Source organism: Verrucosispora sp. CNZ293 (genome assembly GCF_002754655.1).
In genome coordinates this window covers 6,423,112-6,585,081 of the sequence record NZ_PEFR01000001.1, presented here as the reverse complement: position 1 = coordinate 6,585,081, position 161,970 = coordinate 6,423,112, and the positions used below count along the sequence as shown (strand labels likewise).

At 72.1% G+C, this 161,970-nt stretch carries 131 protein-coding genes and 8 pseudogenes (1 of these 139 only partly in view); 66 read left to right on the top strand and 73 right to left on the bottom strand.

Annotated features, from left to right (window positions below; genetic code table 11):
- From CLT74_RS30055 to CLT74_RS30045, 3 genes are all read right to left on the bottom strand, one after another.
- On the bottom strand, window positions 1-999 hold a 999-nt coding region (locus CLT74_RS30055), incomplete at its 3' end, for a cysteine hydrolase family protein (RefSeq protein ID WP_199172289.1).
- On the bottom strand, window positions 989-1,168 hold the full coding sequence (locus CLT74_RS30050) for a hypothetical protein (RefSeq protein ID WP_099851002.1): 180 nt from the start codon (window positions 1,166-1,168) through the stop codon (window positions 989-991). The genes CLT74_RS30055 and CLT74_RS30050, both read right to left, overlap by 11 nt.
- A gap of 16 nt (window positions 1,169-1,184) precedes the next feature.
- The gene (locus CLT74_RS30045) at window positions 1,185-2,810 is read right to left on the bottom strand and encodes an L-lactate permease (RefSeq protein WP_099851000.1); all 1,626 of its coding nucleotides are present in this window, start codon (window positions 2,808-2,810) and stop codon (window positions 1,185-1,187) included.
- Window positions 2,811-3,058: 248 nt separating this feature from the next.
- Between CLT74_RS30045 and CLT74_RS30040 the strand changes: the two genes are divergently transcribed.
- Genes CLT74_RS30040 through CLT74_RS30030 form a run of 3 tightly spaced genes read left to right on the top strand, consistent with a single transcriptional unit; the run spans window position 3,059 to window position 7,901 of the window.
- On the top strand, window positions 3,059-4,114 hold the full coding sequence (locus CLT74_RS30040) for an AAA family ATPase (RefSeq protein WP_099850998.1): 1,056 nt from the start codon (window positions 3,059-3,061) through the stop codon (window positions 4,112-4,114).
- Between the two features lies 1 nt (window position 4,115).
- Complete coding sequence (locus tag CLT74_RS30035) at window positions 4,116-5,414, top strand: DUF58 domain-containing protein (protein ID WP_099850996.1); 1,299 nt, start codon at window positions 4,116-4,118, stop codon at window positions 5,412-5,414.
- Window positions 5,415-5,429: 15 nt separating this feature from the next.
- Entirely contained in the window at window positions 5,430-7,901 is a 2,472-nt protein-coding gene (locus tag CLT74_RS30030) for a transglutaminase TgpA family protein (protein ID WP_099850994.1), read from the top strand.
- Between the two features lie 255 nt (window positions 7,902-8,156).
- On the opposite strand, the gene CLT74_RS30025 is transcribed toward CLT74_RS30030, so the two are convergent.
- The 8 genes from CLT74_RS30025 to CLT74_RS29990 all read right to left on the bottom strand — a co-directional run bounded on the left by CLT74_RS30025 (window position 8,157) and on the right by CLT74_RS29990 (window position 19,001).
- The gene (locus CLT74_RS30025) at window positions 8,157-8,552 is read right to left on the bottom strand and encodes a DUF3040 domain-containing protein (RefSeq protein WP_099850992.1); all 396 of its coding nucleotides are present in this window, start codon (window positions 8,550-8,552) and stop codon (window positions 8,157-8,159) included.
- 115 nt (window positions 8,553-8,667) lie between these two features.
- Entirely contained in the window at window positions 8,668-9,927 is a 1,260-nt protein-coding gene (locus CLT74_RS30020; protein ID WP_099850990.1) for a DNA polymerase IV, read from the bottom strand.
- Between the two features lie 38 nt (window positions 9,928-9,965).
- Window positions 9,966-11,138 carry an alkaline phosphatase family protein gene (locus CLT74_RS30015; RefSeq protein ID WP_099850989.1) on the bottom strand — a complete coding sequence of 391 codons (1,173 nt, stop codon included), beginning with the start codon at window positions 11,136-11,138 and terminating at the stop codon, window positions 9,966-9,968.
- Window positions 11,135-11,899, bottom strand: coding sequence for a methyltransferase domain-containing protein (locus CLT74_RS30010; RefSeq protein WP_099850987.1), 765 nt, complete (start codon window positions 11,897-11,899; stop codon window positions 11,135-11,137). The genes CLT74_RS30015 and CLT74_RS30010 overlap by 4 nt, the downstream gene beginning before the upstream one ends.
- A gap of 49 nt (window positions 11,900-11,948) precedes the next feature.
- Entirely contained in the window at window positions 11,949-15,335 is a 3,387-nt protein-coding gene (locus CLT74_RS30005; RefSeq protein ID WP_099853466.1) for an error-prone DNA polymerase, read from the bottom strand.
- A 207-nt stretch (window positions 15,336-15,542) separates the two neighbouring features.
- Window positions 15,543-17,702, bottom strand: a complete 2,160-nt coding sequence (locus CLT74_RS30000; protein WP_099853462.1) for a Y-family DNA polymerase — start codon at window positions 17,700-17,702, stop codon at window positions 15,543-15,545.
- Window positions 17,695-18,420 (bottom strand): hypothetical protein, encoded by a 726-nt coding sequence (locus tag CLT74_RS29995; protein ID WP_099853459.1) that lies wholly within the window; start codon window positions 18,418-18,420, stop codon window positions 17,695-17,697. The genes CLT74_RS30000 and CLT74_RS29995 overlap by 8 nt, the downstream gene beginning before the upstream one ends.
- Before the next feature lie 131 nt (window positions 18,421-18,551).
- The gene (locus CLT74_RS29990; RefSeq protein ID WP_099850983.1) at window positions 18,552-19,001 is read right to left on the bottom strand and encodes an SAV_6107 family HEPN domain-containing protein; all 450 of its coding nucleotides are present in this window, start codon (window positions 18,999-19,001) and stop codon (window positions 18,552-18,554) included.
- Between the two features lie 571 nt (window positions 19,002-19,572).
- On the opposite strand from CLT74_RS29990, the gene CLT74_RS29985 reads away from it, so the two are divergent.
- The 6 genes from CLT74_RS29985 (at window position 19,573) to CLT74_RS29960 (ending at window position 25,000) form a co-directional block, all read left to right on the top strand.
- Window positions 19,573-20,061 (top strand): YbaK/EbsC family protein, encoded by a 489-nt coding sequence (locus CLT74_RS29985; protein WP_099853456.1) that lies wholly within the window; start codon window positions 19,573-19,575, stop codon window positions 20,059-20,061.
- Window positions 20,062-20,137: 76 nt separating this feature from the next.
- The gene (locus tag CLT74_RS29980; RefSeq protein WP_099850981.1) at window positions 20,138-20,881 is read left to right on the top strand and encodes a monooxygenase; all 744 of its coding nucleotides are present in this window, start codon (window positions 20,138-20,140) and stop codon (window positions 20,879-20,881) included.
- Window positions 20,878-21,471, top strand: coding sequence for a GNAT family N-acetyltransferase (locus CLT74_RS29975; RefSeq protein ID WP_099850978.1), 594 nt, complete (start codon window positions 20,878-20,880; stop codon window positions 21,469-21,471). Before CLT74_RS29980 ends, CLT74_RS29975 begins: the two co-directional genes overlap by 4 nt.
- Window positions 21,468-22,307: a carotenoid biosynthesis protein gene (locus CLT74_RS29970; protein WP_099850975.1), complete on the top strand. Its 840-nt coding sequence runs from the start codon at window positions 21,468-21,470 to the stop codon at window positions 22,305-22,307. Before CLT74_RS29975 ends, CLT74_RS29970 begins: the two co-directional genes overlap by 4 nt.
- Entirely contained in the window at window positions 22,304-23,431 is a 1,128-nt protein-coding gene (locus tag CLT74_RS29965; protein ID WP_099850973.1) for a glycosyltransferase, read from the top strand. The genes CLT74_RS29970 and CLT74_RS29965 overlap by 4 nt, the downstream gene beginning before the upstream one ends.
- 81 nt (window positions 23,432-23,512) lie before the next feature.
- Entirely contained in the window at window positions 23,513-25,000 is a 1,488-nt protein-coding gene (locus CLT74_RS29960; RefSeq protein ID WP_099850970.1) for a phytoene desaturase family protein, read from the top strand.
- Between the two features lie 34 nt (window positions 25,001-25,034).
- Here the strand turns inward: CLT74_RS29960 and CLT74_RS29955 are convergent, their stop codons facing one another.
- Both CLT74_RS29955 and metF read right to left on the bottom strand, forming a co-directional pair.
- Entirely contained in the window at window positions 25,035-25,724 is a 690-nt protein-coding gene (locus tag CLT74_RS29955) for a CDP-alcohol phosphatidyltransferase family protein (RefSeq protein ID WP_099850967.1), read from the bottom strand.
- 43 nt (window positions 25,725-25,767) lie between these two features.
- Window positions 25,768-26,685: a methylenetetrahydrofolate reductase [NAD(P)H] gene (gene metF, locus CLT74_RS29950; RefSeq protein ID WP_099850965.1), complete on the bottom strand. Its 918-nt coding sequence runs from the start codon at window positions 26,683-26,685 to the stop codon at window positions 25,768-25,770.
- A 771-nt stretch (window positions 26,686-27,456) separates the two neighbouring features.
- Between metF and CLT74_RS29940 the strand changes: the two genes are divergently transcribed.
- Entirely contained in the window at window positions 27,457-28,539 is a 1,083-nt protein-coding gene (locus CLT74_RS29940) for a polyprenyl synthetase family protein (RefSeq protein WP_099850959.1), read from the top strand.
- Between the two features lie 37 nt (window positions 28,540-28,576).
- Here the strand turns inward: CLT74_RS29940 and CLT74_RS29935 are convergent, their stop codons facing one another.
- Complete coding sequence (locus CLT74_RS29935; RefSeq protein ID WP_099850956.1) at window positions 28,577-28,960, bottom strand: Rv2175c family DNA-binding protein; 384 nt, start codon at window positions 28,958-28,960, stop codon at window positions 28,577-28,579.
- A 165-nt stretch (window positions 28,961-29,125) separates the two neighbouring features.
- On the opposite strand from CLT74_RS29935, the gene pknB reads away from it, so the two are divergent.
- Both pknB and CLT74_RS29925 read left to right on the top strand, forming a co-directional pair.
- A complete protein-coding gene (gene pknB / locus CLT74_RS29930) occupies window positions 29,126-31,117 on the top strand; it encodes a Stk1 family PASTA domain-containing Ser/Thr kinase (protein WP_099850953.1) in 1,992 nt (663 codons plus the stop codon).
- Entirely contained in the window at window positions 31,117-31,989 is an 873-nt protein-coding gene (locus tag CLT74_RS29925; protein ID WP_099850950.1) for a deoxyribonuclease IV, read from the top strand. The genes pknB and CLT74_RS29925 overlap by 1 nt, the downstream gene beginning before the upstream one ends.
- A 114-nt stretch (window positions 31,990-32,103) precedes the next feature.
- Here CLT74_RS29925 and CLT74_RS29920 read toward each other — a convergent pair whose 3' ends face one another.
- The 4 genes from CLT74_RS29920 to CLT74_RS29905 all read right to left on the bottom strand — a co-directional run bounded on the left by CLT74_RS29920 (window position 32,104) and on the right by CLT74_RS29905 (window position 37,102).
- A complete protein-coding gene (locus CLT74_RS29920) occupies window positions 32,104-33,132 on the bottom strand; it encodes a GntG family PLP-dependent aldolase (RefSeq protein WP_099850947.1) in 1,029 nt (342 codons plus the stop codon).
- A 225-nt stretch (window positions 33,133-33,357) separates the two neighbouring features.
- Entirely contained in the window at window positions 33,358-34,764 is a 1,407-nt protein-coding gene (locus tag CLT74_RS29915) for a class II 3-deoxy-7-phosphoheptulonate synthase (RefSeq protein WP_099850944.1), read from the bottom strand.
- An 87-nt stretch (window positions 34,765-34,851) separates the two neighbouring features.
- Complete coding sequence (locus CLT74_RS29910; RefSeq protein ID WP_099853453.1) at window positions 34,852-35,334, bottom strand: hypothetical protein; 483 nt, start codon at window positions 35,332-35,334, stop codon at window positions 34,852-34,854.
- Between the two features lie 154 nt (window positions 35,335-35,488).
- Window positions 35,489-37,102, bottom strand: a complete 1,614-nt coding sequence (locus CLT74_RS29905; protein ID WP_099850940.1) for a glycosyl hydrolase family 18 protein — start codon at window positions 37,100-37,102, stop codon at window positions 35,489-35,491.
- Between the two features lie 213 nt (window positions 37,103-37,315).
- On the opposite strand from CLT74_RS29905, the gene CLT74_RS29900 reads away from it, so the two are divergent.
- From CLT74_RS29900 to CLT74_RS29880, 5 genes are all read left to right on the top strand, one after another.
- Window positions 37,316-37,804, top strand: coding sequence for a glutathione peroxidase (locus CLT74_RS29900; protein WP_099850938.1), 489 nt, complete (start codon window positions 37,316-37,318; stop codon window positions 37,802-37,804).
- A gap of 155 nt (window positions 37,805-37,959) precedes the next feature.
- Window positions 37,960-38,631, top strand: coding sequence for an NADPH-dependent F420 reductase (locus CLT74_RS29895; protein ID WP_099853451.1), 672 nt, complete (start codon window positions 37,960-37,962; stop codon window positions 38,629-38,631).
- 834 nt (window positions 38,632-39,465) lie between these two features.
- The gene (locus CLT74_RS29890) at window positions 39,466-40,845 is read left to right on the top strand and encodes a quaternary amine ABC transporter ATP-binding protein (RefSeq protein ID WP_099850935.1); all 1,380 of its coding nucleotides are present in this window, start codon (window positions 39,466-39,468) and stop codon (window positions 40,843-40,845) included.
- Window positions 40,842-41,729 carry an ABC transporter permease gene (locus CLT74_RS29885; RefSeq protein ID WP_099850932.1) on the top strand — a complete coding sequence of 296 codons (888 nt, stop codon included), beginning with the start codon at window positions 40,842-40,844 and terminating at the stop codon, window positions 41,727-41,729. The genes CLT74_RS29890 and CLT74_RS29885 overlap by 4 nt, the downstream gene beginning before the upstream one ends.
- Window positions 41,730-41,829: 100 nt before the next feature.
- Window positions 41,830-42,738 carry a glycine betaine ABC transporter substrate-binding protein gene (locus CLT74_RS29880; RefSeq protein ID WP_099850929.1) on the top strand — a complete coding sequence of 303 codons (909 nt, stop codon included), beginning with the start codon at window positions 41,830-41,832 and terminating at the stop codon, window positions 42,736-42,738.
- Between the two features lie 86 nt (window positions 42,739-42,824).
- Here the strand turns inward: CLT74_RS29880 and CLT74_RS29875 are convergent, their stop codons facing one another.
- The 7 genes from CLT74_RS29875 to CLT74_RS29850 all read right to left on the bottom strand — a co-directional run bounded on the left by CLT74_RS29875 (window position 42,825) and on the right by CLT74_RS29850 (window position 47,318).
- The gene (locus CLT74_RS29875; RefSeq protein WP_099850927.1) at window positions 42,825-43,421 is read right to left on the bottom strand and encodes a GNAT family N-acetyltransferase; all 597 of its coding nucleotides are present in this window, start codon (window positions 43,419-43,421) and stop codon (window positions 42,825-42,827) included.
- Window positions 43,421-43,591: a hypothetical protein gene (locus CLT74_RS30575; protein ID WP_158240301.1), complete on the bottom strand. Its 171-nt coding sequence runs from the start codon at window positions 43,589-43,591 to the stop codon at window positions 43,421-43,423. The genes CLT74_RS29875 and CLT74_RS30575 overlap by 1 nt, the downstream gene beginning before the upstream one ends.
- A gap of 103 nt (window positions 43,592-43,694) precedes the next feature.
- Window positions 43,695-44,045: a DUF2203 domain-containing protein gene (locus CLT74_RS29870; protein WP_099850924.1), complete on the bottom strand. Its 351-nt coding sequence runs from the start codon at window positions 44,043-44,045 to the stop codon at window positions 43,695-43,697.
- A gap of 100 nt (window positions 44,046-44,145) precedes the next feature.
- Window positions 44,146-44,964: a pyrroline-5-carboxylate reductase gene (gene proC, locus CLT74_RS29865; RefSeq protein ID WP_099850922.1), complete on the bottom strand. Its 819-nt coding sequence runs from the start codon at window positions 44,962-44,964 to the stop codon at window positions 44,146-44,148.
- 70 nt (window positions 44,965-45,034) lie between these two features.
- Window positions 45,035-46,063, bottom strand: a complete 1,029-nt coding sequence (locus CLT74_RS29860) for a 6-phosphofructokinase (RefSeq protein ID WP_099850920.1) — start codon at window positions 46,061-46,063, stop codon at window positions 45,035-45,037.
- Between the two features lie 157 nt (window positions 46,064-46,220).
- On the bottom strand, window positions 46,221-46,715 hold the full coding sequence (locus CLT74_RS29855) for a pyridoxamine 5'-phosphate oxidase family protein (RefSeq protein WP_099850918.1): 495 nt from the start codon (window positions 46,713-46,715) through the stop codon (window positions 46,221-46,223).
- A gap of 105 nt (window positions 46,716-46,820) precedes the next feature.
- Window positions 46,821-47,318, bottom strand: coding sequence for a polyadenylate-specific 3'-exoribonuclease AS (locus CLT74_RS29850; RefSeq protein ID WP_099853447.1), 498 nt, complete (start codon window positions 47,316-47,318; stop codon window positions 46,821-46,823).
- 263 nt (window positions 47,319-47,581) lie between these two features.
- On the opposite strand from CLT74_RS29850, the gene CLT74_RS29845 reads away from it, so the two are divergent.
- A complete protein-coding gene (locus CLT74_RS29845; protein WP_093401197.1) occupies window positions 47,582-48,274 on the top strand; it encodes a Crp/Fnr family transcriptional regulator in 693 nt (230 codons plus the stop codon).
- A gap of 80 nt (window positions 48,275-48,354) precedes the next feature.
- Here CLT74_RS29845 and CLT74_RS29840 read toward each other — a convergent pair whose 3' ends face one another.
- Window positions 48,355-48,564: a hypothetical protein gene (locus CLT74_RS29840; protein WP_099850916.1), complete on the bottom strand. Its 210-nt coding sequence runs from the start codon at window positions 48,562-48,564 to the stop codon at window positions 48,355-48,357.
- A 166-nt stretch (window positions 48,565-48,730) separates the two neighbouring features.
- Between CLT74_RS29840 and CLT74_RS29835 the strand changes: the two genes are divergently transcribed.
- Window positions 48,731-52,294 (top strand): adenylate/guanylate cyclase domain-containing protein, encoded by a 3,564-nt coding sequence (locus CLT74_RS29835; protein WP_099850915.1) that lies wholly within the window; start codon window positions 48,731-48,733, stop codon window positions 52,292-52,294.
- 54 nt (window positions 52,295-52,348) lie between these two features.
- On the opposite strand, the gene CLT74_RS29830 is transcribed toward CLT74_RS29835, so the two are convergent.
- The 11 genes from CLT74_RS29830 to CLT74_RS29780 form a co-directional block, all read right to left on the bottom strand.
- The gene (locus CLT74_RS29830) at window positions 52,349-53,041 is read right to left on the bottom strand and encodes a lysophospholipid acyltransferase family protein (RefSeq protein ID WP_099853442.1); all 693 of its coding nucleotides are present in this window, start codon (window positions 53,039-53,041) and stop codon (window positions 52,349-52,351) included.
- A 177-nt stretch (window positions 53,042-53,218) separates the two neighbouring features.
- Window positions 53,219-55,447, bottom strand: a complete 2,229-nt coding sequence (locus tag CLT74_RS29825) for an MMPL family transporter (protein ID WP_099850913.1) — start codon at window positions 55,445-55,447, stop codon at window positions 53,219-53,221.
- 159 nt (window positions 55,448-55,606) lie between these two features.
- On the bottom strand, window positions 55,607-56,815 hold the full coding sequence (locus CLT74_RS29820) for a nitric oxide synthase oxygenase (RefSeq protein WP_199172288.1): 1,209 nt from the start codon (window positions 56,813-56,815) through the stop codon (window positions 55,607-55,609).
- A gap of 80 nt (window positions 56,816-56,895) precedes the next feature.
- The gene (locus CLT74_RS29815) at window positions 56,896-57,519 is read right to left on the bottom strand and encodes a sterol desaturase family protein (RefSeq protein ID WP_099850909.1); all 624 of its coding nucleotides are present in this window, start codon (window positions 57,517-57,519) and stop codon (window positions 56,896-56,898) included.
- Between the two features lie 4 nt (window positions 57,520-57,523).
- Complete coding sequence (locus CLT74_RS29810) at window positions 57,524-58,366, bottom strand: SDR family oxidoreductase (RefSeq protein WP_099850907.1); 843 nt, start codon at window positions 58,364-58,366, stop codon at window positions 57,524-57,526.
- 2 nt (window positions 58,367-58,368) lie between these two features.
- The gene (locus CLT74_RS29805) at window positions 58,369-58,947 is read right to left on the bottom strand and encodes a flavin reductase family protein (protein ID WP_099850906.1); all 579 of its coding nucleotides are present in this window, start codon (window positions 58,945-58,947) and stop codon (window positions 58,369-58,371) included.
- A gap of 1 nt (window position 58,948) precedes the next feature.
- Complete coding sequence (locus CLT74_RS29800; protein WP_099850904.1) at window positions 58,949-59,431, bottom strand: SRPBCC family protein; 483 nt, start codon at window positions 59,429-59,431, stop codon at window positions 58,949-58,951.
- Entirely contained in the window at window positions 59,424-60,725 is a 1,302-nt protein-coding gene (locus tag CLT74_RS29795; RefSeq protein WP_099850902.1) for an aminotransferase class III-fold pyridoxal phosphate-dependent enzyme, read from the bottom strand. The genes CLT74_RS29800 and CLT74_RS29795 overlap by 8 nt, the downstream gene beginning before the upstream one ends.
- Complete coding sequence (locus CLT74_RS29790) at window positions 60,722-61,786, bottom strand: SDR family oxidoreductase (RefSeq protein WP_099853438.1); 1,065 nt, start codon at window positions 61,784-61,786, stop codon at window positions 60,722-60,724. Before CLT74_RS29790 ends, CLT74_RS29795 begins: the two co-directional genes overlap by 4 nt.
- Before the next feature lie 104 nt (window positions 61,787-61,890).
- Complete coding sequence (locus tag CLT74_RS29785) at window positions 61,891-62,991, bottom strand: acyl-CoA dehydrogenase family protein (protein WP_486582680.1); 1,101 nt, start codon at window positions 62,989-62,991, stop codon at window positions 61,891-61,893.
- A 494-nt stretch (window positions 62,992-63,485) separates the two neighbouring features.
- Window positions 63,486-64,211: a response regulator transcription factor gene (locus CLT74_RS29780; RefSeq protein WP_099850898.1), complete on the bottom strand. Its 726-nt coding sequence runs from the start codon at window positions 64,209-64,211 to the stop codon at window positions 63,486-63,488.
- Between the two features lie 898 nt (window positions 64,212-65,109).
- On the opposite strand from CLT74_RS29780, the gene CLT74_RS29775 reads away from it, so the two are divergent.
- Window positions 65,110-65,958, top strand: coding sequence for a DUF308 domain-containing protein (locus tag CLT74_RS29775; protein WP_099850895.1), 849 nt, complete (start codon window positions 65,110-65,112; stop codon window positions 65,956-65,958).
- 175 nt (window positions 65,959-66,133) lie between these two features.
- Window positions 66,134-67,549, top strand: coding sequence for a trehalose-6-phosphate synthase (locus CLT74_RS29770; RefSeq protein WP_099853434.1), 1,416 nt, complete (start codon window positions 66,134-66,136; stop codon window positions 67,547-67,549).
- 31 nt (window positions 67,550-67,580) lie between these two features.
- Here the strand turns inward: CLT74_RS29770 and CLT74_RS29765 are convergent, their stop codons facing one another.
- The 6 genes from CLT74_RS29765 to CLT74_RS29740 form a co-directional block, all read right to left on the bottom strand.
- Window positions 67,581-68,384 carry an alpha/beta fold hydrolase gene (locus CLT74_RS29765; RefSeq protein ID WP_099853431.1) on the bottom strand — a complete coding sequence of 268 codons (804 nt, stop codon included), beginning with the start codon at window positions 68,382-68,384 and terminating at the stop codon, window positions 67,581-67,583.
- Between the two features lie 11 nt (window positions 68,385-68,395).
- Window positions 68,396-69,802: an NAD(P)-binding domain-containing protein gene (locus CLT74_RS29760; RefSeq protein ID WP_099850893.1), complete on the bottom strand. Its 1,407-nt coding sequence runs from the start codon at window positions 69,800-69,802 to the stop codon at window positions 68,396-68,398.
- A 91-nt stretch (window positions 69,803-69,893) separates the two neighbouring features.
- Window positions 69,894-70,598 (bottom strand): endonuclease/exonuclease/phosphatase family protein, encoded by a 705-nt coding sequence (locus tag CLT74_RS29755; protein WP_099853427.1) that lies wholly within the window; start codon window positions 70,596-70,598, stop codon window positions 69,894-69,896.
- Window positions 70,599-70,619: 21 nt separating this feature from the next.
- Window positions 70,620-71,567 (bottom strand): ROK family glucokinase, encoded by a 948-nt coding sequence (locus CLT74_RS29750; RefSeq protein WP_099850891.1) that lies wholly within the window; start codon window positions 71,565-71,567, stop codon window positions 70,620-70,622.
- A gap of 70 nt (window positions 71,568-71,637) precedes the next feature.
- A complete protein-coding gene (locus CLT74_RS29745; RefSeq protein ID WP_486582679.1) occupies window positions 71,638-72,354 on the bottom strand; it encodes a hypothetical protein in 717 nt (238 codons plus the stop codon).
- Window positions 72,355-72,394: 40 nt separating this feature from the next.
- A complete protein-coding gene (locus tag CLT74_RS29740; RefSeq protein WP_099850890.1) occupies window positions 72,395-72,850 on the bottom strand; it encodes an SRPBCC family protein in 456 nt (151 codons plus the stop codon).
- A 145-nt stretch (window positions 72,851-72,995) separates the two neighbouring features.
- Here CLT74_RS29740 and CLT74_RS29735 point away from each other — a divergent pair.
- The 5 genes and pseudogenes from CLT74_RS29735 to CLT74_RS29715 all read left to right on the top strand — a co-directional run bounded on the left by CLT74_RS29735 (window position 72,996) and on the right by CLT74_RS29715 (window position 79,890).
- A pseudogene (locus CLT74_RS29735) lies at window positions 72,996-74,794 on the top strand (AMP-dependent synthetase/ligase).
- Window positions 74,795-74,808: 14 nt separating this feature from the next.
- Window positions 74,809-76,503, top strand: coding sequence for a GAF domain-containing sensor histidine kinase (locus CLT74_RS29730; protein WP_099850888.1), 1,695 nt, complete (start codon window positions 74,809-74,811; stop codon window positions 76,501-76,503).
- A gap of 7 nt (window positions 76,504-76,510) precedes the next feature.
- Window positions 76,511-77,178: pseudogene (locus tag CLT74_RS29725) on the top strand (response regulator transcription factor).
- A gap of 167 nt (window positions 77,179-77,345) precedes the next feature.
- Window positions 77,346-78,155 (top strand): SAM-dependent methyltransferase, encoded by an 810-nt coding sequence (locus CLT74_RS29720; protein ID WP_099850886.1) that lies wholly within the window; start codon window positions 77,346-77,348, stop codon window positions 78,153-78,155.
- Between the two features lie 79 nt (window positions 78,156-78,234).
- Complete coding sequence (locus CLT74_RS29715; protein WP_199172443.1) at window positions 78,235-79,890, top strand: bifunctional diguanylate cyclase/phosphodiesterase; 1,656 nt, start codon at window positions 78,235-78,237, stop codon at window positions 79,888-79,890.
- A gap of 274 nt (window positions 79,891-80,164) precedes the next feature.
- Here the strand turns inward: CLT74_RS29715 and CLT74_RS29710 are convergent, their stop codons facing one another.
- The 3 genes from CLT74_RS29710 to CLT74_RS29700 all read right to left on the bottom strand — a co-directional run bounded on the left by CLT74_RS29710 (window position 80,165) and on the right by CLT74_RS29700 (window position 84,165).
- Window positions 80,165-81,289, bottom strand: coding sequence for a glycosyltransferase family 4 protein (locus CLT74_RS29710; RefSeq protein WP_099850880.1), 1,125 nt, complete (start codon window positions 81,287-81,289; stop codon window positions 80,165-80,167).
- The gene (locus tag CLT74_RS29705; RefSeq protein ID WP_099850877.1) at window positions 81,286-82,545 is read right to left on the bottom strand and encodes a M48 family metallopeptidase; all 1,260 of its coding nucleotides are present in this window, start codon (window positions 82,543-82,545) and stop codon (window positions 81,286-81,288) included. The genes CLT74_RS29710 and CLT74_RS29705 overlap by 4 nt, the downstream gene beginning before the upstream one ends.
- A 183-nt stretch (window positions 82,546-82,728) precedes the next feature.
- The gene (locus CLT74_RS29700; protein ID WP_099850875.1) at window positions 82,729-84,165 is read right to left on the bottom strand and encodes an NYN domain-containing protein; all 1,437 of its coding nucleotides are present in this window, start codon (window positions 84,163-84,165) and stop codon (window positions 82,729-82,731) included.
- A gap of 127 nt (window positions 84,166-84,292) precedes the next feature.
- Between CLT74_RS29700 and CLT74_RS29695 the strand changes: the two genes are divergently transcribed.
- From CLT74_RS29695 to CLT74_RS29675, 5 genes and pseudogenes are all read left to right on the top strand, one after another.
- On the top strand, window positions 84,293-86,047 hold the full coding sequence (locus tag CLT74_RS29695; RefSeq protein ID WP_099850873.1) for a DEDD exonuclease domain-containing protein: 1,755 nt from the start codon (window positions 84,293-84,295) through the stop codon (window positions 86,045-86,047).
- A 129-nt stretch (window positions 86,048-86,176) separates the two neighbouring features.
- Window positions 86,177-87,963, top strand: a pseudogene (locus CLT74_RS29690) (RelA/SpoT family protein).
- Window positions 87,964-88,036: 73 nt separating this feature from the next.
- Window positions 88,037-88,579 (top strand): NUDIX domain-containing protein, encoded by a 543-nt coding sequence (locus CLT74_RS29685; RefSeq protein WP_099850871.1) that lies wholly within the window; start codon window positions 88,037-88,039, stop codon window positions 88,577-88,579.
- Window positions 88,576-89,463: a nucleotidyltransferase family protein gene (locus CLT74_RS29680; protein ID WP_486582678.1), complete on the top strand. Its 888-nt coding sequence runs from the start codon at window positions 88,576-88,578 to the stop codon at window positions 89,461-89,463. The genes CLT74_RS29685 and CLT74_RS29680 overlap by 4 nt, the downstream gene beginning before the upstream one ends.
- Before the next feature lie 51 nt (window positions 89,464-89,514).
- Complete coding sequence (locus CLT74_RS29675) at window positions 89,515-89,802, top strand: Lrp/AsnC family transcriptional regulator (protein WP_099850868.1); 288 nt, start codon at window positions 89,515-89,517, stop codon at window positions 89,800-89,802.
- A 102-nt stretch (window positions 89,803-89,904) separates the two neighbouring features.
- Here the strand turns inward: CLT74_RS29675 and CLT74_RS29670 are convergent, their stop codons facing one another.
- From CLT74_RS29670 to ctaE, 5 genes are all read right to left on the bottom strand, one after another.
- On the bottom strand, window positions 89,905-90,582 hold the full coding sequence (locus CLT74_RS29670; RefSeq protein WP_099850866.1) for a DUF4142 domain-containing protein: 678 nt from the start codon (window positions 90,580-90,582) through the stop codon (window positions 89,905-89,907).
- A gap of 165 nt (window positions 90,583-90,747) precedes the next feature.
- Complete coding sequence (gene qcrB / locus CLT74_RS29665) at window positions 90,748-92,367, bottom strand: cytochrome bc1 complex cytochrome b subunit (RefSeq protein WP_099850864.1); 1,620 nt, start codon at window positions 92,365-92,367, stop codon at window positions 90,748-90,750.
- Window positions 92,364-93,449, bottom strand: coding sequence for a cytochrome bc1 complex Rieske iron-sulfur subunit (qcrA, locus tag CLT74_RS29660; RefSeq protein WP_099853421.1), 1,086 nt, complete (start codon window positions 93,447-93,449; stop codon window positions 92,364-92,366). The genes qcrB and qcrA overlap by 4 nt, the downstream gene beginning before the upstream one ends.
- Before the next feature lie 11 nt (window positions 93,450-93,460).
- Entirely contained in the window at window positions 93,461-94,300 is an 840-nt protein-coding gene (qcrC, locus tag CLT74_RS29655; RefSeq protein WP_099850862.1) for a cytochrome bc1 complex diheme cytochrome c subunit, read from the bottom strand.
- A 78-nt stretch (window positions 94,301-94,378) separates the two neighbouring features.
- On the bottom strand, window positions 94,379-94,978 hold the full coding sequence (gene ctaE / locus CLT74_RS29650; protein ID WP_099850860.1) for an aa3-type cytochrome oxidase subunit III: 600 nt from the start codon (window positions 94,976-94,978) through the stop codon (window positions 94,379-94,381).
- A 108-nt stretch (window positions 94,979-95,086) separates the two neighbouring features.
- On the opposite strand from ctaE, the gene CLT74_RS29645 reads away from it, so the two are divergent.
- From CLT74_RS29645 to CLT74_RS29630, 4 genes are all read left to right on the top strand, one after another.
- The gene (locus CLT74_RS29645; protein WP_099850858.1) at window positions 95,087-96,088 is read left to right on the top strand and encodes a cytochrome c oxidase assembly protein; all 1,002 of its coding nucleotides are present in this window, start codon (window positions 95,087-95,089) and stop codon (window positions 96,086-96,088) included.
- 163 nt (window positions 96,089-96,251) lie between these two features.
- Window positions 96,252-96,647 carry a response regulator gene (locus CLT74_RS29640; protein WP_099850856.1) on the top strand — a complete coding sequence of 132 codons (396 nt, stop codon included), beginning with the start codon at window positions 96,252-96,254 and terminating at the stop codon, window positions 96,645-96,647.
- Between the two features lie 84 nt (window positions 96,648-96,731).
- On the top strand, window positions 96,732-97,778 hold the full coding sequence (trpD, locus tag CLT74_RS29635; RefSeq protein ID WP_099850854.1) for an anthranilate phosphoribosyltransferase: 1,047 nt from the start codon (window positions 96,732-96,734) through the stop codon (window positions 97,776-97,778).
- A gap of 96 nt (window positions 97,779-97,874) precedes the next feature.
- On the top strand, window positions 97,875-98,072 hold the full coding sequence (locus CLT74_RS29630; RefSeq protein ID WP_099850852.1) for a hypothetical protein: 198 nt from the start codon (window positions 97,875-97,877) through the stop codon (window positions 98,070-98,072).
- 78 nt (window positions 98,073-98,150) lie between these two features.
- On the opposite strand, the gene CLT74_RS29625 is transcribed toward CLT74_RS29630, so the two are convergent.
- Complete coding sequence (locus CLT74_RS29625; protein ID WP_099850851.1) at window positions 98,151-98,579, bottom strand: cytochrome c oxidase subunit 4; 429 nt, start codon at window positions 98,577-98,579, stop codon at window positions 98,151-98,153.
- Window positions 98,580-98,589: 10 nt separating this feature from the next.
- Entirely contained in the window at window positions 98,590-99,561 is a 972-nt protein-coding gene (ctaC, locus tag CLT74_RS29620) for an aa3-type cytochrome oxidase subunit II (RefSeq protein ID WP_099850849.1), read from the bottom strand.
- 193 nt (window positions 99,562-99,754) lie between these two features.
- Between ctaC and CLT74_RS29615 the strand changes: the two genes are divergently transcribed.
- Both CLT74_RS29615 and CLT74_RS29610 read left to right on the top strand, forming a co-directional pair.
- Entirely contained in the window at window positions 99,755-100,906 is a 1,152-nt protein-coding gene (locus CLT74_RS29615) for an aminotransferase class V-fold PLP-dependent enzyme (RefSeq protein WP_099850848.1), read from the top strand.
- A 71-nt stretch (window positions 100,907-100,977) separates the two neighbouring features.
- Window positions 100,978-101,196 carry a sulfurtransferase TusA family protein gene (locus tag CLT74_RS29610; RefSeq protein WP_099853416.1) on the top strand — a complete coding sequence of 73 codons (219 nt, stop codon included), beginning with the start codon at window positions 100,978-100,980 and terminating at the stop codon, window positions 101,194-101,196.
- 146 nt (window positions 101,197-101,342) lie between these two features.
- Here the strand turns inward: CLT74_RS29610 and CLT74_RS29605 are convergent, their stop codons facing one another.
- The 3 genes from CLT74_RS29605 to CLT74_RS29595 form a co-directional block, all read right to left on the bottom strand.
- Window positions 101,343-102,320: a carbohydrate kinase family protein gene (locus tag CLT74_RS29605; protein ID WP_099850846.1), complete on the bottom strand. Its 978-nt coding sequence runs from the start codon at window positions 102,318-102,320 to the stop codon at window positions 101,343-101,345.
- 245 nt (window positions 102,321-102,565) lie between these two features.
- Entirely contained in the window at window positions 102,566-102,934 is a 369-nt protein-coding gene (gene erpA, locus CLT74_RS29600; protein WP_099850844.1) for an iron-sulfur cluster insertion protein ErpA, read from the bottom strand.
- Window positions 102,935-103,088: 154 nt separating this feature from the next.
- A complete protein-coding gene (locus CLT74_RS29595) occupies window positions 103,089-104,228 on the bottom strand; it encodes a glycerate kinase family protein (protein WP_099853413.1) in 1,140 nt (379 codons plus the stop codon).
- A gap of 68 nt (window positions 104,229-104,296) precedes the next feature.
- Here CLT74_RS29595 and nadA point away from each other — a divergent pair, with 68 nt between their 5' ends.
- The 5 genes and pseudogenes from nadA (at window position 104,297) to CLT74_RS30570 (ending at window position 112,562) form a co-directional block, all read left to right on the top strand.
- Window positions 104,297-105,472 carry a quinolinate synthase NadA gene (gene nadA / locus CLT74_RS29590; protein WP_099853409.1) on the top strand — a complete coding sequence of 392 codons (1,176 nt, stop codon included), beginning with the start codon at window positions 104,297-104,299 and terminating at the stop codon, window positions 105,470-105,472.
- Window positions 105,473-105,699: 227 nt separating this feature from the next.
- Window positions 105,700-107,054 (top strand): annotated as a pseudogene (gene murA / locus CLT74_RS29585) (UDP-N-acetylglucosamine 1-carboxyvinyltransferase).
- A 77-nt stretch (window positions 107,055-107,131) separates the two neighbouring features.
- Window positions 107,132-107,737 (top strand): DUF3043 domain-containing protein, encoded by a 606-nt coding sequence (locus CLT74_RS29580; RefSeq protein WP_099850842.1) that lies wholly within the window; start codon window positions 107,132-107,134, stop codon window positions 107,735-107,737.
- Window positions 107,738-108,228: 491 nt separating this feature from the next.
- Window positions 108,229-112,347, top strand: a complete 4,119-nt coding sequence (locus CLT74_RS31650) for a WG repeat-containing protein (RefSeq protein ID WP_486582677.1) — start codon at window positions 108,229-108,231, stop codon at window positions 112,345-112,347.
- Between the two features lie 68 nt (window positions 112,348-112,415).
- The gene (locus CLT74_RS30570; protein ID WP_158240300.1) at window positions 112,416-112,562 is read left to right on the top strand and encodes a hypothetical protein; all 147 of its coding nucleotides are present in this window, start codon (window positions 112,416-112,418) and stop codon (window positions 112,560-112,562) included.
- A 115-nt stretch (window positions 112,563-112,677) separates the two neighbouring features.
- Here CLT74_RS30570 and CLT74_RS29570 read toward each other — a convergent pair whose 3' ends face one another.
- On the bottom strand, window positions 112,678-113,193 hold the full coding sequence (locus CLT74_RS29570) for a quercetin 2,3-dioxygenase (RefSeq protein ID WP_099850840.1): 516 nt from the start codon (window positions 113,191-113,193) through the stop codon (window positions 112,678-112,680).
- 89 nt (window positions 113,194-113,282) lie between these two features.
- On the opposite strand from CLT74_RS29570, the gene CLT74_RS29565 reads away from it, so the two are divergent.
- A complete protein-coding gene (locus CLT74_RS29565) occupies window positions 113,283-113,948 on the top strand; it encodes a TetR family transcriptional regulator (RefSeq protein WP_099850838.1) in 666 nt (221 codons plus the stop codon).
- 44 nt (window positions 113,949-113,992) lie between these two features.
- Complete coding sequence (locus CLT74_RS29560) at window positions 113,993-114,991, top strand: aldo/keto reductase family protein (protein ID WP_099850837.1); 999 nt, start codon at window positions 113,993-113,995, stop codon at window positions 114,989-114,991.
- A gap of 60 nt (window positions 114,992-115,051) precedes the next feature.
- Here the strand turns inward: CLT74_RS29560 and CLT74_RS29555 are convergent, their stop codons facing one another.
- Window positions 115,052-115,843, bottom strand: a complete 792-nt coding sequence (locus CLT74_RS29555; protein ID WP_099850835.1) for a site-2 protease family protein — start codon at window positions 115,841-115,843, stop codon at window positions 115,052-115,054.
- Window positions 115,843-116,043 carry a hypothetical protein gene (locus CLT74_RS29550; protein ID WP_099850833.1) on the bottom strand — a complete coding sequence of 67 codons (201 nt, stop codon included), beginning with the start codon at window positions 116,041-116,043 and terminating at the stop codon, window positions 115,843-115,845. The genes CLT74_RS29555 and CLT74_RS29550 overlap by 1 nt, the downstream gene beginning before the upstream one ends.
- A gap of 218 nt (window positions 116,044-116,261) precedes the next feature.
- On the opposite strand from CLT74_RS29550, the gene CLT74_RS29545 reads away from it, so the two are divergent.
- The 4 genes and pseudogenes from CLT74_RS29545 to CLT74_RS29530 all read left to right on the top strand — a co-directional run.
- The gene (locus CLT74_RS29545; RefSeq protein WP_099850831.1) at window positions 116,262-116,450 is read left to right on the top strand and encodes a hypothetical protein; all 189 of its coding nucleotides are present in this window, start codon (window positions 116,262-116,264) and stop codon (window positions 116,448-116,450) included.
- Window positions 116,451-116,546: 96 nt separating this feature from the next.
- Window positions 116,547-118,487, top strand: coding sequence for a bifunctional adenosylcobinamide kinase/adenosylcobinamide-phosphate guanylyltransferase (gene cobU / locus CLT74_RS29540; protein ID WP_099850829.1), 1,941 nt, complete (start codon window positions 116,547-116,549; stop codon window positions 118,485-118,487).
- Complete coding sequence (locus tag CLT74_RS29535) at window positions 118,477-119,250, top strand: adenosylcobinamide-GDP ribazoletransferase (RefSeq protein WP_099850827.1); 774 nt, start codon at window positions 118,477-118,479, stop codon at window positions 119,248-119,250. The genes cobU and CLT74_RS29535 overlap by 11 nt, the downstream gene beginning before the upstream one ends.
- Before the next feature lie 67 nt (window positions 119,251-119,317).
- A pseudogene (locus tag CLT74_RS29530) lies at window positions 119,318-120,604 on the top strand (DUF2314 domain-containing protein); the annotation flags it as partial.
- A gap of 151 nt (window positions 120,605-120,755) precedes the next feature.
- Here the strand turns inward: CLT74_RS29530 and gcvT are convergent.
- Window positions 120,756-121,868: pseudogene (gene gcvT / locus CLT74_RS29525) on the bottom strand (glycine cleavage system aminomethyltransferase GcvT); the annotation flags it as partial.
- Between the two features lie 162 nt (window positions 121,869-122,030).
- Between gcvT and CLT74_RS29520 the strand changes: the two are divergent.
- Window positions 122,031-123,602 carry a leucyl aminopeptidase gene (locus CLT74_RS29520; RefSeq protein ID WP_099850823.1) on the top strand — a complete coding sequence of 524 codons (1,572 nt, stop codon included), beginning with the start codon at window positions 122,031-122,033 and terminating at the stop codon, window positions 123,600-123,602.
- Between the two features lie 49 nt (window positions 123,603-123,651).
- Here CLT74_RS29520 and CLT74_RS29515 read toward each other — a convergent pair whose 3' ends face one another.
- Entirely contained in the window at window positions 123,652-123,981 is a 330-nt protein-coding gene (locus tag CLT74_RS29515) for a dsRNA-binding motif domain-containing protein (RefSeq protein ID WP_099850822.1), read from the bottom strand.
- A 179-nt stretch (window positions 123,982-124,160) separates the two neighbouring features.
- Here CLT74_RS29515 and lpdA point away from each other — a divergent pair, with 179 nt between their 5' ends.
- From lpdA to CLT74_RS29485, 6 genes are all read left to right on the top strand, one after another.
- A complete protein-coding gene (gene lpdA, locus CLT74_RS29510; RefSeq protein WP_099850820.1) occupies window positions 124,161-125,552 on the top strand; it encodes a dihydrolipoyl dehydrogenase in 1,392 nt (463 codons plus the stop codon).
- A 72-nt stretch (window positions 125,553-125,624) separates the two neighbouring features.
- A complete protein-coding gene (sucB, locus tag CLT74_RS29505) occupies window positions 125,625-127,424 on the top strand; it encodes a 2-oxoglutarate dehydrogenase, E2 component, dihydrolipoamide succinyltransferase (RefSeq protein ID WP_099850818.1) in 1,800 nt (599 codons plus the stop codon).
- Between the two features lie 190 nt (window positions 127,425-127,614).
- Complete coding sequence (locus CLT74_RS30970) at window positions 127,615-127,857, top strand: SbtR family transcriptional regulator (protein WP_199172286.1); 243 nt, start codon at window positions 127,615-127,617, stop codon at window positions 127,855-127,857.
- A gap of 45 nt (window positions 127,858-127,902) precedes the next feature.
- The gene (locus tag CLT74_RS29495) at window positions 127,903-129,225 is read left to right on the top strand and encodes a low temperature requirement protein A (RefSeq protein WP_099850816.1); all 1,323 of its coding nucleotides are present in this window, start codon (window positions 127,903-127,905) and stop codon (window positions 129,223-129,225) included.
- 207 nt (window positions 129,226-129,432) lie between these two features.
- Window positions 129,433-130,440: an aldo/keto reductase gene (locus CLT74_RS29490; RefSeq protein ID WP_099850814.1), complete on the top strand. Its 1,008-nt coding sequence runs from the start codon at window positions 129,433-129,435 to the stop codon at window positions 130,438-130,440.
- A gap of 47 nt (window positions 130,441-130,487) precedes the next feature.
- Entirely contained in the window at window positions 130,488-131,387 is a 900-nt protein-coding gene (locus CLT74_RS29485) for a TIGR01777 family oxidoreductase (protein WP_099853400.1), read from the top strand.
- Between the two features lie 94 nt (window positions 131,388-131,481).
- Here CLT74_RS29485 and CLT74_RS29480 read toward each other — a convergent pair whose 3' ends face one another.
- Window positions 131,482-132,717, bottom strand: a complete 1,236-nt coding sequence (locus CLT74_RS29480) for an extracellular catalytic domain type 1 short-chain-length polyhydroxyalkanoate depolymerase (protein WP_099853396.1) — start codon at window positions 132,715-132,717, stop codon at window positions 131,482-131,484.
- A gap of 168 nt (window positions 132,718-132,885) precedes the next feature.
- Between CLT74_RS29480 and CLT74_RS29475 the strand changes: the two genes are divergently transcribed.
- Complete coding sequence (locus CLT74_RS29475; protein ID WP_099850812.1) at window positions 132,886-134,706, top strand: DUF6311 domain-containing protein; 1,821 nt, start codon at window positions 132,886-132,888, stop codon at window positions 134,704-134,706.
- A gap of 81 nt (window positions 134,707-134,787) precedes the next feature.
- Window positions 134,788-135,417, top strand: a pseudogene (gene lipB, locus CLT74_RS29470) (lipoyl(octanoyl) transferase LipB); the annotation flags it as partial.
- A 191-nt stretch (window positions 135,418-135,608) separates the two neighbouring features.
- Here lipB and aspS read toward each other — a convergent pair.
- Window positions 135,609-136,895, bottom strand: a complete 1,287-nt coding sequence (gene aspS / locus CLT74_RS29465) for an aspartate--tRNA(Asn) ligase (RefSeq protein ID WP_099850810.1) — start codon at window positions 136,893-136,895, stop codon at window positions 135,609-135,611.
- A gap of 401 nt (window positions 136,896-137,296) precedes the next feature.
- On the opposite strand from aspS, the pseudogene lipA reads away from it, so the two are divergent.
- Window positions 137,297-138,344, top strand: a pseudogene (gene lipA / locus CLT74_RS29460) (lipoyl synthase).
- A 127-nt stretch (window positions 138,345-138,471) separates the two neighbouring features.
- Here the strand turns inward: lipA and CLT74_RS29455 are convergent.
- Together CLT74_RS29455 and CLT74_RS30965 are read right to left on the bottom strand one after the other, a co-directional pair.
- Window positions 138,472-141,609, bottom strand: coding sequence for a helix-turn-helix transcriptional regulator (locus CLT74_RS29455; protein ID WP_486582676.1), 3,138 nt, complete (start codon window positions 141,607-141,609; stop codon window positions 138,472-138,474).
- Window positions 141,610-141,617: 8 nt separating this feature from the next.
- Window positions 141,618-141,788, bottom strand: a complete 171-nt coding sequence (locus CLT74_RS30965; protein ID WP_199172285.1) for a hypothetical protein — start codon at window positions 141,786-141,788, stop codon at window positions 141,618-141,620.
- Window positions 141,789-141,983: 195 nt separating this feature from the next.
- Between CLT74_RS30965 and CLT74_RS29450 the strand changes: the two genes are divergently transcribed.
- Complete coding sequence (locus CLT74_RS29450; RefSeq protein ID WP_099850809.1) at window positions 141,984-142,673, top strand: DUF4191 domain-containing protein; 690 nt, start codon at window positions 141,984-141,986, stop codon at window positions 142,671-142,673.
- A gap of 121 nt (window positions 142,674-142,794) precedes the next feature.
- Here CLT74_RS29450 and CLT74_RS29445 read toward each other — a convergent pair whose 3' ends face one another.
- Complete coding sequence (locus tag CLT74_RS29445) at window positions 142,795-143,193, bottom strand: RDD family protein (protein ID WP_099853386.1); 399 nt, start codon at window positions 143,191-143,193, stop codon at window positions 142,795-142,797.
- A 379-nt stretch (window positions 143,194-143,572) separates the two neighbouring features.
- Between CLT74_RS29445 and glnA (CLT74_RS29440) the strand changes: the two genes are divergently transcribed.
- From glnA (CLT74_RS29440) to CLT74_RS29430, 3 genes are all read left to right on the top strand, one after another.
- Window positions 143,573-144,997: a type I glutamate--ammonia ligase gene (gene glnA, locus CLT74_RS29440; RefSeq protein WP_099850807.1), complete on the top strand. Its 1,425-nt coding sequence runs from the start codon at window positions 143,573-143,575 to the stop codon at window positions 144,995-144,997.
- 98 nt (window positions 144,998-145,095) lie between these two features.
- Window positions 145,096-145,455 (top strand): PadR family transcriptional regulator, encoded by a 360-nt coding sequence (locus tag CLT74_RS29435; RefSeq protein WP_099850805.1) that lies wholly within the window; start codon window positions 145,096-145,098, stop codon window positions 145,453-145,455.
- A gap of 76 nt (window positions 145,456-145,531) precedes the next feature.
- Window positions 145,532-146,509, top strand: a complete 978-nt coding sequence (locus CLT74_RS29430; protein ID WP_099850803.1) for a hypothetical protein — start codon at window positions 145,532-145,534, stop codon at window positions 146,507-146,509.
- Between the two features lie 199 nt (window positions 146,510-146,708).
- Here CLT74_RS29430 and mptB (CLT74_RS29425) read toward each other — a convergent pair whose 3' ends face one another.
- The 5 genes from mptB (CLT74_RS29425) to CLT74_RS29405 all read right to left on the bottom strand — a co-directional run bounded on the left by mptB (CLT74_RS29425) (window position 146,709) and on the right by CLT74_RS29405 (window position 155,515).
- The gene (gene mptB, locus CLT74_RS29425; protein ID WP_099853381.1) at window positions 146,709-148,208 is read right to left on the bottom strand and encodes a polyprenol phosphomannose-dependent alpha 1,6 mannosyltransferase MptB; all 1,500 of its coding nucleotides are present in this window, start codon (window positions 148,206-148,208) and stop codon (window positions 146,709-146,711) included.
- A 158-nt stretch (window positions 148,209-148,366) separates the two neighbouring features.
- A complete protein-coding gene (gene mptB / locus CLT74_RS29420) occupies window positions 148,367-149,779 on the bottom strand; it encodes a polyprenol phosphomannose-dependent alpha 1,6 mannosyltransferase MptB (protein ID WP_199172284.1) in 1,413 nt (470 codons plus the stop codon).
- A gap of 128 nt (window positions 149,780-149,907) precedes the next feature.
- A complete protein-coding gene (locus tag CLT74_RS29415; protein ID WP_143697222.1) occupies window positions 149,908-151,536 on the bottom strand; it encodes a hypothetical protein in 1,629 nt (542 codons plus the stop codon).
- Window positions 151,537-151,586: 50 nt separating this feature from the next.
- Window positions 151,587-154,718 carry a bifunctional [glutamine synthetase] adenylyltransferase/[glutamine synthetase]-adenylyl-L-tyrosine phosphorylase gene (locus CLT74_RS29410; protein WP_099850797.1) on the bottom strand — a complete coding sequence of 1,044 codons (3,132 nt, stop codon included), beginning with the start codon at window positions 154,716-154,718 and terminating at the stop codon, window positions 151,587-151,589.
- Window positions 154,718-155,515 carry a type 1 glutamine amidotransferase gene (locus tag CLT74_RS29405; protein ID WP_099850795.1) on the bottom strand — a complete coding sequence of 266 codons (798 nt, stop codon included), beginning with the start codon at window positions 155,513-155,515 and terminating at the stop codon, window positions 154,718-154,720. The genes CLT74_RS29410 and CLT74_RS29405 overlap by 1 nt, the downstream gene beginning before the upstream one ends.
- A gap of 159 nt (window positions 155,516-155,674) precedes the next feature.
- Here CLT74_RS29405 and CLT74_RS29400 point away from each other — a divergent pair, with 159 nt between their 5' ends.
- Both CLT74_RS29400 and CLT74_RS29395 read left to right on the top strand, forming a co-directional pair.
- Window positions 155,675-156,550, top strand: a complete 876-nt coding sequence (locus tag CLT74_RS29400) for an LD-carboxypeptidase (RefSeq protein ID WP_099853375.1) — start codon at window positions 155,675-155,677, stop codon at window positions 156,548-156,550.
- Between the two features lie 129 nt (window positions 156,551-156,679).
- Window positions 156,680-157,243 carry a hypothetical protein gene (locus CLT74_RS29395; RefSeq protein ID WP_099850792.1) on the top strand — a complete coding sequence of 188 codons (564 nt, stop codon included), beginning with the start codon at window positions 156,680-156,682 and terminating at the stop codon, window positions 157,241-157,243.
- A gap of 396 nt (window positions 157,244-157,639) precedes the next feature.
- Here the strand turns inward: CLT74_RS29395 and CLT74_RS29390 are convergent, their stop codons facing one another.
- Complete coding sequence (locus CLT74_RS29390) at window positions 157,640-158,065, bottom strand: DUF350 domain-containing protein (protein ID WP_099850791.1); 426 nt, start codon at window positions 158,063-158,065, stop codon at window positions 157,640-157,642.
- Between the two features lie 159 nt (window positions 158,066-158,224).
- Window positions 158,225-159,574: a type I glutamate--ammonia ligase gene (gene glnA / locus CLT74_RS29385; protein WP_099850789.1), complete on the bottom strand. Its 1,350-nt coding sequence runs from the start codon at window positions 159,572-159,574 to the stop codon at window positions 158,225-158,227.
- Between the two features lie 203 nt (window positions 159,575-159,777).
- On the opposite strand from glnA (CLT74_RS29385), the gene CLT74_RS29380 reads away from it, so the two are divergent.
- Both CLT74_RS29380 and panB read left to right on the top strand, forming a co-directional pair.
- Window positions 159,778-161,553, top strand: coding sequence for an NAD+ synthase (locus tag CLT74_RS29380; RefSeq protein WP_099850787.1), 1,776 nt, complete (start codon window positions 159,778-159,780; stop codon window positions 161,551-161,553).
- A 141-nt stretch (window positions 161,554-161,694) separates the two neighbouring features.
- Window positions 161,695-161,970, top strand: partial view of a 3-methyl-2-oxobutanoate hydroxymethyltransferase gene (panB, locus tag CLT74_RS29375; RefSeq protein WP_099853371.1) — the 5' end (the start) only. 570 nt of this gene lie beyond the right edge of the window; 276 of the gene's 846 nt are visible here — the first part of the coding sequence; the start codon lies at window positions 161,695-161,697; its stop codon lies beyond the right edge, outside the window.

The window sequence follows — 161,970 nt, the reverse complement described above, 5'->3', positions numbered from 1 at the left end:
GGGTACGCGACGCAGAGCAGCGCATTTACCGCGATCGTGGCGTCCACAGCGCTGCCGCCGGCGCGCAGCACCGCCAACCCGGCGCCGCTGGCCAGGTGATGCGGCGAGGCGACCATGCCACGGTCGGCGCGGGCGGGTGGGCGGCCGGTGCGGGGTCCGTGCGGTGCGGTCATGTCCTCCCTTTCCGCTCGTACGGTTGCGGGTTGGCGAAGGCCTCGGTGGTGGTGACGAAGCCCCAGCACTGCTTGGTGTTGAACAGCACCGCGTCCTTGCAGTACGCGGGCTGGACGTGGCGGTGGCGTCGGCGATGAGCACCGGGTTGTAGTCGCGGAAGTAGGCGTCCTCCAGGGTGGTGCTGACGCACTGGTCGGCGTTGACCCCGCAGACGTAGAGGGTCTGGATGCCCTGGGTCCGTAGCACCTGGTCGAGATGGGTGCCGTAGAAGCCGCTCATCCGCACCTTCTCGATGTGGATGTCGTCGTCGGCCTGGTAGCCCTTCAGCTCGTCGACCATCTCCGCGCCCCACGACCCGGCGGTGAGCACCGCGCCGTTGTCCAGTTCCTCCCCGATACCGGCCTGGTCCAGGCGATGCTTGAACGAGTGCAGCGTCGGCGCTCCGAGGTTGCGCAGGTCCGGTCGGTTGTGCCAGTAGATCCAGATGACGAACATGCCGTGTCGCCGGGCGGCGTCGATCGCCCGCTGCACGCCCGGGATGGCCGCCCGGCACGCCTCGTGGTCGAGCCCGGAACGTTCGGTCCATCCGCCCGGTGCACAGAAGTCGTTCTGCATGTCCACCACCGCCAGCGCACCCCGGTCCAGGTTGTCGACGAACGGCAGCAGCTCGGCGTCGAACCGGACCAGCTGCCCCTCGGTGTGGTGCGGTGCCAGGTGGACGTAGTCCTCGTAGAGGTACCAGCGGTCGGCGCTGGCACCCAGCTGCACCCCGCCGTCGCCGGTCTCGCGGTAGATCTCCCGGTAGTCGGCCATGTCAGTCCTCACCGTCCGACGGCGCGAACCTCAGCACGACCGGGATGGCACCGGCGACGGCCACCAGGACCAGCCCGGCCCACCACAGCGCCGGCAGGTCGCCGTCGGTGCCCAGGCTCAACGCGGGCAGGGCTGCCAGGAACAGCACCAACGCCAGCAGCAGCCAACGCAGCTCGCTCACGCTTGACTCCTTCCGGTCAGACGAACAGCAGGGTCAGCAGGCCGATCACCACGGCGGCGGCGAGAGTCCAGGGCAGCGTCTTGCGCAGCACCGCGCCCTCCTGGCCGACGATGCCGGCGGTACCGGTGCCGAGCACGATGTTGGCCGGGGCGATGGCGTTGCCGATCGCCCCACCGGCGCTCTGCGCACCGATAACCGCACTCTCGGACAGGCCGGTACCGGACGCCACCCCCTGCTGCAACTGGCCGAACAGCACGTTCGAGGCGGTGTTGCTGGAGGTCATGAAGGCACCGATCAGGCCGATGAGGTTCGCGGCGAAGGCGTACAGCAGGGGCGGTGAGATCCGCTCGATGCCCTGGGCCAGCACGTCGGTCTGCCCCGAGTGCTCCATCACGCCCGCCAGGATCAGGAAGGACAGGATGGCCACCGAGGCCGGCGTGGCGTCGGCCGCCAGGCTCGACCAGATCGGCTGCCGTCCCTCCCGCTCGGTACGGGCGGCGAAAAAGCCCTTGGCCCGGAACAGAAGCCAGGTGACCAGCACCGCGACGATCAGCGAGAAACCCGGATGGGTGAACGGGGCGATCGCCGAGTAGGGCTGTTCGGCCTCGGTGACCACGTCGTAGCCCGTGTTCACCTCCGGGAAGGGCAGGCCGAACTCGATGCGGTCCAGCGCCGCCTCGACCGGCGGGACGGCGAGGGTGAACACGGCGACGGCGGTGAGCACCGCGTACGGCAACAGTGCCCAGGACAGGCTCATCGTCGGCGCGTCCTCGTCCTCGTCCTCGGCCGACTCGTCGGCCTCCTGCTTCATCGCCGGACGGTCCGACACGTTCCGGGCCGGCTCCCGGTAGCGGGACCAGCGGGACAACGGGTAGAGCGCGACAAGCGCCACGGTGGCGGCGAGGAATGTCGACAGCACCGGCTCCCAGTACATGATCACGAACTGGAGGCCGCCGTGGATGACCGAGATGATCAGAATGAACGGCCAGGCCAGCCGCAGTGCCGGCCCCTTGCCGGCCATCCAGGCGATGGCGGCACCCGCCATCAGCGTCACCGGAGCCAGCAGCGCCGCGGTGATCAACGTGGTGGTCAGCTCGTCCTCGAGATCGACCACCTGGAGGGTGGCCAGCCAGCCAACCGCCAGGGTGCCGAACATGTTCGCCCAGGCATGCCCGATCAGCGGGATCACCACGGCGTAGACGGCCCGTACCCCGATTGCGAGCAGCAGCGGCGCCACGATCGCGATGGGCGCGCCGAAGCCCGCGATGCCCTGCATGAAGGAGGCGAAGACCCAGCCGAAGGCGAGCACCAGGAACACGTGGTTGCGGCTGTAGCGGGACAACCCTCGACGCAGCGCGTCGAAGGCACCCGAGGCGGTACCGATCCGGTAGAGCAGCAGCGCCGGCCAGATCACCAGCAGAATGAACACCGCGTCCCAGACACCCTTGCCGGCACCAACCGCGACGGATTCCCACGGCGCACGGAAGAACAGCACGGCGATCGCGACGGCGAGGAACATGCCGACCGGGCCGGCCTGCGGCGCCTTCCAGCGCAGCACCGCCAGCAGCAGCAGGAGCAGGAGGATCGGACTGATCGCCAGCAGCCAGGTTCCGAGGTTGATCGGCAGGGTTGTCTCCGGCATGTCCCTCCTGTCCCGGATGGCGGGTTCGGGCTCCCTTACCCGGCAGAACCGATGACATGCGCTGCGTGAATGACAAATCGCTGCGTAAGCGCTCAAACACCTGCGGCGGTCGGCGTTGACGACAAACATGGTTAGCCTGAGAGGCCAGTGAGATTGCCGCGGCACATGAGGCTCACACGTCGCGAACGAAACGGCGGGGCCAGGTGCTCTTGTAGAGAGCTGCCGTGACGGCGACGAGGAGGAGGCCCGTGACACAACAGACCTGGGACGAAGTTGGCGGTCTGCTGCCGTACGACGAGTTCCGCGCCGCCAGTGACGCGATCGTGACCAACATCGAACAGGTCATCGAGGGCAAGACCGCGACCGTGCGGCTGGCGCTGGCCGTCCTGCTCGCCGAGGGGCACCTGCTCATCGAGGACGTGCCCGGCGTCGGCAAGACCAAGCTGGCCAAGGCCCTCGCGCGGTCCATCGACTGTTCGGTACGCCGGATCCAGTTCACGCCCGACCTGCTGCCCAGCGACGTCACCGGCGTCAGCGTCTACAACCAGGAGACCCACGACTTCGAGTTCCGTCCGGGCGCCGTCTTCGCCAACCTGGTCGTCGGCGACGAGATCAACCGGGCCTCGCCGAAGACCCAGTCGGCGCTGCTGGAGTGCATGGAGGAACGGCAGGTCACCGTCGACGGGGTGACCTACCAGTTGCAGACGCCGTTCATGGTGATCGCCACCCAGAACCCGATCGAGATGGAGGGCACCTACCCGCTGCCGGAGGCGCAGCGCGACCGGTTCACCGCCCGCATCGCCATGGGATATCCGGACCCGACCGCCGAGCTGGCCATGCTCGACGGGCACGGTGCTGTCGATCCGCTGTCCGGGCTGCGGCCGGTCTCCGACGCCGACACCGTACGCCGGCTGATCGGTCACGTACGGCAGGTGCACGTCGCCGACGCGGTCAAGCAGTACGCGGTGGACCTGGTCACCGCCACCCGCGAGTCACCCGACCTGCGGCTGGGCGCCTCACCCCGGTGCACGTTGCAGATGCTGCGCACCGCCCGCGCGGTGGCCGCCCTCGACGGGCGGGACTACGTCCTGCCCGACGACCTCCAGGTCCTCGCCGTTCCGGTGCTGGCGCACCGGATCATCCCCACGGCCGACGCCCAGCTCGCCCGGCGTACCACCGACGCGATCGTCGCCGACCTGGTGCACCGGCTGCCGCTGCCGCACGACCGTAAGCGCTCGCCCTACGACACCCGGCCACCTGCTGGCGGTAACGGCCGGGCCCCCTTCGAGCCCCGGAGGCCGTGACGTGCGTGACGGGCTGCGCGGGCTGACCACCCGCGGCCGCTCCTTCCTGGCCGCGGCGGTGGCGGCGGCCATCTCCGCCGGCATCCTCGGCGAGAAGGACCTGCTGCGGGTGGCCGTGCTGCTGGCCGTCCTGCCGCTACTGGCCGCGCTCTACGTCGGGCGCAGCCGCTACAAGCTCGCCTGCCACCGGTCGCTGGAGCCGCACCGGGTGCCGGTCGGCGCGACCGCCCGGGTGGTGCTGCGGCTGCAGAACATGTCCCGGCTGCCCACCGGCACCCTGCTGCTGGAGGACCGGCTGCCGTACGCCCTCGGCAGCCGACCCCGGGTGGTGCTGGAGCGTCTCGGCGCGCACCAGGCCAGTTCGGTGGCCTACACGGTGCGCGCCGACGTGCGTGGCAGATACGAGGTGGGCCCGCTGGTGGTCCGGATGACCGACCCCTTCGGCCTCTGCGAACTCAGCCGCGCCTTCCCCGGCACCGACCGGCTGACGGTCGTTCCGCAGGTGGTCGGCCTGCCGTCGGTACGGCTGCCCGGGGAGTACACCGGCAGCGGCGAGAGCCGGGCCCGCTCGGTGGCGGTGCACGGCGAGGACGACGCGGCCACCCGGGAGTACCGGCGCGGCGACGACCTGCGCCGGGTGCACTGGAAGTCGACAGCGCGCACCGGCGAGCTGATGGTGCGCCGGGAGGAACAGCCCTGGGAGAGCCGGGCGACGGTCCTGCTGGACACCCGCGCGTACGGCCACCAGGGCGACGGCCCGACGGCCAGCTTCGAGTGGGCGGTCTCGGCCGCCGCCAGCATCGCCGTGCACCTGCGGCAGGCCGGCTACAAGCTGCGCCTGGTGACCGGCTCGGGCGCGGACGTCGACGCCGCCGAGGGTGCCGGCGACGGTCTGCTGCTCGACCAGCTCGCGGAGGTCCGGCTGGACCAGCGGGTCGAGATCACCACCCTGGTGCAGCACGTCCGGCAGCGCGCCGACGGCGGGCTGATCATCGGCCTGTTCGGCTCGCTGAGCACCGCCGAGGCGGAAGTGTTGGCCGGGCTGCGGGCCAACGGCGCCACCTGTATCTGTTTCCTGCTGGACAGCTCCGCCTGGCTGAACCTGCCGACACCCGCGCGGGCCGAGGCCGACCAGGCGCACGACACCGCGGCGCTGGCGCTGCTGCATGCGGGCTGGCGGGTGATCGGCGTCGACCACGGCGGCCGGCTGCCCGCGCTCTGGCCGCAGGCCGGGCGGGGCTCGCAGGGGTTCGCGCTCCGTGCGGCGATGGCCGAGACCGTGGCCGGTGGCGTGCGATGAACGGAAGGTCCCCTCATGATCGCCCATCGGAACCTGGGCCTGGTGGCCGCCGGCGCGACGCTGCTCGCGGCAGCGCCCCTGTCGGCCATCTTCGAGCGCTGGACGTGGCTGGTCCAGGCAGTCATCGCGGTGGCCGCGGTGGCGGCCGCGGCGGCGCTGGCCCGGCTCGGCCGGACCCCGCTGTGGGTGCAGATCCTGGCCATGGTCGGCGGCCTCACGCTCGCCCTGACCTGGCTGTTCCCCAGCGGCAGTGAGCTGCTGGCGGTGCTGCCCACCCCGGCCACCTTCGGGCACTTCGCGGAACTGCTCGGCAACTCGGTCGAGGACATGCGCTCCCACGGCGTGAAGGTCCCGGACACCGACCCGCTGCTGTTCGTCACGGTGCTCGGTATCGGCGGGGTGGCGGTGCTCGTGGACGTGCTCTGCGTCGGGCTGCGTCGCCCCGCCCTGGCCGGTCTCCCCATGCTCGCCATCTACTCGGTGCCGGTGGCGGTCTACGTGGACAGCGTCCCACCGGTGCCGTTCGCGATCGGCGCCGCCGGTTTCCTGTGGCTGCTGGTCACCGACAACGTGGACCGGGTCCGCCGGTTCGGCCGGCGGTTCACCGGCGACGGTCGTGACGTCGACGTCTGGGAGTCCTCGCCACTGGCCGCCGCCGGCCGTCGACTGGCGGTGGTGGGTCTCGCCTTGGCCGTGCTGGTGCCGCTGGCCGTGCCGGGGATGACAGCCGGGTTGATGACCACGCTCAACTCCGGTGCCGGCTCCGGCATCGGTCCCGGGTTCGGGGGCTCCCCCGGCCGGGTCGACCTCTTCGCCGCGCTCAGCGGGCAGCTCAACCAGTCCCAGGTGACCGACCTGGTGACGGTGACCACCACCGAGGAGGAACCGTTCTACCTGCGCTTCGGGGTCGCCGACGACCTGCGTACCGACGGCTTCCGGGTGCGCGGCCCCAACGGTAGGCGGGTCACCGGCGAGCTGCCCGATCCGTCGGGCCGGTCCCTGCCGGGCGTCGAACGGACCCGGCAACGGGCCACCGTGCAGGTCAGCCGGGAACTGAACATGCCGCTGCTGCCGGTCTACGCCGAACCTGTCGGCTTCGGCGAGCTGGGCAACAACTGGTTCTACGACCCGAACCTGCAGGTCGTCTTCTCCAACCGGGAGAACTCCCGGGGCAAGGAGTACTCCTTCGACTACGTGCGCTCGTCGTTCAGTCCGCAGGCGCTGCGGCGGGCCCAGCCACTGCCGGCCGACCTGCCCCTGCGCCGGCAGCAGACCGTGACGCCGGACGTGCCGGAGGTCCGGGCCCTGGTGGAGGATCTGATCCGGGGGGCGCGCACCGAGTACGACAAGGTGCGGGCCATCTACGACTACTTCTCCGAGGACAACGGCTTCAGCTACCGGCTCAGCACCGAGCAGGGCACCAGCGGCCAGGCCATCCTCGACTTCCTGGAGAACAAGGTCGGCTACTGCCAGCAGTACGCCGCGGCGCTTGCCTGGATGGTCCGCGACGCGGGGATCCCGGCCCGGGTCGCCTTCGGGTTCACCAACGGCAGCCGGCGCAGCGACGACACCCTCACCCTGACCAACCGCAACCTGCACGCCTGGACGGAGGTCTACTTCGACCAGATCGGCTGGGTGCCCTTCGACGCCACGCCGGCCTACGGCGTGCCCGGCTCGACCCGCTCGGCGTGGGCACCGGACGTGGACGCCCCGGAGGAGAGCACGCCGCAGGGCGGCGCCGCGGACACGCCCGACGAGACGGATCCGTCGGCCGAGGCGGAGCAGGGACCGAACCAGTTCGAGGAGGGCGAGGACCCGGGGGCGGCGCTCGGCTCCGACAGTCCTGCGGAGCAGCGGCCCATCTGGCCCTGGCTGGTCGCCGCAAGCATCCTGGCACTGCTGGTCCTGCTGGCCGTCCCCGCGCTGCGCCGGCTCGCCCTGCGCCGGCGTCGAGGCCGGCCGGCACCGGCGGTGCGGACGGTCGACTCGCCGGACGCGGCCCCGTCCGCGACCGGGCAACCGGCAATGGTGGTCGCCACCGATCCGGACCGGGCCCGCGCCGACGCGCACGCCGCCTGGGACGAGCTGATCGACACGCTCGTCGACTACCGGGTCGGAGTGGACCGGACGGAGACCCCACGGGCCACCGCGGAGCGGCTGGCCCGGGAGCGGCTGGCCGCGCAGACCGCTGCCGGTTCGGCGGTACGCCTGCTCGGGCGGGCCGAGGAGCGGGCCCGCTACGCCCGCGACCCGTTGACCGGCGAGCCGCTGCCGGCGGCCCTGCGGACAGTGCGTGGCGCTCTCGCCGAGCAGGCGGACCGACGGACCCGGCTGGTGGCGACGGTACTGCCACCGTCGGTGTTGTCCCGGTGGCGCACCGCCATCGCGGACAACTCGTCACGGCTTGTCAACTCCGGCGGGCAGGTGCGTCGGAGGCTGCTGCGGTTCAGTCCGCGCCGGCTGATCGCCAGCCGCGCGGGTCGCTGAACGTCGTTGCCGGCGACCCGAACGGTGTCGCCGGCAACGGCCCACCCATCGATGTCACGTCTGGGTGGCCGGAGAATCTCAGCCCGACATGCGTCCACGGGCGCATCGCTGGCGGCCTGCCAGCGACGGGAATATGACAGCAAGCGGCAGCGGGCAACACGGAGCCCGAAACGGCACCCTGGCCGTTTGCGCGCCACTCACCCCGGGCGGTCGGCCCGGGGTGACGTGCTTCCTCGCGTCAGCGACGGAACGTGGTCAGCGGTGCCCCTCCGGGCGCTGCCGCCACCGGTCCTCCATCCGGTCGAGGAAACCCGACCTCCGGCCGGCACGGCCGCGGGACCGGCGACGACTCGCCGTGCCCCCGACGACGTGCAGGTCGGGTGACTGCGCCCGACGGTGCGACTGCACCGCGAACGCCGCCGAGGCCAGCATGACAACGAATCCCGCCACTGCCAGCGGCGGAGTTTTGATCACCGCGCCATAGACCAGCAACGCCAGGCCAGCGATGATCACGCCGGCAGCGACGAGCAGGCGACGCCGCGCATGGAAGCGCGGATCGCTGGCGCGCACGGCCGAGGCGAACTTGGGGTCCTCGGCAAGCGACCGCTCGATCTGCTCGAACAGCCGCTGCTCGTGCTCCGAGAGCGGCACGGCACTCCTCCCCGGTCACGTTGGTCGGTCCGGTCGGACCGACAGACCGTGGCAGCCAACCGGCTGCTTACCCGCAAGTCTACGAGGGCCCTCGCGCGTCGGAAAGCGGGACGACCTACGGCCGGGTCGGATTTTCATTTCGTCGGGGATCGCGCCCACCGAGAAGACTGGCCGGTCCTATGACGGACCGCCCGAAACGGGCAGCTGCCGCGTCGGCGGCGACCTCCGCTTCCCGCCAGCCCCGCTCCGGCTGCCCCAGCGCGAGCTGCCGCGGCGTCTCGGCCGCCGCCGTCAGTCCCTCCGCCCGGACACCGAGCAGACGAATCCGCTCACCAGGGTTCAACGCGGTGTAGAGCGCCCACGACGTGTCGAACATCTCCCGGGCCACGTCGGTGGGCACGTCCAGGGTGCGGGCCCGGCTCACGGTGCGGAAATCGGCTGTCCGCACCTTGAGCGAGACCGTCCGTCCCACCTGCCCGCCGGCCCGCAGCCGGGCACCGACCTTCTCGGCCAGGGCCAGCAGCGTCCGGCGGATCTTCACCGGATCGTCGACGTCCACGTCGAAGGTGACCTCCGCGCCTATCGACTTCTCCGCGTGCTCCGGGCTGACCCGCCGTGGGTCGCGCCCCCAGGACAGCTCGTGCAGGTGCGCGGCAGCCGCCTCGCCGAGCGCGGTCCGCAGCATGCCCCGCGGAGCCTGCGCGAGGTCACCGACGGTGCGCAGACCGAGTCGCAGCAGCGCCTGCTCGGAGCGCTCCCCCACCCCCCACAACGCGGCGACCGGCAGCGGATGGAGGAACTCGAGCACCTGGTCGGCGGGCACCACGAGCAGACCGTCGGGTTTGGCCCGGGTCGAGCCGAGCTTGGCCACGAACTTGCTCGGCGCGACCCCCACCGAGCAGGTCAGCCCCTGCTCCTCGGCGACCCGCTGCCGAATTCCGGCGGCGATCGCCGCCGGCCGGCCGAAGAGTCGCCGGGCACCGGCGACGTCGAGGAACGCCTCGTCCAGGGAGAGCGGCTCCACAAGCGGCGTGACGTCCCGGAAGATCTGCATGACCGCCCGGGAGGCCGCCGAGTAGCTGGCGAAGTCGGGGGCGAGGAAGACCGCGTGCGGGCAGAGCGCACGGGCGCGCATCGTGGGCATGGCACTGCGTACGCCGTACCGCCGGGCCTCGTAGCTGGCCGAACTGACCACACCGCGCGGACCGACCCCGCCGACCACGACGGCCCGGCCGCGCAGCTCGGGTCGGTGACGGACCTCCACCGAGGCGAAGAAGGCGTCCATGTCGACGTGCAGGATCGGGCACCCGGCGTCGTCGGCGCCGGGCCCGAACCGGGGATCGCCGCCCCGGGGTAGCGACTGGCTGCGGCCCACCCGCGCAGGTTAGCCCGCAGTTGTGACATTCCGGCCGGTCAGCCCCGCACCACAAGCAGCGGAATCGTCATCTCGGTCGCCGTGTCCGCCCCGTGGAAGGCCACCAGCCGGGACACCATCGGCGGTTCCGAACGACTGGCCAGCACGGCGTACGTGTCGTTGCAGACCACCACGACGTCGCCGATCCGGTCCAGGTGCCCGGAGGTCACCGGCCCGAACCGGCCGCTGGCCACCGCCTCCTCCCGGGTCAGCACCCGGGCGGCGGTGCCGAGCACGGCCGACCAGGCGGCCACCACGTCGGCGGTGGCCCCCGGCGCGACATGCAGGTAGCGCACCCGGGGCTCACCCGCGACCACCCGCACCCCGTCGGTCAGCCGCGGGTCGGTGTCCAGGTCGAACCGGTCTCCGTCCGGGATGTCGAGCTGCCCGTGGTCGGCGGTGACCAGCAGCGCGGCGTCGGACGGCAGTCCGTCCACCAGCCGGGCCAGCAACCCGTCCAACTCGGTCACCGCCACCCGCCACGGCAGCGAGTCGACGCCGCTGAGATGACCGTGCCGGTCGACGTCCGGGTGATAGGCGGAGACCAGGGTCGGGCCCGCCCCGGCGGTCAGCGCGGCAAGCGTGGTGGCGGCCACCGCGTCGACCCCGGCCGCACCCCGGTAGTCACCGCCCCGGTTCGCGGCCAGGGTGAGGCCGGTGCCGCCGAACTCCGGCCGGCTCACCACGGTGACCGCCACACCCGCCGCCCGGGCCCGTTCCAGCTGGGTGGGCACCGGCTGCCAGCGCAGCGGATCGGGGTCGCCGTCGAGCCACTCGATGTGGTTGAGCACCCGCTCGGTGCCCGGAACACGCACGGTGAAACCGAGCACCCCGTGCGCGCCGGGCGACGTGCCGGTGCCCAGGGTGACCAGGCTGGTCGGGGTGGTGGAGGGGAAACCGGAGGTGAGTGGCCGGCCCGAGGCGGCGGTCAGCCCGGTCAGGGTCGGCGCGTACGGCGCGGCGGTCGGGATCTGGTACCAGCCGAGGCCGTCGACAAGCAGCACCGCGATCCGGCGCACCCCCGACAGTTCGGCGGCCAGACCGAGCGGGTCCGTGGCACCGGGGACACCGAGCACGGCCAGCGCGCTGGGCAGCACGTCGGCGAGGCTCCCGCCGCCGTATCCCGGCGCGACGACCTCCAGCGGCCGGGCCCGGCCGACCACGCCGGTCATGCCGGGCGGCGGGCGAACAGGTGCAGCTGGGCCGCCATGTCCCGCCAGGGTGCCCGCGCGGCAAGTGTCCGCTCCAACTCGACGAGGGCAGCGGCCTGACCGTCCGCCACCGCCGCGGGCAGCAGGTCGGCGAGGACGCGTACGCCGTGGATCTCCTCGACGGTGAGCCCGGCGGCGGCCAGCAGCGCGGCGGCGCTCTCGACGTCGAAGCGGCGGCGCAGGGTGTCCCGGGCCCCGGCGGCACCCGCCGGGTCGGCGGCCAGCACGGCGGCCACGTCGAGGTGCCCGTTCATCGCCCGGCCGAGCACCGCGGCGGCCCGCCCGGCGACCAGCACGCTCGCCGCGCCACCCGGTCGCAGCACACCGGCCAGCGCGGACACCACAGGCGCCGGGTCGTCGACGACCTCCAGCACCGCGTGGCAGAGCACCAGGTCGACGCTTGCCGGCTCGATCAGCCCGGCCAACGCGTCGCCGTCGCCCTGCACCGCGCGTACCCGCCCGGCCACCCCGGCCTCCGCGGCCCGGCGACTGAGCGCGGCGAGCGCGTCGGGACTGGCGTCGACCACCGTCACCCGGTGCCCAGCCCGGGCCAGCGGCACCGCGAAGCCGCCGGTGCCACCCCCCACGTCCAGCACGGTCAGCTCGGCGGCCGGCCGACGGTCCAACTCGGCGCGCAGCACCGACCAGACCACGGCGGTACGGGGGGTGAGCGGCGGCCCGGCCGGGCCTGGGGTCTGTTCCACCCGGTCGAGCCTAGTCAGCCGGGACCAGATCGCCAGGGGGCACTACCTGCCTGCCGTCGTCCTGCCGTCAGCGGAAGTCGCGGGAGGTGGGGCGGACCGGTGGTTCGATCGCGTCCAACCGGTCGGCGACCAGGTTGACCACCCCCTCGTGCCGCTGCAGCCGTCCCCGCACCACCAACGCCGCGCTGGTGCGGGCCACCCGCCGATGCCGCTGCCACAGCCCCGGCGAGCAGGTGACGTTGAGCATGCCGGTCTCGTCCTCCAGGTTGAGGAAGGTGACCCCACCGGCGGTCGCCGGGCGCTGCCGGTGGGTGACGATCCCGCCGACCCGGATCCGTCGACCCGGCTCCACCCGGCCCAGCCTGTCGATAGGCACCGCGCCCACCGCGTCCAGCTGCGGCCGGATGAACCGGGCCGGATGGCTTTCCGGCGACAACCCGGTGGCCCACACGTCGGCGACCAGCCGGTCCACCTCCTCCATGCCGGGCAGGACGGGCGCCGCCGTACCGGTCACCGTGCCGGGCAGCCGGCCGGGCCGCTCCTGGGCCGCCGCGCCGGCCGCCCAGAGCGCCTGCCGCCGGCTCAAGCCGAAACAGGCGAAGGCGTCCGCGGTGGCCAGCGCCTCCAGTTGCGCGGCGGTCAGACCCACCCGCCGGGCCAGGTCCGGCATGTCGCGGTACGGGCCGTTCGCCACCCGCTCGGCCTCGATCCGCTCGGCCACACCGTCGCCGAGGGTACGCACGCTGGACAGCCCGAGCCGGACCGCCGGACCGCCCAGCCCCCAGGCGTGCGGCGGCTCCCCCGCCCGGCTGCCCCAGCGGGTGTCCGGGGTGGACTCCAGCACCGGCTTCGCGTCGCTGGCGTTGACGTCCGGACGGCGGACCTCCACACCGTGCCGGCGGGCATCGTCGACAAGGGTCTGCGGCGAGTAGAAGCCCATCGGCTGGGCGCTGAGCAGCGCGGCCAGGAACGGGCCCGGGTGGTAACGCTTCAGCCAGGAACTGGCGTAGACCAGGTAGGCGAAGCTCATCGCGTGGCTCTCCGGGAAGCCGTAGCTGGCGAACGCGGTGAGCTTGCGGTAGACGTCGTCGGCCAGTTCGCCGGTGATGCCGCGCTCGGCCATGCCCCGGTAGAGCCGGTCGGCGATCTGCTCCATCCGCTGCACCGACCGTTTGGCGCCCATCGCCCGACGCAGTTGGTCGGCCTCGGCCGCGTCGAAGCCGGCCAGGTCGATGGCGAGCTGCATCAACTGCTCCTGGAACAGCGGCACGCCGAGGGTCTTCTCCAACGCGTTACGCATCAGCGGATGGGCGAAGGTCACCGGCTCCTGGCCGTTCTTGCGCCGGATGTACGGGTGCACCGAGCCGCCCTGGATCGGCCCGGGCCGGATCAGCGCCACCTCGACCACCAGGTCGTAGAACGCCCGGGGCTTGAGCCGGGGCAGGGTGGCCATCTGGGCGCGGCTCTCCACCTGGAACACCCCGACCGAGTCGGCCCGGCAGAGCATGTCGTAGACCTCGGGATCGTCGAGCGCCATGTCGCCCAGATCCAGGCTCATTCCGATCATGTCGTAGCCGTAGTGCAGGGCCGACAGCATGCCGAGGCCGAGCAGGTCGAACTTGACCAGGCCGACGGCAGCGCAGTCGTCCTTGTCCCACTGGAGCACGCTGCGGCCGGGCATCCGCCCCCACTCCACCGGGCAGACCTCGATCACCGGCCGGTCGCAGATCACCATGCCGCCGGAGTGGATGCCCAGGTGCCGGGGGAACGTCTGGAGTTCGTTGGCGTACGCGACCACCTGCTCGGGGATCTCCGGCACGTCCACCGTGGCCACGTCGCCCCACCTGTCGATCTGCTTGCTCCAGGCGTCCTGCTGGCCGGGTGGGAAGCCGAACGCCTTGGCCACGTCCCGCACCGCCGAGCGGGGCCGGTAGGAGATCACGTTGGCGACCTGGGCGGTGTGCTCCCGGCCGTACCGGGTGTAGACGTGCTGGATGACCTCCTCCCGCCGGTCGGACTCGATGTCCACGTCGATGTCGGGCGGCCCGTCCCGCTCGGGCGCCAGGAACCGTTCGAACAGCAACCGGTGCCGGACCGCGTCCACGTTTGTGATCCGCAGCGCGTAGCAGACCGCCGAGTTCGCCGCCGAACCCCGGCCCTGGCAGTAGATGTCCGCCCGCCGGCAGAAGTCGACGATGTCGTAGACCACCAGGAAGTAGCCGGGGAACCCCAGCTCCTCGATCATGTTCAGCTCGTGGTCGAGCTGCGCGTACGCCTGCGGGTGCGCCTCGCGCGGGCCGTAGCGTTCCCGCGCACCCTGCTCGGTGAGGTGGCGCAGCCAGCTCATCTCGCTGTGCCCCGGCGGCACCGGGTACGCCGGTAGCTGCGGCGCGACGAGCTGGAGGTCGAAGGCCAGTTCCGCGCCGAACTCGGCGGCCCGGGCCACCGCGCCCGGGTAGGCGGCGAACCGGGCCGCCATCTCGGCGCCGTCCCGCAGATGGGCGGTGCCCGCCGCGGGCAGCCAGCCGTCGATCTCGTCCAGGCTGCGCCGGGCCCGGACAGCGGCAAGTGTGGTGGCCAGCCGACGCCGCCCCGGGGTCGCGTAGTGCACGTTGTTCGTGGCCACCGTGGGCAGCCCGGCGGCGGTCGCCAACTCGGCCAGGGCGTCGTTGCGGTCACCGTCGACCGGATGCCCGTGGTCGGTCAGCTCCACCGCCACCGTCTCCGCGCCGAACAGCTCGGTGAGCCGGTCCAGCTCGCGGGCCGCCGCGTCCACCCCCTCGGTGAGCAGGGCAGCCGGCACGTGCCCCTTGCGGCAACCGGTGAGCACCAGCACGTGGTCCCGCAGGTCGGCGGCGATCTCCTCCAACTCGCCGTAGACCGGGCGCCCCTTCTCACCGCCCCGCAACTGGGCGCGGGCGATCGTCGTGGCCAGCCGGGCGTACCCCTCGTGACCGTGGGCCAGCACCAGCAGGTGGTTGCCGTGCGGGTCGGGTACGCCGTTCTGTGGGCCGGGCAGCCCGAGGGACAGCTCCGCTCCGAAGATCGTCGGCAGGCCCAGCGCACGGGCCGCCTCGGCGAAGCGCACCACACCGTAGAAACCGTCGTGGTCGGTGACGGCGAGCGCGGTCAGCCCCAACCGGACGGCCTCCTCAGCCAGTTCCTCGGGGTGGCTGGCACCGTCGAGGAAGCTGAAGTTGGTGTGCGCGTGCAGTTCGGCGTACGGCGGCACACCGTCGGGCCGGACCAGTTCCGGCGGTCGGTAGTGCTCCCGCCGCCGACTCCAGGCCGGCGAGTCGCCCCCGTCGGCGTCGACCGCGAGGGGATCCACCACGTGCAGGTGCCGACCCGCACCGCCGCCCTTCCCGCCGGCACTGTCCTTCCCGCCGGCGGGCCGCCCGGAGAGCACCCGCTCCAGCTCCGACCAGGGCAACCGGGGATTGTGGAAACTCACCGCCGCCACCCCGCTGTCGCGCAGGACGCCGTATCTCGTGCCCTCAACCGGCCCGGATGCCCCGACATACCGCACCTGGTGAAGCCCGCCGGCCCGGATACCCCGACATGCCGCAACTCGCCCCCGTCTGCACGGCGCCCCGTAGAGAGGGGGTGAATCTTGGTACGAAACGACCCTCTGAAGGGCTGTTTCGTACCAAGATTCACGTCAGTCATAGATCGCCTCCACAAGCCACCGGCCGGACTCGACGGCGAGCAGCAGGGCGGTGCCGTCGGCCAGGCGGACCTGGAAGCGGGCTCGGCGGCGGGCCTCGGCCGGGGCCCACCACCGCTCGTCGACCGGCCACGGACCGGCCCAACCGACGATCTCGACCCACGCGACCGTGCCACCACGGAGGGCAGCGGCCGAAGAGGGGGTGGCCGAAGCAGCGGTGGCCGAAGCAGCGGTGGCCGAAGGGGCGGCGGCCGAAGCAGCGGCGGCCGAAGCAGCGGCGGCCGAAGGGGCGGCGGCCGAAGCAGCGGCGGCCGAAGGGGCGGCGGCCGAAGGGGCGGAACCCGGGGCGGGAGTGGGGCCGGCGGGCTGCGGCGGCATCGTGCCGATGCTCAGCCGGGCCAGTGGGGCGCTCACCGCCAACCGCGCGCTCACCACGACCGGTGCGCCGGTGGCGTCCAGCACGCTGGCGGCGAGCGGGGCGGGGAGCACCACTGCCGGCGAAGGCGGCGGTAGTCGCCCTGGCCAGGGCGGTACGGCCGGCCCGGAACTCACCTGGCCGCCACCCCGACCCGGCTTCCGCTCGAACCCGACCCCGGGCCGGGCGGAGCCGCTCCCACCCGCCCTCACGGCAGCCGATCCCCCAGCGACGCCAGGACCAGCAGCACCGGGGGCAGCGACACCGAACGCGGCGGCACCGGGGGCAGCGGCATCGGGGGCATCAGCACCGAGGGCAGCAGCACCGAGGGCAGCGGCACCGAGGGCAGCAGCATCGAGGGCGGCGGCGTCAGCAGCGCCCGGAGCAGCGGCGCCGAACGCGGCGGCACCGGGGCCGGCGGTGCCGGGAAAAGCGGTGGCGGGGCCGGCGGTGCCGGGAAAAGCGGTGGCGGGGCCGGCGGTGGCGGGAAAAGCGGTGCCGGGAAAAGCGGTGCCCGGACGGGCCGGGAGCCGTTCGTCGCCCCAGGGCACCAGCCGGGTCTGGTCGGCCGGGGACCGCCCACCGCCGAGCACCGCGGTGACCACCGCCTCGGGGCCGAGCAGACCCTGCACCCGGCTCAGCGCGCGGTGCGCCCGTTCACGTTCCGCGCCGGTCTCCCCCCACAGCCCGGGTTGCAGGCCGGCCTGGGCCAGCACCCCGTCCGGCAGCAGCCGCAGCCGGATGATTCCGGCCGTGGGGCGGGCCGGCCGGTCACCGCCGCGACGGGCACCGGAGAGCCAGCCGTCCAGTTGCCAGCGGACCCGGTCGGCGATCGCCGCCGCGGTGAGCAGCCCGTCGTGCCGCCAGACCCGGTGCAGCTCCTGACCGTGCGCGGTGACCGCCTCGATGCCCAGGCGGGTGCAGGCCAGTCCGTACCCGGCGAGCCGTTCGTGCAGTTGCTCGGCCAGCGTCCGGGCGGCGAACGCTGCCACGTCGATCCGGTCGATCGGCTCGTCCAGGTCGGCGGTGACCGTCAGGTCGACCGGCGGACGACGCACCGCGAGCGGCCGGTCGTCCTGGCCAGCGGCCAGCCGATGGGCCAGTGCCCCGTCGAACCCGAATCGGGCCAGCACGTCGCCGGCGGGCAACGCGGCGAAGTCGCCGAGCGTACGCACCCCGAGCCGGCGCAGCAGGTCGGCCAGGGCGGAGCGGCCGAGCGCCTCGACGGGCTGCCCGGCCAGGAACTCCGCCGTCCCGCCGGGCGGCACGATCCGCCCCTCGCGGGCGGCCAGCCCTGCGGCGAAGACCCCGGCGGCGACACCGACCTGGCTCTCCACCGCGCAACTGAGGGCTACCTGCTCGACGATCCGTTCGGCGGCAGCTTCCTCACCGCCCAGATAGCGGCTCGGTCCCCGCGCGGCCAGCGCGCAGGCCCCGGGGCGGATCACCTCCACCCCGACCGCCACCTCCTCGACAGCGGCCACCACCGGCTCGAACGCCCGCGCGTCCCGCCCCGGATCGTGGTCGACGACGGTGAGTCCGGAGCAGCGTCCCTGCGCCTCCCGCCGACGCAGCCCTCGGCGTACCCCCTCCGCGCGCGCCCGCTCCGAACAAGCGATCACCCGATTGGCGTGCAGCACCGCGACCGCCCCGGTGGCGGGCACCCCGTCGACGATCTCGGCGGCGAGTACCGGCCAGTCCGGGCACCACAGCAGCAGCGTCCGGACCGGTTCACCCACGGCCCGCCACCACCCGCAGGCGAGTGGCACCCGACCGGGCGGCCATGGCCGGACCGGGGACGACCCGGGTCAGGTCGTCACCGGGCAGCCAGACCTTGACCTCCCGGGGACGGGCGGCGGCACCCCGCCCGCGAGCCGAGATGGTCACCTCCCGACGGCGCAGCCGGCCCCGCCCCGCTCCGAGCCCCTGCCAGATCCCCCGGACCACCTGGAGCGTCACGTCCGCGCCGTCCCACCGGCCGTACGGCACCAGCACGCTGCCACGTTGCCGGGCCCGCGCGGCCAACCGGTCGGCGACGGAGGCGGAGACGGTGGACGGAACCGCGGTGACCACCACATCGACCCCGTCGATGAGTGCGGCGACGACTGTGGGCCACTCCGGACCGGGCTGCGGCACCAGGGCGAGCCGGTCCAGGACGATGCCGGCCTCGGCCGCCGCCCCGGCCCCGAAGGTCGGCATCCCGACCACGGCGCACCAGGATCCGGCGCGGGACGCCTCGGCGAGCAGCGCGAGCAACAACGAGGTGGTGCCGCTGGGGCGATGCTGTCCGCCCCCGACCGCGATGGTGCTGCCGCGCCGCAGGCCCCGGTTGGGCAGCAACCCGGTCAGCTCGGGCCGTACGGGCAGCACCCGGTGCCCACCCGCCGGATCGGGTGCGCTGGCCGGGCGGACCAGCCCGGCCAGCGCGGCGGAACCGACCACCATGCGGCCCGCCATCGGACCTCCCCCGTCGTCGCCACGGACATCCGGCCCGTGGATGGTGCTGTCGTGGATCACAGGAACGTGTGCGTGGCGGGGCGGCGTCCGGCCACCCTGGGGTCCCGCCGGTGGTGGCCGGACGCCGCGGCTCAGGCGACGAGACCCTCGATCGCCGGTTGGTGCGCCAGGCCGAGCGCCGCCTCCACCACCGTCACGAACTCCTCGGCGGCGCGGAGCAGGTCGTCGGCCTCCCGGGCGGTGACCACCCGGGGTATGCCGGCCTCGGCGGCGGCCCGTTTGCCGGCACCGAGGGCGAAGTAGCTGGCCCACTCGTCGAGCTCGGGGGCGACGCTGGCGAGCAGCACCCAGACGCTTGTGATCCGGTGGCGGCGGACGGGGGCGGGACGGGCGCGGGCGGCGAGCACCGCTGCGGCGGCGCGCAGGGCAGCGAGATGGGCGGCGGCGTACCGGAGGCCGTCAGGGCCGGTCCGGGCGGCCTCGGCGAGCCCCTGCCGGGCCACCGCGAGCAACTGGACGGGAGTGCGGTGCGGCAGCACATGCGCGGGCACCGTCGGCGCCTGAGCCGGACTGGTCGGCATGGTCTCTCCTCCAGATGAGCCGGGGCGGGTCGGCGCACGACGGAGTCGATCCGTCGACGCGGAAACCCGCGGCGGTCGGTGCGGAGGAAGACGCACCAGGTGAGCGGCCGGCCGGGTGCGGAGCTTCCCCACACCACACCCGGCCGGCGTACCGGCGGGTCCGTCGTCCGCCGCCCGGGGGTCGTTGGGCGGCGGACGACGGCCTGCCTGACGGGCCCGGACTCGCGACTGCCCGGAGCCCAGGTGCGGTCCGCGGCACCGCACCTGTCGGAAGCCGGTGCCGCGAAACACCAGCCTCCGAGAGGGGTTGGAACGAACGTTCGAGGCAATCGAACACTCGTTCTAACTGCTGCTGACAGTACACCCTCCCTCCGACGAAAACGCAACGCACGACGCACACCAACTGCGCCCCGTTGGCCCACACTTGCCGATCATGCAGTTGTGGCGCCGAGAAGCTCCGGGAAAGTCCCACTTACCAGGTGCCACAACTGCATGATCGGCGTGACCGGGGGTGGCCCGGGCGGCGTGGCCGGTGGCGCGGCCGGTTCGCGTACCGGGAAGAATGGACGGCATGCAGTCACACCCGAACGTCCGGGCGGTGCAGGACGCCCTCGACGCCGCGAACGCCCGGAACGGCTCCGACACGCCCGCCACGGTCCGCCTGCTGCCCGACGCCGTGCACACCGCCGCCGCGGCTGCCGAGGCGCTCGGCGTCGACGTCGGTGCCATCGCCAACTCGCTCGTCTTCGACGCCGACGGGACCCCGCTGCTGGTGCTCACCTCGGGCGCGCACCGGGTGGACACCACCGCGCTGGCCACCCGGCTCACCGTCACCCGGCTGCGCCGGGCCACCCCGCAGTTCGTCAAGGAACACACCGGGCAGGTCATCGGCGGGGTCGCCCCGGTGGGTCACCCGCAGCCGCTGCGCACGCTCGTCGACACCGCCCTGGACAAGTACGACGAGATCTGGGCCGCCGGCGGCGTACCCCAGGCGGTCTTCCCCACCACGTACGCCGAGCTGCTGCGGGTCACCGGCGGGACCCCGACCGACGTGGCGTGAACGAGCGAAGCGAGCGAACCATCAGGCACAGCACAGTGGCGCCTCGCGCCGGCGGCGAGCGCAGCGAGGTGGCGGCGTGAGTCACCCGGAGAGCGTCCCCGATCTGGTCACCCTGCACGTGTGGCGGATCGCACCGGCCGCCGTGGGCCGGGCGCTGACCCGGATGGCTGTCGACCCGCGCCGGCTACGTGCCCTGCCCGGCGTACGGTTCGGCAAGCTGCTCGGCACCGGGACCGGCACCGGCTTCGGGGCCGGCGACGCGGACCTGACCCGCTGGGCGGCGCTGACGGTCTGGGACTCCCCCGCCGCAGCCGCCCGGTTCGCCGACTCACCGGTGGCGCGGGCCTGGTCCGGTCTCGCCCGCGCGGGCGTCCGACTCGACCTGCGGCCGCTGACCAGCCGGGGTGAGTGGTCCGGACGGCGGCCGTTCGGTGAGCCCGCCGGTGGCCGGGTCACCGGCCCGGTGCTGGCGCTGACCCGGGCCCGGCTCCGTCCGACCCGGGCACTCACCTTCTGGCGGGCGGTCCCGCCGGTGGCTGCGGCCCTGCACACCGCACCCGGGCTACTGGCCCGCTTCGGCGTCGGCGAGGCGCCGCTTGGCTGGCAGGGCACGGTGAGCGTGTGGCGTGATCCGGCGGATCTCGTGGCGTTCGCGTACCGTCACCCGCAGCACCGGGCCGCGATCAGCCGGACCGAAACCCAGCGGTGGTACGCGGAGGAACTCTTCGCCCGATTCGAGGTGCGGGACGTGGTCGGCGACCGGACGGTACTGGGGTGGGTCACCGACGACGGTGACCCGGCGGAGGGTGAGCGGGCATGAGGTTGGTGCGGTGGACACCTGACGATCTCCTCCGGCGGCTGGACGACGTGGTGGCCGTCTACGGCGAGGCGATGGGTTACCGCGCCGACCTGCTGGAGGCCCGTCGCGGCTACATCGCCACCCACGTACGCCGGCCCGGCTTCCGCGCCGTGGCCAGCCTCACCAGCTCCGGTCACCTGGCCGGGTTCGGGTACGGCTACGTCGGCGCCGCCGGTCAGTGGTGGCACGACCAGGTCTGGCGGGCACTGGACCAGCCCACCCGGCGACGCTGGCTGACCGACTGCTTCGAGGTGGTCGAGCTGCACGTGCGGCCACCGGCCCAGGGGCACGGACTGGGTGCCGGGCAACTGCGCGCCCTGCTCACCATGGCCGAGGGCGCCACCACCCTGCTGTCCACCCCGGAGGCTGACGAGCAGACCTCACGCGCCTGGCGGCTGTACCGCCGGTTCGGCTTCGTCGACGTGCTGCGCGACTTCCGGTTCCCCGGTGACGAACGTCCGTTCGGGGTGCTCGGCCGGGATCTGCCGCTGCCCGTGCCGGGAGCGACACCACAGGCGTCGGTGCCGACCCCGCCGCCCGCACGGTCATGACCGCACGACCACCGGCCCGTGGCTACGCCTGGGCGCTGCTGGCCCTGCTGGTACTGGCGCAGATCTGCTACCCGCTGACCGGCGGGGTCACCCGGGCCCGGCTGACCGTGGCCACAGTCGTGCTCGGCTACCTGCTCTCGGTCGGTCACGCCCTGGTCACCCGGGGGCCACGGGCGGCGACGGCACTTGTCGCGGTGGCCACCGGCGGCGGGTTCGCCATCGAGGCGCTCGGCGTGGCCACCGGCTTCCCGTTCGGCAGCTACGACTACTCCGGCCAGCTCGGTCCGAAACTGGCAGGCGTTCCGCTGATCATCCCGCTGGCCTGGACCTGGATGGCCTGGCCGGCCTGGTTGGCGGCCACCCGACTCACCGGCGGGACACCCGGTCGGTGGCGCTGGCCGGGTCGGATCGCGCTGGCCACCGTCGGGTTGGCCGCCTGGGACCTCTTCCTCGACCCGCAGATGGTGGCCGAGGGGCACTGGGTGTGGCGGGATGCCACGCCGGCCCTGCCCGGGCTGCCCGGCATCCCGGTCAGCAACTACCTGGGTTGGCTGCTGTTCGCGGTGCTGATGATGACCGCGCTGCGCCCGCTCGCCGGGCCCACCGTGGCCACCACCGGCGCCGACGACCATCCGATGTACGCGCTCTACCTGTGGACGTACGGCTCCAGCGTGCTGGCCCACGCCGTCTTCCTCGACCTGCCCGCCTCGGCGGTGTGGGGCGCGGTCGGCATGGCGGTGGTCGCCGTACCGCTGGCCGTCACCCTGCTGCGGGCCCGGCGCACCCGCGACCGGGACACCGGTTCGCCACGCTCCCCGGTCGACGTGGTGGCATGACCCTCGCGCTGGTCCTGCTGCTCGGCGTCACCCTGCTGACCACGCACACGGTGGTGAACGCCGGCCGCTGGCTGCGCCGGCCGGCCGACCGACCGGCGCAGGTCACCGAGACGGTGGCGGTGCTGCTGCCGCTGCGCGACGAGGCCGACCGGGTCACCCCGTGCCTGCGCGCCCTGCTCGCCCAGCGGGGAGTCCCCGGGCTGCGGGTGGTGGTGCTCGACGACGGTTCCACCGACGGCACCGCCGAGGTGGTCCGCGCCGTCGTCGCCGACGACCCCCGGGTCACCCTGCGCACCGGAGTGAACCCGCCGCCGGGCTGGCTGGGCAAGCCGCACGCCTGCTGGCAGTTGGCCACCGGCGTCGAGGAGCCGGTCACCGCGTTGGTCTTCGTGGACGCCGACGTGGTGCTCGACCCGTACGCCGTGGCCGCGGCGGTCACCGAACTGCGCGCCGCCGGGGCGACGCTGCTGTCGCCGTACCCACGGATCGTGGTGCGGACGGCAGCCGACCGGCTGGTGCAGCCGCTGTTGCAGTGGTTGTGGCTGACCTTCCTGCCGCTGCGGGCGATGGAGCGTTCGGCACGACCGTCGCTGGCCGCGGCCGGCGGGCAGTTCCTGGTCGTCGACCGGGCCGGCTACCTGCGGGCCGGTGGGCACGCGGCGGTCGCCGACCGGGTCCTGGAGGACATCGAGCTGGCCCGGGCGGTGAAGCGGGCCGGTGGCCGGATCGCCCTCGCCGACGGCTCCCGACTGGCCAGCTGCCGGATGTACGAGGACTGGTCGCAGCTGCGCGACGGCTACACCAAGTCGTTGTGGGCCTCGTTCGGTCATCCGGCCGGCGCGGCCGTGGTGCTGGCCCTGCTGCTGGCGCTCTACACCGCGCCCCCGCTGGTGGCCGTGGCGGCGCTGCTCGCTGGTGCGCCGGCGGTGGCCGGGGTCGCCGGGGTCGCGTACCTGGTGGGGGTGGCCGGGCGGGTGGTCAGCGCCCGGGCCACCGGCGGCCGGGCCTGGCCCGACGCGCTGGGCCACCCCGTGTCGGTCGCGGTCCTCGGTTGGCTGACCCTTCGGTCGTACCATCTGCGCAAGCGGCGGCGCCTGTCCTGGCGGGGCCGCCCGGTCGGCTAGTGCGGTGTTCAGGCGTTGACGGTGTCGCCGCGGGATCCAGGCGGCGATCCGGCAAGGCACCAAGGGCTGGGGGGACGCGACATGGCGCGGATCGTGGTCGTCGGCGCCGGGGTGGGTGGGCTGGCCACCGCGGCCCGGCTGGCCGTCACCGGACATCAGGTGACAGTCCTCGAACGTGCCGACGAGGTCGGCGGCAAACTCGGCCGGCACACCCGGGACACCCCCGAGGGCTCGTTCCACTTCGACACCGGCCCCAGCCTGCTCACCCTGCCCCAGGTCTTCCACGAGCTGTTCGAGGCGACCGGGGCGAAGCTCGACGAGTATCTCGACCTGGTGCCGCTGGACCCGATCGTGCGGCACGTCTTTCCCGGCGGCGGCCCGGTGCTCGACTCCTGCGCCGACCCGACCGAGTTCACCGACCGGATCGGCGTGGCCCTCGGCGACCGGGCCGCCGCGGACTGGCAGCGGTTGTGGCGGCGCGCCGGCCGGGTGTGGCGGGCCTCCGAACGCGACATCCTGCGCCGCCGCGTCGACTCCCCCCGCGACCTGGCCCGGTTGGCCTGGCGGCTGGGCGACCTGGCCGCGATCCGGCCCGGCCAGAGCCTGCGTGGGCTGGGTCGCACCCTGATGTCCGATCCGCGACTGCGGATGCTGCTGGACCGGTACGCCACCTACACCGGCGCCGACCCGCGCCGGGCGCCGGCCGCGCTTGTCGCGGTCCCCTACGCCGAGCTGGCCTTCGGCGGCTGGTATCTGCGCGGCGGGCTGGGCACCCTCGCCGACGCGCTGCTCTCGCGCTGCCTGGACCTGGGGGTGGTGGTGCGGACCGGCACCACCGTCAGCCGGATCGACGCGGTGGGTGGCCGGGTGCACGGGGTACGCGTCACCGACTCGGCGACCCCGATCCCGGCCGACGTGGTGGTGGCGAACGTCGACGCGCTGAGCGTCTACCGTGACCTGCTGCCCGATCCGCGCCGGCTGGCTGGTCTCACCGACCGCAGCCTGGCCGGTTTCGTGTTGTTGCTCGGCGTACGCGGCGACTCCGGGCTGGCCCACCACAACGTCTTCTTCCCGCGCCACTACGACGCCGAGTTCGACGCGGTCTTCGGTGACCCGGGACGGGGGGTGCGGGCCCGCCCGGCCATCGACCCGACGGTCTTCGTCACCGTGGCGGACGACCCGGCGGTCCGCCCGGCCGGGCACGAGGCGTGGTTCGTGCTTGTCAACGCCGCCCGGCAGGGCACCGCGCCGGGGGCCGTCGACTGGCGTCGGCCGGGCCTGGCGCAGGCGTACGCCGACCGGATCCTCGACGTGCTGGCCGAACGCGGCGTGGACGTACGCGACCGGCTGGTGTTCCGCGACGTCCGTACCCCGGCCGACCTGGCCACCGCCACCGGCGCACCGGGCGGCACCATCTACGGCACCGCCGGTGGCCTGCTCCGGCCGGCCAACCGGGGACCGGCCCGTGGCCTGTGGCTGGTCGGCGGCTCCAGCCATCCGGGTGGCGGCCTGCCGATGGTGACCCTGTCCGCGCAGATCGTCGCCGACGCGATAGGCCCCGCCTGGTAGGTCAGTCGGCGTCGACGAGCGCCCGGCGCGCGGCTCAGTCCGCGTCGATGAGCGCCCGGCGGACGGCGGAGAGCAACTGGCCGAGCCCGAAGGCGGCGAGCAGCACCCAGACCGCGCTCGCCATGGTGATGGTGCCGGCGGCCAGGTCCACCTCGATCAGCCCGCTCAGGCCGGCCAGCAGCAGACCGGCCACGGCCACGCAGACCCGGGTGGGCCGCTCCCCCACGGTGACCGCGCCGATCTCCCGCATGCCGGCGGCGACCGCCCGGGCCCGGACGTACTCGTGCAGCCAGGAGAGCGCACCGCCCGCGGCGACAAGCGCCCCCGGCGCGCCGACCAGCCAGAACGCCACCAGCCAGGCGGCCTCGCCGAGCCGGTCGGCAAGCGAGTCGTAGACGTAGCCGAGCCGGGTGGTGCGACCGGTGGCCACCGCCACCGCCCCGTCGACGCTGTCGGCGACCGAGGCGAGCAACACGAACAGCGCACCGAGGAACGGTCCGTCGCCCGGCCGGACCGCGAGCAACGGTACGCAGAGGCAGAGCAGCACCCCGGCCACCGTCACCGCGGTCGGTCCGACGCGTAGCCGGCCCAGCAGGAACCCGAGGTGGTAGGAGAAGCGCAGCCAGCCGCGCACCACCGGAGTGGCGGCCCGGGGATCGAAGCCGCCGTGCAGCCGGGCCCACGCCGTGGCGTACTCGTTCCAGTTCAGCTGTCTGCCCACCACGGTTCAACCGTCGCGACAGCGCCGAGGTGTCGCGCGCCGGATGTCACGTCGCGGCGCCCACCCGCAGGTTCTGCCATATCTCCCGGGTCGCGGTTGACCGGTTGAAGGTGATGAAGTGGATCCCCGGCACCCCCTCGTCGAGCAGCCGCCGGCACATCTCGCTGGTCTGCTCGATGCCGAGCCGGCGGACCGCCTCCGGATCGTCGGCGACCCGCTCGAACCGTGCGGCCAGCGCCGGCGGGAAGGGTGCCCCGGACAGCTGCACGGAGCGCTCGATGGTGCCGATCCGGGTGACCGGCATCACCCCGGCCAGGATCGGCGTGTCACAGCCGGCGGCGGCCACCCGGTCGCGCAGCCGAAGATATTCGTCGGCGTCGAAGAACATCTGGGTGATGGCGAAATCAGCACCGGCCCGGCACTTGCGGATGAAGTACTCGGTGTCGGTGTCGACGTCCGGCGAGCGCGGGTGCCGGTAGGGGAAGGCCGCGACACCGACGCTGAAGTCGCCGGAGTGACGGACCAGGCGAACGAGATCCTCGGCGTAGTGCACGCCGTCGGGGTGCGGGATCCACTCGGCGGTGGGGTCACCCGGCGGGTCGCCGCGTACCACGAGCACGTTGCGCACCCCGGCGCCGGCCAGCCGACCTATCACGTGCCGCAACTCGGCGACAGAGTGGTTGACAGCCGTCAGGTGGGCCATCGGCAGCAGGGTGGTCTCGGTGGCGATCCGCTCGGTGACCGCGACAGTGGTGTCCCGGGTCGAGCCGCCGGCGCCGTAGGTGATCGAGACGAAGGAGGGACGCAACGGCTCCAGCTCACGGATGGCCTGCCACAACTGCCGCTCGCCCTGCTCCGTCTTCGGGGGCATGAACTCGAAGGAGAAGGTCGGCTGACAGTCGCGGACCAGCTCACCGATCGCCGGCTGCGGATTCGGGAGGACCGAGGGAAGACCGAGCGCCACGCACCGACTCTAGCGGGCCGGGCCGAACGTCCCCACCGGCTTCCCAGCGGTGGGGACGACGGCGGGCGGGGCTTGTCGCACGGGGACGAGCGACGGGTCCACCGCAGCCGGCGGCGCGAGAAACTGTCGCACCACCGGGCTAGCCTGCTGACCTGCGCGGGTGGGGTGGAGAGCCCACCGGGGGGCCGCGCGGGGGTCAGCAGCAGACGGTGCGTACCGGCACCACCCTGATCGGGTGGGGTCGGGCCGTCACCCCGCCGACCCGCCGGAGGATCGATGTCCCCGCCCCCGCTCACCCCCGCACCGTGCCCTCCGGCTGCTCTCGGCCCGCTGGTGGCCCGGCTACGGCTCGCCCGAGGGTGGAGCCAGTCCCGGCTCGCCGCCGAACTCTGTGCCGCCGCCGGAGTGTGCACGTTGAGCCGGCACGAGATTTCCCGATGGGAGCGGGAGGTTCGCGTGCCGGGACCCTTCTGGCGCGGCTGGCTGGTCCGGATCCTCGCCGTGCCGGGCAGCCCGCCGACGAACGGCCCCACCGCACCGCCCACCGAGTCCACCGCCCGGCCCCACCGTCCGGGCGCGCGGCCCGCCGGCACCGGCGCGGGGCCCACCGGCCCGGTCCCGGCGGGCAGGCCCGGCACCGGCGGTTCGCCACGCTCGGCACGGCCCGTTACCGCGCCGGCCGGACCGACCCGGCCGCGACCAGCGAGGAACACGACGCGCCGGAGGGTGGGTGGGTCGTCGCGCCGCGTCCCGACCCATTAGCGTCGGGACGTGACCCACGCTGCTCCCGTCTCGCCCGTCGACCGTGCCAGCCTGCGCCAGCGGGTTGACAAGGCACTGTCGGACTTTCTCGCCGGCCGTCGCGCCTGGATGACCGACGTCGACGACGCCCTGGTACCGGTCGCCGAGGCGATCGAGGCGTTCGTGCTGGGTGGCGGCAAGCGGCTCCGGCCGGCCTTCGCCTACTGGGGGTACCGGGGCGCCGGCGGGGTGGACACCGACCCGGTGGTGACCGCCCTCGCCGCGCTGGAGTTCGTGCAGGCCAGCGCCCTGATCCACGACGACCTGATGGACCGCTCGGACACCCGACGGGGCGAGCCGGCGGTGCACCGGCGCTTCGCCGCCCGGCACCGCTCAGCCGGCTGGGGTGGGGATCCGGACGGCTTCGGTGACGCCGCGGCGATCCTGCTCGGCGATCTGTGCCTGGTCTGGTCCGACGAGCTGCTGCACTCCGCCGGGCTCGACCCCCGGACGGTGGCCCGCGCCCGGCCGGACTTTGACGAGATGCGTACCGAGGTCACCATCGGGCAGTACCTCGACGTGCTGACCCAGGCGACCGGCGACACCTCGCTGGAACGGGCCGGGAAGGTCGCCCGGTACAAGTCGGCGAAGTACACGGTGGAACGGCCGCTGCTGATCGGCGCGGCGCTGGCCGACGCCCCCGCCGACGTCCGGATCGCCTACTCGGCGTACGGGCTGCCGTTGGGTGAGGCTTTCCAGTTGCGCGACGACGTGCTGGGTGTCTTCGGCGACCCGGCGCAGACCGGTAAGCCGGCCGGCGACGACCTGCGCGAGGGCAAGCGGACCTACCTGGTGGCAGCGGCCCTGGAGGCGGCCGACGACGCCGGTCGCGCCCGGCTGCTCGGTGGCCTCGGTGACGGCGAGCTGGACGCAGCCGGAGTGGCCCGGTTGCGGGAGCTGATCGTCGACACCGGCGCGCTGGCCCGTACCGAGCAGCGCATCGTCACGCTGACCGACGCGGCACTCGCCGCGCTCACCGCCGTCGACCTGGACACCGAGGCCCGGCAGGCGCTTGTCGATCTGGCCATCGCCGCCACCCGCCGCGCCGACTGACTCCCCCCGGTGACCCCCTCCCGAGCGCGTGGCCCGCTCAGAAACCCAGTGCCTGGGCGCGGCGCTTGACCTCACGGGCATGGTCGCCGCCGAGGGTGGCCGCTGGGGTACCACCGGTCAACGTGTCGTCGGGCTCGTAGAGCCAGCGCAGCGCGGCCTCGTCGTCGTAACCGGCGTCGGCCAGCAGGGTGAGCACGCCCGGCAGGTGCTTGAGCACGGTGCGGTTGGCCACCAGGTCGGCCGGGATCCGGCGGACACCGTCACGGCGCACCGCGATCAGTTCCCGGTCCCGGATCATCTGGTGAACCTTGCTGATCGGCAGGTCGAGTCGCTCGGCGACGTCCGGCAGGGTCAGCCAGCCCGCCGCGTCGGCGGGACCGGCCAGGGGCGCGGTGCCCTCGGCGGGTACGGAATCGGTCACGCGCAACACCCTGCCACGCCACCCCCATCCCCGGTCAACGACCTCCCGGCGACCACCCTGAGCAGGGTCGACAGTCACTCTGCGCGCGCGCCGGACCCGCCGGCGGACGCTGGCCGGTAGCATCCTGTTCAACCTTCGTCCTCCCGACACATAGACTGCCAGCTGATGGACACACAGGTCGCCGACACGTTGCTGGGCTCGCTGATCGACGGGCGCTACCGCATTCGCGGTCGCGTGGCCCGTGGCGGCATGGCGACCGTGTACACCGCCACTGACGAGCGGCTCGAACGCACCGTCGCCGTCAAGATCATCCACTCCACCCAGGGGCCGCCCGGTCAGTCCGGCCGGTCCAGCTTCGTCGACCGGTTCACCGACGAGGCCAAGACGATCGCCCGGCTCACCCACCCCAACGTGGTGGCGGTCTACGACCAGGGCACCCACGCCGGGCGGCCGTACCTGGTCATGGAGTACGTGCGCGGCCGTACCCTGCGCGAGGTGCTCGCCGAACGGCGTCGGCTCAACCCGGACGAGGCGCTGGCCATCACCGAGCAGATGCTCGCGGCCATCGGCGCCGCCCACCGGGCCGGTCTGGTGCACCGGGACGTGAAGCCGGAGAACGTGCTTGTCGCCGAGGCGCCCAGCGGCGGTCCGGCGAACCTCGTCGACAGTGTGGTCAAGGTGACCGACTTCGGGCTGGCCCGGGCCGTCGAGGCGAGCACCGACCACGACAGCGGCAACCAGTTGATGGCGACCGTGGCGTACGTCGCTCCGGAGTTGGTGACCGACGGCCGGGCCGACGCCCGCACCGACGTCTACTCGACCGGCATCGTGCTGTTCGAGATGCTCACCGGCCGGGTGCCGTACGACGGTGACCGCCCGATCGACATCGCCTGGCAGCACGTCGACCGGGACGTCCCCGCACCGTCGACGCTGGTGCCCGGCCTGCCGAGGGTGCTCGACGACCTGGTCGCCCGCGCCACCCGTCGTGACCCGACGGCCCGCCCCGCCGACGCCAGCACGCTGCTGGCCGAGGTGCAGGTGGCCCGGGACGGCCTGGGCAGCCCGAACAGCCACACCGCCCGGATCGCCCCGGTGACCGACGGCCCGGCGGCCATGTCCCAACCGACGATGATGGTCGCGCCGGTACGCCCGCCCGAACGACCGACCTGGGCCCGCCTGCCGGAAGGCGCCCCATCCACCCGCGGTCGCCGTCGGGCGACGCCGACCGGCGACGACGATGTGCGTACCCGCCTGGCCGGACTGGTTGCCCGGCTGACCGGCCAGGGCGGCGGCCGTCTCGCCGTCGCGGCCGTTGTCGTGGTGCTCGGGTTGGTGGCCGCGCTGGGTGGCTGGTGGTTCGGGGTCGGTCGGTACACCACCGCGCCGCAGTTGGTGAGCATGACCAAGGCCGAGGCGGAGGCACAGGCCTCCCAGGCCGGGTTCGAGGTGGTCTACGCCGACCCCCGGTACGACGACCAGATCCCCCGTGACGGTGTGCTGGGCCAGGAGCCCGCGTCGTCCGCCCGGATCCTCAAGGGCGGCACCATCACCCTCACCCTGTCGCTCGGGCCGGAGCGCTTCGAGCTGCCGGACGTGGTCGGCAAGGACTTCGCGCTGGCCGAGGCCGACCTGCTCAGCGCCCAACTCGAGGTGGTCAAGGGCACCGCCCGGTACGACGACAGCCTGCCCGAGGGCATCGTGGTCGCCACCGACCCGAAGGCGGGCGAGGAGGTCAAACCGGGCGACGAGATCACCGTCATCCTCAGTAAGGGCCGGGCCCCGATCACTGTGCCCAACCTGGTCGGCAAGAACCTCAACGACGCCCGTAACCAGATCGCCCAGCTCGGACTGGTGCTGGTGGAGCCAACGCGCAAGGAGTCCGACAAGCCGCGTGACGAGGTGATCGGGCAGAGCCCGGCCGCTGGCGGCGGCGTGGAAAAGGGTGCCCAGATCCGGCTGGAGGTCAGCGAGGGTCCGCCGCTGGTGACCGTGCCGCGCGTCGTCGACCTGCCGTGCCAGCAGGCCAAGCAGGTGCTGGAGAGCCAGGGCTTCCCGGTGGCGGTGCAGTTCAACCCGAACGCCGTCACCCGGTTCCAGAACCCGAACGAGAACGCCCAGGTCGCCCCGGGGACACAGATCACCATCGGATGCTTCTGATGTCTGCTCCGGATCACGGCCACCGGCCGATCGGTTCACACACGCCCACCTCTGGCGGGCTGGCGAAGGCGGCGCTGCCGTACGTCGACGCGACCGGCTCGGAGGTGGCGCAGGTCTACGTCGGCAACTCCCGGGGCTGGGCGATGCCGGCCGGCGATCCGGCGCAGGACGAGCTGTTCCGAGACGGCTGCGCCGAACGTGGCGTCGCCGTCTACATCCACGCGTCGCTGCTGGTCAACCTTGGTTCCCCGACCGCCGCGACGGTCGAGCGGTCGACCCAGGCGCTGGCTCACGCGCTACGTCGAGGTGCGGCGATCGGCGCACGTGGGGTGGTCTTCCACGCCGGCAGCGCGGTGGACGCCGGACACGCCGACACGGCCATGCGGCAGGTACGCGAGTCGCTGCTGCCGTTGCTCGACTCGGCCGCCGACGCGGGCGGTCCGATGCTGCTTGTCGAGCCGAGCGCCGGTGGCGGCCGTTCGCTGGCCTGCCGGGTCGAACACCTCGGGCCGTACCTCGACGCGGTCGACCGGCACCCGTGGCTCGGGGTCTGCTTCGACACCTGCCACGCCTGGGCCGCCGGGCACGACCTGGCCGCCGAAGGCGGGATGACCGCGACGCTTGACGCCCTGGTGGCCACGGTCGGGGCGGACCGGCTGCGGCTGGTGCACGCGAACGACTCGAAGGACCTGTGCGGTTCCACCCGGGACCGGCACGAGAACATCGGCAAGGGCATGATCGGCGAGCCCGCCTTCGCCGAGCTGATGCGTCACCCCGCCACCGCCGGCGTGCCGACCCTCGTCGAGACCCCCACCGAACGCCACGAGGGCCACGCCACCGACATCACCACCCTCCGCCGCCTCCTCCCCTAAACCCCACCCCCACCCCTTCGCTCCGCGATCTTGCACTTTCTGTCACCACATAAGCCGCGAAAAGGGCGTAACGGCGACCGAAACTGCAAGATCGCGGAGGGGGTGGGGGTGGGGTTAGCGGCGGAGGATGTGGGTGAGGGTGGTGGCGGCTTGGGCGATCTCGGCGTCGGTGACGTCGAGGTGGGTGACCAGGCGGGCCGTGCGGGGGCCGAGCACCGAGATCAGTACGCCGTCGGCGCGGGCGGCGGCGGCCAACGTGGACGCGTCCAGCGGGGCCTTGGTCAGGTCCAGCGGAACGATGTTGGTGCGTACCGTGGTGGCCAGCACTCCGAACGGGGCTATCGCCTCCGCCAGCCGGGCCGCCTTCGCATGGTCGTCCGCAAGCCGGTCGATGTGGTGGGCCAGGGCGTACCGGCCGGCAGCAGCCAGGATGCCGGCCTGACGCATCCCGCCACCCATCCGCTTGCGGATCACCCGGCCCCGCTCGATCCGGTCGGCGGAGCCGACGACAAGTGAACCCACCGGCGCGCCGAGCCCCTTGGACAGGCACACCGACAGGGTGTCGAACAACGCGCCATAGGTGGCAAGTGGCACCCCGTCGGCGACGTGGGCATTCCAGATCCGAGCACCGTCGCAGTGCACCGCCACCTGCCCGGCATCCGCGACCCGGCGCAGCTCGCGCAACGTGTCGAGGGGAATGACCCCGCCGCCGCCACGGTTGTGGGTCTGCTCCACCGCGATCGCCCGGGTGGGCACCACCCAGGGGGCGTCGGGACGGACCATGCCGGCTACCACGTCGGGATCGAGCTGGGCCCCCACCGGTGGCCAGGTCCGCGAGGTGACCCCACCGTACGTGGCGGCGGCCCCCATCTCGTACGTGACCACGTGCGCGTCGGCGTCGCAGAGCAGTTCCGCGCCCGGCGGCACCAGCAGTTGCAGGGCTATCTGGTTGGCCATCGACCCGCTCGGACAGAACAGCGCCGCCTCGTGCCCGAACATCGCGGCGACCTCGGCCTCCAACGCCCTGACCGTCGGATCCTCGCCGTAGACGTCGTCACCCACCTCGGCGGCGGCCATGGCCTGCCGCATCGCGGCGCTGGGCCGGGTCACCGTGTCCGACCGCAGATCGATCAGATCAGCCACGGAACACCTGCACAGCCGCCGACCGCAGGGCTCGCAAGCTCACTCCTCGCGTCAGCCACAGTCATCCCTCCGGCCGCCGACTGCGGGGCTCGCAAGCTCACTCCTCGCGTCAGCCACAGTCATCCCTCCGGCCGCCGACTGCGGGGCTCGCAAGCTCACTCCTCGCGTCAGCCACAGTCATCCCTCCGGCCGCCGACTGCGGGGCTCGCAAGCTCACTCCTCGCGTCAGCCACGGAGCATCTCCGCTACGAGGAACGCCAGCTCCAGCGACTGCTGGGTGTTCAGGCGGGGGTCGCAGGCGGTCTCGTAGCGGTCCGGCAGGTCGAGGTCGGCGATGCCCTGGGCGCCGCCGAGGCACTCGGTGACGTCCTCACCGGTCAGCTCGACGTGCAGACCGCCGGGGTGGGTGTCCAGGCCACGGTGCACCTCGAAGTAGCCGAGCACCTCGTCGACGATCCGGTCGAAGTGACGCGTCTTGTAGCCGTTCGACGACTCGTGGGTGTTGCCGTGCATCGGGTCGCACTGCCACACCACCTTGGCTCCGGCGGCGGTCACCTTGGCCACGATCGGCGGCAGCGCGTCCCGGACCTTGTGGTTGCCCATCCGGCTGATCAGGGTGAGCCGGCCGGGGATGTTGTCCGGGTTCAGCTTCTCGCACAGCTCGATGGCCTGGTCAGGCGAGGTGGTCGGGCCGAGCTTGACCCCGATCGGGTTGGCGATGCGGGAGATGAAGTCGATGTGCGCGCCGTCGATCTGCCGGGTGCGCTCACCGATCCACAGGAAGTGCCCGGAGAGCCCGTACGCACGGCCGCCGGAGACCCGGGTCAGGGCCCGGTCGTACTCCAGCGCGAGGGCCTCGTGCGAGCAGTACAGGGTGACCGTACGCAACGCCTCGTCGTCGGTCATCCCGCAGGCGCGGATGAACGCGAGAGCCCTGTCGATCTCCCGGGCGATCGCCTCGTACCGCTCGCCGGCCGGGGAGTTGCGCACGAAGCCCTTGTTCCAGTCGTGCACCGCGTGCAGGTCGGCCAGCCCGCCGGCCAGGTAGGCGCGCAACATGTTCATGGCGGCGGCCGAGTTCGCGTATGCCCTGATCATGCGCTGCGGGTCGGCGACCCGCGCCTCCGGCGTGGTCTCCAGCGAGTTGATCATGTCGCCGCGGTAGGCCGGCAGCCCTCGGGCGTCGGTCGGCAGCGACCGGGGCTTGGTGTACTGCCCGGCCACCCGGGCCACCTTCACCACCGGCAACGACGCGCCGTAGGTCAGCACGATGGCCATCTGGAGCAGCGTGCGGGCGTTGGCCAGCAGGTGGCTCTCGGTGTTGTCGGCGAAGGTCTCCGCGCAGTCACCGCCCTGCAACAGGAACGCCTTGCCCTCACAGACAAGCGCCAGGCGCTGGCGCAACTGATCGACCTCGTACGGGGCGACCACCGACGGCACGGTGTCGAGCACCTTGCAGACCTCGGCGACCTGGGCCTCGTCGGGCCAGGGCGGGGTCTGGGCGCGCGACAGCTCCCGCCAGCGGTCCAGGCCGAGAGCCTCGTCCTCGGCGGAGTCGACGGTCGGGCGGCTGGTCTGCAGCACCGGGCTGCCCACCGCCGGATGACTCAACTGATGCCACTCATGGCGCATGGTATTCAGCGTACGGCGACCAGCCGGGTGAGCCACCGGCGAGGGGCCGGGTTCCGGCAGATGGACGACCCTCGACGGTGGCGCAGGTCAGGGTGTCGGCGCCGGGGCCGGGCTGTTCGCACCGGGCCGCTCGTCGGAGATGCACCAGTCGAGCCCGTCGCGGGTGACGGTGAACAGCAGCGGCCGGGTCGCCTTCTTCTTGCCGACGGTCACCGTGACCGCAGTGCTGACCTCCTGGCCTGACGGGCCGGGTCGGATGTCGGTGATCTCGGACTTCGACACCTCGAAGTGGTCGGCGAAGTCGCCGTTCGGCTCGGTGGCGGCGGCGTCGAACGCCTCGTGCAGCACCGCGCAGAGCTGGCCGCGGCCAGCCGCCACGTCCTTGGCCGCCATCGCGTCGAGGTACGCCTGGACCCGCTCGCGAGACTTGAGCATCGCCTCCTCGGCCGGCGCCCGCTCGGGCTGCTCCGCCTCGGTCTCACCGCCGACGAGCCCACAGCCGACCACGACGAAAGGCAGCGTGGCCAGCAGTGCGGCGGTGCTCGCCGGACGCCGGTACGTGACCCGCATCGTCACCTCCCTCGATGGCGGACATCGAGACACCGTCGAGCGGCGAGTCTGTCACACCGCTGGTCGGGCCGGGAGATCGGCCCCGGGCACGCGGGACGGGGAGGGGCCGGTGCGGGCCCCTCCCCGTCGTGTGGGTGACGCGTCGGCCGTCGGCTCAGCCGAGGCCGCCCTTGATGGCGCCGATCAGCTCACCGTTGCTGGTGTCACCGGAGAGCTCCCAGAAGAAGGCGCCACCGAGGCCCTGGTTCTTGGCGTACGTCATCTTCCCGCCGATGGTCGACGGCGTGTCGTAGCTCCACCAGTTGCTGCCGCACTTCGCGTACGCCGTACCACCGATGGTGCCGGTGGCCGGACAGGTGTTCTTGAGCACCTTGTAGTCCTCGATGCCCTGCTCGTAGGTGCCCGGAGCCGGTCCGGTCGCGGTACCACCCGGCGCGGTCTGGCTGACCCCGGTCCAGCCACGGCCGTAGAAGCCGATGCCGAGCAGCAGCTTGTTCGCCGGAATGCCCTTGCTCTTGAGCTTCTGGATCGCCGCGTCGGACCAGAAGCCCTGCTGCGGAATGCCGGAGTACGAGTACAGCGGCGAGTGCGGGGCGGTGGGGCCCTGCGGGGCGAAGGCGCCGAAGTAGTCGTACGTCATCGGCATGATCCAGTTGAGGTGGGTGGCGGCACCGGCGTAGTCGGTGGCATCGATCTTGCCGCCGTTGCTGCCGTCGGCGGTGATCGCGGCGGTGACCAGGTTGCTCGAACCGAACCGGGTACGCAGCGCGCTGGCCACGTTCCTGAACGCGTTCGGGCCGCTGGCGTCACAGGTCAGGCCGCAGGCGTTCGGGTACTCCCAGTCGATGTCGATGCCGTCGAAGACGTCAGCCCAGCGCGGGTCCTCGACCAGGTTGTAGCAGCTCTCGGCGAAGGCGGTCGGGTTCTGGGCGGCCTGGGTGAAGCCACCGGACCAGGTCCAGCCGCCGAACGACCAGATCACCTTGAGGTGCGGGTACATCCTCTTGAGCTTGCGCAGCTGGTTGAAGCTGCCGCGCAGCGGCTGGTCCCAGGTGTCGGCGACGCCGTCGACGCTCTCCGCCGCGGTGTACGCCTTCTCGTAGTCGGCGTAGCTGTCCCCGATGGTGCACCGGCCGCCCGTGGTGTTGCCGAAGGCGTACAGGATGTGGGTCAGCTTCGACGCCGAACCGCTGGTGTGGATGTTCCTGACGTGGTAGTTGCGGGCGTAGACGCCCCACTGGGCGAAGTAGCCGACCACCTTCTGCGCGCCCGGGTTCGGCGGCGTGGTGGTCGGCGGGGTGGTGGTGGGCGGCGTGGTCGTCGGCGGCGTCGTGGTGGGCGGTGCGGTGGTGGTCGGCGGCGTGGTGCCGCCGCCGCACGGCGCGCCGTTGATCGTGCAGTTCAGCGGCGCCCGGTACGCGCCGGTGCCGTTGTAGCCCCAACTGAAGGAGGCGCCCGGGGCCAGCGCACCGGCCCAGCTCTTCTTGACCGCCACATAGCGGTTGCCGTTGCGGGTGACGTCGGCGTCCCAGGAGCTGCCGATGCTGGTGCCCGAGGGCAGCTCGAACTCGATGCGCCAGGTGCTGACGCTGGCGTCCGACCCGTTGGTGATGGTGACCCGCGTTTCGTGACCGGTCCCCCAGTCCGAGACCCGGGTGAACGAGGTGGTCACGCTTCCGGCGCCGAACGCCGAGGCCATCGGGACCGTGGCGACGGTCACCGCGACCACGGCGCCGACCCAGAGGGTCCGGCGAAGCGATCTTCTCATGTGGCGTCTCCAAACAGTTAGGAAACTTTCCAAAAGGATGAGGAGACGCTACTCACACGCCACCACTTCGTCAAGATGTGCATGTATCGATTGCGCGTGTACGGCCAGATCGACGCGCGACACCATCACCGCCGGCCAACGCTTGGATACCGCTCGGTAACGTCACACCGCCCGCATCGCCCGCGATCACCGGCGCGGCGGTAGCCTCCGGGCATGACCGTCTTCGACATTCCGATCGGTGCGCTCGCCGGCGGCCCGGCCGACCTCGCGCAGTACCGCGGACGCGCCCTGCTGATCGTCAACGTCGCCTCCCGCTGCGGCCTCACCCCGCAGTACGCCGGCCTGCAGACCCTTCAGGACGAGTACGCCGATCGCGGGCTGACGGTGCTCGGCGTGCCGTGCAACCAGTTCGCCGGCCAGGAGCCGGGCAGCGCTGCGGAGATCAGCGAGTTCTGCCAGGTCAACTACGGGGTGACCTTCCCGATCACGGAGAAGGTCGACGTCAACGGCCCCGACCGTCACCCCCTGTACGCGGCCCTGGTGGACACCGCCGACGCCGACGGCCACACCGGCGACGTCCGCTGGAACTTCGAGAAGTTCCTCGTCGCCCCCGACGGCACCGTCGCCGCCCGCTTCGCCCCCACCGTCACCCCCGACGACCCCACCCTCCGCGCCACCCTCGACAAGAACCTCCCCACCTGACCACCCCAGCCCGCCCCACCCCGCCTCGTCGATCTTGCAGTTTTGGTCGCCGATTTATGGATTTCGCACCTGTTCGAGCCGACAGGAACTGCATGATCGATGAACTGGCCGGTGGCGCGGCGGGGCGAGGTGAGGTCGGAGAGGGAGGGGTGGGTATGGCGACTGTGGGGTTTATCGGCAGCGGACACATCGGAGGGACGCTGGCGCGGCTGGCCGTGAACGCCGGCTACGACGTGGTGGTGAGCAACTCACGTGGGCCGGAGACCCTGACCGGCCTGGTCGAGGAGTTGGGGCCGCAGGCGAGCGCGGGCACCGCCGACGCCGCCGCCCGCGCCGGTGACCTGGTGGTGGTCACCATTCCGCTCAAGTCGTACCGGGCCGTGCCGGCCGAGCCGCTGGCCGGCAAGGTCGTCATCGACACCAACAACTACTACCCGCAGCGGGACGGCCAGTTCCCCGAATTGGACGAGGGCAGCGTCACCAGCAGCCAGTTGCTGCAACGTCACCTGCCGCAGTCCCGGGTGGTGAAGGCGTTCAACAACATCTTCTTCAAGCACCTGCTCACCCTGGCCCGGCCCGGCGACGCCGCCGACCGCAGCGCGCTGCCGATAGCCGGTGACGACGCCGAGGCCAAGGCCACAGTGACCGCCTTCCTGGATCGGATCGGCTACGACGCGGTGGACGCGGGCACGCTTGCCGACAGCTGGCGCTTCCAGCCGGACACCCCGGCGTACGGCGTCATCTATTCCGCCGATCCGTCGGACGCGGAACGCGAAGCCCCGGCCGGCGCGGGCATCCTGCGCTCCGCCCTCGCTGACGCCGGCTGACCCGTCCGCACTCCGACACCCGACGTCCCGCCGCTGTCCGACACCCGGCGTCGTCGTCCCCGACTGTGCCTGCCGGGCCCCCTCTGGCAACAGGCCGTGAAGGCTGGTCGAGGGCGGCAAAGGCGGAGGCGGGGCCAGATGGCGTCGGGCATCCGCATACCGCGGCCATGAGGTCGACGGCGGGATCACATCCTCACCCCGGAGCCACCATTCCGGCGCCGGTCGAGATTCGTCGATTTCCGCCGGTCGCCGGAATCAGGCGTCGTCGGGTCGTGTAGATGTCATGGAGATTCCGTCTCGGTCCCATGGAGATTCCATGTAGATTCCGTGAATGTCCACGCCGGCCAGATATGACGGGCACGAGACGAGCCGCCAGGCCGAGACGCGGACCACACCGAGGAATGGCGCGCCGCCCAACGAAGAAAACGGCACCACCGGTCTCGGCGGACGCCTGGCGCCAACACGGGCAATGAACTCATTCGGATGGTCACGGCGGCGAACCGTGATCACTCCGGTGCCGATATGGCCCATCACGTCCGGAGTGTCAGGCGTCGGAGGGGTTCGTCAGTCACCCGATCCTCGATACCAGAATTGCGCGTCGGTTGCCAATGTCCAGACGCAAACACATCGGTCTACATCGCTGCATCTCATGCAACGATGCGCCAACGGACCGGGCTACGGGGTTGCCGTTCACAGAAAACTCTCGGGTAGGGTCGAGCTCGCTCACCTGGGCTGTCGTGACTTCGGCAGGTCCACGGCAAGGAAATAGTGTCGACAGAAACGCACCTTCGTGCGTCGCCCGAGAAAGCTGCCCGCGTACCGCATTCCCTTGGAATGGAGACCGTGTCCGCACTCAGAGTGAAATCCCTCTACAAGGTCTACGGGAGCCGCGCCGACAAGGCGGCGGAGATTCTCCGGAACAGCGCAGGCCGGGACGAGAAGCTGGCAGGACTACCGGTCACGGCCGCGGTCGTCGACGCGAACTTCGAGGTCAGACGCGGCGAGATCTTCGTGGTCATGGGCCTGTCCGGCTCGGGGAAGTCCACCCTGATCCGGATGCTCAACGGGCTGCTGTCCCCCACGCACGGCACGGTCGAGATCGACGGTGTCGACATCACCAAGCTCAAGCCGGCCGCGCTACGGAAGCTGCGCCGCGAGAAGATCAGCATGGTCTTCCAGCACTTCGCGCTCCAGCCACACCGGTCGGTGTTGGACAACGCCGGCTACGCGCTGGAGATCGCGGGCCTACCTCGCGTCGAGCGCCGGGAGAAGGCGCTACAGGCGCTCCGGATGGTCGGACTCGATGGCTCGGCGGACAAGCTGCCGCAGGAACTCTCCGGCGGCATGCGCCAGCGCGTCGGCCTGGCCCGCGCGCTCGCCGCCGGCACCGACATCATGCTCATGGACGAGGCCTTCTCCGCGCTCGATCCGCTGATCCGCCGCGAGGTGCAGGACCAGCTGATCGGGCTACAGGCCGAACTCGGCAAGACGATCGTGTTCATCACGCATGACCTCAACGAGGCGATGCGCCTCGGCGACCGCATCGCGGTCATGCGTGCCGGCCGGATCGTCCAGATCGGCACCGCCGAGGAGATCCTCACCGACCCGTCCAACGACTACGTCGCCCAGTTCGTCGCCGACGTCGACCGGACCAGGATCCTCACCGCGTCGGCAGTCATGGAGCGACCGCTCGGCGTCGTGGACGTGAACTCCGGCCCACGGGTGGCCGCCCGGGTGCTGCGCGAGACCCAGACGTCGGCCGTCTACGTCACCGGCCGGGACAAGCGGTACCTGGGCACCGTGACCGCCGACGCCGCCACCCAGGCGGTCCGGGACGGCCGGAAGAACCTCCAGGAGATCGTGTCGACCCAGTACGTCCACACGGTCGAGGACACGACGCCGGTGGCCGACATCTTCGCCGCCGCCGCCCAGAGCCCGGCACCGGTCGCCGTGATCGACAGTGACGGGCGGCTCGCCGGCGTGATTCCGCGCGTCACCCTGCTGAGCGCCCTGGGCAGCCTCAGCACCGACACCGGCGAGGCCACCGCCACACCCGGGCCTGCCGACGAGGTTGGTACGACGCCGACCACCGACCCGACCCAGGCCGTCGGAGCGGCCGGCACGGCACCGACCGGGAACGGCGACCCGACAGCGGAGGTGCCGGCCCAGGTGGTTGCCGAACCATCGGCCCGGCTGACGGGAGAGCCCGCATGAACAGCGCCGACAGTATCGATGACCTGCTGCCGTACGTACGGATCGGCGACGCGTTCAAGGTCGGCGTCGACTGGTCGAGGGATCATCTGTCCGCCGTCTTCGACGGCATCGCCTCCGCCGTCGACTCGCTGGTGGAGCCGCTGGTGGACCTGCTGACCGCGCCCCCGGCGATCGTCATGGTAATGATCTTCGCCGGCCTCGGCTGGTGGCTGCGGAGTTGGAGGTTCGGTCTCGGCACCATGCTCGGACTCGGCCTGGTGGCCGGGTTGCCGATCTGGGAACAGACCATGAGTACGCTGGCGCTGGTCCTGGTGGCCAGCGGAATCGCCCTGCTGCTCGCCGTACCGCTGGGCATCCTCGTCGCGGAGAGCCGCCGTGTCTCGGCGATCGTCCGGCCGGTGCTGGACCTGATGCAGACGATGCCCGCGTTCGTCTACCTGATCCCGGCCATCTTCTACTTCGGCGTCGGCGCCGTGCCCGGCGTGCTGGCCACCGTGGTGTTCAGCATGCCGCCTGGGGTACGCCTGACCGAGTTGGGCCTGCGCCAGGTCGACCGCGAGGTCATCGAGGCCGGCGAGGCGTTCGGCGCCTCGCCGTGGAAGATCCTGCTGCGGACCAAACTGCCACTGGCCCTGCCGACCATCATGACCGGCGTCAACCAGGTCATCATGCTGGCCCTGTCGATGGTCGTCATCGCCGGGATGGTCGGTGCCGGTGGTCTCGGTGAAGTGATCATGACGGCGCTCGCCCGGGTCCAGGTCGGCGCGGGCTTCGAGGGCGGCATCGCCGTGGTGATCCTTGCGGTGGTGCTCGACCGCCTCACCGACTCGATCGGCGCGCGTACCGCCTCGGCGAAGGCGCAACGCGCCATGCAACAGGCCTGACCCTCCGTCCTGACCCACGCGGGGAAGTCACCGTTGCCGGCGCCCTGCCTCGCTACCGCGAGTTCCGCCGGTTGACCGCAACAAGGGAAGGAAACTCCACATGTGGAGCAGTAAATTGGTGCGCCGGGTCGCGCTGGCGGCCACCGCCACCCTGGCGCTGACCGGCGTGGCCGCCTGCGGCGACGACGGCGACTCCGGCGACGCCGCCGGCGACAACAAGCAGATCACCATCGGCTACATGGCCTGGGACGAAGCCATCGCCAGCTCCTACCTCTGGAAGAACCTGCTGGAGGAGAAGGGCTACGACGTCGAGCTCAAGAACGTCGAGGCGGGGATCGTCTACCAGGGCCTGGCTACGGGGGACATCGACCTCTTCCTCGACAGCTGGCTGCCGCAGACCCACGCCGACTACATGAAGGAGTACGGCGACAAGATCGAGAAGGTCGGCGTCTGGTACGACAACGCCAGCCTGAGCATCGCCGTGCCGGAGTACGTCAGCGACGTCAACTCGCTGGAGGACCTCGCCGCCAAGGCCGACACCTTCGGCGGCGAGATCATCGGCATCGAGCCCGGCGCCGGCCTGACCGCCGCCACCCAGGACAAGGTCATCCCCGAGTACGACCTGGCCGGCAAGCTCACCCTGAAGACGTCGTCGACGCCAGCGATGCTGGCCGCGCTGGACGGCGCGATCAAGGACCAGAAGCCGATCGTGGTGACCCTCTGGCACCCGCACTGGGCCTACGCGAACTACCCGCTGAAGGACCTGGCGGACCCGAAGGGCACGCTCGGCGGCGCTGAGGAGATCAACATGCTGGCCCGTCAGGGCTTCGGCGCGGACTTCCCCGAGGTCACCGAGATGCTGAAGAAGTTCAAGATGGACGACCAGCAGCTCGGCTCGCTGGAGGACCTGATGTTCAACGTGCACAAGGACGACGAGGAGAAGGCCGTCGAGGAGTGGCTGAAGGCCAACCCGGACTACGCCGGGACGGTGGACGTAGCCAGCTCCTGATCCGGCCCTGAGCGATCAGCCGTCGGTGGCCGGGCCCAAGCTGGCCCCGCCACCGGCGGCTGATCCATCTCCCAGGAGCCACGCCTTCATTTCTCAGGGGCCACACCGCCGGGATCCCCCACCGACGGGACGCCGGCGCGCCGGGCCCGCCACTCGGGGGCCAGCACCGACCAGACCTCCAGGTCGATCCGGCCGTCCGGGCCGGCAAGCACCTCGCGCAGCACGCCGTCACGCCGCATGCCGAGCCGGCGGGCGACCGCGATGCTGCGCACGTTCCCGGCGTTGGTCCGCCACTCGACTCGGTGCAGCCCCCGTTCGACGAGCACCCAGTCGATGAGCCGTTCGACAGCCCTGGTCACCAGGCCCCGCCCCTCGGCGGCCGGTTCCACCCAGCACCCCGCCTCAGACACCCCCGAAGCCGCGCTGAGCGACACCAGCAACACCCCGCCGACCAGCCGGCCGTCGGACCAGATCCCCCAGATGCCACCGTCGTCCCGGGCCCACCTGTCGGCGTAGCGCTGGAGCACGTGCCGCGCCCCGTCGAGGTCGGTGGCCACGAAGGACGGCGACACCCAGGGCGCGATGTGCTGCCGAGACCGGTCCAGGTTGGCCAGGAACTCTTCGGCGTGCCACGGGTTCAACGGCCGCAGCTCGGCGTCGGCACCCAGTGGTGTGGCGAACATCAGCGCCCTCCGACCCGCCGCATCGCGGCCATCGATGTTTGACGGAAGCCGAGCTCCCGGTAGAGCGGCTCACCCTCCGGACGCGCGCCACCCACCGCGCCCAACATGACCGCCCGCAACCGGACCAACTCCCGAGCGTCGTCCACAGTCGCCCGCCGCACGTCACCCACCGGCAGAGACTAACCGTCCGCACGTCTGCGCCACTGCCCCTGACCCGGCGCAGGCTCCGCCGCCGTACCCACATCCGGCGGTCGCCGTCCGATCCGGCCCGGGTCAGACCGGGCGGCGCCCGGCGAAGCCGCAGTCGGCGCGGTGGTACCAGCGCACGTCGGTGTCCCCCTCCAGCCAGCACCAGAGCACCTGTCGGCCCTCGCGTTCACCGGGGAAGTCGAGCAGCACCGGTGCCACGTTCTTGACCTCGATGCCGTGCTGCTGGATCTCGTCGAGGACCGCGTACAGCCGGGCTTCCAGGCCCTTGACCTCGGCCCGACCGCCGAGTGCGCTGAGCCCGTGGCCGGCCAGGTCGGCCTGCAACTCGGCCAGGTCGGCCCGGACCCGGATCAACTCGTCGATCCGGGGATGCAGGGTGGCTACCAGGTGCCGAGCCTGGGCGAGAGTGAACACCGCGCCAGTATGCGCCACCCCGATCACCCCACCGACCCCCCACCACACTCCGGTACGCCGAAAGCGCCCCGCTCCCGGGTAACCGGGGGCGGGGTGGGGGTTATTCGGCCTGGGTGGCCAGTTCGCGGGCGCGGTCGCGGGCGGCTTCGAGGGCGGCCAGCAGGGCCGCGCGTACGCCGTGGTTCTCCAGTTCGCGGATGGCGGAGATGGTGGTGCCGGCGGGCGAGGTGACCGCCTCGCGCAGCTTCACCGGGTGCTCGCCGGAGTCGCGCAGCATCACCGCCGAGCCGATCGCGGTCTGCACGATCAGGTCGTGCGCCACCTGGCGGGGCAGGCCGAGCAGGATGCCGGCGTCGGTCATCGCCTCGACCAGCAGGTAGAAGTAGGCCGGGCCGGAGCCGGAAAGGGCTGTCACCGCGTCCTGCTGGGTCTCCGGCACCCGGATGGTCGCGCCGAGCGGCTTGAACATCTCCTCGGCCAGCGCCAGGTGTTCGCCGGTGGCGTGGGCGCCCGCCGAGATGGCGGTCATCGCCTGGTCCACGAGCGCGGGGGTGTTCGTCATCACCCGCACCACCGGGGTGCCCTCGGGCAGCCGGCGGCTGAAGAAGCTGCTGGGCAGGCCGGCGCAGAGCGAGATCAGCAGCTTGCCGGGCGGCACCTTGGGGCCGATCTCGTCCAGCAGCGCGGCGGCGTCCTGCGGCTTGACCGAGACGGCCAGCACCTCGGCCTCGTCCACGGCGGTGAGGTTGTCCACCACCCGTACGCCGTAGCGGGCGGCCAGTTCCTCGGCGCGGGCCGGACGGCGGGCGGTGGCCAGCAGCCGGTCCACCGGCCAGCCCGACCGCAGCAGCCCGGAGAGCATCAGCTCGCCGATCTTCCCCGCTCCGATCACCGCGACCGTGTGCACCCCGGCTGACACCTGGCGTACCCCCTTCGTGGGCCGGCGTCGCGGCGGGCCCGGCGGCCCGTCCGCGACGCCGGAACGACGATCAGCTACCGAAGAAGACCTCGGCCTCGGCGTACCGCTCCAGCGGAACGGTCTTCAGCTCGGCGGTCGCGTCGGCGAGCGGGACACGGACGATGTCGGTGCTCTGCATCGCGACCATCTTGCCCCAGTCACCCTCGTGGGCGGCGTCGATGGCCTGCAGGCCCAGCCGGGTGGCGAGCACCCGGTCGAACGCGGTGGGGGTGCCACCACGCTGGATGTGGCCGAGCACGACCGTGCGGGCCTCCTTGCCGGTCTTGGCCTCCAGCTGCTCGGCCAGCCACTGGCCGATGCCGCCGAGCCGCACGTGCCCGAACGCGTCCAGCTCCTGGTTCTGCAGGACCATCTGGCCCTCCAGCGGCTGGGCACCCTCGGCGACCACGACGATCGGGGCGTACTGGTGCTGGAAACGCTTCTCGACGTAGCCGGCGACCTGCTCGACGTCGAAGTTCCGCTCCGGCAGCAGGATCACGTTGGCGCCGCCGGCCAGGCCGGCGTGCAGGGCGATCCAGCCGGCGTGCCGGCCCATCACCTCGACCACCAGGGTGCGGTGGTGGCTCTCCGCGGTGGTGTGCAGCCTGTCGATCGCCTCCATGGCGATGTTGACAGCGGTGTCGAAGCCGAACGTGTAGTCGGTCGCGCCGAGGTCGTTGTCGATGGTCTTCGGCACGCCGATGACGTTGACACCCAACTCGTGGAGCTTGGTGGCGACGCCGAGGGTGTCCTCACCGCCGATGGCGATGAGCGCGTCGACCCCCTGCGCGGCCAGGTTGTCCTTGATCCGCTCGACGCCGTTTTCGATCTTGAAGGGGTTGGTCCGGGAGGAGCCGAGGATCGTGCCGCCACGGGGCAGGATGCCGCGGACCTCCGCGATGCCGAGCGGGCGGGACAGCCCCTCCAGCGGACCCTTCCAACCGTCGCGGAAACCCACGAACTCGTGGCCGTAGCTGGCGACGCCCTTACGGACCACCGCCCGGATGACCGCGTTGAGACCCGGGCAGTCGCCGCCGCCGGTGAGCACGCCGATACGCATGATCTGCTCATCCTCCTGGGGAGCATCTGGTCAAGCCCGATCAAGCCCCAGGATATGTGTCAGCGCGGACCCTCGGCACCGTTGCCGGCCCGGGGCGGGCCGTCCCTACGAACTGTAGTCGCCGCTCGGCACTGCCCGCACCGCGCCCCGCTACCGGTCAGTAGCCAGCCTCCCGGCGATCGGCCGGAGACCCACCGCCGGACGCTGCGCCTACCGGGCCGATCAACTCGACCTGGCCACCCCGGGCGTCCCAGCATCGAGCGGCCGTCGGATGCACGGCGACAAGCGTCAGACCCGCCGTCGCCGGGCCGTCCGGGAACCACGCAGCCAGCCCCGGGTGCCACAGCCGCTCGGCGCGCGCCTGGTCATGGTCGTCCCGGGCGCTGCCGGTGATCGATGCCCACACCTGGGCCCGCGGGTCGTGCAGGCCCAGCTCGATCTCCGGGTTGACCCGCACCTGCCGGACCGTCGACGAAGCGGCGTACGCGAAGAACCACAGCTGCCCGTCGAACTCCGCCCGTTGCAGGGTCATCGGCCGGCCCACCAGCCGACCGTCGAGGGAGAGCGTGGTCAGGGTGCAGATCCGCGCGGCCCGGATCAGCTCGGTGATCCGGGTCCGGGCCTGCTGGCCGCCGAGCACCCCGCCGCTCACGTCGGTACTCCACTGCGCCTGTTCACGCCGGCACTCCCTCGCCTCGACCCGTCGGCGAACCCGGTGCCCCGGACAGCACGGGTCAAACCATCGAAATACCGGATCTCACGAACCGGTCATCGCCCGCCACCGGGCCAGGTTGTGCCGGGCGTCGACAAGCGCGTCGTGCCGGGCCGCAGCGGCGTTCGGCAGCGGCGGCCGACCTCGCTCGTCCCACAGCTGCCGCAGCTCCTTGGTGTACCTGGGGATCTCCCGGGGCAGCGCCGGCATCGCACCCCACAACTGGGCCAGCACCACGTGGTCGTACGCCGCGTACCAGGCCCACAACTCCAGCTCCTCGCCGGGGTTGTCGCGGATCGGCTCGACCAGGAAGTCGTACAGGTCGTCGCGGATACGTTCGCGGGACCGCCAGGACCTGTCGGCCGGCGAGGGCAGCTTGTCCAGCACGTTGCGGCGGACCCAGGGCACCGCCCGGGACGCGTCGAACTCGGTGGAGACCGCGTAGAACTCGCGGCCGTGCTCGTCGACGACGCCGATCGAGACCAGCTCGACGGTCCGGCCGTCCTCGATGAACTCACAGTCGTAGAAGTAGCGGTAGGCCATCCGCACCATCCTCGCCGACGGTCACCGCGGCCCGACGATCGGGTCGCCGACACCGGGAGCGCTTCCATCGGCCCTCGGGAGGTCACGCCCCAGCTCGAACCGGTCACGGAAGTGATTTGAGGGGTGTACAGCACGCGACCGGACCGTCATGATCTGATGTGTTACCGCTGCCGGACGCCGAACGGGTGTCGGATCACCTCGTCAGGGCCGCCAGGCTCACCCGGTGAGCGAGTTGGGGTCCTTGACCGGGGAGGGGTGGGGCCGTGGAGATGCGCTTGCCGGAGCCGGGCGACGCGCTCACCGGCGTCGACATGTTCGCCGGACTCGAGCCGGAGGTACGCCAACGGGTGGTCGCCGCGGCGGTGCCCCGGACGTACCGCAAGGGTCAGCTGCTGTTCGTTGAGAACGACCCGGGCGAGTCACTGATCATCCTGCGGCGCGGCGCGGTGGCCGTGTTCCGGACCGCGCCCACCGGCGAGCGGGCGATCCTGACCGTGATGCGACCGCCGGACGTGCTCGGTGAGGTCTCCCTGCTGGACGCCTCGACCCGGTCGACCTCGGCGGAGGCGATCGAGGACACCGCCGCGCTGGCGCTGTCCCGGCCGGCGTTCATGGAGCTGGTGCATTCGAACGCCCGCATCCTCGACGCGGTGATGCGCTCCCTCGGCGCGTTGATCCGCCGGCTGACCGAGCAGAACGCCGACCACGTCTTCCTCGACCTACCCGGCCGGGTGGCCAAGACGTTGGTCCGGCTCGCCGGTGAGAGTCAGGCCCCGATGATCACCATAGAGCTCAACCAGAGCCAGCTGGCCGAGATGGCCGGTGGTTCCCGGCAGAGCGTCAACCAGGCGATCGGGTCCTTCGCCAACCGGGGTTGGCTGCGTACCGAGGGCCGGCGGATCGTCGTCACCGACGTGCCCGCGCTGCGCCGACGCGCCGGGATGAACGAGCGCTGAGCGGCCCGCCGCCGTCGAGGACATCAGGTACGCGGGCGGGGCCGGGACGATCGTCCCGGCCCCGCCCGCACTCGTTGTGGTCAGGGCTTGGTGCTGCCCGGCCCGACCCATTCGGTGTCACCAGGTCCGACCCAGTCCGTACCGTCCTTGCCACCGCCGGGCACCTCGCCGACGATCCCCTGCGCCTGCAACTGGGCGAGGGTGGCGGCGTCCACGTCCACCGAGTCTCCGGCGGAGTGGGTGACCCCGTTACCGTCGGTCCAGTCGCTCTTCAGCATCACGTACACCATGGAGCTGTCCCCCTGATCAGCTGTCGACAAATCGGCTGCCTGAATCTAGCCGTTCCGAAACGTGTTGAGCTGCCCGGCTGAGTGTCCACAAACCAACAGCCCGGTACCCGACAGTGCGTCGGGCGGCGATACTCGATGCTGCGCCCCGGGGCGTCGGGGCCTGCCAGTGGAGGGTGTCATCGCCGCGCAGTGTGACCGCTGTGGACGTACCGCCGCCGAGGGCGACCGCTTCTGCGGTGGCTGCGGCGCGGAACTCGGTGCCGTCTGCCCGCACTGCCTGCGCCCACTCGCCCCCGACGTGGCCTTCTGCACCTCCTGCGGAGCACCCCGCGCCGGCACCGACCGGCCGGCCACCATGAACCAGGAGGATCGTCGCCGGGTCAGCGTGCTCTTCGTCGACCTGATCGACTTCACCCCGTACGTCGAGCGGGCCGATCCGGAGCTGGTGCGCGGCATGCAGACCGGCTTCTTCTCCGCCGCCCGGCGGGTGGTCGGCCAGTACGGCGGCGTGGTGGAGAAGTACATCGGCGACGCGGTGATGGCGCTGTTCGGTGCGCCGGTGGCCACCGAGACCGACGCGTTGCGGTGTGTGCGGGCCGGGCTGGAGTTGCAGCGGGTGCTGACCCGGTTCACCCCCACCGGCACCGACGGGCTGCGCTTCCGGGTCGGGGTGGCGACCGGGGAGGCGCTTGTCGACGTGGCCGCGGCGCGCGACGGCGGACAGGCGATCGTCGCCGGCGACGTGGTCAACACCGCCTCCCGGTTGCAGTCGGCGGCACCGCCCGGCGGGGTGCTCGTCGACGGTGCCACGCACGCGTTGACCCGGGACACCATCCGGTACGACGAACAGCCCCCGGTCACGCTGCGCGGCCGGTCCGCGCCGACCGAGGTGTGGCTCGCCCGGTCCGCGGTACGCCAGCAGCACACCGACCGGGAGCCGGACACCACGCCCCTGATCGACCGGGAACACGAGCTGGGCATGCTCGTCAACGCCCTGCACCGCAGCCTGCGCGACCGCCGACCCCAGGTGGTGACCGTCTTCGGCCGGGCCGGCATCGGCAAGAGCCGACTCGTCCGCGAGTTGCACAGGCACACCGGCCGGCTGGTGGACGAGCCGCTGACCTGGCGGATCGGCAGATGCCCACCGTTCGGCGAGAACGTCACGTTCGCCGCGCTCGCCGACATCGTCAAGGCCGAGGCGGGCATCCTCGACACCGACCCGGCCGCCAGCGCCGCGCAACGACTCACCGCCGCCGTCGGGGAGCTCGTCGGTGTCGCCGAGCGAGACCGGGTGACCGACGCGCTGCGTCCGCTGGTCGGGCTGGCCGGCACCCCGCTGCCGGCCGAGGAGGCGGAGTCGGCGTGGCGGCGGTTCCTGCTGGCCCTCGCCGCCCGCCGTCCCACCGTGCTGGTCTTCGAGGACCTGCACTGGGCCGACGACGCGATGCTGCGTTTCGTGGAGCTGCTGGGTGCGGCGGCCCGGGACGTGCCGCTGCTGCTGCTGTGCACCGCCCGTCCCGAGCTTGTCGACCGGGATCCGAGTTGGGCGGGGACCATCACCGGCTCGGTCACCATCGCGCTGCCGCCGTTGCGGGACACCGGCATCGCCGCGTTGTACGCGCACATGTTCGGCCAGGCCGCGTTCTCCGCCGACCTGCTGACACCGCTGATCGAGGTGGCCGGCGGCAACCCGCTCTACGCCCACGAGTACGTCCGGATGCTGATCGAGCAGGGGGCGCTGCGGCAGTCCGGACGCGGCTGGTCGCTGGAGAAGCACCTGGACCTGCCGATGCCGGAAAGCGTGCACGCGGTCATCGCCAACCGGGTCGACCTGCTCGACGCCAAGGACCGGGCCGCGCTGCTGGCCGCCGCGGTCGTCGGCGTCCAGTTCTGGCCGGGTGCGGTGGCCGCCGCCGTCGGACAGCCGGTCGAGTCCGTGGAGCGGGCCCTGCGGCGGCTCGAACAGCGGGACTTCGTCCACGAGCAGGCCGACTCCACGATGGCCGGTCAGCCGGAGTACCGCTTCCGGCACGTCCTGGTCCGCGACGTGTGCTACCAGCGGCTGCCCCGGACCGAGCGGGTGGCCCGACACGAACGCACCGCCGACTGGCTGGACACGCTGTCGCAGAGTCGGGACACCGACCTGGCCGAGGTGCTGGCCCACCACCGTTGGGCGGCGCACGAGATCGCCCGTTCGCTGGGCATGGAGACCCGCCGCTACGCCGCGCCGGCACGGGCCGCACTGCACCGGGCGGCGCGCCGGGCGTACGCGCTGCACGGGCTGGACGCCGCCGCCAGCCACGCCGCCCGGGCGCTCGGCCTGGCCGACGACTCCGATCCGGTGGGTCGGCTCCAGTTGGAGCTGCTCAGTACCGAGATCTCGTTCCACCGCGACGGCAACGCCTTCCTCTCCAGTGGCGGGCCGGAGCAGGTGCAGGCGCTCGCCGAGCGACTGCTCGCGTACGGCGACGAGGCGTGCGCGGCGCGGGCCTGGACGCTGCTCGGCCAGGCGGCGTGGCTGCGGGCCGACCGGCCGGCGGCGCTGGCCTGCCTGGACCGGGCGGTACGGCTGTTCGAGCCGCTACCGGACAGCGCGCAGAAGGCCGACGCCTTCGCCGAGCTGGGGCGGCTGCACATGCTCAACTACGAGCGTGATCCGGCCGTGGCGGCGGCGGACACGGCGGCGGAGATCGGCGAACGGCTCGGGCTGACCGAGACCCGCACCAACGCCCGGATCACCGCGGCCACCGCCCGGTACCAGGCCGGCGACCGCGCCGGGCTGGACGAGTTGTACAGCATCGTCGAGGTCAGCCGGGCCGGTCAGTTGCTCGCGCTGCCCCGGGCCACGCAGAACCTCGCCTACGCCGTCTGCGAGGAGGGCGACTGGGTACGCTCCAACGCTCTGCTCTCGGCGGTGCCGGCGCGTACGGCGAGCGGGCAGACCTTGACCACCAGCTACTCCAGCGAGGCGATGCGAGCCTGGTTCGAGGGAGACTTCGGCCGGCTGCTCGCCGCCGCCGAGGCGTTCGTGGACACCCCGACCGGCAGTTGGGACATGCAGGTGCGCGGCCTGCGGACGTGCCTGCTGGTGCTGCGTGGCCAGCCGGTGCCACCGGGGCCACCCACCGATCAGTCGACCGTCGGGACACCGCCACGCGACGACGTGGCCGCCGCGTTGGACGTCGCGCGGCGAAGCGGCTTCCACCGGCTGCACTGGACGATGCTCGCGATGGGGGCGCTGTGCCGGGCGGTACAGGGTCGCCTCGACGAGGCCGCCGCGCTCGTCGACGAGCTGGCCGATTCGTGGACGACGGTGCCGGCGCTGGCCAGCGGCGAGTGGATCGCCGCGGCCAGTTGGGCGGCCTGCCTCACCGGTCGGAAGCCCGCCGCCCGGATACGCGCCATGCTCGACCAGGTCGGTCACCGTACGCCCTGGTCGGAAGCGGCGCTGCGGACGGTGACCGGCGCGCTGGCCGGCGCCGACGACAACCACCAGCACGCGGCCGAGCTGCACCTGGCCGCCGCCGAGACCTACGCCGGCATCCCCGACGTCACGGACCGGATGCTGGCGCTGACCTTCGCGGTACGCGAACTCACCGCCGCCGGTGACCATGCGGCGGCCGACGCGCCCCTGGCCGAGCTGCGCGCCTTCGCGCACCGCAACGGCGCGCCCGGCCTGCTCGCGCTGGCCCACCCGCCCGTCGACGCCGCCCGGACCCTCGCCTGCTGAGTCCTCGCCGGCCCGGCCGCGTTCCCGCCCGGTCCGCCTACCCGGGTCGGCGGCTCAGGCCGCGACAGGCGTGGCGGGCGTTGTCTTGAGCTTCTGGGCGTAGATGTCGACGTACTCGCGGCCGGAGAGTTCCATCAACTCGTACATGATCTCGTCGGTGACCGCGCGCTCGACGAAGCGGTCACCGGCCAGCCCGGCGTAGCGGGAGAAGTCGAGCGGCGGGCCGAAGCGGATCCGGACCCGCGCCAGCTTCGGGATGAGCTGGCCGGGCGGCTGGATCTCGTCCAGGTTGAGCATCACCACGGGTACGACCGGCGCGCCGCTCTCCAACGCCAAGCGGGCCACCCCGGTCTTGCCCCGGTAGAGCCGACCGTCGGGCGACCGGGTGCCCTCCGGATAGATGCCGGCGATGCCACCGGCCCGCAGCACCGAGAGCTGGGTGTCAAGCGCGGCGCGGGCGGCTCGGCCGCCGGAGCGGTCCACCGGGATGGTGCCGGTACCCGTGAAGAACATCTTGGTCAGCCAGCCCTTGATCCCCTTGCCGGTGAAGTACTCCGCCTTGGCCACGAAGGTGACTTTCCGGGGCACGATCAGCGGCGTGAAGATCGAGTCGGAGAAGGAGAGGTGGTTGCTGGCCAGGATGACCGGACCGGCAGCCGGTACGTGGTGCAGACCCTCCACCTGCGGCCGGAAGATGAGCCGCAGCAGCGGGCCGAGCAGCACGTACTTCAGCAGCCAGTAGAGCACCGGCATCCCTCCCCCGAAGTGCCCACCCGGGTGGGCCGGGCGGTGGTGGCACGAGCCTACGAACCCCCACCCGCCCACCACAACGTCTCAGGTGCGGTCGCGACGGGTCAGCTCAGGTCGAGGTGATTGTGGGACGCAGCGAGGGCGCCGGCGAGGTCTGCATCGTCGCTCTCGAGGTCACCCCGCTGCGCTGCGCAGCGCGTCTGGTGGTCCGGCCGACACGGTGGTGGGCTCGGGTGGCGCATGGTGAATACCGAGGGTTCGGTGCAGCGACTGGATGGGTCGGGGCGCCCACCAGTTCGCTCGGCCGGCCAGTCGCATGAACGCCGGGACGAGGGCCGCCCGGACGATTGTGGCATCAACGATGATGGCGAGCGCGAGACCGACGCCGAGGAGCTTGATGATGGAGATGTCGCCGGCGGCCAGGCCGATGAAGACGATGGCGATGAGCGCGGCGGCGGCGGTGATGATGGGGCCGGTGCGCTGCAGGCCGGTGGCGACGGCGTCGGTGTTGTCGTGGGTCTTGTCGTACTCCTCCTTGATGCGGGAGAGCATGAAGACCTGATAGTCCGTGGCTAGGCCGAAGGCCAGGAAGAACAGCAACACCGGGATGGAGATCTCGATGGTGCCGGTGCTGGTGAAGTTGAGCAGTCCCGCCAGGTGACCTTCCTGGAAGCCCCAGACCATCGCGCCGAAGGCTGCGGAGAGGCTGAGCACGTTGAGTACCAGACTGATGAGTGGCAGGAGAACGCTGCCGAAGACAACCATCAGGACGAGGAAGCTGACCGCCGCGATGAGCGCTCCGGCGAGGGGGAGCCGGTCAGCGATGAGGGCCTTTCCGTCAAGTAGTTCAACAGAAGGACCAGCCAGCTTGACGGAGAACGGCGCCTCGGTGGCGCGGATGCGCTTGACCAACGCTTCACCCTCGGGCGAAACGGGCTCGAGATCAGGCACGACCTGAAGCCAGGTGGCCGTCTCCGTGGCGAATCGGGCGGCGGCGGGTCCGGCTGGGGCGACCTGCTGGCCGCCGGCGTAGCTGCCGGTCAGGGCGTCAACGCGGGCGACACCCTCGATGCGGGAAAGGGTGGTGGCGTACTCGCTGATGGCTGTGGTCTGGGTGGCGGGATCTCCGATTTCGGTGGCCACGGCGGCGATGGCGTCGGCGTCGCGGGTGTCGAAGTCGTTGCGGAGCTGGTCGGCGACCTGCCGTGCGGTGGAGGTCGTGGGTAGGGCACGGTCGTCGACGTCGCCGAAGCGGATGCCGGCAACAGGCGAACCGAGCAGGAGCAGGATCGCCACCGCGGCGGCGGCCACGATCACCGGGCGACGCATGACGGCATGGGCGATGCGCTGCCAACCGGTGCCCTCGCGGCGCCTGGCACGGCGTACGGCCAGGGCGTTGACGCGATGGCCGAGCACCGCGAGCAGCGCGGGAAGAACGACGACTGCGGCGATGGTGGCGCAGGCGACGACCGCCATGCCGGCGTAGGCGATGGAACGCAGGAACATCTGAGGGAACACCAGGAGGACCGCCAGGGAGCCGGCCACGGCGAGCGCGCTGACAGCGACGGTACGGCCGGCGGTGTTGACCGCCCGGAGCACAGCCTGATTTACGTCGAGACCGGTGGCTAGTTCTTCGCGGAACCGAGAGACGATGAACAGGCTGTAGTCGATGGCGAGACCCAGACCGAGCGCCGTGGTGAGGTTGAGCGCGAAGACGGAAACGTCGGTGAGGCCGGCGAGTCCATAGAGGATGAGCAAGGCACCGAGAACGGTGAAGATCCCGACAGCGACGGGAAGCAGTCCGGCGATGAGCCCGCCGAAGACCACGATCAGCAGGATCAGGGTGATCGGCAACGCGATCACCTCTGCGCGGATGAGGTCCTTCTCGCTCTGTACGCTGAGCTGCCGGATCACCTCGGCGCTGCCGCCCACGGCCACCTGGAGGGTGCCGTCGGACTGCGTGTAGGCGGTGCTGAGATCACCCGCCCGGGCCTCGATGGTCTTGTCGTCGCCGGTGATGCGTCCGGCGACGATGGCTTTGGTTCCGTCCCGCGACTTGAGCGACGGCAGGCCGGTGGTCCAGTAGGACGCGACGTCGACGACACCGGGCTCGGCGGCCAGCCGACTCGTCAGGGCCCGGCCCGCCTCGGCGGCCTCTGGGCTGTCCACATCGGCCGCTCCGGTGTCGGCCAGAAGAATGATATTGGGTTCGCCAGCATTGAATTCGGCCTCAAGGGCGTGCACGGCCGCGGCAACCTCGTCGCCAGCGTCGTTGAAGCCTCCGCCAGCGAGTCGTTCAGTGACACTACCGGCGGTCAGGCCGGCGGCCACGAGCACCGCGACAGCGAGAACGAGCACGATAGCGCGGGCGCGCACGGTGAGGTGGCCCAGCCAGTTCAGCATTCTAGTCCTTCTGGGGATTCTCCGAGTGGCGAGCATGGCGATCATCGCAGGTGGAAATGAAATCGGTGTGAAGCGATGACTCTTGTTCGCGTGTGGCCGAGCAGGTGGACGCTGGAAAGTGCGGGCTGCGGCGCTCAACTGGGCACCGCACACCGATCATCACATGTATTTGTTCGGTTGTGGGTGCGCCCCCGTGACGGGACAACGTCCAGCGGCCACGGGGGCGGCGGAACCGAGGGCAAGGGCGCGCGCCTCCGGGTCCAGGTAGAAGTTGGGGCGAAGGTCGGCTTCATGGTAATAGCGGTGGAAAACGGGGGTGGTGCTGCCCGACAGAGGCGGCACTATCCAGGTCCAGTCGGTCGGGACGGGACGTCCGAGGCGCGCCTCCCGCTCAAGGTGGGTGCAGAAAAGGTGGGCCTCGGTATGGTGATCGCTGATGCGCATGCCTGCGGCAGTGAACGAATGCAGCACGGCTATGTTGAGTTCGACCAGGGCCCGGTCGCGCCAGAGCGTCGCGTCTGTGCTGGTGTCGAGACCAAGATTCTCGGCCACGACGAGAAGCATGTTGTAGCGGTCGAGGTCCGCGAGGTTGCGGGCACCGATCTCGGCACCGAGGTACCACCCGTTGAACGGGGCGCACGGGTAGTGGATTCCGCCGATTGTCAGACGCATGTGAGAGATCGCCGGCACGACGTGCCAACGCAGGTCAAGGTTGGCGAACCAGGGGTGTTCGGGGTGGGTGAGGTGAACTTCGCTGACGGCATGTTCCGGCAGATCGAACAGACGAGGGCCGTCCGTGGGGGTGTCGATGACCAGCGGAAGGATGTCGAATGCGGTCCCTTTGCCGATCCAGCCCATCGCGGTGACCGTGGCGGTGAAATCGACGTACCGAGGATCGCCGACAACGCTGCCGTCGGATCGACGGTGCCCCGCGTAGCGGATGAGCTGTTCGTTCCAGATGCGGGCGTAACGCTTACCGGGTCGGGCTGGAGGAAAGACCGTGATGGTGGGCCGAATGTTGCCGTTGTTGGTCGCCGTGCACAGATGTTCGACCAGGCTGCTGTAGATGTCGTCGGCGCTGTGCACATCGCGACGATCGAGCAGGCGCAGGCTGCGCCAGTAGAGGCGACCGATGCAACGCGACGAGTTTCGCCAGGCGACGCGGGCACCGAAGGCCAGTTCCGCATGGGTGTGCGTGTAGGTACCGGTGGCGGCGATCTCTGCGCGGACTGCGGCGATCCGAGGGCGCAGGTTCCTCGCGTCGTCGTTCTCGTCATGGAACAGCCGAAGGAACGCTTCCGCCTCGTCCATGTCGGTCGGGGCGTCGGGATCCCATCGGGAAGTGGGGACGTCCCGGTACCCGGGCACTCCCTCACCTCCGGACGCCGAACTCGGGACGGTGTGCGGGCTCGGCTGGCCGGTACCGGCGGCGCGCAGATGGGTGTCTGTCACTGTGCAGCCCGCCTGCTACGGCTGATCGCGGTACCGAACACCTTGTCCCAATAGGGGGCGGATACCCCGAATCCGCGGCCGTCGTCACGGAAGTGGTGACGCATGTGCAGCTCGTGCAGCCACTTCATCGGCCCAGCCTTGGGTCGGGAGTGGTGCAGATAGAGATGGATGAGGTCATAGGCGAGGTAGCCGAGAACGAAGCCGGCCGCGTACATGCTCGGCAGGTCCAGAACCACGATCGACACCACCAGGGCGGTCCCGACGATCGGGACGGACAGCAGCGGGGTCATGATGGACCGGCGGGAGTCCTGCGGGTAGTCGTGGTGCAGGCCGTGGACGATGCGGTGGAACCAGGCACCCCAGCCTTGTTCCGGTTCGAAGTGCAGCACGATGCGGTGGCCCCAGTACTCGACGAGGGTCCAGGTCAGGTAGCCGCCGACCGCCCATCCGACAAGAGCCAGCGGACCGGCCTGGTCGAGCGAAGCCACTGCCGCGACGACGATGACCGGCAGGTAGAGAGCGACCGCGACAAGCGGGTGGACATGGACGATGTGGTCGATGAATGTGGATGAGAAGACGGCCGGACCGCGGCCACGCAGAATCGCTCCCCGATTGGCCATGGGTCTACACCTCACGGGTCAGATTCGTCGCCCGAGCCCGCTCCTCGTACCTGACGCGAGCGGCAGCATCGGTGGTCTTCAGCAACTGGTCGGCCTTGAGCAGCCGCCCTGCGGCGTCACGCAGACCTTGCGGCAGCAGACCGAGGATGCGGGTGACCGGGTTCGTCCAGCCCGGCACGTAGACGTGGTAGCGGGGCCGGCGGGCGGTGCGTACGGCGGCCCCGGCGATGTCGGTGGCCTTCAGGTAGGGCACGAAACGGCCCTTACCGACTCCGGAGGTCAGTTCAGTCTGCGCGGGAATCGGCAGGATGATGGACAGATCGACGCCGGCTCCGCGAAGTTCGCCCCGTACCGCTTCGGAGAGACCGACGACGCCGTGCTTGGCGGCGGAGTAGGTGGCACAGCCGGGCAGGCCCACCATTCCGACGGCGGAGACCATGTTGATGATGTGGCCACGCCCTCTGGCGCGCATCCGCGGCATCACGGCCTTCATGCCGTTGATGGTGCCGAGCAGGTTGACGTTGAGCTGCTGCGCGGTGGCGTCATCGCTCTCGTGTTCGAGGCGCCCGACGAGCATGACGCCGGCGTTGTTGATCAGGACGTCGATCGGCCCGAGGGCTTCCTCGACCTGCCGGCAGAACTTCTCCACACTGCCGGAGTCGGTGACGTCGAGGGGGAAGGCGATCGCGCCGATCGACCTGGCCGTGCTGGTGGCTCGATCGAGATCGCGGGCGCCGATGGCGACCTGGGCTCCGGCCGCGATGAACGCCTCGGCGGTGGCGCGGCCGATGCCGAGGCTGCCGCCCGTGATTGCGACGACCTTGCCGGAAAGGGTGTGTTTGGCCATGGTCAGGACCTCCTGTGCTGGTCGGACATGTGATCGCCAGCGGCCGGGGCCAGCCGCCGGTAGCTTCGGGCATGCCACAGCAGGGGCTGCCCGGCGTGATGGGTGACGGCCGTGATCCGGCCGACGACGATTGTGTGGTCGCCGCCGGGGTGGGTCTGCTCGACGGCGCAGGTGAACACGGTGAGCGCATCGCTCAGTACGGGTACCGCATCGACGATGCGGTACGGGGCGCAGGTGAACCGGTGCCCCGGGTGCGGCTCCGGGTTGGCGAACGTGTGGGCCAGCGTGCGGTGCCCGGCGGGAAGCGTGTTGACGGCGAACCGACCGTGTGCGCGTAGCCGGGCGAGTGTGCCGGAGGTGTTGGCGGCACAGACCAGTAGCAGCGGTGGATCCAGGGACAGGGACGAGACCGCGCTGGCAGTCATCCCCGCTGGTCCTTCGGGCGTGAGGGTGGTGACCACGGTCACCGCCGCCGGCAGGTGAGCGAATGCCTCACGCAGTGCCTGGATGGTGACGGCCGCCGGCGCGGCTGCCTCGGCGCGTCCGGTGGCCGCCGCGTCGCGAGTGGCCGCGGTCGACATGTCATGCCCTCTGCGCGACGGCGAGCCCGGGTGTGTCGGCGTCGGTGAACGCGACGTCGTCCCCCAGCAGACCATGCAGGATGAGCTGGATACTCTCCGTCAGCGCCTCAGAGGCGATCGGGTTGACGATGGCCGCGAGGCTGGGCATACCGAGGTCGAAGGTGCACGCGAAGCGCACCCTGACACCGAAGTCGTCCGGGCTCACCGACCAGGATCCGTCGAAGCGGTGGAAGTCGCCGTCGGTCTGGCTGAACGCGATGGTCTGATTGGCGTCGTCGAAGGTGTCGCGTTCGGTCCAGCAGAGCACGCCGTTGCGGAAGTTGACCGACCAGCGGGCCTCCACGTTGTGGTCATCGACGGCGAGAACCTTGACCTCCCGGACGGCATCGGTGTAGCGGGGGTAGGCACCGAAGTCGCGGAGCTTGCGGTAGACGTCGGCTGCGGTGGTTGCCGGGACGAGGGCGTCGATCGTGACATCAGGCACGGCGGATGGCCTTTCGGTGAGTCGTTGCGTGGCGGATGAGCTGGTGCGCCGCGGTGCTCAGCGCGCTGTGCAGCTCATCGAGGTCACTGTCGGTCAGGACCGCCGGAGGGGTCAGTCGCACGACCCGATGCGCATTGAGGGAGTGATTGACGACCACGTTGGCCTCCAGCAGGTGCAGCATCAGCTGCCCGGCCAGTGCTTCGTCGGCGAGTTCGACACCCAGCAGCAGCCCTCGGCCACGGATGTCGGTGACCACATCGCCGCGCAGTCCGCCGAGCGTCTCCTCAAGCAGACCCCGGATGCGCTCGCCGAGTCCGGCGGCACGGGCCACCAGCCCGTCGCGGGCGATGATCCGCACCGCCGCGGCGGCAGCGGCCATCGCCACCGGAGCGCCGGCGAAGGTGGAGGTGTGCAGGAACGGGTCGTTGTCGAGCGGCGCATAGGTGTGCGCGGTCGCCACCGCGGCGGCGACGGGGACGACACCGCCGGAGAGGTTCTTGCCCACGAGCAGGACGTCCGGCCGTACCCGCTCGTCGTCGGCGCCCCACCAGGAGCCGAGACGTCCAAGTCCGGTCTGGATCTCGTCGAGCACGAACATCGCCTCGTGAGCGCGACAGAGTTGCTGCACTCGGGACAGGTAGCCGGGCGGGGGAACGATCACGCCGCCCTCGCCCTGGACCGGTTCGACCACGACGCACGCCTGCCCATGATGCTCGGCCAGCACTTTTTCCAGGGCCGATGCGTCGCCGTACGGCACGTGGAGGCTGTCCAGCAGTGGCCGGAAGGGGTCCTGGAACACCGGTTTCGCGGTCAGCGCGAGCGCGCCTGTGGTCTTTCCGTGGTAACCGCCCGCCGTCGAGACCAGAACATGCTTGCCGTGGGCCCGGGCCAACTTGATCGCGGTCTCCGTGGCCTCGGCACCGGAGGTGACGAAGTGGACGTAGTCCAGTCCCTCCGGCGTCACCTCCGCGAGGGCCGCCGCCGCCGTGGCCGCCGTCGGTTCCAGCAACAGCCGGGTGGCCATGGGATGGCGGCGGATCTGACCTATCACCGCCTCGGTCACTTCCGGATGCGCGTGCCCGAGCAGGAACACACCGTAGCCGCCGCAGTCGAGGTACCGTCGGCCAGTCGAATCCCAGACGTGTGCGCCGGAGGATGCGACCTCGACCGCTGCGCCGGTCATCGCGGCGATCCGGGCCCGGCCTCGGCCGATGTGACGGCGGTAGGTCTCCAGCACCTTCGGCGGGTCGATGCCGGAAGCCGGTGCGGCCTGGATACCCGCGGCGCTGGTCATGCCGGTGCCCCCACCCGCGCCGAAAGCGGCGCCGCCAGCTTCTTGGTGTGGGCCAGGTAGATCAGCGACGCCCGGTAGGCGTCGGTGACCTGCTCGGCCGTCAACGCCGCGCTCTGCCGCGGCAGTTGGCCAAGCGTGCTGGGGAACACCGGCGCGTTGACGAACAGCGCGGTCATCGCGAGCAGGTCGTCGAATCGCCGCCGCGCGGTCGGTGGCAACGGGTCGATGAACACTGGACGGATCAGTCTGTCCACCATCTCCGGCTCGACCATCCTGGGCCGGTTCACCTCGATACCGAGTTCGGCACCGACGGTCACCGCGGTATCGACAAGCGCCTCGATCGAGGGGGCAGCCCGCCCGGCGGTGATCCACACCTCCCCGTCGCGGTGCCTGTCGAGGACGAGGGCGGCGATCGCACGGGCGGCCACGTCGCACGGCACGAAGTCGAGCCGCGAGGTTGCCGGCATCGGCATCAGCGGAAGAAGGTTCCGCAACAGCACCGTGGAGATCTCGTGCAGGCCCTGGAAGCGGCTGATCACGCCGGTGCGGGAATCGCCGATCACCACCGAGGGACGGATCAGCACCGCTGGAACACCACTGTCGCGCACCAGCCGCTCCGCCAGGCGCTTGGAGTCCAGATAGTCCTCGGGACGGGCGCTCGCGTCGCCGCTGCCGCAGCCGAGCGACTGGCGGGTCAGCTCGGTGCGGGCGACGAACGCCGTGGACACGTAGTACAAGGGTGCGCCCGCGTCCGCGGCGAACGCGATCACCTCACGGGTCCCGGTGACGTTGACGTTTTCGGTGATCTGTCGACCACCGGAAAAGCCGGTGTGCGCGGCGCAGTGGACCACAGCATCGACCCTGGCGGCCAACGACGCGTAAACGGCCGGGGCCAGGCCGAGTCTCGGCGCGGTGATGTCACCGGGGACCGACTCGGTCGCGCCGGGGCAGGGGGTCCGATGCGTCAGGGCCACCACGTGAGCAGGTGCCAGTTCAGGAATGAGGGCGGTGCCGATCACCCCGGACGCGCCGGTCAGCAGCACCGTTCGAACAGCCGTCATGATCACAACCTTGGGTTTGCAGAGGTGATGTCATCGCCGACGACAGGCAGGTCGGCGAGGTGAGGCGAGGCGAGGCGTCAGGAAACGGGATCAGCACCGCCGACCTACGGCACGCGCAGCGGCCCGCCCGTGAAGTAGTCCCGCAGCGACGAGGCCATCCGGTGGCGCCCGGGAGGGTGGAACGCCAGCGCCCGACAGGCACCCGCGAGGTAGGCGACCTCCCCCGAGGAGATGAACGCCATTCCCCCAAGTGCCTCGACGGTCAGATCGAGCACCCGGGTTATCGCGTCCTGCACCGCGTAGCGGCAGACGAGCACGTCGGCCAGCCGATCCTCGCCGATCGGCCCCGGCATGTTCGCGGTGCCCTCCACCAGCAACGTCGCCGCCCGTATCGTGCTGGCTACCTGCGCCTGCACACCGACATCAGCGCTTGTCGACCCCAGCAGGCGGTCGGCCAGCGCGGTCGCCGCACCGAGATAGCTGGCCGACATCAGCAGCTCGAACCATACGAACCCAACTGTCTGCAGGTGGTCCAACCGGTCTCCCTCGACCAGCTCCGTTCGTACCACCAGGTTCTGCGGAACCTCGACATCGGTGAGGGTCACCTCGTCGCTTTCCGTACCGGCGAGTGACGGGGTGTTCCAGAACGGCCGCACCGACACTCCGGGTGCCGAGGCAGGCACCACCGCGATCGCGAGCTGCGGGTCGCCATCGTCTCCCGGAAGGACGACCGACGCCGACAGGAGGTCCATCGACCGGGCCAGACTGCACGGCTTCTTCGTTCCATTGAGCACGACCACACCGTCACGCTCGGTGGCTGTCATCGTCGGCGTGAGGATTCCCTGACCGGCACGGCCCTCGGCGAATCCGGAGGCGACCAGAAGGCTGTCGCGGGCGACCGCGGTCAGCAACATCCACTCCATTCCGGAGGAACGCGCAGTCAACTCGACAAGCGACGCCATCGAGAAGTGATGCATCGTCGTAGCAACAGCCAACGACGGCGACCGAGAGCCGATTGCTCGCTGCACCCGGGTTGCGGTCAGCAGATCCCCACCGAGCCCGCCGTGCTCCTGCGGCACCAGCAGCGCCGGCCCCCCAGCCTCCTTGAAAACCGTCAAACCCGGCGCGTCCGGCTGCTCCCAAGTCGCCAGCGGCGCCTCGGCCAGCCGCTTGTCCAGCCCTGGAAGTACCTCGTCAAGTACCACGCGCGCTTCATCGAGCAGCCGCATACTTGGAGCCCCTCACTCAGCGAACCGTCATCGTGCGTCCCTCGTGGAGTCGCCTCATCCAACGGATGGCCGCGCTCCTGGTGGTACGCGATCCAGACTAGGGATCGGACCTGCAACAGATGTCACAGCCGACAGCAGGGCTCAGACAATTCTTCTGCACGAACGGAACAGGGCATCTGCAGGTCGCTTGCATCCCCGCTGACCACAAATTCCACCAAAAGGCAGAAGAGAGCAAGCCAGACATTGGGCGCACCGTCGAACCAGTTGGTCGGGTGGGCGACGCTAGAGCCGTTCGCTGCACACCAGGCTTCGGCGGCGGCCGGAAAGAGACGTCGCCGGGGCAGCTGCGGCGGCTTCGCCACGGGGCCGCGTCAGCGCTTCCCGCCACGAGGGTGGTCCGGACGCGCAGGGCTCAAGAGCCGTTCCGGCGTGGTGTCACGCTGGACCGAGTCAGGACCCGGAACGGTGTCCTACCCGGAAGATCTGCTAACGCTCCGGTCGTTGTCCGGCATTCGGACGCGGAATCCGACTCCCCGCACCGACTCGATCCACCGTCGATCGCCGAGTTTCGTCCGCAATGATCCGACGTGGACATCGAGGGTGCGGGTCGAGCCGTGCCAGTTCTCGTCCCACACCCGTTCGATCAACTCCTGACGGCCGACCACCGCACCCGGGTCGTCGAGCAGTACCGCGAGCAGGTCGAACTCCCGCCGGGTCAGCGTGACCTCACGATCGTGCAGTGAGGCGCGGCGTACCCGGAGGTCGACCTGAAGCGGGCCATGGCGCCGCTGCTCCTCCACGGGCCCCGCCGACGGCACCCGGAGCGCACGACCAACCTCGCCCACCGCACCGCGCCGCACCACCGCGTCCATCCGGGCCAGCAACTCCCGCATGCTGTACGGCTTCACGACATAATCGTCAGCGCCCGTCTCCAACAGCAGGACCCGGTTGAGCTCGTCACCACGACCAGTCACCACGATGATCGGGATCCACGACTGTTGCCGGATGCGCCGGCACACCTCCTGGCCGTCCAGATCTGGCAGGCCCAACTCCAGCAGGACGAATTCGGCCTTCCCGAGCGCTGTCAACGCCTCAAGGCCGGTCGTCACGTGCTCGACATCGTGCCCGAAACGTCGCAGCGCCTCGACCATCGTCCCGGCGAGCGACTCGTCGTCTTCCACCACAAGTACCCGCACAGTCTCTGCCCCAGTTGACCTCGGGTACGCCTTATGGGTGGACACGCCTATCGCGGGGATCCGCCGTCAGCATAAGCGATTTCGATGCCGGCCTCCATGATGAACCCGCCCTCGCCAGCACGTGCAAAATGCGATCAGACAGCACCGTACTAAACGGATGCGGTCGTGAACTTTGCTAATTACCAGGCCCGGCCCGACGCCTCCACCCGGCCATGAAGAATGCATAGCCGGTACGGTAGCGGAACACCTACCGAAGATGCCCGTCCGACGGACGTCACTTCAATGCTGTCGGGGGAGCGAGACCTCGGCGCAATGTCCGGCGTCAGCCGCCCGGACGGCCATCTGCCGTCCCCCCACCTGGCGGCACGTCGCACCGCGACACCAATGCGACTTACCGTATCCTGTCGCGTTATACCCGGTTACGGATCACGCCTCGCGACACAGCTACGGAGAATTAGCCGCAACTGAACCACCACGTCAGGTGATCGCCATTCTGCGATCGACTTAGCAAAGTGACGGCAGGCCCGAAACCGCGACGCGCAGCGTCTACCGGATTCCTCCAGTCGGGATAACGTCAGAAACAAATCCGAAAATCGATTGTTGCGGCGCAAGCCGAGGGTCGCTCCGCAGGACGGGCCGGCTTCTCTCTGCCGGGGCCCGCCCTGCGGGGGAGCGGAAAGCCGACAACGGACGGGTGGTGGCGGGGGTTCCGCATACGGGGACAAAAAGGTGAAAGCGTCGGACGCGGCCCCGGACCTCACTCCGGCCGGTCGTACGCCGCGCCACAAGGCACTCCCCGAACCCACCCTCGACGTGTCACGATTCAGGGCACGGGGCGTGCGGGGGCGCGTCGAGGGGCTGCGGGGCGCGCCGGTGGCGCGATGAGGAGGATGGTCCGGTGTCAGCGGGTGGGGCCCGCCGGGGACGGCGGGACAACGGGCTCGACGCGAGCGAGTACGCCATCGCTGGCGATGTCGACCCGCGCGTCGGCGAGCACCTGCTCGACGTGCTGGCCGCCGGCGGGATCGCCGCCTACCTGCAACCGTCGGCCGACCTGAACCCGGTCACCCGCACCACCACCGTGCCGTCCCGGCCGGTGGACCGGCTCTACGTGGATCGCTCGCACCTGAGCACCGCCCGGGATTACCTCAGCCAGCTCGCCGACGAGACCGGTGGTGCCCGCGCCGCCGAGGAACCGGACATCGACGCCGAGTGGGAGCGGATCGTCGCCGGCTTCCACACCCCGCCGGACTCCGGCGACCACCCGTGGCCCGCCGCCGAGAACGTGGACGACCAGGCCGGGCGGGGCGGCGGCACGGCCACCGCCACCCGACCCGGCACCGAGGAGACCGGCCCGGCCGCCACCGACGTACGCCGGCTGCCGTACGCCGCCGACATCTCCGGCGTCTCGGTGGGGCGGGGCCCTCGCGACGGAGAGGGACCGTCGCTGCTGGACGGCCTGGACACCTTCGGCACGGAGCTGCCCGACGACCCGGACGACGACGAGCGCTACGTTCCGCCGCCGCCTCCGCCGCTGCCCCGGGTGTCGAAGTTCGCGATGGCCGGCATCCTCGCCGTGCTGCTCGGCTTCGTGCTCTTCCTCTTCCCCGATCTGCTCCCCGCTGACCAGGGCATCGTGACGTTGCTCGGCTTCACCGGCATTCTCGCCGGCTTCGTCACACTGGTGTGGCGGCTGCGGCCCGGCGACGCCGACGACCGTGACCCGGACGACGGGGCCGTCGTCTGATTCACCGCGCAGGGTAGCCGCCCGGATACCGGGACGGTGACAGCCCGTGCCGGCGCGCGTAACAGTGGTGTAACTTACTGTCAGTAGGAATACCGCAGTACGTCACGTCACCCGCCGACTGCCCGGTTGTTCCTCCTTCGCGGCGGTCGCTCCCCTGCTGATCGGAATGCCCGAGATGCGACAGAGTTCCCTCGTGGTGGTGGCCAACCGCCTACCCATCGACGACAGCGTGGCCCCCGACGGTGCCTGTGAGTGGCGCCGCAGCCCCGGGGGGCTGGTCAGCGCGTTGCACCCGCTGCTGCGGCACACCCCGGCGACCTGGGTCGGCTGGGCCGGCGGGACCGGTCCCGCACCCGCCCTGCCCGACATCGACGGCGTACGGATGCACTCCGTGCCGCTCAGTGGCGAGGACCTGCGCGACCACTACGAGGGTTTCGCCAACGCGACCCTCTGGCCGATCTACCACGACGCGGTCGAGCAGCCGCAGCACCATCGGCGCTGGTGGGACGCGTACCTCCGGGTCAACAAACGGTTCGCCGAGGCGACCGCGCAGGTGGCCGAGCCCGGCGCGGTGGTCTGGGTGCAGGACTACCACCTGCAACTGGTGCCGGGGCTGCTCCGCGCCCTCCGACCCGACCTGCGCATCGGTTTCTTCCTGCACGTGCCGTTCCCGCCACCGGAACTGTTCATGCAGTTGCCCCGCCGGGCCGAACTGCTGCGCGGCATGCTCGGCGCCGATCTGGTCGGCTTCCAGCGCGCCCAGGCGGCGCACAACTTCGCCCAGCTGGTCACGAAGGTGCTGGGGCTGCCGGCCACCGACCGGCGGATCGGCGTCGAGGACCGGGTGGTGCGCATCGGCGCGTTCCCGGTGTCGATCGACACCGTCGAGATGGCGGCGCTGGCCGACCGCCCCGACGTGGCCGACCGGGCGCGCCGCCTGCGCCACGACCTGGGCAGCCCTGACCAGGTGGTCCTCAGCGTCGACCGGATGGATTACACAAAGGGCATCGAGCAGCGGCTCAAGGCGTACAGCGAGTTGCTGGCCGGCGGGCACGTCAAGGTCCGCGACACGGTGCTGGTGCAGGTGGCGGTACCGAGCCGGGAGCGGGTCAGCCAGTACCAGATCCTCCGGGACCGGGTCGAGCGGGAGGTCGGGCGGATCAACGGCGAGTTCGGCCGGGTGGGTGAGCCCGCGATCCACTACCTCACCCAGCCGTTCGACCGCGCCGAGCTGGCCGCGCTCTACCGGGTCGCGGACGTGATGGCGGTGACCCCGCTCCGCGACGGCATGAACCTGGTCGCCAAGGAGTACGTCGCCGCCCGGGTCGACGACACCGGCGCGCTGCTGCTCAGTGAATTCGCCGGGTCCGCCGCCGAGCTGCCGCAGGCGTACCTGGTCAACCCGCACGATCTGGAGGGGCTCAAGCAGGGCCTGCTCGCGGCGTTGCGGGCCGACCCCGCCGACGTCCGGGAGCGGATGCGGGCGATGCGTGCCCACCTGCACGAACACGACATCCGGGCGTGGGCCCGCTCGTATCTGTCCACTCTGGACCAGAGCGGCTCGATGCTCAGCCGCCTCGGCGGCGGCTGAGCCCCAGCCCGCCCGGCCACGCCCGCGACGGTCAGCCCCGGTTGTCCCGGGACGGGTCCTTGACCAGCCAGTCGAGGATCGCGTCGATCGGCTCCCGCCACCGGGCGTCGAGCATCATGTCGTGCCCCATCCCGGGAAAGAGCAACGGAGCCGAACCGTAGCGCCGGGCAGCCTGGGTCAACGCCGAGGCCGGCACCACCCGGTCGTCCGGGCTGCCCAGCACCAGCACGGGCGGCTCGCCCACGGCCGGCTCCGGCTCGGCGCCGGTCAACAGCTGCCACTGGGCCCGCCGGGCCGCCCGCCCCAGCCGCGCCGCGTGGCGTCGGGCGTCGGCGTCGGGCAGCTCGCCGCTGAACAACTGCTTGCGGTTCAGCCGCAGCCCGGCGCCGAACACCGCCGGCAGGGTACCTAGTGGATTGCGACGCACCGCGGTGCCGAACGTCGCCCAGCCGCCGAGCACCGGCGCCACGAGCACCGCCGCCCGGGCCGGATAGCGGGCCAGGGCGTGCGCCACCACCAGGGCCCCGGCACCGTGCCCCACCAGCACCGCCCGGCGCGGCAGGCCGGCCGCCACCTGGACCACGTCGTGGGCGTACGCCCGCAGGGTCGCCTCCGGCGCCGGATCGCTGCCGCCGTGCCCGCGCAGGCTCACCGCGTGGGCGCTGAAGCCACGGGCGGCGACGTGTCCGAGCCAGTTCTCGGCGTACGCCCAGGCGCCGTGACCGAAGCCCGGCACGAACAGCAGTGGCGGCCGTCCCTCCTCCAGCTCCGGGACGGCGCTGAGCACCTCACGCCGGACCGGGCGCACCGGCCGCGCCCATTCCCAGCCGCGCATCACCCGCTCGGTCACTTGCTCTCCAGCTCGCGTAGGGCGCGCTCCAGGGCGCGCAGGTAGTCGGCGTGCCCGACCTCGAACCAGTGCCGGGTCGAATCCTTCACCTGTCCCGAGTAGCGCTCACCGGCTCCGGCGCGTACCCGGGCGGCGAAGGCCGCGGCCCGCTCCGGACGGTTGGCGCGCAGCCGCAGCAACCGGGCGAAGAGCACGGCCTGCCAGTGGGACAGGGTGAAGATGCCGGAGTCCGGTTGGAGCAGCCCGGTCACCGCGAGCGTGGGATGGTCAGGTACGAGGGCGTTGAGCCACAGCCGGGGTCGACCCACCCCCTCGTCGTCGCCGAGGATCTTGCCGTCGAGGAACTCGAAGCGGGGCAGGTAGCCGGTGGCGAAGACGACAAGCTCCGGGTCGATCTGCCGGCCGTCGGTCAGCTCCACCGAGTGCGGATGGAAGCGCTCGACGTCCGGTACCGGGGCGATCGCGCCGTGACCCACGTGGTAGACGAGCAGACTGTTGGCGATCGGGTGCGTCTCGTACACCCGGTGGTCCGGCTTCGGCAGACCGAAGCGGGTCAGGTCGCCGACCGTCAGTCGCAGCGTCCGATGGTAGAGCCACTGCCTGACGCGCAGCGGCACCCGCAACGCCAGCAGCATGTCGTTGACCTGGTCGGCGGGGCGACCGAAGACGTACTTCGGGGCGTACCAGTAGCCGCGGCGGGTGGAGTGCCAACACCGCGACGCCTGCTGGGCGGCCTCCACGGCGATGTCGCAGCCGGTGTTGCCGGCACCCACCACCAGCACCCGCTTGCCGCGCAACTGGGCCGAGTCCTTGTACGACGAGGCGTGCATGACCTCGCCACGGAACTGCTCAAGCCCCTCGTAGCGGGGCAGCTTCGGCGACCAGTTGTGCCCGTTGGCGATCACCACGGCGGCGTACCGCGAGGTGCGCTCGGGGCCGTAACCACCGGTGCTGCGGGTGGTGACGTCCCACCTGTCGTCGCCGACCGGTTCGACGCGCACCACCTCGGTGCCGAACCAGATGTGCCGGCGCAGGTCGAAGTGGTCGGCGTAGCGCTCGAAGTAGGACAGCAACTGGCTGTGGTGCGGGTAGTCCGGCCAGTGGTCGGGCATCGGGAAGTCGGGGAACTGGGTGAACGGTCGCGACGAGATCAGGTGGGTGCTGGCGTACACCGGGCTGCGGTCGTGCCGCCAGTTCCAGGCACCGCCGACGCCTGTCTCGCGTTCGTAGCAGTCGACCCCGAAGCCGTGCTCGGCGAGGTTCTTCACGGCGGTCAGTCCGCTGGCACCGGCACCGATCACGCAGACGGTGTCGCCCCGGTCGGAGACCGGGCGCCCGTCGGGGCCGCGGGTGAGCGTGGTCGTCTCCGGATCTGGCTGGCCGGGCTCGGTGGAGGTGGGCACCGGGGGTCTCCTTCGTCTCGGCACGAGTGCCGGGTCGCGCGAAATCCTCTCCACAACGGAGCGGGATGTCCAGCCCGGCGGAGCGCGGATCTCAGGCGGTGGCGGGCAGCAGCAGGTCGACCAGGACCGGGAAGTGGTCGCTGGCCCGCCGGGTCAGCGGGGTGTCCACCACGTCGTAGTCGACCACGACGATCCGGGGATCGACGAACAGGGCGTCGATGCGCCGTCGGGGGTCGGCGCACGAGTAGGTGAGCCGGTCGGTCCGGTCGGCGGCCACCGCCGCGTCGGTGAGCCCGTCGGCGACCGTACGCCACGCCGGTCCGCCCGGTTCCTCGTTGAGGTCGGCGGCGGCGATCACCGGGTGAGCCGCGGCGGTCACGTCCCGCTTGAACAGCTCGGCCTGCCCTGGACGCTCGGCGGGATCGGTGGACAGGTGTGACCCGGCCACGGTGAACCGGGCGGAGGTGCCCACCCGACAGTCGGCGTACGCGGCGCCCCGCAGGTGGCGGCCCGGGGTGAGCGGGAAGCGCCGGCAGTGGGTCCCGGTCACCCGTACCCGCAGGCTGGTCAGCACCAGGTTGCCCAGCGACGGCAGCCCACCGGCGGCGACCACCAGGCCGAAAGACTCGGCCAACGCGGCCGACTTCTCCCGCCAGCGGAACCGGCGCGGGCCCTCCTGGACGATCACCACGTCCGGCGCCGCCGCGCGCACCACGGCGGCCAGCGCGGCGGTGTCGTCGCGCTGGCCGTGGACGTTGTACGACAGCACACGCAGCGGCACGCCGAGCTCGGTCACCGGGTGTGTCGAGGACACGGGCTAGGCCCGGCGGGCCAGGTCGGCAGCGCCGATGACCCCTGCGGAGTTGCCCAGCTCGGCCGGACGGATCTCGGCCACCGGCAGCCGGCTGCGTTGGGCCAGCGCCTCGGTGAACGAGCGACGGGTGGGGCCCATCAGCAGGTCACCGGCGTCGATGACGCCACCGCCGACGACCAGGATCTGCGGGTCGAGGATCTGCGCCATGTCCGCCAGGCTGGTGCCGAGCCAGCGCCCGACCTGCGCGAATGCCTCGGCAGAGACCGGGTCGCCACCCTTGGCCGCGGCGGTGACCATCGGCCCCGTGATCGCCTCGGCCTCCCCGTCGGCCAGCTCCAGCAGGGTGGCGGCCCGGTGCGGCTCCTGCCGCGCGGCGGCCCGGGCGAACCGGACCAGGGCGCTGCCGCTGGCGTACTGCTCGATGCAACCGAGTCGGCCGCAGCCGCACTGGTGACCGTCGGGAACGGTGAGCATGTGGCCCAGTTCGGCGGCGATGCCGTGGGCGCCCCGGACCAGCTCACCGCCGAGCACGATGCCGCCGCCGACGCCGGTGCCGATGGTGAACATGACCATCGAGTCGTCGGCGTGGCGGGCCGCGCCGTAGCGGAACTCCGCCCAGGCTGCCACGTTGCCGTCGTTCTCGACGATGACCGGCAGTCCGACCGCCGCGCTGACGTACGCCCGCAGGGGCTCGTCGCGCCAGGCCAGATTCGGGGCGAAGAGCACTGTGGAGCGGGTGGCGTCGATCCACCCGGCCGCGCCGATGCCGACCGCCTGGATGTCATGGCCGGCGGCCAGCTCGGCGACCAGCTCGATGATGACGTCGCGGGTCTTGCCGACATCGTCGGCGGGGGTGTCCCGTCGGGTCTGCACGAGGACCGTGCCGGTGTCGTCGACGACACCGCCGGCCACCTTCGTGCCACCGACGTCGACTCCGATGGTCAGCGTCACCGCTGCCACTCCCCTCTGCTGTGCCACCCCGCGCACACCTGCCCTCGCCGGTGGTGCGGGTCGTCCGTGGTCAGGCCCCGTCGCCTGGTGCGCCCTGCCGCCCGCCGGGCACGGCACCGCCGTCCGGTGCGGGCTCGTCACCCGGCACGGGTTCGCCGTCGGGTGCCCGGGAGGCGGGCACCACGCGACGCTCGGTCGACGCCCGGCGTTCAGCCGACGCGACCGGCCCGGCGGCGTCGACGGGCGCGGCGGCCGGGACGGCGACGTCCTCCGCCCGGGTCGCGGCGGACCAGACGTCCCGCTCCGGTGCCGGCTGAGAATCATGCCCGGTACGGGTCGCCTCGCGCCACACGTGATCGCCGTACGGGTCGGCGGAGGCGGTGCCGCTGGCATCGGTGGCGTACCCGGTCGCCGGTTCGGCGGCCGGCCCGGGGCCCGGTTCGGTCGGGGTGAAGGCGCGCAGGAAACTGGCCAGGCCAGCGGCCAGATCCCCGGCACCGGTGGCCAGTCGTTCGGCGAATTCGGGGCTCGGATCGCGCAGCGCGGCGATGCCCCGACATACCGGGCAGACGCAGCATTCGGCGGCACCCGTGGCGAAACCACCCCCGGTGACACCGGACGTGCCGGTCGGGGTCTCATTGTGACCGAGGACACCGGTCACGATCCCGCCGAGCGGCCCCAGCGGCACTGCCGCCGGGTTGGCGGCGGCCAACCGTACGGTGGCCAGCAGAGTGGCGACCAGCCGCTCCGCTTCTTCCCGGGCCGTACCCGGATCTGTCGCACCCATGCTGGGCTCCTCTACCGCGGCGGCCGGGTCGCCGGACGCGTCACTGCGCCGCACCTGATGCTTCTACCCGGCGCTTGAGCTGCTTCAACGCGGCATCCATGATCATTTTCTCGGCCTTGCGCCGGAACATCCCGAGCATCCCGACCGCGAGCTCCACCTCCAGGGTGTAGGTCACGGTGGTACCCCCGTCGGCGTTGGCCACCAGGTCGTACGCGCCCCGCTGCGCCCGCTGCATCTTCGACGGTGCCACCAGGTGCCACTCGATGCGGGACAGGTCCTCGGCGTAGGCGTACGCCAGCACGTACTCGTCGGCCATCACCGTGGCGTCGAGGACGAACCGGACCTGACTGGCGTAACCGTCCTCGTACTCCTCGATCACCTCCGCCTCGCGGACCGCGTCGGTCCACTCCGGGTAGCTCGGGAAGTCACAGATGACCGCGGCCACCCGGTCCGGTGACGCGCCGATGATGATCGACTGGGTGGAGGAGTCCGCCATGCTGGGAGGCTACCGTCCGTTGACCGCCCACGTGCCACGCCGCCCACCTGCGGTGTGCTCCCGGCCGGCCGGGCGGGTAGGTTTCGACACAGCCACCGGCGCAGGTGGCGGCCCGACCCGGTCCTGTGAGCACGAGGGAGTGCAGGTGCGCGAGTTCACCGTCCCGCCGATCGTCACTGTCGGCGATTCGGCCAACCTCACCGATCCGGTCTGGGAGAACGCCGAGGCCGCGCCCGACGCGGTGCAGTTCGTCCGCCGCGACGCGGCGGGTGCCTGGGTCGACGTGACCTGCCGGCAGTTCCGCGACGAGGTGACGGCTGTCGCCCGTGGGCTGGTCGCCGCCGGGGTGCAGCCGGGCGACCGGGTGGCGTTGATGAGCCGCACCCGGTACGAGTGGACGCTCGCCGACTACGCCATCTGGGCGGCCGGTGCGGTCACCGTGCCGATCTACGAGACCTCCAGCGCCGAGCAGGCGTCCTGGATCCTGGGCGACTCCGGGGCGGTGGCCGTCGTGGTGGAGACCACCGCACACGCCACGCTGGTGGCTGGTGTCCGGGACCGGTTGCCCGCGCTGTCCCACGTCTGGCAGATCGACCTCGGCGGGGTGGACGACCTGGTGGCCGCCGGTGCGGCGGTGGAACCGGCCGAGATCGACCGCCGCCGCGCGGGGCTGCGCTCCTCGGACATGGCGACGATCATCTACACCAGCGGCACCACCGGTCGGCCCAAGGGCTGCGTGCTGACCCACCGCAACATGTACGCCGACATCGCCAACGCCGTGCCGGTGCTGCCGAACCTGTTCGGCCCCAACGCGTCGACCCTGCTGTTCCTGCCGCTCGCGCACGCCTTCGCCCGGCTCATCCAGATCGGCGTGGTGCAGGCCCGCGCCACCATGGCGCACTGCTCGGACACCAAGGATCTGGTCGCCCAGCTCCAGGAGGTCAAGCCGACCTTCGTGCTGTCGGTGCCCCGGGTCTTCGAGAAGGTCTACAACGGCGCCAAGCAGAAGGCCGAGGCCGGCGGCAAGGGCAAGATCTTCGCCCGGGCCGAGGCGGTCGCCATCGCGTACAGCGAGGCGCTGGAGACCTCCGGCGGGCCGGGCCTGGCGCTGCATGCCCAGCACGCGCTCTTCGACCGGCTGGTCTACGGCAAGCTGCGGGCCGCGCTCGGCGGGCGGTGCCGCGACGCGATCTCCGGCGGCGCGCCACTCGGTGCCCGGCTCGGTCACTTCTTCCGGGGCGTCGGCGTGACCGTCTGCGAGGGGTACGGCCTGACCGAGACCTCTCCCGCAGCCTCGGCCAACCTGCCCGGGTTCACCCGGATCGGCACTGTCGGCCGGCCGCTGCCGGGCGTGACCATCCGCATCGACGACGACGGTGAGGTGCTCATCGCCGGCGATCTCATCTTCCAGGGGTACTGGCACAACGACGAGGCCACCGCCGAGGCGATCACCGCCGACGGCTGGTTCCGCACCGGCGACCTGGGCTCCCTCGACGGCGACGGCTACCTGACCATCACCGGCCGGAAGAAGGAGATCATCGTGACCGCCGGGGCAAGAACGTCGCCCCCGCCGTACTGGAGGACCAGGTCCGGGCGCACCGCCTGGTCAGCCAGTGCGTCGTGGTCGGTGACCGGCAGCCGTTCATCGCCGCGCTGATCACCCTCGACGAGGAGGCCCTGCCGGGTTGGCTGGAGTCGGCCGGGCTGCCGGCCGACACCGGGATCGAGGTGCTACGCCAGCACGAGGGGCTGCGGGCCGAGATCCAGGCCGCGGTGGACCGGGCCAACCAGTCGGTCTCCAAGGCCGAGGCGATAAAGGTCTTCCGGGTGCTGCCGCGCGACTTCACCGAGGCGACCGGGGAGTTGACCCCGTCGCTGAAGGTCAAGCGTCAGGTCGTCCACAAGACCTACGCGGCGGAAATCGCCGACATCTACCGCGGCTGACTACCATCCGTCACGTGCCCGCCTCGACATCCGCCCTGGCCCGCTCGCACCCGCTCGCCGCGGCGGCGCGCGTCGTCGTCCTCACGCTCGTCGCCGTCCTGACCCTGTTCGCCACCCGCGACGTGACCCAGCTCTGGTGGATCGTCCTGCTGGCGCTGGCCGGGCTGCCGGCGATGCTGGCACCCCAGCACCGGCTCGTCGGCCCGCTCAGCCGGGTGGCGGAGGTGCTGGTGCTCGGTCTGGCGGCCAGCCAGGTCGCCGCGGTGGCCACCGTCGGCGGTCACATCGGCGGGCTGGGTGCCTCCGCCGTGCTGCCCTACCTCGCGGTGCCGGTGACCGTCACCGCGCTACGTCGCCGCTTCCGCGAGGGCGCGGCGCTGATCGCCGTGACCGCCGGCAGCCTGCTGGTCGCCGGCGCGATCACCGAGGTCGGCGGTGTGCGCCAGCTGAGCCAGCCCGGATATCTCGCCGTCTGCGCGCAGTGGCTGATCCTGGCCGCCCTCGGTCTCTACGCCGCCGGCACGCTGCATCGGGTGATGCAGGCCCGGCACGACAGCAAACCCCAGCCGTACGCCGAGGCGACCCGGCTGCTGACCCAGTTGCGTACCGTGGCCCGCCAGCTGCCCGGGGCCACGCTGGACCCGGGCGGGATCTCCGAGCACCTGTTGGAGGAACTGCGCACGGTGGCCCGTACCGACCGGGGCGCGGTGCTCTCCGCCAGCGGTGGTGGCCGGCTGGTGGTGCTCGCCCAGCTCGGTGCCGACCGGGTCGACTGGGAGACCACGATCGACGCGGACTCCGCCATCGCCGACGCCTGGGCCAGCCAGCAGTCGCAGACCGCAACCCGCTCGCAGTCCCGCTCGCACCGGAGTGGTGAGGTCTCGGCGCTGATCGTGCCGCTGGTGGCCGGGTTGCGCACGGTGGGCCTGGTGGTGTTGGAGACCGACACGGCGAACGCGTACCCGCCGCCGGTGGTGGCGCAGGTGACCGGGCTGACCGGCCCGGCCGCGCTGCGTCTGGAGGCCGCCCTGCTCTTCGACGAGGTGCGCTCGCTGGCCACCAACGAGGAGCGGCAGCGGCTGGCCCGGGAGATCCACGACGGGGTGGCCCAGGAACTGGTGATGGTCGGCTACGGCATCGACAACGCCCTGGCCACCGTCCACGAGGATGCCGAGGAGACCGCCGAGTCGCTGCGCCTGCTCCGCCAGGAGGTGACCCGGGTGATCACCGAGCTGCGGCTGAGCCTGTTCGAGCTGCGCAGCGAGGTGGACCGGCACGGTGGCCTGGCCGCCGCGATCGCCGAGTACGCCCGCACCGTCGGCGCCTCCGGCGGCCTGCGGGTGCACCTGTCGCTGGACGAGTCGACAGCCCGGCTGCCCGCCGCGACCGAGGCCGAGTTGCTGCGCATCGCCCAGGAGGCGGTCACCAACGCGCGCAAGCACGCCGGCGCGGCCAATCTCTGGGTCACCTGCGAGGTGGATCCGCCGTACGCGCAGATCGAAGTGTCGGATGACGGTCACGGCATAGGTGACCAGCGCTCGGACGGGCACTATGGTCTTGCGATCATGGCCGAGAGAGCGGAACGTATCCGGGGCCGGTTGGAGATCAGGCCGCGGCAGCCGAGCGGGACGACCGTCGCGGTGGTGGTCGGTTCACCGCCCCGGCGCGATAACGTTCGCGGTAGCGCCGCCGCAGCAGAAGGGGAGTAAGCCGAGGATGACCACAAGCCCGACACCGGCAACCCGTACCAAGGTCCTCCTTGTCGACGATCACGACTTGATCCGCAAGGGCCTGCGGCACGCCTTCGAGCGCGACCGGCAGTTCGAGGTCGTCGGCGAGGCGGCCACGGCGGCGGAGGGCGTCCGGCAGGCCGGTGCCCTGCAGCCGGACGTGGTGATCATGGATCTGCGGCTGCCCGACGGCAGCGGCCTGGAGGCCACCCGGGCGCTGCGCAAGTCCAGTTCGTCCATGGGCATCGTGGTGCTCACCATGTACGCCGGCGACGACCAGCTCTTCGGTGCCCTGGAGGCCGGTGCCAGCGCGTTCGTGCCGAAGACCGCGCCGGCCGACGAGGTCGTCGCCGCCGCCCGGCACGCCGCCTCCTCCCCCAGCGCCTTCACCGCCGCCGACCTGGCCGAGGCGATGAAGCGTCGACTCGCCCCGTCCGGCCCGCAGCTGTCCCCCGCGAGGGTCAGGTGCTGCGGCTGCTCGCCGACGGAATGAGCGTCGCCGGCATCGCCAAGCAGCTGTTCGTCAGCGAGTCGACGGCCAAGACGCACATCTCGAAGCTCTACGAGAAGCTCGGCGCGGCCAACCGCGCGCAGGCGCTGATGACCGCGCTGCGGCTCGGCCTGCTCGAAGCGCCGGACGCGCCGAAGTTCTGAGGCGCCCGGCGCGGCACCGACGGGGATCCGTGTCCCGCCCCCCGGCGGGCACGGATCGTCGCATCGATCGCCCTCCGCACGGACCGGCTATGGCCTCCCTCGCGAAAGCGGGGCAGAATACCCGCCGGGGCGCCGTCGCCCCGAGGGCGTGCGAAGGGGTGAGGTCATTGCAGCGGCCGGACTGGGCACCCGAGACGATCGACGTCGAACGTCCCAGCGTCGCGCGCATGTACGACTACTATCTCGGCGGCTCGCACAACTTCGCGGTGGACCGGGCCGCGGCTCGGGCGATGGTGGCGGCGGTGCCGCAGGCGCCGCTGATGGCCCAGGCCAATCGTGCGTTCCTGCGCCGAGCCGTGCAGTTCCTCACCGACGCCGGCATCCGGCAGTTCCTGGACATCGGCTCCGGCATCCCCACCGTGGGCAACGTGCACGAGATCGCGCAGCGGCACGCCCCCGACTCGCGGGTGGTCTACGTCGACGTCGACCCGGTCGCCGTGGCGCACAGTCGGGAGATCCTGGCCGGCAACGACCGTACGGCTGTGGTCCAGGAGGACCTGCGCCACCCCGACCGGATCCTGGGCCACCCCGACGTCCGCGCGATGCTCGACTTCTCCCAGCCGATGGCCGTGCTGGTGGTGGCGGTGCTGCACTTCGTCGCCGACGACGACCGGCCGGCCGAGGTGCTGCGGACCCTGCGCACGGCCCTGGCCCCCGGCAGCTACCTGGTCCTGTCGCAGGCCAGCGACGACGGCCGGGACGAGACCGAGCGGGCCGAGGCCGAGGAGGTATACCGGCGCACCGACAACCCACTGTGGGTACGCAGCCGGACCGAGCTGACCGGGTTCTTCGACGGCTTCGAGCTTGTCGACCCCGGAGTGGTGTGGGTGCCGCAGTGGCGTCCGGAGACCCCGGAGAGCGCCGAGGACGCCGAACGGGCGGTGTTCCTCGGCGGGGTCGGGCGACTCGGTGGCTGAGCCTCCGGACGGCCGGCCCTGCGTCGGCGTGTTCGCCCGCGCCTGGGCGAAGGCGGTGGCCGGCACCAGCTACCTGCCGATGACCCACGCCCAGTTGGAGACGCTGCTCCAGCGGCTCACCAATCTGCTGGCCGAGGCGCTGCGGGCGGAGCCGCTCGACCTGCGGGTGGGTCACCGGATCGCCGATGAGCTGGTCGCCGCGCACATCGCCTCCGCCGAGGCGCTCGGCCGGACCGTGGAGGTGATCCAGCTTCGCCTGGTCCGCGACCTCGACCTGGTGGCCGACGACATCGAGGACCGGATGGCCCGCCTGCTGGGCGCGGTGGCCACCGGCTACGCCCGGGCGCTGCGGGACCGGACCCTCGACGAGCAGGAGTCCATCCGGCGTGCCGCGATGACCGCCCAGGCCGAGGCGGAGCAGGCCCTGCGGGCCAGTGAGGCCCGCTTCCGGCACCAGGCCACCCACGACCCGTTGACCGATTTGCCGAACCGCACGCTCTTCGCCGAACGCCTCGCCGCCGCCGTCGACGGGTCGGCCGGCAGCGGCCGCCGGGTCGGGCTGTGCTTCCTCGATCTCGACCGGTTCAAGCGGGTCAACGACTCGTTCGGACACCAGATCGGCGACCGGGCGCTTGTCGCGGCGGCACGGCGACTGCGGCGCGCGGTCGAGCCGCACCTTGTCGCGCGGCTCGGTGGCGACGCCTTCGTGGTACTCGTCGAGCGCTCGACCGGCACCGGGGACGTGGTCGCCGTCGCCGAGGCGGCGCTGGCGGCGCTCTCCGAGCCGGTGGTGGTCGACGGGCACGACGTGACGGTCACCGCGAGCGTGGGCATCGTGGAGCGGCGGGTCGCCGGGACCTCACCCGACGACCTGATGCGCGCCGCCGGCAGCACCCTGCACTGGGCCAAGTCCGCCGGGGGCGCGGGCTGGGCGCTGTACGACGCGGAGCGCGACGGCCGGGAGCAGGCCCGCCAGGAGCTGAGCGCGGCCATCCCGGCGGGACTGGAACGGGGTGAGTTCTTCCTCGACTACCAGCCGTTGACCTCGTTGCACGACGGCTCGCTGCTGGGCGTGGAGGCGCTGGTCCGGTGGCGTCACCCACGGCTGGGTGTGCTGCGCCCGGACAGCTTCATCGGCCTGGCCGAGGAGACCGGGTTGATCGTGCAGCTCGGCGGCTGGGTGCTCGCCGAGGCGTGTCGCGAGGCGGTCGGCTGGACGTCCGCCTCGGGCCAGCCGCCGTACGTCAGCGTGAACCTGGCGGTCCGTCAGGTCCGCCGTCCGGGGCTGGTGCAGGAAGTGCGGGCCCTGCTGCGGCGTACCGGCCTGCCGCCCAACCGGCTCCAGCTGGAGATCACCGAGAGCACCATGATGACCACGTCCGAGGAGCCGGTACGCGCCCTTCGTGCCCTCGCCGACCTGGGCATCCGGATCGCCATCGACGATTTCGGCACCGGCTACAGCAACCTGGCCTACCTGCGGGACCTGCCGGTGACCGAGTTGAAGGTGGCAGGTGAGTTCGTCCGTGGCCTGCGCGCCCCGGAGGCCCGCGCCGACGAGCGGATCCTGGCCTCGCTGGTCTCGCTGGCGCACGCGCTGGACCTGACGGTGACCGCCGAGGGCGTGGAGACCGGCGGGCAGGCCGAACGGCTGCGGGCGATCGGCTGCGATGCCGGCCAGGGCTGGCACTTCGGCCGCCCCGCTCCCCCCGACCACATCCTCGCCCGCATCCGTTGAGCCAGCCTCCGCCGCCACCGCAACCCTGTACCAGCCACCGTCGCCACCCGAACCAGGGTGTGCGGACACTGTCGAGCTGAACCGTTCGTGCTATCGCCGAACCACATGGCACCGTCGGGTCACGGCGCCGTCGGGCCACGGCGCCGCCGGACCGTGAGCGGTTAGCGATCCGCCTGCGCTCTCAGCTCGACAGCGTGCCCGACACCATCACCGGCCCCGGGCCCGAGGCACCCGCGTGCCCGAACCAGACCACCACCCGAGGCCCGTCGGTGGCTCAGCCGGCGAGCAGCGTCGCCAGGCGTTGCGCCTGCCGCTCCCAGCGCCACTCCCGCTCCACCCAGGCGCGGCCGGCGGCGCCGAACTGCCGGGCGAGGTCGCGGTCGGCCAGCAGGGTGGCCACCCGGTCGGCGAGTTCCGCGAGGTCCCGACCGTCCACCACGTAGCCGGTCTCGTCCTGACGCACCGCGTCCGGCGCGCCACCGGAGTTGCCGGCCACCACCGGCAGGCCGGTCGCCGACGCCTCCAGGTAGACGATGCCGAGCCCTTCGACGTCCAACCCCCGGTTGCGGGTGCGACACGGCATGGCGTACACGTCGCCGGCCGCGTAGTGGGCGGGCAGCTCGGCCGAGGGCACCGAGCCGGTGAAGACCACGTCCCGCTCCACCCCGGACTGGCGGGCCAGCCGGGCCAGCGTGGCCCGGTACGGTCCGCCGCCGACCACCAGCAGCGCGGCGTCGGGCACCCGACGGTGGATCAGCGGCAGCGCCCGGATCAGCATGTCCTGGCCCTTGCGGGGCACCAGCCGGGACACGCAGACCACCACCGGCCGGTCGGACAGGCCGAGCCGGTGCCGGACCGCGCCGCCGTCGACGGACGGGTGGTAGACGTCGGTGTCCACGCCGGGCGCGAGCTGCCGCAGCTCGGTCCGGCCGTCCAGTGCCCGGGCCAGCCGGGTGCGGGTGTACTCCCCCAGGTAGGTCACCACGTCGGTGTCCCGGCCGATGCGCCGCAGCGCGGCCCGGGCCACCGGCAGCGCCGCCCAGCCGACCTCGTGACCGTGGGTCAGGGCGACAGCGCGCCGGATCCCGGCCCGGCGACGCAACCCGGCGGCGAGCAGGCCGAGCGGCGCCGCCGCGCCGAACCAGACCGTGTCACACCCGTACGAGAGGGCCAGCCGGGCGGCCCGGCGCGCCACCAGCGGGGTGGGCAGCAGCACCTTGGTGCGCTCTCGAACCACCTCGAACGGCTGGTCGGCGTCGAACTTGTCCGCCCCGGCCCAGCGTGACGCGTACACCACCACCGAACCGGCCGGCTGGCGCACCGCGAGATTGTGCACGAACGACTGGATACCGCCCGGCCGGGGCGGAAAATCATTCGTGACAAGCAACGTGCGGCTCACCGGCCAACCTCTCTGGCGTACGCGCGGGCGGCGGCGATCCGCTCCACGGTGGACGGATGCGACGCCGAGTAGAGGTACTCCCAGCGGGGCGGATCGGGGTCGGAGAGGTTGACCGCGGAGAGCCGACGCTGCATCGACTCGAACGCGACCGGGTCGTTCGTCAACGCCAGCGCGTGCGCGTCGGCGCGGGCCTCGACCCGCCGCGACATCAGCGCCTGCACCGGGGCGAACACCAGGCCGGCCACCGTGACCAGGGCGAGCAGCAACGGAAACGCGCGGGGTTGCGCCACCGAGTCGACACCGGCCAGGCGCAGCAGCGGCGGCCAGGAGCCGATCAGGTAGAGCGCCACCACGGCGGCGGCGGCGCCGAGCGCGCCGGTGAGTGTGCCGACCGGTACGTCCCGGTCCCGGGCGTGGCCCAGCTCGTGCGCCACCACCGCCGTCACCTCGGCCGGCGTCGCCTCGCGCAGCAGGTTGTCGTAGACCACCACCCGGCGGGTCGGGCCCAAGCCCGAGACGTACGCGTTCACCGCCCGGGTGCGCCGGGACGCGTCGGCGACGAGCACGTCGCGCACCGGCACTCCGTCGCGTTCGGCCAGCTCCATCAGCTGGCTGCGCAGCGGCGACGGCTCCATCGGGCTGAACCGGTTGAAGACCGGCTCGACAAGCACCGGGAGCACGAAGGAGAGCAGCGCCACAAGGGTGGCCGCACCGGCCGCGCCGAACGCCCACCACCAGCGGGGGGCGAGTCGCACAACCGTGTAGAAGCCGAGCAACGCCACAGCGCCGATGACGGCGCTCACCGCGTACGACTTGAGCAGGTCCACCGCCCAGCCACCCCAGCCGTTGGTGGCCAGCCCGTAGCGGGTGAGCACGCCGTGCCGCCAGGCCGAGAACGGCAGCGTCACCAGGTCGGCGACCAGCACCACGGCCAGCCCGCCGAGGGTCGCCTGCGCGATCCAGTGGTCGCCGAAGGGCCGCCCGGCCAACTCGATCAACCGGCTGCCCAGCGGGGTCAACCCGAGCGCCAGCGCCACCAGCAGCCCGACGCCGAGCGCCGCCCATCCGCCGGGACGCAGCGCGGACCGGAACTCCCGGGCCCGCTCCACCTGCTCGGTCGGCAGGTCCCGCAGGGCGGCGAGCTGGTCGGCCCGGGGGGCCGGCGGACGCTGCCACGGGATCAGCACGAGTGCCGCCACGACCAGGGCGACAGCCAGTCCGGCCAGGGTCAGCAGCGCCCACCCGCGCGGACTCACCGCGCCGCCCCGCTCGACGCCGGCGACCCGCCGCCGCTGCGAACGCCAACCGACAGGTCGTCCGCCGTGCGCCTCATACCGCCGCTCCTGTCGCCATGGGCGCCCATCCTATGTCCCGGGGCGTGCCCGTCCCGCGCCCGTCGTCCCACCCACCCCCGGGCCGGCCGGGATCGTGGCAGCGGGTCAGGACCGCGACAGCCGGCGCAGCAGCGAGTCGGCCCCCAGCGGGTACGCCCCGTGCCGGCGTACCCCGTCGGCGACCTCACGGTCGGAGGACACCACCACCACGGGTCGCCCGGGCGGTTCGGCGCGGACCAGCCGGCGGATCAACTCGTCGGCGGTCTCGCCCTTGCGGGAGAACAGCACCCGCACACCACGCGGGGTTGGTGGTAGGCCGTGCACCCGTTCGGCCCCGTCGAAGACGACAGTCACCTCGTCACCGGTCTGCGCGGCGATCCCACCGAGGCCGGTGACCAGGCGCTTGCGCTGCTGCTCCAGGGACATCTCGCCGAAGCCCCGTTTGGTCACGTTGTAGCCGTCGACCACCAGGTGCGCCCGGGGCAGCGCGAGCAGCTGGTCCAGCCGGGCCGGGTCGTCGGTGTCCTGGGCGCGGGCGGCGGCCGCAGTGACGGTGGCGGCGGGAGAATCGGAGAAGGAGTCGGCCACGAAGTCCGCGGGCAGTTTGTCGACCGGGTCCAGCGCCAGTTCCCGGCGCAGCCCGAGGGCGGCCTGGCCGATCGTCTCCAACAGCAACCACAGTCGCGCGTCGTCGACCGAGCGGGCCTCCTTGGCGCTGCTGCGGGCCACCCCGGCCGCCGCCTCGGCCTCGGCCAACCGGGCCCGGACGCGCCGCAGTTCGGCGTCCGCGTCGGCGGCGGCGCGGGCGGCCCGGCCTCGCTCGGTGGCCAGCAGCTCGCTCGCCCGGCGCTCCCGGGACTGGCTCTCCCGCAGCGTACGGGCCAGCTGCCGGGCCTCCTCGCGGAGTTGGCCCAGCTCCTCACGCACCCGGGCCAGCTCGTCGCGCAGCTTGTCGGCCTCGACCCGGGCCACCGCCCGGTCGTGCTCGGCCCGGGTGGCCCGCTGCTCGGCCTGCCGGACCAGTTCGGCCACGACCGCCGTGTCCGCCTCGGCGCGAACCGCCGCCCCGCTGGCGTCGATCAACTCCCGCCAGCCGCGCGGGCGGGCCAGGTACGCCAGGGCGGCCACCTCGACCGGGTCGGCGGCGGCGGGGGCGGTGCCGTCCACCACGGCGGCGCCCAGGTCACCGACGTCGGCCAGGACCCGGGCGGTGACCCGCTGCCGGAACAGCGGATCGGCCGCGAGTTGCGCGGCGATCACCGGCGCGCCGAGCCGGGCCCGTCGATTCGGGGCGAACTTGGCGACCCGGCGCAGCGGCACCGGCACTTCGTCAGCGGGCAGGCCGGGCAGTACGGCGGCGGTGAGCGAGACGATCCGCTGGCGTACCGGCTCGGGCAGACTCGGCTCCGGCTCGGGCTGCGCCTGGTCCGCCGGCCCGGTGCCCGGCACCGGGTCGTCGGTGGGACCGTCACCGGCCGCGGGCACCGCGACGACCTGCTCCTCCTGCGGGAGGTTGTCGTCGTGCGGCTCGGTGAGGGGCATGTGGCAAGTCTCCCACCGCGACCGGGCCCACCGCCCGGTGAGTGAGCCGATCTCTCATCCTAGACCGGTGGTTACTCCCGGGGCTGGTGGGGCGCGAGTGTCGGACCGGACCGTTACGGTGCCGCGGATGGCAGCACAGGAGTTCCTGCAACCGGCGTTGGCCGGGCTCGACCCGACCGTCGACGGCGTCGACCCGGCGCTGCCGCTGTACGCGACGACGTTCGTGGTTGTCGACCTGGAGACGACCGGCGGAGCCCCCGACGGCGGCGGCATCACCGAGATCGGCGCGGTCAAGGTGCGCGGCGGCGAGGAACTGGGCGTACTGGCCACCCTGGTCAACCCCGGGGTACCGATCCCACCCTTCATCACCGTGCTGACCGGCATCACCCAGGCGATGCTGCTGCCGGCACCGCCGATCGAGCAGGTGCTGCCGAGTTTCCTGGAGTTCATCTCGGACGCCGTGCTCGTCGCCCACAACGCGCCCTACGACGTCGGGTTCCTGAAGGCGGCCTGCGCGAAGCACGGCTACCGCTGGCCGAACCCACGGGTGCTGGACACCGCGGCGTTGGCCCGGCGGGTGCTGCTGCGCGACGAGGTGCCAAACCGCAAGCTCGGCACCCTCGCCGCGTACTTCCGGGCCGCCACGCAGCCGACCCACCGGGCGCTGGACGACGCCCGGGCGACAGTCGACGTGCTGCACGGGCTCATCGGGCGGCTCGGCGGGCACCGGGTCGACACCGTCGGCGACGCCATCGAGTTCGCCCGCGCGGTCACCCCGACCCAACGTCGCAAGCGGCACCTGGCCGACGGCCTGCCCCGCTCCCCCGGGGTCTACATCTTCCGGGCCGCCGACGACAGACCGCTCTACGTCGGCACCTCCCGGGACATCGCCACCCGGGTACGCAGCTATTTCACCGCCGCGGAGAAGCGCGCCCGGATCTCGGAGATGCTGGCCGCCGCCGAGCGGGTGGAGGCGGTGGAGTGCGCGCACTCGCTGGAGGCCGAGGTCCGTGAGCTGCGGCTGATCGCGGCGCACGCGCCGCCGTACAACAGGCGGTCGAAATACCCGGAGCGGGTGGTCTGGCTGAAGCTGACCGACGGGCCGTACCCCCGGTTGTCGGTGGTCCGGGAGATCTCCCCGGGCGACCGCGCCTACCTCGGCCCGTTCACCTCGCGGCGCACCGCCGAGCTGGCCGCCGCCGGCTTCCACGACGCGGTGCCGCTGCGCCAGTGCACCCACAGGTTGTCGCTGCGCACCGTCACGCCGGCCTGCGCGTTGGCCGAGCTGGGCCGCTGCCCGGCGCCCTGCGAGCACCGGATCTCCCCCGAGGAGTACGACGCCCGCGCGGTCACCCCGTTCGCCACCGCCACCACCGGCGACCCGCAGCCGGTGGTCGACGCCCTGCTCGCCCGGATCGAGGCGCTCTCGGCCAGCCAGCGCTACGAGGAGGCGGCGGCGCTGCGCTCCCGCCTCGCGGCGGTGCTGCGCGCCGCCGTACGCATGCAGCGGCTCGCCGCGCTGAGTGCGCTCGCGGAGGTGGCCGCCGCACACCCGGCGGCCGGCGGCGGCTGGGAGCTGGCGCTGGTACGCCACGGCCGGCTCGCCGGTGCCGGCGTGTCCCCGCCCGGGGTCCATCCTCGACCGACGTTGGCCGTCATCCGGGCGACCGCCGAGACGGTGTCACCCGGTCACGGTCCGGTACCGGCGGCGAGCCCCGAGGAGTCCGAGCGGATCCTGTCCTGGTTGGAGCGACCGGAGACCCGGCTGGTCGAGATGTCCGCTGGTTGGGCCTCCCCGGTGGCCGGCGCGGCACGGTTCCGCGACCTGTTGACCAAGGCCGAGAGCGCAGCGTCCCGGCAACTCTGGTCCGAACGCTCATGAGCAACTGTCCGATCGGACTACGTCGACTCACTTACTCTGTTAAGGAAGTGCAGTCCTGCCCGTTTCGAGGGTCTGCTCCCGCTTGCCGGATTCCGGTGGTGGTGCAGCAGGCGTGAGGGGGTGTCCCAGGTGGACGTCAACGCCGGACACGGCGGCGCCCTGGGCGGTGCGCTCCCGACACAGCCCGGCGAGTTGCCCCTGACCAGACGCCTCCGATCGCTGCTCACCTGGCCGCCCGCCGAGACCGAACCGGTAGGCCAACTGGTCCGCACCCACCGCACCATCCACACCGGCGCCGATCCGGCGGTGCTGCGCCGCGCCTACACCATCGCCGACAACATGCATCGCGGCCAGTTCCGCAAGAGCGGGGAGCCGTTCATCACCCACCCGCTCGCGGTCGCCCAGATCTGCGCGGAACTCGGCATGGACACCACCACCCTGGTCGCCGCGCTGCTGCACGACACGGTGGAGGACACCCGCTACACGTTGCAGGCCCTCGCGGAGGACTTCGACCACGAGGTGGCCCACCTGGTCGACGGGGTGACCAAGTTCGACAAGGCGTTCTACGGGCAGGCCGCCGAGGCGGAGACCATCCGCAAGATGATCATCGCGGCCGGCAAGGACGTCCGGGTGCTCATCATCAAGCTCGCCGACCGGTTGCACAACATGCGCACCCTGGGCGTGCGCTCGGCCGCCTCCCGCGAACGCATCGCCCGCAAGACCCAGGAGGTGCTCGTACCGCTCTGCGACCGGCTGGGCATCCAGACCCTGAAACGGGAACTGGACGACGTGGTGCTGCTGCACCTCGAACCGGACGAGCACGCCCGCATCGCGCGGCACGTGCACGACCGGCCCGGCTGGGACAGCTACCTCGCCGACGTGGTCGCACAGGCCAAGGGGGCGCTGCGACGCAGCCGGGTCGACGCGGAGGTCGCCCCCCGCCCCGGCACCTGTACTCGATCTGGAAGGACACCGTGGCCGGCGGCCACACCGCCCCGTTCGACCTGCCCCGCATCACGATCGTCGTGGACGGCCCGGCGACCGACTGCTACGCGGCCCTCGGCGCGGTGCACGGTCTCTGGCGGCCGGTGCCGGGCCGGTTCAAGGACTTCATCGCCTCGCCGAAGAACAACCTCTACCGGTCCCTGCACACGAGCGTCTGCGGGCCGAGGAACCGCACGGTCGAGGTGCTGATCCGCACCGTGGAGATGCACCGGGCGGCCGAGTTCGGAGTGGCCGCCGACTTCCGCTTTCCCCGCTCGGGCGGCGGCACGGCCCGCTCGGGCCAGCTCGACTGGCTGCGCCGGGTGCTGGACTGGGAGCAGGACGCGGCCGACCCGGCACAGTTCCTCCACTCGCTGCGTTGCGACCTGTCCGAGGCACAGATCCAGGTGGTCGCCGACGGCCGGCAGATCGTGCTGCCGGCCGGTGCCACACCTGTCGACCTGGCGTACGAGCTGGGTTCCGACCGGGGTGACAGGTGCCTGGCGGCACGGGTGAACGGTCGGCTGGTCCCGCTCTCCTCCGAGCTCGAAGAGGGCGACGTGGTGGAGATCTTCACCGAGACCGACGAGGAGAGCAGCCTCGACGCCGAGGTGGCCCCCCGTGGGCCGCGCCGGGAATGGCTCGGCTTCGTCAAGTCACCGCACGCGCAGATGCAGATCAACAGGTGGTTCGCCGAGCACAGCGAGCCGGGCATCTCGATAAGCGACAAGGTACGCCTCGGCCGGGCCACCATCGGGCTGGCTCTGCGTCAGCACAACCGAGGGCTGGCCAGCGACCTGCCGCTGCTGCGCCTGTCCGAGGAACTCGGCTACCCGGACCTGGAAACCCTGCTGGTCGCGGTCTTCGACCGGGTCATCGAACCGGACGCCGTGGTACGCCAACTCATCGACCTGGTCGACCACCGTCAGTGACGGTGGCGGCCCGCGCCGTACTCGGCGTGCGCCTCGTGGCGCGAGCGCGCCTCACGGCCACTAGCCTGGAGCCATGATCCCCCGTACGCGCCGCACCGGGCGCGCCGTCGCGTACCAGGTCTTCTACCGGCTGCCGCTGCCGGTACGACGTCGGCTGGTCCGAATGGCCGTGCCCAAGTACATCGTCGGCGCAGTCACCCTGCTGCGCGACAGCGAAGCCGAAGGGGCGGGACGTCTGCTGCTGCTGCGGCAGCCGCCCGGCCGGGGGTGGACCCTGCCGGCCGGGTTGCTGCAACGCGGCGAGAACCCGGCGGTCGGTGCCGCCCGGGAACTGTTCGAGGAGAGCGGCGTCCGGCTCTCCCCCACCCGGCTCACCCCGGCGGTGCCGAACGCTGTCGTGCACGCCAAGGGCTGGGTGGACGTGGTGTTCACCGCCGAGGTGCCGGCGTCGAGCACCGAGCTGACAGTCGACGGCGCGGAGGTCTTCGAGGCCGCCTGGCATCCGCTGGACGACCTGCCGAAGCTGACCTGGCCCACCGCCCGCCTGCTTGCCTACTACGACATCGGTCCGCTGGCCGGGCAGTTCCCGCCGCCGCTGCCCGACACGACGCCGTGACCCGGTCCGAGGGTGCCCCGGCCGGCAGTCGGCCGGTCGCACCCTCCGCCGGGATCTGCGCCGTGGTGCTCGCCGCCGGTGAGGGCACCCGGCTGCGTCCGCTCACCGAACGGGTACCCAAGGCTCTCTGCCCGGTGGGCAACGTGCCGCTGCTGGACCGGGCCCTGGCCCGGCTCGCCGGTCTCGGCCTGGCCGGCCCGGCGACGGTCGCGGTCAACGCCTGCTATCTGGGCGACCAGGTGGTGGAGCGGGTCGGTGACCGAGCCCATCTCTCGGTGGAACCGGGCAGCCCGCTCGGCACCGCGGGCGGTGTGGGACGGCTGCGGGACTGGATCGACGGCCGGGGCGTGCTTGTCGGCAACGCCGACGCCTACCTGTCCGATCCGGCGGCACCGCCCGGTCCGGACATCGTCGCGCTGCTGGACGGCTGGGACGGCGACTCGGTACGCCTGCTCGGTCAGCCGGCCGGCGACCCGGCGGCACCCGGCACCTTCGACGGTCACGTCTTCACCGGTTTCTCGCTGCTGCCGTGGCGGCTGGTCCGTGACCTGCCCGCCACCTTCGGCGACCTGGTACGCGCGGTCTGGCGTCCGGCCGAGGCCGCCGGTCGACTGGACGTGGTGGGCTACCGGGGAACCTTCATCGACACCGGCACCCCGGCCGATTACCTCGCCGCGAACCTGCACGCCGCTGGTGGCGACTCTCTGATCGACCCGACCGCCACCGTCACCGGCCACTGTCACCGTTCGGTCGTCGGCGCGGAGGCCACCGTCCGGGGAACGGTCAGCCGCAGCGTGGTCTGGCCGAACGCCAACGTCGGCGACGAGGAGCACCTGCGGGACGTGATCCGGGTCGGCGTCGGCCTGACCGTCCCGGCGGCCTGAGCCGGGGCCTGGCCTTAGCATGAGCGACGACGCCGACGAACGGAGAGCCCCGTGATCACCGCGATCGTGCTTATCGACTGCGCCACCGACTCGATTCCCGAGGTGGCCGAGACACTGGCGAACCTGCCGGGGGTGAGCGAGGTCTACTCGGTGGCCGGGCACGTGGACCTGATCGCCATGGTCCGGGTCCGCGAGTTCGACGAGATCGCACAGATCATCGCCGGCAGCATCTCGAAGGTGCCGGGGGTGCTCAACACCGAGTCGCACATCGCCTTCCGCGCGTACTCCCGGCACGACCTGGAGGAGGCCTTCGCCATCGGGCTGGGCAGCACCGACTGACCAGGTGCGGTGTCCCGGAGGGCACCGCTCCAACTCACCCGCCGGCAAGGCGGCACGAGCCGGCCCACCGCACGGGTGGGCCGGCTCGCCGCGTACCGCCGGTCAGCTCTGCTGCGGCACCGGGGTCTCGGTGACGGTGCCACCCGGAACCGGGGCCTCCTCGGTGAAGGTCTCACCCGGAGTCGGCGTGGTCGCCCCCGGAGCCGGAACGGTGCCACCCGGGCTGGGCGTACCGCTCGGGCTGGTCTCCGGAACCGGGATGCCGAGTTCCTCGGCCAGCATCACCAGGGCGTCGTAGTGCGCCTGCAGGACCGGCAGCGCGGTCTGCGCCAGCTGGACCACCTGCGGCTCGGTGCCCTGCGAGATCTCCGTCTGGGTCGCCTGGATGGCCTGGACGTGGCCGGCCAGACCCTGGGTCACCCAGAGCCTGTCGAACTCCTCACCACTGGCGTTGTTCAGCTGGTCGAGAGCCGTCTGCTGATCAGTGGTGGGCTCGCTCGGCAGCTCGACGTTGAGCTGTCCGGCCAGATCCTGCACCGACTGGTCCAGTTCGGTGTGATCCGTGACGAACTGCTGCCCCAGCTCCTTGACCTGCTGGTTCTGACCCTTTTCCTGGGCCAGCTCACCGGCGGCGATCTCGTACAGGTTGACCTGGTGGACCGCCTGCAGGTACTGGGTGTCCTGTTCCGACGGCTGCGCCGCCGCCTGCGCTGCGGCGGCGGGTGCGACACCCACCAGCACCAGCGCGGCCAGCAGGCCGAGGCGTTTGATACCCAACATGCTTCCTCCCCGTTGAGACGTTGGACCGCACGGATACCCGGCTGGCCGGGGTTATTCCTGCGATCCGGCGACGGCGGGAAGCGCCGACGACGTCCGGAAGAGGCGAAACGAGCGTGGCGCCCGCCGGAGGAGTCCGGCGGGCGCCACATCACGTTGGGGCGGATCTCAGGGGCGGGTGTCCCCGCTGGTGATCTCTTCCCGCTCCGGGCGCGGCTCGACCGGCGGGTGCCCCGGCGAGACCGGAGCCTCGGCCGGCCGCTCGATCGGGTAGAAGAAGCCGCGGATGGCCGGGCCCAGGGCGCCGAGCCGGTTCATCTTCTTCGGTACCACCCAACCGACGTAGTCCAGCTCGCCGTGCCCGTCGCCCGCGCTGAGCGGCTGGTGCACCTCAACGAACCGGCCGTCCGGCAGTCGCCGGATGATGCCGGTCTCCACACCGTGGGCGAGGACCTCCCGGTCGTGCTGCTGCAGGCCGAGGCAGATCCGGTAGGTGACGTAGTACGCCAGCGGCGGGAGGAGCAGCAGACCGATCCGGCCGGCCCAGGTCATCGCGTTCAGGCTGATGTGGAACTTGTCGGCGATGACGTCGTTCGCGCCCGAGAGGGTCAGGATCACGTAGAACGTGACGGCCATCGCCCCCAGACCGGTACGGAAGGGCACGTCGCGGGGACGCTGGAGCAGGTTGTGGCTGCGGTAGTCCTTCAGGTGGCGGGCCTCCATGAAGGGATAGAGCAGGGAGATCGCGACCAGGATGCCGGGTAGCACCACTGTCGGCCAGAACAACGGCGGGATCACGTATCCCTCGCCGATGGGTATGGTGATCTCCCAGTCCGGCATCAGTCGCGTCGAGCCGTCGAGGAACATGACGTACCAGTCGGGCTGGCTGGCGGCCGAGACCACCCACGCCTCGTACGGGCCGAACAACCACACCGGGTTGATCTGGAACAGACCGCCCATCAGCGCGATCACGCCGAAGACGACCATGAAGAAGCCGCCCTGCTTGATCGCGTAGCGGGGGAACATCCGCTCGCCGACCACGTTGCCGTTCGTCCGGCCCGGGCCCGGCCACTGGGTGTGCTTCTGCTTGAACACCAAGCCCAGGTGCACGGTGATCAGCGCGACGAGCAGCCCGGGGATGAGCAGCACGTGGGCGATGAAGAACCGGCTGATGATGATCGTGCCGGGGAACTCACCGTTGAAGACCGCAGCGGTCACCCAGGAACCGATCACCGGGATGGACAGCATGATCGCGGAGGCGATCCGCAGGCCGGTGCCGGAGAGGCCGTCGTCCGGCAGCGAGTAGCCGGTGAAGCCGGCCAGGAAGCCCACCCAGAACAGCAGCGAGCCGATGATCCAGTTGGTCTCCCGCGGCTTACGGAACGCGCCGGTGAAGAAGACCCGCAGCATGTGCACCACGATCGCGGCCATGAACAGCAGCGCCGCCCAGTGGTGCATCTGCCGCATGATCAGGCCGCCGCGCACGTCGAAGGAGATGTCCAACGTCGAGGCGTACGCGGCCGACATCGGCGTGCCCCGCAACGGGGCGTAACTGCCGTTGTAGATGACCTCGGTCATCGTCGGCTCGAAGAAGAAGGTCAGGAAGACGCCGGTCAGCAGCAGGACGATGAACGAGAAGAGCGCGATCTCGCCGAGCAGGAAGGACCAGTGGTCCGGGAAGACCTTGTTGAGCAGTCGGCGCAGTGGAGTCGACACCTGGAAACGGTCGTCGACCGCCCGGGCGGTGTTGCCCGGCACCGCTGCCACGTCAAACTTTCGCCGCTTCACGGCCGCTCCCAGAAGTCGGGCCCGACGGGTTCAGTGTAGTCGGACGTAGCCACGAAGTAACCCTCGGCGTCCACCTCGATCGGCAGCTGCGGCAGCCGCCGGCTGGCCGGACCGAAGATGGGCTTGGCGTTGTCGGTGATCAGGAACTGCGACTGGTGGCACGGGCAGAGCAGCCGGTTGGTCTGCTGTTCGTACAGGCTCGCCGGACAGCCGGCGTGCGTGCAGATCTTCGAGTACGCCGCGTAGTTGCCCCACATGTAGCCGCCGTGGCCCTCGCGCTCGTTGTTGCGGCGCGACGCCTCGGCGTCGGCGTCCCGCAGGTGGATCAGCAGGGTGGGCGAGTCGGCGTACCTGTTGCTCACCCCGTGCTCCACGCCCGGGAAGACGGTGATCTGACCACCGGCGCTGATGTCGGCCGGCCGGATGGGCCGACCGTCCTCGCGGACCAGGCGGATCTTCTGACCGTCCCGGGGGGCGAACCCGGTGGTCATCATCTGGTCGTCCTTGTGCGGGTTGGAGATCAGCCCGCCGACCAGCGGCGCCGCGGCGACCGCGCCGACCGGCAGCAGACCGGCCAGTAGCGACACACCGAGCAGCGGCCGACGCTTGACCCCCAGCTCGTCGGCCATGTACGCCATGGTCTCGCCGGTGATCCGCTGGTCCTCGGAGGGCACCGCGCCCTCGTGCCGATCCTGGATCGACACCTCCTTGGGCAGCAGCTTCTTGCCCCAGGTGAGGATGCCGAAGCCGACGGCGAGCAGGGCGATGCCGAGGGTCACGCCGAGCAGCGGGGTGTAGAGCTTGTCACCGCCGCGACCCGGCTCGTACTCCCAGGGCCACCAGATGTAGATCGCCAGGAAAGCGGTCGCCGCCAGCCCGGTCAGCAGGAAGAAGGCCGCCACCGTGCGGACCATCCGACGCTCGGCCTTGGTGCCCGCGAGGACCTGCGGCTCGTAGTGGACGATCTCGATGTCATCCCGCCGGGCGCCTTCCCGGACGATGTCGAACCGGCTGAGCCGGGGGTCGTTCACGTCGAGCGGGTCCCGGCCCGGCAGGGCCGGCTGCCCGGTCTGGCTGCTCATGGTCCCCCCGCTCACGACTTACCCGCGATCCACAGGCTGGCGAAGACGAGCGCGACGATACCGACGAGGAAGATCGCCACACCCTCGGTGGAGGGTCCGTACCGGCCCAGGTTGAACAGGCCGCCCGGGTCGCCGTCGTCCTTCAGCGTCGTCTGGATGTAGGCGATGATGTCCGCCTTCTGCTCCGGCGTGATCTGGTTGTCGCCGAAGACCGGCATGTTCTGCGGGCCGCTGAGCATCGCCGAGTAGATCTGCCGGTCGGTGGCCGGCGCGAGGCTCGGCGCGTACTTACCGGAGGAGAGGGCGCCGCCGCCACCGCTGAACGCGTGGCACTGCGAGCAGTTGATCCGGTAGAGCTCCCCGCCGATCGCGACGTTGCCGTCGGCGTGCAGGTTGTCACCGGCGGGAACGACAGGTCCACCGCCGAGTTCCTGGACGTACGCGGCCAACTGGTCGATCTCGTCGCGGGTGAACACCTCGGGCTTGCGCGCCGCCTGGGCCTCCTGCCGGGCCATCGGCATCCGGCCGGTGCTCACCTGGAACTCCACGGAGGCGGCGCCGACGCCGATGAGGCTCGGACCGCGCCCCTCGACCCCCTGCGCGTTGCGACCGTGGCAGGTCACGCAGCTCACGTCGAACAGCGCCTTGCCGTCGGCGGCGGCGCTGCTCAGCGGCGGATTCTCCTGGGCGGCGGCACCGGGGGCGAGGACGGTGTAGGCACCGCCGGCCAGCATCAGCGCGGCGACCAGCCGGACCGCGGCACCCAGCCGGCGGCGGCCCCTGCTGGGCGCCCCGGGCCGCCCGCGCAGCCGCGCGAGCAGACCGCGTCGGCGGTCGTTGTCAGAAGTCATGACCTGTGTCCTTAACCGGGTTGGACCTTCGTCTTGCGGGGGTGGAGCAGCGGCAAGGCGTCGGGCGCCGCGCCAAGATCACTGGAGCCAGTAGATCATGCCGTAGAGCGCGATCCACACGACGTCGACGAAGTGCCAGTAGTACGACACGACGATCGCCGCGGTGGCCTGAGCCGGGGTGAACCGGCCCATGGTGGTGCGGATCATGAAGATCACGAAGGCGATCAGACCGCCGGTGACGTGCAGGCCGTGGAAACCGGTGGTGAGGTAGAACACCGACCCGTAGCCGTCGCCGTTGATCTTGACGCCGTGGTGCACCAGCTCGCGGTACTCGTTGAGCTGGCCGAGCACGAAGATCAGGCCCATCACGAAGGTGATCGTGAACCAACGCCGCAGCGCGTGGACGTCACCCTTCTCGGCGGCGAACACGCCGAGCTGGCAGGTCACCGAGGACAACACCAGGATCACCGTGAAGGTGGTCGCGTACGGGATGTTGAGCACCTCGGTGTGCTCCGCCCACTGCTCCGGAGCCGCCGCGCGGATGGAGAAGTACATGGCGAACAGCGCCGCGAAGAACATGAGCTCGCTGGAGAGCCAGACGATCGTCCCGACGCTGACCATGTTGGGCCGCGTCAGAGAGTGGATCCGGCTCTTGTCAATGGCTGGGGCCGCAGTCACGCGGTCATTATTGCCGTTCACCACGGCCGGCGATCAGCGGGGGGTGAAACCCGGGCCCGGGATGGCCCGATCGGTACCGTCCGGTTCGCCTGACCTAGGCTGATTGGCGTGCTGCACGTCGATCCGATCTCCGTCGCCACACCGGCCGCGCCGCTGCTCACCGCGGTCGCGACCGGCCCGGCCGCGACCGAGGTGACGGCCAGCGCCGGTGCGCTGGCGGCCGAGGCGGCGCCGCCGCCGTTCTCCGTCACCGCCGTGGTCACCGAGGCCCGACTGGACAGCTGGCTCGCCGTCGGCCTGGTCCTCGCCGCCGGCCTCTACCTCTACGGGGTGTACCGGCTGCGGCTGCGCGGCGACCGCTGGCCGGTCGCCCGGACGATCTTCTTCCTCGGCCCCGGGCTCGGCGGCATCGCCTCGGTCACGGTCAGCGGGCTGCACGCGTACGACACCACGCTGCTGTCGGTGCACATGGTCCAGCACATGGTGCTGTCCATGGTCTCGCCGATCTTCCTGGCGCTCGGCGCGCCGGTGACCCTGGCCCTGCGTACGCTGCCGACCGGTCCGCGCAAGCGGCTGCTCGCCGTGGTGCACAGCCGGATCGCCCGGGTCTACACCTTCCCGCTGGTGGCCTTCGCCATCTTCGTGGTGAACCCGTTCGCGCTCTACTTCACCGACCTGTACCGCTACACGCTGGAACACGCCTGGGCACACGAGGTGGTGCACGCGCACTTCATCATGACCGGCTGCGTGTTCTTCTGGCCGCTGCTCGGCCTGGATCCGCTCCCCGGACGCTGGCCGTACCCCGGGCGGGCGCTGCTGATGCTGCTGTCGGTGCCGTTCCACACCGTGCTCGGGCTGACCATCATGCAGAGCACCACCCTCTTCGGCGGCGACTGGTACCCCTCGCTCGGGCTGAGCTGGGCCGATCCGTGGGAGGACCAGGTGCTCGCCGGCGGGATCCTCTGGGCCGGCGGCGAGTTCGTCAGCGTGACGATGCTCGCAGTCCTGGTGGTGCAGTGGATGCGCCAGGCCGAGCGGGAGGCCCGCCGGATCGACCGCGAGCTGGACCGCCAGGAGGCCCGCCAGCGGGCGGCCGAATCCACCGCCTGAGCCACGCCGGCGACCGGCCGGGGCGGCGTGTCACGCGCACCACACCGACCGGTACGATCAGCCACGCAGCTACGAAGTGGGAGCCGTTGAAAGCCATGAGCGAGCGGATCAAGCTCGGTGCGATGGCGTGTCAGGACGGCCCGAAGCGAAGCGGAGTGTCGGCATGAGCGACCGTCTGTGCACCGTCCTGCTGTACAGCGACGACCCGCAGGTACGGGACCGGATGCGGCTCGCCGTCGGCACCCGACCCGCGGCCGACCTGCGCGTCGAGTTCGTCGAGGCGTCCACCTACGCCGAGTGCATCCGCCTGGTCGACGACTACGAGATCGACCTGATGCTGCTCGACGGTGAGGCCAGCCCGGGCGGCGGCATCGGCATCGCCCGGCAGATCAAGGACGACCGCGACGACGCTCCCCCGACCTGTGTGGTGATCGCCCGCGCCGCCGACCGTTGGCTGGCGTCCTTCGCCGAGGTCGACGCCACCCTGGTACACCCCCTCGACCCGGTCACCACCGCCGCCACCGTGACCGAGCTGCTGCGCGCGGGCGCGCCCGCCTGACGTCCCACTCCGGCACCGCCACGGCGCCGGGCTAGCCGGCGCCGGTCCCGTCCCACCCGTAACCGTCTGCTCGGGAGGCCCGCCATGGGCGATCGGACCTGGCCGCACCTGCTCACCGCGCTGCTGCGCGGCGAGGAACTATCCGCCGCCGACACCGCCTGGGCGATGGGCGAGATCATGTCCGGGACGGCCGGCCCCGCACAGATCGCCGGCTTCGCCGTGGCGCTGAGGGCCAAGGGCGAGACCCCGGCCGAGGTGACCGGGCTGGTCGAGGCGATGCTCGGCCGGGCCGTCCCGGTCGAGCTGCCCGAGGAGGTACGCGCCGAGGCGCTCGACGTGGTCGGCACCGGTGGCGACCTCGCCCACACGGTGAACATCTCCACGATGACGGCGCTTGTGGTGGCGGGGGCCGGCGTACGCGTGGTCAAGCACGGAAACCGGGCCGCCTCGTCCTCCTGCGGCACCGCCGACCTGCTGGAGTTCCTCGGCATTCCGCTGGACCTCGGGCCCGATGAGGTGGCCCGGTGCGTGGCCGAGGCCGGCATCGGCTTCTGTTTCGCGGCCCGGTTCCACCCCGGCATGCGCCACGCCGGTCCGGTCCGCCGGGAGCTGGGGGTGCCGACGGCGTTCAACTTCCTCGGCCCGTTGACCAACCCGGCCCGTCCCCGCGCGGGTGCCGTCGGATGCTTCGACGCGACGATGGCACCGGTGATGGCAGCCGTCTTCGCGGCCCGGGGTGACTCGGTGCTGGTGATGCGCGGCGAGGACGGGCTGGACGAGTTCACCACCGCCGCCGCGACCCGGTTCTGGGTCGCCCAGAACGGCACCGTCAGAGAGACCGTGGTGGACGCTGTCGACCTCGGCGTACCCCGGGCCACCCTGGCCGACCTGCGCGGCGGCGACGCGGCCCACAACGCCGACGTGGCCCGGCGCCTGCTCGCCGGTGAGCCGGGGCCGGTGCGCGACGCGGTCCTGGTCAACGCGGCGGCAGCCCTGGCCACCCAGGGATCCCTGGACGGCGACCTGACCGACGCGCTCCGCGCCGGCCTGGGCCGGGCCGCCGAGTCGATCGACTCCGGGGCGGCGGCCCGCACCCTCGACCGCTGGATCGAGGTCGCCGGCACCGCCTGACCCGCCGCGAGGCGGCTGTCGGAGGGGCGTGGGAAACTACAACCGAGTAGTTCCGGTGATGTCCACCGACCGGCCGCCGAGCGGAGGGAGAGTTCCGTGTCGGAGCGCGAGCTTCACTGCGACACCTGCGGCAGCACCCAGCGGTTCGAGGCACCGCCCTGTGTCGACGGCCACGGCGCCGACTGCCCCGAACGGGCCTGCACCGGCTGCGGCTCGGCGATCGTCATGTCCTTCGTCAACGCGCCCCGCCGGTCGGCCCGCCGTCGTACGGCGGTCCACCACCGCGCGGCCTGACCCGGCCGACCGCTGCTCGACAAGCCGACGACGAGAAAGGCCCGCCCCGATGGGGCGGGCCTTTCTCGATGACGATACTCAGTGCTCGGCGGTACGCCGGGTGCCGCTGTAGTACTCGAACAGCAGGCCGCAGGCGGCCAGGATCACCGCCACCGCACCGAGGCCGAGCAGCCAGAACTGCCAGAACACCAGGCCCAGGCCGGCGATCGCGGCGGCCAGTGCCAGCCCGAACGGCCAGTAGCTGCCCGGGCTGAAGAAGCCGATCTCACCCGCACCGTCGGCGATCTCGGCGTCCGGCCGGTCCTCCGGGCGCAGGTCGATGCGGCGGGAGACGAACCAGAAGAAGCCGCCGCACATCGTGCAGAGCAGGAACGACAGCAGCAGGGCCACGGTGCCGATCCACTCGACCCGACCGTCCGACTCGGCCCACGTCCAGCCGCCGTAGAGGACGGTCGCGAACAGGAGGAACCCGGCGATGATCAGGAAGATACGCCACTCGGTCTTCATGCCGGTTGCCTCAGCTTCCCGTGCCGGCCGGAGCGGTGTCCGGGTTGAAGTTGCTCTCGGTACGCCGGGTCTCGAACGGCGTCGTGGTGATCGCGTACGGCTCCTCGCCAATGGACGTCAGGGCTTCCTGGGTCGAGGCGCCGCCCTGCTTGGCCGCGAGGAAGCGGTCGAAGTTCTCCGGGGAGACGACTCGCAGCTCGAAGTTCATGAAGGCGTGGTAGCTGCCGCACAGCTCGGCGCAGCGACCCACGTAGGCACCCTCGGTCTCCAGCGAGGAGACCTCGAAGACGTTACGGATGCTGCCGGGCATGACGTCCCGCTTGAACAGCATCTCCGGCACCCAGAACGAGTGGATGACGTCGCGGCTGGTCTCCTCGAACCGGATGGACCGGTCGGTCGGCAGCACCAGGATCGGAATGACCTCGCTGGTGCCGAGCACCGACGCGGTGGTCTCGGCGTCGACGCCCTGGCCGTCGCGGTAGTTGAACTGCCAGTTCCACTTGAAGGCCACGACCTCGACTGTGACGTCGGGGTTGTTGGTGGTCTTCACCACGTCGGTCTGCACCACAGCGGTGTAGTAGAAGAGCACCGAGACGATAAGCACCGGCGCGATGGTGTAGAGGAACTCCATCGGCAGGTTGTAGCGGGTCTGCACCGGCAGCTCGTTGCCACGCTTGCGGTAGCGCACGACACACCAGAAGATCAGGCCCCAGACGAAGAAGCCGACCGCGAGTGCCGCCACGCACGAGGCGATCCACAGGTCGTACATCCGCCGTGCCTCGGGGGTGATGCCGCCCTGCGGCCAACCGAAGCCGCCGAACGCCGCTCCGACGTCACAGCCCGTGAGCAGGACCAGCAGCGCCGCCCCACTGAATCCGAGCCCGGCGAGACGCCCGGCACGACGCCCCCGCCGCCCGCCGGCTCGCGAGGATGCGCTGCGCCGTACGGCCGTCGGCCGTACCTCCGAACTCCTTGCGACCACCTGGTCCTGCCTCCCTAGCGCGCCGCGGTGTCCTCGTTTCGGCCGGCTCCGCCGAGCGGAGCCGCCGCACCGGCGGCAAAGGCGTCACCGACGGTCGCAGATTACTCGACCATGACGGGCTGGACCCGCGTGGGGTCATTGTCCGCACCCGACGGGGGATCTTGTGCCGACCGAGGCGATAGCGTGGGCAGACGTGACTCCCTCCCCCGTCTACCTGGACGCGGCCACCGCCGCGCCGCTGCATCCGGTCGCCCGGCAGGCGCTGCTGGCCGCGCTCGACGACGGCTGGGCCGACCCCGACCGGCTCTACTCGCAGGCCCGGCGGGCCCGCCAGTTGCTCGACGCCGCCCGCGAGGCCACGGCCGACACCCTCGGCGTACGCCCCGACGAGGTGTCCTTCACCCCCAGCGGCACCAGCGCCGCGCACACCGCCGTCCTCGGTGGCCTGCGCGGACGCCGCCGGGCCGGCGGAGTCCTGGTGCACTCGGCGATCGAACACTCGGCCGTGCTGTACGCCGCCGAACAGCACGTCGCCCGGGGCGGCGCGGCCGTCGAGGTGCCGGTCGACCGCCTCGGCCGGCTCGAACTGGACGCCTGGGCGACGTCGGTCGCCGATGACCGGGTGGCGTCGGCCGCGCTGATCGCGGCCAGCCATGAGGTGGGCACCGTCCAGCCGGTCGAGGCCGCCGCGGCGGCCTGCGCCCGGGTCGGCGTGCCGCTCTACGTCGACGCCGCGCAGGTGGTGGGCCGGGCACCGGTGCCGCCCGGCTGGTCGGTGTTGACCGCGAGCGCCCGCAAGTGGGGCGGTCCGCCCGGCGTCGGGTTGCTCGTGGTCCGCAAGGGCACCCGCTGGGAGTCGCCCTGGCCGGCCGACGAGCGCGAGTCGGGGCGTACGCCCGGGACGCTGAACCTGCCGGCGGTGGTCGCGGCGGCGGCGAGCCTGCGCGCGGCGGCGGCCGACGCGTCGGCTCAGGCGGCGCGGCTGTCTCCGCTCGTGGACCGGATCCGGGCCCGGGTCGCGGCCGAGGTGCCGGACGTGGAGGTGGTCGGTGATCCCGAGCACCGCCTGCCGCATCTGGTCACCTTCTCCTGCCTGTACGTCGACGGCGAGGCGCTGCTGCACGCGCTGGACCGGCGGGGTTTCGCCGTCTCGTCGGGCTCGTCGTGCACGTCGGCCACGTTGCGCCCGTCGCACGTGCTGGAGGCGATGGGGGTGCTCTCGCACGGCAACGTACGGGTCTCGCTGCACGCCGGCAGCACCGAGGCCGACGTGGAACGCTTCCTCACCGAGTTGCCCGGGATCGTCGCGGAGCTGCGCGAGCAGGCGGGGGTGGTGGGACTGTGACCGTCCCCGACGCCACCGGTGACACACCCGACAGCACCGCCGGGAACGCGTCCAGCGATCCGCCCGGTGAGCTGCCTGACGAGGTGCTCGACTGCCTCGGCCAGCGCTGCCCGCTGCCGGTGATCGCCCTGGCCCGCCGGCTACCGGAGCTGCCGGTGGGCGCGGTGGTCCGGGTACTCGCCGACGACCCGGCCGCCGCTGTCGACATCCCGGCCTGGTGCCGCATGCGCCAGCAGGACTTTCTGGGCAGCGCACCCGGCCCCGGCTACGACGTGCGCCGCGCCCACTAAACCCACCCACCCCGCCCCCACCCCCGCGATCTTGCACTTTTTGTCGCCGCGAAAGGGACTAACTACCCCGAATGGGCGACCGAAAGTGCAAGATCGGCGGGAGGAGTTTGGTGCGGGGAGGAGGAGCGGGGGTTGGGTGGGAGGGGTTATGGGAGGAGGTGGGGGCGGAGGTCGTCGGCGGCCTGGTCGCCGTAGGACTCGGCTAGGCGCTTGACGAAGACGTCGCGGCGGACCTGGTACTCCTGGGTGCCGACGGTTTCCAGCACCAGCGTGGCGAGCAGGGAGCCGACCTGGGCCGCCCGCTCCAGCCCGAGACCCCAGGACAACGCGGTGAAGAAACCGGCGCGGAAGCCGTCGCCGACGCCGGTGGGGTCGACCGCCCGGGTCTCCCGCGCGATCGGCACGTGGATCGTCTCGATCTCCCGCCCCGCGATCTCCACCCCGTGCTTGCCCAGCGTGGTGACCCGGATCTTCACCAGGTCCAGCAGCTGGTCGTCGGAGAGGCCGGCCTTGCTCTGCAGCAGCGACTTCTCGTAGTCGTTTGTCATCAGGTAGTCGGCACCGTCGATGAGCGCCAACACGTCCTCGCCGGGCATCCGGGCGAGCTGCTGGGACGGGTCGGCGGCGAACGGGTAACCGCGCTCGCGGCACTCGGCGGAGTGACGCAGCATCGCCTCCGGGTCGTTGGCGCCGACCAGTACCAGGTCCAGCCCACCGAGGCGCTGGGCGACCGGGTGCAGCTCGATGTTGCGGGCCTCGCTCATCGCGCCCGCGTAGAACGAGGCGATCTGACACATGTCGGTGTCGGTGGTGCAGACGAAGCGGGCGGTGTGGGCGATCTCGCTGACGTGCACCGAGTCGCAGTCCACCCCGTGCCGCTCCAGCCAGGATCGGTAGTCGGCGAAGTCTGCGCCGACGGCGCCGAGCAGCACCGGCTGGAGACCGAGCTGCCCCATCCCGAACGCGATGTTGGCCGCCACCCCGCCCCGGCGCAGCACCAGATCGTCCACCAGGAAGGAGAGCGAGACCTTGTGCAGCTGGTCGGCGATGAGCTGGTCGGCGAACCGACCCGGGAAGCTCATCAGGTGGTCGGTGGCGATCGAGCCGGTCACGGCGATCTTCATGGCAACCCTCGGGATCGGCAGCAGAGCCCGATCAGCCTACCGGCACCCCCCTCCCCGGGCGACCCGCCCACCACAGACCCACCTCGACCGCAAACCCCTCGGTTGATCATGAAGTTGTTGTCATCCGCACCGGCGTGGCGTGACAACAACTTCATGATCAACCGAGGGGTGGTCGGGTGGGGAGGCGGAGACGCGGACGGCGGCACGGCCGATGGGCCGTGCCGCCGTCCGGGTGAAGACTGGACTCAGCTGAAGGAGTCTCCGCAGGCGCAGGAGTTGCCCGCGTTGGGGTTGTCGATCGTGAAGCCCTGGGCGTCGATCCGGTCGGCGAAGTCAATGGTGGCGCCGGTCAGGTAGGGGGCGCTCATCCGGTCGACGACGACCTCGACACCGTCGTAGTCGGTGACGATGTCACCGTCGAGCGAACGCTCGTCGAAGAAGAGCTGGTACCGCAGGCCGGAGCAGCCGCCCGGCTGAACGGCGACCCGGAGCCGCAGGTCGTCGCGGCCCTCCTGCTCGATCAGGGCCTTGACCTTCTGCGCCGCGACGTCGGTGAGGACGACGGACGTGGGGGCCTTGGCCTCGGTCGACTCGGTCTGCGCTGGCGTGGTCACGTGGAATTCTCCCTGCGGCGCGTCGGTGTGGTCCTCCCCTGGCCAACGTCAGCCGCCGGTCAGCGATTCCCACAGTGGTCCAGTTCTTGATTGTAGGCCGCCGGCGGCCGCATGACCCGGCGGCGTGACCAGGCACTCGGTGCGAACCCCCGGGTCAGCGGCTCCACTGCCGGGCCAGCCGGGCGCCGAGCTCCCGCAACCCCTGCGCCGGACGCTCCAGCGCCGCGGTCAGCCCGCCGCGCTCCTCGCCGCCGAAGTGCTCCACCAGGCTGTACGTGTCGGTCACCCCGACCGACGCCGCCTCCCGCCGCCCGGTGCTGACCTGGCCGGCGAGCACCACGCACGGTACGCCCCGATCGCGCGCGGCGCCGGCCACTCCGGCCACCACCTTGCCGCGCAGTGACTGGTGGTCGAACCGTCCCTCCCCGGTGACCACCAGATCGACCTCGTCGAGCACGGTTTCCAGCCCGACGGCCCGACTGACCAGCCCGATGCCCGACTCGCACCGACCACCGAGGGCGAGCAGCGCGGCACCGACACCCCCGGCGGCACCTCCGCCCGGGAGCGCGCCCAGCCCGCTGGGACAGCCGGGCAGGTCCCGCTCCAGCACCTCGGCCCAACGGCCGAGCGCGGCGTCGAGCAGCAGCACGTCGGCCTGGTCTGCGCCCTTCTGCGGGCCGAAGACGTTGCTCGCGCCGTGCAACCCGATCAGCGGGTTGTCGACGTCGGTGGCCGCGATCAGCCGGGCGTCCCGCAACCGGGGCGCTCCACCGAGCGTCGCCGCCGCGGCCAGCGCCGCACCGCCGTACGGCAGGGCCACGCCGGTTCCGTCCAGTCCCACCGCGCCCAGCGCGGCGAGCATTCCGGCGCCACCGTCGTTTGTCGCCGAGCCGCCGAGCCCCACCACCACCGTGCGCGCGCCGGCCTCGACCGCGGCGGCGATCAGCAGACCCAGGCCGTACGAGGTGGTGGTCAACGGGTCACGCTCGGCGGGGTCGAGCAGGTGCAGCCCGCAGGCCTGAGCGCTCTCCAGCCACGCGACCGCGCCCCCGTCGGTGAGCAGCATCTCACCGGCGGCCGGACGGCCCAGCGGGTCGGTCGTCGGCACCGGCACCCGCTGACCGGGCAGCGCCTCGGCGAGCACGTCGAGGAAGCCCGGTCCCCCATCAGCCAACGGCCTGACCAGCAGGTCATCGCCGGGCGCCACCTCCCGCCAGCCGTCGGCCACCGCGGCGGCGACCTGCGGGGCGGGCAGCGTGCCGGCGAACTTGTCCGGGCAGAGCAGTACGCGCATGCCTGGCAGTGTGGCAGCCCACACCGGCACGGGCGGCACGACGGTCATGCTGTGGGACCATGGAGGGCGTGACGTCGACCTGGGCTGAGCCCTCCAACACCGCCACTGCGCTGCTGCTCCTCGGCCGCGGCAGCGACCCCGCCACCGAACGTGGCGTGGAGTGTCCGGGTGACCTGCCGGCACCGAGTGACCCCGACCTGGTGGCCCGCGCGACGGCGGCCAAGGCCGCACTCGGCGACCGGGTCTTCGTGCTCGGTCACCACTACCAGCGCGACGAGGTGATCCAGTTCGCCGACGTGACGGGCGACTCGTTCAAGCTGGCCCGCGAGGCCGCCGCCCGTCCCCAGGCCGAGTACATCGTCTTCTGTGGCGTGCACTTCATGGCCGAGAGCGCGGACATCCTCACCTCCGACACCCAGCAGGTCGTCCTGCCCGACCTGGCCGCCGGCTGCTCGATGGCGGACATGGCCGCACTGCCGCAGGTCGAGAGCGCCTGGGACGTGCTCACCGAGCTGGGCCTGGCGGACCGGACCGTCCCGGTCACCTACATGAACTCCTCGGCGGACATCAAGGGCTTCGTCGGGCGTAACGGCGGCGTGGTCTGCACCTCGTCGAACGCGAAGCGGGCCCTGGACTGGGCGTACGAGCAGGGCGAGAAGGTGCTCTTCCTGCCTGATCAGCACCTGGGCCGCAACACCGCCGTGCTGGAGATGGGCTTCTCCCTGGACGACTGCGTCCTCTACGACCCGCACAAGCCGAACGGCGGGCTCACCGCGGAGCAGCTGCGCGACGCGAAGATGATCCTCTGGCGCGGGCACTGTTCGGTGCACGGCCGGTTCACCCTGGAGAGCGTCAACGACGTCCGGGAGCGGGTGCCGGGCGTCAACGTGCTGGTGCACCCGGAGTGCCGGCACGAGGTGGTGCGGGCCGCCGATCAGGTCGGCTCGACGGAATACATCATCAGGACCATCGAGGCCGCTCCGGCCGGCTCCGCATGGGCCGTCGGCACCGAGCTGAACCTGGTCCGCCGGCTCGCGCTGGCCCACCCCGACAAGCAGATCATGTTTCTGGACCGGGCGGTCTGCTACTGCTCGACGATGAACCGGATCGATCTGCCACACCTGGTCTGGGCGCTTGAGGAGCTGGTCGCCGGGCGGGTGGTCAACCGGATCACCGTCGACGCCGCCACCGCGCATCACGCCCGGGTGGCGCTGGACCAGATGCTCGCGCTGCCCGGCGCCTGACCCGCAAAGGGCATCACCCTCCGTGACGCCCACTGTACGCGAAAGTGCCGGATCACCGATAAATGCCCTCCGAGGCGGTGTGACCGGATCCATTCTCATCACGGAGGGCTATGCTGCCGGGCGACGACACACGCGGGCGCGGAGCGTTTGGGCGCGCCCCCGCTCCGGGTAGCGAACCGGTGGTGTCCATCCATCGAAACGGCAGCACGCACGCGCTGGAGGTTGCGTTGACCGACGACGTCCTGGTCGTACACGGAGGCACGCCGCTGCAAGGGCGGATCCGCGTGCGCGGCGCGAAGAACCTGGTGTCCAAGGCGATGGTCGCCGCACTGCTGGGCGACAGCCCGAGCCGGCTGTTCGACGTGCCGAAGATCCGCGACGTCGAGGTGGTCCGGGGCCTGCTCGGGCTGCACGGTGTCAAGGTCACCGACGGCGACGAGGACGGCGAGCTGGTCTTCGACCCGGCCAACGTGGAGAGCGCCAGCACCGACCAGATCAACGTGCACGCCGGCTCCAGCCGGATCCCGATCCTGTTCTGCGGGCCGCTGCTGCACCGCCTCGGGCACGCCTTCATTCCGGACCTCGGCGGCTGCCACATCGGGCCCCGGCCGATCGACTTCCACCTGCAGGCGCTGCGGGAGTTCGGCGCGACAGTCGACAAGACCCCGAAGGGCTGCACCTGTCCGCGCCGAACGGGCTGCACGGCACCAAGTTCGCGCTGCCCTACCCCAGCGTGGGCGCGACCGAGCAGGTCCTGCTGACCGCGGTGATGGCCGAGGGCGTCACCGAGCTGCGCAACGCGGCAGTGGAGCCGGAGATCATCGACCTGATCTGTGTCCTGCAGAAGATGGGCGCGATCATCAAGGTGCACACCGACCGGGTGATCGAGATCCAGGGCGTACCGAAACTGCACGGCTACACCCACCGGCCGATCCCGGACCGGATCGAGGCGGCGAGCTGGGCCGCGGCGGCACTGGCCACCCGGGGGCACGTCGAGGTGCTCGGTGCCGAGCAGGCCGACATGATGACCTTCCTGAACGTCTTCCGCTCGGTCGGCGGCGAGTACGAGGTGACCGACACCCGTCCGCCTCGGCCGGGACAGCCGGGCCAGGAGGGTGGCATCCGCTTCTGGCACCCGGGCGGCGAACTCCAGGCCACCGCGCTGGAGACCGACGTGCACCCGGGCTTCATGACCGACTGGCAGCAGCCGCTGGTGGTGGCCCTGACCCAGGCTCGTGGCCTGTCCATCGTCCACGAGACGGTCTACGAGCAGCGGCTCGGCTACACCGACGCACTCAACTCGATGGGCGCGAACATCCAGGTCTACCGGGACTGCCTGGGTGGCACCCCGTGCCGCTTCGGCCGGCGCAACTTCAAGCACTCCGCGGTGATCGCCGGCCCGAGCAAGCTGCACGCCGCCGACCTGGTCATTCCCGACCTGCGGGCGGGCTTCAGCCACCTGATCGCCGCGCTGGCGGCCGAGGGCACCTCCCGGGTCTACGGGGTGGATCTGATCAACCGGGGCTACGAGGACTTCGAGGCCAAGCTCGCCGATCTGGGCGCGCAGGTGGAGCGGCCGTAGCTCGACCGACGGCACCCGCCGCGCGTTCGTCGCACCGCGATGTGCACCGGGCGCGCGGCGTTGGCTACCCTTGCCGCGTGCCGTCGCTGTTTCGTCGCAAGTCCGCCGACCTCGCCGATCCCGCCACCGAGCCGCTGACCCCGGCGGAGGAGGAGGCAGCCGAGGCGGCCCGGTCCCGTGCCTACACCCCGGCCAAGGGGCGGGAGACGCCGAAGCGACCCGTCACCGGTCGCCGCCCCGCCGGTGCGACCAAGCCGTTGAGCAAGGACGAGGCGAAGGCGCTGCGTCGGGAACGTCGCGCCGAGGCGGCGGCGGAGTTCCGGCGTGAGGGCGGCCCCCGCGACCGGGGTCCGGAGCGACTGCTAACCCGTAACGTGGTCGACTCCCGGCGTACCGTCGGCACCTGGTTCTTCGGCGGCGCCCTGGTGGTGCTGATCGGCTCGAACCAGGCGATGCCGCCGGTGATCCGGTTGGCCTCCAACCTGCTCTGGGGCGCGCTGGCCCTGGGTGTGGTGGTCGACTCGGTGCTCATCTCGCGCAAGATCAAGAAGCTGGTCCGCGAGCGGTTCCCGAAGTCCACCCAGCGGATGGGGTCGCTGTACGTCTACGCGATCATGCGGGCGATCACCTTCCGCAAGCTGCGCACCCCGGCGCCGCGGGTCGCCATCGGCGACCAGGTCTGACCGCACCCGCACAGCCAACCGGCCCGGCATCGCGCTCGCGCTTGTCGAAGCATCTCGAACCAGCCGCCGGGCCTCGGCGACGAGCGGCTGACGGTGGGTACGGGATCGTCGGAAGTCCGATACCGGCATAGCGATAAATGTCCGGATCAATAGGATAACGTTTGGGTTGACGAGGGTGCGGCAGTGGCGGTGACCGAGCCCGCGCCGCTACCCTCCTTGCGCAGCCATTCGGTGCCCGGACAAGCGATTTTGCCGGCTTCCCGGGGTGCCCAGCGCGACCATTTCCGACGAGGTGACATCGCCGTGAGCGAGCGGACGCGAGCCGACCACCGGGGCGCGACCGTGAGCGAGCGGACGCCGGCCCGGGGTTCCGGCACGGGCCGGACCGCACGGTCTGGTCGTCGCGGTTCCGCAGCGCAGGCACCAACTCCCCAGGTCGCGGCCAGCACCGCCGCCCGGCGACGTCCCGGCCGCAGCGACAGGTCCTGCGGATGAGTCGCGGCTACGCCGACAGGTGGCACGATCCCGCCGAGCCATCCTGGGTCGTCGAGCCGACGAGTGAATGGCTGCCGCAGTTCCCGGGCCAGCGTTATCCGGGTGACATCGGGGTCGAGCACCAGCCACCTCCCGCCCGAGGTCGAGCGAGCGCCGTCGGACGCGCCGAGGTGCCGCCGCTCGCGCCGACCCGGCCCGACGGCACGTACGTCGGTCGGTCCTGGGACGACGAACCGGACGGCTGGCCGGGCCGGCACGAGCTGCCCGACCGCCGACCCGCCGACGGCAACGGCTCGCGGCCGTACGACAGGTCGGTGCCGTCCGGCTCCCGGCCGGAGCAGGCGCGGCCCGAGGGACGGCGGTCGTCGTACGGTGAGCCGGCGCGGGGTCGCGACGGGGTCACCTGGTCGGACTTCGGACCGCAGGCCGCCGGTACGGGCGCGTCCGCCCGCCGCGACCAGCGCGACCCGGAGCGGTACGTCGATCGCCGCGACCAGCGCGACCCGGACCGGTACCCCGAGCGCCGTGACCCGGACCGCCCCCGCGATCAGCGCGACCCCGACCGGTACGCCCGCCGCGACCCGGAGCGCCACGCCCGGCGGGAGCCCGAGCGGCGTGACCCGGACCGCCGCGACAACCGCTATCCGCGACCCGAACCCGAGCGGCCGGGCCAGCGCGAACCGGACCCGTACGCAAATCGGCCGCGCCGCTCCGAGCCGACCGGGCGCGACGAGTACCGGCGTGGCGCACCGGTGTCCCCCGCCCCCCGCCCGGAGCCCGGCTGGGTGGCGGAGGAGGACGAGCAGACGCGTCGGCCGGCTGCCGGGCAGCGCCCGGTCGAGGGAGCCGACCGCCGTGCGTCCGAGGACGCCGCCCAGCGCCCTCGCTACCAGTGGAGTCACCACCCCGGGCAGCCGACCCGCAGCGACGGTCCGGTGGTCGACGGTTACCGCAGCGAGTTCGTCGGCGGCGGAGACCCGGACGCCGCGCCGTACCCGGACGGATTCGTCGACGACGAACCGGTACCGACCGCGTCCGACGACTGGTCCCCCTCGGACCGGGCCCGCCGACGGGGTCGCCCGGAACCGTCGACATCTGACCAGCAGGCGTACGACGCTCCGCAGCGCGGCGACCTGCCCTGGCCCACACCCGGACCATTGCGCCCGAGCAGCGGACGGGACCATCGCGAGTACCAGCGGCCAACCCCCCAGGAGCGGGACGGCGACCGTCGGCCCAGCGCCGTACCGGACGCTCCCGGCCCCCAGCGGTTCGACGACCGGCCAGCCGCCGCGCGGCCCGACCCGGACCGGCCCGTCTCGGCGGCACCCGATCAGGATCCGCGCCGCCGTCATCTGTCGGTGGTGCCGGACCACCCGGTCTCGCCCGCGCCGGAGCAGGACCGTCCGGTCTCTCCCGCGGCCGGGCGGGCCCGTCCGGTCTCCCCCGCCCCACAGCATCACCAGCCGGAGGTCGCTCACCCGCACCGGAGCCGTCCCGCCGCCGCTGCCGGGGACCGGAGCGATCCACGCCACCCTGGCCAGGACCGTGACCGGACTGGGCGCCCCGACCGGAGCCGAACCGACCTCCCCGGCGGGGACCGGCCCGCCGCCAACTCCGGTGCCGATCGGCCGCCCACCGGGGACGCGGTCCGACCGGCGCCACTGCACCAGCACGAGGTACGCCCCGCGCCGCTGCACGAGCACCAGGTCCGGCCGGCGCCCCTGCAGGGCCAGCCGGTCGTCGCCTCGCCACCACCGACGCCGGTGCCCACGGTGGCCGCTGCGCCACCCGTCGCCCCGCCACCCGCCCGGCCGGTCTCCGCGCCACCCACCCGACCGCCGGTCTCCGCACCACCGGCCCACCGCCCGGTCTCCGCACCACCCACCCAGCCGCCCGCTCCCGCACCGGCCCCCCGACCCGTCTCCGCGCCGCCGAGCCGGCCACCTGTCCCCACGCCGGCGGAGCGGACGTTCGAGCCGGCCATCGACGACCAGGCACCGCTCGGCCCGCCGCCGGCAGCCCAGGGCGACCGGCCCGGCGGCGGCCCGGCGGCGCCGAGCACACCGACGGCCCGCCAGCCCACCCGGTACATTCCCCCGGCACCGGAACCGACCACGCCGACGCCCGCCCGGCCAGCCTCCGAGGGCCCGCAGAGCTGGTTCGGGTCGGCTGCCGAGCCGCCCTCCCCGACACCGGCCGGGCCCATCGACACACAGCCACCGGGGCAGCCGGCACGGCCCGCCCCGGAGTCGCTCGCCGACGCCCTCTCCGCACCACCTGAGGTCGCGCCACCCGGCGAGGTAGACGTCCCCGCATCACTGGCCTCGGCGGCCCCCGTCTCGGCACCGCCACAGGCCGAACGGCCGGTCAGCACACCGCCGGCACCACCGACAGCTGCGGCCCCGGTCTCCGCGCCGCCGCTGTCGACGCCACCGGTCTCCGCGCCGCCGGCGTACGGACCGCCGGTGTCCGTACCGCCCGGCGAGCCCGACCTCACCCTGCCGGTCTCCGCACCGCCGGTGTCGGCACCGCCGTTCTCCGCTCCGCCGGTCTCCGCACCGCCGGCTGGCACCCTGCCGGCCGACGATCCGGTACCGGCCGGCGATCACCGCACAGACCCCGACGCCAGCGGGGCCGGTGACACCACCGAGCGTCCGGACCACGCCGAGCCCGGTGACCTGGACGACCGGATGCCGCCCGGTCCGGACATCGCCCCGGGCGACGCCGTGCTCGCCACCTCGCCCGTGTCCGGCCCACCGGCCGACGACGGGCCGGTCCCCGGCGACCCGGACGACGGCGAGGCGGTACCCGAGTCGCCAGCCGATCCCGAGCAGGTGCTGGGGAGCTTCCGCTGGCGTCTGGACCCGGTGACCCTGCGGGAGCTGGTGGACGACCCGGAGGAGCTGCGGGAGGTCCGGCAGCGGCTCACCGAGAAGCTCGCCACGGCACTGGACAACAGGTCCCGGGCCCGGCTGCTGAGCCTGCGTGCGGTGGCCTCACGGGTCCTCGACGACCTGGACGACGCGCTGGCCGACGGTCGCATGGCGTTGACCTACGCCGAGGCGACCGGGGAACTACGCCGGGCCGCGCTCGCCCAGGCCCGGTTGGCGCACGTACTGCGCTGGCGCGGCGAGTTCGCCGAGGCCGACCGGCTGTTCGCGGAGGCCAACTCGATCGAACTACCCGACCGGCTGCGCGCCGCACTGCACGAGCACGCCGCCCGCTGCTGCTACGACCAGGGCCGGCTGATCGAGGCGTGCCATCACTTCGAGCGGGCTCTCGACCTGCGTGGCGAGCAGGACGCCGAACTGCTGGCCCGGGTCCGTACCGGTCTCGACGCGGTCGCCGCCAAAGCTGAGGAGGGCGGCTTCGGGCCGTACCCGCGCAGTTGGGACGAGGTGCTGGAGCGGGACCGGACGCCGGTGCCGGCACGCGACGGCGGCCAGGGTCTGTGGGGCTACGCGGACGCCGACGGTGACATGGTGGTGCCGGCCCGGTACGCCGAGGCACAGCCGTTCCGGGATGGCCTGGCCTGGGTACGCGGACCGCAGACCGACCGATGGTCCCTGATCAACCTGGCCGGCGAGACGGTGCTCGGGCCGACCTACCTGGCGGCTCGGCCGTTCTCCGACGGCCTGGCCTGGGTGGTGCGGGACGAGAGCGGCTGGCACGCTGTCGACACCACCGGCGAGGTGGCGGTGCCGCCGGGTTTCGCCGACGTCCGGCCCTTCCACAAGGGAGTGGCGGTGGTACGTCGGGAGGGCTGGGGCGCCGTCGACCGCACCGGCCGAATCGTGGTGCCCACCCGCTACCACGGCTTCCACACCACCCTGGCCGATGGCCACTACGTCGACGGCTTCACCGAGGAGGGACTGGCCGTGGTGGACCTGGCCGGCCGCAAGGGCGTGGTGGATCGTGGCGGGCAGGTGATCGTCACACCGGCGCACCCGGCGTTGCTGATCCACCCGGTCGCCTTCCTGGCCACCAACAGCGCCGGGAACTGGGGTGCGCTGGACCGACGCGGCGAGTCGTTGATCGACCCGATGTTCCACCACCCGAGCGCGGTCGTCGCCGAGATCGACGGGTTGCTCGCCGACGCCAACCCGGTGCTCTGAGGCCGGCGGCCCGACCGGGCCGCTGCCGCACCACCACGGGTGTCGGCAGGTCCCGGCCGGATCAGGCGATGCTGGTGTCGGTCGCGCTGTTCGTGGTGCTGCGTCCCGGCGCTGGCGACCGTGACAAGGTGCCGGTCAGCCGGGCCTGCCCGGTCTTGGGGCCGATCCGGCCCGGGCGACGACGTCCGCTGCCGAAGCCCGGTGCGCGCCGGTGACCGGAGGTGCCCGGGTCGGGTGCCCGCCGGTGACCGGGGTCGGTGTTCCGGTTCCGCCGCCGGCCGTCACCTGCCCGGCCGGGAGGTGACCCGTCTCGGCGTGCGCAGCGGGGGGTCACCGCGCCGGCCGGTTCGTCGGTTGGTCGGCCGGCTGCTGACCGGGTGGCGGTCCGAGCAGCTCGATCCCGTGCCGTGCGGAGGCGTGCCCGAGGGCGGCCGGATCGATAGGTGCCGGGTCGGGTAGTCGACGTTCGACAGCGGGCACCCCGACTTCGGCGACGTACTCCTCGAACCCGGCGGGAGTGGTCAGTTGCAGGACCCGCAGCGGTTCGTCCGGACCGACCACGAAGGTGTGCGGCAGCCCGGCCGGGAGCAGCACGAAGTCGCCCGGCCCAGCGTTCAGTTCCGTCTCGTCGCAGTAGAACGTCGCGGTGCCGGACAGCAGATAGAACATCTCGTCCTCGACCTGGTGCCGATGCAACGGCGGGGCGAAGCCGGGCGGGTTGACGAACTCGACAGCGGTGAGCCGCCCACCGGTCTGTGCGCCTGTCGCCTTCACGGTGACCAGGTTTCCCAGGAACCAGTGCGCCTCTCCCTCGTCGGGCCGGAGTACGAACGGGTGAACGGACACGGTGCCTCCCAGGGGCCGGTCAACTTCAATGGACGTCAGCTATTGGATAGCTATGAGTCTAGTGAATACATTGCTAGTATGACGACGCCATGGATGAAGTCAAGGACGGAAAACCCACCAGGCGGTACCGGTCCCGGCTCCGCGAGGAGAACGCCCGCCGCACCCGGCAGGCCGTGGTCGCGGCGGCGACCGAGCTCTTCGTCGCGCGCGGTTACACCGGCACGTCGCTGGCGGATGTGGCAGCCGCCGCCGGGGTGGCCAGACCCACCGTGTTCGCCGCGTTCGGCTCCAAGGCGGCGTTGCTGCGCCAGGTGCTCGACGAGGCGCTCGCCGGCGATGACGAGCCGGTGCCGGTGGCGCAACGTCCCTGGTACCGGCCGGTCTGGGAGGCGGCCACAGGTGGCGAGGTGCTCGACGCGTACGCCGGGGTCTGCACCCTGATCGGCGCCCGGACCGCTCGGGTGTTCGAGACCGTCCGGCGGGCCGCCGACGGCAGCCCCGAGGTGGCCGAGGTGTGGCAGACGCTGCTGCGCAACCGGCGGCTCGGCGCGACGATGGTGGTCGAGCGGCTGCGTGCCCTGGACGCCCAGATCCGCCAGGGCTCCGATGTCGAGGCCGCCATCGACGAGGTGTGGTTCTACAACGACCCGGCACACTACGGCGCACTGGTGCTGGAGCGCGGCTGGGACGAGCCGACCTTCCGGTGCTGGCTGGGCCGGTCCCTGCGCCACGCACTGCTGGCGGACCTCGACTGATCACCGCCGCCGACCGGTTCACCGGGGCGGGCTAGGGTCGAAGCATGGAATTCCGACACCTGGGCCGCTCCGGCCTCATGGTCAGTGAGATCTCGTACGGCAACTGGATCACCCACGGTTCGCAGGTCGAGGAGGAAGCGGCGTTCGCCTGCGTACGCGCCGCCCTCGACGCCGGCATCACCACCTTCGACACCGCCGACGTGTACGCCGGCACCCGTGCCGAGGACGTCCTCGGCCGGGCGCTCCAGCAGGAGCGGCGCGAGGGTCTGGAGATCTTCACCAAGGTGTACTGGCCCACCGGGCCGGGCCGCAACGACCGGGGCCTGTCCCGTAAGCACATCATGGAGTCGATCAACGGATCGCTGCGCCGGCTGCGTACCGACTACGTGGACCTCTACCAGGCCCACCGGTACGACTACAGCACCCCGCTGGAGGAGACGATGGAGGCGTTCGCCGACGTCGTGCACTCCGGCAAGGCGCACTACATCGGCGTCTCCGAGTGGAAGGCGTCGCAGATCCGCGAGGCGCACGGCCTCGCCCGCGAGCTGCGCATCCCGCTGGTCTCCAGCCAGCCGCAGTACTCGATGCTCTGGCGGGTCATCGAGGCCGAGGTCATCCCCACCAGCGAGGAACTGGGCCTCGGGCAGATCGTCTGGTCACCGATGGCCCAGGGCGTGCTCTCCGGCAAGTACCTGCCCGGCCAGCCCCCGCCGAGCGGTTCCCGAGCCACCGACGAGAAGTCCGGTGCGGGCTTCATCGCCAAGTGGCTCACCGACGACGTGCTGACCCGGGTGCAGCAGCTCAAGCCGCTGGCCGACCAGGCCGGGCTCAGCATGGCCCAGCTGGCCATCGCCTGGGTGCTGCAGAACCCCAACGTGTCCTCGGCCATCATCGGGGCGTCGCGCCCCGAGCAGGTGCACGACAACGTCAAGGCGGCCGGCGTGAAGCTCGACGCCGGCCTGCTCAAGGCGATCGACGAGATCGTCGACCCGGTCACCGAGCGGGACCCGGCGCGTACCGAGTCGCCGGCCGAGCGGCCCTGACCCGCCCCGCCCGGCCGGTGGTATTGCACACCGGTCGGGCGGACAGCTCCTCGACCGTGTTCAGCCCTGCCAGAAGCGGATCAGGTCCAGACCTGTCACGTACAGCCAGGGCGGCAGGCCGAGCAGGTCACCGATGGCGAAGACGGCGGTGAAGAACCAACCGCCGATCGTGGGATTCCACAGCAACGCGAAGAGCAGGATGAACCCGTACGGCGCGAACAGGTCGTACATCCGCCGGTACTGCGGACTCAGCCACGGCTGGATCATGTTTCCGCCGTCCAGCCCGGGCACCGGCAGCAGGTTGAGCATGCTGGCGGTGATCTGGAGGAAGGCCAGCAGGGCCACCGCCGCCCAGAACTCCACTGGCCCACCGCCACCGGCACCGAGCCGCAGCACCACCACGAGGACCAGCGCGAAGAGCACGTTCGTGGCCGGTCCGGCGAGGCTGACCAGGGTGTGTCGCAACCGCCCGGGAATGACGTGCCGGTCCACCCAGACGGCACCACCCGGCAGGCCGATGCCGCCGAGCAGCACCACCACCACGGGTAGCGCGATGGACAGCAGCGGGTGGCTGTACTTCAACGGGTTCAGCGTCAGGTAGCCGCGGTGGGCCACCCCCCGATCGCCGCTGCGGTACGCCACCACGGCGTGGGCGTACTCGTGCAGGCAGAGCGAGACCAGCCAACCGGAGACGACGAAGCCGAACACAGTGAGCCGGACGTTGCCGATCCCGTGCCAGGTCAACACGGCTGTTGTCGCCAGCAGGGCGACAAGCGCCAGGAAGACCGGGCTGGGCCGGAAGGCCGCCCGGGGCACCCCGAGCACCAACGGCTCGGAGTCCCTGGGTGTCATCACTCCGCCACGGGCAGCAGGCTCATCCGGTACTCCACCCGATCGTCTTCGAGGAGCGCGACCGAGGTGACGCCGGACGCCGCGAGTTCCCGCCAGGTCTGACCGATCCAGGACTCGGCATCCGCCTGGCTGCCGAACGACTCGGTCGGCCCGTCGACCGACTCGCCGTTCGCACCCTCGTACCGCCAGCTCCACGCCATGTGCGCGTCTCCCCTCGCCGCTGATGCCCCCATGGGACGGACCTCCGCCAGCGTAGTCGTACCGCCCGACCGGCGACCGGGCCACGGGCGTCGATCAACAGGGGTGCCGATGCCTGGACGGGTACAGCCGGCCTACCGGCACCCACCGTCGGGCACCGCGACTGACCCGGCCACGGCCGGGTATGTGTTTCGGGGAAACCGACGCACCGGAGGCGACAATGACGACACCGATCCCGCAGATGGACACGGCGGAGCTGCGCGACATCGCGGTACGCGGCGGCATCGAAGGGGCCCGGGAGATGGACCGGGAGGAACTGATCGACGCCCTGCAGGCCCGTCCCGGCGAGGGCGCCTGGCAGGAGGACCCGAAGCCGGCGAACGTCAACCCCAACGACTTCAGGTACTAGGCCCCCGAACGGCACTGACCGCGCCTCGGGCCGACGGTACGGTGCCGTACGCACCTGCGGTGCCCCGGCCGCCCGGCTGGACGTAAGGTACGCAGCATGTCCCTAGACGGGTGGAACACGCTCCTGGTCCTCGGTGGAATCCGGTCCGGCAAGTCGGAGTTCGCCGAGTCCCTGGTCGCCGACGCGCCCACGGTCCGCTACCTGGCCACCGCCGCCGACGCGGGCGACGACCCCGAGTGGGCCGCCCGGCTCGCCGCGCACCGCGCCCGCCGACCCGCGACCTGGAGCACCGAGGAGACCGCGGCCGACCCGCGCCGCCTCGCCGACGTGATCGCCACCGCCCGGCCGGAGGAGACACTGCTCGTCGACGACCTCGGCGGGTGGGTGACAGTCCTGCTCGACCCGGCCCACCAGCCGGCCGACGACACCGCCACCGTCGACGAACTGGCCGCCGCCGTGCGCTCCTGCGCCGCCCGGCTGGTGCTGGTCAGCCCCGAGGTGGGGCTCTCCCTGGTACCCACCACACCGCTGGGCCGGGCGTTCACCGACGCCCTCGGCGCGGTCAACCGCGCCGTCGCGGACGCCTGCGACACGGTGGTGCTTGTGGTCGCCGGTCAGCCGTGCCAGTTGAAGTCCGCCGTCGTCAACCCCGCATCCGCTGACGCGACACCTGCCGCTGCCGCCCCGTCGACCGCCGCCGCCACGATGCCCGGGCAGGCTGGCCCGGCCGCCGCCACGGTGCCCGCGCAGGCCGGTCCGACCGACGGGGCGCCGGTCACAGCCGGTGGTTCGCCGCTGCCCGGCTCACCGCCGGTGAGCACCCCGCAGGTGCCCGCCGAGCCCACCTCCGGCGCTGACGACACCGGCTGGACCGCGCCCACCATGGTCCTGCCGGTGGCCGCGACCGACCTGGTGATCCAGCCCGGCATGGACCTGCCCATGCCCGACGAGTACGCCGGCCCGCAGGCCGTCGACCGGCTGACCGGCCTGGACCTGCCCGGCACCGGGCTGGGCGCGCTGGAACAGGTGATCTCGTTCGCCGCCGCCACCCAGGGCACCCCCACCCCGGCCCCGTGGCGGTCGGTGCGGGTGCTGCTGGTGCACGGCGACCACGCTGGCGGAGTCGCCGCCGGCACGACGGCCGGCGAGTCGGCGCGGCGGGCCGAGCAGGCCCGCGCCGGGCAGGGCGTACTCGCCCGGCTGGCCGCCGAGAGCGGGGCGAGCCTGCAGGTGGTGGACGCCCCCGCCGCCGCGCCCGTCGAGCACGGGCCGGCGCTCGACGCCGAGCAGGTGGACGCCGCCCTGCGTTACGGCTGGCGGCTGGCCGAGGAGGCGGCGGAGGCCGGCGTACAACTGCTGGTGCTGGCCGCGTGCGGCGCCGGCACCGAAGCCACGGCCGCGGCGGTGCTGGCCGCGACCGCCGGCGCCGAACCGCCCGCGGTGCTCGCCCGGGTGGTCACCCCGGGTGGCCAGATCGACGACGTGGCCTGGATGACCCGCTGCGCCGCGGTCCGCGACGCCCTGCACCGCACCCGTCGTTCGTCCCGGGACGCGGTGGACGTGCTCGCCGAGCTGGGTGGCGGGGACCTCGCCGTCGCCACCGGCATCCTGCTGGGGGCGACCGCCCGCCGGCTGCCGGTGCTGCTGGACGGTCCCGTCGGGGTGGCCGCCGCGCTGATCAGCCGGGACCTCGCCGGGCAGGCCCGGCACTGGTGCCTGCTGGCCGACGACGGTGGTCATCCGGCGGTCCGGCTGGCCGCCGACGTGCTCGGCCTGGATCCGCTGACCCAGCTGCGGCTCGATCTCGGTGAGGGGGCGAACGCGCTGACCGTCCTGCCGCTGCTGCGCTCGGCGCTGGCACTGGCCGCCGCGCTGCCGTCCCGCCCCGACGACGACAGCGAGGAGAAGGGCGACGAGCCGGGCCCGGTAGAGGAGCCGGAACCCGACTTCCACGAGCCGGAGCCCGAGGGACCCGGCCCGACCACCACCGCACCGGCCACCGAGGCGGCGGAGACCTCCGCCGCACGTGCCGGCTGAGCCCCGGCTCGGCGACGGGGCGCGGCTGGCACTCACCACCCTCACCATCCTGCCGCTGCGGGTCGGCCGGGTCGATCGGGCCACCGCCGGTACGGCGATGACGCTGGCCCCGGCGGTCGGCGTGCTGCTCGGCGTGCCGCTGGCCGGCGTCCTGCTGCTGGTGGACGCCGGCACCGCACCGCTTGTCGCCGCCGGGGTGACAGTCGCGACGGCCGCCCTGCTCACCCGGGGACTGCACCTGGACGGGCTGGCCGACACCGTCGACGCGCTGGGGTCGTACCGACGCGGGCCGGCCGCACTGGAGATCATGAAGAAGCCCGACGTGGGGCCGTTCGGCGTGGTCGCCCTGGTGCTCGTCCTGCTGGTGCAGGCCGCGGCGCTGGCGGAGCTGGCCGGCCGGTCCCGTCCGGCGACGGTCGCGGCCGTGCTGACGGCCACGGCGGCGGGGCGGCTCGGGGTGACGCTGGCCTGCCGACGTGGGGTGCCGGCGGCGCGTCCGGAAGGGCTGGGTGCGCTGGTCGCCGGCAGTGTCGGGCCGGTCGCGCTGGCCGTCGCCACCGCCGCCGTCGCGCTGCTGGCGGTCGCGGCGGTACCGCACCGGCCGTGGCAGGGCCCGCTTGTCGTCCTGGCGGCACTCGCCGTCGCGGCCGGGCTGCTGCGACACGTGGTACGCCGACTCGGTGGCATCACCGGAGACGTGCTCGGCGCGACAGTCGAGCTGGTCACCACGCTCGTCTACCTGGGACTGGTGCTGTCCGGCTGAGCCGGGCCGACGGCGGCGGGTAGCGTACCTGCGACGACAGCACCGGCGCGGCCACCCGGGGGACGACATGCTCATCACCGACGATTTTCTGCCCGTCCCGGTCCCGGAGTCGCTCAGCGCGACCTACCTGGTGCCGACGACGGGGCTGCCGTCGGTGACGGCGCGGACGGCCGTACGGGGGTTGGCCGGCCGGCTCGCCGAGCCGGTGTACGGACTGGCCCGGCAGATGCTCGACAGCCCGCTGATGAGCGTCGACACCCGGCCCGTCGGCGAGTTCCCCGAGCTGCCCCCGGACCTGCTCACCGCGTTCGGGGCCAGCGAGGCGCAACTGGACCGGCTGGCCGCGGCCACCCACCTGGTGGTGGTACAGGCGGAGTACCGGCCGGGCTGGCCGCCCGCCCACGAGTGGGCCGCCCGGGCGGTGGCCGCGGCGGTCGCCGAGGCGGTGGGCGGCGACGTGGTCGACGTCTTCGGCCTGCAGTTCCTGGATCCGGCCGCCGCGCTGCGTTCGCTGCCCGACGCCGAGGGTCGGGTCCGGCTTGTCGACTGGGTGCTGGTGCCCTACTCGTCGGACGCCGAAGGACTCTGGTTCACCACGAAGGGACTGCGCCGGTTCGGCCTGCTGGAGTTGCAGACCCAGGGGGTACCCGACCATCTCACCCGGGCCTGGGGCGCGGTGATGACAGGTGCCGCCCGGCGACTGCTGCGGGACTGGACCGACGGGCTGGCCGGCGACGACGTCCCGGCGTTCGTCCAGTTGCCGGTGCTGGCCACGGTGACCGGGCACGACATCGCGGTGGCGTACGGCAATCCGGAGCAGCACGGGGCGACCGCACCGGTGCTGCTGCGCCTGGAGCTGGACCCGGCCACGGACCCGGACGCCGACTCCTTCCTCAGCCTGCGCCCGCCGGCCGGGCACCCCGGCCCGGCCGGTCGCTACTTCGCCAACGCCTGCGCCACCCTCTTCTCGGGCATCCAGCCCGACGTGCGGTACGCCCGCTCCGGTGACGCGATGAGCCAGGCGGTCGCCACCGCCCGCGCCGGCCTGGAGGACATCCGGTCCCGGTTCCGCGACGGCCAGCTGCCGCCGCAGACACAGCTTGTCGTCAAGTACGGGTTACCTGGCGACGACGGCCCGGAGTACGTCTGGGCGGGCGTGACCACCTGGGACTCCCCGGACCGGATCGTCGGTGCCAGCGCGAGCGACGCCAACACCGACCCCACGGTACGGATCGGCTCCCCCGTCGTGGTGGAGGTCTCCGACATCGTCGACTGGGCCCTCCTCGGCACCAGCGGCGTCATCGAAGGCGGCTGGACCCAGGCCGTCCTGGACGCCGGCCAACCCCCACCCCCTAACCCCCACCCGGCCCCTCCCACCCGTCCCACCCGTCCCACCCGTCCCGTCTCCGTTGATCATGAAGTTGTTGTCACCCGCACCGGCGTGGCGCGACAACAACTTCATGATCAACAGGGGTTCGTGGGTGGGTGGGTGGGTTATTTGACTGAGGGGTGGATGAAGGGGGGCGGGTTAGGTGGGTGGGGGTGCGGCGGTTGCGGATGTCGACGTGCAGCTCGGCGCCGTCGGGGAGGGCGGGGGCGGTGTCGATCAGGGCGAGGGCGATGCCCTGCTTCCGGGTCGGGCTGAAGGTGCCGCTGGTCACGGTGCCGACGCGGGTGTCGCCCGCGTACACGGCCATGCCGGGGCGGGGAATGCCGCGGTCGACGGCGACCAGGCCGCGCAGCGTACGCGCCGGACCGGCGGCCTTCTCCGCGACAAGCGCGTCACGGCCCCAGAAGGCCGGCTTGTCCCAGCCGACGGCCCAGCCCGAACGGGCCTGCACCGGGGTGATCTCCAGCGAGAGGTCCTGCCCGTGCAGCGGGTACCCCATCTCGGTGCGCAGCGTGTCCCGGGCGGCCAGCCCGCACGCCTGCGGCGCCGGCTCGGCGGCGAACAACGCGTCCCAGACGGCTACCGCGTCGCCGGCCGGGGCCACCAGCTCGTAGCCCAGCTCACCGGTGTACCCGGTGCGGCACACGGTCAGCTCGACCGCGCCGAGCGTCGCCGAGGTGAAGCTCATGTATTCGTGTTCGGTGGGCAGGCCGAGCCCGCCCAGCAACTCCGCCGACCGGGGGCCCTGCACCGCCAGTACGGCATACCCCTCGTGCTCGTCGGTGACGGTGACCTGCGGTGGCGCGGCGGCCCGCAGCCGACGGACCACCTCGGCGCTGTTCGCCGCGTTCGGGATGAGGAAGACGTGGTCGTCGGCGTGCAGGTAGGCGATGATGTCATCGACCACACCGCCGGTCGCCTCGTCGCAGCAGAGGGTGTACTGCGCCCGGCCCGGCCCGATGCGGCCCAGGTCGTTGCTGAGGCAGGTGTTGACGAACTCCGCCGCCCCCGGCCCGGTCACCCGCACCTTGCCCAGGTGCGACACGTCGAACACGCCGACACCGGTACGCACCGCGGTGTGCTCGCGCAGCACCCCGCCGCCGGCGTACTCCAGGGGCATCTCCCAGCCACCGAACGGGGCGAACTTGGCGCCGAGCGCGGTGTGCCGGCCGCCCAGCGGAGAACGACGCAGCCGGGTCGCGGCGGCGTCGGTGGTCACGTCGGTCATGGGTGGCAACTTACCGGGACGCACCGGGCTGGTTAGCATCGGCGGGACCGCCGGATGACCCGGCGGGGCAGCAATGACGCCCGGCGGGTAATCATCCGCTGGGGAACTCCACCGCCGGTACGCCACCACGCGACCGGCCCGGCCCGCCCGGGAGCAGCCTCCGTGACATCGCCCAGCACCACCCTGAGCCTGGTCGACACCGACCCCGCCGAGCTCGCCGTCGACGCGATCGTGATCGGCGTGCACAGTACGACCGGCGAACAGGACGCCACCAGCGGCCTCGCCGGCACCCTGTTGCTCGCCAGCGGCGCCGAGAGCATCGCCGCCGCCTTCGACGGCAAGCTGACCGAGACGCTGGCGCTGCTCGGCGCGACCGGCGGCCCGGGCGAGGTGATCAAGTTGGCGACGCTCGGCACGGTGACCGCGCCGGTGCTCGCCGTCGTCGGCCTCGGTGCGGAGCCCAGTGGTGCGGCACCCGCCCCGGAGACGCTGCGCCGGGCGGCGGGAGCCGCGGTGCGGGCCCTGGCCGGCGCGGCGCGGGTGGCGATGGCGCTGCCGCTGCCCGACGACGCCGACGCCGCCGACGCGCTGCGCGCGGTCGCCGAGGGTGCCCTGCTCGGCGGCTACCGCTTCGCCGGGTACAAGACCCGCCCGCAGCCGACCCGCCGCGAGCCGGTCGCCGAGGTGCTGGTGGCCGTGCCGGACGCGGCGGACGCGGCGGCGCAGGCCGAGGTGACCCGGGCCCGGACGGTGGCCGGCGCGGTCCTGCGTACCCGCGACTGGGTAAACATCGCCCCGAACGAGCTGCGCCCGCCGGCCTTCGCCGACGCGGTGGCCGAGGCCGGTCGGGCGGCCGGCCTCGAGGTCGAGGTGCTCGACGAGGTTGCCCTGCGCGAGGGTGGCTACGGCGGCATCATCGCCGTCGGTCAGGGCTCGGAGGCCCCGCCGCGACTGGTCAAGCTGACCTACACCCCGGACGGTGGTGGCACCGGCAAGCGGGTCGCCCTGGTCGGCAAGGGCATCACCTTCGACACCGGTGGCATCTCGATCAAGCCGGCGCAGGGCATGTGGGAGATGAAGTCCGACATGGCCGGGGCGGCGGCGGTGGCGGCCACCATGCTGGCGGTGGCAGAGCTGAAGCCGTCGGTGACGGTGACCGGGTACGTGCCGATGGCGGAGAACATGCCGTCCGGGACCTCGTACCGGCCGGGCGACGTGATCACCATGTTCAACGGCAAGAAGGTGGAGGTGCTCAACACCGACGCCGAGGGCCGGATGATCCTCGGCGACGCGATGGCCCGGGCCTGCGCCGACGGCTGCGACTACCTCTTCGAGACCTCCACCCTCACCGGCGGTCAGGTCGTCTCGCTGGGCAAGCGGATCTCCGGCGTGATGGGCACGGCGGAGCTGTGTGAGCGGGTCCGCGACGCCGGTGACGCCGTCGGCGAGCCCGCCTGGCCGATGCCGCTGCCGGACGACGTGCGCAAGGGCATGGACTCCGACGTCGCCGACATCTCGCAGGTGAACGCGGGCATGGACCGGGCCGGTCACATGCTCCAGGGCGGCGTCTTCCTGCGCGAGTTCGTCACCGACGACGTCGCCTGGGCGCACATCGACATCGCCGGCCCGTCGTACCACTCGGGCGAGGCGACCGGCTACTGGACCAAGGGCGGCACCGGCGTCCCGGTCCGTACGCTGCTGCACCTGATCGACGACGTCGACACCAACGGCTGAGCTGTGCGCACGGGGTCCCTCCTTGTCGGTGAGGGGCCCCTCCGGCGGGTCAGTACTGCTCGGGGCGGCGTTTGCGGCGCTCGTTGTAGTCGCGCATCCGTTGCGGGTAGCCCATCAACGCCACGTCGTAGATCGGGATGCTGACCCGGTACGCGAATCGACGCGCGCCGTCCGGCCCGTCGATCCGCCGCCGGGTCCACTCGCCGTCGTCGGCGATCAGGATGACGGTGGTCTCGGTGACCGTGGTGCGGGGCTCGATGTACGCCTCGACGCCCTTTCGGGTACGGACGAAGTTCTCAAGGTGCTCCAGATCGGCACGATTGGCCGTACGGTCAGGGTCAGCCGCGCGTGATCGCTTGCTTCGCCGGAACAGTCCCACCGAGCCGTCTCCCCAGTCGTGGCGTATCGAAGGCAGAGCCAAGGGTACGTTGCGGCAACGTGTCGTTGGGCACCTCGGTACGCGGGTGCGACGCGGTGGTGACAAGATGGCCGAGGTGGGGTGTGTCCGTGTTACCCCGCCGTGACCCCCGATGCAGCGAAGCGACCTGGGAGTTGGACGTGAGCGAGCCGAACGACGCAACCTTCGACATCGTCATCCTCGGAGGTGGTAGCGGCGGTTACGCGACCGCACTGCGCGCCACCCAGCTGGGCCTTTCTGTGGCCCTGGTGGAGAAGGGCAAGCTCGGGGGCACCTGCCTGCACAACGGTTGCATCCCGACCAAGGCACTGCTGCACGCCGCCGAGATCGCCGACCAGACCCGCGAGTCGGAGCAGTTCGGTGTCAAGGCCGAGCTGGTCGGCATCGACATGGCGGGGGTCAACTCGTACAAGGACGGCGTGATCTCGCGGCTCTACAAGGGCCTGCAGGGCATGCTCAAGGGCAACAAGTCGATCACGATCGTGGAGGGGCACGGCAAGCTTGTCGCGCCGAACGCGGTCGAGGTGGACGGCAAGCGGTACACCGGCCGCAACGTGGTGCTGGCCTCCGGGTCGTACGCCAAGAGCCTGCCCGGCCTGGAGATCGACGGCGAGCGGGTCATCACCAGCGACCACGCCCTGACCCTGGACCGAGTCCCCAGCTCGGCGATCGTGCTCGGCGGCGGCGTGATCGGCGTCGAGTTCGCGAGCGTGTGGAAGTCCTTCGGGGTGGACGTGACGATCATCGAGGCGCTGCCCCGGCTGGTCGCCGCCGAGGACGAGGAGTCGTCGAAGGCGCTGGAGCGGGCCTTCCGCAAGCGGAAGATCAACTTCAAGGTCGGCAAGCCGTTCGAGAAGGTCGAGAAGACCGACAACGGCGTGAAGGTGACGATCGCCGGCGGCGACACCGTCGAGGCCGAGCTGCTGCTGGTCGCGGTCGGCCGGGGCCCGAACACCGCCGACCTCGGGTACGAGGAGCAGGGCGTCAAGGTCGACCGGGGCTACGTGCTCACCGACGAGCGACTGCGCACGAACGTGCCGAACGTCTACGCCGTGGGTGACATCGTGCCCGGTCTCCAGCTCGCCCACCGCGGCTTCCAGCAGGGCATCTTCGTCGCCGAGGAGATCGCCGGCCAGAACCCGGCGGTGATCGACGAGGCGGGCATTCCCCGGGTCACCTACAGCGACCCGGAGCTGGCCTCGGTCGGCCTCACCGAGGCGAGGGCCAAGGAGCAGTACGGCGCTGACAAGGTCAAGACCTACAACTACAACCTCGGCGGCAACGGCAAGAGCCAGATCCTCAAGACGGCCGGCTTCGTGAAGCTGGTGCGGGTCGAGGACGGTCCGGTGGTCGGCGTGCACATGGTCGGCGCGCGGGTCGGCGAGCTGGTCGGCGAGGCGCAGCTGATCTACAACTGGGAGGCGTACCCGGGCGAGGTGGCGCAGCTCGTGCACGCCCACCCGACGCAGAACGAGGCCCTGGGCGAGGCGCACCTGGCCCTCGCCGGCAAGCCGCTGCACGCGCACGCCTGATCACGACGTACCCGCGACGTCCGGCGACGGGCGACGCTCCCCCCACCAGGGAAATGAAGGAGTCTGGAGAACATGCCGGTATCGGTCACCATGCCCCGGCTCGGCGAGAGCGTCACCGAGGGCACCGTCACGCGCTGGCTCAAGCAGGAGGGTGACACCGTCGAGGTCGACGAGCCGCTGCTCGAGGTGTCCACCGACAAGGTCGACACCGAGATCCCGTCCCCGGCGGCCGGGGTGCTGACCCGGATCGTGGTGGGTGAGGACGAGACGGCCGAGGTCGGCAGCGAACTGGCGGTGATCTCCGGCGAGGGCGAATCGGCCGGCGGCGGTGCCGCCCCGCAGCAGCAGGAGGAGGCCCCCGCCGAGCAGGCCGCCGAGGCGGCCGAGGAGCCCGAGGCCGAGGCGGAGCAGCCGGCCGTCGAGGAGCCGACCGAGCAGCCGGCGCAGGCGGCCCCGGCGCCGTCGGGCGAGGGCACCCCGGTGCAGATGCCGGCCCTGGGCGAGAGCGTGACCGAGGGTACGGTCACCCGCTGGCTCAAGCAGGTCGGCGAGACCGTCGAGGTCGACGAGCCACTGCTGGAGGTCTCCACCGACAAGGTCGACACGGAGATCCCCTCGCCGGTCGCCGGCACCGTCCTGGAGATCAAGGTCGCCGAGGACGAGACCGCCGAGGTCGGCGCGACCCTGGCCGTGGTCGGTGCCGCCGGTGGCGCGCCGGCCGAGGCGAAGCCGGAGCCGAAGCCCGAGCCCGAGCCGAAGCCCGAGCCCGAGCCGGAGCCCAAGGTGTCCGAGCCGACGCCCGGCATGTCGTACAACGAGCCGGCCGCCGAGGCCGAGACGGCGCAGGAGCCGGTCAAGGCCGAGCAGGCGGCGCAGCCGGCAGCCCCCGCCCCGCAGCGCGCGGCGGCCCCGTCCAACGGCGGCGAGCAGGCGGCCGGTTACGTGACGCCGCTGGTACGCAAGCTGGCCAGCGAGCACAACGTGGACCTCGCCTCGGTCAACGGCACCGGTGTCGGCGGCCGGATCCGCAAGCAGGACGTGCTGGACGCGGCCGAGAAGGCCAAGGCGGCCAAGGCCGCGCCGGCTCCGGCGGCCCAGCCGGCGGCCGGGGCTCCGGCCAAGCCGGCCGCCAAGCCGCAGCCGAGCGCCAAGCGAGGCACCACCGAGAAGCTGCCCCGGATCCGTTCGGCCATCGCCAAGCGGATGCTGTCGTCGCTGCACGAGATGGCGCAGCTGACCACCGTGGTCGAGGTGGACGTCACGAAGGTCGCCAAGCTGCGGGCGCAGGCCAAGGAGTCGTTCCAGCAGCGGCACGGCGTCAAGCTGTCGTTCCTGCCGTTCTTCGCGCTCGCGGCCATCGAGGCGCTCCAGGCGTACCCGATCGTCAACGCCAGCATGGACCTGGACGGCGGGACGATCACCTACCCGGACGCCGAGAACCTCGGCATCGCTGTGGACACCGAGCGGGGCCTGCTGGTGCCGGTCATCCACAACGCCGGTGACCTCAACCTGGGCGGTATCGCCAAGCGGGTCGCCGACCTGGCCGAGCGGACCCGGACCAACAAGATCAGCCCGGACGAGATCGCCGGTGCGACCTTCACGCTCACCAACACCGGCAGCCGGGGTGCCCTCTTCGACACCCCGATCGTGCCGTCGCCGCAGTCGGCGATGCTGGGTACGGGTGCCGTGGTCAAGCGTCCGGTCGTGGTCAACGACCCGGATCTGGGCGAGGTCATCGCCGTACGCCAGATGGTCTACCTGGCCCTGTCCTACGACCACCGGCTGATCGACGGCGCCGACGCCGCCCGCTTCCTGACCGCCGTCAAGGAGCGCCTGGAAGCCGGCAACTTCGAAGCCGAACTCGGCCTCTAACCCCAGCCCACAGCAGTGCGCCCCGGTCCCCCAGACCGGGGCGCCCTGCCCCCCACCCACCCACCCACCCACCCACCCACCCCACCCCCTCGATGCGTTGATCATGAAGTTGTTGTCGTGCCACGCCGGTGCGGATGACAACAACTTCATGATCAACGGGGAGGTGCGGTCCGGGGTGAGGGGTTGGGTGGTGAGGTTGCCTGAGTACGTGCCGGAGCAGGCATTCCGACCGTCGCGCGCCGGCGCGCAGCGCAACCTCCGGCGGCTGCTGGGGACCATGGCCGGCACCATCCGGCCGGACGTCGACCCCGCTGACGTCCTCGTCGGGCTCAGCGGCGTCTCGCTCGCCGCCGGTGGACGGGAGCAGCGTGACCAGGCCCAACGCCTGCTCGACCTGCTGATGGACGGCCTGCGGTACCGCCGGGCGGACTGATCCGAAACCGGCGTACGCCCAGGCCGGCGCTGGGACACTCAGGCCGTGGGCGACGTGGGGTGGCGGGGACGGCTCGGGCCGGCCGTCGGCATCGCACCCGGCGCCCGGGTCGACAAGTTCGAGATCTTCTTCGACCTGGTCTTCGTCTTCTCGTTCTTCATCATCACCCGTGCCACCGCCGCCAACATCAACGGCCGCCAGCTGCTGCACGCCGCGCTCGTGCTGGCCGTGCTCTGGTGGTGCTGGGTGGTGCACACGGTGGTGGCCACCCGCATCCGCATCGGCGAGGGTTTCGTGCCGGTGCTGATGGTCGTCGGAATGGCCGCGCTGTTCTGCTTCGCCCTCGCCCTGCCACAGGCGTTCATGGACCACAAGGAGGAGGCGGGTCCGGTCGTGGTCGCGGTCAGCTACGTGGTCATCCGCGCCATCCATCTGATCCTGTTCCTGCACGTCGTGCGCGACAACCCGACCGAGCGCCGGCAACTGCTCCGATACGCCCCAGAGCTGGCGCTGAGCACCGCGCTGCTGCTGGTGGCCGCCCTCCTACCCAGTCATATCGGCGATGCTGGAACCGCTGCGTTAGTCCGCGACGCGCTCTGGGTGAGCGTGGTGCTGCTCCAGTACGGCACCGGCCTGCTCGCCCGCACCTGGGGCTGGCAGGTGACCTCGGCTGAGCACTGGACCGAACGGTACGACCTGATCCTGATCATCGCGCTCGGCGAGTCGGTGATCTCCGTCGGCGTCGGCAGCAACCTGCTCGGCCAGGCACCGACCTGGCCCGGCGTGATCGCCGCGGTGCTCGGGATCTTCTTCACCGCCGCCCTCTGGTGGGTGCACTACGACCTGATCGGCCCGGCCGCCCGGATCGCTCTGCACGCCACCCTCGGTCGCGCCCGGGTACTGATGGCCCGCGACGCCTACGCCTACCTGTACCTGCCGATGATCGCCGGGATCATCCTGTTCGCCCTCGGCGCCGAGGGCATCGTGCACGACGTCGCCGAACCCGGCGTACCGGTGACCGAACCGGCCCACGGGCCGGACGTGCCGATGCTGTTCGGCGGGGTTTTCCTCTACCTGCTCGGCAACATGCTGTTCCAGCTGCGCACCCTGCACACCCTGAGCTGGACCCGGGTCGCCACCCTCGTCGTCCTCGTCGTCGGCATCCCGGTCGCCATGCCGATGCCGGGCCTGGTCGCGCTCGGGCTGCTCACCGCGATCTGCGTCGGCCTGGTCTTTGCCGAGGTGGTGCTGATGTCCGAGGCCCGGCACACGCTGCGCGCGGTGGTCTTCGAGGAACGCACCGCCCACGAGACCCACGAGGCGACCTACCGCGCCCGCTGGCACGGCCAACCCCCTGGCACCACCTGACGTCACGATCGGGGCACGTCGCAGCGACTGGGCGGCGCGAGTTGCGGCATCTTGGCTGATTTCCGGCGGTTGAGGGCGCGAGTTGCGGCATCTCGTGCGGCACTAGGGAGGCCCGCAGGAGAACCGGCGGTGACCCGAGACTGTCATCGAACAGTGGCGGCGCCAGCGCTTGACTTCGAGTGCGCTCCAAGCGGGACGCTTGGCGGCATGACGATGACACGGAAACTGGGCCGCAGCGGGATCGAGGTCAGCGCCATCGGCATGGGGTGCTGGGCGATCGGTGGGCCGCTGTGGGGCGACGACCGGCAGCCGTTGGGCTGGGGCGAGGTCGACGACGAGGAGTCGGTACGCGCCGTGCACGCGGCGATCGAGCACGGGGTGACCTTCTTCGACACGGCAAGCAACTACGGGGCCGGGCACAGCGAGCGGGTACTCGGCCGGGCCCTCGCCGGCCGCCGTGACCAGGTGGTGATCGCCACCAAGTTCGGCTTCGTCTCCGACGAGGCGACCCGCCGGGCCACCGGCGAGGACCACCGTCCCGAGTACGCGGTGGCCAGTCTGGAGGCGTCGCTGCGCCGCCTCGACACCGATCACGTCGACCTGTTGCAGCTGCACCTGAACGACCTGGCTCCGGCGCTCGCGCTCGACCTGGTCGACACGCTGGAGAGCATGGTCGCCCAGGGCAAGATCCGGGCGTACGGGTGGAGCACCGACCACCCCGACTCGGCTGCCGCCTTCGCTCCGGCCGCCCCGCACTGCACGGCGATCCAGCACGACCAGTCGGTGCTGCGGGACAACGCCGACATGCTTGCGGTCTGCGACAAGCATGACCTGGCCAGCATCAACCGGGGGCCGCTGGCGATGGGGCTGCTGACCGCCGCCACCAGGTCGCTCGGCGACGACGACGTGCGGGGGCGGGCACCCGAGTGGCTGCCCTGGTTCACCGACGGCCGACCCGCGCCGGAGTGGGCGCAGCGGATCGACAAGGTCAGGGCGGCGCTCACCGCCGACGGCCGTACCCTCGCCCAGGGCGCGCTCGGCTGGCTGCTGGCCCGCAGCCCCCGTACGGTGCCGATTCCCGGCTTCCGCACGGTGGCCCAGGTCGAGGAGAACACCCGGGTGCTCGCCCTCGGGCCGCTGCCCGCCGACGCCTACGCGGAGGTCGAGCGGGAGCTGTCGGAGCTGCGGTCGGCAGGGGCCGCCACACCGGCGTGACCGACTCGACGCGGCGGGGTCACCGCGCGTACCCGAAGATGGAGGGCATGCGGATCCTCATGGCCGGTGCGTCCGGCTTCCTCGGCACCCGGCTGGTCGACCTGCTCGTCACCGACGGGCACCAGGTGACCCGGCTGGTACGCCGACCGCCGCGCGATGCCGACGAGCGACAGTGGTCGCCGTCGGCGGCGCAGTTGGACCCGGCGGTGGTCGCGGAGGCCGACGCGGTGGTCAACCTGGCCGGCGCCGGTGTCGGCGACCGGCGCTGGAACGACAGGTACCGGCAGCTGATCCGGTCGAGTCGGGTGGACACCACAAGCACGCTGGCCACCACCATCGCCGGCCTGCCGGTGGCCGACCGGCCGGAGGTGCTGCTGAACGCCTCGGCGATCGGCTGGTACGGCAACACCGGCGACCGGGTGGTCGAGGAGGACGCGCCGGCCGGCGATGGTTTCCTCGCCGACGTGGCCCGGGTCTGGGAGGCGGCCACCCGGCCGGCCGAGGACGCCGGGGTACGGGTGGTGCGGCTGCGCACCGGGCTGCCGCTGCACCGCGACGGTGGGCTGCTCAAACCGCAACTGCTGCCGTTCAAGCTGGGCATCGCCGGTCGGCTGGGGAGTGGTCGGCAGTGGATCCCGTGGATCTCGATGACCGACTGGCTCAACGCCACCACGTTCCTGCTGGCCCGGGCCGATCTGGCCGGGCCGGTGAACGTGGTCGGCCCGGCCCCGGTCACAAACGCCGAGTTCACCCGGGAGCTGGCCCACCAACTGAACCGCCCCGCGGTCATCCCGATCCCGGCGCTGGCCCTGAAGGTCGCCCTGGGCGGCTTCGCCCAGGAGGCCCTCACCAGCACCCGCGTCCTCCCCGGCGTCCTCAACAGGGCCCAGTTCACCTTCCGCCACCCCGACCTCCGCACCGCCCTCCAAGCCGCCCTCCACCCCTGACCCGCCCCGCCCGGATCTGAGTTGATCATGAAGTTGTTGCCGCAGGGCTCGGCGTGGCGCGGCAACAACTTCATGGTCAACAAGAGTGGCCCGGTCAGCAGCCGATGGTCCAGTGGTTGGGGGCGGTCTGGCGGAGGGTGGTGGTGTAGAAGGTGTTGTAGAGGCCCATCCGCTGGTTGGAGCCGTTGGCGTAGGCGTAGCCGGCGGAGTGGTAGGCGCGGCCGGCGGTGACGTGGGCGTAGTTGCTGGCGGTGACGCAGGTCGGGGTGGGGGTCGGGCTCGCGGTCGGGGTGGGTGACGCGGTGGGGCTGGGCGAGGCGGTCGGGGTCGGCGTCGGGGTCGGGGTGACGCTGCCGTTGAGGCCGAAGAAGACTGCGTCGTGGTAGGTCGAGCAGATGGTGTCCAGGAAGTACGCGGCGGCGGTACCGCACTGGTCCGCGCCGGAGCCCGGGTCGACCGGGGTGCCGTGGCCCATGCCGGAGACCCGGTGTACGCGGACCACGTCGTTGCCGTACACCTCGACGCTGGTGCCGGCCGGCAGTTGCCGGGTGCTGGTGGGCGTCTGCGAGACACCGAGCACGTTCGTCCACTGGTCGCGCGACTCGGTGGCGTTCGCCGTCGCCACGGTGTAGTCGCTGGTGCCGTGCCAGATGGCCACCTTCGGGCGGGCACCGGAGTAGCCGGGGTGGGCGTTGCGGACCAGGTCACCCCACTGCGCCGGGGTCTTGTCCACGCCGGGGCTCATGCAGGAGAAGGCGTTGACCATGCTGGTCGCGCAGCGGTGCGGCAGCCCGGCGATGATCGAGCCACCGGCGAAGACGTCCGGGTAGGTCGCGAGCATGGTGGCGCTCATCGCCCCACCGCCCGACAGCCCGCTGACGTAGACCCGGTTGGCGGCCGTGCCGTACGTCGACCGCGCGTGGTCGACCATCTGCTTGATGGACAGCGCCTCACCCTGCCCCCGGGTCGTGTCGCCGGTCTCGAACCAGTTGAAACAGGAGCTGGAGTTGTTGGCCGAGCGCTGCTCGGGCACGATCAGCGCGAATCGCCACTGGTCGGCGTACTTCTGCCAGCCGGAGTTGGTGAAGTAGCCGCTGGCGTTCTGGGCGCAGCCGTGCAGCAGCACCACGGCCGGAGCGCCCGCGGGCAGGTTGTCCGGTCGGTACGCGTACATGGCGAGGTTGCCGGGGTTGGAGCCGAAGCCGGTGACCTGGGTCAGGGACGCAGCCTGGGCGGGAGCGGCGACGGCCACCAGCGCGGCGGCGGCCAGGACCAGCCCGGCCAGCGCACCGGCGAGCCGGGTACGGGTGCGGCGCACAAGAGCCTCCATGGTTGTGAGCTGGATCACCAATAATTGCCGCGACGTTACGCACCTGTGTCGCGCCGATGACATGGTGGCCGTGCACACATTCGTCGATGTCCGGGTGTGGCGCGGTGGACGACGCGGACCTGCCGGGTCTGACCGGCGTGTCCCGGTGCGATTGGTAACGTCCGCTAGGTGCCCACCTCCCCGTCCGTGGCGTCCGCGCCCGCCTCACCGTCGCCCTCGCGGGTAACTCGCGACCGCCGCGTCGACCTGACAGTGGTGCTTGTCGCGCTGGCGCTCGCCGTCTGGGTGACAAGCGGGCTGTGGATCGACCCGAACGGACGGGCGATCACCGTCAACTCCAGCGACCAGGCGCTGTTCGAATGGCTGTTGGCCTTCGGCGGGCACGCGTTGACCCACGGCGAGAACCCGCTCTTCACCTATCTGATCAACGTCCCGGACGGGGTGAACCTCGCGGTCAACACCTCGATCACCGTGTACGCGGCGGCCTTCGCCCCGCTGACGTACCTGATCGGGCCGCCGGCCACCTTTCTGGTGATCCTCACCCTCAACCTGGCCGCCACCGCCGTCGCCTGGTACTGGCTGCTCTCCCGGCACCTGGTCCGCAGCCCCCTCGCCGCCGCGGTGGGCGGGCTGTTCATCGGCTTCTCCCCCGGGATGGTCTCGCACGCCAACGCCCACCTGAACTGGACTGCCGGCTGGCTGGTGCCGCTGCTGGTGTGGCGGCTGTTCGCGCTGCGCCGGCCCGGTCACTGGCTGCGCGACGGGGCGATCCTCGGCGTACTCGTCGCGGTCGCCTTCTCGATCGCCGCCGAGGGACTCTTCTTCACCGCGCTGGCGCTCGGGCTCTTCGTCGCCGTCTGGGCGCTGCACCCGGCCAACCGGGTCGAGGCCCGCGCCGTACTGCCCTCGTTCCTGCGCGGCCTGGCGGTGACCGCTGTGGTCGCCGGGGTGCTGCTGGCATACCCGCTGTGGCTGCACTTCGCCGGGCCGCAGCGGTTCCACGGCACCGGCTTCGACGCGGTCATCCACTCCGAGGACATCGCGGCGTACGCCGCCTACCCGCGCCGTTCGCTGGCGGGCGAGGCCGGTTTCGGCACCTCGCTGGCGCCGAACCCCACCGAGGAGAACTCGTTCTTCGGGTTGCCGTTGCTGGTACTCGCCGTCGGCTGTTTCGTGCTGCTGTGGCGGGCCGGCGACGCACGCCGACGGGCGACCCTGTGGGCGCTCGGGATCGTCGCGGTGGTCTTCACCACGCTCTCCTTCGGGCCGGTGGCCAAGGTCGACGGCCGGCGCACCGACCTGCCGATGCCCTTCGACCTGCTCGGGCACCTGCCGGTGGTGAACGCCGCGCTGCCCGCCCGGTTCGCGCTCGTGGTGACGCCGGTGCTCGGCCTGCTGCTGGCGTACGCGGTCGACCAGCTGCGCCGACGCCCGCTGTCCCGCCCGGCGGCGGTGGCCTGGACTGTCGCCTTCGCGGTGGCCCTGGTGCCGCTGTTCCCCACCCCGCTGCTGACAAGCGAACGGGAACCTATCCCGCGCTTCATCACCTCCGGCGCCTGGCGGGACCACGTCTCCCCGGGCGGGGTGCTGACCCCGGCGCCGCTGGCCCTGGACGTCTACCCCGACGGGCAGCGCTGGCAGGCGTACGCGTTGGCGAACCGGCAGGGCGAGTTCGCCATCCCGTCCGGGTTCTTCCTCGGCCCCGGCGGTCCCGACGACCGGGGACGCATCGGTCCGGTGCCCCGCCCGTTCGGCGCGCTGCTCGACCAGGCCGCCCGCACCGGCCTGCCGCCGATCGTCACCGAGGGGACCCGCGAGGAGGTCCGGGCCGACCTGGAGCACTGGCGGATCGAGACGGTGGTGCTCGCCGACGAGGTGCACGGCGCCAAGTGGCCGGTCGACGAGGAGGCCATCCGCCGTACCCTGGTCCTGCTCTTCGGTGAGCCGCAACGGGTCGAGGACGTCTGGGTGTGGCGGGTCGGGGAGTGAGCCGCCGAGGGTCGGGCGGCGTCACCGGCGGTGAGCCGACTCACCACTGGTGACCAGCGGGTACGGGTCTAGGCTGGACGGGTGACCGTGACGACCTCCGGCCTGACGGCCGTACGCGCCGGTGTCCTCGACTACGCCGCCGCCTGGGACGAACAGCGCCGGTTGCACGAGGCGGTGGTCGCCGGCGGGCAGGGCGACACCGTGCTGCTGCTGGAGCATCCGAGCGTCTACACCGCAGGCAAGCGCACCGAGCCGTGGGACCGTCCGGTCGATGGCACTCCGGTGATCGACGTGGACCGGGGCGGCAAGATCACCTGGCACGGCCCGGGCCAGTTGGTGGGTTACCCGATCGTGCGCCTGCCCGACCCGGTCGACGTGGTCGCGTACGTGCGCCGGGTCGAGCAGTTGCTTATCGACGTCTGCGCCGAGTTCGGCCTGACCGCCGGCCGGGTGGAGGGACGCAGCGGGGTCTGGGTGCCGGCCGACGACCGGGGTCCGGAGCGCAAGGTCGCCGCGATCGGCATCCGGGTCGCCCGGGGTGTCACCCTGCACGGCTTCTCGATCAACTGTGACTGCGACCTGGCGTTCTTCGACCGGATCGTGCCGTGCGGCATCCGCGACGCCGGCGTCACCTCCCTCACCGCCGAACTGGGCCGCCCCATCACCGTCACCGACGTCCTCCCCGCAGTCGAACGCCACCTCCCCACCCTCCACCCCACCCCTAACCCTCCCCCACCCACCCCCACCCCCCACCCCCACCCCCCACCCACGCCCCCTGCCGGGACGCCGCCCACTCGGTTGATCATGAAGTTGTTGTCACGCCACGCCGGCATCGGCGACAACAACCTCATGATCGACGGCCGAGATCGATCGGCTTGCGTGGGTGGGTAGGTGGAGGGTTGTCAGGGGGTTAGGCGGTGGAGGTCGCGGGGGAAGGCGGTCACCTGACGGATGTTGGGGGCGTGGGTCAGGCGGGCGACGAGGCGTTCCAGGCCGATGGCGAAGCCGCCGTGCGGGGGCATGCCGTGGCGGAATGCGTCGACGTAGCCCGCGTACGGCTCGACCGGCTCGCCCCGGGCGGCCAGCGCGGCAAGGTAGTCGGCGTGCCGGTGCAGGCGCTGCCCGCCGGTGACCAGTTCCAGCCCACGGAACAGCAGGTCGAAGCCGTTGGAGTAGCCCGGCCGTGCCGGGTCCGGATGGGTGTAGAAGGGCCGCTTCGCCATCGGGTACCCGGTGACGAAGAGGAACTCCGAGCCGTGCTCACGGCGGGCCCACTCGCCCAGCGCGCGTTCGTGGGCGGGTGCCAGGTCCGGTTCGTCGGCGGGTGCGCCGGCGATGCGCAGCGCGTCGCTGAAGTGCACCGCCGGGATCTGCGTCGGCACCGGTGGGGGCGTGACGCCGAGGGTGGCCAGCGCGCCGGCGGCCCGGTCGCCGACCGTGTCGAGCATCCCGGCCAGGGTGTCCCGCAGCACCGTCATCACGTCCCGGTGGTCGGTGACGAAGCCCAGCTCGACGTCGAGCGAGGTGTACTGCGCCAGGTGTCGCACGGTGTCGTGCGGCTCGGCGCGGAACACCGGCCCGACCTCGTACACCCGCTCGAAGACCCCGACCATGAGCTGCTTGTAGAACTGCGGCGACTGGGCCAGGTACGCGGGCCGACCGAACCAGTCCAGGGTGAAGACGTTCGCCCCGCTCTCGGTGGCGGAGGCGACCACCTTCGGTGTCTGGATCTCCACGAAGCGGCGGGCGTCCAGCGAGGCCCGGAAGCCGGCCACCGCCGCCGCCGAGATCCGCAACGCGGCCGACCGGGTCGGGTGGCGCAGGGCGACCGGGGCGTGGTCCAGCTGGGTCGGCAGGGTGGCGGCCAGGTCGGGTCGGTAGAGATCGAACGGCGGTGTGTCGGCGGGCGGGCCGAGCGGTCGTACCGTCGGGTCGGTCAGCTCCAACCCGCCGGGAGCCGCCGCGTTCGTGACCACGGTGGCCACCACCTCGACGACTGTCTCCTCCGGCAGCGCCTCGACCTCGGCGCGCACCGCGGGGTCGGTGACGACCACCTGCGCGAGCCCGGCGGCGTCCCGGACGATCAGGAAGGCCACCGACTTGAGCAGTCGGCGGCGGTGCACCCAGCCGGCGATCCGGACGGTACCGCCGGTGTGCCGGGTGAGCTGGTCGGACAGGATGCGTTGCATGGCTACCTCCTCGATCAATCGCAACGCGATCCCCGGGAGGTGTGGGCGAGCGGGAAACCTCGCGGTGCCACCACACCTTCGCCCCCGCCAGGGCGGGAGCCTCGTTCGTCGCCTTTTCACCGGGGCCAGCCGGGCGGGGTCTACTGGGCGCGGATGCCGGGGTGCCCCTGCTCAGCAAGGGCCGGCCGGTCCACCGTGCGCCGTTCTTCCCGCAGCTCGGGAGGGTCTTCGCGGCCCCGGTGCCAGACCGCCTCACAGCATCCGGCGGCTCTCTTCAACTGGCGGGTCGGTGCGCTACTCGGCTCCGTCGTCGCTACTCGTCGGGCACGTTAACACCCGGCCGGGCCGTCCTGTTACGTGTTTTTTCCGGCCCCGGTGTCCGGCGTCACAGGATTTCCGGGGTGACGGCCGTCGCCCGCCGTTCATCGACCGCCGCCGTCCGGCGTAGGCTCGTTTTGTGACGATCGAGCACTCCGCGCAGACGACCGGCCAGGCCGCGAGTACCGCGACGCCCGCCCCCGAGGGGCGGCGACTGCTGCGGATCGAGGCCCGCAACGCCGAGACGCCGATCGAGCGCAAACCACCGTGGATCAAGGTCAAGGCCAAGATGGGCCCGGAGTACACCCAGCTACGCGGGCTGGTCTCGCGCGAGGGGCTGCACACGGTGTGTCAGGAGGCCGGCTGCCCCAACATCTACGAATGCTGGGAGGACCGCGAGGCCACCTTCCTCATCGGCGGTGACCAGTGCACCCGCCGCTGCGACTTCTGCCAGATCGACACCGGCAAGCCGGCCGAGTTCGACGCCGACGAGCCGCGTCGGGTCGCCGAGTCGGTGGTGTCGATGGGCCTGCGGTACGCCACAATCACCGGCGTCGCCCGCGACGACCTGCCCGACGGCGGTGCCTGGCTCTACGCCGAGACGGTCCGGCAGATCCACGCTCTGCAACCCGGCTGCGGCGTCGAGTTGCTGATCCCGGACTTCAACGCGGTACCCGAGCAGCTCGCCGAGGTCTTCGGCGCCCGACCCGAGGTGCTCGCGCACAACGTGGAGACGGTCCCAAGGATCTTCAAGCGGATCCGGCCGGCCTTCCGCTACGAGCGGTCGCTGGACGTCATCCGGCAGGCCCGCGCCGACGACCTGGTCACCAAGAGCAACCTGATCCTGGGCATGGGCGAGGAGCGGGCCGAGATCTCGCAGGCACTGCGTGACCTGCACGACGCCGGCTGCGAGCTGATCACCATCACCCAGTACCTGCGCCCCTCCCCCGGCACCACCCGGTGGAACGCTGGGTCAAGCCGGAGGAGTTCGTCGAGCTGCGCGAGGAGGCCGAGGAGATCGGCTTTGCCGGCGTGATGAGCGGCCCCCTGGTCCGCTCCTCCTACCGCGCCGGCCGCCTCTACCAACAGGCCCTCGCCGCCCGCGAACCCACCCCCCTCCCCACCCGCTAGCCCTCACCCCCACCCCTCACCCCGTCGATCTTGCACTTTTGGTCGCCATTCTGCGGCTTATGCGGCATATACACCGACCAAAAGTGCAAGATCGCGTGGGGTCGGGTGGGGTCGGGTGGGGTCGGGGTCAGGGGTGGTCGGTGAGGAGGTTGAGGCGGTGGGCGATGGCGGCGGCTTCTACGCGGTTCGTCACGTCCAGCTTCGCGATGATCCGGGAGACGTGCACGCTCGCCGTCTTGGGCGAGATGAACAGTTGCTCGGCGATGCGGCTGTTGCTGTGTCCCGCCGCGACCAGGCGCAGCACCTCGCGTTCCCGCTCGGTCAGCAGATCCGCGCCGGGGCGGCCCCGGACGGCGCCACGCAGGCCCACCCGGCGGGCCAGGGTGGCCGCCCGCTCGGCGAGCCGGATCGCGCCGAGCCCGTCAGCCAGCGCCGCCGCCTCGCTCACCGCCGCGCCGACCTCGTCCCGCTCCCCCGCGCCCGCCGCCGCCTCGGCGTACCCCAGCAGCACCCGTGCCAGTTCCCCGGGCTGACCGGCGGTCCGCCAGGCCGCCACCGCCGCCTGCCAGGCGGCGAGGGGCCCGGCACCGGCCGTCGCGGTGACCTCGGCGGCGTACGCCCGCTCGGCGGGGAACCGGGCCGCGACGCCGCCGGCCAGCGTGGCGACCTGGGCGGCCATCTCCTCGTCGCCGGTGTGCCGGGCGGCCCGTGCCGTCGCGGCCAGCACCGGCCAGCCGTAGCGGGGGTAGTCGACGATCGCGGGATCGACCAGGCTCGCCTGTGCCGCCCGGACCACCTCGAACCGGTCGTCGGCCGCCAGCGCCGCCTCCAGCCGCAGCTGGTGCAGCGGCAGCCGGTTGTGCGGATGCAGGTACGGCTTGGTGAGGAAACCCAGCGCCCGGCCGACCGTCTCGTCGGCGCGGGGATGTCCCTGCGCCAACCGCAGGACGGCCCGCAGTTGCAGCCAGTGCAGCCCCGAGACGCCCGGCGGGTCGAGCCGGGCCGCCTCGGCACACACCTGGTCGGCCTCCGACCAGCGGCCCAGCGCCAGCAGCGCCTCCGCCCGGTTGGAGAGCAGGTACGCCCCGGTGGAGCGGCTGATGCCGACCCGACGAGCCTCGTTCATCCCGTCGGCGGCGGCCTGCGCCGACTCGTCGTACCGGCCCAGTTCGAAGAGCACGTCGGAGATGTGCACAAGTGCGCTGACCAGCGCCGGCACCTCTCCGGCGGCCCGGGCCAGCGCCTCACAGCGGCGTAGCTCGGCCAGCCCGAGATCCGGCGCGCCCTCCCGGCGACTGAGCACCGCGAGCTGTACCGGCAGCAGGGCGCAGTCGGTGCCGCCGGTCTGCGCCGCGGTCACCACCTCGGCGGCGATCCGGGCCGCGTCGGCATGGTCGATGCGGGCCAGATGATCGGCGAGGTCGGCGAGCAGCCGCAGCCGTTCCGGGCCGTCCGCCACCCCTGACACCAGCCGGTACGCCTCCCGCAGCTCGGTCGCGCCGTCGCTCTTGCCGAGCATGGCCAGCATCCGGCCGCGCCGGTCCAGCAGCCGTGCCGCACGCAGCGGCTGCGCCTCGGTGTCGACCTCGGCCAGCGCGGCCCGGGTCAGGGTCAGCGCACGCTTGTAGTCACCGGCGGTGGTCGCCGCGCTGAGCGTCTCCTCCAGCACCGCGAGGTGATCCATGCCGAGCCTCTCGGCCGCGTCGGGCACCAGCTCCCACAGTTCCAGCACCCGTTCCAGCAGCCGGGTCTGCTCCGCGTACGCGTACCTGTCGGCGGCGGCGCAGGCGGCCACCCGGGCGGTCACCAGGGCTCGCGGATGATCGTGGGCGGCGTGCCAGTGGTGGGCGATCTCGGCCGGGGCCCGGCCGGCGGCGACCAGCGACGGCTGGGCCTCGATGGCGGCGGCGAACCGGGCGTGCAGCCGGGCGTGCTCACCGGGCAGCAGCTCGTCGTGGACCGCCTCGCGGACCAGTGCGTGACGGAACTCGTAGTCGCCGTCCGGGTCGACGACCAGCAGCTGGGCGGCGACGGCGGCCCGCAGGGCGTCGTCCAGCTCCGCCTCGGGCAGGCCGGCGACCTCGGCGAGCAGCTGGTGGGACAGGCGGTTGCCGCCGGCGGCGGCGATCCGCAGCACCCGTTGGGCCGGCTCGGGCAGGCGGTCGACCCGGGCCAGCAGCAGATCGCGCAGCGTGTCCGGCAGCGCGGCGCAGCCGATCGGGCTGCCGGCGGCGGCCAGCTCCTCGATGAACAGGGGGTTGCCCTGGGTACGGTCGTGGATGTCGTCGACCGCCCGCGCGGCCGGCTCGGCACCGAGCAGCCCGGCGAGGACCGCCCCGGTCCCGTCCCGCTCCAGCCGGGACAGCTCGACCCGCTCGACACCCCGGGCCCGGTCCAGCTCGGCCAGGAAGGGCCGCAGCGGGTGGCCCCGGTGCAGTTCGTCGGTGCGATAGGTGCAGACCAGCAGCAGCGGGCCGGGGTGGCCCGCCCGCACCAGGAAGCCGATCAGATCGCGGGTCGACCGGTCCGCCCAGTGCAGATCCTCAATCATCACTATCAGTGGCTGGTCGGCGGCGAGCCGGCCGAACAGCTGGGCGACCAGGTCGAACAGGTAACCCCGGGGGGCGTCGGAGGGTGGTACGGCGGCGGGCGCGGTGACACCGGCCGGCCGGGCCAGCTCCGGCAGCAGGCGGGCGAACTCGCCGTCGTACCCGTCGAGGACCCCGGTCCCGTCGCGGCGCAGCACGGCCCGCAGGACCGCGGCGAACGGGGCGAACGGCAGGCCGGCCTCGCCAAGTTCGAGGCACTGCCCGACCAGCAGGCGGGCGTTGTCGCCGACGGAGCGCCCGAACTCCTCCAGCAGGCGGGTCTTGCCGACCCCGGCCTCGCCGCCGACCAGGAGGGTGACCGGCTCCCCGGCGCGGACGCGGGCGACCGCCTCGCGTAGCCGGGTCATCTCACGCTGGCGGCCGACGAGGACGGTACTGGTGGGGCGGACGGTCACGGCACCGAGCATGCCACGCCCAGCCTCGCCGCCCCGCCGGCCGTCCTGTCGGTCCCCGTCCGCCGGTTCGCCGCCGGTACCCGTCCCGGTGCCCGCAACCGTACCGGCCCGAGCGGCCGTACCGGCCCTGGCGGTCGTGCTGGTGACGGTGCCTCCGTTGGTGCCCGGGCCGGTGCTGGTGTCGCCGTCGATGGCCGTACCCGCGCCGGCCCCGGCACCTGTGCTGATGCCGGGGCGGGCGCGGCGCGGCTGGTTCTCCATCTCGGCGCTCAGTGGCGGGCCTCGTCGGTACCCGTGCGGTGATGCCTGCGGTTCAGCCAGCCGCGTGCCGAGCGGTGCGGCAGCGACCGGGCCAGCCGGTCCCGGGCGGCCTCGGCCCGCAGCTCGGCGGAGTGCGTACGGTAGAGGGTGAGCATGAGGTTGGCGTCGTGACCGAACATGTCGGGCTCCCTGCGATCGTCGTCAACTGGTGACATTGACTCTGCTCGCGAAGGTGCCGCCGGGGCATGGGCACAGTGCCTGATCTGTGCCCGCTCGCCCTCCTTACGCCGGGTCGTCAGCGGCGTAGCGGGGTCGTAAGGTACTCAGCCGGCCGCGGATCAACGGTGCGGCGGGCGACCACTAGACTCGACGCCATGGCAAAGCCCCAGGAGAAGGTCTCGTTCGGCCAGCGGCTGAAGCAGATCGGGTTGGTGTTCCGGTTCACCGCCAAGCAGGACAAGTGGTTCGCCCCCCTGGCGACCGGTGCGGTGCTGATCCCGCTCGCGCTGACCGTGGTCGCGGTCGCGCTCTGGGGCTGGCTCTGGTTGCCGCTGGGCATCCTGTTCGCCCTGCTCTGCCTGTTGATCGTGCTCAACCTCCGGTCGAACCGGGCGATGATGAACGCGGCCGAGGGGCAGCCGGGCGCCGCCGCGCAGATCATGGAGAACATGCGCGGTGACTGGCGGGTCTCCCCGGCGGTCAGCTCGACCACCCAGATGGACATGGTGCACCTGGTCATCGGCCGGCCCGGCGTGATCCTGCTGGCCGAGGGCAACCCGCAGCGGGTCCGCGGGCTGCTCGGCCAGGAGAAGCGTCGGCTCGCCAAGGTGATCGGCAACGCCCCGCTCTACGACTACGTCATCGGGCAGGACGAGGGCGAGCTGCCGATCCGTAAGTTGCGGATGACGCTGATGCGACTGCCCCGCAACCTCAGCGGCAAGGACGTCAACTCCCTGGACAAGCGGCTCAAGGCGCTTACCGCCCGCCCGCAGATGCCCAAGGGGGCCATCCCCAAGAACCTGCGCCCGCCGCGCGGCGCGTTCCGCCAGTCGCGCGGTCGCTGACCAGCAGCCCTGTTCCACCGCGGACCCGCACCCCCGCGCGACCGCCGATCAGCACCCCTGATCGCCGATGCGCGGGGGTGATGCGTTTCGCGGGTCCGCGCGAGCGTGCGAGCGGGACCGATCAGCGCTGCGCGGGGGTGACGACGGAGCCGCTGAGGCGGTCGTGCAGGCCGCGCCGGTGCTGGTCCATCAGCAGGGCGGGGACGACCAGGGCCAGCAGCACCCCACGCAGCAGTGCCCGGAGCAGACCGATCCGACCGCCGTCGGTCCAGTCGACGCAGCGGATCCGGGTCAGGTACATGCCGGGGGTCTGGGCGAACAGGCCCAGGAAGACGCCGTACAGCAGGATCAGCACCAGCACGGGTGCCCAGGCGTCCCGGGTCGGGCTGGCGAACAGCCCCGAGGCGAGCAGGCAGAGAATCCAGTCGATGACCAGGGCCCCGAACCGGCGACCCAGGTCGGCCGGGACGAAGTCGGGGTCCGTAGCGGGGGGTGGCGCGGGACGCGGCTGGGTGGTCACCCGCACGAGCCTAGTCAGCGGCGGAACCGAACCGGTGCAGGCCCGAGGCCCGGCGGGAAGCGGGCGCGTACCGGAAGCGGAAGCTGGCGCCGGACGGAGCCGGACCCGGCCGTCGGGGCCGACCGGAACGAACGCCGGGCCGATCGGAACGGGCGTCGGGCCGGCCGACGCGTGGTGCCAAAAAGGACCAATCTCATCAAGTTTCACTACACTGGCACAGCCGGACCCGTTCCTCGGGTTTGAGGTGTCCGGGACAGGCACCGGGGTGACCCAACGCGAGGGACGTAACACGGCAGAAACACTGGAGACATGGCCGGGCAACCGCACGGCCATAGCGTCGCCAGGAGCCTAGCTACCCGTGGACGTGCCAGGAGGACGAGTGTTCGCCAATCCCGAGGAACTCCTGCGTTACCTCAAGAACGAGGACGTGAAGTTCGTCGACGTTCGTTTCTGTGACCTGCCCGGCGTCATGCAGCACTTCAACCTGCCGGTGGAGTCCGTCGACGACGACTTCTTCACCAACGGTCTCGCTTTCGACGGGTCGTCGATCCGCGGCTTCCAGGCGATCCACGAGTCGGACATGCTCCTGCTCCCGGACGTCGCCACCGCCTTCATCGACCCGTTCCGCGCGCAGAAGACCCTCGCGCTGAACTTCTTCATCCACGACCCGTTCACCCGCGAGGCGTACTCGCGTGACCCGCGCAACGTGGCGAAGAAGGCCGAGGCGTACCTCGCCGCCAGCGGTATCGCCGACACCGCCTACTTCGGTCCGGAGGCGGAGTTCTACATCTTCGACTCGATCCGCCACGAGACCTCCGCGCACCAGGCGTACTACTACATCGACTCGATCGAGGGCGCCTGGAACACCGGTCGTGAGGAGGAGGGCGGCAACCGCGGTTACAAGACCGCGTACAAGGGCGGTTACTTCCCGGTGCCGCCGGTCGACCACTACGCCGACCTGCGCGACCAGATCGTCCGCCGGCTCATCGACACCGGCTTCACCGTGGAGCGCTCGCACCACGAGGTCGGCACCGCCGGCCAGGCGGAGATCAACTACAAGTTCTCCACCCTGCTGCACGCCGGTGACCAGCTCCAGCTCTTCAAGTACATCGTGAAGAACACCGCCTGGGCCGCCGGCAAGACCGCCACCTTCATGCCGAAGCCGCTCTTCGGTGACAACGGTTCCGGCATGCACACCCACCAGAGCCTCTGGCTGGGCGGCGAGCCGCTGTTCTACGACGAGACCGGGTACGCCGGCCTGTCCGACATGGCCCGCTGGTACATCGGCGGCCTGCTGCACCACGCCCCGTCGCTGCTGGCCTTCACCAACCCGACCGTCAACTCGTACCGCCGCCTGGTGCCCGGTTACGAGGCGCCGGTCAACCTGGTCTACTCGCAGCGCAACCGCTCCGCCTGCACCCGCATCCCGGTCACCGGCAGCAACGCCAAGGCCAAGCGGGTCGAGTTCCGGGTGCCGGACCCGTCGGCGAACGTCTACCTCGCCTTCTCGGCGATGCTGATGGCCGGTCTGGACGGCATCAAGAGCAAGATCGAGCCGCCGGCGCCGATCGACAAGGACCTCTACGACCTCCCGCCGGAGGAGTGGGGCGACGTCAAGCAGGTGCCGGGCTCGCTGCCGGCCGTGCTCGACTCGCTCGAGGCCGACCACGACTACCTGCTCGACGGTGGTGTCTTCACCCCCGACCTGATCTCCACCTGGATCGACTGGAAGCGGGCCAACGAGGTCGACCCGGTGCGTCTGCGCCCGACCCCGCACGAGTTCGCGATGTACTTCGACTGCTGAGTCCCACTCAGCGCCATCCGGGCCGGCTCCGCACTTCGCGGAGCCGGCCCGTGGCATGTCGGCCCCCGCAATACCTTCGCGTCCGATATATTGCTCGGGTGGACACTCCGCTACGCGAGCCAACCTTCCTCATCCTGACCGCACTCGCCCGCGAGCCGACGCACGGCTACGCGATCATCGGCGAGGTCGCGACCCTCTCCGAGGGGCGACTGTCGCTGCGCCCCGGCACCCTCTACGGCGCGTTGGACCGGCTCACCGACGCCGGCCTGGTCGAACTCGACCGGGAGGAGACCGTCGACGGGCGGCTGCGCCGCTACTACCGCCTCTCCCCCACCGGTGACGCGACGCTCGCCGCCGAGACCGAACGCCTGCGCCGCAACGTCGAGGCCGCCACCGCCCGGCTCCGCGCCCGCTCGGTGCAGCCGCTCGCACCGCGTACCGCCGGAGGTCTGGCATGAGCGAGCGTCAGCGAGCGAATCATCAACGCGGTGCGCTGGTGCCCCAGGCCGGCACGCAGCGAAGCGGAGGGCCGGCATGAGCACGCTTGAGCGTCGATACCGGCACCTGCTGCGGGCGTACCCGACGGACTATCGCCACGACCGGGGCGACGAGATCGTCGGGACGTACCTCGACCTGGCGGACCCGCGACGGCGCTGGCCCTCGCTCGCGGACGCCGCCGACCTCGTGCGTGGCGGCCTCCGCCAGCGGCTGCGGGCCGCCGGCGCCACCGACCTGGCCCCCGGGGTACGCCTTGCGGCGCTGCTCGCGCTGACCACCGCCGCCTTCCTGGCCGGCTTCTGGACGCTCGTCGAGCAGAACCAACCGCCCGCCGAGGCGGGCGTGCTGGTGTTCGGCCCGTTCACGTCGACAGGCATCGTCGCGTGGCTGGCGTGGCTGGTCGTGGCGGTCCTCGTGCTCGTCGCACCGGGCCGGGCCACCCGGGTGGCCGTCGCCGCAGCGGTGCTGGCCACCGTGGCGGTTCTCCTGGTGAGCCCGATCGCCGGGCTTCCCCGGCCGCCGCTGTTGGTGCTGGTGCCACAGATCGCCCTCGGCGTGCTGGCGCTCGCCGTCGACGGTCACCTGCCGCTGCCGGCTCGGGCCCTGCCGATCGCGGCAGCGGTGGGTGGCGGCGCATTCGTCGCCGGGGCCGGCAACAAGCTCTACTGGGGCTCGTACCGGTGGACCTCCGAACTGCTGCTGCCGGCCGCCGGGGCGGTGCTGTTGGGGGTCGGGCTGCTGCTCGCGGTCGGGTTGGCCATGCGTCGGGACTGGCGGGGTGGCTGGGCGGTGATCGCCCTGCTCACCCCGGTCGGCCTGCTCAGCGTGCACATCCTGGCCGGGGCGGTGGACGGCCTCAACGGCGCACCGCGTCCGACCTACCCGACCCTTGTCGGTGCGGCGCTCACCGTCGGGCTGCTCGGGCCGGCCGTGCTGCCGGCCGCCGTGGCCCTGCGACGTCGCCTCGGCGGCAGCCCTGGCGAGCCCTGCCCCACCTGCGGCACCCGCCGCTGACCGCACCCCTGTCGCGCCGGGCCCAGGCCGCCAAGGACGACATGCCCGGGCTACACCGCACCCTTGCGGTCACACCTCTCGGACACGCCGCCCACGATCGTGGCGTGTCCGAGAGGTGTGACAGTTCCGGTGCTGTCGCAGCGGCGTGTCGGGCACCTTTGCTGCCACGGTTCGGGCGTGTGCCAGCGCGGATCCGGGATCAGTGGGGTGGGGACGTTCTCGGTGGGCGGTGGGCGGACAGGGATCGGATGACTACGGCGAGGACCAGGATCGTCATCGCGATCGCGCCCGGGGCCTTGGTCAGCCGAGCCAGGCTGGTGCCGTCCGGCAGGGCGAGAAACGAGGCGAGCGCACACGGCAGCGCGAACCACCCGGTCCGGCTACCCGCCACCGCGAGCAGCGCCAGCGGCCAGGTGGCGTACCAGGGATGAAACACCGGCGCGAGCACCACAGTCGCCCCCAACGCCACCCCCGCACCCCCCAACACCACCCCACCCCCACCTCCACCCCCAGCCGAGGCCTCGTTGATCATGAAGTTATTGCCCGGGCAAGCGCTTGCCCATGGCAATAACTTCATGATCAACGAGGCTGAGTGGGGGTGGGGGTGGGGGGTGGAGAGGGTGTGGGACCAGAGGAGGGGGAGGAAGGCTGCCAGTAGGAGGAGTCCGGCGATGCGGGTTACCGGGACCGCGTCGGGTTGCCGGCCGAGCAGCTCACCGACGTAGTCGACGAGCATGCCGACGGCTGTCGACGGCGAGGTCCACTGCACGGTGTCGCCGCTGCGGCCCAGCCCACCGAGCCAGCCGAGCCCGAGACCGGTCAGCAGTGAGGGGCCCAGCAGCCCGCCGAAGGCCCCGACAGCCAGCAGGCCACCGTCGCGCAGCAGCGCCCGCGCGACGGGCCGCCCCCGCACGGCGGCCAGCGCCGCGAACGGCAACACGACCACGGCGGTGGCCTTCACCGACACCGCCAGCCCGAACAGCATCCCGGCCACCAGCAGCACCCGGACCCCACCTGGCGAGCCCAGCCGCCCCGGACGGTGGACCAGCAGCAGCAGGGCGGGCAGGAGCAAGCCGAGCATCACCGCGTCGTTGTGTGCCCCGGCCACCAGGTGCACCCCGACCAGCGGGCAGGCCAGCAGCAGCCAGGTCGCCCGCCGGGGCGGGACGCCGGCTGCCCGAGCCAGGCCGGGCAGGCAGGCCGCTGCCGCCAGCACGCCCGCGAGGGCCAGCACCCGCAGCAGTACCAGGGTGCCGACCAGTCCGCCGCCGAGCACCACTGTCAGCGCGGCGAGCAGCACGAAGAGCGGCCCGTACGGTGCCGGGGTGTCCCGCCAGACCGGCGCGACCGCCTCGACCCAGGGGCATCCGGCCGCGGCCACCCCGGTGACGTACGGATCACCACCGTCGGCGTAGATCCAACCCTGGCAGGCGTACGAGTAGACGTCCCGGCTACCCAGCGGGGCGGTCACCAGCAGCGGCAGCGTCCACCACCCGACTGTCACGTACGCCCACCTGGTCGACGGGGCACCGGCGCGCAACGCCCACCAGGAGCCGACCATGGCGACCGTGCCGAGCAGCCACAACGTGACGGTCAGCGGGCCGCCATCGGGGGCGGTGATGGGCTCGGGCAGGGCACCGCCGAGATATCCGGCGACCGCCAGCAGCAGCGCCCCGACCAGTCCGGCGTACCGGGCCAGTGAGTCGCGAGGGCCCGCAGGCCGGGCATCGCCGAGCCCCGGATCGCTGCGGGCGCCGGACGCGGAGCGGGGACCGAGGTGGGAACGGGCGCCGGGATCGGTCACCGGCCGTACCTCTCCTCCAGTGCGGTGTCCAGGGACGCCCCGCCGGAACTGGCCTACTCGACAGGCACCGGTTGCCGGGCCGCCGTCCGGGCCTCCTTCGCCGACCGTACCAAGCGGACCGTCACCACGATCACGAACAGCGTCATCAGCGGCGCACCCACCGTCTTGGTGTACCGGGGCAGCCCGGTGCCGTCGGCCAGCACCAGGAACGCGGCGTAGACGGTCACCGCGCTGAACCACCAGGTGCGCTGCGCGGTGGCGGCGAGCAGCGCCAGCGGCCAGAACCAGTACCAGGGGTGGAACAGCGGGGCGAGCGCCACCGTCGCGGTCAACGCCAGCGCGGCGTGCCAGAGCGGTTCGCGGTGGCGGGCCCGGAACCACAGCCACACCAGCACTGCCGCCAGCACCAGCACCGCGATGGCCCGGGTCACCGGCAGCGCGTCGATGTGCTGGCCGAACGGCAGCGCCAGGTAGTTGACGGTCTGCCCGACGGCGGTCGGCGGAGAGGTCCAGGCGACCACCTCGTTGCCGTGCGACAGGCCGGTGATCCAGCCGAGGTCCAGCCCGGCGGCGAGGGTCACCCCGAACAGCGTGGCCACGGTTCCGCCGACCACAGGCGTGCCGTGGCGCAGCAGCGCGCGCAGCGAGAAGCCGCCGGTGATCGCGGCGAGCGCCGCGAACGGCACCACCACCAGCGCGGTCACCTTGATGCCGGCGGCCAGGCCGAGCACGACGCCGCCGGCCAGCAGCGGCCAGGGCCGCCCCGGGCGGCTGACCACCACGGCCAGCCCGGCCACCAGCAGCCCGACCATCAACGCGTCGTTGTGCACGCCGGAGATCAGGTGCACCCCGACCAGCGGGCTGGCCAGGGCGAGCCAGAGGGCGCGCTCGACAGGTACGCCGCAACGGCGGGCCAGCACCGGCAGGCTGGCCGCGGTCAGCACCACACCTGCCACGGCGAGTACCCGGAACAGCGCGATGCTGCCGATCAGGGAACCTGTCGCGGCGACGACCGCGCCGGAGAGCACCACGAACAGCGGGCCGTACGGCGCGGGAGTGTCCCGCCAGATGTACGACATGGTGTCCAGCCACGGACAGGGCAGCGTGGAGACGCCGTACTCGTACGGGCTGATGCCGTTGGCGTAGCTCGCCCCCTGGCAGGCGTACGCGTAGGCGTCCCGGCTGCCCAGCGGCGGGGTGAACAGGAACGGCAGCACCCACAGCCCGGCGGTGACCAGGGCCCATCGGACCGACGGCACCCGGTCCCGCAGCGTCCACCAGGCCACCACCATGGCCGCGGTGCCGAACAACCACAGCCCGATGATCAGCGGACCGTTCGGCCCCAGCCAGATCTTGACCGGGTTGGGTCGCAGGTCCCCGTCGGGCAGGGCGCCCCCGAGGAACGCCGCCACGGAGAGCATGATCGATCCGGCCAGTCCGGTCCAGCGAACGAGGTGATGGGGCACGTCCGCCATGCTGCCAGTACCGTGCGCGCGGTCCGGAGGTGGGCATCATCAGCGGCCGGCATCAGCCGGCCGGACAGCGCCAGACCGGCCCAACCCCACCGGACAGCTGGGCAGTGCCGGGCCGGGCCTCAGCCGGACGGGCAGTGGCCGGTCGGCCGCAGGCTGCTGGTGATCTCGAAGGTGCCGGCAGTTCGGGCCCGAACCGTGGCCCACCCGTCCGCGCCGGGGCTCAGGCAGCCCGCTCCGGCCGCCAGCGACAGCCAGCGGGACCACCGGACCCGGACCAGCACGTCGGCCGGAGTGTCGATGGTGAATCGGACACCAGCGTCGTCGGACCCGACGAGCCGAGCCGGACCGGAGACAAGCGGTTCCGGGTCGAGCACCTGGTACAGCCGCCACTGCCCGGGGCGACCGACCTCCCGCAGGTACGGCTGGCCGGCCAGGATGAGCGTCGCCTCGGCCTGGCCGTACCGGTCCAGCGCCGCGTCCGGCGCGACGGCGACGTAGCTGACGGCGTTCCGGCGCAGCCACTCGCCGTACCGGTCGGCGTCGAGGCTGCCGTCGTAGAAGAGGGCGTTGCGTCCCACGTCGGCCTGCCGCTCCCAACCCCGGGCCAGGGGCACGACGGCGGCCACGAACGCGCTCTCCCAGTGATCCCGCAGCGGCACCACCTCGATCCGCCCCACAGGTGCCCGCCGTGCCAGCTCGTCGAGCAACGGTTCGTGGAAGGCGGCGTACGCCGGTGCCGAGCCACGGCGGACGATGTCGTTCGTCATCACCGGGGACTGCCACCAGAACAGCGCGACGAGCAGCACGGCCATCCATCGTCGGCCGAGCCCGACGTAGGCCGCGACGAGCGGCAGGGCGAAGAGCATCGGCAGGCGCAACGCGTTCGAGCCGACCGGGCTGGGCAGGTAGTAGGCCGCGATGAGGAGCGACACGGTGAGCGCGGCACCGACCCGCAGGGCCCGGACCGGCACGAGCGCGAGCACCACCACGGCCAGGGCGAGGTTGATCCGCAGTGATTCGGCGCTGAACGGCTGCCAGCCACCGTTGCCGAAGAGCACCGCCATCGGCGCCACCGTCACCAGCGGCGCCAGGCAGAGCACCAGGGCGGCGGCGCCGGGTCGCCGGTGCCGCCGGATGTCGAGGATCAGGAGGGTGCCGCCGGCGACACCGAGGAAGAGGCCGGCCACCGGGCTGGCGGCCGTCGCCAGCACCGCCGCCGCACCGGCCGCCGACAGCCGCCACCAGCGCGCCCCTCGGGGCACGGCGACGGCGCAGAGCGCGAGCAGCGCCCACATCAGGCCGACGGCGAAGGTGATCCGGCCACTGGCCAGGTTCCCGACCAGGACGACCGCGCCCAGCAGACCGCCGAGCAGTGGGCGGCGGGCGCCGGTAAGCGTCAGCAGCCAGGCCAGTGCCACGGCGGAGACGACAGCGGCGACCGCACCGACCGTACGCACCCCGATCAGCGCGCCGAGCGTCTGCGTGTAGAGGCTGTAGCCGAACTGGTTGACCCCGCCGTACCAGGAGAAGTCCAGCGGGGCGAGACCGTTGCGCTCAGCGAAACCCGCGCGGGCCACCTGCGCCGAGAGATCGGTGCCCATGGGCGGGGCCAGCAGGAACGCGACAGCCAGCAGCAGCGACACCACGAGCGCACCGAGGACGGGGTGGGCCGACCCCGATGCCCCGTTACCTGGCGCAGGGTCGGCGGCCCGCCCGTCCGGGACGGCAGCGTGGCTCGATGTCGGCACCGAGCAGTCCTACCACGGTCGGTGACCGGCAGTGGTGGCGGGTGGCCGCGCTACATCTCCAGCACGCGTTCGGTGGCGGCGCGGGAGCGACGGCCGGTGCGCAGGTACTCGTCGAGGAACTCGCCCGGGTCCTCGTGGCCGAGCAGCCGGACCACGCCGGCAAGTTCCACGCCGTGCCGGGGCAACTGGTCGCCGGCACGGCCCCGGACCAGCATCAGCGCGTTGCGGACCTGCGCGGCGAGCGTCCAGCCGGCGGTCATCGCCTCGGCGTCCGCCGGATCGACGAGGCCCGCGTCCCGAGCGGCGGCGAGGGCGTCGAGGGTACGCGTGCCGCGCAGTCGCGGGTACGCGCCCGCGTGTCGGAGCTGGAGCAGTTGCACCGCCCACTCGACGTCGGCCAGGCCGCCCCGGCCCAGTTTGGTGTGGGTGGCCGGGTCGGCGCCACGCGGCAGCCGCTCGGTCTCCACCCGCACCTTGATCCGGCGGATCTCGATGATCTGTTCCCGGGTCAGTCCGTCGGCCGGGTACCGGATCGGGTCGATCATCTGCTCGAAGCGGGTGCCCAGCTCGGCGTCGCCGCAGACGCAGCGGGCGCGCAGCAGCGCCTGTGCCTCCCACACCCGCGACCAGCGGGCGTAGTACTGCTGGTAGGCGGCGAGGCTGCGGACCAGCGGCCCCTGCCGACCCTCGGGACGCAGGTCGGCGTCGACGCCGAGCGGCGGATCCGGTGCCGGCATGCCGAGCAGCCGCCGCAGTTCCTCGGCGATGGCGTGCGCGGCGGCGCTCGCCGCGCTCTCGCTGACCCCCTCCGGAGGTTCGTAGACGAAGAGCACGTCGGCGTCGGAGAGGTAGTTCGACTCGTATCCGCCGAGCCGGCCCACCCCGATCACCGCGAACGTGAGTCCCGGCAGGTCCGGCTGGGCGGCCCGGGCGGTCCGCAGCGCGGCGGCGAGGGTCGCGTCGGTGACGTCGGAGAGCGCCGTGCCGACAGCTGTGACGTCGGCCAGGGCGGGCGTCGTTCGGCCGCCGTCGGGGCGGGCCGGGGCGATCGAACCGGCCCGGCTGAGCACGTCGGCGCAGGCGAGGCGGAGCAGTTCCCGGCGGCGCAGCGCGCGTACCGCCCGGGTCGCCTCGACCGGGTCGCTGTGGCGGGCCGCGGCGGCGGTGAGACCGTCGACGAGCACCTCGCGTGGCCGTGGGCTCAGCTCGCTCTCCTCGGCGAGCAGGCGCAGCGCCTCCGGCTCCCGGGTCAGCAGGTCCGCGACGTACCGGGAGGAGGAGAGCACCCGGGCCAACCGGCGGGCCACCGGCCCGGAGTCGCGCAGTAGCCGCAGGTACCAGGGGGTGCTGCCGAGGGAGTCGGAGACCTGGCGGTAGTTGAGCAGGCCCCGGTCCGGCTCGGGCGCGTCGGCGAACTCGCTGAGCAGCACCGGCAGCAGGGTGCGCTGGATGGCGGCGGTGCGGCTCACCCCGCCGGTGAGGGCCTGGAGGTGACGCAGCGCCCCGGCCGGGTCGGCGAAGCCGAGGATCTCCAGCCGGTTGCGGGCCGCCTGCGGGGTCAGCCGCAGCCCGTCGGCCGGTACCCGGGCGACCGACTCCAGCAGCGGCCGGTAGAGCAGCTTGGCGTGCAGTCGGCGTACCTCTGAGGCGTGGGTGACCCACTCGGCGCGGAACTCCTCGACGGCGCTGCGACCGGGCGTGGCGGTGTAGCCGAGCGCGGCGGCGAGCCAGCGCAACGCGCCCGGCTCGGTCGGTACCGTGTGCGTCCGACGGAGGCCCTGAAGTTGCAGCCGGTGCTCGACGCTGCGCAGGAAGCGGTAGCCGCGCAGCAACGCCTCGCCGTCGGCCCGGCCGACGTAGCCGCCGGTGACCAGCGCGCGCAGGGCGGGGATGGTGCCGGGTGGCCGCAACGTCTCGTCGCCCCGGCCGTGCACCAGTTGCAGCAGCTGCACCGCGAACTCGATGTCGCGCAGCCCGCCGGGACCGCGTTTGATCTCGCGTTCCAGCTCCTTCGGCGGGATGTGGTCAATGATCTTGCGCCGCATCGCCCGGACGTCCTCGACCGCCTCGGGACGCTCGGCGGCCTGCCAGAGCAGCGGCGCCAGCGCGTCGATCCACTCCTGGCCGAGCGCCAGGTCACCGGCGGCCGGGCGGGCCTTGAGCAACGCCTGGAACTCCCAGGTCCGGGCCCAACGCCGGTAGTAGGCCAGGTGGCTGGCGAGGGTCCGCACCAGCGGCCCCCGGGTGCCCTCCGGGCGCAGGGCCGCGTCGACCGGCCAGGCGACCAGGCCACAGATGTGGATCAGCCGGGTGGCCACGGTGGTGGCGATGGTCAGGTCGTCGTCCTCGGCCGCCACGAAGATCACGTCGACGTCGGAGACGTAGTTCAGCTCGCCGCCGCCGCACTTGCCCATCGCGACCACGGCCAGGCGCGGTTCCCGGGTGCCCTCGGGCAGCTCCGTCACGGCGATCTGGTAGGCGGCCGACAGGGTGGCGTCGGCAAGCGCCGAGAGCGCGGCCATCGTCTGTTCCAGGCCGCGTCCGCCGGTCAGGTCGGCCGCCGCGACCCGCAGCAGCGCCAGCCGGTACGCCCGCCGCAGCACCGCTACCGGGTTGCCCGCGCCGGAGAGGTCGAGCCGGCCGTCGGCGGTCGGGGCGAGGCCGTCCGATTCGGTACGCAGCACCGGCCACTGGTCGGGGTTGGCCACCAGGTGATCGCCGAGCGCCGAGGAGGCACCCAGCACGGCGAGCAGCCGGCGACGCAGACCCGGATCGTCGTGCAGCGCGGCGAGCAGCAACGAGCCCGCGCCGATGCCGCCGGCCGCACCGCTGTCGGCAGCGTCCTCGCCCGGGGTGGCATCGGCGGGGGTGGCCGTGTGGCGACCGGGCCCGGTGCCCCGCTGCCGCACCGCTGCGCCCGTGCCGTTCGGCGCCGTTGTCGCACGGTGCTCCGCCTCGACCAGGCGATGCAGCTGGCGCAGCGCCAGATCCGGGTCGGCGGCCCGGGACAGCGCGGTGAGCAGCTCCTGGGCCTGCTCGCCTGTCGGTTCCTGCGTCCGTGGCCGCCACAGGTCGAGCCCGTCCGGCCCGAGCAGGTCGGCGGCGCGGGCCCGCGCGTCGTCGTCGGTGACGCCGAAGCCGTAGCGGGCGAGCCGGCCCGTGGCGCTTGTCGGCCGGCCCATCAGTGCCCGAGCAGGGGCAGGCTACGACGCGACCCGTCGTCCAGCTCGCCGAGGGCGAGCGCGGCGAACCGCGCCGCGAACGGCTGCCAGACCTCCTCGACATCGACCATCACCGCGTCGCAGGCGGAGATCACCAGCTGCGGGTCGTAACCCAGCTCGGCCAGCAGCACCGAGTCGGTGGCCCAGTCGGCGATCATCGCGGTGTCGCACTCGATGTGGAACTGCAACCCCCAGGCCCGGTCACCGAGGCGGAACGCCTGGTGCGGATAGCGGGTGGAGGCGGCCAGCAGGGTGGCACCGACCGGCAACTCGGTGATCTCGTCGGCGTGCCACTGCAACACGTCGGGGATCAGCGGAACGTACCGGAAGAGCGGATCGGACTCGGCCGCGTCGCGCTTGCCGACCACGGCAGGCCCGACCTCCGGCCCGGACGGGCTGCGGACCACGGTGCCGGCATGGGCGGTGGCCAGCAACTGCGCGCCGAGGCAGACACCCAGGGTCGGCAGGCGGTGCCGCACCGCCTTGCGGAGCAGCTTCTCCACGGCCGGGAACCAGGACGCCCCCGGCGCGCCGTCGGTGAGCGGGTAGGCCTGCTGGTCGCCGCCGAGCACGACCAGGGCGACGTACCCGTCCAGGTCGGCGGGGAGGGCGTCGCCCGCGTGCGGGCGCACCACCGACAGCTCCAGCCCGGCTTCGGTAAGCCACTCCCCCAGCCGGCGCGGGTCGTCGGTCGGGTCGTTCTCGATCACCAACGCGGTTGCCACATCGTCGAGGCTATCCGGTCTCGCCGATCCGATCAGCGCGAGGGATCGGTGCGCTGTCCCGCGCGTCGGCGCGGTCCCGGGCGATCCGGTGAACCCTTCCCGGCCAGCGCAGTAGGCTCTGCCGCTGTGTCCGACCGCAGCGCGCCCGACGACGTCGTACGCCCACCCGCCCTGCGCCCCGGCGACACGGTGATGCTGGTGTCACCGTCCGGACCGACCCGTCCGGAGCGGGTGGCCCGGGGCGTGGAACTGCTCACCGGCTGGGGTCTGCGGCCGGTGCTCGCGCCCAACGCGTACGCCCGGCAGGGTTACCTGGCGGGGACGGACGCGCTGCGGGCGGCCGACCTGAACACCGCGTTCGCCGATCCGCAGGTGCGCGGGGTGATCTGCACCCGGGGCGGTTACGGCGCGCAGCGGGTGGTGGACGCCATCGACATGGCGGCGGTACGCCGTGACCCGAAGGTGGTTGCCGGGTTCTCCGACATCACCGCGTTGCAGCTGGCGCTCTGGCGCGGCGCCCGGCTGGCCGGGGTGCACGGTCCCGGGGCGGCCTGGCGCGACGAACGCACCCCGCTGGCTTCGGCCGAGTCCCTGCACGCGGCGATGACCAGCACCGAGCCGGTCACCGTGCGCGCCGTCGAGGGTGAGGAGACCTTCGGCGTACGCGTCCCGGGACGGGCCACCGGCCGGCTGCTGGGCGGCAACCTCTGCCTGGTCGTGGCCTCCCTCGGCACCCCGGACATGCCCGACCTGACCGGCGCGGTGCTGCTGCTGGAGGACGTGCAGGAACCGCCGTACAAGGTCGACCGGATGCTGACCCAGCTCCGCCGGGCCGGCGCGCTGGACGAGTTGGCCGGGGTGGCGGTGGGACAGTTCACCGACTGCGCCGACGGCTGGGACACCACCGTGGCCGACGTGCTCGTCGAGCGCCTCGGCGACCTGGGCGTACCGGTGCTGGGTGGCCTGCCGATCGGTCACGGTCCCGGTCAGCTCACCGTTCCGGTAGGCACCCGGACGACGCTCGACGCCGACGCCGGCACCCTCACGGCGGTCGCCGCCGTCCGCTGACCACTTGTCGGGATTGTCCGTATTCTTGGCCGGGATTGCCAGCTCGCTGACAGCTTCGCCATGGTTCGCGCCCAGCCAGGCTCGTCACTGTCGGTGACGTCATCGCATCACCGACGAGTTGGAGGAACGATGTCCCGCACGATTTCGAAGAAGCACCTGCTGGCCGGCCTGGCCGCGGCCGGTGTGCTCGGCGTGGGGATCGCCGCTCCCACCGTGGCGCTCGCCGACGACAAGGCCACCCCGAGCGCCAGCGCGAGCAGCGAACCGCGGGGTGACCGCCAGGAGCAGCGGGCCACGCGGCATGCGGAGTTCGCCGAGGCGCTGGCCGAGGAACTGGGCGTGCCGGCCGAGAAGGTGACCGAGGCGCTGGAGAAGCTGCGCGAGCAGCACCAGCCGCAGGGCCGGACGGACCGCGAGGGCCACCGGGGATTCCCGTGGCGCGGCGATGGTCCCGCCGAGGGCCGTAAGGGCGGCGATGGTGCCGCCGAGGGTGGCGCGGGCGAGCGGCGGACACCCCCGTCGGCCGAGGAGCGCAAGGAGGCGCTGGCCGAGCGGCTCGCGCAGGCGGTCGAGGACGGCAAGCTGACCCAGGAGCAGGCCGACGCCATCACCGCAGCCGTCGAGGCCGGTGTGTTCGGCGGCTGGGGCGGACCGGGCGTTCGTGGCGACGCGGGCGAGTCCGCCGGCAAGTGACACCCCGGCCGGCACCACCCGTCGCGGCGTGCGCGGCGTACGCCCGTCCCGTAGCGGTGTGGGCGGTACGTCCGCCCGTCGCGGCGGGTGGGCTGAACGGCCTGGCCGAATGCGGTCCCGGCTGACACAGGCGAACCAGGTGAACGGCGGCCCCGCGCCACTCCTGCGGGGCCGCCTACCGGGTGCACCGGCACATCCCCTTCCGCCCAGGTCGCCGACTCACGACATGCGGCAAGTCGCGGTCTCCGGAGCCCGGGAAGGACCGACTTGCCGCATCCGACGACCGTCAACGGCGCAGCAGGCCCGAGCCGGGGAGCCGGCCGGCAGACCGGACAGCGTCGCCGGCAGGCAGACCCGGGCCGGGGAGCCGGCAGGCAGACCCCGGCCGGGGAGCCGTCAGGCGATGCAGGCGCAGACGATGAGCGCGGCGCCGAAGTGGCTGGCGGCGCTGACCCGGGCCACCGGGTGCGGCTCGTCGGCGCAGATGACCTCGCCGAGCTTGCCCGGCGTGATCAGATCCAGCACGAAGAAGGCCAACGCCATGATGCCGAGACCGATCAGCCCGAAGATCACCGTCGAGGCCAGCCCCTTGGCGAAGTCGCTGTAGCTGGTCAGGATCGCGGTGAAGACGATTCCGGCGACGCCGAGCTGGTTCGCGGCGAGCAGCAGCCCGGCGTTGGCATTGCGGCGTACCCAGATCAGATCCCGCAGTTTGCCCGGGGTGAGCAGGTCGACCAGGACGAAGCCGGCGGCCATCAGGCCCACTCCGACGACCCCGAACACCACGCTCTGCCAGGCTCCGCTGAGCAGGTCCTCCAGCACCGACTGCCTCCCGACGAGTCTCCGGCCGACGGACGCCGGCACGGTGATCGAGACGATAGCGGCACCTGGCAACGCCCGGCTGCCCGGCGGCGGGCCCGTCCCCACGCACCCGCCCAGAGCAGCGGCGGCAGCGACAGGCAGACCCGCCCGGAGCAGCGGCTACAGCGACAGGTAGTGCTGGCGCTCGTACGGGGTGACCTCGCGGCGGTACTGCTCCCACTCGGCCCGCTTGTTGCGCAGGAAGAAGTCGAAGACGTGCTCGCCGAGCACCTCGGCGACAAGTTCCGAACCCGCCATCACGTCGATCGCCTCGGACAGGTTCTCCGGCAGCGGCTCGTACCCCATCGCCCGCCGCTCGGCGCTGGTCAGCGCCCACACGTCGTCCTCGGCGCCCGGCGGCAGCTCGTACCCCTCCTCGATGCCCTTCATGCCGGCGCCGAGCAGCACCGCGAAGGCGAGGTACGGGTTGGCGGCCGAGTCGGGCGAACGGATCTCCACCCGGGCCGAGTTCGGCTTGCCGTACGCGGGGACCCGGACCAGCGCGGAGCGGTTCAGGTGCCCCCAGCAGACGTACGCGGGGCTCTCGGTGACCCGGTCCGGCAACGCCTGCGGGAACAGCCGCTTGTACGAGTTGACCCACTGGTTGGTGACGGCCGTGTATTCCCGGGCGTGGGTCAGCAGCCCGGCGATGAACGCCCGGGCCACCTTGGACAGCTTCATCGGGTCACTGGCGTCGTGGAACGCGTTGCGCTCCCCCTCGAACAGCGACAGGTGGGTGTGCATCCCGCTGCCCGGCTGGTCGGTGAACGGCTTCGGCATGAAGGTGGCCTGGACGCCTGTGGAGAGCGCGACCTCCTTCACCACGTGCCGGAAGGTCATGATGTTGTCGGCGGTGGTGAGCGCGTCCGCGTAGCGCAGGTCGATCTCCTGCTGGCCGGGGGCGACCTCGTGGTGGCTGAACTCCACCGAGATGCCGATCCGCTCCAGCGACAGCACCGCCTGGCGGCGGAAGTCCCGCGCCACCGCGTGGGTGGTGTGCTCGAAGTAGCCGCCGGTGTCCACCGGCACCGGCACGGTGCCGTCCATCGGCCCGTTCTCCAGCAGGAAGAACTCGATCTCGGGGTGGGTGTAGAAGGTGAAGCCCTTCTCCGCCGCCCGGGACAGCGCCCGACGCAGCACGTGGCGCGGGTCGGCCCAGGAGGGACCGCCGTCGGGCAACAGGATGTCGCAGAACATCCGGGCGCTCTCGCCGCTGACCCCACCCTCGAACGGGAAGACCTGGAAGGTGGTCGGGTCCGGCATGGCGACCATGTCCGACTCGAAGACCCGGGCGAACCCCTCGATGGCCGAGCCGTCGAAACCGATGCCTTCCTCGAAGGCGGCCTCAAGTTCGGCCGGGGCGACGGACACGCTCTTGAGCGTGCCCAGCACGTCGGTGAACCACAGCCGGACGAAACGGATGTCCCGCTCTTCCAGCGTACGGAGGACGAACTCCTGCTGACGGTCCACTTCCCCAACCTTCCGCGACACGCTCTGTCCGCCTTGGGTCGGACTCTGCCCGACCTGACCGACCAGTCTCCACCGACCCGATTACGCAGACGTTAACCGAACCCCGGCCGTTGCGTCCCGTCCAGTCCCGACCGGCGGTCCGGCCCGGTGGCTCTGCCCCACGCCGACGTGTCGACCTCGGGTCGCTGGGGCAAGATGAGGACATGCCCACCCTGCGTCTCGCGCTGTGCCAGGTCAACCCAAGTGTCGGTGACCTCACCGGCAACGCCGGTCTCGTCCGCGCGTGGACCCGCCGGGCCGCCGCCTCCGGCGCCCAGCTCGTCCTGTTCCCGGAGATGATGCTGACCGGGTACCCGGTGGAGGACCTGGTCTTCCGGCGCTCCTTCGTGGCCGCCTCCCAGGCGGCACTCGGCCGGCTCGCCGCCGATCTGGCCGCCGACGGCCTGGGTGAGCTGCCGGTCGTGGTGGGTTACCTCGACGCGGACGGGCCGCCGCAGGTGAGCGCGGACGCCGAGCCGGGTCGGGGGGCGCGCAACGCCGCCGCGCTGCTGCACCGCGGTGAGGTGGTCGCCACCTACTTCAAGCACCACCTGCCCAACTACGGCGTCTTCGACGAGGACCGCTACTTCGTGCCCGGCGACATGCTCACAGTGGTCCGGCTCGGTGGGGTGGACGTGGCGCTGACCATCTGCGAGGACCTGTGGCAGGCCGGGGGGCCGTTCGCCGCCGCCCGGCGGGCCGGCGTGGGGCTCGTGGTCAACATCAACGGCTCGCCGTACGAGCTGAACAAGGACGACCTGCGGCTTCCGGTGGTCCGTCGACGGGCCGCCGAGGCCGGTGCCACCATCGCGTACGTCAACATGATCGGCGGTCAGGACGAGCTGGTCTTCGAGGGCGACTCGATGGTCGTCGCGGCGGACGGGACGGTGCTGACCCGGGCCCCGCAGTTCGTCACCCACCTGCTCGTGCACGACGTGGACCTGCCCGCGGCCGACGAGACCACCGGCGGCGACGAGGTCGGCGACGGCGAGCAGCTCGCCGAAGGGCTGCGGGTGGTGCGTCGTACCGTCGGCGGGATCCCGCCCTCGCCCACCGGCCCGGCGGCGACCGGCGGCCTCATCGAGCCGGTGGCCGACGAGGCCGAGGTGTGGCAGGCGCTGGTGCTCGGCCTGCGGGACTACGTCGAGAAGAACCGCTTCCCCTCGGTGGTCCTCGGGCTCTCCGGCGGCATCGACTCGGCGGTGGTGGCGGCCATCGCCGTGGACGCCCTCGGCGGCGACCGGGTGGTCGGGGTCTCCCTGCCCAGCCAGCACTCCTCGGAGCACAGCCGTTCCGACGCGGCCGACCTGGCCAAGCGGACCGGCCTTGACTACCGGGTGGAGCCGATCCAGCCGATGGTGGACACCTTCCTGGCGAACCTGTCGCTGTCCGGGGTGGCGGTGGAGAACCTTCAGGCCCGGGTACGCGGCGTCATCCTGATGGCGTTGTCGAACCAGGAGGGCCACCTGGTGCTGACCACCGGCAACAAGAGCGAGCTGGCGGTGGGCTACTCGACCCTGTACGGCGACTCGGTCGGCGGCTTCAACCCGATCAAGGACGTGTGGAAGACCCTCGTCTGGCGGCTGGCCAAGTGGCGCAACGCGGAGGCGGCCCGGCTGGGCCTGACGCCGCCGATCCCGGAGAACTCGATAGGCAAGCCGCCGAGCGCCGAGCTGAGCCCGGGTCAGCTCGACAGCGACTCACTACCCGACTACGACGTACTCGATCCGATCCTGATCGGCTACATCGACGGCGACCTGGGCCGCGACGGCCTGGTCGCCGACGGCCATGACCCGGCCGTGGTGGACAAGGTGCTGCGGTTGGTGGATACCGCCGAGTACAAGCGCCGCCAATCGGCGCCGGGTACGAAGATCTCCATGAAGGCGTTCGGGCGGGACCGACGGCTGCCGATCACCAACCGGTGGCGCGAGGACGGCTGACCGGGCACCACGAGCGGCTGGCTCGTGATGCCGGGCCGGAGTGACATCCTCCACTGCGCCCTGCCGCCGACCGCCCGCACGGTGGGACGATCGCGGCAGAACCCGGGGACCGCGTACGCGGCCTCGAGGAAGGAGAACGTCATGGTTGAATCCACTCCGGCCGAGGTGACAGCCCTCTACGGCGGCCCGGCCACCCGTCGCGTCCGTACCCGCGACCTGCTCGCCGCCAAGGAGCGCGGCGAGAAATGGTCGATGCTCACCTCGTACGACCAGTACACGGCCTCGATCTTCGACGCCGCCGGGATCCCGGTGCTGCTGGTGGGCGACTCGGCGGCGAACAACGTGTTCGGCTACGAGACGACCCTGCCGGTGACCGCCGAGGAGCTGCTGCCGCTGGTCCGGTCGGTCGTCCGGGCC

Bases quoted from the DNA above. Each gene is read 5' to 3' on its own strand.
- CLT74_RS30045 (WP_099851000.1), bottom strand. From the start codon at position 2,810: ATGCCGGAGACAACCCTGCCGATCAACCTCGGAACCTGGCTGCTGGCG.
- CLT74_RS30030 (WP_099850994.1), top strand. From the start codon at position 5,430: ATGATCGCCCATCGGAACCTGGGCCTGGTGGCCGCCGGCGCGACGCTG.
- CLT74_RS30015 (WP_099850989.1), bottom strand. From the start codon at position 11,138: ATGACCGGCGTGGTCGGCCGGGCCCGGCCGCTGGAGGTCGTCGCGCCG.
- CLT74_RS29995 (WP_099853459.1), bottom strand. From the start codon at position 18,420: ATGGCGGGCCGCATGGTGGTCGGTTCCGCCGCGCTGGCCGGGCTGGTC.
- CLT74_RS29990 (WP_099850983.1), bottom strand. From the start codon at position 19,001: ATGCCGACCAGTCCGGCTCAGGCGCCGACGGTGCCCGCGCATGTGCTG.
- CLT74_RS29985 (WP_099853456.1), top strand. From the start codon at position 19,573: ATGCAGTCACACCCGAACGTCCGGGCGGTGCAGGACGCCCTCGACGCC.
- CLT74_RS29975 (WP_099850978.1), top strand. From the start codon at position 20,878: ATGAGGTTGGTGCGGTGGACACCTGACGATCTCCTCCGGCGGCTGGAC.
- CLT74_RS29970 (WP_099850975.1), top strand. From the start codon at position 21,468: ATGACCGCACGACCACCGGCCCGTGGCTACGCCTGGGCGCTGCTGGCC.
- CLT74_RS29965 (WP_099850973.1), top strand. From the start codon at position 22,304: ATGACCCTCGCGCTGGTCCTGCTGCTCGGCGTCACCCTGCTGACCACG.
- CLT74_RS29960 (WP_099850970.1), top strand. From the start codon at position 23,513: ATGGCGCGGATCGTGGTCGTCGGCGCCGGGGTGGGTGGGCTGGCCACC.
- pknB (WP_099850953.1), top strand. From the start codon at position 29,126: ATGGACACACAGGTCGCCGACACGTTGCTGGGCTCGCTGATCGACGGG.
- CLT74_RS29925 (WP_099850950.1), top strand. From the start codon at position 31,117: ATGTCTGCTCCGGATCACGGCCACCGGCCGATCGGTTCACACACGCCC.
- CLT74_RS29915 (WP_099850944.1), bottom strand. From the start codon at position 34,764: ATGCGCCATGAGTGGCATCAGTTGAGTCATCCGGCGGTGGGCAGCCCG.
- CLT74_RS29910 (WP_099853453.1), bottom strand. From the start codon at position 35,334: ATGCGGGTCACGTACCGGCGTCCGGCGAGCACCGCCGCACTGCTGGCC.
- CLT74_RS29905 (WP_099850940.1), bottom strand. From the start codon at position 37,102: ATGAGAAGATCGCTTCGCCGGACCCTCTGGGTCGGCGCCGTGGTCGCG.
- CLT74_RS29900 (WP_099850938.1), top strand. From the start codon at position 37,316: ATGACCGTCTTCGACATTCCGATCGGTGCGCTCGCCGGCGGCCCGGCC.
- CLT74_RS29895 (WP_099853451.1), top strand. From the start codon at position 37,960: ATGGCGACTGTGGGGTTTATCGGCAGCGGACACATCGGAGGGACGCTG.
- CLT74_RS29890 (WP_099850935.1), top strand. From the start codon at position 39,466: ATGGAGACCGTGTCCGCACTCAGAGTGAAATCCCTCTACAAGGTCTAC.
- CLT74_RS29885 (WP_099850932.1), top strand. From the start codon at position 40,842: ATGAACAGCGCCGACAGTATCGATGACCTGCTGCCGTACGTACGGATC.
- CLT74_RS29880 (WP_099850929.1), top strand. From the start codon at position 41,830: ATGTGGAGCAGTAAATTGGTGCGCCGGGTCGCGCTGGCGGCCACCGCC.
- CLT74_RS29875 (WP_099850927.1), bottom strand. From the start codon at position 43,421: ATGTTCGCCACACCACTGGGTGCCGACGCCGAGCTGCGGCCGTTGAAC.
- CLT74_RS29860 (WP_099850920.1), bottom strand. From the start codon at position 46,063: ATGCGTATCGGCGTGCTCACCGGCGGCGGCGACTGCCCGGGTCTCAAC.
- CLT74_RS29850 (WP_099853447.1), bottom strand. From the start codon at position 47,318: ATGGCCTACCGCTACTTCTACGACTGTGAGTTCATCGAGGACGGCCGG.
- CLT74_RS29840 (WP_099850916.1), bottom strand. From the start codon at position 48,564: ATGGTGTACGTGATGCTGAAGAGCGACTGGACCGACGGTAACGGGGTC.
- CLT74_RS29825 (WP_099850913.1), bottom strand. From the start codon at position 55,447: ATGCTGAACTGGCTGGGCCACCTCACCGTGCGCGCCCGCGCTATCGTG.
- CLT74_RS29815 (WP_099850909.1), bottom strand. From the start codon at position 57,519: ATGGCCAATCGGGGAGCGATTCTGCGTGGCCGCGGTCCGGCCGTCTTC.
- CLT74_RS29810 (WP_099850907.1), bottom strand. From the start codon at position 58,366: ATGGCCAAACACACCCTTTCCGGCAAGGTCGTCGCAATCACGGGCGGC.
- CLT74_RS29805 (WP_099850906.1), bottom strand. From the start codon at position 58,947: ATGTCGACCGCGGCCACTCGCGACGCGGCGGCCACCGGACGCGCCGAG.
- CLT74_RS29795 (WP_099850902.1), bottom strand. From the start codon at position 60,725: ATGACCAGCGCCGCGGGTATCCAGGCCGCACCGGCTTCCGGCATCGAC.
- CLT74_RS29790 (WP_099853438.1), bottom strand. From the start codon at position 61,786: ATGACGGCTGTTCGAACGGTGCTGCTGACCGGCGCGTCCGGGGTGATC.
- CLT74_RS29770 (WP_099853434.1), top strand. From the start codon at position 66,134: ATGCGACAGAGTTCCCTCGTGGTGGTGGCCAACCGCCTACCCATCGAC.
- CLT74_RS29765 (WP_099853431.1), bottom strand. From the start codon at position 68,384: ATGCGCGGCTGGGAATGGGCGCGGCCGGTGCGCCCGGTCCGGCGTGAG.
- CLT74_RS29745 (WP_486582679.1), bottom strand. From the start codon at position 72,354: ATGGGTGCGACAGATCCGGGTACGGCCCGGGAAGAAGCGGAGCGGCTG.
- CLT74_RS29740 (WP_099850890.1), bottom strand. From the start codon at position 72,850: ATGGCGGACTCCTCCACCCAGTCGATCATCATCGGCGCGTCACCGGAC.
- CLT74_RS29715 (WP_199172443.1), top strand. From the start codon at position 78,235: ATGACCCACGCCCAGTTGGAGACGCTGCTCCAGCGGCTCACCAATCTG.
- CLT74_RS29700 (WP_099850875.1), bottom strand. From the start codon at position 84,165: ATGCCCCTCACCGAGCCGCACGACGACAACCTCCCGCAGGAGGAGCAG.
- CLT74_RS29695 (WP_099850873.1), top strand. From the start codon at position 84,293: ATGGCAGCACAGGAGTTCCTGCAACCGGCGTTGGCCGGGCTCGACCCG.
- CLT74_RS29685 (WP_099850871.1), top strand. From the start codon at position 88,037: ATGATCCCCCGTACGCGCCGCACCGGGCGCGCCGTCGCGTACCAGGTC.
- CLT74_RS29670 (WP_099850866.1), bottom strand. From the start codon at position 90,582: ATGTTGGGTATCAAACGCCTCGGCCTGCTGGCCGCGCTGGTGCTGGTG.
- qcrA (WP_099853421.1), bottom strand. From the start codon at position 93,449: ATGAGCAGCCAGACCGGGCAGCCGGCCCTGCCGGGCCGGGACCCGCTC.
- qcrC (WP_099850862.1), bottom strand. From the start codon at position 94,300: ATGACTTCTGACAACGACCGCCGACGCGGTCTGCTCGCGCGGCTGCGC.
- CLT74_RS29640 (WP_099850856.1), top strand. From the start codon at position 96,252: ATGAGCGACCGTCTGTGCACCGTCCTGCTGTACAGCGACGACCCGCAG.
- trpD (WP_099850854.1), top strand. From the start codon at position 96,732: ATGGGCGATCGGACCTGGCCGCACCTGCTCACCGCGCTGCTGCGCGGC.
- CLT74_RS29625 (WP_099850851.1), bottom strand. From the start codon at position 98,579: ATGAAGACCGAGTGGCGTATCTTCCTGATCATCGCCGGGTTCCTCCTG.
- CLT74_RS29605 (WP_099850846.1), bottom strand. From the start codon at position 102,320: ATGAAGATCGCCGTGACCGGCTCGATCGCCACCGACCACCTGATGAGC.
- CLT74_RS29595 (WP_099853413.1), bottom strand. From the start codon at position 104,228: ATGCGCGTACTGCTCTGCCCGGACAAGTTCGCCGGCACGCTGCCCGCC.
- CLT74_RS31650 (WP_486582677.1), top strand. From the start codon at position 108,229: ATGAGTCGCGGCTACGCCGACAGGTGGCACGATCCCGCCGAGCCATCC.
- CLT74_RS30570 (WP_158240300.1), top strand. From the start codon at position 112,416: ATGCTGGTGTCGGTCGCGCTGTTCGTGGTGCTGCGTCCCGGCGCTGGC.
- CLT74_RS29565 (WP_099850838.1), top strand. From the start codon at position 113,283: ATGGATGAAGTCAAGGACGGAAAACCCACCAGGCGGTACCGGTCCCGG.
- CLT74_RS29560 (WP_099850837.1), top strand. From the start codon at position 113,993: ATGGAATTCCGACACCTGGGCCGCTCCGGCCTCATGGTCAGTGAGATC.
- CLT74_RS29555 (WP_099850835.1), bottom strand. From the start codon at position 115,843: ATGACACCCAGGGACTCCGAGCCGTTGGTGCTCGGGGTGCCCCGGGCG.
- CLT74_RS29550 (WP_099850833.1), bottom strand. From the start codon at position 116,043: ATGGCGTGGAGCTGGCGGTACGAGGGTGCGAACGGCGAGTCGGTCGAC.
- CLT74_RS29545 (WP_099850831.1), top strand. From the start codon at position 116,262: ATGACGACACCGATCCCGCAGATGGACACGGCGGAGCTGCGCGACATC.
- cobU (WP_099850829.1), top strand. From the start codon at position 116,547: ATGTCCCTAGACGGGTGGAACACGCTCCTGGTCCTCGGTGGAATCCGG.
- sucB (WP_099850818.1), top strand. From the start codon at position 125,625: ATGCCGGTATCGGTCACCATGCCCCGGCTCGGCGAGAGCGTCACCGAG.
- CLT74_RS29490 (WP_099850814.1), top strand. From the start codon at position 129,433: ATGACGATGACACGGAAACTGGGCCGCAGCGGGATCGAGGTCAGCGCC.
- CLT74_RS29485 (WP_099853400.1), top strand. From the start codon at position 130,488: ATGCGGATCCTCATGGCCGGTGCGTCCGGCTTCCTCGGCACCCGGCTG.
- CLT74_RS29480 (WP_099853396.1), bottom strand. From the start codon at position 132,717: ATGGAGGCTCTTGTGCGCCGCACCCGTACCCGGCTCGCCGGTGCGCTG.
- aspS (WP_099850810.1), bottom strand. From the start codon at position 136,895: ATGCAACGCATCCTGTCCGACCAGCTCACCCGGCACACCGGCGGTACC.
- CLT74_RS29455 (WP_486582676.1), bottom strand. From the start codon at position 141,609: ATGGAGAACCAGCCGCGCCGCGCCCGCCCCGGCATCAGCACAGGTGCC.
- CLT74_RS30965 (WP_199172285.1), bottom strand. From the start codon at position 141,788: ATGTTCGGTCACGACGCCAACCTCATGCTCACCCTCTACCGTACGCAC.
- CLT74_RS29450 (WP_099850809.1), top strand. From the start codon at position 141,984: ATGGCAAAGCCCCAGGAGAAGGTCTCGTTCGGCCAGCGGCTGAAGCAG.
- CLT74_RS29430 (WP_099850803.1), top strand. From the start codon at position 145,532: ATGAGCACGCTTGAGCGTCGATACCGGCACCTGCTGCGGGCGTACCCG.
- CLT74_RS29410 (WP_099850797.1), bottom strand. From the start codon at position 154,718: ATGGGCCGGCCGACAAGCGCCACGGGCCGGCTCGCCCGCTACGGCTTC.
- CLT74_RS29400 (WP_099853375.1), top strand. From the start codon at position 155,675: ATGCTGGTGTCACCGTCCGGACCGACCCGTCCGGAGCGGGTGGCCCGG.
- CLT74_RS29395 (WP_099850792.1), top strand. From the start codon at position 156,680: ATGTCCCGCACGATTTCGAAGAAGCACCTGCTGGCCGGCCTGGCCGCG.
- CLT74_RS29380 (WP_099850787.1), top strand. From the start codon at position 159,778: ATGCCCACCCTGCGTCTCGCGCTGTGCCAGGTCAACCCAAGTGTCGGT.